This window comes from Aliamphritea spongicola, assembly GCF_017051665.1.
Lineage (GTDB): Bacteria > Pseudomonadota > Gammaproteobacteria > Pseudomonadales > Balneatricaceae > Amphritea > Amphritea spongicola.
In genome coordinates this window covers 241,494-472,179 of record NZ_JAFIDL010000003.1, presented here as the reverse complement: position 1 = coordinate 472,179, position 230,686 = coordinate 241,494, and the positions used below count along the sequence as shown (strand labels likewise).

The 230,686-nt window shown below is 51.9% G+C and carries 213 protein-coding genes and 1 tRNA gene (1 of these 214 running past the window's edge); 68 read left to right on the top strand and 146 right to left on the bottom strand.

Features of this window, described 5'->3' with window-relative positions; all coding sequences use genetic code 11:
• The 14 genes from JYB63_RS12180 to thrS all read right to left on the bottom strand — a co-directional run.
• Window positions 1-1,162 carry the 5' portion of a restriction endonuclease subunit S gene (locus tag JYB63_RS12180; RefSeq protein ID WP_205658118.1) on the bottom strand. The gene continues 179 nt to the left of window position 1, outside the view, so only the first 1,162 of its 1,341 coding nucleotides appear in the window; it begins with the start codon at window positions 1,160-1,162; the stop codon falls past the left edge of the window.
• On the bottom strand, window positions 1,155-3,728 hold the full coding sequence (locus JYB63_RS12175) for an HsdM family class I SAM-dependent methyltransferase (protein WP_205658117.1): 2,574 nt from the start codon (window positions 3,726-3,728) through the stop codon (window positions 1,155-1,157). The genes JYB63_RS12180 and JYB63_RS12175 overlap by 8 nt, the downstream gene beginning before the upstream one ends.
• A gap of 149 nt (window positions 3,729-3,877) precedes the next feature.
• Window positions 3,878-4,729, bottom strand: coding sequence for a DUF4357 domain-containing protein (locus JYB63_RS23650; RefSeq protein WP_205658116.1), 852 nt, complete (start codon window positions 4,727-4,729; stop codon window positions 3,878-3,880).
• A gap of 260 nt (window positions 4,730-4,989) precedes the next feature.
• A tRNA-Pro gene (locus JYB63_RS12165) sits at window positions 4,990-5,066 on the bottom strand.
• A gap of 154 nt (window positions 5,067-5,220) precedes the next feature.
• Complete coding sequence (locus JYB63_RS12160) at window positions 5,221-5,610, bottom strand: hypothetical protein (RefSeq protein WP_205658115.1); 390 nt, start codon at window positions 5,608-5,610, stop codon at window positions 5,221-5,223.
• Between the two features lie 468 nt (window positions 5,611-6,078).
• Window positions 6,079-6,366 carry a hypothetical protein gene (locus JYB63_RS12155; protein WP_205658114.1) on the bottom strand — a complete coding sequence of 96 codons (288 nt, stop codon included), beginning with the start codon at window positions 6,364-6,366 and terminating at the stop codon, window positions 6,079-6,081.
• A gap of 257 nt (window positions 6,367-6,623) precedes the next feature.
• Complete coding sequence (locus JYB63_RS12150) at window positions 6,624-6,983, bottom strand: MerR family transcriptional regulator (RefSeq protein ID WP_205658113.1); 360 nt, start codon at window positions 6,981-6,983, stop codon at window positions 6,624-6,626.
• Window positions 6,970-7,266 carry an integration host factor subunit alpha gene (gene ihfA, locus JYB63_RS12145; protein ID WP_205658112.1) on the bottom strand — a complete coding sequence of 99 codons (297 nt, stop codon included), beginning with the start codon at window positions 7,264-7,266 and terminating at the stop codon, window positions 6,970-6,972. Before ihfA ends, JYB63_RS12150 begins: the two co-directional genes overlap by 14 nt.
• 18 nt (window positions 7,267-7,284) lie before the next feature.
• Window positions 7,285-9,675: a phenylalanine--tRNA ligase subunit beta gene (gene pheT / locus JYB63_RS12140; RefSeq protein ID WP_205658111.1), complete on the bottom strand. Its 2,391-nt coding sequence runs from the start codon at window positions 9,673-9,675 to the stop codon at window positions 7,285-7,287.
• Window positions 9,676-9,718: 43 nt separating this feature from the next.
• Complete coding sequence (gene pheS / locus JYB63_RS12135; protein ID WP_205658110.1) at window positions 9,719-10,702, bottom strand: phenylalanine--tRNA ligase subunit alpha; 984 nt, start codon at window positions 10,700-10,702, stop codon at window positions 9,719-9,721.
• Between the two features lie 92 nt (window positions 10,703-10,794).
• Entirely contained in the window at window positions 10,795-11,148 is a 354-nt protein-coding gene (gene rplT / locus JYB63_RS12130; protein WP_205658109.1) for a 50S ribosomal protein L20, read from the bottom strand.
• A 39-nt stretch (window positions 11,149-11,187) separates the two neighbouring features.
• A complete protein-coding gene (gene rpmI, locus JYB63_RS12125; RefSeq protein WP_205658108.1) occupies window positions 11,188-11,382 on the bottom strand; it encodes a 50S ribosomal protein L35 in 195 nt (64 codons plus the stop codon).
• Between the two features lie 102 nt (window positions 11,383-11,484).
• Window positions 11,485-12,027, bottom strand: coding sequence for a translation initiation factor IF-3 (gene infC, locus JYB63_RS12120; protein ID WP_205658390.1), 543 nt, complete (start codon window positions 12,025-12,027; stop codon window positions 11,485-11,487).
• A 23-nt stretch (window positions 12,028-12,050) separates the two neighbouring features.
• Window positions 12,051-13,970: a threonine--tRNA ligase gene (gene thrS / locus JYB63_RS12115; protein ID WP_205658107.1), complete on the bottom strand. Its 1,920-nt coding sequence runs from the start codon at window positions 13,968-13,970 to the stop codon at window positions 12,051-12,053.
• 354 nt (window positions 13,971-14,324) lie between these two features.
• Between thrS and msrC the strand changes: the two genes are divergently transcribed.
• The 3 genes from msrC (at window position 14,325) to JYB63_RS12100 (ending at window position 15,663) form a co-directional block, all read left to right on the top strand.
• Window positions 14,325-14,756: a free L-methionine (R)-S-oxide reductase MsrC gene (gene msrC, locus JYB63_RS12110; RefSeq protein WP_205658106.1), complete on the top strand. Its 432-nt coding sequence runs from the start codon at window positions 14,325-14,327 to the stop codon at window positions 14,754-14,756.
• Between the two features lie 5 nt (window positions 14,757-14,761).
• Entirely contained in the window at window positions 14,762-15,367 is a 606-nt protein-coding gene (locus tag JYB63_RS12105) for a Crp/Fnr family transcriptional regulator (protein WP_205658105.1), read from the top strand.
• Between the two features lie 98 nt (window positions 15,368-15,465).
• Window positions 15,466-15,663, top strand: coding sequence for a YgaP family membrane protein (locus tag JYB63_RS12100; protein ID WP_205658104.1), 198 nt, complete (start codon window positions 15,466-15,468; stop codon window positions 15,661-15,663).
• 44 nt (window positions 15,664-15,707) lie between these two features.
• Here the strand turns inward: JYB63_RS12100 and JYB63_RS12095 are convergent, their stop codons facing one another.
• Both JYB63_RS12095 and JYB63_RS12090 read right to left on the bottom strand, forming a co-directional pair.
• Complete coding sequence (locus JYB63_RS12095) at window positions 15,708-16,229, bottom strand: hypothetical protein (protein ID WP_205658103.1); 522 nt, start codon at window positions 16,227-16,229, stop codon at window positions 15,708-15,710.
• 10 nt (window positions 16,230-16,239) lie between these two features.
• Window positions 16,240-16,932 carry a FadR/GntR family transcriptional regulator gene (locus JYB63_RS12090; RefSeq protein WP_205658102.1) on the bottom strand — a complete coding sequence of 231 codons (693 nt, stop codon included), beginning with the start codon at window positions 16,930-16,932 and terminating at the stop codon, window positions 16,240-16,242.
• Between the two features lie 248 nt (window positions 16,933-17,180).
• Here JYB63_RS12090 and JYB63_RS12085 point away from each other — a divergent pair, with 248 nt between their 5' ends.
• From JYB63_RS12085 to JYB63_RS12075, 3 genes are read left to right on the top strand one after another with little or no spacing between them, the layout of a single operon-like run.
• Window positions 17,181-18,080 carry a (Fe-S)-binding protein gene (locus tag JYB63_RS12085; protein ID WP_205658101.1) on the top strand — a complete coding sequence of 300 codons (900 nt, stop codon included), beginning with the start codon at window positions 17,181-17,183 and terminating at the stop codon, window positions 18,078-18,080.
• A 23-nt stretch (window positions 18,081-18,103) separates the two neighbouring features.
• Window positions 18,104-19,549: a LutB/LldF family L-lactate oxidation iron-sulfur protein gene (locus JYB63_RS12080; RefSeq protein ID WP_205658100.1), complete on the top strand. Its 1,446-nt coding sequence runs from the start codon at window positions 18,104-18,106 to the stop codon at window positions 19,547-19,549.
• On the top strand, window positions 19,546-20,223 hold the full coding sequence (locus JYB63_RS12075) for a LutC/YkgG family protein (protein ID WP_205658099.1): 678 nt from the start codon (window positions 19,546-19,548) through the stop codon (window positions 20,221-20,223). Before JYB63_RS12080 ends, JYB63_RS12075 begins: the two co-directional genes overlap by 4 nt.
• A gap of 163 nt (window positions 20,224-20,386) precedes the next feature.
• Here JYB63_RS12075 and JYB63_RS23645 read toward each other — a convergent pair whose 3' ends face one another.
• The 11 genes from JYB63_RS23645 to JYB63_RS12020 form a co-directional block, all read right to left on the bottom strand.
• Entirely contained in the window at window positions 20,387-21,259 is an 873-nt protein-coding gene (locus JYB63_RS23645; RefSeq protein WP_205658098.1) for a c-type cytochrome, read from the bottom strand.
• Window positions 21,260-21,510: 251 nt separating this feature from the next.
• A complete protein-coding gene (locus JYB63_RS12065; protein WP_205658097.1) occupies window positions 21,511-22,152 on the bottom strand; it encodes a hypothetical protein in 642 nt (213 codons plus the stop codon).
• 57 nt (window positions 22,153-22,209) lie between these two features.
• Window positions 22,210-24,357: an adenosylcobalamin-dependent ribonucleoside-diphosphate reductase gene (locus JYB63_RS12060; protein ID WP_205658096.1), complete on the bottom strand. Its 2,148-nt coding sequence runs from the start codon at window positions 24,355-24,357 to the stop codon at window positions 22,210-22,212.
• 156 nt (window positions 24,358-24,513) lie between these two features.
• Window positions 24,514-25,248, bottom strand: a complete 735-nt coding sequence (locus JYB63_RS12055; protein WP_243431952.1) for a TSCPD domain-containing protein — start codon at window positions 25,246-25,248, stop codon at window positions 24,514-24,516.
• A 28-nt stretch (window positions 25,249-25,276) separates the two neighbouring features.
• Window positions 25,277-27,427, bottom strand: a complete 2,151-nt coding sequence (locus tag JYB63_RS12050) for an adenosylcobalamin-dependent ribonucleoside-diphosphate reductase (protein ID WP_205658095.1) — start codon at window positions 27,425-27,427, stop codon at window positions 25,277-25,279.
• A 350-nt stretch (window positions 27,428-27,777) separates the two neighbouring features.
• Window positions 27,778-28,035 carry a hypothetical protein gene (locus tag JYB63_RS12045; protein WP_205658094.1) on the bottom strand — a complete coding sequence of 86 codons (258 nt, stop codon included), beginning with the start codon at window positions 28,033-28,035 and terminating at the stop codon, window positions 27,778-27,780.
• A gap of 167 nt (window positions 28,036-28,202) precedes the next feature.
• Window positions 28,203-28,478, bottom strand: coding sequence for a Txe/YoeB family addiction module toxin (locus tag JYB63_RS12040; protein ID WP_272873571.1), 276 nt, complete (start codon window positions 28,476-28,478; stop codon window positions 28,203-28,205).
• Entirely contained in the window at window positions 28,465-28,728 is a 264-nt protein-coding gene (locus JYB63_RS12035) for a type II toxin-antitoxin system Phd/YefM family antitoxin (protein ID WP_205658093.1), read from the bottom strand. Before JYB63_RS12035 ends, JYB63_RS12040 begins: the two co-directional genes overlap by 14 nt.
• Window positions 28,729-28,918: 190 nt before the next feature.
• On the bottom strand, window positions 28,919-29,425 hold the full coding sequence (locus JYB63_RS12030) for a GNAT family N-acetyltransferase (RefSeq protein WP_205658092.1): 507 nt from the start codon (window positions 29,423-29,425) through the stop codon (window positions 28,919-28,921).
• Between the two features lie 81 nt (window positions 29,426-29,506).
• Window positions 29,507-30,562, bottom strand: coding sequence for a ribosome small subunit-dependent GTPase A (rsgA, locus tag JYB63_RS12025; protein ID WP_205658091.1), 1,056 nt, complete (start codon window positions 30,560-30,562; stop codon window positions 29,507-29,509).
• A gap of 266 nt (window positions 30,563-30,828) precedes the next feature.
• The gene (locus JYB63_RS12020) at window positions 30,829-31,224 is read right to left on the bottom strand and encodes an ester cyclase (protein WP_205658090.1); all 396 of its coding nucleotides are present in this window, start codon (window positions 31,222-31,224) and stop codon (window positions 30,829-30,831) included.
• Window positions 31,225-31,454: 230 nt separating this feature from the next.
• Here JYB63_RS12020 and JYB63_RS12015 point away from each other — a divergent pair, with 230 nt between their 5' ends.
• Window positions 31,455-31,787 carry a winged helix-turn-helix transcriptional regulator gene (locus JYB63_RS12015; RefSeq protein WP_205658089.1) on the top strand — a complete coding sequence of 111 codons (333 nt, stop codon included), beginning with the start codon at window positions 31,455-31,457 and terminating at the stop codon, window positions 31,785-31,787.
• Window positions 31,788-31,916: 129 nt separating this feature from the next.
• On the opposite strand, the gene JYB63_RS12010 is transcribed toward JYB63_RS12015, so the two are convergent.
• Together JYB63_RS12010 and JYB63_RS12005 are read right to left on the bottom strand one after the other, a co-directional pair.
• Entirely contained in the window at window positions 31,917-33,026 is a 1,110-nt protein-coding gene (locus tag JYB63_RS12010; RefSeq protein WP_205658088.1) for an aminomethyl transferase family protein, read from the bottom strand.
• A gap of 71 nt (window positions 33,027-33,097) precedes the next feature.
• Window positions 33,098-34,651, bottom strand: a complete 1,554-nt coding sequence (locus JYB63_RS12005) for a trimethylamine methyltransferase family protein (protein WP_205658087.1) — start codon at window positions 34,649-34,651, stop codon at window positions 33,098-33,100.
• A 231-nt stretch (window positions 34,652-34,882) separates the two neighbouring features.
• Between JYB63_RS12005 and JYB63_RS12000 the strand changes: the two genes are divergently transcribed.
• Window positions 34,883-35,761 carry a LysR substrate-binding domain-containing protein gene (locus JYB63_RS12000; RefSeq protein ID WP_205658086.1) on the top strand — a complete coding sequence of 293 codons (879 nt, stop codon included), beginning with the start codon at window positions 34,883-34,885 and terminating at the stop codon, window positions 35,759-35,761.
• Between the two features lie 105 nt (window positions 35,762-35,866).
• On the opposite strand, the gene JYB63_RS11995 is transcribed toward JYB63_RS12000, so the two are convergent.
• The 3 genes from JYB63_RS11995 to JYB63_RS11985 all read right to left on the bottom strand — a co-directional run bounded on the left by JYB63_RS11995 (window position 35,867) and on the right by JYB63_RS11985 (window position 38,218).
• Entirely contained in the window at window positions 35,867-36,061 is a 195-nt protein-coding gene (locus JYB63_RS11995; RefSeq protein ID WP_205658085.1) for a putative motility protein, read from the bottom strand.
• 105 nt (window positions 36,062-36,166) lie between these two features.
• Window positions 36,167-36,838 (bottom strand): transglycosylase SLT domain-containing protein, encoded by a 672-nt coding sequence (locus JYB63_RS11990; protein WP_243431951.1) that lies wholly within the window; start codon window positions 36,836-36,838, stop codon window positions 36,167-36,169.
• 126 nt (window positions 36,839-36,964) lie between these two features.
• Window positions 36,965-38,218: a DEAD/DEAH box helicase gene (locus JYB63_RS11985; protein ID WP_205658084.1), complete on the bottom strand. Its 1,254-nt coding sequence runs from the start codon at window positions 38,216-38,218 to the stop codon at window positions 36,965-36,967.
• Window positions 38,219-38,502: 284 nt separating this feature from the next.
• Here JYB63_RS11985 and JYB63_RS11980 point away from each other — a divergent pair, with 284 nt between their 5' ends.
• From JYB63_RS11980 to JYB63_RS11935, 10 genes are all read left to right on the top strand, one after another.
• Entirely contained in the window at window positions 38,503-38,673 is a 171-nt protein-coding gene (locus tag JYB63_RS11980; RefSeq protein WP_205658083.1) for a periplasmic nitrate reductase, NapE protein, read from the top strand.
• A 4-nt stretch (window positions 38,674-38,677) separates the two neighbouring features.
• Entirely contained in the window at window positions 38,678-39,181 is a 504-nt protein-coding gene (gene napF / locus JYB63_RS11975; RefSeq protein ID WP_205658082.1) for a ferredoxin-type protein NapF, read from the top strand.
• Window positions 39,178-39,447: a chaperone NapD gene (locus JYB63_RS11970; protein ID WP_205658081.1), complete on the top strand. Its 270-nt coding sequence runs from the start codon at window positions 39,178-39,180 to the stop codon at window positions 39,445-39,447. The genes napF and JYB63_RS11970 overlap by 4 nt, the downstream gene beginning before the upstream one ends.
• A 114-nt stretch (window positions 39,448-39,561) precedes the next feature.
• A complete protein-coding gene (gene napA, locus JYB63_RS11965; protein WP_205658080.1) occupies window positions 39,562-42,069 on the top strand; it encodes a nitrate reductase catalytic subunit NapA in 2,508 nt (835 codons plus the stop codon).
• Between the two features lie 26 nt (window positions 42,070-42,095).
• On the top strand, window positions 42,096-42,884 hold the full coding sequence (gene napG / locus JYB63_RS11960; RefSeq protein WP_243431950.1) for a ferredoxin-type protein NapG: 789 nt from the start codon (window positions 42,096-42,098) through the stop codon (window positions 42,882-42,884).
• Window positions 42,874-43,758: a quinol dehydrogenase ferredoxin subunit NapH gene (gene napH / locus JYB63_RS11955; RefSeq protein WP_205658079.1), complete on the top strand. Its 885-nt coding sequence runs from the start codon at window positions 42,874-42,876 to the stop codon at window positions 43,756-43,758. The genes napG and napH overlap by 11 nt, the downstream gene beginning before the upstream one ends.
• Window positions 43,755-44,195 (top strand): nitrate reductase cytochrome c-type subunit, encoded by a 441-nt coding sequence (locus JYB63_RS11950; protein WP_205658078.1) that lies wholly within the window; start codon window positions 43,755-43,757, stop codon window positions 44,193-44,195. The genes napH and JYB63_RS11950 overlap by 4 nt, the downstream gene beginning before the upstream one ends.
• 11 nt (window positions 44,196-44,206) lie before the next feature.
• Complete coding sequence (locus JYB63_RS11945; RefSeq protein WP_205658077.1) at window positions 44,207-44,794, top strand: cytochrome c3 family protein; 588 nt, start codon at window positions 44,207-44,209, stop codon at window positions 44,792-44,794.
• 445 nt (window positions 44,795-45,239) lie between these two features.
• Window positions 45,240-46,910 (top strand): formate--tetrahydrofolate ligase, encoded by a 1,671-nt coding sequence (locus tag JYB63_RS11940; protein ID WP_205658076.1) that lies wholly within the window; start codon window positions 45,240-45,242, stop codon window positions 46,908-46,910.
• 478 nt (window positions 46,911-47,388) lie between these two features.
• Window positions 47,389-48,312, top strand: coding sequence for a type II toxin-antitoxin system death-on-curing family toxin (locus tag JYB63_RS11935; protein ID WP_243431949.1), 924 nt, complete (start codon window positions 47,389-47,391; stop codon window positions 48,310-48,312).
• Here JYB63_RS11935 and JYB63_RS11930 read toward each other — a convergent pair.
• The 17 genes from JYB63_RS11930 to JYB63_RS11850 form a co-directional block, all read right to left on the bottom strand.
• Entirely contained in the window at window positions 48,279-50,228 is a 1,950-nt protein-coding gene (locus JYB63_RS11930) for a putative bifunctional diguanylate cyclase/phosphodiesterase (RefSeq protein WP_205658074.1), read from the bottom strand. The two genes, JYB63_RS11935 and JYB63_RS11930, sit on opposite strands and share 34 nt — an antisense overlap.
• A gap of 188 nt (window positions 50,229-50,416) precedes the next feature.
• Window positions 50,417-51,316 (bottom strand): LysR family transcriptional regulator, encoded by a 900-nt coding sequence (locus tag JYB63_RS11925; protein WP_205658073.1) that lies wholly within the window; start codon window positions 51,314-51,316, stop codon window positions 50,417-50,419.
• A gap of 54 nt (window positions 51,317-51,370) precedes the next feature.
• A complete protein-coding gene (locus JYB63_RS11920; protein ID WP_205658072.1) occupies window positions 51,371-53,098 on the bottom strand; it encodes a dipeptide ABC transporter ATP-binding protein in 1,728 nt (575 codons plus the stop codon).
• Window position 53,099: 1 nt separating this feature from the next.
• Complete coding sequence (locus JYB63_RS11915; RefSeq protein WP_205658071.1) at window positions 53,100-54,347, bottom strand: ABC transporter permease; 1,248 nt, start codon at window positions 54,345-54,347, stop codon at window positions 53,100-53,102.
• Between the two features lie 2 nt (window positions 54,348-54,349).
• Entirely contained in the window at window positions 54,350-55,534 is a 1,185-nt protein-coding gene (locus JYB63_RS11910) for an ABC transporter permease (protein WP_315980592.1), read from the bottom strand.
• A 170-nt stretch (window positions 55,535-55,704) separates the two neighbouring features.
• On the bottom strand, window positions 55,705-57,762 hold the full coding sequence (locus JYB63_RS11905) for an ABC transporter substrate-binding protein (RefSeq protein ID WP_243431948.1): 2,058 nt from the start codon (window positions 57,760-57,762) through the stop codon (window positions 55,705-55,707).
• A gap of 37 nt (window positions 57,763-57,799) precedes the next feature.
• Window positions 57,800-58,492 (bottom strand): HAD family hydrolase, encoded by a 693-nt coding sequence (locus tag JYB63_RS11900; protein WP_205658068.1) that lies wholly within the window; start codon window positions 58,490-58,492, stop codon window positions 57,800-57,802.
• Window positions 58,493-58,494: 2 nt separating this feature from the next.
• Window positions 58,495-59,325 carry an alkaline phosphatase family protein gene (locus JYB63_RS11895; protein WP_205658067.1) on the bottom strand — a complete coding sequence of 277 codons (831 nt, stop codon included), beginning with the start codon at window positions 59,323-59,325 and terminating at the stop codon, window positions 58,495-58,497.
• A gap of 269 nt (window positions 59,326-59,594) precedes the next feature.
• Window positions 59,595-60,533 (bottom strand): DUF808 domain-containing protein, encoded by a 939-nt coding sequence (locus tag JYB63_RS11890; protein ID WP_205658066.1) that lies wholly within the window; start codon window positions 60,531-60,533, stop codon window positions 59,595-59,597.
• 146 nt (window positions 60,534-60,679) lie between these two features.
• Window positions 60,680-61,570, bottom strand: coding sequence for an EamA family transporter (locus JYB63_RS11885; protein WP_243431983.1), 891 nt, complete (start codon window positions 61,568-61,570; stop codon window positions 60,680-60,682).
• Window positions 61,571-61,575: 5 nt separating this feature from the next.
• Window positions 61,576-62,403 carry a phosphonoacetaldehyde hydrolase gene (gene phnX / locus JYB63_RS11880; RefSeq protein WP_205658064.1) on the bottom strand — a complete coding sequence of 276 codons (828 nt, stop codon included), beginning with the start codon at window positions 62,401-62,403 and terminating at the stop codon, window positions 61,576-61,578.
• A gap of 177 nt (window positions 62,404-62,580) precedes the next feature.
• Window positions 62,581-64,272, bottom strand: a complete 1,692-nt coding sequence (locus tag JYB63_RS11875; RefSeq protein WP_205658063.1) for a putative 2-aminoethylphosphonate ABC transporter permease subunit — start codon at window positions 64,270-64,272, stop codon at window positions 62,581-62,583.
• Complete coding sequence (locus JYB63_RS11870; RefSeq protein ID WP_205658062.1) at window positions 64,269-65,453, bottom strand: putative 2-aminoethylphosphonate ABC transporter ATP-binding protein; 1,185 nt, start codon at window positions 65,451-65,453, stop codon at window positions 64,269-64,271. Before JYB63_RS11870 ends, JYB63_RS11875 begins: the two co-directional genes overlap by 4 nt.
• Window positions 65,454-65,609: 156 nt before the next feature.
• Entirely contained in the window at window positions 65,610-66,635 is a 1,026-nt protein-coding gene (locus tag JYB63_RS11865) for a putative 2-aminoethylphosphonate ABC transporter substrate-binding protein (RefSeq protein WP_205658061.1), read from the bottom strand.
• A gap of 248 nt (window positions 66,636-66,883) precedes the next feature.
• Window positions 66,884-67,744 carry a phytanoyl-CoA dioxygenase family protein gene (locus JYB63_RS11860; RefSeq protein WP_205658060.1) on the bottom strand — a complete coding sequence of 287 codons (861 nt, stop codon included), beginning with the start codon at window positions 67,742-67,744 and terminating at the stop codon, window positions 66,884-66,886.
• A 2-nt stretch (window positions 67,745-67,746) separates the two neighbouring features.
• Complete coding sequence (locus JYB63_RS11855) at window positions 67,747-68,295, bottom strand: HD domain-containing protein (protein WP_205658059.1); 549 nt, start codon at window positions 68,293-68,295, stop codon at window positions 67,747-67,749.
• A gap of 82 nt (window positions 68,296-68,377) precedes the next feature.
• Window positions 68,378-69,034, bottom strand: a complete 657-nt coding sequence (locus JYB63_RS11850) for an HAD family hydrolase (RefSeq protein ID WP_205658058.1) — start codon at window positions 69,032-69,034, stop codon at window positions 68,378-68,380.
• 704 nt (window positions 69,035-69,738) lie between these two features.
• Between JYB63_RS11850 and JYB63_RS11845 the strand changes: the two genes are divergently transcribed.
• The 3 genes from JYB63_RS11845 to JYB63_RS11835 are packed head-to-tail and all read left to right on the top strand — an operon-like array spanning window position 69,739 to window position 72,282.
• Window positions 69,739-70,314, top strand: a complete 576-nt coding sequence (locus JYB63_RS11845; protein ID WP_205658057.1) for a TadE/TadG family type IV pilus assembly protein — start codon at window positions 69,739-69,741, stop codon at window positions 70,312-70,314.
• A complete protein-coding gene (locus tag JYB63_RS11840; RefSeq protein ID WP_205658056.1) occupies window positions 70,311-70,862 on the top strand; it encodes a TadE/TadG family type IV pilus assembly protein in 552 nt (183 codons plus the stop codon). Before JYB63_RS11845 ends, JYB63_RS11840 begins: the two co-directional genes overlap by 4 nt.
• Window positions 70,863-70,872: 10 nt before the next feature.
• Complete coding sequence (locus JYB63_RS11835) at window positions 70,873-72,282, top strand: vWA domain-containing protein (RefSeq protein ID WP_272873570.1); 1,410 nt, start codon at window positions 70,873-70,875, stop codon at window positions 72,280-72,282.
• A gap of 92 nt (window positions 72,283-72,374) precedes the next feature.
• Here the strand turns inward: JYB63_RS11835 and JYB63_RS11830 are convergent, their stop codons facing one another.
• The 12 genes from JYB63_RS11830 to JYB63_RS11775 form a co-directional block, all read right to left on the bottom strand.
• The gene (locus tag JYB63_RS11830; RefSeq protein ID WP_205658054.1) at window positions 72,375-74,924 is read right to left on the bottom strand and encodes a bifunctional diguanylate cyclase/phosphodiesterase; all 2,550 of its coding nucleotides are present in this window, start codon (window positions 74,922-74,924) and stop codon (window positions 72,375-72,377) included.
• 309 nt (window positions 74,925-75,233) lie between these two features.
• Entirely contained in the window at window positions 75,234-75,800 is a 567-nt protein-coding gene (locus JYB63_RS11825; protein WP_205658053.1) for a DNA-directed RNA polymerase subunit beta family protein, read from the bottom strand.
• Between the two features lie 101 nt (window positions 75,801-75,901).
• The gene (locus JYB63_RS11820) at window positions 75,902-76,360 is read right to left on the bottom strand and encodes a DoxX family protein (protein ID WP_205658052.1); all 459 of its coding nucleotides are present in this window, start codon (window positions 76,358-76,360) and stop codon (window positions 75,902-75,904) included.
• Window positions 76,361-76,551: 191 nt separating this feature from the next.
• A complete protein-coding gene (pcaF, locus tag JYB63_RS11815) occupies window positions 76,552-77,760 on the bottom strand; it encodes a 3-oxoadipyl-CoA thiolase (protein ID WP_205658051.1) in 1,209 nt (402 codons plus the stop codon).
• A gap of 46 nt (window positions 77,761-77,806) precedes the next feature.
• A complete protein-coding gene (locus tag JYB63_RS11810; RefSeq protein ID WP_205658050.1) occupies window positions 77,807-79,183 on the bottom strand; it encodes a 3-oxoacid CoA-transferase in 1,377 nt (458 codons plus the stop codon).
• 89 nt (window positions 79,184-79,272) lie between these two features.
• Window positions 79,273-80,346, bottom strand: coding sequence for a maleylacetate reductase (locus tag JYB63_RS11805; protein WP_205658049.1), 1,074 nt, complete (start codon window positions 80,344-80,346; stop codon window positions 79,273-79,275).
• A gap of 259 nt (window positions 80,347-80,605) precedes the next feature.
• Window positions 80,606-81,451, bottom strand: a complete 846-nt coding sequence (locus JYB63_RS11800) for a dioxygenase family protein (RefSeq protein ID WP_205658048.1) — start codon at window positions 81,449-81,451, stop codon at window positions 80,606-80,608.
• Between the two features lie 156 nt (window positions 81,452-81,607).
• A complete protein-coding gene (locus JYB63_RS11795; protein ID WP_205658047.1) occupies window positions 81,608-82,600 on the bottom strand; it encodes a TRAP transporter substrate-binding protein in 993 nt (330 codons plus the stop codon).
• Window positions 82,601-82,625: 25 nt separating this feature from the next.
• Window positions 82,626-83,918, bottom strand: a complete 1,293-nt coding sequence (locus JYB63_RS11790) for a TRAP transporter large permease (protein ID WP_205658046.1) — start codon at window positions 83,916-83,918, stop codon at window positions 82,626-82,628.
• Window positions 83,915-84,433, bottom strand: coding sequence for a TRAP transporter small permease (locus JYB63_RS11785; RefSeq protein WP_205658045.1), 519 nt, complete (start codon window positions 84,431-84,433; stop codon window positions 83,915-83,917). Before JYB63_RS11785 ends, JYB63_RS11790 begins: the two co-directional genes overlap by 4 nt.
• Before the next feature lie 58 nt (window positions 84,434-84,491).
• Window positions 84,492-85,511: an amidohydrolase family protein gene (locus tag JYB63_RS11780; RefSeq protein WP_205658044.1), complete on the bottom strand. Its 1,020-nt coding sequence runs from the start codon at window positions 85,509-85,511 to the stop codon at window positions 84,492-84,494.
• A 691-nt stretch (window positions 85,512-86,202) separates the two neighbouring features.
• Window positions 86,203-86,697, bottom strand: a complete 495-nt coding sequence (locus JYB63_RS11775; RefSeq protein ID WP_205658043.1) for a MarR family winged helix-turn-helix transcriptional regulator — start codon at window positions 86,695-86,697, stop codon at window positions 86,203-86,205.
• A gap of 598 nt (window positions 86,698-87,295) precedes the next feature.
• Between JYB63_RS11775 and JYB63_RS11770 the strand changes: the two genes are divergently transcribed.
• The 4 genes from JYB63_RS11770 to JYB63_RS11755 all read left to right on the top strand — a co-directional run bounded on the left by JYB63_RS11770 (window position 87,296) and on the right by JYB63_RS11755 (window position 91,691).
• Entirely contained in the window at window positions 87,296-88,282 is a 987-nt protein-coding gene (locus JYB63_RS11770) for an XdhC family protein (protein ID WP_205658042.1), read from the top strand.
• Window positions 88,279-88,878 carry a nucleotidyltransferase family protein gene (locus tag JYB63_RS11765; RefSeq protein WP_205658041.1) on the top strand — a complete coding sequence of 200 codons (600 nt, stop codon included), beginning with the start codon at window positions 88,279-88,281 and terminating at the stop codon, window positions 88,876-88,878. The genes JYB63_RS11770 and JYB63_RS11765 overlap by 4 nt, the downstream gene beginning before the upstream one ends.
• Window positions 88,879-88,962: 84 nt before the next feature.
• Window positions 88,963-89,451 carry a (2Fe-2S)-binding protein gene (locus tag JYB63_RS11760; protein WP_205658040.1) on the top strand — a complete coding sequence of 163 codons (489 nt, stop codon included), beginning with the start codon at window positions 88,963-88,965 and terminating at the stop codon, window positions 89,449-89,451.
• A complete protein-coding gene (locus JYB63_RS11755; RefSeq protein ID WP_205658039.1) occupies window positions 89,448-91,691 on the top strand; it encodes a xanthine dehydrogenase family protein molybdopterin-binding subunit in 2,244 nt (747 codons plus the stop codon). Before JYB63_RS11760 ends, JYB63_RS11755 begins: the two co-directional genes overlap by 4 nt.
• A 262-nt stretch (window positions 91,692-91,953) precedes the next feature.
• Here JYB63_RS11755 and JYB63_RS11750 read toward each other — a convergent pair whose 3' ends face one another.
• From JYB63_RS11750 to JYB63_RS11715, 8 genes are all read right to left on the bottom strand, one after another.
• Window positions 91,954-92,667 (bottom strand): UTRA domain-containing protein, encoded by a 714-nt coding sequence (locus JYB63_RS11750; RefSeq protein ID WP_205658038.1) that lies wholly within the window; start codon window positions 92,665-92,667, stop codon window positions 91,954-91,956.
• 81 nt (window positions 92,668-92,748) lie between these two features.
• On the bottom strand, window positions 92,749-95,136 hold the full coding sequence (locus JYB63_RS11745; RefSeq protein WP_243431947.1) for a DNA polymerase II: 2,388 nt from the start codon (window positions 95,134-95,136) through the stop codon (window positions 92,749-92,751).
• A gap of 10 nt (window positions 95,137-95,146) precedes the next feature.
• The gene (gene mvaD / locus JYB63_RS11740) at window positions 95,147-96,148 is read right to left on the bottom strand and encodes a diphosphomevalonate decarboxylase (RefSeq protein WP_336510879.1); all 1,002 of its coding nucleotides are present in this window, start codon (window positions 96,146-96,148) and stop codon (window positions 95,147-95,149) included.
• The gene (locus JYB63_RS11735) at window positions 96,135-97,055 is read right to left on the bottom strand and encodes a mevalonate kinase family protein (RefSeq protein WP_336510878.1); all 921 of its coding nucleotides are present in this window, start codon (window positions 97,053-97,055) and stop codon (window positions 96,135-96,137) included. Before JYB63_RS11735 ends, mvaD begins: the two co-directional genes overlap by 14 nt.
• Entirely contained in the window at window positions 97,048-98,085 is a 1,038-nt protein-coding gene (locus JYB63_RS11730; RefSeq protein ID WP_205658037.1) for a mevalonate kinase family protein, read from the bottom strand. Before JYB63_RS11730 ends, JYB63_RS11735 begins: the two co-directional genes overlap by 8 nt.
• Complete coding sequence (locus tag JYB63_RS11725) at window positions 98,072-99,238, bottom strand: hydroxymethylglutaryl-CoA synthase (RefSeq protein WP_205658036.1); 1,167 nt, start codon at window positions 99,236-99,238, stop codon at window positions 98,072-98,074. Before JYB63_RS11725 ends, JYB63_RS11730 begins: the two co-directional genes overlap by 14 nt.
• Window positions 99,239-99,240: 2 nt before the next feature.
• Window positions 99,241-100,284: a type 2 isopentenyl-diphosphate Delta-isomerase gene (fni, locus tag JYB63_RS11720; RefSeq protein ID WP_205658035.1), complete on the bottom strand. Its 1,044-nt coding sequence runs from the start codon at window positions 100,282-100,284 to the stop codon at window positions 99,241-99,243.
• Complete coding sequence (locus JYB63_RS11715) at window positions 100,284-101,318, bottom strand: hydroxymethylglutaryl-coenzyme A reductase family protein (protein WP_205658034.1); 1,035 nt, start codon at window positions 101,316-101,318, stop codon at window positions 100,284-100,286. The genes fni and JYB63_RS11715 overlap by 1 nt, the downstream gene beginning before the upstream one ends.
• A 337-nt stretch (window positions 101,319-101,655) precedes the next feature.
• Here JYB63_RS11715 and JYB63_RS11710 point away from each other — a divergent pair, with 337 nt between their 5' ends.
• Window positions 101,656-101,982: a hypothetical protein gene (locus JYB63_RS11710; protein ID WP_243431946.1), complete on the top strand. Its 327-nt coding sequence runs from the start codon at window positions 101,656-101,658 to the stop codon at window positions 101,980-101,982.
• 1 nt (window position 101,983) lies between these two features.
• On the opposite strand, the gene JYB63_RS11705 is transcribed toward JYB63_RS11710, so the two are convergent.
• The 3 genes from JYB63_RS11705 to JYB63_RS11695 form a co-directional block, all read right to left on the bottom strand.
• Window positions 101,984-103,561 (bottom strand): tetratricopeptide repeat protein, encoded by a 1,578-nt coding sequence (locus JYB63_RS11705; RefSeq protein ID WP_205658033.1) that lies wholly within the window; start codon window positions 103,559-103,561, stop codon window positions 101,984-101,986.
• Window positions 103,562-103,708: 147 nt separating this feature from the next.
• Window positions 103,709-104,935 carry an argininosuccinate synthase gene (locus tag JYB63_RS11700; protein WP_205658032.1) on the bottom strand — a complete coding sequence of 409 codons (1,227 nt, stop codon included), beginning with the start codon at window positions 104,933-104,935 and terminating at the stop codon, window positions 103,709-103,711.
• A 169-nt stretch (window positions 104,936-105,104) separates the two neighbouring features.
• The gene (locus JYB63_RS11695) at window positions 105,105-105,962 is read right to left on the bottom strand and encodes a flagellar protein MotY (RefSeq protein WP_205658031.1); all 858 of its coding nucleotides are present in this window, start codon (window positions 105,960-105,962) and stop codon (window positions 105,105-105,107) included.
• A 258-nt stretch (window positions 105,963-106,220) separates the two neighbouring features.
• Here JYB63_RS11695 and rnt point away from each other — a divergent pair, with 258 nt between their 5' ends.
• Window positions 106,221-106,841, top strand: a complete 621-nt coding sequence (rnt, locus tag JYB63_RS11690) for a ribonuclease T (protein ID WP_205658381.1) — start codon at window positions 106,221-106,223, stop codon at window positions 106,839-106,841.
• Between the two features lie 55 nt (window positions 106,842-106,896).
• Here the strand turns inward: rnt and JYB63_RS11685 are convergent, their stop codons facing one another.
• The 3 genes from JYB63_RS11685 to grxD all read right to left on the bottom strand — a co-directional run bounded on the left by JYB63_RS11685 (window position 106,897) and on the right by grxD (window position 109,457).
• Window positions 106,897-108,120, bottom strand: a complete 1,224-nt coding sequence (locus tag JYB63_RS11685) for a Bcr/CflA family efflux MFS transporter (protein WP_205658030.1) — start codon at window positions 108,118-108,120, stop codon at window positions 106,897-106,899.
• A gap of 244 nt (window positions 108,121-108,364) precedes the next feature.
• Window positions 108,365-108,967 (bottom strand): peroxiredoxin, encoded by a 603-nt coding sequence (locus tag JYB63_RS11680; RefSeq protein WP_205658029.1) that lies wholly within the window; start codon window positions 108,965-108,967, stop codon window positions 108,365-108,367.
• A 157-nt stretch (window positions 108,968-109,124) separates the two neighbouring features.
• Window positions 109,125-109,457 (bottom strand): Grx4 family monothiol glutaredoxin, encoded by a 333-nt coding sequence (gene grxD / locus JYB63_RS11675; protein WP_205658028.1) that lies wholly within the window; start codon window positions 109,455-109,457, stop codon window positions 109,125-109,127.
• 322 nt (window positions 109,458-109,779) lie between these two features.
• Here grxD and JYB63_RS11670 point away from each other — a divergent pair, with 322 nt between their 5' ends.
• The 4 genes from JYB63_RS11670 (at window position 109,780) to JYB63_RS11655 (ending at window position 113,449) form a co-directional block, all read left to right on the top strand.
• On the top strand, window positions 109,780-110,964 hold the full coding sequence (locus tag JYB63_RS11670) for an aspartate aminotransferase family protein (RefSeq protein WP_205658027.1): 1,185 nt from the start codon (window positions 109,780-109,782) through the stop codon (window positions 110,962-110,964).
• Between the two features lie 60 nt (window positions 110,965-111,024).
• Window positions 111,025-111,939 carry an ornithine carbamoyltransferase gene (argF, locus tag JYB63_RS11665; protein ID WP_205658026.1) on the top strand — a complete coding sequence of 305 codons (915 nt, stop codon included), beginning with the start codon at window positions 111,025-111,027 and terminating at the stop codon, window positions 111,937-111,939.
• A gap of 128 nt (window positions 111,940-112,067) precedes the next feature.
• Window positions 112,068-112,982 (top strand): LysR family transcriptional regulator, encoded by a 915-nt coding sequence (locus JYB63_RS11660; protein ID WP_205658025.1) that lies wholly within the window; start codon window positions 112,068-112,070, stop codon window positions 112,980-112,982.
• Between the two features lie 8 nt (window positions 112,983-112,990).
• Window positions 112,991-113,449, top strand: coding sequence for a DUF6942 family protein (locus tag JYB63_RS11655; protein ID WP_205658024.1), 459 nt, complete (start codon window positions 112,991-112,993; stop codon window positions 113,447-113,449).
• On the opposite strand, the gene JYB63_RS11650 is transcribed toward JYB63_RS11655, so the two are convergent.
• Together JYB63_RS11650 and JYB63_RS11645 are read right to left on the bottom strand one after the other, a co-directional pair.
• Window positions 113,420-115,069, bottom strand: a complete 1,650-nt coding sequence (locus tag JYB63_RS11650) for a diguanylate cyclase (protein WP_205658023.1) — start codon at window positions 115,067-115,069, stop codon at window positions 113,420-113,422. The genes JYB63_RS11655 and JYB63_RS11650 overlap by 30 nt on opposite strands.
• A gap of 237 nt (window positions 115,070-115,306) precedes the next feature.
• Window positions 115,307-115,705 carry a carboxymuconolactone decarboxylase family protein gene (locus JYB63_RS11645; RefSeq protein WP_205658022.1) on the bottom strand — a complete coding sequence of 133 codons (399 nt, stop codon included), beginning with the start codon at window positions 115,703-115,705 and terminating at the stop codon, window positions 115,307-115,309.
• A 190-nt stretch (window positions 115,706-115,895) separates the two neighbouring features.
• On the opposite strand from JYB63_RS11645, the gene JYB63_RS11640 reads away from it, so the two are divergent.
• Entirely contained in the window at window positions 115,896-116,645 is a 750-nt protein-coding gene (locus JYB63_RS11640; protein ID WP_243431945.1) for an SDR family NAD(P)-dependent oxidoreductase, read from the top strand.
• Between the two features lie 2 nt (window positions 116,646-116,647).
• Window positions 116,648-117,505, top strand: a complete 858-nt coding sequence (locus JYB63_RS11635) for an amidohydrolase family protein (protein WP_205658021.1) — start codon at window positions 116,648-116,650, stop codon at window positions 117,503-117,505.
• A 12-nt stretch (window positions 117,506-117,517) separates the two neighbouring features.
• Here JYB63_RS11635 and JYB63_RS11630 read toward each other — a convergent pair whose 3' ends face one another.
• The 3 genes from JYB63_RS11630 to JYB63_RS11620 all read right to left on the bottom strand — a co-directional run bounded on the left by JYB63_RS11630 (window position 117,518) and on the right by JYB63_RS11620 (window position 120,126).
• The gene (locus JYB63_RS11630; RefSeq protein ID WP_205658020.1) at window positions 117,518-118,981 is read right to left on the bottom strand and encodes an NAD-dependent succinate-semialdehyde dehydrogenase; all 1,464 of its coding nucleotides are present in this window, start codon (window positions 118,979-118,981) and stop codon (window positions 117,518-117,520) included.
• A 105-nt stretch (window positions 118,982-119,086) separates the two neighbouring features.
• Window positions 119,087-119,467 carry a carboxymuconolactone decarboxylase family protein gene (locus tag JYB63_RS11625; RefSeq protein ID WP_205658019.1) on the bottom strand — a complete coding sequence of 127 codons (381 nt, stop codon included), beginning with the start codon at window positions 119,465-119,467 and terminating at the stop codon, window positions 119,087-119,089.
• Window positions 119,468-119,478: 11 nt separating this feature from the next.
• Entirely contained in the window at window positions 119,479-120,126 is a 648-nt protein-coding gene (locus tag JYB63_RS11620) for a GntR family transcriptional regulator (RefSeq protein ID WP_205658018.1), read from the bottom strand.
• A gap of 263 nt (window positions 120,127-120,389) precedes the next feature.
• On the opposite strand from JYB63_RS11620, the gene JYB63_RS11615 reads away from it, so the two are divergent.
• The 6 genes from JYB63_RS11615 to JYB63_RS11590 all read left to right on the top strand — a co-directional run bounded on the left by JYB63_RS11615 (window position 120,390) and on the right by JYB63_RS11590 (window position 127,002).
• On the top strand, window positions 120,390-120,989 hold the full coding sequence (locus JYB63_RS11615) for an amino acid synthesis family protein (protein ID WP_205658017.1): 600 nt from the start codon (window positions 120,390-120,392) through the stop codon (window positions 120,987-120,989).
• Window positions 120,961-121,794 (top strand): alpha/beta fold hydrolase, encoded by an 834-nt coding sequence (locus tag JYB63_RS11610; protein ID WP_205658016.1) that lies wholly within the window; start codon window positions 120,961-120,963, stop codon window positions 121,792-121,794. Before JYB63_RS11615 ends, JYB63_RS11610 begins: the two co-directional genes overlap by 29 nt.
• A complete protein-coding gene (locus JYB63_RS11605; protein WP_205658015.1) occupies window positions 121,787-122,695 on the top strand; it encodes a flavin reductase family protein in 909 nt (302 codons plus the stop codon). The genes JYB63_RS11610 and JYB63_RS11605 overlap by 8 nt, the downstream gene beginning before the upstream one ends.
• Before the next feature lie 14 nt (window positions 122,696-122,709).
• A complete protein-coding gene (locus JYB63_RS11600; RefSeq protein WP_205658014.1) occupies window positions 122,710-123,744 on the top strand; it encodes an LLM class flavin-dependent oxidoreductase in 1,035 nt (344 codons plus the stop codon).
• A 14-nt stretch (window positions 123,745-123,758) separates the two neighbouring features.
• A complete protein-coding gene (locus JYB63_RS11595) occupies window positions 123,759-125,243 on the top strand; it encodes an aldehyde dehydrogenase (protein WP_205658013.1) in 1,485 nt (494 codons plus the stop codon).
• 97 nt (window positions 125,244-125,340) lie between these two features.
• Window positions 125,341-127,002 carry a BCCT family transporter gene (locus JYB63_RS11590; RefSeq protein ID WP_205658012.1) on the top strand — a complete coding sequence of 554 codons (1,662 nt, stop codon included), beginning with the start codon at window positions 125,341-125,343 and terminating at the stop codon, window positions 127,000-127,002.
• Window positions 127,003-127,065: 63 nt separating this feature from the next.
• Here the strand turns inward: JYB63_RS11590 and JYB63_RS11585 are convergent, their stop codons facing one another.
• Window positions 127,066-128,241, bottom strand: coding sequence for a mandelate racemase/muconate lactonizing enzyme family protein (locus JYB63_RS11585; RefSeq protein ID WP_205658011.1), 1,176 nt, complete (start codon window positions 128,239-128,241; stop codon window positions 127,066-127,068).
• Between the two features lie 86 nt (window positions 128,242-128,327).
• Window positions 128,328-129,095, bottom strand: a complete 768-nt coding sequence (locus JYB63_RS11580; RefSeq protein WP_205658010.1) for a class II aldolase/adducin family protein — start codon at window positions 129,093-129,095, stop codon at window positions 128,328-128,330.
• A 226-nt stretch (window positions 129,096-129,321) separates the two neighbouring features.
• On the opposite strand from JYB63_RS11580, the gene JYB63_RS11575 reads away from it, so the two are divergent.
• Window positions 129,322-130,674, top strand: a complete 1,353-nt coding sequence (locus JYB63_RS11575; protein ID WP_205658009.1) for a class II 3-deoxy-7-phosphoheptulonate synthase — start codon at window positions 129,322-129,324, stop codon at window positions 130,672-130,674.
• Entirely contained in the window at window positions 130,674-131,012 is a 339-nt protein-coding gene (locus JYB63_RS11570) for a YqcC family protein (RefSeq protein ID WP_205658008.1), read from the top strand. Before JYB63_RS11575 ends, JYB63_RS11570 begins: the two co-directional genes overlap by 1 nt.
• A 27-nt stretch (window positions 131,013-131,039) precedes the next feature.
• Here JYB63_RS11570 and JYB63_RS11565 read toward each other — a convergent pair whose 3' ends face one another.
• From JYB63_RS11565 to JYB63_RS11550, 4 genes are read right to left on the bottom strand one after another with little or no spacing between them, the layout of a single operon-like run.
• A complete protein-coding gene (locus JYB63_RS11565; protein WP_205658007.1) occupies window positions 131,040-131,438 on the bottom strand; it encodes a CBS domain-containing protein in 399 nt (132 codons plus the stop codon).
• Window positions 131,435-131,785: a P-II family nitrogen regulator gene (locus tag JYB63_RS11560; protein ID WP_205658006.1), complete on the bottom strand. Its 351-nt coding sequence runs from the start codon at window positions 131,783-131,785 to the stop codon at window positions 131,435-131,437. The genes JYB63_RS11565 and JYB63_RS11560 overlap by 4 nt, the downstream gene beginning before the upstream one ends.
• A 17-nt stretch (window positions 131,786-131,802) precedes the next feature.
• On the bottom strand, window positions 131,803-132,588 hold the full coding sequence (locus JYB63_RS11555) for a DUF1538 domain-containing protein (protein WP_205658005.1): 786 nt from the start codon (window positions 132,586-132,588) through the stop codon (window positions 131,803-131,805).
• Window positions 132,588-133,289, bottom strand: a complete 702-nt coding sequence (locus tag JYB63_RS11550; RefSeq protein WP_205658379.1) for a DUF1538 domain-containing protein — start codon at window positions 133,287-133,289, stop codon at window positions 132,588-132,590. Before JYB63_RS11550 ends, JYB63_RS11555 begins: the two co-directional genes overlap by 1 nt.
• A gap of 430 nt (window positions 133,290-133,719) precedes the next feature.
• On the opposite strand from JYB63_RS11550, the gene JYB63_RS11545 reads away from it, so the two are divergent.
• The gene (locus JYB63_RS11545; RefSeq protein WP_205658004.1) at window positions 133,720-134,784 is read left to right on the top strand and encodes a DUF3549 family protein; all 1,065 of its coding nucleotides are present in this window, start codon (window positions 133,720-133,722) and stop codon (window positions 134,782-134,784) included.
• Window positions 134,785-134,858: 74 nt separating this feature from the next.
• On the opposite strand, the gene JYB63_RS11540 is transcribed toward JYB63_RS11545, so the two are convergent.
• The 3 genes from JYB63_RS11540 to JYB63_RS11530 form a co-directional block, all read right to left on the bottom strand.
• A complete protein-coding gene (locus JYB63_RS11540; RefSeq protein WP_243431944.1) occupies window positions 134,859-135,671 on the bottom strand; it encodes a replication protein P in 813 nt (270 codons plus the stop codon).
• Between the two features lie 29 nt (window positions 135,672-135,700).
• On the bottom strand, window positions 135,701-136,753 hold the full coding sequence (locus JYB63_RS23350; RefSeq protein ID WP_243431943.1) for a DnaT-like ssDNA-binding domain-containing protein: 1,053 nt from the start codon (window positions 136,751-136,753) through the stop codon (window positions 135,701-135,703).
• Between the two features lie 186 nt (window positions 136,754-136,939).
• Window positions 136,940-137,350: a CBS domain-containing protein gene (locus JYB63_RS11530; RefSeq protein ID WP_315980670.1), complete on the bottom strand. Its 411-nt coding sequence runs from the start codon at window positions 137,348-137,350 to the stop codon at window positions 136,940-136,942.
• Window positions 137,351-137,509: 159 nt separating this feature from the next.
• On the opposite strand from JYB63_RS11530, the gene JYB63_RS11525 reads away from it, so the two are divergent.
• A complete protein-coding gene (locus tag JYB63_RS11525) occupies window positions 137,510-138,109 on the top strand; it encodes an alpha-ketoglutarate-dependent dioxygenase AlkB (RefSeq protein ID WP_205658375.1) in 600 nt (199 codons plus the stop codon).
• A gap of 7 nt (window positions 138,110-138,116) precedes the next feature.
• Window positions 138,117-138,854: an oxygen-insensitive NADPH nitroreductase gene (gene nfsA, locus JYB63_RS11520; RefSeq protein ID WP_205658003.1), complete on the top strand. Its 738-nt coding sequence runs from the start codon at window positions 138,117-138,119 to the stop codon at window positions 138,852-138,854.
• A 62-nt stretch (window positions 138,855-138,916) separates the two neighbouring features.
• On the opposite strand, the gene JYB63_RS11515 is transcribed toward nfsA, so the two are convergent.
• The 3 genes from JYB63_RS11515 to JYB63_RS11505 all read right to left on the bottom strand — a co-directional run bounded on the left by JYB63_RS11515 (window position 138,917) and on the right by JYB63_RS11505 (window position 143,042).
• The gene (locus JYB63_RS11515; protein WP_205658002.1) at window positions 138,917-140,422 is read right to left on the bottom strand and encodes a fumarate hydratase; all 1,506 of its coding nucleotides are present in this window, start codon (window positions 140,420-140,422) and stop codon (window positions 138,917-138,919) included.
• Window positions 140,423-140,606: 184 nt separating this feature from the next.
• Window positions 140,607-142,097, bottom strand: coding sequence for a transporter substrate-binding domain-containing diguanylate cyclase (locus JYB63_RS11510; protein ID WP_205658001.1), 1,491 nt, complete (start codon window positions 142,095-142,097; stop codon window positions 140,607-140,609).
• Between the two features lie 111 nt (window positions 142,098-142,208).
• Window positions 142,209-143,042, bottom strand: coding sequence for a prenyltransferase (locus tag JYB63_RS11505; RefSeq protein WP_205658000.1), 834 nt, complete (start codon window positions 143,040-143,042; stop codon window positions 142,209-142,211).
• A 355-nt stretch (window positions 143,043-143,397) separates the two neighbouring features.
• Between JYB63_RS11505 and JYB63_RS11500 the strand changes: the two genes are divergently transcribed.
• On the top strand, window positions 143,398-143,874 hold the full coding sequence (locus JYB63_RS11500) for a class I SAM-dependent methyltransferase (RefSeq protein ID WP_205657999.1): 477 nt from the start codon (window positions 143,398-143,400) through the stop codon (window positions 143,872-143,874).
• Between the two features lie 26 nt (window positions 143,875-143,900).
• Here the strand turns inward: JYB63_RS11500 and JYB63_RS11495 are convergent, their stop codons facing one another.
• The 13 genes from JYB63_RS11495 to JYB63_RS11435 form a co-directional block, all read right to left on the bottom strand.
• Window positions 143,901-144,152, bottom strand: a complete 252-nt coding sequence (locus JYB63_RS11495) for a hypothetical protein (protein WP_205657998.1) — start codon at window positions 144,150-144,152, stop codon at window positions 143,901-143,903.
• A 41-nt stretch (window positions 144,153-144,193) separates the two neighbouring features.
• Window positions 144,194-145,561, bottom strand: a complete 1,368-nt coding sequence (gene trhP / locus JYB63_RS11490; RefSeq protein ID WP_205658374.1) for a prephenate-dependent tRNA uridine(34) hydroxylase TrhP — start codon at window positions 145,559-145,561, stop codon at window positions 144,194-144,196.
• Window positions 145,562-145,611: 50 nt separating this feature from the next.
• Window positions 145,612-146,172, bottom strand: coding sequence for an RNA 2',3'-cyclic phosphodiesterase (gene thpR, locus JYB63_RS11485; RefSeq protein WP_205657997.1), 561 nt, complete (start codon window positions 146,170-146,172; stop codon window positions 145,612-145,614).
• A gap of 124 nt (window positions 146,173-146,296) precedes the next feature.
• Window positions 146,297-147,382: a coiled-coil domain-containing protein gene (locus tag JYB63_RS11480; protein ID WP_205657996.1), complete on the bottom strand. Its 1,086-nt coding sequence runs from the start codon at window positions 147,380-147,382 to the stop codon at window positions 146,297-146,299.
• Between the two features lie 178 nt (window positions 147,383-147,560).
• A complete protein-coding gene (pepQ, locus tag JYB63_RS11475) occupies window positions 147,561-148,862 on the bottom strand; it encodes a Xaa-Pro dipeptidase (RefSeq protein ID WP_205657995.1) in 1,302 nt (433 codons plus the stop codon).
• Complete coding sequence (locus JYB63_RS11470) at window positions 148,859-149,833, bottom strand: LysR family transcriptional regulator (protein WP_205657994.1); 975 nt, start codon at window positions 149,831-149,833, stop codon at window positions 148,859-148,861. The genes pepQ and JYB63_RS11470 overlap by 4 nt, the downstream gene beginning before the upstream one ends.
• On the bottom strand, window positions 149,834-150,988 hold the full coding sequence (locus JYB63_RS11465; RefSeq protein WP_336510877.1) for a M14 family metallopeptidase: 1,155 nt from the start codon (window positions 150,986-150,988) through the stop codon (window positions 149,834-149,836).
• A 66-nt stretch (window positions 150,989-151,054) separates the two neighbouring features.
• The gene (locus tag JYB63_RS11460; protein ID WP_205657992.1) at window positions 151,055-152,083 is read right to left on the bottom strand and encodes an ABC transporter ATP-binding protein; all 1,029 of its coding nucleotides are present in this window, start codon (window positions 152,081-152,083) and stop codon (window positions 151,055-151,057) included.
• 1 nt (window position 152,084) lies between these two features.
• Window positions 152,085-153,083 carry an ABC transporter ATP-binding protein gene (locus tag JYB63_RS11455; protein ID WP_205657991.1) on the bottom strand — a complete coding sequence of 333 codons (999 nt, stop codon included), beginning with the start codon at window positions 153,081-153,083 and terminating at the stop codon, window positions 152,085-152,087.
• A gap of 4 nt (window positions 153,084-153,087) precedes the next feature.
• The gene (locus JYB63_RS11450; protein ID WP_205657990.1) at window positions 153,088-154,041 is read right to left on the bottom strand and encodes an ABC transporter permease; all 954 of its coding nucleotides are present in this window, start codon (window positions 154,039-154,041) and stop codon (window positions 153,088-153,090) included.
• Window positions 154,042-154,043: 2 nt separating this feature from the next.
• The gene (locus JYB63_RS11445; RefSeq protein WP_205657989.1) at window positions 154,044-155,018 is read right to left on the bottom strand and encodes an ABC transporter permease; all 975 of its coding nucleotides are present in this window, start codon (window positions 155,016-155,018) and stop codon (window positions 154,044-154,046) included.
• A gap of 162 nt (window positions 155,019-155,180) precedes the next feature.
• Window positions 155,181-156,734: an ABC transporter substrate-binding protein gene (locus tag JYB63_RS11440; protein ID WP_205658373.1), complete on the bottom strand. Its 1,554-nt coding sequence runs from the start codon at window positions 156,732-156,734 to the stop codon at window positions 155,181-155,183.
• A 373-nt stretch (window positions 156,735-157,107) separates the two neighbouring features.
• Window positions 157,108-157,791: an aspartate/glutamate racemase family protein gene (locus tag JYB63_RS11435; RefSeq protein WP_243431977.1), complete on the bottom strand. Its 684-nt coding sequence runs from the start codon at window positions 157,789-157,791 to the stop codon at window positions 157,108-157,110.
• Between the two features lie 139 nt (window positions 157,792-157,930).
• Here JYB63_RS11435 and JYB63_RS11430 point away from each other — a divergent pair, with 139 nt between their 5' ends.
• Both JYB63_RS11430 and JYB63_RS11425 read left to right on the top strand, forming a co-directional pair.
• On the top strand, window positions 157,931-159,202 hold the full coding sequence (locus tag JYB63_RS11430; RefSeq protein ID WP_205657987.1) for an NAD(P)/FAD-dependent oxidoreductase: 1,272 nt from the start codon (window positions 157,931-157,933) through the stop codon (window positions 159,200-159,202).
• A gap of 282 nt (window positions 159,203-159,484) precedes the next feature.
• A complete protein-coding gene (locus tag JYB63_RS11425) occupies window positions 159,485-160,477 on the top strand; it encodes an isopenicillin N synthase family dioxygenase (RefSeq protein WP_205657986.1) in 993 nt (330 codons plus the stop codon).
• A gap of 83 nt (window positions 160,478-160,560) precedes the next feature.
• On the opposite strand, the gene JYB63_RS11420 is transcribed toward JYB63_RS11425, so the two are convergent.
• The 4 genes from JYB63_RS11420 to JYB63_RS11405 all read right to left on the bottom strand — a co-directional run bounded on the left by JYB63_RS11420 (window position 160,561) and on the right by JYB63_RS11405 (window position 166,193).
• Window positions 160,561-161,748 carry an MFS transporter gene (locus JYB63_RS11420; RefSeq protein ID WP_205657985.1) on the bottom strand — a complete coding sequence of 396 codons (1,188 nt, stop codon included), beginning with the start codon at window positions 161,746-161,748 and terminating at the stop codon, window positions 160,561-160,563.
• 328 nt (window positions 161,749-162,076) lie between these two features.
• A complete protein-coding gene (locus JYB63_RS11415; RefSeq protein WP_205657984.1) occupies window positions 162,077-163,996 on the bottom strand; it encodes a TRAP transporter permease in 1,920 nt (639 codons plus the stop codon).
• Window positions 163,997-164,149: 153 nt separating this feature from the next.
• Complete coding sequence (locus tag JYB63_RS11410) at window positions 164,150-165,121, bottom strand: TAXI family TRAP transporter solute-binding subunit (RefSeq protein WP_205657983.1); 972 nt, start codon at window positions 165,119-165,121, stop codon at window positions 164,150-164,152.
• A gap of 373 nt (window positions 165,122-165,494) precedes the next feature.
• On the bottom strand, window positions 165,495-166,193 hold the full coding sequence (locus tag JYB63_RS11405) for a GntR family transcriptional regulator (protein WP_205657982.1): 699 nt from the start codon (window positions 166,191-166,193) through the stop codon (window positions 165,495-165,497).
• 242 nt (window positions 166,194-166,435) lie between these two features.
• On the opposite strand from JYB63_RS11405, the gene JYB63_RS11400 reads away from it, so the two are divergent.
• The gene (locus JYB63_RS11400; RefSeq protein ID WP_205657981.1) at window positions 166,436-167,296 is read left to right on the top strand and encodes a DUF547 domain-containing protein; all 861 of its coding nucleotides are present in this window, start codon (window positions 166,436-166,438) and stop codon (window positions 167,294-167,296) included.
• A gap of 64 nt (window positions 167,297-167,360) precedes the next feature.
• Here the strand turns inward: JYB63_RS11400 and JYB63_RS11395 are convergent, their stop codons facing one another.
• Genes JYB63_RS11395 through JYB63_RS11385 form a run of 3 tightly spaced genes read right to left on the bottom strand, consistent with a single transcriptional unit; the run spans window position 167,361 to window position 169,958 of the window.
• Complete coding sequence (locus JYB63_RS11395) at window positions 167,361-168,251, bottom strand: NAD(P)-dependent oxidoreductase (RefSeq protein ID WP_205657980.1); 891 nt, start codon at window positions 168,249-168,251, stop codon at window positions 167,361-167,363.
• 23 nt (window positions 168,252-168,274) lie between these two features.
• Window positions 168,275-169,012, bottom strand: coding sequence for a class II aldolase/adducin family protein (locus tag JYB63_RS11390; protein WP_243431942.1), 738 nt, complete (start codon window positions 169,010-169,012; stop codon window positions 168,275-168,277).
• 7 nt (window positions 169,013-169,019) lie between these two features.
• Window positions 169,020-169,958: a 2-hydroxyacid dehydrogenase gene (locus tag JYB63_RS11385; protein WP_205657978.1), complete on the bottom strand. Its 939-nt coding sequence runs from the start codon at window positions 169,956-169,958 to the stop codon at window positions 169,020-169,022.
• A 217-nt stretch (window positions 169,959-170,175) separates the two neighbouring features.
• Between JYB63_RS11385 and JYB63_RS11380 the strand changes: the two genes are divergently transcribed.
• The 3 genes from JYB63_RS11380 (at window position 170,176) to JYB63_RS11370 (ending at window position 174,119) form a co-directional block, all read left to right on the top strand.
• Window positions 170,176-170,928 (top strand): sulfite exporter TauE/SafE family protein, encoded by a 753-nt coding sequence (locus tag JYB63_RS11380; protein ID WP_205657977.1) that lies wholly within the window; start codon window positions 170,176-170,178, stop codon window positions 170,926-170,928.
• A 297-nt stretch (window positions 170,929-171,225) separates the two neighbouring features.
• Complete coding sequence (locus JYB63_RS11375; protein WP_205657976.1) at window positions 171,226-172,794, top strand: trimethylamine methyltransferase family protein; 1,569 nt, start codon at window positions 171,226-171,228, stop codon at window positions 172,792-172,794.
• 341 nt (window positions 172,795-173,135) lie between these two features.
• Complete coding sequence (locus JYB63_RS11370; protein ID WP_205657975.1) at window positions 173,136-174,119, top strand: GlxA family transcriptional regulator; 984 nt, start codon at window positions 173,136-173,138, stop codon at window positions 174,117-174,119.
• A 100-nt stretch (window positions 174,120-174,219) separates the two neighbouring features.
• Here JYB63_RS11370 and JYB63_RS11365 read toward each other — a convergent pair whose 3' ends face one another.
• The 10 genes from JYB63_RS11365 to JYB63_RS11320 form a co-directional block, all read right to left on the bottom strand.
• Window positions 174,220-174,603: a 3D domain-containing protein gene (locus JYB63_RS11365; RefSeq protein WP_243431941.1), complete on the bottom strand. Its 384-nt coding sequence runs from the start codon at window positions 174,601-174,603 to the stop codon at window positions 174,220-174,222.
• 237 nt (window positions 174,604-174,840) lie between these two features.
• Window positions 174,841-175,794, bottom strand: a complete 954-nt coding sequence (locus JYB63_RS11360; protein WP_205657973.1) for an ankyrin repeat domain-containing protein — start codon at window positions 175,792-175,794, stop codon at window positions 174,841-174,843.
• Window positions 175,795-175,955: 161 nt separating this feature from the next.
• Entirely contained in the window at window positions 175,956-178,082 is a 2,127-nt protein-coding gene (locus JYB63_RS11355; protein ID WP_336510876.1) for an ASKHA domain-containing protein, read from the bottom strand.
• The gene (locus JYB63_RS11350) at window positions 178,018-178,917 is read right to left on the bottom strand and encodes a dihydropteroate synthase (protein WP_205657972.1); all 900 of its coding nucleotides are present in this window, start codon (window positions 178,915-178,917) and stop codon (window positions 178,018-178,020) included. Before JYB63_RS11350 ends, JYB63_RS11355 begins: the two co-directional genes overlap by 65 nt.
• A 193-nt stretch (window positions 178,918-179,110) precedes the next feature.
• Window positions 179,111-179,671 carry a DUF1638 domain-containing protein gene (locus JYB63_RS11345; RefSeq protein WP_243431940.1) on the bottom strand — a complete coding sequence of 187 codons (561 nt, stop codon included), beginning with the start codon at window positions 179,669-179,671 and terminating at the stop codon, window positions 179,111-179,113.
• Between the two features lie 192 nt (window positions 179,672-179,863).
• Entirely contained in the window at window positions 179,864-180,565 is a 702-nt protein-coding gene (locus JYB63_RS11340; protein WP_205657970.1) for a cobalamin B12-binding domain-containing protein, read from the bottom strand.
• A gap of 517 nt (window positions 180,566-181,082) precedes the next feature.
• The gene (locus JYB63_RS11335) at window positions 181,083-181,793 is read right to left on the bottom strand and encodes a glutathione S-transferase N-terminal domain-containing protein (protein ID WP_205657969.1); all 711 of its coding nucleotides are present in this window, start codon (window positions 181,791-181,793) and stop codon (window positions 181,083-181,085) included.
• A 110-nt stretch (window positions 181,794-181,903) separates the two neighbouring features.
• Window positions 181,904-182,593, bottom strand: a complete 690-nt coding sequence (locus tag JYB63_RS11330) for a 4Fe-4S dicluster domain-containing protein (protein WP_205657968.1) — start codon at window positions 182,591-182,593, stop codon at window positions 181,904-181,906.
• A gap of 33 nt (window positions 182,594-182,626) precedes the next feature.
• Window positions 182,627-184,675 (bottom strand): hydantoinase/oxoprolinase N-terminal domain-containing protein, encoded by a 2,049-nt coding sequence (locus tag JYB63_RS11325; RefSeq protein ID WP_205657967.1) that lies wholly within the window; start codon window positions 184,673-184,675, stop codon window positions 182,627-182,629.
• 161 nt (window positions 184,676-184,836) lie between these two features.
• Window positions 184,837-185,148: a DUF1289 domain-containing protein gene (locus JYB63_RS11320; RefSeq protein WP_243431939.1), complete on the bottom strand. Its 312-nt coding sequence runs from the start codon at window positions 185,146-185,148 to the stop codon at window positions 184,837-184,839.
• Window positions 185,149-185,488: 340 nt separating this feature from the next.
• On the opposite strand from JYB63_RS11320, the gene JYB63_RS11315 reads away from it, so the two are divergent.
• The 3 genes from JYB63_RS11315 to JYB63_RS11305 all read left to right on the top strand — a co-directional run bounded on the left by JYB63_RS11315 (window position 185,489) and on the right by JYB63_RS11305 (window position 186,860).
• Complete coding sequence (locus JYB63_RS11315) at window positions 185,489-185,884, top strand: MmcQ/YjbR family DNA-binding protein (RefSeq protein ID WP_205658370.1); 396 nt, start codon at window positions 185,489-185,491, stop codon at window positions 185,882-185,884.
• Window positions 185,885-185,949: 65 nt separating this feature from the next.
• The gene (locus JYB63_RS11310) at window positions 185,950-186,393 is read left to right on the top strand and encodes a GNAT family N-acetyltransferase (RefSeq protein ID WP_205657966.1); all 444 of its coding nucleotides are present in this window, start codon (window positions 185,950-185,952) and stop codon (window positions 186,391-186,393) included.
• A 44-nt stretch (window positions 186,394-186,437) separates the two neighbouring features.
• On the top strand, window positions 186,438-186,860 hold the full coding sequence (locus tag JYB63_RS11305) for a GNAT family acetyltransferase (RefSeq protein WP_205657965.1): 423 nt from the start codon (window positions 186,438-186,440) through the stop codon (window positions 186,858-186,860).
• Between the two features lie 4 nt (window positions 186,861-186,864).
• Here JYB63_RS11305 and JYB63_RS11300 read toward each other — a convergent pair whose 3' ends face one another.
• The 3 genes from JYB63_RS11300 to JYB63_RS11290 form a co-directional block, all read right to left on the bottom strand.
• Entirely contained in the window at window positions 186,865-187,398 is a 534-nt protein-coding gene (locus JYB63_RS11300; RefSeq protein WP_205657964.1) for a hypothetical protein, read from the bottom strand.
• A 126-nt stretch (window positions 187,399-187,524) separates the two neighbouring features.
• Complete coding sequence (locus JYB63_RS11295) at window positions 187,525-188,613, bottom strand: flavin monoamine oxidase family protein (RefSeq protein WP_243431974.1); 1,089 nt, start codon at window positions 188,611-188,613, stop codon at window positions 187,525-187,527.
• Entirely contained in the window at window positions 188,613-189,350 is a 738-nt protein-coding gene (locus JYB63_RS11290; protein WP_205657962.1) for a cupin domain-containing protein, read from the bottom strand. Before JYB63_RS11290 ends, JYB63_RS11295 begins: the two co-directional genes overlap by 1 nt.
• A 245-nt stretch (window positions 189,351-189,595) precedes the next feature.
• On the opposite strand from JYB63_RS11290, the gene sigZ reads away from it, so the two are divergent.
• Window positions 189,596-190,153, top strand: coding sequence for an RNA polymerase sigma factor SigZ (gene sigZ, locus JYB63_RS11285; RefSeq protein WP_205657961.1), 558 nt, complete (start codon window positions 189,596-189,598; stop codon window positions 190,151-190,153).
• A gap of 79 nt (window positions 190,154-190,232) precedes the next feature.
• On the top strand, window positions 190,233-190,943 hold the full coding sequence (locus tag JYB63_RS11280; protein WP_205657960.1) for a glutathione S-transferase family protein: 711 nt from the start codon (window positions 190,233-190,235) through the stop codon (window positions 190,941-190,943).
• Between the two features lie 85 nt (window positions 190,944-191,028).
• Here the strand turns inward: JYB63_RS11280 and maiA are convergent, their stop codons facing one another.
• Genes maiA through hppD form a run of 5 tightly spaced genes read right to left on the bottom strand, consistent with a single transcriptional unit; the run spans window position 191,029 to window position 195,567 of the window.
• A complete protein-coding gene (maiA, locus tag JYB63_RS11275) occupies window positions 191,029-191,673 on the bottom strand; it encodes a maleylacetoacetate isomerase (protein ID WP_205657959.1) in 645 nt (214 codons plus the stop codon).
• Entirely contained in the window at window positions 191,667-192,941 is a 1,275-nt protein-coding gene (locus JYB63_RS11270) for an amino acid aminotransferase (RefSeq protein WP_205657958.1), read from the bottom strand. Before JYB63_RS11270 ends, maiA begins: the two co-directional genes overlap by 7 nt.
• Entirely contained in the window at window positions 192,928-193,911 is a 984-nt protein-coding gene (locus JYB63_RS11265; RefSeq protein ID WP_205657957.1) for a fumarylacetoacetate hydrolase family protein, read from the bottom strand. The genes JYB63_RS11270 and JYB63_RS11265 overlap by 14 nt, the downstream gene beginning before the upstream one ends.
• A 14-nt stretch (window positions 193,912-193,925) precedes the next feature.
• Entirely contained in the window at window positions 193,926-194,465 is a 540-nt protein-coding gene (locus JYB63_RS11260; RefSeq protein WP_205657956.1) for a VOC family protein, read from the bottom strand.
• 1 nt (window position 194,466) lies between these two features.
• A complete protein-coding gene (hppD, locus tag JYB63_RS11255) occupies window positions 194,467-195,567 on the bottom strand; it encodes a 4-hydroxyphenylpyruvate dioxygenase (RefSeq protein ID WP_205657955.1) in 1,101 nt (366 codons plus the stop codon).
• Between the two features lie 171 nt (window positions 195,568-195,738).
• On the opposite strand from hppD, the gene JYB63_RS11250 reads away from it, so the two are divergent.
• The 5 genes from JYB63_RS11250 to JYB63_RS11230 all read left to right on the top strand — a co-directional run bounded on the left by JYB63_RS11250 (window position 195,739) and on the right by JYB63_RS11230 (window position 200,586).
• Window positions 195,739-196,206: a MarR family winged helix-turn-helix transcriptional regulator gene (locus JYB63_RS11250; protein WP_205657954.1), complete on the top strand. Its 468-nt coding sequence runs from the start codon at window positions 195,739-195,741 to the stop codon at window positions 196,204-196,206.
• A gap of 272 nt (window positions 196,207-196,478) precedes the next feature.
• Entirely contained in the window at window positions 196,479-197,498 is a 1,020-nt protein-coding gene (dctP, locus tag JYB63_RS11245; RefSeq protein ID WP_205657953.1) for a TRAP transporter substrate-binding protein DctP, read from the top strand.
• 137 nt (window positions 197,499-197,635) lie between these two features.
• Window positions 197,636-198,235 (top strand): TRAP transporter small permease, encoded by a 600-nt coding sequence (locus JYB63_RS11240; RefSeq protein WP_205657952.1) that lies wholly within the window; start codon window positions 197,636-197,638, stop codon window positions 198,233-198,235.
• On the top strand, window positions 198,232-199,533 hold the full coding sequence (locus tag JYB63_RS11235) for a TRAP transporter large permease (RefSeq protein ID WP_205657951.1): 1,302 nt from the start codon (window positions 198,232-198,234) through the stop codon (window positions 199,531-199,533). Before JYB63_RS11240 ends, JYB63_RS11235 begins: the two co-directional genes overlap by 4 nt.
• Before the next feature lie 123 nt (window positions 199,534-199,656).
• Window positions 199,657-200,586, top strand: coding sequence for a LysR family transcriptional regulator (locus JYB63_RS11230; protein WP_243431938.1), 930 nt, complete (start codon window positions 199,657-199,659; stop codon window positions 200,584-200,586).
• A 150-nt stretch (window positions 200,587-200,736) separates the two neighbouring features.
• Here JYB63_RS11230 and phhA read toward each other — a convergent pair whose 3' ends face one another.
• The 4 genes from phhA to JYB63_RS11210 form a co-directional block, all read right to left on the bottom strand.
• Entirely contained in the window at window positions 200,737-201,522 is a 786-nt protein-coding gene (phhA, locus tag JYB63_RS11225) for a phenylalanine 4-monooxygenase (protein ID WP_205657950.1), read from the bottom strand.
• 70 nt (window positions 201,523-201,592) lie between these two features.
• Window positions 201,593-203,362: a cache domain-containing protein gene (locus tag JYB63_RS11220; RefSeq protein WP_205657949.1), complete on the bottom strand. Its 1,770-nt coding sequence runs from the start codon at window positions 203,360-203,362 to the stop codon at window positions 201,593-201,595.
• A 320-nt stretch (window positions 203,363-203,682) separates the two neighbouring features.
• A complete protein-coding gene (locus JYB63_RS11215) occupies window positions 203,683-205,449 on the bottom strand; it encodes a PDC sensor domain-containing protein (protein ID WP_205657948.1) in 1,767 nt (588 codons plus the stop codon).
• Window positions 205,450-205,737: 288 nt separating this feature from the next.
• Window positions 205,738-207,615, bottom strand: coding sequence for a DUF255 domain-containing protein (locus JYB63_RS11210; RefSeq protein WP_205657947.1), 1,878 nt, complete (start codon window positions 207,613-207,615; stop codon window positions 205,738-205,740).
• A 294-nt stretch (window positions 207,616-207,909) separates the two neighbouring features.
• On the opposite strand from JYB63_RS11210, the gene JYB63_RS11205 reads away from it, so the two are divergent.
• Window positions 207,910-209,055 carry an alpha-hydroxy acid oxidase gene (locus tag JYB63_RS11205; protein ID WP_205657946.1) on the top strand — a complete coding sequence of 382 codons (1,146 nt, stop codon included), beginning with the start codon at window positions 207,910-207,912 and terminating at the stop codon, window positions 209,053-209,055.
• A gap of 97 nt (window positions 209,056-209,152) precedes the next feature.
• Here the strand turns inward: JYB63_RS11205 and JYB63_RS11200 are convergent, their stop codons facing one another.
• Window positions 209,153-211,444, bottom strand: a complete 2,292-nt coding sequence (locus JYB63_RS11200; protein WP_205657945.1) for a heavy metal translocating P-type ATPase — start codon at window positions 211,442-211,444, stop codon at window positions 209,153-209,155.
• 80 nt (window positions 211,445-211,524) lie between these two features.
• Here JYB63_RS11200 and cadR point away from each other — a divergent pair, with 80 nt between their 5' ends.
• From cadR to JYB63_RS11185, 3 genes are all read left to right on the top strand, one after another.
• Entirely contained in the window at window positions 211,525-211,995 is a 471-nt protein-coding gene (gene cadR / locus JYB63_RS11195) for a Cd(II)/Pb(II)-responsive transcriptional regulator (RefSeq protein WP_205657944.1), read from the top strand.
• An 83-nt stretch (window positions 211,996-212,078) separates the two neighbouring features.
• Window positions 212,079-212,345 carry a DksA/TraR family C4-type zinc finger protein gene (locus tag JYB63_RS11190; RefSeq protein ID WP_205657943.1) on the top strand — a complete coding sequence of 89 codons (267 nt, stop codon included), beginning with the start codon at window positions 212,079-212,081 and terminating at the stop codon, window positions 212,343-212,345.
• Window positions 212,346-212,369: 24 nt separating this feature from the next.
• Window positions 212,370-212,903: a methylated-DNA--[protein]-cysteine S-methyltransferase gene (locus tag JYB63_RS11185; RefSeq protein WP_205657942.1), complete on the top strand. Its 534-nt coding sequence runs from the start codon at window positions 212,370-212,372 to the stop codon at window positions 212,901-212,903.
• Window positions 212,904-212,928: 25 nt separating this feature from the next.
• On the opposite strand, the gene JYB63_RS11180 is transcribed toward JYB63_RS11185, so the two are convergent.
• The 7 genes from JYB63_RS11180 to JYB63_RS11150 form a co-directional block, all read right to left on the bottom strand.
• The gene (locus JYB63_RS11180) at window positions 212,929-213,225 is read right to left on the bottom strand and encodes a DUF2218 domain-containing protein (RefSeq protein ID WP_205657941.1); all 297 of its coding nucleotides are present in this window, start codon (window positions 213,223-213,225) and stop codon (window positions 212,929-212,931) included.
• 22 nt (window positions 213,226-213,247) lie between these two features.
• Window positions 213,248-214,021 carry an ABC transporter ATP-binding protein gene (locus JYB63_RS11175; RefSeq protein WP_205657940.1) on the bottom strand — a complete coding sequence of 258 codons (774 nt, stop codon included), beginning with the start codon at window positions 214,019-214,021 and terminating at the stop codon, window positions 213,248-213,250.
• Window positions 214,018-215,100: a FecCD family ABC transporter permease gene (locus JYB63_RS11170; protein WP_315980743.1), complete on the bottom strand. Its 1,083-nt coding sequence runs from the start codon at window positions 215,098-215,100 to the stop codon at window positions 214,018-214,020. Before JYB63_RS11170 ends, JYB63_RS11175 begins: the two co-directional genes overlap by 4 nt.
• On the bottom strand, window positions 215,090-216,301 hold the full coding sequence (locus tag JYB63_RS11165) for an ABC transporter substrate-binding protein (protein ID WP_205657939.1): 1,212 nt from the start codon (window positions 216,299-216,301) through the stop codon (window positions 215,090-215,092). The genes JYB63_RS11170 and JYB63_RS11165 overlap by 11 nt, the downstream gene beginning before the upstream one ends.
• Window positions 216,302-216,380: 79 nt before the next feature.
• Complete coding sequence (locus JYB63_RS11160; RefSeq protein ID WP_205657938.1) at window positions 216,381-218,387, bottom strand: TonB-dependent receptor domain-containing protein; 2,007 nt, start codon at window positions 218,385-218,387, stop codon at window positions 216,381-216,383.
• A gap of 126 nt (window positions 218,388-218,513) precedes the next feature.
• Window positions 218,514-219,899 (bottom strand): sensor histidine kinase, encoded by a 1,386-nt coding sequence (locus JYB63_RS11155; protein ID WP_205657937.1) that lies wholly within the window; start codon window positions 219,897-219,899, stop codon window positions 218,514-218,516.
• A complete protein-coding gene (locus JYB63_RS11150) occupies window positions 219,896-220,585 on the bottom strand; it encodes a response regulator transcription factor (RefSeq protein ID WP_205657936.1) in 690 nt (229 codons plus the stop codon). Before JYB63_RS11150 ends, JYB63_RS11155 begins: the two co-directional genes overlap by 4 nt.
• 189 nt (window positions 220,586-220,774) lie before the next feature.
• On the opposite strand from JYB63_RS11150, the gene JYB63_RS11145 reads away from it, so the two are divergent.
• Genes JYB63_RS11145 through JYB63_RS11135 form a run of 3 tightly spaced genes read left to right on the top strand, consistent with a single transcriptional unit; the run spans window position 220,775 to window position 222,603 of the window.
• Window positions 220,775-221,158 (top strand): hypothetical protein, encoded by a 384-nt coding sequence (locus tag JYB63_RS11145; protein WP_205657935.1) that lies wholly within the window; start codon window positions 220,775-220,777, stop codon window positions 221,156-221,158.
• 41 nt (window positions 221,159-221,199) lie between these two features.
• The gene (locus JYB63_RS11140) at window positions 221,200-221,730 is read left to right on the top strand and encodes a c-type cytochrome (RefSeq protein WP_205657934.1); all 531 of its coding nucleotides are present in this window, start codon (window positions 221,200-221,202) and stop codon (window positions 221,728-221,730) included.
• 9 nt (window positions 221,731-221,739) lie between these two features.
• Window positions 221,740-222,603 carry a c-type cytochrome gene (locus JYB63_RS11135; protein ID WP_205657933.1) on the top strand — a complete coding sequence of 288 codons (864 nt, stop codon included), beginning with the start codon at window positions 221,740-221,742 and terminating at the stop codon, window positions 222,601-222,603.
• Window positions 222,604-222,686: 83 nt separating this feature from the next.
• Here JYB63_RS11135 and JYB63_RS11130 read toward each other — a convergent pair whose 3' ends face one another.
• The 4 genes from JYB63_RS11130 to JYB63_RS11115 form a co-directional block, all read right to left on the bottom strand.
• Entirely contained in the window at window positions 222,687-225,869 is a 3,183-nt protein-coding gene (locus tag JYB63_RS11130) for an efflux RND transporter permease subunit (RefSeq protein WP_205658367.1), read from the bottom strand.
• 2 nt (window positions 225,870-225,871) lie between these two features.
• The gene (locus tag JYB63_RS11125; RefSeq protein WP_205657932.1) at window positions 225,872-227,710 is read right to left on the bottom strand and encodes an efflux RND transporter periplasmic adaptor subunit; all 1,839 of its coding nucleotides are present in this window, start codon (window positions 227,708-227,710) and stop codon (window positions 225,872-225,874) included.
• Complete coding sequence (locus JYB63_RS11120) at window positions 227,707-229,170, bottom strand: TolC family protein (protein WP_205657931.1); 1,464 nt, start codon at window positions 229,168-229,170, stop codon at window positions 227,707-227,709. The genes JYB63_RS11125 and JYB63_RS11120 overlap by 4 nt, the downstream gene beginning before the upstream one ends.
• A gap of 159 nt (window positions 229,171-229,329) precedes the next feature.
• Window positions 229,330-229,710 carry a hypothetical protein gene (locus JYB63_RS11115; protein ID WP_205657930.1) on the bottom strand — a complete coding sequence of 127 codons (381 nt, stop codon included), beginning with the start codon at window positions 229,708-229,710 and terminating at the stop codon, window positions 229,330-229,332.
• Window positions 229,711-230,686 lie beyond the last annotated feature (976 nt).

The following is a 230,686-nucleotide window of genomic DNA, read 5'->3' as shown; positions in this document are numbered from 1 at the left end:
TTGACTGAATAGCATCCATTACCCCACCCTGTGACTTTTGATAGAACCACGACTTAGCCCATGGCGCATAATTAAGCTGCCAGCAAATTAATTCAGGTAGAGCTTTTTTCACATCAAATGTCATGGTCCATAAATGTTTCGAGGACAATGAAGTTTCTGTCTTTTCGGGGATAACACAACAGCGCCCAACTGTGCCCATAATTGTTATTACAACGTCTCTAGATCTAACGGAATAGCGTGACAATTCGTTAAACTTTTCTTGGGTTACAAAGCGCTTAAATTTATTTTCAAACTTTTCTACGAAAATATTATCTATACCGAGCAAAGGGATACCTTGCTCAACCAACTCGTGTTTAAGTAGTGCACTACCAAACGGCCCACTTCGCATAGCAGAAGGTATCTTCGCCAGTAATGTTTCCAGTTTTTCAACTCCCCACTCCTCCGGCAGCCAACCCAGTTCAGTTTTCTTATACTGCCCCGGAGCCTGATTATAACTCGGACGGAGCTGGCCGTAGTTGGGGTTGGTATCAGGTGTGCCACTGAGGTCGATACCTCGAGTGAAAAGATCAGCCATCATGCCTTGTTTGATAGCGGTATATTTATCGATCAGGGCTTGTGTCTTTTCAGTCAGGTTATCGATGGTGGTTAGAATCTTGGCGATTTTTTTTTGTTTACGCACATCTTGAGGGGCTCTTACTATCAATTGTTTCATATCAGCCTGAAACAAATGAGGCACCCCACTTCCGGACATTCGCTCAGCAACTAGCTTTTGAAACACTTCACCTTGCAGAAAATAAAATAAGTACTGAGAGCAAAGACTATCTTGAGACTTTAACCTCACAAGCATCATTGTACTATTTATGGTTGCGGGCCCAGGAAGTTGATCAACATAAGCTATACGCCCGATAGTGCCATCCTTAGAGATTATCAAGTCTCTCACTTTCAGCATGATTTCTGGTGACTCTTCATACCGAAACTCAGTTATGTGCTGACACTCATCCCATTGAATTTTGTCCCCATTAATATGGGTACCTGCAATAAGAAAAGGTCCATCATCCACATACTCATTAGACTTCAATCCTTTCCAACCAATTCTTCCTCGTACATGAGCCAACCCCCCCAAGTCAAACTTATTAATATATGAAGAGATCACATTACTCATACCCCAGCTCCTTCATAAACCCATCCAATAAAGCAGCGCCCTTGTCCCGCTCAGATTCTATCTCTTTTACGGTTACTGCATATTTGTTATGCAGGTTTTCAACAGCTTTAACCAGTTCGTTGGTTATAGTTCGGATATAGGCAATATAATCTTGCTCTAGCTCTTGCTTAAAGCGGACTTCAATCAGCGCTTTGGCCTCCAGGTCACTAATCTGTGAACGGGCCGCCTCAATAAGTTCATCTTTCTTTTTCTCAGTTTGTTTCAAACCAACTTTCAGTTCTTTCAGCTCTTTTTCCAGCGCTGTATGCTGAGCGAGCTTTTCATCAACCGCGACTATTGATGCAGCCTGTCGTAAAATCACTGTTTCAAGCTCTGCGGCTTTGACAGAGTCTTCTTTTTTAGCAAATTTGAGTTGTTTTTTAAGCTCACGCAATTGGCCATTATGCTCTTTTTTATTGGCTTTCAGTTGCTTAACCTGTTCTTTAGGAAGTACTCCCGATGTTTCATCATCGGATTCATTGCCCCCCCCCTCTTCCTCGCTACTGTCATTGACTTCGGCAAACAGAGCTTCCAGTTCATTAATGCGGGCCTGATCTTTCTGAATATTGACCAAAACCTCAGGAAACTGCGATTGCAGAATCTCTGCATCGGGGATCAGCGCCGCATTCCAGCCACTGTTAGCAATAGATTTCAGGTCAGCTGCTTGCTGTTTGAAGTTGTTCGCCATCGCGCCGCGAATTTGGTAAAGCGACAGCAATTGCTCAGGCAATAAAGCCTCGACAATACTATCCAGCGCATCACGTCTCAGCGAGAACACTCCTTTAGAACCGGGTAACTCATCACCCAGTGAATAGAATTCTGGGGTAAATGTCTCGCTCCACCACTGCTGCAGCCCAGCAGTAAACGCCTGATGTTTAGCTTGTAGTTGCGGGTGATTTTCGATCCGTTTTTTGATCTCTGCCTTGTCTGTAATAACTTGGCTGAAGTCACTATAGCCATCATCCCCAGCTCTTGGCACAAACAGTGTTTCTTTCAGCGTGGGATAGTTATGCCAATGCTGGGCCAACGCCTCAATCTCAGCATTGGGTACACCGCCACTCAGATGCGCCCGCACATCCTGAGGTTCCGGAGCCGGGCTGTTATCTACGTAACGACGAATATTGAGGTTAAACTCCTCTTTCGCCAGCTCTGCTTTACTCACCGCACGGGCATATTTTTCAACCTGCACTTCTGCAACACCGCCTTCAGCGACACTGGCTGTCAGCGCTTGATAAACATGGGTAATCTTTTCGATATCCTCCGGGCGCAGGCTGTTTTGGTTTTTGCCTTCTTTATATTCCCGGTCAGCATTAATAAAGAGCACCTGGTTACGCTCACTGGCTTGATGTTTATTAATCACCAATACACAGGCCGGGATACCGGTACCGTAAAACAGCCCATGAGGCAGACCAATAACGGCTTCGAGAATACCGTCTTCTATCATCTTCTGGCGACAGGCCCGTTCTTCGCCCCCCCGGAATAGCACACCGTGGGGCATAACTACGGCCATACGGCCGGTCGATTTCAGACTGGCAACCATATGCTGCACAAACATCAGATCAGCTTTTTTACCACTTTCCGGTAGCCAGGTATGAAAGCGGCTACTGTGGGTCATACCACTCTTTTGATAGTTCTGAGAAAACGGTGGATTCGCGATAACCCTATCGAACGCTCTGATTTCCCCTTCTTTACTCAAGTGCTGTGGTTTTGCCAGAGTATCTTCGTTTTGAATATCCGCACCACCTGCCCCGTGCAAGATCATATTCATCTTACAGATTGACCAGGTACCATCATTACTCTCCTGGCCAAACAGATGCACGTTACGGGCATCACCTCCGGTTTCCTCCACATACTGTTTACTCTGAATCAGCATACCACCGGAACCACAGGTCGGATCATACACTTCATGATCTTCACCCGGCTCAATCAGCTCCACCAGCAAACGCACAACTTCGGCAGGCGTATAAAACTCTCCGCCTTTTTTACCGGCGCTATCCGCAAAGTACTTGATCAGGTATTCATAAGCAGCCCCCAGCAGATCAGGAAATTCAAAATGCTCATTGGCCAGTGGAATACCATTAAAATGCTGAATAAAAGACACCAACGCTTCGTCCGACATCGGCTTCTGACCGACTTTACGGTTAAAGTTAATGTGCTTAAGAACGTCTTGCAGACCTTTGGCAGTATTATCATCTTCTAGCGCCGCCAATGCTTTGTTTAACTCAGTACCGACATTTTCTTTAATGTGCTGAATAGCGGACCAGCGGGCACGCTCGGGTACGAAATAGTCATACTGTTTTTTACTTTCCAGTAATAATTCAATCGCTGCAGATTCATGACCTTCATCAATAAGCCGCTTACGCTTAGCTTCACGGTCTGCTTCAAACTGGTCTGACATGCGTTTAAGAAACAACATACCGAATATATATTCTTTGTACTCGGAAGCATCCATCTTGCCACGCAGGATATCGCAGGCCTTGAAAAGTAAGGATTCAAGCTTAGTCAGGGTAATTTTATTATCTGGCATCTTCTAAAAACATCTCTAAGGTACTGTGCATTCTGTACTTTTCTTTCGTTTTAGCCGTTAGCACAGGCAACCCTTTATTTATTCAAAATTAATCGAAATCTAACACTTAAAGCTTGATCAACCTAGCAAGATTATCCGATAGGAAATCATCATTCACCTTCCGCAGCTTCCAGCTCTTTCAGCTGAACACCAGCACTATTCTTCCAGTTAGTCAGCCCATTAGTATTACCTCCACGAACCACACTGCCTGCAGTACTGGGAGAACCAAACACCACATCCTGTGTAAACACTAAAGCACCTTCCACCTCTTTCAGGATGCCTTTCTCTACCAAGCCATCTCGCTTAGCAGCCATTCGCTTCGCAGATGGCCGGTGCTCCAAAACAGCCTGCGATCCGGCATATACAATAAAGCCATTTGCGGTGCGTTTCCCTTTAGCCGTTAAACCTTTAATTTTGCAGAACAACAGACTCTGATCACCACTGATCTGTTGTTCTTTCTCTTCAAAATCAGAGATACCCAGCACCGGTAATAACTGTAAACACTTCTCGAGGAATACATTCATTTCTGCGGCGTCAGATTCCGGCAATTTTGCACCGCTTTCTTTTGCGTTCATCACGACAACAGACTGATCGGTTTGCGACAGTGATTTAGCCTTTTCAATCAGCTGACCTTCCAGATAACGGATATGGGCCTTGGTAAGGTTCTCGTCTTTAGACGAGAATACCGTTGCCGCATTCCAGAAATCTTTATCTTTATGCTCATTCAGCCGTTTAGATACATCTTCAGACTCACCTATATACATAGCCCGTTCACCGGAATCCGGATCAACACCTACCAACAGATAAAAACCTGGGCTTTTAACTTCGTCTCGTTTAACTAGTTCAGCTAATTCTATACGGGGGGCAGATACTGCCTTACCCGTCCAGTTAGATAATTCAGCCGTACGTAAACTATTCGCTGTGCCATTTACCAAAAACAATTTGATTGTTGCAGCCTGCACTGAGAACTCCTTTTCTTTAAAGCCCTGATCGTTTGCCAAACAGAGCCTTATTTTAAATTTTGCCTACAGCTACAGAGTGTACCTTAAGCAAAACACGAGAAAAGTATCAGGCCGGTATCAGCTAGCCTCCATTTACAGCATTTATAAGCAAATGTGAGCAAAAAACCACCAAATTAAAATATAAACGGTGACCAAACAGAAAAACTCAGAGGTGAGATACTAGGAAGAAAAGTAAAATCAACTTAACCTGTTGATTTTAATGGTCGGGATGAGAGGATTCGAACCTCCGACCCCATGCACCCCATGCATGTGCGCTACCAGGCTGCGCTACATCCCGACGATGGCCAGAGCTGGCCAAGAAGTAGCGAGATAGTACGCTAACTTTCTGTTTTTTAAAAGCTCTTTTTTAGGCGTATCAGGCCGAAAATTATCCGCTTATTTACTGAACAAATCAGGCACCTATGCGCCTGATTTATCGTGGGTTTTCTCCCTTACATCACGACCTTTGTGCGGTTATGCAGCAGTCGGTTTAGCCGTTTTCGCAGAGCGGTAATTTCGTCACTGGAGTTCAGGGGTTCGCTGTGTACCACCATAAAGCGGTCGGCGAAGTCGATGCTGCGTAGTACGCTGGCGTAGCGCCACATGAGGCTGCGGAAGTCTTCGGGGTCCGGTTCGTGGCCGGCGTCCCATTCTTTGAGCAGTTGAATGAAGTCACCCTGTGCGCTGCCGAACATGCCCATGGTGCCTATGTCCAGCACCCGGTAGTTGTACATCCTGTTGAGGTCGATGCGGGCATCCAGTGTGTTGAGGATAATAGCGTCCTCTTCCGGAATGCATGAGCGCAGAATATAAAGGGTATTGTCGATCTGATGGTTAGCCATACCTGGCCTCCTTTATGTTTCTCGAAAAACGCCTCAGTCCGTGAGGTGCCGGGAGGTTCGAAACGGCCATAAAGGAACCGCGGGTTTATTCCCCACAAGGGGTGTTATATTCACCGCCCTCCCGACATAACGGGAGTTTGTACCACATTTGTGGCACAAAAAATCCAACACAACAGCATTGGATGTTCACTTTATGAGAGGTTTCGACGCCTCGTTTTTTACTATGAGGCTTTGCAGCCGGAAGTTCAACTTGGCTGTTTACGTGCCAGAAGAGCTATATGGTGGGATATTTAAGTGTTACTAATCAATGGACTGGGTGTAGAACGAAAAAAGCCTCAGAAAAGGCCTGAGAGGCTCAGAGAGAATATTTTCGCGATGAGTCGAGTGGTGTTTTGCAGATGCTGAAAACAAAAGAGACCCGGTTGGGTCTCTTTGGGAATTTCATAATCACTGTATATGACTAACGGCTTATACCTCTTCTTCCTCTTCTTCCTCTGAAAACACGCCACCGAAAGCCAGCAGTAAAGGTATAGCCACGGCATAGATTGCACCATCGATAAAAGCGGTAGGCACAATATCTCCGAATACGTTAATCAGCCTCAGAAACCCGGCAAAACACGGCAGGACCACTGAAAGCGACAGGGTTAAAACCCGGTAATCCAGATGCGGTTTGGTAAATTTCATGATGATCAGATTCAGCACAACCAGTACTGTAGCGGAAACAACCACGAGGGAGAGGAGCAGAAGAATACCCATACTTTTTATTCCTTGTATTAAAAACACATCCATAACGCGTATATGAACCAGGACGGCTACGCGAGGTAATCAAAGAGTTGGGATATTATTTCAGGATAAATCCGGACTCAATTCACAGGATTGAACGGAATACTCAGAATGAGAGGATGCGAGCCAGCACTCACTGTCGCATCGCCGGCGGAAAGTGACGAATGAATCTGACATACAAGTAGCCAGATACAAAAAGAGACCTGAACGGTCTCTGTGGGTATTTCGTGCTATGAGGATTTCAGCTGCTTATTGATGTCTTCCAGCTCGTTAATCATCTGCCGTAGCAGTTGCTTATACTTGCCGGCATCGTCCCCTGCCTGTTCGCCGCTGAACCACTGGCGGGCACCGTTAATGGTGTAACCCTGGTCATACAGCAAGCCGCGTATCTGGCGGATCACCAGAACGTCCTGCCGCTGGTAGTAGCGACGGTTGTTCCGTTTCACCGGGCTGATCTGTTCGAATTCCTGTTCCCAGTACCGCAGCACATGCGGTTTGAGATCACACAAAGACGCCACTTCACCAATGGTGAAGTAGCGCTTGTTCGGAATGGGAGTTTGATCTTCGTAGCTGGGTTCAGTCGCCGTCATAGGCCTCTACACGGTCCTTTAACTTCTGTCCCGGTTTAAAGGTGACAACCCGGCGGGCAGAGATCGGTACTTCTTCTCCGGTTTTCGGATTACGTCCCGGCCGTTGCCGCTTGTCACGCAGATCAAAATTCCCGAAGCCAGACAGCTTTACCTGTTCATTATTCGCCAGGCTGTTACGGATCTCGTCAAAAAATGCTTCGACAATATCTTTAGCTTCGCGCTTGTTCAGGCCAAGTTCTTCATACAGGCGTTCGGCCATTTCAGCTTTCGTTAAAGAACCCATAAAACTTACCCCTATCGATTACTCTCGTAATGTAGCACCGTACTGTTTCTGCAGTTCAGACACAACAAAATCAATGACTTCGTTGATTTCTTCATCATTAAGAGTGCGCGATGGATGCTGCCACGTCAAGCCGAGAGCCAAGCTTTTTTGCCCTGGTTCTACGCCTTTACCCTGGTAAACATCAAACAAAGTCACCGATTTGAGGAATTCACCGCCCTGCTGACGGGCAATTTCCCGCACTGATTCAAAGTCGATTTTTTCATCAACCAGCAGCGCCAGATCGCGACGTGTTTCAGGGAACTTGGAGAGGCTGTCAAAGCGTGGCAGTTTGCCATCCAGTACAGAAGCCTGATTAATCTCAAACACGAATACCGCGCCGTTGAGGCCCAGAGATTTCACCAGTTCAGGGTGCAGTGCGCCCAGGTAACCCACGGTTTCGCCGTCACGCTGAATCGCTGCCGACTGACCCGGGTGCAGTGCTACATGGCGTGCTGCCACAAAGCTGAATGCTTCCGGAGAGCCGCCCAGTGCCAGAATGGATTCTACGTCGCCTTTCAGGTCGTAGAAATCAACCGGTGCAGCATCGCTTGCCCAGCCTTCCGCCAGACGCGGACCGCTGATAATACCGGCAATGACATTTTCCTGAATCAGCTCTTCACCATTAGGCAGGAAGCGCTGACCCGTTTCGAACAGACGCACACGGCCCTGCTGACGGTTCTGATTGTATTGCAGAGCTTTCGCCAGACCCGGCATGATGGTGGTACGCATCACCGCCATTTCTGCAGAGATCGGGTTCGCCAGTGCAACCGCTTCGTTCTGGTCATCGAACTGTGCTGCCAGGTTCTTTTCAATAAAGCTGTAGGTAATCGCTTCCTGATAACCGCGGGCAACCAGCTGACGGCGTACGTCGTGCAGGTCCAGCTTGGATTCATCATCAGCGATGATGTTCAGCTCAGCGGTCGGTACTTTAACCGGCAGGTTGTTGTAGCCATATACCCGTGCCAGCTCTTCAATCAGATCTACTTCGATGCTGATGTCGAAACGGTAAGAAGGCACTGCAAACGTCCAGGTGCCTTCGCCGCGTTCAACAATTTCCAGACCCAGACGGGTCAGGATTTCTTCAATTTCTTCTACCGGCATTTCAAAAGCCAGCAGCTGGTTTACCTTGCTCTGACGCAGGGTAACCTGACGGTCGCTTGGCAGGTCTGCTTCGCTTACCGCTTCAACCACAGGGCCGGCTTCACCGCCGACGATGTCTAATAACAGTTGGGTGGCACGCTCAGTGGCTTTGCGCTGCAGCTGCCAGTCCACACCACGCTCGTAGCGGTGGGAGGCATCGGTGTGCAGGCCGTAAGAACGGGCTTTACCGGCAATGGCGATCTGGTCGAAGAAAGCACATTCCAGGAAGATATCTTTACTCTCAGCAGTTACACCAGTGGCTTCACCACCGAAGATACCGGCCATGGCAACCACGCGTTCTTTGTCCGCAATTACCAGGGTGTCGCTGCTCAGCTCAACTTCGTTACCGTCCAGCAGGGTCAGCTTTTCGCCGGCATCCGGGTAACGGACAACAATGCCACCGTTCAGGGTGCTCAGATCAAAGGCGTGCATTGGCTGGCCCAGTTCGGCCTGTACGTAGTTGGTGACGTCAACCACAGGGTCGATGCTGCGGAAACCGAAACGTTCCAGACGTTCAACCATCCACTGTGGTGCCTTGGCAGACATATCCACATTGCGGATCACACGGCCCAGGTAACGCGGGCAGGCCTTTGGCGCTTCCAGCTCAATGCTGAAAGTATCGTCAATGGCAGGAGCAACGGCGTCTACTTCGACGAAGTTAACCGGCACCTTGTTCAGTACACCCACTTCGCGGGCCATACCGGTGATAGACAGGCAGTCACCGCGGTTCGGTGTCAGGTCGACGTCGATGATCTTGTCATCCAGCGACAGGTACTCACGCAGGCAGGTACCCACCGGCGCATCCGCCGCCAGTTCCATGATGCCGGCAGCGTCTTCAGAGATGTTCAGTTCACTTGCGGCACACAGCATGCCGAAAGATTCAACCTGACGCAGTTTGGCTTTCTTGATTTTGAAGTCTTTGCCATCCGGGCCTGCCAGTACGGCGCCTACGGTAGCAAAAGCAGTTTTCAGGCCGGCACGGGCGTTAGGTGCACCGCAGACAACCTGTACGGTTTCGCTGCCATTGTTTACCTGGCACACGCGCAGTTTGTCGGCATTCGGGTGCTGCTCAGCGCTGATGATTTCACCAACGATTACACCGCTGAATTCACCGGCAACCGGCAGAATGTCGTCTACTTCCAGGCCTGCCATGGTGATCTGGTCAGCAATGCCCTGAGTATCTACTGCAGGATCAACCAGTTCCCGCAACCACTTTTCACTGAATTTCATAGTAATAATCCGATATCTGTAAGCGTAATAAAGTCACTCAGGCTCAGTTGAACTGGCCGAGGAAACGCAAGTCATTTTCGAAGAACAGGCGCAGGTCATTAACGCCGTAGCGGAGCATCGCAAGACGCTCAACGCCCATACCGAAGGCAAAGCCGGTATATTCTTCAGGGTCGATACCAGAGTGTTCGAAGACTTTAGGGTGCACGATGCCGCAACCCAGTACTTCCATCCACTTGCCGTCGCCGCGGTCAATGTCCACTTCGATGGATGGCTCAGTGAACGGGAAGTATGAAGGACGGAAACGTACCTTCACGTCTTCTTCAAAGAATTCACGCAGGAACTGTTCCAGGGTGCCCTTCAGATCCGCAAAGCTGATGTTCTTATCCACAATCAGGCCTTCTACCTGGTGGAACATCGGCGAGTGGGTCTGGTCGTAGTCGTTCCGGTACACACGGCCCGGGCAGATGATACGGATAGGCGGCTTCTGGCTTTCCATGGTACGCACCTGTACACCAGAGGTGTGGGTACGCAGCAGGGTATTCGCATTGAAGAAGAAGGTGTCGTGCATAGAACGCGCCGGGTGATGCGACGGAATGTTCAGTGCTTCGAAGTTGTGATAATCGTCTTCGATTTCAGGGCCTTCAGCTACGCTGTAGCCAATACGGGCAAAAAACGATTCAATCCGCTCCAGGGTTTTGGTCACCGGGTGTAAACCACCCTGTGACTGACCACGGCCCGGCAGGGTTACGTCGATCGTTTCTTCCGCCAGCTTCGCTTCCAGAGCAGCGGATTCCAGGCTCTGCTTACGGCTGTTCAGCACGTCCTGCAGGGCCTGTTTTGCTTCATTGATTTTAGCACCCGCCTGCGGGCGTTCCTCGGCAGATAATGCGCCAAGGCCTTTCAATAGCTGGGTAAGATGACCTTTCTTACCCAGATACTGAACACGCACCTGATCCAGGTCCTGAGTACTTGTGGCCTGTTCAGCAGCTGCTTTGCCTTCTGCTAACAGGATTTCAATGTTTTCCATTTATGGCTCCAAATAAAAATAGGGGAAGAGCTTGCACCCTTCCCCTATTACACATTCAATGCTCAACTAAGCGTTGCTTAGTTAAAGGTGTCTTACAGTGCAGCTTTAGCTTTTTCTACGATCGCAGCAAAAACCTGCGCTTCGTGTACAGCCAGATCAGCCAGCACCTTACGATCGATTTCGATAGATGCTTTCTTCAGACCAGCGATAAAGCGGCTGTAGGACAGACCATTGATGCGGGCAGCAGCGTTGATACGAGCGATCCACAGCGCGCGGAACTGACGCTTACGCTGACGACGGTCACGGTATGCATACTGACCTGCTTTGATTACTGCCTGTTTAGCAACGCGGAATACCCGGCTGCGAGCGCCGTAGTAACCTTTTGCTTTTTTCAGGATTTTCTTGTGACGACGGTGTGCTACTACACCACGTTTTACACGTGCCATGATATTTCTTCCTAATTAAAAATTGTGACTACTACGAGCTTAGATGTAAGGCAACATACGCTTGATCAGCTTGGTGTCCGCTGCATGAACCTGCAGCATTGGACGCAGCTGACGCTTACGCTTAGTAGACTTCTTAGTCAGGATGTGGCTTGTGAAAGACTGCTTGTGCTTAAAGCCGTTCGCGGTCTTCTTAAAACGTTTCGCAGCACCGCTGCAAGATTTCATTTTAGGCATTACTAAATCCCCACGCATTCGTTAGTTATGTTTCGTCTCAGACAACACAAAACCCGCACCTACTCCGAAGAGGTGGTACGGGCCTTAATGAAGTAACCGAGATTACTTTTTCTTTTTCGGAGCTATGACCATAGTCAGTTGGCGGCCTTCCATCTTTGGACGCTGCTCAACGGTACCAAGCTCGGCCAGGTCCTGTTCGACCCGGTTTAACAGCTTCATACCTAACTCCTGGTGTGCCATTTCACGGCCGCGGTAACGCAGGGTTACCTTGGCCTTATCGCCACCTTCCAGGAAACGTATCAGGTTGCGTAGTTTTACCTGATAATCCCCATCTTCCGTATTTGGACGGAACTTCACTTCCTTGACCTGCATCTGCACTTGCTTTTTCTTCTGTGCATTTGCTTCTTTCTTCTTCTCGTACAGGTATTTACCGTAGTCCATAACCTTACATACGATCGGATCAGAATCAGAAATCTGAACCAGGTCAAGTTCAACTTCCTGGGCCGCTTCAAGAGCGTCCCTGAGAGGCACTACGCCTATCTGTGTTCCATCGGGACCAATCAATCGACACTCGCGGGCGCTGATGTTCTCATTAATCGGCGGCTTGGACCGCTCATTGCGCCCTCTTCTGTTATCGCGCTTGATAGTGGTATCTCCGTAAAAATTAACTAAACCTTGCGACCCTTGCTGGCAACATCTTGGCCAAGGTGGTCACAAAACTCTGCAATCGACAAAGTGCCGAGATCTTCACCGGTCCGGGTACGTACTGCCACGGTGCCGGTTTCAACTTCCTTATCGCCAACAACCAGCAAATAAGGAACCTTAGATATTGTGTGCTCGCGGATTTTAAAGCCGATTTTCTCATTTCTCAAGTCCGCTTTAGCAAAGAATCCAAGATCTTGTAACTTTTCTTCGATTTCCCGGCAATAATCGGCCTGTTTGTCGGTAATGTTCATGATTGCCACCTGTTCAGGTGCCAACCAGGTCGGTAATGCACCGGCCGAGTTTTCAATCAGAATACCGATGAAGCGCTCAAATGAACCCAGAATCGCACGGTGTAACATTACCGGCGTTTCACGCTCACCTGCTTCGTTCACAAACTGTGCATTCAGGCGGCCCGGCATAGAGAAGTCCACCTGAATGGTACCGCACTGCCATACACGGCCCAGGCAGTCTTTCAGTGAGAATTCAACCTTAGGTCCGTAGAAAGCACCTTCGCCCGGCAGCTCATCCCAATCCAGACCGGCAGCGTCCAGGGCATCGCCCAGGGCTTTTTCAGACTTGTCCCATACTTCGTCAGAACCTACACGCTGTTCCGGACGTGTAGACAGCTTGTAGATAACTTCTTCGAAGCCGAAGTCAGCGTACACTTCGTGCAGGAAGTCGATGAAACGGGCCACTTCTTCCTGAATTGCGTCTTCAGCACAGAAGATGTGTGCATCGTCCTGGACGAAACCACGGACACGCATAATGCCGTGCAGTGCACCGGACGGTTCGTTACGGTGACAGCAACCGAATTCAGCCAGACGCAGTGGCAGGTCACGGTAAGAACGCAGACCCTGGTTAAATACCTGAATGTGGCACGGGCAGTTCATTGGCTTAACAGCAAAGTCACGGCTTTCAGAGTGTGTAGTGAACATCTCTTCTGAGAACTTATCCCAGTGACCGGACTTCTCCCACAGGGTACGTTCAACAACCTGTGGGGTTTTGATTTCGTCGTAACCATGCTGGCGCTGCTTCTTACGCATGTACTGTTCGATAGTCTGATACAGTTTCCAGCCGTTCGGGTGCCAGAACACCATACCCGGTGCTTCTTCCTGCAGGTGGAACAGGTCCAGCTGCTTGCCCAGTTTACGGTGGTCACGCTTTTCAGCTTCTTCCAGCTGGTGCAGGTAGGCTTTCAGTTCTTTCTTATCACGCCATGCTGTGCCGTATACACGCTGCAGCATTTCGTTTTCAGAGTTACCGCGCCAGTAAGCACCGGCAACTTTCATCAGTTTGAAAGAACGCAGGACACGGGTGTTTGCCACGTGTGGGCCACGGCACATGTCGATGTATTCTTCGTGGTGATACAGGCCAACTTCAGTCACGGACTCATCCAGACCGTCAATCAGCTCAACTTTAAAGTCTTCACCACGGTCAGCAAAGATCTGACGGGCTTCAGCAACCGGCGTCATCTTCTTGATAACGTCGTAATCTTTTTTGATCAGTTCCTGAACACGTTTTTCCAGTACAACCAGATCATCCGGTGTGAAGTGGTGCTCGCTGGAAACGTCGTAGTAGAAACCGTTTTCGATAACCGGACCAATCGCCATCTTTACATCCGGGTAGAGCTGCTTCATAGCGTGCCCTAACAGGTGTGCAAAAGAGTGACGGATAATGTGCAGGCCGTCTTCGTCCCGTGGGGTTACGATCGCTACTTCAGCGTCCGTGGTGATCAGCTCGCAGGCGTCAACCAGTTCACCGTTGATACGGCCGGCAACCGTGGCTTTCGCCAGGCCAGCGCCAATATCAGCAGCAACTTCTAAAACAGTAACCGGGTTAGCAAACTCGCGTTTGCTGCCATCAGGAAGCGTAATAATAGGCATTGAATTTCCTTTTTTTCTCAGTGGTGGCCCATACCAGAGGCCACTTAAGCACAGGAGTGCAGTGCGACGGAGTGACAGGAAGCCAGCCGACGTACCTACACGACAGTACGGTATCTAAAAATGAACGCGCAATTGTACGTGATTGTTCTCTAAAGAGGTACCCTGTAACAGCAGCCAGAGTGGGATTTTTTCTGATTTAACTCAGCATTCTTTCCTGTGGCTGACCATCCGGTAAAAAGCGCTTCTTAAAAACGTCCAGCACGTGCTGCACTCTGCGGCCAAAACCACTATGATCAGGCCTTTATTAACAGCCACAGAGGTACGCCCGTGAACCCCGTTTATCAGGATATACATATGCAACTGGATGGTTTGCTTCAGGGCGAAACCAGCTGGATCAGCAATCTGGCCAATACCTCTGCCCTGCTGTGGATGTATCTGCCGGACATCAACTGGGTAGGCTTTTATATCCGTAAAGAAGATGAGCTGGTGCTCGGGCCGTTTCAGGGTAAGCCAGCCTGCACCCGCATCCCGATTGGCAAGGGTGTTTGCGGTACCGCAGCGGAAACAATGGAATCGCAACTGGTGATGGACGTACACGAGTTTCCTGGCCATATCGCCTGCGACACCGAGTCTAATTCCGAAGTGGTTATTCCCATTGTCCGTAACGGCAAGTTAATTGCTGTGCTGGATGTGGACAGCCCGGAAAAAGCCCGCTTCACCAAAGGGGATGTTGAAGGCCTGGAAAAGGTTGTCGAAATTATTCTGCGCCACCAGACAACAGGCTAAGCCAGATGCTGCCGGAAATTCTTCAGCAATACCCGGAAATACAGGTTCCGGCGGACCAGACAGTGCTGTCTCAGGGGCAGCATTGTGAGAACTGTTTCGTCATCACCCAGGGTTGTGTGAAAGTCTTTGGCCGCTCCGCCGAAGGCCGGGAGCTGGTGCTGTACCGGATCAACAGCGGCGAGATCTGTGTGCTGACCACCGCCTGCCTGCTCAGCAACGACAGTTTTCCGGCGGAAGCTATCAGTGAAACCGCCGTCACTGCCCGGGTAATCCCCCTGCAGGATTTTCGCCGCTTACTGGGTGAGTCTGAAGGTTTCCGGGAATTCGTTTTCGACGGTTTCAGCCAGCGCCTCGCCAACCTGATGCAACAGCTGGAAAGCATCACCCTGGCTAGTGTTGATCAGCGTTTACTGCGTTATCTGCTCAGCAACACCAACCACAAACAACAGCTGCATGCCACTCATCAGTACATCGCTATTGAAATCGGCAGCGCCCGTGAAGTGGTCAGCCGCCACCTGAAAAGCCTGGAAAAGCAGGGACTGATCCGCCTGCAGCGGGGCTGTATTGAACTGGTCAGCCGTGCTGAACTTCAGGCGATGCTCACCAGCTGAATGCCCTAAATTCGGATTTATTCCCCCTGTGTGACTAAGTCACAGATCTCTCCTTCACCCAGCCTTACACTGCCGGCATCACATAAGGAGAGAAGCTCATGCCTAAAAATCTTGGAAGTCTGGACCGCAGCCTGCGTTTAATTGCCGGCCTGGTGTTAATCAGTCTGGTATTTGTTGGCCCGCAAACACCCTGGGGCTGGATTGGTGTTGTTGGTCTGCTGACCGCAGCTGTCGGTTACTGCCCGCTGTACTCACTGTTCGGTTTAAACAGTTGTCCACTGAAACGTAACAGCTGATCCTATCCGATTACGCGGGCTGCCCGTCCGGCCCGCTCTGCTTTTCAATCGCCCGGAACATCGCCGACGCCCAATTGACGTAGCCGTGCTTGAACCGACGGTGCTTCATCCTGCATAGCCGCGACTATATACGCCTTCGCTTCATCCTGATACTCAGGGTATTGCTGCCCCAGCAGATAGAAACCGCTGTAGCTCCAGGCCCGGACAAATTTATTCTTATCCTGCAAACCGACCCGTAAAAAATGTGACAACGGACCTACAGCGTCCTCCGGAATTGGCACATATTGCAGAATCTGCAGCAAGTGTAACCGGCTCTGCCAGCACACCAGTTGCCCGGCTGAACACAGCAGGCTCACTTCCTGCTGAGCAGTCAACTGCAACGGAGGGGTGTGTTCCAGCCCATGCTTTAACAACCAACTGGCTGCGGACTGCAAATCCGTCTCTGTCAACATCGCAATGAGCTGGTTTGCAAACGCTGGCAAGCCTTTGTATTGCCGGTAATAATTCGTCAGAACATCCGTATCTTTACCGTCCCACTGACGAATGACTGTATTCGGAAGGCTCACCTGTATTCACCTACTCATTCGCACTGAGTTGTTTGAGGGTATAAAGGATATGATTGGTTGCAGCCTCTCTGGCTGCGTCCGGGTCCCGGGCCATTACCGCCTGATGGATACTGGCATGCTGTGCCCGGATGCCGTCCGGATAACGGCCGCGCTTTTTCAGGGTACGCGACAGCACCCCGTAAATCGCATTAAAAAAACGGCTGTAAAAAATCTCACTGAACGACACCACCAGCAAATGCTGTGACGCTTCAGCGATCAGCATATGAAAGCGCAGATCCTCTTTCGCCTTGGCCAGCGTGGTTTCGCCTTTATCCCGTTTTAAAAGCTGCTGATACTCTTTATCCACCCGGGCAAGCTGTTCGTCGGTTGCCCGCAGCGCCGCATAATACGCTGCCTCACCTTCCAGCATGGCCCGCACTTCCAGCACCTGTTGCTGAAACTCCAGGTTATCCCCCAAGCCTTCCAGCGGCATATCAAAGCAAACTTCCAGCAGGTTATTGCAGTAGGTTTTACCGCCGGGACGCACACTGATGAAGCCTTCACTTTCCAGCTGGCCCATGGCTTCGCGTACAGTGGAACGGGACAAGCCCAGCGTATCAGACATACTCCGCTGCGACGCCAGCGCCTGTCCCGGCAGATATTCGCCCCGGAAAAAGGCCTGCTTTATATCCTGAACCAGTTGTTCGCTGCGCAATGTCGCCATGGGTGTATTATCCTGATTCCAAAGCAGAATCCGCCAGCTTCAGCTTATCTGCCTGCATCATATGGGAAATCCGGCAACCCAAATTGGTCAGACCGGTTTTCCGGATATCATATCTTTTTAACATCCCCTTTACTATCGTGCTCAAAAAGGCCGGCAATATGACCGGACCGACAAGCGCCAACAACAAGAAACGATAAACGGAACTCTGGCCGCCAAACTGGCCACCGTCATTATCGGGGAAGTGCCATATGTCTCAGCAACACACCCCGCAGACCGCATCGCCAAATGTGGGTCTGTTCATCACCTGCCTGGCGGATATGTTTCGCCCCAGCATCGGTTTTGCCACTGTAAAACTGCTGGAACAGACCGGCTGCCGGGTCAGCGTACCGGACCAGCAAACCTGTTGTGGCCAGCCGGCTTATAACACCGGTGACCGCCGTACCAGTGCAGAAATTGCCCGGATGACCATCGACGCCTTTGCCGGGTATGAGTATCTGGTGGCACCGTCCGGCTCCTGTGTTGGCATGATTAAGTACTACCCGGAACTGTTCGACGCCGAAGACCCGTACCAGAAACTGGCACAGGAACTGGCAGACCGCAGTTATGAAATCACCAGTTTCCTGTTCGATGTCATCGGCATTGAAGCCCTGCAGCAACAACTGCAACAGCTGACCATTCCCCGCACAATAACCTATCACGATTCTTGTTCCGGCCTGCGTCAGTTGGGCATCAAACAACAGCCCCGTGAATTGCTGAAACAGATTAACGGTTTGCAGATTGAAGAAATGACTGAAGCTGAAACCTGCTGCGGCTTTGGCGGTACCTTCTGCGTGAAGTATCCGGAAATTTCCAACCGGATGGTCAGCAACAAATCAGAATTCATTAACAACAGTGGTGCCGACACCCTGGTGGGCGGTGATCTGGGCTGCCTGCTGAACATGGTCGGCAAACTGCAGCGCCTTGGAAAAGACAACCCGGAGACACTGGTTGAAGCCCGCCACGTAGTGGAACTCCTCGCCGATATGCTGGATACACCGGGCATTGGCGAGCAGGATGTACGCCGGCTGAAAGCGGCTACGCCTTCTGCAGATTTTACCCTGGGCACGGAGCTTAAAAGCTCTGCAGCTCAGCCTGAAACCACGCGCTGAAGTGAAATGAGGTAAACAGCATCATGGATATTAATACCCCATTCTTTAAAGCCCGTGCCAGCGAAGCGCTTCAGGATACCAACCTGCAACAGGCGCTGGGCAACCTGAAACAGGGTTTCCCCCATAAACGCGCCATCGCTGTGGAACGCATGCCAGAATTTGAAGCGTTGCGGGATCAGGGCCGGGATCTGAAGAACCACATTCTTGAACATCTGGATCTGTATCTGGAACAGTTTGAAAGCAAGGTCACCGAAAACGGCGGCCATGTTCACTGGGCCCGTACCGGTGAAGATGCCAATCAGATCATTCTCGACATCTGTAAGCAGGTGAACGCAAAAACGGTCACTAAAGGTAAGTCGATGGTGTCCGAAGAAACCGGACTCAACGACTTTCTGGAAAAGAACGGCGTTCAGCCGGTGGAAACCGATCTTGGCGAATACATTCTGCAGCTGCGTGGCGATCACCCCAGCCACATCATCGCGCCGGCCATTCACCTGAATCTGGAAGATGTTTCCGAAGCCTTCCATGAACATCACCACAAGCCGAAGTCTGATGATCCGGTTACCCTGATGCAGGAAGCCCGTGAAGCCCTGCGGGAAAAATTTGTCGTCGCAGATGTGGGCATCACCGGCGCCAACTTCTGCGTCGCCGAAACCGGCTCCACCATCATCGTGACGAACGAAGGTAATGGCGACCTGACCCAGACATTGCCCAAGACCCACATTGTCATTACATCCATTGAAAAGGTTGTACCGACACTGGAAGACATGACCCTGTTCCTGCGCTTGCTGGCCCGCTCGGCCACCGGTCAGGAATTCACCGTGTACAACACCCTCTCTTCCGGCCCACGCCGCGAAGGGGATCAGGACGGCCCGGAAAACTTCCACGTGGTTCTGGTGGATAACGGCCGCAGTGAAATGGTAGGCAGCCAGTTCCAGGAAATGCTGCGCTGTATTCGCTGTTCTGCCTGCATGAACCATTGCCCGGTATACGGTGCGGTGGGCGGTCACAGTTACGGCTGGGTCTACCCCGGCCCGATGGGCTCCGTACTGACGCCGAAAATGATCGGTATCGAGAAAGGTGCAGCCCTGCCAAATGCATCCACTTTCTGTGGCAAATGCGAGTCCGTCTGCCCGGTACGGATTCCCCTGCCGAAACTGATGCGTCACTGGCGGGAAGATGAGTTCAGCAAACACCTCACCCCCAAAGCAGCCCGCTATGGCCTTGGCAGCTGGGCATTCCTGGCCAAGCGTCCGGCACTGTACCGGCAGTTCACCAAGCTTTCCAGCTGGGGTCTGAAACTGCTGGCCAACAGCCCCTTCGGTGGCAAAAAAGGCACACTGGAAAGCATTCCGCTGGCCGGTGGCTGGACAGACTTCCGCGACATGCCCGCCCCACAGGGTGAAACCTTTATGCAGCAATGGAAACAACGCCAGAACGCTGAACAGAAAGACGGAGAAAGCTCATGAGCCGCGCTGAAATTTTTGCCAATATCCGCCGGGGTCTGGGCCGTGAAATCCCAACGGATGAGCAGCGTCAGACGGTACAGAACCGCCTGCGTGCCAAAGCCGACAACATCATTCCGGCCCGGGCACAGCTGCCCCAGCCGCAGCAGATTGAACTGTTCAAATCCATGACGACCGAAGCGGCCGCCGAACTGATTGAGCTGGACAGTATTGAGCAGCTGCCCGCCGCCTGTGACAACTGGCTGGCAACCCAAAACCTGAATGAGTTCATCTGCGCCAGCGATCCGCAACTTGCCGGTCTGGACTGGTCTGCCGTTAAAGCGGCTAAAGAAGAACGGGTTGCACAAGTGGGTGATATGGCCGCCCTGACCACCAGCTTTGCCGGCATTGCAGAAACCGGCACCCTGATGCTCTATTCCCGGGCAGAAAGCCCGACCACCCTGAATTTCCTGCCGGACAACCACCTGGTGGTACTGCACGAAAAAGATATTCTGGGTGTCTACGAGGAAGCATGGAAAAAGCTGCGCGACCATTGCCAGACCGACGACGGCCTGCTGAAAATGCCGCGCACCGTAAATATGATCACCGGCCCGTCACGCAGCGCTGATATTGAACAAACCCTGTTAATGGGTGCCCATGGCCCGAAACGACTGGTGATTTTTCTGGTTAAAAACTGATTCAGACAATCTGAGTCAGCCTCTTTTTTTCAGCTGGTTTGATGATCCTTGCTGAAAGCAACGAACACCCGCCACAGTCCCCCGGCGGGTTGTTCACCCAGACGATCAGTCATTTAACAGCCGTTATTCTGCTGCCCTCTCTGAGTCATCATCGCTCTCATAATTAATGGGCATTAATTTTATCCAGCTTTTTATGATCAGCCATATAGCTTAAGTAAGCGAGAATTGAGTCCAGGTCTTCGTCGGCCAGAAAATCAAAGGTCATCATTCTTGATCTCGCCCGGAAACTGCTGGGGTTTTTAATAAACTGTTTCAGATACGGTATTTCACGATACTCGGTTATGTTTTGAGGGATGTTAAGCTCAGGCCCGATCTCGCCACCTTCCAGATTGACCGTATGGCATGCTACACACAGATTCTTAAACTTGTTGTACCCCAACATGACCTGGCTATCTTCCAAAGCACCTTCCGGATAATGGTCCGCTTTTTCAGCCTGATAATTCACTTCTAATTTATAAACCTGATGCGGCCACGGCCACTCTTCGAACCCTTTGGCTTCACGGGTCATGACAAAAAATGGCTGTGGATTCACAACCTCTTTACCTTCGGCAATATCCGTAAACCCGTCAGGGTTTGCTGTTTCGTTCACGGCTATAAATAATTCACTTTGAGTCACCGTCGGATTCCATTTAGCAATATAGCCATCGCGGCAATAAAAGCTGATCTCTTTCACCTGGCTATAATCAATCCCGTTTTTTTCCAGTACATCCTGTAACACAAAACCCTGATAACTCATTTCACGAGCATAAACGGGGGACTGATGACTGACTTCCTCAACCTCAAAACCGGCCTTCATTTCAGATAAGGGGACCGTCTTTTTAAACACCTCTTCGGTACCGTTATTCAGCACAACTTCCAGGGCTCTGTTTTCAAGACTAGTTTCAAGGCTAGTTTCAAGATTACCTTCATCACCGGCGGCCTTTGCCGGCAATATAATCAACAGTTGTAATAACAAAACACATACGGCTTTTAACACAAGTAACTCCTTAGTAAATCTTTCCATCTTATTATTGGATTGCCACACACAACCCGTTTTTAATACATCCGTATTAAACACACCTACCTATTCAAATGACAGCTTTTAATGTGCCAAAACCCCGTCATATTCGTGGACGCTGAAACTACAACCTACCTTAATAAATAAGCATCAAACCTACTCGTCCCTGAGTACTTTGGATACATCCTTTACCTGTTTGATCTGATGCCAATTACGCAGAATATTCCCTCCTAAACCGCCTGCTTATCATCAGCAGATGTTTGCCCTGACATATGCTGAGCCTCATCCTCCCTGCGTTTGCGGCTCGGCAGTTCCCTGACTTTCTCCTCCTGAACTGGCTGTCCGCAGTCAATTTCCGGTAGCCCTACTGCTTTAAAGTGACCAAAAATGGCCTCACCTAATTCAGAGGCCAGCGCCGGCGTAAAGCGCCCGCCCTGCTTCAGGTGCTGGCCGTGCTGATCAAACAGCCCGTACAGTTCCCGTAAACGTTCCCCTAACGGCGCAGGCTGATCAAACACGCCGGAGATAATCTGATTCAGTGAGGTCACCCACATAAAATGATCCATGGTGCGGGTATTTACAAAGATCTCCCAGGGATAATTCACCTGAGCATCAGTGCCCGGGTTCAGAATCAGGTCATTAATGGTGACGTATAGCGGGTGTTCTGAACGGGGTGTAATGACCTCATAGGTGGTCCCCGCCAGACTTTGCGGACGGCTTAAACCGGCAGTATCCAGCGCGAGGATATCGGGGATTTCCGCCACATGTTTAAGCACCTTAAACGCCACAATTGGCGCATCGATAACAGTGGTAGTCTGGCTGTTAGCCGTAAGGGTTTGTGCCTGAACAGGCTGAGTAGTTTTAACTGACATATCCATGTTTCCTTTGTTCCTGATATGAATAAATGTGCTCTGTGTCGAAAGCGTTACCTATAAACGGCCGTAGTAACCTTCCTTAAGCGCATCAAACAAATTGGCGGCGGTATGCAGCTCACCGTCGTATTCCACCTGAGCATCTCCCGCCAGCTCTACTTCCCGGCCATCGGACAGGGTGAACTGATAGCGGGTATTTTTCAGATCGTCCTCCTTGACCAGCACCCCCTGAAACGCTTCCGGATTAAACCGGAACGTGGTGCAGCCTTTCAGGCCACGGCGATACGCGTAGAGATAAATGTCCTTGAATTTGGCATAGGGATAATCGGTTGGCACATTGGCGGTTTTGGATATGGCCGCATCCAGCCATTTCTGCGCTGCCGCCTGAATATCCACATGCTGTTTGGGATGAATATCATCTGCACTGATGAAGTAATCAGGCAGCTCACCTTCCGCTACATCCGGGCTGATGAGTTCCCGGTACGCCAGTAACTCATAGGAGAGCACCTCGACTTTTTCTTTACTCTTCTTGCCTTCTCGCTGCACATTACGGCTGTACTGGTGGGCAAAGCTCGGCTCAATACCATTGCTGACATTGTTGCCGAACGACAGTGCAATGGTGCCCGTCGGGGCGACAGAACTGTGATGAGTGAAGCGGCAGCCAATATCTTCAAGCTGGCTGACCAGCTCCGGCTTCTCGGCAGCAATTTTCTGCATATAGCGGCTGTAACGGGCATGTAAAACCCGCCCGGGCAAACGGTCACCGGGCCGGTGGCCGTCACGGCGCATCTCCGGACGTTTACACAGCATGGCTTCGGTCACGGTGAACATCTGCTCCATCACCGGTGCCGGCCCCTTCTCCCGGGCCAACTCCAGCCCCACTTCCCAACCGGTCAGTGCCAGACGCTTGGTGACCGCTTCGGTAAAGGCGACCGACTGCTCATCACCATAACTCATCCGCAGCATGGTGACGGCTGACCCCAGCCCCATATAGCCCATTCCATGGCGGCGTTTATGCTCGATTTCATGACGCTGCTCTTCCAGCGGTAAGCCGTGCAATTCCACCACGTTATCCAGCATCCGGGTGAATACCGCCACCACATCGGTAAAGCTCTGCCAGTCAAAACTGGCCCGGGCAGTAAAGGGATTTCGGACAAAGTGGGTAAGGTTAACTGAGCCTAACAGGCTGCTGCCAAACGGTGGCAACGGCTGCTCGCCACAGGAATTGGTGGAGCGGATATTTTCACAGAACCAGTTGTTGTTCTGCTCATTCACCTGATCGATCAGAATGAATCCCGGTTCAGCAAAATCGTAGGTGGACTGCATAATCACATCCCACAACTCCCGGGCCGGCAACCGCTCAGTGATTTTGCAGGCCACCAGCCCGGCATCATTGGTGACGTAGTCCTGCTGTAATGGCCAATCCCGCCAGATCACCCGTTCAGCATCATTCAGATCAAGCGGCTGCTGGGTCTGCTGCTGGCGGGTAATGGGGAATGCCAGTGGCCATTCACTGCCCCGCTGCACCGCATCCATAAATTCATCGGTAATCAGCAGTGACAAATTAAACTGCCGTAAGCGCCCGTCTTCCCGCTTGGCTTTGATAAACGCCAGCACATCCGGGTGGCCCACATCGAACGTCGCCATTTGCGCCCCCCGCTGCCCACCGGCAGAAGAAACCGCAAAACAGGTTTTATCAAACACGTCCATAAACGACAGCGGACCGCCGGTGAGTGCGCCGGCACCAGCTACAAAACTGCCACTGGGTCTGAGGGTAGAAAACTCGTATCCGATACCGCAGCCTGCTTTCAGGGTCAGCCCCGCCTGCTGGTTACGCCCCAGAATATCTGTCATGCAGTCACTGATCGGGCCGGACACCGTGCAGTTAACCGTTGAGGTGGCTTTCTTGGTCTGCTGGGCACCGGCATTGGCCATGATTCGCCCCGCCGGCACTGCGCCGTTACGAAGCGCCCAGAGAAACCGCCCGTACCAGAAAGCCCGGGTATCACTGTCAGCCTCCACATCGGCCAGCGCTTTCGCTACCCGGATGAATGTGTCATCCATACTCTGATCCAGAGGAATACCGTCAACATCACGTAACCGGTATTTACTGTCCCAGATATCAACAGATGCTGGCTGAAATTGAATTAAAGCGGTAGAAAAAGCAGAAGATAGCCCGTCAACGGGCTTAGAAAATGTATTCATGTGCTAACACTCCATATCAGTATGAAAAAGCGCTACAACAGCTGTCGTAACGCTTAAATACTAGCAGTGCAGCAACTCAAATCCGTGCTTCAGAAATGTATAACGCAGCGAAATACAGGCTGCCCGGAAGGTTTTATCCGGGCAGTTTTTACCTGTTTAACCGCACTTACTTTCTGCACAGTTCAGGCAGGTATAACAGCCATCCATCAGGATCGCGGCCTTTACATTACACTTGGTGCACAACTGTGCACCGGCAGGGAAATCACCTGCATTATCTGTCGGGGAAGCAGACGTACGCTGTTCATATTCTGCCCGTTTAGCCGCCAGTAACTGACGCTGCCCTTCATCCAGCTCATCCCCTTCCAGCAAACCGATAGTTTGCAGGTGATCCTCAATGGCGTAGCCGATTTCCGCCACCAGCGACGGCATATAACGGCCGCCCTTTTTGAAATAGCCTCCTTTGGGGTCGAACACGGCTTTAAGCTCTTCCACCATGAAGACCACATCTCCCCCCTTACGGAATACCGCGGAAATAACCCGGGTAAGGGCAACCACCCACATAAAATGATCCATATTCTTGGAGTTAATAAAGATCTCATACGGGTGACGCTGTTCAAACTCAGTGCCCTGATTGAGCAGTACATCATTAATGGTGATGTAGAGCGCATGGGGCGATACCGGGGTTTTGATTTTATAGGTTGAACCCAGCAACCGTTCCGGGCGGTCCAGATTCTCATGAACCCTTTCCATGGTCAGTTCAGCAGGTTTTTCTGCTACCGGCTCAACGGCTGTTCCTTCCGTTTTTTCTTCCTTTACTACTTCGCAGGCAATGATTTTCTGGCGGATGGCGGCGTTTGCAGACGCCTGACCGGACGACATATTCTGTGACATTCTGTGACTCCAATATTCTGATCAGTAATTACAAACGGCCGTAATAGCCTTCTTTCAGTGCATCAAACAGGTTGGCTGCGGTATGAGTTTCGCCGTCATACTCCACGGTTTCGTTCCCCGCCAGTTCAACGGTACTGCCATCCTCCAGGGTAAAGCGGTAACGGGTATTCGCCAGATCCTGTTCTTTTACCAGCACCCCCTGAAACGCTTCCGGGTTAAAACGGAACGTAGTGCAGCCCTTCAGCCCCTGCTGCCAGGCGTAATGGTAGATGTGCTTGAACTTTTCATAGGGGTAATCGGTCGGTACATTGGCCGTCTTCGAGATCGACGAATCAATCCATTTCTGGGCCGCTGCCTGCACATCCACATGCTGTTGCGGATGAATGTCGTCCGCACAGATAAAGTAATCCGGCAGTTTCTGCTCCGCATCCTCACTGAACGGCATCGCCTGCGGATTGACTAATTTGCGGTATGCCAGCAGCTCATAGGAAAACACATCGACTTTTTCCTTGGTTTTGCGGCCTTCACGGATAATGTTGCGGCTGTAATGGTGGGCAAAACTTGGCTCAATGCCGTTGCTCACATTGTTACCCAGCGACAGTGCAATGGTGCCGGTGGGAGCAATCGAGCTGTGATGGGTAAACCGGCAACCGTAACGGGCAAGCTGCTCTACCAGCTCCGGCTCTTCGCTGGCAATCTTTTGCATGTAATGGCTGTAACGGGCATGCAATACTCGCCCTGGCAGCTCGTCCCCAACCTTATAACCGTCATCCGCCATTTCCGGACGCTTGCGCAGCATTTCTGCGGTTACCGTGAAAATCTCATCCAGTACCGGTGCTGCTCCTTTTTCCCGGGCCAGCCCCAGGCCGGTCTGCCAACCGGTAATGGCCATCACCTTGCTGACCTCTTCGGTAAATACCAGTGATGCCGGATCACCATACTTATAACCCAGCATGGTGATCGCCGACCCCAGCCCCAGATAGCCCATACCATGACGGCGCTTCTGGGTGATTTCCCGGCGCTGCTGTTCCAGTGGCAGGCCATTGATCTCCACCACGTTATCCAGCATTCGGGTGAATACGGCGACGGTTTCTTTAAAGCTTTGCCAGTCGAACTGAGCGTCATCCGTAAACGGGTTGCGAATAAAACGGGTGAGGTTCACAGACCCCAGCAGGCAACTGCCATAGGGCGGTAAGGGTTGCTCGCCGCAGGGGTTGGTTGAACGGATGGTTTCGCAGAACCAATTATTATTCTGCTCATTGACCTTATCGATAAGAATAAAGCCCGGCTCGGCAAAATCGTATGTGGCATTCATAATTGAATTCCACAGCCCTTTTGCCTTCACCCACTTACTGACTTCACAGGCCACCAAACCGGTTTCATTCACGACATAGCCTTCATGAAGCGGCCATTCACGCCAGATCACCTTACGGCTGTCATTCAGATCCAGTGGCTCACGCTGCTGATTTTTCAGACTGATTGGAAACGCCAGCGGCCATTCAGTATCAGCATCCACTGCCTGCATAAAGTCATCGGTAATCAGCAGGGAAAGGTTAAACTGCCGCAGGCGGCCATCTTCCCGCTTGGCCTTAATGAACGACAGCACATCCGGATGGCCAATATCAAAGGTTGCCATTTGAGCACCACGGCGACCACCGGCAGAAGACACTGTAAAACACATCTTGTCGAACACATCCATGAACGACAACGGGCCGGAGGTATATGCCCCGGCGCCGGACACATAAGCCCCGGCGGGACGTAATGTGGAAAACTCATAACCGATACCGCAACCGGCTTTAAGGGTCAGTCCCGCTTCATGGTTACGGCCCAGAATATCGTCCATTGAGTCGCCGATACTGCCGGACACCGTACAGTTAATGGTGGAGGTTGCAGGCTTGTGCTGCTGAGCACCGGCGTTGGCAATTACCCGCCCGGCAGGCACCGCACCATTGCGTAAGGCTTCGAGAAATTTTTCATACCAGTGCTGTTGTAACTCATCGCCTTCTTCAACGGCGGCCAACGCCCGGGCTACCCTTTTCAGGGTGTCATCCGGGGTATGGTCTATAAGATCCCCTTTTTTCGATCGCAACCTGTACTTACTGTCCCAGATATCCTTTGAGGCCGCTTGCAGGGCCAGTTGGGTTAAATCCGTTTCACATTCAGGTTGCAGGGTTTTCATGCACAGCTACTCCATAGGACAGTAATTAACAGTAATATCCGACATACAAAAAAAACAGCATATCTAGTGCAGCGATACTAAACCTCACACCAGATATAGTTACTTGATATATATCAAGCCCGAAGAATGAGACGAGTAAAATGTCATAGGAAAGACGCCGGCGAACGTATTCGCAATACAAGCTATTTATGCGTTAACCGCCCGAAAAGCCGGTCAGAAATAACAGAGAAATACGCGCACGAATCCCGTAACAACAGAGATGCCGGGGTTAAAAAAGGTAGAGGAAGTCACAGAGAAGAGGCACTGCAGCCGCCCTGGCAGCTGCAGTTATGAGATGTAAACGTGGCAGATTATTTTTCGTCTCTCAGGCTGGCCATGCTGAGATCAGGCAGATCTGCTCTGCCGACGATGATCATCACAATCCCGCACATAAAGAAGAAGAATGTCGATGCCATAAAGCTGGCGGTAATCACATCTTCCATGCCCAGGGTCTCGGATTTTAAATAGGTCATGACCAGACACCCCAGCGCAATCAGTTCACTGAGCACGCCCATCACCATGGAGGTTTTCTGAAAAATACCTTTTTTCTTTTTGGGTGTTTCTGTCATGACTGCTGCTCACTGATAAGTATGAGCCCTGATACTAGCACCTGAGAAAAAAGCTTTTCGCTAAACCGGACGGTTCGTTGATCTGGGTCGGATAATGGGGCAGCAAAATGAGGGGCTACGCTAATGATCAGAAAAAAACCTGCAACTTCAGATTCCGGAAATGGAGACTATCCATAATGATATCGGCACTGAACGACCACCAGATCACCATTAAGCACGGTATATACCAAACGGTGCTCCCGGTCGATCCGACGGGACCAGAATCCGGATAAATCACCTTTTAATGCTTCAGGTTTTCCTAATCCGGTAAAAGGATTTCGGCGTATATCACTGATCAGCTGATTAATCCGTTTAAGCTGCTTTTTATCGTGAGTCTGCCAATACACATAATCTTCCCAGGCATTCCCCGCAAACTTTACAGCCAGTTTGCTAGTCTTCTTCATCCTGAATAAGCTCTCTTTCCTGAGTCTTACCCGCTTTTACTTCAGCAATTGCATCCATCAGACGGCTGGCATTAGCCGGGCTGCTCAGCAGGTAAAGTGTTTCCATGACACTGTCATAATCGCTCTTGGACAGAATAACAACATCATCACCTTTTTGCCGGGTAACAACGGTAGCTTCATGGGAATCACATACGGTATCCATAACCGTTTTTAAGCTGGCCCGGGCGTCACTGTATGAGATCACGTTCATATGCATTCACTTACTGTTGCTAACTTTTTGGCTGACATCACTTCAGCTCATAATATGTACAAAAATCTGTACAATCAAATTTACCGCATCCCAGTATCCATCACACGAGTTCTGAGTACGCAGCTACAAGGTAATAACTGAAACCGGTACTTCGCTTTATCAACAAGCGAAGCACCGGCCAGCTTAAAGATTACGCCTGTGCTGAAAACGCACTGTGATAAGTAACCTTCCCCTGCAGACTGTCATCACTGAATTGCAGCGCCAGAAAATATTCCGGCGGTACACCTTCGAGAACCAGTTGAGAATCTGCAACAAAACCAAAGCGGCCGTAATATTCAGGTTCACCCAGCAGCACACATCCACTTGCATTCATTGCTTTCAGTGCCGCCACTGCTTCACGCATCAATGAAGAGCCAATGCCTTTCCCCTGATACTCAGGTAAAACGGACAACGGCCCCAGACCATACCAGCCAGATGTACCATCACTGATGGTGACCGGCGAAACCGCCGCATGGCCAATCACAGCCCCCTGCCATTCAGCTACCAGCGAAACGGTCAACTGACCGGCGTTTCTCAAGTCACGGATAATAAATTGTTCGGTATGGCTGCTGTACGCTGCATTTTCAAACGCCTGCCGGGTAACAGATTCAATAACTATCGCATCAGCAGCCTGTTCATTTCGTATGTGTATATTCATCGTATTTATCTTTCTCAGAAAGGCGCTGACTACCGCTAAACCGGTATTCAGCGCCTGCCGTTTAACCTGTCAGCCTGACGACTAACGCCCTTTTTTACGCAGCCGCGCTGCCGTTTGCACGGAACGGTAATAACGGCTTTTGGAGCGGTCTCTGGCCCTTTTTTCCGCCAGACTGGCTGTGTTATGCGTCTGCTCACGCATAAGACTGAGATAGTTTGCCAACCGGCGACCATCAATCTGTTCAGCCTGTAACGCTTCAATAACCGCACAGCCCGGTTCTGACTGATGCTGACAATCACTGTACCTGCACCGTTTTACCAGTTCAGTAATATCTGCAAAGGTTTCCTGTACACCGGTTTCACAGTCCGCCAACTGCAACTCTCGCATGCCGGGGGTATCCAGCAAGATTCCTCCGCCATCCATAAGGTGCAACGTGCGGGACGTAGTGGTGTGTCTGCCTTTATCGTCAGCAACCCTGGCTTCAGCGGTTAACTGGGCAGTCTGTCCGGTCAGGGTATTAATCAGGGTTGATTTCCCCACCCCGGATGAGCCTAGCAGGGCGACGGTACTGCCGGCACGGCACCATGGCTGTAACGCTGACACACTGGCTGTATCCAGGCCATTAACCGTTTCGACCACCAGCAGCGGGTCCAGTGCCTGAACCTGACATTGATACGCGGCAGGATCATCACAAAGATCGGCTTTGGTAAGCACCGCGACAGCATCTGCTCCCGCTTCACGGATTAATGCCAGATACCGCTCAATCCGGTTCAGCGAGAAATCATGATTCAGTGCCGTAACAACGAAAACCGTATCAACATTCGCGGCGATCAGCTGTTCAGCAACCTTAGTGCCGGCAGCCTTGCGGGAAAAACAGGAACGGCGCTCCAGCATCCGGCAAAAACTCCCGTCCGGGTTCAGCAACAACCAGTCACCGATTGTCAGAGCACATGCCGATGCCGGTATATCCAACCCGTACATCAGCCTTTTCGGGCCCTGTTCGGATAAAACGTCAATACAGGATCGGTGCTGCGCAACGATTCTGGCGGGCACCTGTACGGTACATTCTTCTAGGGAAAGTTGTTGTTGAAAAAACGCGCTCCATCCCAGTTGGGACAGGGTAAAAACTGTAGTCATAGAAAAACCCTGACGCATGCAATATGCAGCGTCCGATAAATGATTCATCGGGGGCAAAGACGCCCCGGTTTAAAAACCGGGCAGCGAAATCAGGTTAAGCGGATTTCAGCTTACTGCCCGGAAGGTGTTGACTACAATCATGAGTACCCTCCGGCGTGAGATAAGTTATTCAGGAGGGGCAATGTATCAGACGGTGGGGTTCTGTCAAGCCGGGTCCCATACAGATGAGGCAGCGCTACCGGTTAGCGCTGCCTGACCTGCGCCAACTATTTTTGTGCAACCTGAGCAAACAGCTTAGACAAATCTTCCACATGCCAGAGGCCGGTAATTTTTCCGGCATCATCAAATTCCCACAGTTCCATACCGGCAATATCAAAACGGTTTCCGGAGGCAGGCACACCGAATAAATCACCGGTATGTGTCCCCTTCCATTTCCAGCGTACCAGCGCTTTGTTAGGCCCTACCGGTTCAATAAAGGTGATCTCATGCACAGCATCTTCTGAAGCGGCCAACAGCAGACCATAGAACATCGCCATCTTCTCGCCACTGCTGGCTGCATGTCCGGGCTGCGGATCGTGATCAGTGAAATTGTCGGCAAAGAAGCCCGCCAGTTTATTCTGATCCAGTGGCCGGCTGTCGGCCACCTGATAAAACGTCTGCATTATTTCTGCCGGCGTCTGCGCATAAAGGGGTTGAACCGACGCAAAAAGCAGCAGCGCTGAAATCACTATTTTTTTAACTGGCGACATAGCCGTATCCTTAAAATTAATGGTTTAAATTAAAAGACTTACCATGGCATTCACGACTCGAGTGATGCAGACTATATTCGCTGATCACTGCTTTTGTAAGCAGATACATTCAGGTTAATTGGTTACTTTCAGGTAAGTTTTAAATGGAATCAGACAGTTACAAAAAATGCCCGGTTCAGCGAACGCTGGAGGCCGTTGGCGGCAAATGGAAACTGCTGATCATCGCCAGCATTAAAAGCGAAGAAGTGGTGCGGTTCAGTGTGCTGAACCATCTGGTAACAGGCATTTCACAGAAAGTATTAGCAGCACAACTTAAAGAGCTGGAAGCAGATGGTTTTGTACTGCGCACAGCCTACCCGGAAGTGCCACCCCGGGTGGAATACAGCCTGACCGATCTGGGCAAGTCACTGTATCCGGTTCTGGATTCAATTGCCGACTGGGCAGAAGCAAATTATCCGGATAAACCGCCGTCCTGATACCGGCACGCTGTTACCCCAGTACTGCCGGCAAGAGGTATTGCCAGACCATTTACCTGCCTCACTTCCCCTGTTCAGATACATAGCCGCTCAGGTCCGAAGACACAGACCTGAGAGGCAAAGTCGATATCAGCCCGCATGGGTACGTAGCTTTTGCGGGTCATAAAACGGCATGGCATTTACCTTAGCCGGATATTCAGTCCCGTCTTCAGCAACCGCAACCAACGCCGTCCCCGGTGATGCCGCCACCGGAGACACATGCCCCAGTGCCAGTGACTGATTCATCCGGTGAGACCAGCAGGGGCTGTTCACCACCCCAACCTCTTCACCGTTCAGTTTCAGAATTTCTCCACCTGCCAGGCTGTCACTGTGATTAATGACTAACCCTGCCGGTAAAATCCGCGGCGAGTGCTCTGCTACAAACACTGCATCCTTTCCCCGGAACGCCCCTTTGTTGCGGCTGACTGTAAAGCCAAGCCCCACTTCCCAGGGGGTATGCTCAGTGGTCATATCATAGCCATAGAACAGTAACCCGGCTTCAATACGGACTTTATCCAGCGCAGTAAACGAACAGGGCATGACCCCTTCTCCGGCGCCTTCACTGAGCAGGTTGTCCCAGATATCTCCCGCCCAGGCCTGATCTACCAGAATCTCGTAGCCTCTTTCACCGGAATAACCGGTACGGGAAATCCGGCAGGGATGGCCAAACAGCTCTGCAGCCTGATGATGAAAATACGCCATGCTGCTGAGATCCACCGAACAGAAACGATTTAACAGTGCCAGCGCCTTAGGCCCCTGCAACGACAGATTATGCAGAGCATCATCCAGTTCAATACTGACGTTCAGGCCTTCGGCGGACTCCTGTAAGTAAGCCATACTGTCACCGGAACCATGGCAGAACAGCCACTCATCATCGCCGTTATTGGCAATGATGGCATCATCACAGACCGTCCCCTGCGGGGTCAGAATGGCACCGTAAGCAGACTTTCCGGGATAAATACCGGTCATATCACGGGTGATAACATGATCAGCCACTTTTAGGGCATCCGGGCCGCGCAGATACACTTTTTTCAACGGCGACATGTCAAACAGCCCTGCCGCTTCACGGACCGCATCATGTTCCGCACAGGGGTCACTGGCATATGTCCAGGCAGTCCCCATACCGTTCCAGTCTTCCAGCTCAGACCCTAACGCACGGTGACGGCTGGCCAGAACGGAATGTCGTGTAGATTCGCTCATAACTGTTTTCCTTATTGTTTCAGAAAGTCAGATTGCTCTGTGGGAGAAGTTAACCGGTTGCAGTAAGCAGCTCAGTACCACTGGTCCGGCATGGAAGCTTTGCGGTCTTCAATAAAGGCCTGCAGTTCGCGGTCTTTAACGGCATCAAACTCCGGTGGCCGGTAATCCGCCAGCATGGTTTTCCAGCGTGCATTGGCACGCTGCTCAAGTGTCAGGCAGCCACCTTCCTGCCATTGCTCGAATGAATTGGTATCCGCCAGGTCGGAGAGGTAATTGGCGTCGCGGAAGTTCGCCATGGTGTGCTCTGTGGCCAGGAAATTTTCCCCGGGGCCAGCCTGCAGATAGGCCTGAGTCCCCAGGCTGTTAGCATCAATGGTCAGCCCGGCCAACTGGGTATGGATCATGCCGCAGCGGTCCAGATCCATGACGAACTTTTCGTAGCCCATGGTCAGCCCGCCTTCGAGCCAGCCGGCCGCATGGAGAATATAATTCCCCCCGGCCAGCAACCCGGCATTCATGCTGTCGGAGGATTCCTGCATGGCCTGCCCGTCTGCCACTTTAGAGGCCGTTAAGTGTCCGCCACAACGCAACGGCAGACCCAGCCGGCGGCACAGCTGGCCAATTGCCAATGCAGAAAGATTGGCCTCCGGCGTGCCGAATGTGGGTGCACCGCTTTTAAGGTTCATGGTGGTAAGAAAGTTGCCGTAGACCACCGGGGAACCGGGACGGATCAGTTGCCCCAGTGCAATGCCCACCATAGCTTCAGCATGGGCTTGGGCAATCAGGGCCGGCTGGGTCACCGGCCCCATCGCACCGCCGAGAATAAAGGGCGATAACACAATGCCCTGATTCGCCCGGGCATAGGCCTTCAGCGAACCGGTCATTACATCATCGAATACCAGCGGAGAGTTCACATTGATATTGCCCTGAATCACACAGTGTTTATCCATATAATCCTGACCGTATACCAGCCGGGCCATGGCAATAGAGTCCTCTGCCCGTTCCGCACTGGTTACCGCCCCCATGAAAGGCTTTTCGGAATACCGCAGATGGGCGTAGGTCATATCCAGATGGCGTTTATTCACCGGTATGTTCACCGGTTCACAAACGGTGCCGCCGGAATGCTGTAGCCAGAGAGTCAGCTGTGCCAGTTTGACGAAGTTTTCAAAATCACTGAGGGTGGCATAACGCCGGCCGTTATCCAGATCGGTCACAAAAGGCGAGCCATAAGCTGGGGTCAGCACGACAGAATCGCCCCCCACCGGGACCACATAATCCGGCTTACGTCCGTAAAGATTAAACGTATGAGGTGCCGTCTGACACAGTGCCCGGGCCAGGCCCCGGGGAAAACGTACCCGGTCCCCGTCAACCATCGCTCCGGCGGCGGCAAACAGCGCCAGCGCTTCTTCATCGTTTTTAAAGACAATGCCGATATCTTCCAGGATCCAGTCTGCCTGGTCTTCCAGCGCATCCAGTGCGGCGTCATCCAGCAAATTGTACAGCGGCGTTTTGCGTTCGATCAGGTGCACCTTCGGCTGCGGATTTCCCCGCTGAGTGATCCTGCCCGGACGACGGTTACGCCGGGATGGCCGGCCAGTCTGCTTGCCGTTCTCTGAATGCAACATCCGCATACCCTCTTAAATGAAAGCAGTGAAAACAATGAAAGCCCCACAGGCTAAATACAGAATCAAAATTATTGATCCATGATCAGCCATACACATGAAAAATGCGCCGACTCTCTGTTATCTTTGATATAAATTAAGGTATCACCGGTAATTTAACCGGCACAATGCAAAAGATTTGCTCAATCCGTTCAAATAATTTGAACTAAAAACCACCTGTTATGAGTTAATATTATGCGCTTCAGACACTACGACAGCCTGCGCCTGTTTGACGTGGTCGCCCGCCACCTGAGCTTCACTCAGGCTGCCGAGGAACTGCACCTGACCAAGGGTGCAGTGAGCTACCAGATTACCCGGCTGGAAGAAGCACTGGGATTCAGCCTGTTCATCCGCCAGCACAGGGGGATTCTGCTCACCCCCAAAGGGAAGCAGCTCTGGCATACATCACAGGCGGCCTTTCATGATCTGGAGAATTTAATCACTCAACTGAGAGAGGACGATACCAGCCGGATCACCGTGGGCATGTCGACCTACTTTGCCTCCCGCTGGTTGTCACCACGGCTGATGAATTTTATGGCTGAACATCCCAACATCAGCTTGCGGTTACAGCCGATGATTGACCTCACGGACTTCCATACCGAGAACATTGATATGGCGATCCGCTGGGGTAAAGGCCACTGGCCCGGCATGCATGTGGAACTGCTGCGACAGGCGCCGGTGCGGCCGGCAACCGGTAAAAAAACCGCCGCAGCACTGGCCGGGCTTTCCTCCCATGAATGGGTAAATACTCTGACATTGCTGCACGACCGGGAGAACAGCCCCGCCTGGCAGGAATGGCATCAGCGGGCCGGCGAAACCTACCATGCTAAACAGGGTGGACTGGTAATTCAGGACCCGAACGTCCGGGTGCAGGCGATGATTGACGGCCAGGGTGTGGGATTATATGACGACCTGATATCCGCCGAGCTGAACAGTGGCCAGCTGAAATGGCTGTCGGACATCAGCATGCCGGAGTACGGATACTTTCTGGTGTATCCGGCCAATGCCCTGAATAACCCGGCCTTACGGACCTTCCGGGACTGGATTATCGAAGCGGCTGAAATGCCCTACTGAAATGCCCTACTAAAATGCCCGGCTAAACCTGTTCAAACTACGATGCGCTCAAATTCCGGGCATAAAAAATCCCTGCACTGGCAGGGATCTTTCTAAACGATGCCCTCAGGCATACACATTGATATTTTGCCCCAGCGATGAGGTCGGATCAGCAGGCACAACCGTGCTGTTGATCAGTTGCAGAGCCATCTGGCCTTCATCTTCGATCTGCTTTATCGCTTTCGCTGTCATCTCAACACCCACCTCAGCCTGAATATTCTGTTGCTGATAGGCGGATACTGACGCGGCAGAGAGTTCCATGATTTTATCCTCTGGTGAAAACAGGCACAGGAAGGTTAACGGCCATAGCTGCAGAGACTTTACCGAAGATCGCAACAAACTGGATGAAAAGAATTCATCTGACGGTCAGATTGCTGAACAGCGCTTATATTGCTCACTGTACATCACCATACGGCGCTCGACCTTAGCGGCGACCCCCAGCAACCAGAGCTTCTGGTTATAACTGCCCCGCCGGTAGCCACTGCGCCCTTCGTGATACGCCAGATACTGACCGTAGGCATCGCTGCGGGAAACCCCCGTCAGGCGCTCGGTGTCCCGGGTATACCAGCCCACAAAATCCACCGCATCGGCAAAATTATCCCGCCGGGCCTGCTCGTTACCGGTCCGGCTGCGGTAATCCCCCCAAACACCATCCAAGGCCTGGGCATAGCCAAAAGCGGTGGACTGACGGGCATACGGAATCACTCCCAGAAACCATTTGTAACCGGGCCGCGCATCAGCCACAAACTTAGATTCCTGATGCATGATTGCCATCATGACCGGGATGGGGGTTCCCCAGCGGCTGTGACTTTTCTGCACCGCTTCATACCAGCCTTCGCGGGCATCCAGAACCGAACAGATATCATCCAGATTCATGGGCCGTAAAAACGCAAACCCGGCATAGACCACCAACACAGTCAGTAAACAGACGGCGCTCATCCAGCCCAGCAGAGACACCTCCCCCAGGCCACGCTGCCAGCGAGACCAGCGCGGGGAGTGCAGCTTAAAATTTAGCCTGCCAGGCAGTCTGAAAAACATCGTTTCAACTCGTTACATTTAATTATTCAGGGCCAGATATATCAGCCGGTTATACACAGCGCAAACAGATTCACCCACTTGCTGACCTGCGACAATTTCCAGCCGGTAATCAAAGCCGGACAGTGCTCAGCGACGGCGCCCGCGACGCTTACCGGACGCTTTGGGTTTCAGCCCCAGCGCTTCTGCCCGTGCCTGTTTTTTGGATTGCGGACGACGCTTTTTCTCCGCCGCCGGCTTGTTCAGATCCGGCTCAAAACCCGGATACCACTGCCGGTTAAGTTTTTCATCCAAAAGAGTTTCGATCGGTTCCAGCAGATGAAGTTCATCCTGGCTCATCAGAGTGACTGCCAGCCCTTCCCTGCCGGCCCGTCCGGTACGGCCAATCCGGTGAATATAATCCTCAGCATTGTGGGGCAACTGATAGTTGATCACATAGTTCAGGCTGTCGATATCCAGCCCCCGGGCAGCCACATCGGTTGCTACCAGCACCCGTACTTCACCCTCACGGAAGGCTTCCAGCTCCCGTTCCCGGGCCCCCTGGGATTTATCCCCATGCACCGCTTTGGTATTCAGGCCATCCGCCGTCAGTTCCCGTGCCAGATAATCTGCTGCCTGCTTGGTACGGGTAAACACCAGTACCTGCTGCCAGTTATTGCTGCCAACCAGATAGGACAACAGCGGATGCTTTTTCTCCGCATCCACTTCATATATTTTTTGCTCCACCCCTTCAGCCGGACTGTTACGGGTATCGATCTGCAGAATTTCCGGGTCATTCAGCAAGGTCTTGCTGAGTTTAAAAATGGCATCATCAAAGGTGGCAGAAAACAGCAGTGTCTGCCGTTGCTCAGGCAGTTTTTTCAGCAGTTGGCGGATTTCACCGATGAATCCCATGTCCAGCATCCGGTCCGCTTCATCAAACACCAGACTTTCAACCTGGCTCAGATCCACCGCGCCTTTGAAGATAAGGTCCAGTAATCGTCCGGGCGTCGCCACCAGCAGATCGACACCTTCCTGCAACGCCGCAATCTGAACATTCAGGCTGGCACCGCCATACACCAGACAACTGCGTATTCCGGTATTTGCTGCATAGTCCCGGGCACTTTTAAACACCTGCTGGGCAAGCTCTCTGGTTGGCGTCAGAATCAACACCGCCGGCATAATATTACTGCGTTGTCCGGCATGACTATCAGCCATCAGCCGCTGCAGCAACGGCAGCACGAATGCCGCTGTTTTTCCCGTACCAGTTCGGGCACCGGCCATCACATCCCGCCCGTCAAGAATCAGTGGAATGGCGCCTGTCTGCACCGCAGTTGGCTGCTCATATCCCCGTTCGCGAAGCGTATCAGCCAGCGTCTGATGCAATCCCAATTCTGTAAACACTTACCTGTCCTATACTGAAATCTTTAAACCTGCTCCGGCTGCCAAATCCGGCATCTGAAGCACATTTAGAACACTTAAAAATATAACTGTCTGTAAGTGTATCAGCTTCCTGCTGGCAGGACTCAGAAGTGTCTGATTCCACTGACAATTCCCGCAGCTTCATACTTAAGTTGCAACAATTGACTCAGATCAAGTTTCCCGTCTGCAACCCTTGATGCACGTCAAGATCCACAATGACCCTTCTGCTAGCATGGTTTTACGCATTTTTCTTGGAAGCCAAAACGATGAAAGAAGCAACAAGTGCAACACCGCAGGAACAGTCCCGCGGAGAAGAAACCAAAGCGTTTCTGTTTTTAACCGGGGTTATCGCGCCAGCCGTGGCCGTATCCGTCGTAGTCGGTTACGGATTCATTGTCTGGATCTCCCAGATTCTGACCGGACCTCCGGGAAGTTAATCCTATGGTCGATCTGAGCCGTCGGGCACTCTTCAGAGGTAGAGTGTCCAGAGATCAAGCCGGAAAGCCTCTTCGCCAGAACCTTCCCTGGATCAAGGATGAGCAGCTGTTCCTTGCCGACTGTCACCGCTGTGACGCCTGCATAAAACAGTGTGAAACCCAGATCATTACACGGGGTGACGGCGGTTTCCCGACAATCGATTTCAGCCGCGGCGAATGCACCTTTTGCTATCAGTGTGCCAGCGCCTGTGACCAGCCACTTTTCTGGCCGGAAACAGAACAGCCCTGGAAACAGAAGATAGAAATCGGTGCCAAGTGCCTGACCAACAGCGGCGTTGAGTGCCGCAGCTGCGAAGACAGCTGTGAACCTTACGCCATCAGCTTCCGCCCAAGGCGGGGCCAGGTCAGCTCACCTCAGATCGACACTGACCAATGTAACGGCTGTGGCGCCTGCATCAGCACCTGCCCCAGCAACGCCATCACAATCAATCATGGAGTCCAGCTATGAACGCGCAACAGGATGACTCGTATCACGACGATAAGGACCTGCATATCGCCAGTCTGGTCGTCATGAGCCACCCGGACCACTTGCAACAGGTACAGGAAACGATTTTCAGCATTCCCGGTACGGAGATTCCGAACTCCACACCGGAAGGCAAGCTGGTTGTCGTACTGGAAGCGGACGATCAGGCCCAGTTACTGGACCGGATCGACCACATTCAGGGCGCCGACCACATTCTTTCAGCATCACTGGTGTACCACCACATCGCCTGATGCTGTTTAGCACCACCGAATATCGCGGTTCGCCGCAAAGACAAGAGCGACCCGGCTTCCGTCTGACGGAACAGGGCCTGAAGAATAAACACAGGTAAACAAGAGAGGATCACCATGAAGGTATCCAGACGTGACTTTGTAAAAGCGCAGGCAGCATCTGCTGCAGCTGTTGCGGCCGGCATCAGCCTGCCCAGCCAGGCGACTAACCTCATCACCAAGTCTTCCGAGACTGAAGTGAAGTGGGATAAAGCGCCATGCCGTTTCTGCGGCACCGGCTGTTCAGTACTGGTCGGCACCCAGAACGGTAAAGTAGTAGCCACACAGGGCGACCCGGAAGCTCCGGTAAACCGTGGTCTGAACTGTATCAAGGGCTACTTCCTGTCAAAAATCATGTACGGCAAAGACCGTCTGAATACACCGCTGCTGCGGATGACTGACGGCCGCTACGACAAGAACGGCGAGTTCACCCCGATCAGCTGGGATCAGGCTTTCGACATCATGGCGGAAAAATGGAAAGAATCCATCGCCAAGACCCGCAACTCTGACGAGATGCCGCCTGTCGGTATGTTCGGTTCCGGCCAGTGGACAGTTATGGAAGGCTACGCGGCTTCCAAGCTGATGAAAGCCGGCTTCCGTTCTAACCACATCGACCCGAACGCCCGTCACTGTATGGCATCTGCGGTAGGTGGCTTCATGCGTACCTTCGGTATCGATGAGCCGATGGGTTGCTACGACGATCTGGAACAGGCCGACGCATTCGTGCTGTGGGGCTCCAACATGGCGGAAATGCACCCGATTCTGTGGTCCCGTCTGACTGACCGTGCCCTGAGCGCCGATCACGTTAAAGTCGCTGTACTGTCTACCTTCAAACACCGCAGCTTCGAACTGGCTGATAACCCGATCGTCTTCACTCCACAGACTGACCTGGCGATCCTGAACTACATTGCGAACTACATCATCCAGAACGATGCGGTGAACAAAGACTTTGTTGAGAAGCACACTAACTTCCGTAAAGGTGTGACTGACATCGGTTACGGTCTGCGTCCGACTCACCCGCTGGAAAAAGCGGCTAAGAACCCGGGTAAAGGCGGTTCTGATCCGATCACTTTTGAAGAATTCGCAGAATTCGTCAGCACCTACACCCTGGAATACACTTCTGAGCTGTCCGGTGTTCCTCAGAAGAACCTGGAAGAACTGGCCAAGCTGTATGCCGATCCAAACCGTAAGGTTGTGTCTTACTGGACCATGGGCTTCAACCAGCACACCCGCGGTGTATGGGCCAACAACCTGGTGTACAACATCCACCTGCTGACCGGTAAGATCTCTGCGCCGGGTAACGGTCCGTTCTCCCTGACCGGCCAGCCTTCTGCCTGTGGTACTGCCCGTGAAGTAGGTACTTTCGCACACCGTCTGCCAGCAGACATGGTTGTGAAGAAGAAGCCACACCGTGATATCGCTGAGAAAATCTGGAAACTGCCGGAAGGTACTGTTCCTGCAAAAGTTGGTTACCACGCAGTCTTGCAGAACCGCATGCTGAAAGACGGCAAGCTGAACTGCTACTGGGTAATGTGTAACAACAACATGCAGGCAGCTCCGAACATGAACGAAGAAGGCCTGCCAGGTTACCGCAACCCGGCTAACTTCATCGTGACATCTGACCCGTACCCAACTGTTACTGCTCAGGCATCTGACCTGATCCTGCCAACAGCAATGTGGGTAGAGAAAGAAGGTGCATACGGTAACGCTGAACGCCGTACCCAGACCTGGTACCAGCAGGTACCGCCAAGTGAAGGCGCTAAGTCTGACCTGTGGCAGCTGGTTGAGTTCTCCAAGCGCTTCAAGGTTGAAGAAGTATGGTCTGATGCCCTGCTGGCAGCGATGCCTGAATACCGTGGCAAAACTCTGTACGACGTTCTGTACAAGAACGGTCAGGTTGATAAATTCCCGCTGTCTGATCTGCCGGAAGGCCAGATCAACGATGAAGCCAACGACTTCGGCTTCTACGTACAGAAAGGTCTGTTCGAAGAATACGCTGAATTCGGCCGTGGTCACGCCCACGACCTGGCACCGTACGACATGTACCACAAGACCCGCGGTATGCGCTGGCCGGTTGTTGACGGCAAAGAAACCCTGTGGCGTTTCCGTGAAGGTTACGATCCATACGTGGAAGCCGGCAGCGAAGTACAGTTCTACGGTAAGAAGAAAGACAAGCGTGCGATCATCTTCGCCCTGCCTTACGAGCCTGCTGCTGAATCTCCGGATGAAGAATTCGATCTGTGGCTGTCCACCGGCCGGGTTCTGGAACACTGGCACACTGGCACCATGACCCGCCGGGTACCTGAGCTGTACCGGGCCTTCCCGGACAGCGTGGTGTACATGCATCCGGAAGATGCCAAGAAGCGCAAGCTGCGCCGTGGTGACGAGGTCCGGGTGGCATCCCGCCGTGGCGAAATTACTACCCGGGTAGAAACCCGTGGCCGTAACCGTCCGCCGGAAGGTCTGGTATTCATGCCGTTCTTCGATGCGAAGCAGTTAGTTAACCGTCTGACACTGGATGCTACCGATCCGCTGTCAAAAGAAACTGACTTCAAGAAGTGCGCTGTGCGCATCGAGAAGGTTTAACGCCTGGCGCGTTAAGAATCTGATTAATGAAGCAGACCATGGACAAGCAGCGTCGCTCTGAATCATCCGCCAGCAAGGCACCGGCAAGACGTCAGTTTTTTACTGACGTCGCCCGCGGTGCCTCTGCTGCCGGCATGGTTGGCCTGGGCCTTACCGCCTGGGCAAGCAGCGCAAAGCGCAGTGATCCTCAGGCAATCCGCCCACCCGGCGCATTACCCGGCGATGACTTCCTGAATGCTTGTCTGCGGTGTGGTTTGTGTGTGGAAGACTGTCCTTACGACACTCTGAAACTGGCAACTTTATTCGACCCTGCACCCAGCGGTACTCCCTGGTTTGAAGCCAGAAAAGTTCCCTGCGAGATGTGTGAAGATATTCCCTGTGTGGCCGCCTGCCCAAGCGGCGCGCTGGATCCTGCACTGAAGAATATCGACGACGCCCGCATGGGCACCGCCGTGCTGATTGATGAAAAGAACTGCCTGAACTTTCAGGGCCTGCGTTGTGATGTTTGCTACCGGGTATGCCCGTTAATTGACGAGGCAATCACTCTGGAGCGACAGCGCAACAGTCGTACCGGCAAGCATGCTTTATTCATTCCTACCGTTCAGTCCGATGCCTGCACCGGCTGTGGTAAGTGTGAAGAAGCCTGCGTACTGGATGAAACCGCCATTAAGGTCCTGCCACTGGAACTCGCCAGTGGCACCCTTGGCCAGCACTACCGGCTGGGCTGGGAAGAAAAGGCCCGTAACGGCGGCTCACTGGTACCGGAACAGTTAAAACTGGAAATCCGCAGACCGGAGAACAGCAATGCCAACTGAACGTCAGGCTAACAGCCACGTTGGTGCTGAAGCGGCAGCAAAACTGGGATGGTGGCATGCTCACCGTTTTCTGGTGCTGCGCCGTATCAGCCAGCTGAGCATTCTGGCCCTGTTTGCTGCCAGCTTTCTGTACGGACTGGATATCCTTAAGGGAAACCTCAGCAGCTCCACAGTGCTGAATACAGTGCCTTTAAGTGATCCGTTTGTACTTGCACAACTCATCGCCAGTGGTCACTGGCCGGCTGAAACAGCGTTACTGGGCGGCGCAATCGTCCTGCTGTTCTACATGCTGGTCGGCGGACGCAGTTACTGCAGCTGGGTATGCCCGGTGAACATTGTCACCGATGCTGCCAGCTGGTTACGCCGCCGATTAGGTATCAGCAAAACAACCCGGATATCCAACAGCCTGCGCTATTGGTTACTGGGGCTGTCACTGCTGCTACCGGTGGTTGGCGGACTGCTGATCTGGGAACTGGTGAATCCGGTTTCCCTGTTGCAGCGCGGACTGATCTTCGGTCTGGGCAGTGGCTGGGTACTGATTGCCATGATCTTTCTGCTGGACTTACTTATCAGCCAGCGGGCCTGGTGCAGCCACCTGTGTCCGATGGGCGCCTTCTACGGCCTGATAGGCAAGCTTAGCGTGATCCGGGTCAATGCCAGACACCGCGAACGCTGCGATGATTGTATGGACTGTTACAAGGTCTGCCCTGAACCTCAGATTCTGAAACCGGTATTAAAAGGCGCTGCCAATGGTGTCAGCCCAATTATTTTTGCCTCTGATTGTACAAATTGCAGCCGCTGCATCGATGTATGCGCTGAGTCTGTATTTGAAATCAATACCCGATTTACCACTGAGGTGGAGAACAAAAAATGAAAAACCTATTGCTACTATCTTTAATTGCCATCCTGTCTGCCCCTGTTGTTGCTGAAGAGTTTGGCGATCTGGGCGGTTCACTGCGCAGCCATGACCTGGACAGCCAGGCAGCCACCGCTGAGCTGAAAAACTACCCGAAAGAGCATGAAGGCCTGCAACTGGATTACGTACAGCAGCCACCACTGATCCCGCACTCAATCCGCGGTTATCAGGTGAATAAGAACTCTAACAAGTGCTTAAGCTGCCACAGCTTCAAGAACTACAAAAAGTACGGCGCAACCAAGATCAGTATCACTCACTTCAAAAACCGTGACGGTGTAGAACTGACTGATGTATCACCACGCCGCTACTTCTGCCAGCAGTGTCACGTTCCTCAGGTAGAGGCACCACCACTGGTTGAAAATACTTTTGAGCCTGCCGGCGCAGCCGGCGAGTAAGGAGCACAGCCATGCAGTTAATCAAATCGATTTGGCGCACTCTGACTCGCCCTGCCGTACACTACAGCCTGGGCTTCCTGACTGTTGGTGGCTTTGTGGCCGGTATCATCTTCTGGGGTGGTTTCAACACCGCGCTGGAAATGACCAACACTGAAGAGTTCTGTGTGTCCTGTCACGAAATGCGTAACAACGTGTTTGAAGAGCTGAAGCCAACCATTCACTACTCAAACCGTTCAGGCGTACGGGCCAGCTGCCCGGATTGTCACGTACCGCATAACTGGACTGACAAGATCGCCCGTAAGATGCAGGCATCTAAAGAAGTGTGGGGCAAGATCTTCGGAACCATTAACACTCCGGAGAAATTCGAAGCCAAACGCCGTGAACTGGCCGAGCACGAATGGGCACGTCTGAAAGCGAATGACTCGCTGGAATGCCGTAACTGTCACGAGTTCGACAGCATGGACTTCACCCTGCAGGCCGGCCGGGCCGCCAAGCAGCACTCCACTGCCCTGGCATCCGGTGAAAAAACCTGTATTGACTGTCACAAAGGTATTGCTCACCAGCTGCCTGACATGACTGGTGTGGAAGGCTGGCACTAAGCCGGACAACCACTGACACAATTGCCGCGCCCTGTTCAGAATCAGTGCGCGGCAATTTTCTTTTTGGCCACATAAGTTTCCTGAATTGCTCAAAGTTTCGGCACATTTGTCGTCTCAGAGAATGTTTTTTCTCAGGGTGTCGCAGATACACAAGCTAATGGCTAAAAGAGATAAATTCCCCTGCCCTGAAAATGATTGACTACACACATTGGAGTCGTCGCATTCTGTTCACGGGAGTAAACGCAGTTTTACTTAATACATATTGCCTGTAGCCATTGAAAAATTGCCTCAGGATATGCATTATATCGCTGCTTTTTGCTTTGGAGATTCTTGCTAAGACGCAACACATTAGAATGCTGCGCTTAACGACCCAATCATTCTGAATGATTACATACAAATACCGGCGCTCTCGCCAAAACGTGATTCTCTAACAGAGGTATAAAAGGTGAATACTGATATCGATATTGCTCGCGCAGCAAAAAAACAGCACATCAGCGAAATTGCTGCGAAACTGGAGATCCCAAACGAGCATATTAGCCCTTACGGCCACGATAAAGCCAAGGTTAACCTCGACTACATCGAAACTCTAAAGGATCGTCCAGACGGCAAACTGATCCTGGTTACTGCAATCAGCCCAACTCCGGCTGGTGAAGGTAAAACTACTACTACCGTTGGTCTGGGCGATGGCCTGAACCGTATCGGTAAGAAAGCAATGATTGCACTGCGTGAGCCTTCTCTGGGCCCATGTTTTGGTATGAAGGGTGGTGCTGCCGGCGGCGGTAAAGCTCAGGTAGTACCAATGGAAGATATCAACCTGCACTTCACCGGCGACTTCCACGCTATCGGTGCTGCACACAACCTGCTGGCTGCTCTGATCGACAACCACATCTACTGGGGTAACGATCTGGGTATCGACAGCCGTCGTATCGCGTACAAGCGTGTAATCGACATGAACGACCGCGCACTGCGTGAAATCGCTAACGGCCTGGGTGGCCCAGGTAACGGTTACTCCCGTACCGACGGTTTCGACATCACTGTTGCGTCTGAAATCATGGCTATCTTCTGCCTGGCATCTGACATGAACGATCTGCGTGAGCGTATCGGTAACATCATCGTTGCTGAAACCCGTGAGCGTACTCCAATCCGTGCTAAGCAGCTGGATGCAGACGGCGCAATGGCGACTCTGCTGAAAGACGCTCTGAACCCTAACCTGGTTCAGACTCTGGAAAACAACCCTGCTTTCATCCACGGTGGCCCGTTCGCGAACATCGCACACGGCTGTAACTCTGTAATTGCAACTAAAGCAGCTCTGAAACTGGCTGACTACGTTGTAACTGAAGCAGGTTTCGGTGCTGACCTGGGTGCTGAGAAGTTCTTCGACATCAAGTGCCGTAAAGCTGGCCTGAAGCCTGAAGCTGCAGTAATCGTTGCAACTGTACGTGCTCTGAAGATGCACGGTGGTGTTGCTAAAGACGAACTGACTGGCGAAAACGTTGAAGCAGTTCAGAAAGGTTGCGCGAACCTGGTTCGTCACATCCAGAACGTTAAGAAGTTCGGTGTACCTGTTGTTGTTGCTATCAACCAGTTCATCCACGACACTGACGCAGAAATCGCTGCTGTTCAGGCTGCGGCTTCTGAAGAAGGCGTTGAAGCTATCCTGGCTAGCCACTGGGCTAACGGTGGTGAAGGTACTGAAGCACTGGCGAACAAAGTTGTTGATATCATCGAAGGTGGTTCTGCACAATTCGCTCCTCTGTACCACCTGGATATGCCTCTGTTCGAGAAAATCGAAACTATCGCTAAGAACATCTACGGCGCTGGTGATGTAGCTGCAGACAAGACTGTCCGTGACCGTCTGCATCAGTTCGAACAGCAAGGCTTCGGCAACCTGCCTGTATGTATGGCTAAGACCCAGTACAGCTTCTCTACTGACATGAACCTGCGTGGCGCACCAAGCGATCACACAGTAACTGTTCGTGAAGTACGTCTGTCTGCTGGTGCTGAGTTCATCGTTGCAGTATGTGGTGACATCATGACCATGCCTGGTCTGCCACGTGTTCCAGCTGCGAACCACATCCACGTTGACGAAGACGGCCTGATCCAGGGTCTGTTCTAAGATTTTTTAAAATCTTAAACAACGTATAAAAATGGCTCCCTCGGGAGCCATTTTTTTATGTCTAAAGAAAGGTAAAAACCAGGCATATGATGTCATAGAGCGACATCATGGCAGCATTGGCCTACTCTGCCACGTGTTCCAGCTGCGAACCACATCCACGTTGACGAAGACGGCCTGATCCAGGGTCTGTTCTAAGTCTTAATCATTTATTACTAAATGAAAACGGCGCTTTTAGCGCCGTTTTCTATGCCTGAAGCAAAACAGAAACCAAGCATATGATGTCAGTGACATTTACATCCACTGTCTAAGAAACATACACTGATACTTACTCTGCCAGGGATTAGGCAGATATTTCTCTTTAACAGCAAAGGAATGCTGCACCATGACGTCACAGATAAAACTGTACACCTCGCCCGATGGCCAGATACAACTGGACATTAAAGTTACCAATGAAAATATATGGCTGACTCAGGCGCAGATGGCAGAACTATTTGGCACTCGCCGACCAGCTATCACCAAACATCTAAATAACATATATACATCAGCGGAACTGCGGGAAGACAGTACATGTTCCATTTTGGAACATATGGGTACAAATAAACGTATTTATAGCACTAAACACTACAATCTCGATGCTGTCATTTCTGTCGGCTACCGCGTTAATTCCTCACGGGCAACACAGTTCAGAATCTGGGCAAACCGCATTCTGAAACAGCATCTTATACAGGGGTTCAGTATCAACGAACAGCGGCTGCGAGAACAGGGACATGAATTTAAACAAACTATTGATCTTCTCAACCGCACTCTCAGAAATCAGCAACTGATTGATCCTGCAGGCGCAGATGTACTGTCAGTTATCAGTAACTATGTACGCAGCTGGAGTCTCATACTTGGCTACGATGAAGCCACTCTGGGTGAAATCAGACATACTCAGCAACAAAAACAAATGCGGCAACTCAGCCACCGGGAAACAGAATCAGCGATTGAAACCCTGAAGCAGGAACTCATCAGTAAAGGTGAGGCCACTCAACTCTTCGCTCTGCAAAGAAATAACGGCTTATGGTCAGCAATAAATACAATTGAACAAGGATTTGCCGAAGAATTATTCTATCCAAATATCGCCAGCCGGGCTGCAAACCTGCTCTATCTGATTATCAAAAACCATCCTTTTACTGATGGAAATAAACGCACCGGTGCCTTTATGTTTATTTGGTACTTGAATATAAATAAACACCTTCTGGCAAAGCCCACTGAGCTGATGATTAACGATAATACACTGGTGGCATTGACTCTGATGATCGCCGAAAGCGCGCCGGCTCAGAAAGAATTGATGATTCGCCTGACTGAACACTTCATTGAGCTGTCTGATCAGCCCACATTGACCCATTTCAGTTCAGACTGATCGCACAACAGGTCGCGGAGATTAGCCGGAGAGAAATGATAATAACCCTGCTGATAAAAAATCTGATGCTCTTTCAGCTTTTCAACCTGCCAGCGTTTTTCCACCCCTTCCACAATCATGTTCATGCCCAGAGCACTCACCAGCTTATGAATACAGGTGACCGTTTCAACGCCTTTATCCAGCCGGGCAACGAACTCACGGTCCAGTTTGACCCATTTGGCAGGGATACTGTTGAGATAGGCTAACGAAGAGAAACCGGTACCGAAGTCATCGATTGCAAAGCTGAAGCCGTAGCCAATCAGCTGATCAATGGTTGACGAGTATTCCTTAGAGTCAGGCATGATGACCCGCTCGGTCAGCTCCAGCACCACATCCTGAGGGGCGAGACCGGCAGAATTAATTGCATACTCAAGATCGCTGATCAGTCTGCCCTGCTGGATATGCAGCCCGGAGACATTCAGCGACAACAATACCTGCTTGCCAAAGCGTTGCCGTATTGAGCGAAACTCCTGGCAGGCCTGATAAAAAATCCAGCTGCTCAGTTCACCGATCAGCCCGCAATGCTCGGCCACATCAATCAGCTCATCCGGACTGACTTCAGCCAGTTCAGAACCGGGCCAGCGAACCAGCGCTTCAACAATGACTACCCGGGAATCATGCATATCAAACACCGGCTGATAGCACATCTCGAATTCATCATTCAGCAGCGCGGCACCGATACGCTGGGAAATCTGCGTCCGTCTTAATAGTTGCTCACGCATCCCCTGACGATACTGAATCCAGCAGCGGCGGCCGGAACCTTTAGCCATGTACATGGCCGCATCGGCATCCGCCAGCAGCAGATCAAGGTCTTCATCATCACGGGGATAACTGGCAACCCCCACACTGACCGACAGAACAACCGGCGGGATATCATCGGAAATCTTATATTGTCCGGAAAGGCTCTGAACCAATGCAGTGGCAAACACATCAAAGTAATCATCCACACACACTTCCGGCAAGATGACCACAAACTCATCGCCACCGATACGGGCAATGTCTCCATCATCCCCGGTACAGCGTCTCAGACGGCTGGCAACCTGACACAGCAGGCTGTCACCCACCGCATGGCCAAAGCCATCGTTAATCGGTTTAAAGCCATCCAGATCGATGTAATAGACAGAGAAAGGCGTCTGCGTGCTATGCAGACGTTGCATGCGCTGAAACAAACCCTTACGGTTGAAAACACCGGTCAGCACATCATGGGTCGCCATTTGCTGTAACTCCAGCTCACGGCTTTTACGTTCGTGGATGTCCTGCAGGCTGACAACAAAATCACCTTCAGTGGTTTCGCTCAGACGCACCTCAATGCTGTGCCAGCGATTCCCGTCGGCACACTGTAAACAGACATCCTGCTCATAATACTTATCTTTACCGGCCAGCTGACGGTCAATCTTAACCAGCTCATCAACCGGAATAAGATCAGCAAGATTATGGATGTCCGTGCCAAACTGCTGCCGGAATGAAGGATTAGAACTGAGTAATTCGAACTGATCATTAAACAGGCAGATCATAATGGTGCCGCTGACCAGCGCGGCTATCTCTGCGCGTTCAACATGAAGGCCTTCAACCAGCATGGCCAGCCGGCCATCTTCCAGGTGGATTCCGGAAAACTGACAGTAAACATCTTTCGCTTCGCCTTTTGGCGATAACTGCCACCAGTGGCAAATACGTTTACCTAATGCGAAGTCATCCAGATAATTAAGAAGCGTGTGCTGAACAGCATCAGACGTGCCTTCCTGGAAATCCCGGGAAGTGAGTTCTTCAAGGCTTGGTGAGTGCCATAAAGTCAGTGCACTTTCATTCGCCCAATGGATACGATAGTTATCAATATCGTATATCCAAACCGGCGTCTGAAGCTGATCAATATCTAGCATTGCTAATCCTTCAGTCTCACACAATTTTTTTATGAGGGTACTAAAGGTTTTAGACACCCAAAACTCAAGTGTCCAATATAGCACGCTAAAGACCCAAAATGGTAAGTATATTTACCTATAATGCGCACCGGATACAGAAAACAATAGCCATTTACAGGGATAAATGGTATGCAGAAGAATCGAATATTTTAATCAATATTCCGCTGCATCAGCGCCATCTCCACAAACTCCCGAATCCCCTGTTGCTGGCTCCTCGTTTTCAGCCAGACCACATGTTCAGTCACATCCATTTCAGTGCCTGCTACCGGTACCAGCGCGTAACGCGGATCAGGACGAATATCATCACTCAGCGCAAACCCTACCCCCAGCTCCTGAACTACTGCATTACTGACATGCTCCGAAGTACTCATCATCATTTCAAAGCGGGGTTGTAAATGCTCACTGCTGAATATCTCCCTGACGTACTCCTGCGTAAACGAGTTGTCTTTATAAGCAATCAGCGAATCGCCAATCAGGTCACGGGCAGTGACGGACTCAGCCCCTGCATGGGGATGGCTATGCGGCAGGATCGCCATCAGACCATGGCAGTGAAATGCCAGCCGCGACAATCCGGCAGGCGGATTCGGCAAAGGAAACAAACCAATATCCGCGTCCCGGTCGATAATCATTTGCCGGCACTCATGGGTAGTTCCGGCAATCACCTGCACATGGGCATTCGGATACTGCTTTTTAAACGCGGCCATCAGCGGCATAAAAATCAACGGCGAAGCTGTCGCCAGTTTTAGCCGGAAATTTTCAGTACGTTCCTCAGGCTCCAGTAATGCAGCCACCGCCATATCCAGATCCAGATACTGACAGCTCAGCTGATTCAGCTGTTTACCCAAACTTGTCGGACGCACCTCTTTACTGAACCGCTCCAGTAACGGAAATTCACAGCGCGATTCCAGCTTGCGAATCTGGGCGGTAACCGCCGGCTGGCTCACCCCCAGCAGTTTAGCTGCCCGGGTAAAACTGCCGGCCCGTACCACGGCATTAAAGGTGCGGATTTCATTCAGGGTAATATCCATCGGTTTCTCATTGCTTAACATTCACAGACACATTTTTACTGACGCTGTTAACAGATATCTGGCTCATCAGGCGCTTTAAACAGTCGTCGCAGCAACATCAGTCACCACACCGTTAGCCGGTACAGATACTGGCTCAGGCGCATCGGCAGGCTCCTCCCTGCGCTCCAGCAACGGAATTGAGGCGATCAACTGCCGGGTATAGGGCTGCTGAGGGTTCAGAAAAATATCCCGGACATTGCCCTGCTCCACCAGATCACCATGCTTCATTACACAGACCCAGTCACACAGGTTAGCGATCACGCTCAGGTCATGGGAGATAAACAGAATGGTCAGCCCCAACTCATCGCGCAACTCTTTCAGCAGGGCCAGAATCTCCGCCTGAATAGATACATCCAGCGCCGCGACAGACTCATCCGCAACAATGAATTTCGGTTTACAGATCAGCGCCCGGGCAATGCTGATCCGCTGCCGCTGCCCACCGGAAAAAGCATGGGGAAAACGCCGTAAATGGGTCACGTCAATGTGACAACGTTTAGCGATGGCAATGACCTTCTTGTCGGTCTCTTCACGGTTTTTAGTCAGTTTCATCGCCTCCAGGGGCTCGGCGATAATATCCCGCACCGTCATCCGCGGATTCAGCGAACTGTATGGGTCCTGAAACACCAGCTGTGCGGTACGAACCAGATCTTTGCGTTTAAGCGGTTTCTGCGCGCCAAACTCAACCGGATGTTTCTTACGGTTGTACCGAACAGTACCGCTACTGATCGGCGCGGCCCCCAGCAAGGCTTTACCCAGTGAGGTTTTCCCGGAGCCGCTTTCGCCAACCAGACCTATGATCTGCCCCTTCGGCAAATCCAGTGAGATATTCTTCACCGCGGTAAAACTGTCCCGCTGACGGGCCGCACCGGACAGCTGATACGTCACTGACAGATTATCAACAGACACCATCGCTCTGGGGGGTTTAGCCGGTGGCTCAGGCAACTCATCAAGGTGTGGCAAGGCATCCAGCAAACGCTTGGTATACGCATGTTCCGGGGCAAACAGAACCCGTTCTGCGGAACCTGCTTCCACCACTTCACCTTTCTTCATTACCGTGACCCTGTCGGCAATTTTCGAGATGACTCCAAGGTCATGGGTAATAAACAGCATGCCCATGCCGTACTGCTCACGCAGCTCCAGCATCAGCTCCAATACCTGGGCCTGAATGGTCACATCCAGTGCGGTAGTAGGCTCATCGGCAATCAGCAACTTAGGCTTGGTCGAAAGGGCCATGGCGATCATTGCCCGCTGGCGCATCCCGCCGGACAGTTCAAATACATACTGATCAAAGCGTTTTTCCGGTTCCAGAATGCCTACCCGGTCAAACAGTTCAATGCCTGCCTTTCGGGCTTCTTCACGGGAAACACCCAAATGAATCTGCATGGTCTGAATGATCTGATCACTGATGCGGATCGCCGGTGCAAAGCTGGCCATCGGCTCCTGAAAGATCATCGAAACGGCATCACCACGTACCAGCCGCATATCTTTACCCCGCAGCTTCAGAACATTGATATCCTGCTGCTGATGGCGCAGGTGTACCGAACTGCCGGGATGAATAATTGCGTTCCCCGGGCTCAGGCGCATAATGGTTTTGGCGGTGACGGATTTACCGGAACCGCTCTCCCCGACCAAGCCCATCACCTCGCCCGGTTTGATATCCAGGCTGACGTTATTCACCGCCCGTATCCGGCCTTCATCGGTATTAAAATCGATACTTAAATCACGTATTTCCAGCAGGTTGCCGGCATCGCTGTGCATCATCATATTACTTCTTCTCCGCATAAGGGTCTGCGGCATCACGTAGCGCATCGCCGACAAATACAAAGGCCATAATCAGGGCAACGAACACCGCCACCGGGAAAAACTGCCAGATCATATTTTGCTGAATGTCCGGGTCCTGCGCTTTTTGCAGCAACACCCCAAGGCTGTTCACCGGTTCAGTCAGCCCCAGGCCCAGAAAGCTCAGGCTGGTTTCCGCCAGAATGACGTATGGAAAGTTAATCAGGGTATCGACAATGATGTAGCTGCCAAAGCTCGGCACCAGGTGCCGCCAGATAATCCGCCAGGTGCCGGAACCGCACAACTGTGCCGCCAGAACATAATCCTGATTACGTTCTGTCAGAATATGGGTTCGCAGGCGCCGCCCCAGCGTGGCGAAATCCAGCATGCCAATGACCACGGCAATGGCGAAATACCGTTGTACAGAGGTCAGATCGATCTGCGCCAGCGCCACCGCACAGGCCAGATAAATCGGAATCGGCGGAATCACCCGAACCGCTTCCGTGATGCTCATCATCACCGTATCCACCTTGCCGCCGAAATAGCCGCTGATACCGCCCACCAGCAGGGACGTAAATAGCTTCACAACTAAGGCCACAATGGCGATGCTGATGGTAACCCACACCGCATGAAGGGTACGGCTGAAAACATCCTTACCGTCTTCATCGGTGCCCATGAGATGAATCTGACCGTTTTCCACGCCGAACAGATGCCGGTCCCAGCGGATATCCAGATCCAGCCCGGCAACGCTCAGATCAATCAGGCTGTACTCCCAGCCCTTCACAAAGAACTGCAGATAACGGCGCTTATCTTCATCCACCGTAAACTTATTCTGGCTGGATGAGCTCAGCGCCCCACTAGACGTCAGGGCATCCAGGGCATCCAGCCCGCCACCGGCCAGCGCTTTGAGATCGATCTTGGCCTTTTCTTTGGTATAGGTATAAGTGAATGGCCGGAACGAAAAGCCATTCTGATCCCAGAAGTACACCACCTGTGGCGCCCCCCGGCGATAATCTTTATCTGCCCCGGCAATGGTTGGGTCAACCGGCGCAAAGAAGCCGGCAAAGAACCCCATAAAAACCAGCGCCCCTAAAATCCAGGCCGCCACCACACCGGAGGTTTTACGCTTGAAGCGGGCTTTTATCAGCGCCATCTGACCGGCGGTGTAATAGGCATCATCTGCAATAACATCTTTTTTACGCCCGAACCGGGCCAGCATACTTCCGATCGCCATATTCAGCTCCCCAGCACACTTTTGCGTACCCGCGGATCAATCGCCGCCAGTACCACATCGGTAATAAAGTTCATGGAAATCACCACCAGCGCCACCAGAAATAAAATACCGGCGGCCAGCTCCTGATCATTGGTTTGGGCCAGCGCTTCAATCAGCAGAGCGGCAGCATCGGTCAGGCCGATTACCACCGCCACGATTGGCAGGTCATTAAAGATGCGCTGGAAATCAAAGCCCACACTGTTAAACAGCGGGCTGATGGAATGACGTACCGGATAACCGGCCCACAGTGCCATACCGTCTACACCACGGGCGCGGGCGGCATCCACATAGAGTTTGTTGGATTCATCCACCACCAGTGCCCGGACGGTCTGTAGCTGCAACGCGGTCGCGGACCAGCCAATGACAAAAATCGGTAGCCAGATATGTCCCAGAAAATCCTCAAGCTTGCCGAATTCAAAACCGTTATCACCAAACCAGGGCACACTCTTCCACTCATCAGAAAACAGCCCGGTTGGCGTAGGCTCACCAGCAAATACATACAGCAGGATGATGCTCAGGGCTAACAGGAAATTGGGTAACGCCAGCCCCAGATAACTGATAATCCGCAGCTGTAAATCCAGCAGCTTGTTAAAGCTCAGACCAATCGTGTTGACAAAACGCTCTGCTCTGGTGTGCTGAGGATTAGTGTCTTTCCAGTCCTTATTGATGGTAAAGGCCGACAAAATGCCAAATGGCACGGCAATGATGTAAGCGAACACCAGACCGGCAATACAAAACATAAAGCTCATCCAGAAGCGCTCACCCAACGCCAGATTCACAGACTGGCGCTTAGCACAGCTAAAGCCCAGATCCCCTTTCAGAGTCAGATCCGTTACCCAGCTTGCCCAGCGAACCGCCAGTGGCTGGTCCAGCCCCATACGGGCACGCTCAGCATCAATGTCCGCCTGGGTAATGGTTTCACCCTGGGTATTCTTATAAGCGATGTATTTTTCTGCACAGTCACCCGGCAACACTTCCATCAGGGAAAACACAATGCCGCTGACAATCAGCAGAGTGATCAGCGCCAGCACATAGCGGCTGAATACATAGTTGAAATACTGGCTGTTCCTGGCCCGCCAGTAGAGAAATCCACCGACGCTCAGCAGGATCCACAGCAACCAGGTGTTGCCTATAAAATCTGCAATCACAAGCACGTCCTCAAAACCTGTTATCGGTACCTTTTCAGCAGTTCAGGCTGAGAAAAAGCATTGATAACAGGCCTTCTTTTTATTGTTTGAAAAAAGAGAAAATCCGAAAAATAAACAAAGGAGACAGCACAGCGCTGCCCCCTTTTTTACCCTGCAGCAGTTGCGGGTTATCAGTTCTGCGCCATACCTTCTGCGCCCAGGTACCACTGAGTGGCCAGATACGGATACATACGGTAGAACTCATAAGAAGAGGTCTTCGGTACTTCGAAGTTACCCAGAGAACGGCTACGGTATACCGGCGAAACCGCCTTTACAGTACCGATGATGTACAGGTCATCCACTACACGTTTGGCAATTTCCACACCCAGTTCATTGGAGGCTTCAGTACCGGCCTGCAGTGTGACGAAACGGTCGGTCAGCTGCTTCATTTCCGCAACCGTGGCCGGTGGCTGAACACCTTCAGCGCCGTCAGTGTCACGGTGCTGTGCCCACAGCATACCGGTACGCAGGTCGAAGAAGCTGCCATACGGCGGTAACAGGGTTTCAGTGTTGCTGGCCAGCGTTGCCAGCGGACGGCCCATTACCCAGCTCAGAACGCTCAGATCGTTGGCGGTCTGTGAGTTACGGTACTCGTCTGAGGTCACTTCCTTAATGGTGGTTTTCACGCCCACTTCGGTCCAGTTGTTGGCAATGATTTCCACCAGTTCAGTCGGCGTGCCCTGAGTCGCATACTGAATGTTCAGTTCGAACTTCTTACCGGACGGCAGATCGCGCAGGCCATCGTTGTTTTTATCCACAACACCGGCTTTGTCCAGCAGCTCTGCTGCCATTTTCGGATCATACTGAGTGAAACGGGTCTTCAGATCTTCCGTAATGAAGGGCGTGGTGTCCGCATCAAAACCGGTGTACTGGGTCGGTTTACCCAGGCCAAAGTAAGCAATTTCGTTGATCTGATCGCGGTTCATTGCCACCGACATAGCGCGGCGGAAGTTAACGTCATTAAACACTGCACGTTTTTCTTCGTCTTTATCCGTCAGGTTAAAAGCGATGGTGGTTTGTGCAATGGTCGGGCGCAGGGCGATTTCATATTTACCCTGATCCTTGTTTTCCAGTAATACCGGTGCCTGCGGCAGGTTAACCGCCTGGGCTTTGTAGTCCACTTCACCGGCAATCAGCTTAGCGGTCTGGATATCTTCATCACCGATAAACACTTCGCTGATTTCATTGATATACGGTAACTGGTTACCGGCGGTATCCACCTGGAAGAAGTACGGGTTAGCCACCAGACGGCGACCTTCCAGCGACTCTTCAACCACCAGATAGGATTCCAGGCTCGGTGCGATAGCTGTCAGGCCGGCAGCTACCAGACGGTCAGAGGCTGCTTTGTCTTTCAGCAACGGCGTCGGCACATCTTTCCAGTCTGACTGACCGTAATAGAAGTTAATCACGGCATAGCCGTTCTCGAAGCCCAGCTCTTTAGCTTTCTGGTCGGCATCTTTATTCAGTTCCGGGTGGAACTGCGCCAGCAGGTGCTGCGGCTGGAATGGCTGAGCGTAGTCCTGGGCAAAGTTATCCAGGAAGCCCGGGGTGGATTCGTTCATAGTGAACTGCACCGTGGTGTCATTCAGCACCTCAACCTTTACCGGCTTACCGGCAGACAGGAAACGGTCCTTAGGCTTTTCGATCACATTGCTGTTCATCAGCAGATTGTTATACCAGAAGGCGATATCTGCGGCGGTGAACGGCGCGCCGTCAGACCACTTGTGGCCTTCACGCAGGTTTACTTTCAGCACTGTAAAGTCCGCGTTCCATTCCCAGGACTTAGCCACGTTAGGCACCACGGTAGCCAGGTCATCACTGAACCGTACCAGATTAACGTGACGTACCGACAGCAGGTCTGAAGTACCGGATTCAGTGGCCTTGGAAATGCCATCCAGTACCCCGCCGTAAATACCGATCTGCCGGTAAGGGGCAACCACCAGAGGCTCTGCCGGAATACGCTTAGCCAGTGGCATCAGTTCCGGGTTACCGGCGATACGGGCATTCAGCTCTTTAATGGCCGGGTTCTCTGCAAAGCTCAGCTTGCAGCCCAGCTGTGCTTCATATTCTGCACGCTCAAAAATATGCGGGTATTTACCGCCGGCATCCGGACCGGTCACAGCCGGGCAGCTCGCCAACACATTGCTTGCCATCAGCGCGGTTGCGCCAGCGATTAACAACTTATTCATCATTCAGTTCCTGCTAAAAAATTAGTGAAAATTCAGATCAGACCGGCGCTGCACAGGCAGGCGCCGGCCAGCGAATCAGTTGCCAGCCACGGGAAAGTGCCAGCTCACTGAGTGACTGATCAGGATTGGTCGCAACCGGATGCTCCACCAACTCCAAAAGCGGCAGATCATTCATTGAGTCGCTGTAGAAATACGCACCATCCATGGACTCTCCCTGTTCTTCCAGCCAGGCCTTCAGCCGGATAATCTTGCCTTCCCTGAAACTGGGCACACCGGCAACTTCACCGCTGTAACCCGTATCCGTTCCTTCTGTTACCGGGGTTTCTTCCAGCTCAATCGCCAGAACATCCTCAACCCCCAGCTCCTTTGCAATGGCCCTGACGATGAACGCCGCCGTTGCAGAAATAATCACCAGCCGCTTACCCTGCGCCCGGCATGCCGCCAGCAGTTCACGGGCATCTGTATATACCCGGGGTGCCAAATATTCTTTAATGAATACCGGCATCAGAGCATCAACCTGCCGGGTACTCATATGCGCTAACGGCGCTAACTGAAAACACACGTAGTCACGCATATCCAGCGTGCCGGCGCTGTACTGTTCGGAAAACGCCCGGTCGCCGGCGACAAAGTCATCGCCGGCAAAACCGTGATCAACCAGAAAACGGCAAAACAATGAGGCGCTGTCGCCTGCCACCAGAGTTTCATCCAGATCAAAAATCGCTAACGCCATGCTCAGTTCACTCCTGAATAATCGGCATGTAAAAAATCCTGAGGGAAGGCCTTACCGTGGCCCTGAATACCGAGCAACTGACACACCGCACCGCAAAGCTCCAGCTGCTGCGGCCGGGATTCAGCGTTATGGGAAAAGCCCTGCCCCATCACATACAGCGGCACCATGCGTTCTTCCGGCAGAATGCCACCGTGGCTGAAATCGTTATTCATGCCGTGGTCAGAAGTCACCAGCACCTGATAACCGGCCGCCAGCCAGTCCGGTAAATATTCCGACAGGGCCATATCCGCATGCCGGACAGTGTTCCGGTATTTGGTGCTGTCCCAGCCGGCCTTGTGCCCGGCATCATCAATGTTCATGGGATGTACCAGCAGGAAATCAGGGTCATGCCGCCGGCGCAGGGCTTCGGCATCGGCGAACAGATGATCATCGGGATAATGATCCTGGTGATAAAAACTGCCGTACTGAATCGCCAGTTCCGGATCGGCGGTGTGGCGGTCCCGTTTGGCACTGAAAGGGGCACGGTTATACAGCTCACTGAACCAGTGATAGGCCGCAGCAGCGGTGGTTAACCCACCGGCGCGGGCCAGGGTGAAAATGCTTTGCTGAGTAGAAAGACGGCACACCGCGTTATGCACAATGCCGCTGTTGACCGGCGCAACGCCAGTCAGAATGGCTTCATACAATGGCCGGGACATAGAAGGTAATTCGCACTGCAGCTTATACAGTGTCGCCTGCCCCTGCTCACGCAACGCCTGCAGGAACCCCATACACTGCTCGCCAACCCCGTATTCGAGACCATCCAGCACCACCAGAATCACTTTTTGTGACATATACACGTACTCAGAAATTAACCGGGCAGCACCTGCGCCACAGCATCACGCTGCAAACAGGCCCTGCTTAAACTCCATTCAGGTTAATTTTTGAATGTGTAACTTATGCGACAGGATTGGGTATTTTTCGTGACATTTTTATGGCATGACTTTTCTTAATAACCTTTTCTTATGACCTGTCATGAAAGCATCACAAAACCGCCGGTTACCGGCTGATAAACAGGCATAAAAAATGCCGCGGATGCGGCATTTCAGAAGATGGTTAAAAATCAGGCGGCAGTGCCTGAACCGGAGAAGCGGCTGAACAGCTTCAAAGCACCGGCCAGTATCAGCCCCAGAACCAGACCAATCAGGCCGGCGGTGACTGACGGCGCAAACAGCGCCACATAGATACTGATGTCTGCCCCAAGACGCTGCACATAATGCACCCATTCCGCTAACAGCGGGATACCGTGGACAATAATGCCACCGCCCACCAGGAACATGGCGAGAGTGCCAACTACCGTCAGGGTGCGCATCAGCCGGGGCGCAAACGCCAGCAGCCCCCGGCCAACACCGCGTTTAACCGCGGCAAATGCCCCTTCTGCCTTGTCTTTCAGCAGGTACAGCCCGGCATCATCCAGCTTAACGATAATCGCCACCAGCCCGTATACTAATACGGTAATCAGCACCGCCAGCACAGAAATCACCAGCGACTGCATGGCAAAACTGGCATCCTGAACCGTGCCCAGCGCAATGGCAATGATCTCAGCGGAAAGAATAAAGTCAGTACGTATTGCCCCTTTTATCTTATCTTTTTCCAGCTGTTCGAGATCCGTGTCCTGCTCTGCCAGCAGCACCTCAACCTTTTCCTCATCAGTCTGCTTTGCTGACTTGCTGAACATATGCAGGACTTTTTCAGCTCCGTCAAAACACAGAAAGGCACCGCCGAGCATTAGTAACGGGGTAATCAGCCAGGGAATAAACGCACTGATCGCCAGCGCCGCCGGCACCAGAATCAGCTTATTGAGCATGGAGCCTTTGGCGACGGCAAGCACCACAGGAATCTCCCGCTCGGCTTTAACCCCCGCCACCTGTTCGGCGTTTACTGCGAGATCATCCCCCAGCACCCCGGCGGTCTTTTTCGCTGCGACCTTGGTCAGTATTGCCACGTCATCAAGTACGGCGGCGATATCATCAAGAAGTGTTAATAAACTTCCGGCTGCCATCTGTATTTTCCCTTTTCCGTTAAAAGCCAGATTCTCACAATCACCGCTGCCCCTGCATGCAGTGACTGTGGAAAGAAATCATTACCGACAGGATACCCAGGCGGATGAAATGCAGCTGAATACTTTAAAATCCGGCCGAAAAAACACTACAGGGACACAAAGATCAGGCCGATCAGCATCATACTGACCCCCTGCATGCGGGTGATGCTGACGGACTCTTTCAGCCAGAACACGCCAATGGCCACACCGATAGGGATACTCAGCTGGCGCAGGGCCACCACATAACTGACTTCGGTCACCATCGACATACTGATGAGGACCAGCAGGTAAGTACCGACAATGAACAACCCGGTCATTGCCACTGAACGGATTGCCCCCGGACGGTTAAACACCGTACCGAACAAAGATTCCTTAAACAGCAGTAACGACACCGGCAACATACACAGCACAATGCCCCCCGCCTGCACCACCGCAAAAGCACTGCCCGCCTGGAACGCCGTAAAGCCTTCTTCGCGCATCAGATGAACGGCAGCGCTGTCGGTAAACGAATAACCAGCAGTGCCCAGAGCAGCCACAATGGCCCAGCCTACTGCCGGCGTCATATAGGCCCGCAGGTGCCATTCCCGCCAGCGCCGCACCGGCAGCACCATCGCCCCGGCAAAAATCAGCAGCATGGCAGCAATGTCTTCAATGGATAACAGACTGTGTCCGTAAGCGCCAAGCACCAGCAAAGGAACAATCAGCACCGGTAGCGCCCGGGCCAGTGGATAAACAATGCTCAGATCGCCCCCCTGATAGGCTTTCGCCAGCCCCACCAGATACACCGTCTGGCAAATGCCCGAGGCCAGAATCAGCCACCAGAATTTTGCCGGCATTGCCACCACATCACGCCAGACCTCAAGTAAAAAGGGACTGAAAATCAGCATCCCACAGGCGGTTGCCCACATATAAAACGAAATACTGGTGCCGGATTTTTTACCCATAGAGTTCCAGCCGGCGTGTAATAACGTCGAGATCAGGATCAGACCGATGGCCATCGCGCTCAAGGCTGCTCTCCCGACGCCAGACGGCGGCTGATATCTTCAAGACAGATCACGGCATCAGCGATGGTATCCACCACATAATGGGCGCCGCCCCGGCGGAATTTTTCGTATGCCGGCTGGCGATACGCTTCCTGCTCATCCGCCGTCAGTGCCTGCCACTCTTCAAGGCTTAAGCCGACTTCATTGCCACTGCAGGCCAGCGCAATGGTCCACATACCGGCATTCAGGCCTTCCTCAATCCCCGGCTGGGTATCATCAATTTTGACGCAGGCAACCAGATTTTTAACCCCCAGCTCCATGACGTTGGTGAGGCTCATATACGGATAGGGCCGGCCTTTGCTTACCTGAGTGGCACACACCATACTTTCCGGACGATAGCCCTGCTGTGCGGCGCGCTCCAGCAGCCCCGCCACCATGGATTCCGCGTATCCGGTATTGGCACCGATGCGGATATCCCGCCGCTTCGCCCATTCAAGCAGTTCAGTCACGCCGGGAATCAGGTCTGAAGCTGCAGCAATGGCTTCGATTTGCAGCGGCACGAAATCGTCAAACATCGCATCAATATCCTGGCTGTCCGGAAGTTTACCGAACTGCTCATTCCAGGCCTCACGGATACGGGGTAACTCACACAACTGACGGATATGTTCCCGTTTCTCAGCGCCCATCGGCCCCCGCGCTTCAGCCTCGCTCAGCTCAATACCACGGCTGGCGAACAAACGCTGAAAACCTTCAATCGGTGCCCGTGAACCAAAATCAACAGTGGTGCCTGCCCAGTCCATAATAATGGCCTGAACCGGCCCGGTATACTGGCGGGAATAACGGTACATACTCACCTCAACAGGCCTGATACGGGCCAAAACGTGTGGAATTAGTGAAGCAGAAATTATACAGGAAGGATATAACGGAACAATCTGGTATAGACCAGAAAACAGGGAGTCAGATCAAAAAATCCGGTACTTAAGTCGATTCATCATGACTCAGGTACCGGACAGGCAAAACAGATTTTAAGCGTAACGCCAGCGCTGACTGCGGGACAGCAGTTCCTTACTGATCAGCCAATGGCAGCTTTTTACCCCCAGTGCAGTAAACATCAGCAATACGGCCATCGCAGCTGCCGGGGCAGTATCCCCTGCTTCATCCATGTTGATCACCGCCACTGACGCCAGTGTGGTATCTGCTGAATACAGGAATACCACTGCCGACACTGTGGTCATGGCATTCACAAACAGGTACACCGAAATATCCAGCACAGCCGGCAGGCATAACGGCAGGGTGACCCGGCGGAATGTGGTATAAAACGGCACCTTCAGCGAGGCGGAAACTGATTCAAACTCGCCGTCAATCTGCTTCAGACTGGTCGTGGCGGTGAGGTGACACACGGTGTAAAAATGCACCAGTGTATTGAGCACCAGAATCGCCAGTGTACCGTACATAAAGTTCAGCGGATTAGACGGCGAATTAAAGAAGAAGATGTACGACAACCCCAGCACCATACCCGGTACGGCCATGGGCAGCATGGCCAGAAACTGCATGGTTTTGCGCAACAGGGGCAAGGCTTTAATCTTCTCGTTCAGGTAAGCGAGAATGAAGATCACAGCGGTGCCGGTAATCGCTACCCAGAAGGCCATTCGCAGGGAATTAAAGTAGGACTCCCAACCCCCACCATCCATCATATCGAACTGGTAGTTATCCAGTGACAGGGTCAGGTTGTACGGCCAGAAAGTAATCAGCGATGCGTATATCGCCATGCCGATCACCAGCAGCAGAAAAGCTGCAATGCCACCACAGAACAGCATTAGCAGGTTATCCCGTAATGGCTGGGCTTCCGGCTGAATCGCCACTGCACGGGCGCTGACCTGCGCGGTCTGACGCTTCAGTACCCGGCGTTCAATCCAGAACGACAATACCGCCGGCAACAGCAAAATCACACTGACCACGGCTCCCATCTGGAAATTCTGCTGGCCTACCACCTGCTTATAGATATCTGTCGCCAGCACGTTGTACTGGCCACCAATCACCTTAGCCACCCCGAAATCGGTAATCGCCAGGGTAAAACAGACGAACACAGTATTCACCAGCCCGTAGCGAACGCCAGGCAAGGTAATGGTCAGAAACACCCGCCAGCCCGGCGTTTTCAGCGCTTTGGCCGCTTCATAAAGGCGGGCATCGCTGTTTGATAGCGCCGTGATCAGAATCATCAGCGCATGGGGAAAGATCCAGAAACACAGTCCCATCACAATGCCCACCGGACCATAGATGGAATCCACCGGCAGCCAGTCTTTCAGTATCCCCTGATTACCAAACAGATAGATCATGCTCAGGGCGGGCAGCAGTGAAGGGGCAAATAGCGGCAGGCTGCTGATCAGCCGAAAGCCTTTCTTACCGGCCATGCCACTGCGGGTCAGTGCATAGGCGGTTATAAAGGCGCAGGTCACCACAATCACCGTGGTCCAGCAGGCAATGATCAGCGAGTTAATGATCGAGCCAAACAAAGCCGGATTGGTGAAATACTCCGCATAGTTGGCCAGGCCAATAAAGTTACCGGCCTGATCCTGCAAACTCTTCAGCAACATGGTACTCAGCGGCGCCAGTAAGCCGAGAATCAGAAACAACACACCCAGTAACAGCAAAGCTCTTTGTACGAAAGCTTCAGTACTCCAGACAGGCACTAAGCGGCGGGCAGCAATTGCATTCATGCCTGCGCCTCCATCACGCTGTCTATTACCTCATCCAGTACCGGCTCATCGCCGACAACCGTCTGCGGCTGACGAATACTGACCCGGGTCGGTTCGCCAATCGGCGGTTCCGGGTAAAAATGCAGATTTTCTGCGTCAATTGCCATTTGCAGGCGTTCACCCACAGCAGGAGTATGTAAGGCGTGTTGCTGTACCGGCATATCCACTTCGATATCCGTATCACGGGCAATGGTCACTACCAGCCGAACAAAGGCGCCCATAAAGTTGACCTGCGCAACATTCCCCTGCAATAACAGAGTATCGGCTTTAACTTCTTCAGGGCCCTGTAACACACGGATCATTTCCGGGCGGAAACCCAACAAGCCTTCTTCTACGTTTTGATCAAGCATCAGCGGCAAAGACAGCTCCGTATCCCCGATCAGCAGGTTATGCCCTTCCAGTACACGCCCCGGCAACAGATTCATACTGCCAATAAAGCGTGCCACGAAAGCGGTGGCCGGATGCCGGTAGATCTCTTCCGGTGTGCCCACCTGTGCAATGGTGCCGTGATCCATCACGACGATCCTGTCAGCCATGGTCAGCGCTTCATCCTGATCGTGAGTAACCATGATGGTGGTAATGCCCAGTGCCCGCTGCAGTTCACAGATTTCTTTACGCAGATGCAGCCGTACCCGGGCATCCAGCGCCGACAGCGGCTCATCCAGCAGTAACAACCCCGGCTGAATCGCCAGTGCCCGCGCCAGTGCAACCCGCTGTTGCTGACCACCGGACAGTTGCCCTGGATATTTCTCACCAATCCCCGGCAGATCAATCTGTTCCAGCAAGTCATTCACCCGCGCTGTACGGTCCTGCCGGGTGAGTTTGTTGTTCACCAGACCATAGGCGATGTTGTCGCTGACGGTCAGATTCGGAAATAACGCATAAGACTGAAACACAATGCCAAAGTCACGCTGCTGAGGCGGCAAGTGCGTAATGTCTTTACCCGCCTGAACAATGTTCCCCTGCTGCGCCTGCTCCAGACCGGCAATGGTCCGCAACAATGTGGTTTTGCCACAACCGGATGGCCCGAGAAAGCAGACAAACTCCCCTTCCTTAATGGCTAACGAGATATCCTGCAGAGCAACAAATTCGCCGAAACGTTTTTCCAGTTGATGGATATTTAAATACGGGGCAGCAGACATATGTCTCACTCCAATTTCAGTCACCTGCTGACATCCTGTCTCAGGCGGCCTGGCTGATTCTTAAAACGGTTTCTGAATAAAACTCTTGATTACGACTTTTAAAAACAACAAGGCGACAGACGGTAAAGTCTGCCGCTTTGCAGTGCGGAACCAGTCTTACTTCTTAGGTTCGCTCTTGCTGTCGTAACGCTGCTGCCACTCTTTCAGGATGCGTGCGCGGTTCACAGCAGACCACTGGAAATCGTTGTTGATCATGCGATCAGCGATATCGGCAGGGTAGTTTTTGATTGGCTTGGCAACGCCTGGCATCGCAACCACTGCATAGCTTTCGTTGTACAACTCGTTTGCCGGACGGGTAACGGCCCAGTCCATCAGAGTCTTAGCAGCCTGCAGTTTGTCAGTGCCTTTAACGATCGCTGCTGCTTCCATGTCCCAGCCCAGACCTTCAGTCGGGAAAATCACTTCAATCGGCGCCCCTTTGTTCACCAGCTTGGCACCGCGGTAAGCGAAAGAAATACCAATGGCAGTTTCACCGGCAGCGGCCAGCTTGCACGGTTTAGAACCGGAGTGTGTGTAACGGTCAATGTTGGTGTGCAGCTTATCCATGAACGCCCAGCCCTGCTCTTCACCGAAGCTTTGCAGCCAGCTGGATACGTCCAGGAAGCCGGTACCGGAAGAGTTCGGATTCGGCATAATCACATGGCCTTTATATTCCGGCCGGGTCAGATCCTGCCAGCTGGCAGGCTTTGGCAGGTTCAGCTTTTCAGCTTCAACGGTGTTGTAGCAGATAGAAGCTACCCAGGCGTCCATACCTACCCATGACGGTGTCGCATCGGCATCAACAAACTGCTTGCTCAGTTTTTCAACACCCGCAGGCTTATAGCTCTGCAGCATCTCCTGATCTTTCAGAACCAGCAGGCTGGTTGCCGCCAGTCCCAGTACCACGTCGGCCTGTGGATTTTCTTTTTCAGCCAGCAAACGGGCAGTGATAATACCGGTGGAATCACGCACCCAGCGGATCCTCACGTCCGGGTTATTTTTCTCAAATGCTTTGGCATAGCTTTTCAGCTGATCGGCTTCCAGTGCCGTATATACAGTCAGATCGGTTTGTGCCTGCGCCTGCAGTGCAGCACCCATTCCCAGTGCAGCCGCGAGTACACGGACTTTCGCCATCAGTTTCATTTCTAAATCCTCATTCAGCACAGAAGTAACGGCTAAGCCGTTGTTATTGTTCAGCCCGGGCAGGAAAAGCCACCTCAGCTGGTCTATACCAAATTATTATCAGGCCGGTTAATGACAAAAAAGTGACAGCCAGATAACGGAATTTTTACAATTTCAGCGAACGTCCCTTGCCACATAACAAGCTGTTCACATTCGACAGACCAAAAAAACGGGATGCACTGCATCCCGTTTTCTGCCAGTTTCCGCTGTTACATCGCAGACTTACTGTGAGCGGTTGGTGTGGCTACGTGAAAGCTCGGGTTATCAAATTCCCGGTGTTTCATGTCGTAATACTCATCATAAAAGTCGCCGAAATGCTGCGCATTAAAGGTGTAAAACATCGCCCTGCGGGACTTATCCGAAGCATTTTTCTCAGAATAATGGGGTACATAGGAATCGAAAATCACCACATCGCCGGGTTTTGCTTCAACCGGCTGCCACTGAATCCGCTCGACCACCTCCTGCTGAATCGCACCGTGGCTGCTGCCGCCATCGTAGCTTGGCAGGATCGGCAGTTCACCGTTCGGAGTGTTCTGTAATGCATAGTCATGACCTTCCAGATCGCGACGATAATTTTCCGGAAAGAACAGGCAACCATTTTCCAGTGTTGCTTCATCCAGAAAGATCGCCACAGTCACATGGAAGTTTGGTTTAAGATGATTGTAGGCAATCACATCCTGATGGGGTTCAAACGCCCCGCCGCCCGGATTTTTAGCATTGCACTTATCTTTGAACAGCACGAAGTCATCGCCTGTCAGGGCTTTAATAAACCCCTGTAATTTAGGTACCAGTTGCTCACGGATAACCGGGTTATAGCCCTTAATATATTCGTAACGGCACACCTTCAGCGGGTCATCAATTTCAGGGACAACGATCAGCTCATCAAGGTTCTGCTGATAGAAATCATTCAGGCTGGCACCGCTTTGCTGCAGCTGTTGCAACAACTGACCGGAATGGCCATACAGATCAGCACTGGCCGTTTCCAGCATCTGCATGTCCTGTGCGGTAAGCCCCTGCTCCAGCACAATGTAGCCCTGACGCATAAAACGTTCTTTATTAAATGCAGACATGATCAGGCCCCCTGTTCCATTCGCTGAGTACAAGCCTGCAGCTGTGGCAGGTAATGGGTGAACGGCTGAAGGCTCAGCTCCTGAATCTTGCCCTCGTCATCCCAGCGGCGCAGTTTAATGGCTGACTCAGAATAGGTTTCAGCCAGAAAAGCGTCGCATTCTTCAGGGGTCATAAGGCCTCCCTGATGGTGAAATGAATCCAGCGATGCTGCGGAAAGGTCATCCAGATAGCCCTCTTCCACTGAACACAGATAACGCTTCGCCTGGGCATGCAAACGGATCGGCTCGGTAACCGCGGGCGAGAAGTAGTCCGCCAGAAACTCAGCCCCCACAGCATCGTGCTTATAGTTGCCGTAAGCCAGGTCAGTGGCTGCCAGCAAATGCCCGATATCATGAAGCAGTGCTGCTGTTACCAGCTCATCAGATTCACCGGCACGTACCGCCAGTTCAGCACACTGCACGGCATGCTCTGTTTGTGTAATGTCTTCGCCGTAGGTCTGACTACCTTCAGCAGCAAACAAATCTGTAATTTGTTTAACGATTGGATGCATAGGTCTGCCCGTCATAGTTATCCGGCTTTCTCACCTGAAGAACCGGTTTCATACAATGGCGGACAGAAATTCTGACCGCCGCTTAAAGGGTCCAGTTAAGTTGTGGCCAGTTGCGCTCCGCGGCGATCACTGCCAGCCGCGGATCAGGGTTGGTCGCCACCGGTTGTTCAACCGCCTCCAGCAACGGCAGATCATTCATGGAATCGCTGTAAAACGCCGCGCCTTCCAAAGATTCCTGCTCCGCTTCTAGCCATGCATTCAACCGGGTAACCTTGCCCGCCTGATAGGTTGGCACCCCGTCGACTTCACCGGTGTAACGGTTGTTTTCCGTCTCCAGTTCAATCGCCAGTACATCGTCCACCCCCAGCTGTTTCGCCACTGCACGCACAATGAAGGCCGCCGTCGCCGAGACTATTACCAGCCGGTGGCCAGCACTGCGTAACTCCTGCAGCAACACCTTCGCCTGAGGATAAATCTTCGGCACGATCACCTCTGCAACGAAACCTTCAGTAAGATGATCGATATCTGCCACATCCATATCCGCCAGCGGTTTCACCTGAAATGCAATGTATTCATGCACCGACATACACCCTTGTGTGTACTGCTCCATCAGCCGTTCTTCTTCTGCGATAAATTCAGGATCCGTCACCAGACCAGTCTCCTTCAGATATTCACAAAACAGCGACGAGGTATCGCAACAGGTTATGGTTTCGTCCAGGTCAAAAATGCGTAACGCCATGGCTTAAAGTCTCATCTCGATTGAAAGCAGAATAACTACAACTCAATCTGGTATAGACCAGATTGTATGCATGGAATATTACAGGGGAATGACAATCCTGTCGATGGAGAATAACTTCGGTAAGCGTTAAGAAAAACCTGCGTTTAACTGCCGATACTCACAACCACTGAATCCCGTCATGTGGCAGAATGCACAGACTCATTTCAGAAAGTCGCAGCTTTTCCCATAGCCAGGACTATCCGGGGATACACCTGCTTAACAGCCGGAATACCGGCTGTAGCCTGAACAAATCAGAGCACCTGCCCCGACAAAACAGCCAGGCCCTGGCAGTTCAACTTCACAAACAGAATCAAACAGTATTTTCAGAGCAGAGCCTCTTCTGAAGCTATCCGGAAATGATGCTCAAAACCCTGTATTTACTATAAACAGATCCCTTACATAAGGTGGTTATCAGTAACCTTTATTGAAAAATCTAAACGGTTTTCCACAGGCCGGGCAGATTTGACAGCATTTACAGTTACGACTATTCCTATTGATAACCCAAATGAAAATTTTGATGCCTGATCAGTACTTTTCTGATCTTTTTTTGTCTCCGGACATACGAAGAATCAGCAAGTTAGGAAAAAGCTTTCATTTTTAAGCTGCCATGAAAGAAAACAGTTCAAGTGACAGCGTTTCACTAATAACTAATTAGGGTGAGTTCTATGTGTTCTCCGCCCATCGTCAGTCAAAGCAAGAATAGTCAGGAAAAGAACTTTATAAAACCACTTCCTGAACCGGGTCTGTCTCGTCTCCATCATCATGCTTTCCGGTCCAGGTTTTCCCGTCGTGCCCGTGGTGTAGCAACGGTTGAATTCGCTATCGTCTGTTCACTGTTTTTTCTTTTAGTTTTCATGATCATAGACTTTGCCTTATACGGTTTTGTAAAACTCACAATGCAACACGCCGTCAGAGAAGGGGCACGCTATGCAATTACAGGGCAAGTCGATCTGGACCCTGATGCAAACGGCAATCGCAAAAGAGCAGTCATCCAAAAAATTAAGGATAACTCAATGGGTTTTTTCGATGAGGTGATGACTGAATCCGACATAGTTGTCACCAATAGCAATGGTACTGCAGTGGCGGGCTTTGGGGCCCCCGGTGAATCCATTGTTATTACTCTCACCTGCCAGTGGCCGATAACCAACCCTTTTACCCAAACCATCATGTCTGCCAGCCATTACAATTTTTCTGTGGCAGCCTCAGTGCGAAATGAAGCATTTCCCGGAGCAACGCCATGATAAAAGAATTGCGTAATCCGTCTAAATCAAAGGGTCTGGCTACTGTAGAGATGGTTTTTATTATCCCGGTGCTCCTGCTTTTGGGGCTGGGTGTGATTGAGCTAAGCCATGCAATACAGGCAAAAAATATATCAACAGCGTTAGCCAGAGAAGGGGCGAACCTTGCCTCCAGATCAACCGTTGACAGCGACCAGCAGATCATGGACGCACTGGCACTTTCTGCAGACCCCTTAGATTTTTCTCAGGAAGGCATTATTTATATCAGTGTCATTGTCGGTGACGACGACCCTGATCCCTATGTTTCTGAACAACACCGCTGGCTCAATCATGGCATTTCCTCTTTAAGTGAAACCTGGAGCGATTGTCCTTCCTGGCAGGGGGATGGAACCTGCTCAGTGCCAACACCCAAGCCAAGGCTGTCAAATTTCCCAATCACTCTGGAGCCGGGTGAAACAGTACATGTGGTGGAAATCGTGTACGACTACTCATGGCTGACACGCTATCTCACCGACCAGAATCTGTTAATTTATTCACGTGCCTTCATGTAGGGAGGGAATTATGTATAACGATAAACTCACTCCCACCTTAGACTGGAAAAAAAATCGCGGGACTGTCCTTGTTCTGATGACAATTGCATTACCTGTACTCCTCGCAATTGTCGGTCTGGCCGTCGACTCAGCCAGAGCTTACGGTGTAAAAGCTAAGCTTTCTGCCGCGGTAGACGCAGCCAGCCTGGCCGCAGCCCGGGCAATATCCGGCGGAGAAGCTTCAGCCCGGAGTGCAGCAAACAAATATTTTGATGCAAATTTTCCCCCTGATTATTTCAGCTCCACCCTTTCAGGACGGCCCAGTGTTAATTTCTCCTACAGCCCTTCCGGCGACGTTGCAATTGATGTATCCGCAACTGCAAATATGCCAACAACCCTGGTTAAACTTGTTGGCGTAGATGACATAGATATCCCAAGTAACGCTCAGACAATACGCCGGGTGGTTGATTTATCATTTGTCGTAGATAACACCACATCGCTGGTTCTGGGTACGGATGTATCGCAGGATGTTATTGACCGCTCCAAGGACTTTGTCGGTAATTTCAATGAGAGTATTGACCGCATCGCGCTGGTTAAATATGCCTTTGGCGCAGAGGTACCCGTTGGCTTCAATAACGCACGGGGATTCAGTAAAGCCACCATTGAAAATGAAATCGATGCTTTTGAGTTCGGAGGCAACGGCAACCCTAACCAGTTTACTAACGCCTCAGAAGGCATGTGGCGTGCAATAGATGCGCTGATTAACGTTAATAATCCGGCGTCATTACGCGTAATTGTCTTCTTTACAGACGGTGCCCCAAATACCTTTGCTTCTAACTTTTCATTCAATGGCGGAATCGGTAACCGTATTGGCGCTATACGCTCCAGCGACACAACATCAGGCACACCACGGGGCCTTTGGGAAGCCAACATGGTTGCCGACCCGATCCCCTCCCCCTGGGAATTTCGTGACAACAACGGTACCACACTGGCCAATGCACTTACCGGGTTCCCGCAATATTACAATGCACATGATCCTAATGCGTCCGACTTTCTCGTGATCAACCCCTCCCACCCCCGCAGACAGGTATTCGATTACGATCCGGGTAACGACAGTACAAATGATTTATATGTAAAAATTAACCGGGTCGCCCGCAACTTACCTGAAGATATGGCGGAATTTGCCCGTCAGAACGGCATCATTGTCTTAACATTAGGCCTGGGTACACGGCTGACGATACCTACCGGACCTGATGGTGAACACGGAGAAGAAATGCTCATGCGGATGGCCAATGATCCGCGCATGGTAAACAACCCGGCACTGGCTGCAGATTTCAAACCCGGTCAGCCGCAAGGGGTTTATTGCCACGCGGTGGACAAAGATGCACTGGCCCCCTGCTTCGCAGAAATGCTGGCGGTCATTATCCGTTTGACCATCTAACCGGTCATTCACACAGCCCCTGCAGCCCGGCCTGGGAGTCCGATATAATTTGACTGATGGATGCCCATCTAAAAGACGGGGAATCCCTGCGTTCATCGTTCGGAAATGAACCGGGACTCAGTTACCAGTTGCTGAAAGGCATCAAAAGCCAGAGGCTTGCTGTACAGATAGCCCTGAAAATACATGCAGCCTTCCTTTGAAAGAAGGCCCGCCTGACTTTCCTGCTCAATGCCTTCGGCAATCACCTTAAGGCCCAGGCTTTCAGACATTGCCAAAATGGCAGTAACCAGTGCATGACCATGGTTATCGGAGGCCAGTTCGTTCACAAAAGAACGGTCAATCTTAAGCGTCGTGATCGGATATTTATGCAGATAACTCAGCGACGAATACCCGGTACCGAAATCATCAATCGAAATACCAATGCCTAAGCGCCTCAGATTTTCAAACTGCTCCAGAATCAAACAGTCATCGTTGAGCATGATGCTCTCTGTGATTTCCAGAACCAGCCGATGCGGCGCCAGTCCATTTGCCTGCAGAGTTTCGGCCACCAGCTCCGGCATGTTGGCATGCTTAAACTGATCACATGAAACATTAACCGAGACAAAGAAATCATCCGGACATTTATCCAGTATCTGAGCGATCTGCGAGCAGGCTTCCTGTAGCACCCACTCCCCCATTGCGGTAATTAACCCACACTCTTCTGCCAGGCCGATAAAATCGTTCGGATACACCAGCCCCACATCAGGGCGTTGCCAGCGTATAAGGGCTTCGGCTCCGACTATCCGGTTTGTGCGGGCATCGATAACCGGCTGGTAATGCAGTACAAATTCCTTTCTGACAACGGCCTTGCGCAGAGCATTTTCAAGCTCAATACGTTGCTGTGCTTCCAGGTGCATATCCGCAGAGTAATACTGAAAGGTATTCCGGCCACTGTTTTTAGCTTTATACATGGCGCTGTCAGCATTTCTCAGCAGCTCTTCAATAGTATTACCGTCTTCAGGATAAACGGTTATACCGATGCTGGCTGACAGATAAACATCACTGTTATCAATATGATACGGCTGAGAAAGGGTATCCAGTATTGTCCTGATGGTGTCTTCCATATGATGGGTATCAGGCAAATCAGGAAAGATCACCGCGAACTCATCTCCCCCAAGCCTGGCAACCGTATCAGATTGTCTCACATGGCTACCCAGCCGCTTGCCTACCTGCTTGAGCAACCGGTCACCGAATGTATGCCCGAAGCTGTCATTCACCTGTTTAAAGCGGTCAAGGTCGATAAACAGCAGTGAGACCAGACGGTTATTTCTGTCTGAACGGTAAATCGCACTGGCAAACCGGTCTTTTAACAAATGCCGGTTCGCAAGGCCGGTCAGGGCATCATAGTTTGCCTGATACTCAATCTTTTCTTCGTATTCCTTACGCTTGGTAATATCACTGAACAAAGCCACATAACCGCTTAAATCTCCCTGTTCATCGTACATGGCAGACACAGACAGCCACTGGGGATAAATAGAGCCGTTTTTCTTACGGTTCCAGATTTCACTTCCCCACTTACCGGTCAGCTCAAGCGTCTTGAACATCTCCACGTAAAAAGCACTATCATGATGCCCGGATGTCAGCACAGCAGGCGTTTTCCCCAGAACCTCATCCCGTTCGTAGCCAGTGATCTCCGTAAACGCTTTATTAACCTTGATGATCTTTTTGTCGACATCCGTGACCATGACCGCCTCGGTGGCCGTCTCAAGAACAGTCGCCGCTAACTGCAGCTCCCGTTCTTTCTCTTTACGTTCAGTAATGTTGCGATCCAGTCCCCGGTATCCCCGGAACTCCCCTTTAGCATCAAAGATGGGAACACCGCTGGTTTCCAGATATACAAGGCTGCCGTCTTTATGAATACTCAGATTTTCCAGGGCGGAAAACTTTTCACGCTTATCCCATATGGGCTGAAACAGTGCCTGTACCCTTTCAGATTCTTTTGCCGGCATGAATTCGAACGGTTTTTTACCCATCAGCTCTTCCGGCAAATAGCCCAAAATCCCCTCAGGAATGGTCGACGAAAAAGTGTATTCAAGATGCTCGTTGACTTCCCAGATGATGTCAGACGAACAGAAAGCGATGTCCCGGAATTTCTTTTCCTGGTCGGTGAGCAGTTTCATGATCTGCAGGCGTTCATATTCTGCTGCAATCCGCCCCGCTACCAGATCAAAATAGGTCAGGATAAAATCTTCATTCTGAATCGGCTGACTGCTCAGAGCGATGATCAGGCCAAAAGGAGTCCCCTCAAGGGATGTAAGCGGTACACCTACATAGCCTTCGACATTCATATCCTGCAGTAACAGATCTTCCGGAAAAGCCAGCTGGGCATCCTTACTGATCACGCAGGCATCATGACAAACTACGGTTTCACAGGGGGTACCGGCTAGCTGATAGACGATATTGTCAGCACGTTCCCCATTGGCAAACACCGCTTTCGTCTGAATCGCAGTATTACCTTCAACCAGCTCGCCGATTAAGACGATATCAACAGCCAAAGCATTGCTAAGGTATTCAACCAGAGACTCAAAGTACTCTTGCCCAATTTTTACAGACGTGGCATCTGACAGCCTTTTAACTTCGAGGGCAATATCTGAAAAAGCCATACACCTACCTGACTGACCGCTGATCATTCATAGTAGCAAGGTTAAAAGGTATGAAGCGCCAACAGGGAAAAACTTGAAACCATTTTGGGGATAAATCAGGCAGCATATGTGCCTGCAGCGGGACCCAAAACTAGCCTTCAATATTCACCACCAGCTTGATGGCATCGTGCAGCCAGTACTCCCGGTCAAACTCCAGAAAGTCACCTTTACGGCCAAAACACAGCCGCTCAGAATATAAGCTCCAGAATGTTCTTTAGCTGTATAAGAGGATCATCAGCAATCCTCCGGGAGCAGAAACATATTCAGCGCTTAAAAGTGCTCTGGAACAGAAAACTCCCAGCGTGAGCGTTCAGGTACAACACGTTCACACTCTTCGACAAAAAGCGGCCGCCAACGATGGTCTGCAGCGTAGGTGGAATCCGATGTTCTGCCTGTGGTTAAACACAGCCCTGAATCAATCAGTTCAACATAGCCTTCTTCATTCAGCTCAAATTTTTGCAACAAATCAGCATCCATAAAAGGGGAGCGTTCACCGCAATCTCTGGCAAGCACAGACGCACCGGGTAAAGCCCGTGAATTAATGCCCGCCACTGTTGCACACTTATCGTAAGCCGGGAACCTGATATAGCCATTATCATCCAGTACGACCGCTTCATCGGCATACAGTCCGGGTTTACAGTTATGTGCTGTCATTGGTAAATCAAACCGTACATAGGGTCCGGAACCCGCGATATCCAGACAATAACCATCCTGAGGTCGGTCTAAGCCGTCTATCAGCCTGAGGTGCCCGGCAACATCTCTACCTTCTGCAGCCTGCACACTGAAAGACATCCCCATGGCCAGTAAAGCAGAGGAAATACATTTTAGTAACTTCATTTCGGTTCCTTAACCTATATCCGATAAATAAAATAGAACATTACGAAAAATAATATTTTAAACACTGAACAGTTATTTAAGAAAAACAGTTAACACCCAATTTATTCAGTACCGGACCGTTCCAAAAGATTGCGTAGCCATAAAGGTTTAGACTGATCAAAATATATTAGTGCGATAAGGCCTCCGGCAATTGAGACATTTTTAAAGAAAGCAACCATACTTGAAAAAGGTGTAAAACCTGGTGGGCTTCCTACAAAGTTTTCAGCTAAGAATTCTGGAATCCAGCCCGTATGATAAAGAACACTGGCCGGAAATAAAAAACCAATCCAGATAATACATACAGCCCAGACATACTTATTAAATAAAACAAGTGAACTACCGCCCACTTCAATCAATAAAACCACCACAAATATCGCTGTAGCGGCAAATGCCATGCCATGAAGCTCAATTCCCTTAATATGGAAACCACTATTAAATAATTTATGCAACCCTGCAGACAACCATATTCCACAGGTTAATAACCGAATAACAAAATAAACCGAAACCTTTGGCATAAACATTATTTAATTCTCCAAAAAAATAATAAAAAAATAGATTAATACCCCATTTAAAAAATAACATGCGTATTAAACCCTGAGATTACATTTGTCCCATTACGTGATACTTGTTAGTAAAGACTTACAGCCTCCGATGAGGCTGAAAATAGCTGTCAGTGACGTCCCGTTAACGCGCTGAACAGCCCGATAATCATTTAATTGCGCTCAATCAGCATAGCGATCCCCTGCCCCACACCAATACACATTGTGCAGATTGCTAACTGACCACCGCTTCTTTCCAGTTGATTAACCGCAGTGGTCACCAGACGTGCACCACTCATACCTAATGGATGCCCCAGCGCTATTGCGCCGCCATTAGGATTAACACGAGGATCATCATCTTTAAGGCCAAGGTCTCGCATAGTGGCAAGCGCCTGAGACGCAAATGCCTCGTTCAGCTCTATTAAGTCAATCTGATCCAAAGAGATTCCAGTACGGTTCAGCAATTTCTTAGTCGCAGGGGCCGGACCGAATCCCATTATGCGCGGCTCAACGCCTGCGGTTGTCATGGCAATTACCTTGGCACGGGGCTTCAAACCATAGCGTTCCACGGCATCTTCAGACGCCAGAATCACTGCACAGGCACCATCATTAACACCGGAAGCGTTCCCGGCCGTAACAGTACCTCCATCCCTGAAAGGGGCTCGCAATTTGGCCAGGCCTTCCAACGTTGTTTCCGGTCTTGGGTGCTCATCAGTATCCACGACTAAAGGCTCACCTTTACGCTGAGGGATCTGAACCGGTACGATCTCATCCGAGAAAATATCAGCTGCCATCGCTTTAGCTGTTTTTTGCTGGCTCCCAAACGCAAAGCTATCCTGATCTTGCCGGGATATATTGAATTGTTCTGCCACGTTTTCAGCGGTTTCTGGCATTGAATCAACCCCGTACTGCGCTTTCATTTTTTCATTAATGAAGCGCCAGCCAATCGTTGTATCGTGAAGTCCGTCCGGTGTTCTGGAAAACGCAGTTTCTGTCTTCCCCATCACAAACGGTGCCCGCGACATTGATTCAACGCCTCCGGCAATAATAAGTTCAGCCTCCCCCGCCTTGATGGCCCTTGCGCCAATTCCTATAGCATCCATACCGGAACCACAAAGACGATTAACCGTTGTGGCAGGAACAGATGTTGGCAACCCCGCCAACAGCAGAGCCATGCGGCCAACATTCCGGTTATCTTCCCCGGCCTGATTTGCACAGCCATAAATAAGTTCATCAACCTTATCCCACTCGACTGACGGATTTCGCTCCATCAGAGCTTTTAGCGGAATAGCCCCCAGATCATCAGCCCGGACTTTAGACAGCGCTCCGCCATAACGCCCGATAGGTGTACGCACGGCATCACAGATAAAGACTTCTTTCATTACTCGATCTCCCAGCAAGATATTCTTTTACAACTCAACCGGTCTGTTATTGCTGAATAGCCCCTTGGATATCATCCAACTCCAGAGCAACCTCATAACTGGCATCGGTTTTTGCCTTTATCTCATCGAGAGTGGCGCCCGGTAATACTTTGACCAGTAGCATTTTTCCATCGGTAAATCTGAATTTTGCCAGTTCTGTTATCAGTACATTGACCGCACCTTTAGTTGTCAGTGGCAGTGTACAGCTGGGTACCACCTTGGAATTACCGTCTCGGTCTGTGTGGGTCATAGTAATAATCAAACGCTCCGCACCCGAAGCAAGATCCATTGCGCCACCGACACCCAGTAACGGTTTACCCGGTACTGCCCAGTTCGCAAGGTTCGCTTGCGCATCAACCTGTAAGCCCCCCATTATCGCCACATCCACGTGACCACCGCGGATCATGCCGAATGACGCCGAACTGTCAAAGTAACTGGCGCCAGGTACTGCTGTAACAGGTACCTTGCCTGCATTTACCGGATAATCCATTGCACCGCCGGACGCAGGTTCCGGCCCTACTCCGAGCATACCGTTTTCAGTATGCATACTGATGCCGTGTTCCGGCGTTATCAGGTCCGCCACTAACGTGGGTACACCAATGCCCAGATTCACAACATCACCGGGCGTTAATTCACTTAACGCTTCACGCGCCATATTCATTCTGCGCTCGTCGACTTTCTTCGCACTGGCAGACACCGACGCTGATGATCCCAGATCTGCTGTCGAAAGCTTCGCCTCAACCAGATAATCTATAAAGCAGCCAGGGGTATGAACTTCATTAGGATCGATATCTCCCACCGGAACGATCTCTTCAACTTCAGCAATCACCAGCCTGGCTGCAGTCGCAGCACTGTGATTAAAGTTATTCTCGGTCATGCGGTATACCAGATTACCGGCTGTGTCTGCTTTCCATGCGCGAATCAGGGCTACGTCGCCTTTAATCGCAGGTATATAGACCATTTCAATACCGTCAATCATTCGTGATTCCCGGCCTTCAGCCAACGGCGTCCCCGCAGAGGTAGGCGTAAAAAATCCACCGATCCCGGCACCACCAGCCCGCATCGCTTCCCCGAGAGTTCCCTGAGGCAGCAACTCCACCGCCATCCTGCCAGACTGTGCAGCCTCTACTGCTTCACGATTACTTGTGAAATACGAACCAATAGCTTTTTTGATCTGACCATTACGCAATAAACGGCCACCTCCTAAACCAGGCTCTCCCACATTGTTGCCGATATAAATCAGATCCTTTGTGTCCGTTTCTGCAAGGGCATGCAGGAGGTGCACCGGATTACCTGTCATGCCGAAGCCTCCCACCAGCATAACGTCACCGCTATTCACTTTTTTAGCAGCTTCAGTCAGCGAAATTTTCGGAACAGTTTTCATCACATTAATACCTCATCGTTATTACTTTCATTCTCATGCAGCCTGCGGTTTTCACACTGATTTAACGGCGCTATCGAATGCTTTACGACCTAGTCCACAGTTGGACGACGTCCATGGAAGGCATCGTCCAGAAGGCGACGAATGCTTTCACGGGTAACGGGTTGTGGGTTGTAGTAGGGATTACGGGTAGCAATATCAGCAGCCTTATCCAGATCTTCTTCGGTCATACCGAGTTCGGACAGCGTCATTTTTGCTCCAATCGCAATATTCAGATCAAATAACGCACTTGCGGCATCTGCGCTGCTCTCAACACCCAGAGCCTTTGCAACTCTTCCAATCGCATCAGGTGCAGCCAGTGTGTTATAAGCTGTAACGTAAGGAATAATGATGGTGTGCACTTCCGCATGCGGCAGGTTGAAACTTCCACCCAGGGTATGGCAGAGCTTGTGATGAAGGGCCATGCCAACAGCACCTAATGATGCACCGGCCAGCCATGCACCGTAGAGAGTATCGGAACGTGCGGCGATATTTTCCTGCTGTTTCACCGCTTCTTCTAAGCTTCGACCGATGGCACGAATACCTTCTTCAGCCATCATCGACGTTATCGGGTTGGCGTTTTCAGCATAAAGCGCTTCAACACAGTGCGCAATTGCATTCATACCACTGGGACCCGTAATAAAATCAGGCAGCGTCACCAGTAATTCCGGATCGTAAATAACCGTCCGTGGTAACACCTTCAGATCACGCCCCGTGGTCTTTACTCCGGCTTCAGTTATCCCCCAGATCGGCGTCATTTCTGAACCTGCGTATGTAGTTGGCACCGCCAGAATAGGCTTACCTGTATCCAGAGCAATAGCTTTAGCCAATCCTATGGTTGATCCGCCACCAACAGCAATCGTGCAGCCCGCGTTCATATTCTTTGCCGCTTCAATAGCGGCTTTTGCGGTTTCTGCCGGAACATGCATCACAGCCTGATCAAATACGCCGGCAGAAAGCTCCCCTAACTGATCAGAAAGACGATGCGCCGCTTTACTTTGCGTAGGAGTTGCCAGCACCAGCGCCTTCCCTGCATTCATCAACTGCACTTCGCTGGCAATCTGAGAATGACTGCCAGGCCCAAAAATTACCCGACCGGGATTAGCGTTATACACAAAAGGATTCATCTCAGTTTTTCCTTATTCACTCACACAAGAACGGCTAAAAACGCTCAGAGTCTGTTTTATTTGACCTGTTGTCTCATGCTTCCACATGCGATCAACGGATGTTACTTGGAACTGCTGTATTTCCTGCACGGCAAAGCGGTCAGTAAGAACTAAAAGCACTCTGATATTCTTCTACTGAACACAACATACCGCGCGCCGGTAATACCTGTATGGCGCATGCTGATGACTCCTGCCCCATACTGGCAGGCAGTCATGCGATTTAATCTGAGGTGACTTTCACCAGTTTGAAATCGAAACGGGAATGCCAGACGGACTCTCCGTCTACTCTGTCTATAGGGGCTATAAGGCTGTCTTTAACACCGAAAACAGCATCTGAAGTCAGATAAGGGTCGTCACCTAAAAATGTATGGGTAATGACATCTTTATAGCCGTCTGCAGTGACCAGGAAGTGCATATGTGCAGGCCGATATGGATGCCGGCCTAATGCTTCCAGCATTTTTCCAACAGGGCCATCATTTGGAATCGGATAACTGACCGGCTTAATACCGAAAAAGCTGTAGGTACCGTCCGGACCGGTTTTAAACCGGCCACGATTATTCCATTTCGGTTGAATATCCGGTTGCTGAATATCGTAAAAACCATCGGCGTTATCTGACCATGCGTCGATACAGGCGCCTTCAATCGGATTACCGTCCATATCCACCACCCGGCCTTCGAAATGGCAGCTTTCACCTTTCTCATCCAAACAGATGGTATCCCCCATTCGCAGCCAGGGAGCACCTTTGACATGAAACGGTCCCAACACAGTGTTTTCAGTTGCCCCTGACGGTCTCCGGTTATTGATTGCATCAACGAGCATCGAAAGCCCCAGCACGTCACTGAGTAAAATGAATTCCTGCCTCTCTTCAGTACACAAATGCCCTGCAGCAGTTAAAAACCTGATCGCCTGATCCAGCTCATCCTGAGTCAGTTCAACTTCTTTTGTAAACGCATGCAGGTGTTTTACAAGACTCGCCATTACAAACTTAAGTCTGGGATTTATATTGGCATCAACCCGTTCATTCACGGCTTCAACGGATTGCTCTTCTGTAAAGTAGGTCGACATTTCAAATCCTCATACTTAGCTGAGCAAAAACTTACCTCAGCCGTTTAACAATAACCGGAAGTTCACTCAGTGCGTGGCTCCACGGATACCCGGACTTCCAGTCCCAGTATCCATGCCCTTGAGTGCAAGTTCTCGCAGACGGCTACTCTGGAAAAATTACTTTAACAGTCCGTTCAGAGCCTCGACTTCTGCCGACAGGACTGTGTTATTTTCAATCAACCCTGCTGTAGAGCTGGCAATGACTGCCTGTAAAGACTCCTCAGCATCCGGTGTCAGCGGAGTTAATGAGCCACCATTTGCGGTCCATGCATCTGCGGCACGCTGCACATCACCAAGCCCCCAGTTAACCGCCTCAGATTCAACTTCATGTGCAATATTCTGAAGACGTTCACGAGTCTCATCAGGAAGGTTATTCAGCCAGTTACTGGATGTTGCGACGGTCACGATAAGTGGCCAGCTGTCAACCATTGCCATATAAGGTGCAGCGTCGTAGTAACGAAAAGCTGCGGCAACTGTTGGCGCGGCTATCACTGCATCAATCGCCCCTGTTTGCAGCGCAGGCATAACCTCTGATAACGGCATCGGCACCGGTGTTGCACCCAGCGCTTTCATCGGCTCAATCTGAAAAGGCGTGCCAAGCACCCGCACTTTCAGACCCGCCAGATCCTGCAGCGACTTAATTGGCTTTTTTGAAATGATCGAGTTTGGACTGTGAACAAAGGTCGAGATTGGCTGAATATTACGAGTGTTGCCGTAGTTTTTAGCTCTTTCCCTGAATACATCAGATGACAACAGTTGCTGTGTCTTGGCCGGATCTTTAAAAATGGATGCGACATCAAATGTCTGGAACCGGGGGTCTACCTGACTCAGAAAGGCAGTTGCTGTGATAAAAGACTCGATCGTGCCGAACATAACCCCTTCTACCATTCGGGGAATTGGCCCCAACTGGCTGGCCGGGTAAAGTTCAACAGCAACGTCCGGCAACTCTTTGCTGACTCTGTCTTTAAACATCATCTGATACTGATGTTGAACATCATTCAGCGTTGCTGAAGCAAACTTCAGTTTCTGCTCTTGTGCGACAGTAGGTAAACCAAATCCCAAAACAGCACACCCAAGAATACAGCTCAATAGTTTCCGTCGAATGTTCATTTTTCTTATCCTTATTATGATTAATTTATGCCCTTGCAAACAAAAAGTTTGGTAAGGCTGTTGATAATTCGGGAATAAAAGTCACGATTGCCAGCGCCAAAAGCTGAACAATAAGCACGGGAATAACGCCACGTAAAATAAGGCCTAGCCGCAAGCCAAGTGCTCCCTGCGTGATAAACAGGCTCAGTCCGAAAGGCGGTGTCAGAAGGCCAATTGCAAGGTTAAGTGTCATGATGATGCCAAGGTGTACAAGATCGACACCTGCAGCAGCCATAATAGGCGCCAGTAATGGAGTTACGACCAGAATTGCGGCAATCGGATCCAGAATGGCTCCGAGCAGAAGCAAAGCAACATTTATGATAAGCAGCAGTACCCAGGGGGAAAGATTAGCCTGAGCGATCCAGCCCGCAATTTCCTGAGGCACCTGATTAATCGTTAACACCCAGGAAAAAACGCCTGCTGCGGCTACAATAATCATCACCTGAGCGGTTAAAAAGGCTGTTTTTTCTGCACAGGTCAGAACATCACGCCAGTCCAGATCACGGTAAACCATGCTGGCAATGATGACCGCTGCCACACAGGCAATACCCGCAGCTTCGGTTGGTGAAAAAATGCCCCCGTAAATACCGCCCAGAATAATCGCGGCCGGTACCAGCGCAAAACCTGCCCTGCGGATACTTACCCACAGCGCCCCCCAGTTAAATGGCCGGCCATCTCTGATTCCGTAAACCCGGGTCTGGATAATTACCAGTGCAGACATGAGTACAGCAACCAGTAATCCGGGAAGAATACCTGCTGCAAACAACCGGGGAACGGACTCGTTTGCTGCGACCCCATAAACAATGAGTGGAATTGAAGGCGGTATCAACACACCGATAGTACCGGCTGAAGCCAGCAAACCTGCAGATACCCGATCCGGATAACCTGACTGACGAAGGGTTGGTAACAACAAACGGCCAACGGTTGCCACCGTCGCCGGAGCAGAACCTGATATAGCGCCAAAGAGCGTCGTTGTAGCAACGGTTGTTAAACCAATCTTGCCCCGAACCGGCCCGGATCCCTCATCAACGAAGTCAACAATACGCTTTGCGATAGAGCCACGGGACATAAGCTCACCGGCAAAGATAAAAAACGGAATGGCTAAAAGCGCAAACGATTCAACTGAGCCAAACAGTGCCTGATGCAGGGCAATATCCGGAACATTACTGAAGAATACAAGTGTAATTGCGGCAGTTCCCAGCAATACCACATATATAGGAAACCCTAATACAAGCAGCAGAACCGGAGAAATTGCTAATGACCAATCAACAGCTGTCATTGACCCTCTCCTTTTCCTGACTTACCAAAGAGCCCCCGCAAACCAAACAACAATGTAATACAGGCTGATAATCCGAAGCCAACGGCAACAGCGCCATGAGGTATCCACATAGGAATGTTCGCGGTAAGACTGGTTTGAGCAAAACTTTTAAGTTGCAGCGATACGGTGAAAGCAACCCAGGCAACAAAGCCTGCCAACACCGTAATCGCCAACCACTCAAAACAACGTAGATATCTCTGCAGACGCACAGGAGTCATATCAACAAACATCGACATACTCATGTGCTGATTACGGAGAGAGACCAGAACAGTTCCCAAAAAAACGATTCCGATCATGAGATAAATCAGAACTTCTTCAGCGCCAATAATGGCACTCCCAAAGACATAACGTCCGACAATGTTCGCTAAATTCAAAATGACAGCTGCGATAACCATGCATCCGAGTAAGCGCTCCAATACACGCATAACCAGCCCGGATAATTTTCGCAGTTTTAACAGTGGCATCAGTTTTGTCATTGTCTTTACCTTCGCTTCCTGAAATACAGTCAATCAGTCTGAATATTAGCTAACAGACCTATTTCACAAGCGACAGTTTTTCGGATGAAACACCCAGAACATCTTCTAACTGAAACAATTCAATCGCATTCTGGCGACCGATCTTATGCAAATCACGCTCACTGATACTGGCTGAATCGAACCAGTTCGCCGCATGATCTACATTTTCAAAAGGCCAGTCTGTGGAGAACAGAATCCGGTCAGAACTGATTTCCATCATGGCATCGATCAGCGTTTGTGTTCTGAAATTGCCTGAAGTGGTCAGATAAAAGTTTTCATTAAAGTAATCGGCGATCGCCCGTTTGGCAGGGTATCCCGGTGTGGTTTCTACCCATGCATTGCGATTATCAATTCGCCACATTGAATAAGGCAGACCTTCTCCCATATGCCCTAATACGATTCGCAGCCCGGGGTACTCATCAAACAGTCCTGAACCAATCAGACGCAATGCATGAACAGCCGTTTCCTGTCCAAACGCCCAGGTTGGCCCCATCAGCCAGGAGTGTCCTTCATAAATCTTCGAATGTTGCGGTAAGGGATTACGCGGATGCAGATAAAAAGGCACACCCAGCGCTTCAACCTGCTTCCAAAATTCCCGGTATTGAGGCAGGTCGTAGTAAAGCGGTTCATCACTGCCTTCCACCTGAGAAAAACCGTTAACCAATGCACCACGGAATCCCAGTTCCTTAACACAGCGGGTTAACTCTTCAGTAGCAGCCTCAGGATCCTGCATCGGCAACGCCGCAAATCCCTGAAAGCGATCCGGGCGAAGGCTGACCTGCTCAGCAAGATAATCATTAGCACGGCGGGCAACATCGATTGCATGAGAAACATTCGGAATGGCCTGCACGGCAGGAGCGTTCAAAGACAAGATAGACATTTCAATGCCATGCTTATCCATTTCAGATAATCTGCGATCATGAATATCCATCAGACGGCTACTGAGTTCTGTCCAGTAACTGTCTGGCACAAATCCTGCTGAATCCTGCAATGTTTCACTAATAGCGAAATGCTCTTCGAGCGCAATTTTTCCCAACACAGCCATTCTCCTGATTTTTAGTATTTACAGCTTTGTAATAATTTATTTGTTGTAAACATATAATGTCATAAACAACAAAGTCAAATGAATTCTGTCGCCTCTCTTAACAAGATGAAGAAAGGAGCAAGGGAATTTTGTGCAGATAAGAAATTTTAAAAGGAGAAGAAAATAAACGTTAAATAATTGAAATTAATGAAGTATTGATAATGATCAACTGAGAGAAACTGCATCCTTCCTGTGCAGAAGAACAGTCCAATTACCCAGTCATATTATTCCTTCAAAGTGCTGTACCAAAAAGTATGATTAAAATCAAATAATTATTTAGACAAATCAAAAAATAAATTTGATGAATACATATTGGTAAACACAGTCACTTTTAGACCAGCTATGCCCTGCTTTTCTCACATGACGGTTAAAAACACAGGCTGAAAACCACCTGAAGAAAGCCACAAATTATAAAATGAATGCGCTTTAAGTGCTGAGACATGAACACACTGTGAGTGCAGCATAATTAAGCCAGGATCATGTACAGGCCTTGTTACAGCTCTGGGATTAATATCCAGGAAAAACTTCAGGTGTTGGCAAGAGACCGTCACAGCAGACACAGTCGCGAAGAAGAAGAAGAAGAAGAATACCCAATGGCCGGGTGCATCGGGTATCTGGTAAAGAAGTATACGTCCGGGCCTGACACTCAGCCCACAATTTCACCCCGGGCCTTCTGAAGAAGAAAATCCAGTTGTTTGAGCTCGGACTCCGAAAGAAGCTCAAACTGAGACCGGTGAATTTTCAGAAGCGGTTCATCAATGGACTGAAGAATCTTCGCACCTTCGTCTGTCAGAACGGAACGTACAACTCTTCGGTCCGCTACGTCAGGTTTCCGGTCAACCAGGCCGTCACGCACCAGCCGGTCCATGAGCCTTGTTACATCTGCCCGGGGATCCGTCATTTGCTCACTGATCTGAGAGACCCTCAACCCTTCGGATCCTCCACGCCGAATAGAACGCAGAACGTTATATTGCTTTCCTGAGAGTCCAAACTCCGCCAGCAAATCCGAGACATGCTGACCCATCACTTGTGCGGTGCGAATAAGGTTCAGATAAGCATGCTGCGCAGGGACATACTGTCCTGTCTCTTCAATTACGAGGTCAGGGGTTTGAAATACTTTGTCGTTATTCTGATCTGTCATTTGATCCACATATCTGTTTTTAACAATATACGTTCAAGCTGTATAATTACATAATCATACTTACCACATATCAAATCAAAAACCCAATATTTAAGATCCGCTCTGCTTTGAAGCCGGACCTAAATGCACTTCCGGGCACCCGCTCGTAGTTAAGAGGTTCCTCAAATCGCAAGGCTGGATCAGCTTCATCCTGTCAATACTGCGCCCTCTTCACTTCAACAACTAAGTCAGGCTTTATTCTCTTGTGTTTTTATGCCCTATATAAAAATACCTATAACCACATTCTCACTTCAGACTTCCCACTTCCGGCCTGACTCAAAGCTCAAACTAAAACGATTAACTTAAGTAAATTCAGTCAGTTATAACTGCTCTGCCTGCATCCCTATAAATAATTCTCTGTTGCAGTTACAGCCACAGACGTTGCCCGCCCCTCTCTGATTAAACACAAAAAAATCTCATCAGTTGCTTATCCATGATTTCAAATGGGCTGGCAAAGCTTGACTTATACGTTTTAGACAATATATGTTTATAACACATAAATAATAAATAAAAGGCCCGCACATGTATCAAACAGCCTTTAAAAATTGCGTACATCACTATGAGTAACCAACTTTCTTATATGCTGTCTGCCTGGCTAAATAGCGAAGCCGGTACTGAGTGGGTTTTGGGTACGGTTTATAAAACCGAAGGATCTGCATATCGCAAAGCAGGTTCCATGATGCTAATTAACAGCCTTGGTCAACAGTTCGGAATGCTAAGCGGTGGTTGCCTGGAATCAGATATCATGCGCAACGCACGTAAAGTCATGGCTACCCTGACCCCGGCTACCCTGATCTACGACAGCACAGACGAAGATGATCTTTCTTTCCAGCTGGGTATCGGCTGTGGAGGCAAGGTATACATCATGCTGCAACCCTTACATGCTGATAACGATTTAAATCTGGGTGCAGTAGCCACAGCACTCAGACAAAGAATATCTGGTACTTACCATCAAAAAATTGGGTGTACAGAAGCATTCTTTCAACCCGGCGAACCTTGTCCGACGGTGCATGGCCACATCAAAGAAGGTTGGTTAATTACCCCTATAACCCCTGAGCCTCATCTGCTCGTCGTCGGTGGCGGCATTGATGCAATCCCGATAGTTCGAATAGCCAAAGAACTTGGCTGGCGAGTCACCCTCGCCGATCCAAGACCAGCGAATGCAAGAGTTGATAAGTTTCCTCATGCAGACACGATACTCCGTGAACTGGGCACTAGCCTAAAACGTTATATCACTGACACCCGTGTCGATGCCGCAGTATTAATGTCACATAACATTGATCTCGATGCGCAAGCTTTACTTAATATTCATCTCTGCGGTCTTAAACACATCGCCCTGTTGGGACCACCCCACCGTTATCACCAGGTGCTTGAACGGGCAGCGCTCAGTGAGTCCTTACTGGGATGTCCGGTCTCAGGACCTGCCGGGCTGAAAATTGGCGGCCAGCTTCCCGAAAGCATTGCGCTTTCTATTCTCAGCGAATGTCATGCGGTATTGCATTCACAAGCTGCAAAACCTCATCTCAGATCAGTGGCTGCCAGATGAATGTCGCATGCCTGTTGCTGGCCGCTGGCGGCAGCTCCCGCTTCGGAGGGCGGAAACAACTGGCCTCCGTTGAGGGCCAGCCAATGATTCAACGCGCGTTGGAACAGCTAACACCGGTATTTAACCAAGAGGTTTACACCGTCATCGGCGCCTACCGGAACGAAGTCAGCCCTTTACTTGCCGGACGTTGCCACGTCATTGAGCATTTAACCTGGAACCAGGGTCTTGGTTCATCAATTAAAACAGGCGTAAACACCATCATCCAACAGAGCAACTATGATGGCATTTTGATCGCTCTAGCCGATCAGGTCAGGCTAATGCAAAGCGACTACTCAGAACTCCTGTCCCGGTTTGATGGCACAACAATAATTGCTGCGCATTATTGCGGTAAAAACGCAGTCCCCGCCCTGTTTCCGACACGCTTTTTCTCAGAACTTCAGAACTTAAATGGTGACTCAGGCGCACGCTGTTTGCTGGACCGCTACTGCAACTCAGTCACAGCGGTTCCACTTCCGCAGGCTGAAACAGATATCGATACCAAACAGGATCTGATTCAGCTAACCACCAATTATCTGTATCTCAACCAACCTGAATAAGGGCACTCAATCACTACATAAATAAAAGAAAAGATCGGTGCATTCAACAATCTGATCATCAAAAATAACTAGGATGACTATGACATGACCACATTTAAATTAAACGGTAAGCAGGTATCAAGCACAGTTGCTGACGATACACCGCTACTTTACGCACTCAGGGGTGACTTCGAGCAGAATGGCCCGAAATTTGGGTGCGGCGTTGCTCAGTGCGGCAGCTGTAGCGTTCTCGTTGAGGGTAAAGTCGTACGCTCTTGTGTAATGCCAGTTTCCGCCATCAAAAATAAAGAAGTAACCACTCTGGACGGACTGGCCGTTTCGGACAGTCAACTTCACGCTCTGCAGCAAGCTTTTTTAGATGAACAGGCAGCGCAGTGCGGTTATTGCACTAACGGCATGATTATACAGGCAAGCAGCCTGCTTAAAGACAATCCAAAAGCAAATGATGATGAAATTCGCCAGGCGATGAGCGGAGTTTTATGCCGCTGTGGGAGTCAGGCACGGGTCTTAAAAGCCATTAAACGTGCCCAGGGTGCAGATTTGGGAACAAATGTAGGAGCAGCAGACTTATGAGCAGTGTTAACGCATCTGATTTTTCCAGACGAAAATTCCTTAAAGTAGCAGGCGGCCTGACAGCCAGCTTTATGCTGCCGGTTACCTTCCGTGGTGCACAGGCTGCCGACGCAAAACTTCCCTGGATCACAACCAAATATCCAACTGTTGATGCCTGGATCCGAATCAATCCTGAAGGAAGTGTGTCCGTCTTTTCCGGCAAAGCGGAATTAGGACAGGGTGTTCAGACCGCTATCTGCCAGATTGTCGCCGAAGAACTCGATGTCGACATGAACCGCGTGCAGATGATCAACCCCGATACATCTCTCTCACCAGAAGAGTTTTACACCGCGGGAAGTGTATCGATAGAAACAAGTGGCATGGCAATTCGCCACGCCAGTGCTGAGGTTCGCGATTACCTGCTGGATATGGCCAAAGTCACAGCCAATATTAATAAAGCAGATGCCACTGTTATAGACGGTGAGATTACCGGTACCAACGGCGCTAAAACCAGTTACTGGTCACTGGTTAACAATAAAGCAATCGACATTAAAATGACCGGCAAAGTGGCGCCAAAAGATCCTTCCACTTACAAACTTGTCGGTAAGCCCCTCCCACGTATTGATCTTCAGGATAAACTGACAGGAAAAGAAGGGTTTATAACCGATATTCGCCTGCCTAATATGGCCCATGGCCGCGTTGTACGTCCGGCCCGGCCCAACTTTACCTTACGTAAAGTAGCAACAGCTGATGTTAAAAAAATGCCAGGAGTTATTTCTGTTATTCATGATGGTAGCTTCCTCGGCGTTGTTGCTGAGCGTGAAGAACAAGCCATCACGGCAGCAAAAGCACTCAGCCAAAATGCAGAATGGGAAGGTCCTGCACTGAAACCTGTCCACAGTGATTTGCCAACGCAAATTAAAAACCTGCCAAATACAACAGAGACATTCTTTGAAACAGGCGATGTTTCCCAGTCCAAAGGCCGACAGATTTCCGCCGCATATTATCGCCCTTTTATTGCTCACGCATCCGCATCACCTTCATGCGGCATCGCTCAGTTTGAAGGTGATACTCTGACAGTCTGGTCTCACACCCAGGGCGTATTTCCGGGGCGCCGCGATATGGCCTTCGCGCTTGGCATGCCCGAAGAAAAGATTCGTTTTATTCACGCTCACGGTGCTGGCTGTTTTGGCCACAACGGTGCTGATGATGTCGGCATGGATGCCGCGTTATTAGCACGTGCTTCAGGCCGACCGGTCAGGGTAATGTGGTCACGGCAGGATGAGATGGCACAGGCCCCCTGTGGCACGGCAATGCGGATGGAATTAAAAGCGACAATCGACAGCGCATCTAAAATTACAGCATATGAACACGATGTATGGACAGGTGTTCACGGTGCCCGTCCGGGATTACAGTTTTATATGGATGCAGGCAAAGGCACAGCTTATCTGCCCATGTGGCACCTTAATAAGCCGGTGAAACGCTACGATATCGTTGATATTCCGCCAAAATTTGGCGGCGGCGGTGAACGCAATGCAAATCCGATTTATGACATACCTAATACCCGGGTCATCAAACATCTAATCCCGGAAATGCCACTCAGGGTTTCAGCACTCAGAACGCTGGGAGCACATGGCAATATCTTCGCCATGGAGTGCTTCCTTGATGAAATTGCTTTGGACCTGAATGAAGACCCTGCTGCATTGCGTATACGTCATCTTACCGATCCACGTCATAAAGCCGTGATTGAAGAAGTCGTTAAACAATCGGGCTGGACAGGTCAAAAAGGCGGTAACGGTAAAGGCCGTGGACTGGCATTCAGCCGCTATAAAAACCGTGCAGGTATGACAGCAATCGTTGTCGATGTTGACGTCGACTTAAAAACAGGCGAAGTATCTATTGAAAAGGTTACCGCTGCTGTAGATGCCGGCCAGGCAATCAATACCGACGGTGTAGCGAACCAGGTTGAAGGCGGTATTATCCAGTCCCTAAGCTGGGCATTGATGGAAGAAGTTACTTATAACGAAGATGCCATCACCAGCTTAGACTGGACCGGATACCCTATCTTAAAACTGGATAACACACCGACAGTCGATATCTATGTGATTAACCGACCGGATCAGGCTCCGCTTGGTGTCGGCGAAGTATCACAGGGGCCTGCGTCTGCAGCACTGGCGAATGCAGTTTTTGATGCCTGTGGCGCACGTATACGTGAACTGCCTTTACGGCCTGAAAAAATCAAAGCCGCAATGAATAGCTAAGCGGCAGAATTGTTGCTCCACATTACGGAGCACCTAGCAAAGCCTGGTTCTTTACCGATGTTATGGAGGGTTCACCCAAAATTCATCACAAAGGAGTCAGGCTTTTTTCATAACTAGCCCTTATCCACAGGCCTCTGAATCTTTACCAAACCTCATTCAGAGTAACAGACAAAACAATTTAACATTCTGCTTACTCAGTTAATGACTTCAAACGAATGAAATTATCTGTCCCTGAGCAGAGTCAGCTCGCAGCTGCAGAACTTTATCCCTCAATATTCACCACCAGCTTGATGGCATCGTGCAACCAGTACTCCCGGTCGAATTCCAGAAAGTCACCGTTTTCGTCATAGCAGAGTCGTTCCAGATACAGGCCGGTGCTGCCCTGATTCACATTAAGAATACTGGCCTCGTCGCCAACCAGTGCCTGGGAGCAGACTTCGATTTTCCGCTCAGCCGGCGCCAACTGGTAGGTTTCCCGCAGCATTTTCCACAGAGAATTGTCAGTGTCCTGATTGAGCAGACCCGGACATTTCAGCGGATTCACATAGTTATGCTCCACCAGCAGGCAGCGGTCATCCACAAAGCGGCGACGTACGAAATGATAGATAGGAGACCCCACCGGCATATCGCACTGTTCTGCCAGCCAGGCCGGTGTTTCGGTAATGATCTTGGTAAGGGTTTCAGTACGGGGAACAAAGCCCTGTTCTGCAACGTAGCGGGTAAAGCCCACATCCCGGCTGGGCTCATAACTGAGCCGTGCCGGAGTAACAAACCAGCCCCGGCGGTTCGAACGATAGATGCGCCCTTCCGCTTCCAGCTGCCCTAATGCCTGGCGCAGAGTGACCCGGGTGGTTCTGAAACGTTCCGCCAGTTCACGCTCTGCCGGTAACCGCGCCTGGCTGCCCAGGCTGTTGGCGGTGATCCATTCCCAGAGCTGATCACGAACCTGAAGGTAAACCGGAGAATTACTGAGCATTAAAGCGGTCCTGCTGGCAAAAAAGGATGATTTAACAATTGCTTGCCATTCTACCAGCAAAGCAGAGCCAGAATAACCGGCCTAGAATAACTGAAACTGAGGGGTCGCCAGGGACTCGAAATCCTGATTCAGAAACACCAGAATGGTATCAATCACCGGCATCAGCTGTTTATCCGCGTAGTGCTGATAGTCAATCGCCGAGGTACGGTAACGGGCCGGTTCCGGGCCATTCACAGTGATCACGTATTCAATGTAAGTACCGGCAGATATCTGATCCGGCTTGCCTTCTTTCGCCAGCTGTTCGCAAAGCTTATGAGCGGCCTGAATCTGCGGCGGTTTGTTTTTCTGGTAATCCGCCAGTGGCCGGCGCAGCCGTTTACGGTAAACCAGTTCATCATCCAGCAGACCTGCCCGTAAATCTTTTAGGACGGCCTGAAGATATTCCTGATAAGGCTGATCCGTAAAGACCTTTTCATACAGTTCCTGCTGCACCCTTCTGGCCAGGGGCGTCCAGTCGGAGCGGACATTTTCCAGACCTTTAAAGACCATCCGGTGACTGCCGTCCGGCTGATACTGAATCCCCGCATAGCGCTTCTTGGTACCCTTGTCGGAATGACGCATGGTCGGCATCAGAAAGCGCTGATAATGGGTTTCAAACTCCAGTTCCAGATGGCAGTCGATATCAAAACGTTCCCGCAGATTTTGACGCCACCAGTTATTCAGTTCAGTGGCCAGCCGTTTACCTTCTGCTTCTGCCTGATCCGCCGGAAAATCATTTCCCAGCCAGACGAATACAGAATCCGTATCCCCATAAATCACTTTATGGCCGAAAGCCTGCTCGATCTGCTCTTTGGTACGGTTGAGAATTTCATGGCCCCGCAGGGTAATTGAGCCGGACAGACGGGAATCAAAGAAGCGGCAAACATTGGAGCCCAGCACCCCATAGAAACTGTTCATGATGATCTTAATGGCCTGCGACAGCGGCGCATTCTGCTCAGCCTTGGCCTGATCCCGGGCGGACCACAGGGTTTCAATGATCGATGGCAGGATACTGTCACGACGGTCAAAGACCCCGTTATTGAAGCCGGGTATCAGACATTCCGGCGGCACTTCGGTACCGGTGCCCTGTGCCAGCCCGTAGGGGTCAACCATAAAGGTCAGAATGATACTGGGATACAGGCTCTTGAAATCCAGTACCAGCACATGTTCAAACAGCCCCGGCACCGAATCCATGACAAAACCGCCGGGCGCGCCCATATCTGCACCGGAGGCATAAACCCGGGCCACATAGCCCTTACGGTGCAGCCGGGGCAGATACTGGTTATCGAAGGCCGCTGCCGAACCACCGATTTTATCCAGTGCCAGCCCGGTTAACCGACCCCGCTCCACCAGATAGTGCAGCAGCTGGGCTTTTTCGAAGATGTCCCAGACCAGCTTACAGTCTTCCAGATTATATTCCGCCAGCAGGCGGGGGTTATCTCTGTAGGTCTGCTGTATTTCTTCGCCACGGTTGAGACCGTCATCCACCTGGTGCCCAAGCAGTTTGCCCCGCTCCAGCAGATGGTTAGCAACATATTCAAGGGAGAAGCTTTCGAACTGAAAGGTGGCCCCTTTCAGGGTATCAATACCGTCGATGACCACACGGCCGGGAATCCGGCAGAACCACTTACCCTGTCCGGAACGCATCACATTCAACGGGCTGTTATCCCGCCCCAGTGACAGGCGTACACCGAGTAGCCGTGCCCGTTCGTAGATCACCCGGAAATCAAAACCAACCACATTCCAGCCAATGAAAATATCCGGGTCGTATTCCCGGGTAATACGCTCAAAGGCTTTAAGTAACTGACGTTCATCCGGTACATAAACCAACCAGTCATCGGCGGGCTGACCTTCTGTTTCAGCAGGCGGTTCGCCGATCATCACCACCTGACGGAAATCATCCGCATAGAAACCAATGGAGAAGATATGATCCGCCCGCATGGTGGTTTCTATATCCAGTGAAAGCATTTTCAGCGGCGGTTTAACGTCCACCGGCTGCAGCCGCATACCCTGTTCGGTCATTACCGCCCGGGCACCGGCCTGAATAAAACGCTCCATCAGATAGCGGTCGACACCCCGGATATCTTCTTCCATCATGCCGATATGAGCGCGGGTCAACCGTTCGATCACCTGCCGCTGTACCGCAAGAGACTGACAATAGAGCCCGTGAACGCCCCGCTGCTCCAGCTCTTTTAACGGCAGATCCGCCAACCGCCAGCCCTGCAGGTCATGCAAAAGGGATTGTATTTCGGGAACATCGTCATCAAAGACAAAAAAGACCACTTCCTGGCCTTTGATGGTGACGTTAAACGCAGCGCTGTTGTCTTTCAGCCAGTAGCTGAAGTCCACGCCGTCCCGGCCGTCATACTGCTGCCGGGTAAGGATAAATCCTTCCCGGCCAGAGGCTAACGACATTGCTGCGCTTTCCATGCAATAACCGTTAGCTGCCAAACGGCGCGATTACCTGCATATCAGGGAATTGCCCGCACACAGCGGCTTCATCGGCGGCGCTGAACAGCACCTTGAGGTTAGGTCCGGCATCCATGGTGAAATACAGGCTTAAGCCTTCAGCACGCAGTTGCCAGATTTTATGCATCGCTGTGACTGAATCGGCCTGCCAGTAAAGCAGTGGCGGCCAGGAAGCAATCATCGTAGCGTGCATCGACAGGGCATTCTGCTCCGCCGTCTGCCCGAGCAATTCAAAGTCATGGCTTTCAATTGCGGCATGTAACTGGCTCAGGTCTGCTGCGGCCTGCATCGGCCAGCTCTGGTAAAGATGTGCCGTCGCAACGGTACGGTTCATTCCGGAACGGGAATCCACCGGTTTCTGGGCCGTGCTGACTTTAATCAGACCAATGCGTAAATCCGGCCAGGCGGTGGCTAAAGACGTCGCCACGCTGTCCATACCGTCTTCCCGCTGCCCCATGTTCCATTCCACGAAACCGTTAAACAGTGAACGGCTGGCACTGCCGCTGCCCATCCGGGCAAACGCAGACTGCAGGGAAAGATCCAGTTCTAAACGGTAAAACTCATTCACCGCCTGCATCAGCGCAGCAAAGCCTGACGCGGATGACGCCAGCCCCGCCGCCGTAGGAATGTTGTTCACCGTTTCCACCCGTACCCGGTGATCGGCGCCCCGGCGGAACATATCTATAAAGGCGATAACCTTAACGGCAAAGCTGTTATCAGCGGCCAGCAGCTCATCATTCAGCACCACCTGATCCTGCCCGCTCTCTGACAGCAGAATCCGGGTTTTACTGCCCAGGTGTGCCAGTGATACCGACAGGCTGGAATTGATCGGCAGGTTTAACTCTGCATCCCGCTTCCCCCAGTATTTACACAGAGCAATATTACTGGGCGCAAAACTGAAGTCTTCCATGCTTTGCGGTAAGACGGTTTCCGGCAGATGTTCAGCGACAACCTGCTGCTTAGTAAATTTCAACACTCACCCCCTGTGGTGACAAACTGACGGGAATTTCCTGATAATCCAGTGCCAGTTCAGGATCCCGGCCTAATGCAAGTACACAGTCTCCCAGCCCGGAGCCGGAGATCTTCGCACCGTAAATAACCGGCGACTGCCGTAATCGGTAGACCAGATCGGATAGCGCCAGATCATTCACGCCCAGCGCATCCATCAACCCCTGATAAACATTCATACACTGGCCCAGTGCTGGCCAGTCCTGCCGGGCCAGCGCGGCTTCAGCATCAAAGGTACACTGCCCCATCAGCCAGTACAGCTTCTGGTAAAGCTCCGGCAAAGCCTGGGTATGCTGTTCTACCTGACGCAGCACCTCAGGGGTGGTGGTCTTATAGCCCACATAATAGAGACTCAGCTCCGGCACCTGCCCTAAAGGTTCGATCTGACAGGGATCAACCGTATAGCCCACTGATGCACCAAAGACACTGGCAGCAAGGTCAGTACCGGAGCCACGCCCCTGTACTTTATGCACGGTAGCCAGCGCTTTACGGAACAGCTCATAGCTGTCGGAGGCTTGCTGGCAATAAGCATCCAGCACAGAGGTTGTGGCAACGGTGACCGCTGCCGATGATCCCAATCCTAAGGTATGACCAAAACCGGCTTCGATCTTCAGATCAAAACCTTTGTGTAATCCGTCCTGATGCTGTTCAACCGCCGCCAGCACAAAGCTCAGCCGGGTGTCCGGCTGTAACTCATCCAGGCTGGCGCTGTACTGTGCCAGCGCGGAATCAATATTAATCACACGGTCATCCCGCGGGGTCAGCGTCACATGAATATGCTTATCCACCGCGCAGGCCAGGGCGCGTTCACCAAACAGCACCGCGTGTTCCCCCATCAGCATAATGCTGCCGGGAGCTGAAGCTCTAATCACTGAGTCGAGCACCGTCGCTGTCCTCTTCTATCGCAAAAAATTCATAGCCAAAATCAGCACACAGGATGGCCAGTTCCGGTTCGCTGATGCCGTATGCCAGCATCGCCCCGCCGCCATCACCACGTACAGCCCCTGCTCCACTGATTTTAGCGGCTCCGCCAGCGGCTTCCACCGTTCGGGCAAAACGGGCAACTCTTTCAGGCACAACACCAATGGTTTCCAGCAGGCGCTGGTTTTCGCGCACGGCAACGCGGGCATCCTGTTTCTGTAATACAGCAGTTTTAATCTGCTCTGTCACCGCGGTAAATGCCTGCCAGATATCAGAACCGCCGAAGCCCTGACGAACCTGTTCAACACATTCGCCAGTGCCGCTCACTGGCCGGCCGGTATTCACATAAAACCAGTTGCCGCTGAGTACCGCATCCGGTACCGGGGAGGCCACACCGTTAAGTGCTTCTACCAGCCCGCCAAAACTGACCGTGGCAGAATCGATAAGCCCGCCCCGGCCATGGCACAGGCGCTCACAATAACGGGTCATTTCAAACAGTTTTTGCTTTGCTAACGACTGCCCGAATTGCGCAGCTGCCAAAGACAGCACTGATGCGGCGGCCGCCGCAGATGAGCCCATACCGGCACCGGCAGGCAGTTGGGAAGAAACACTCAATTCCAGATGGCAGGCAGGATCAGACTCAGGCAAGCACAGCGCCAGGCAATACAACACCAGTTGTTGGGGAGATTGCAGAATCTCAGCAGCGGACAATTTACCCGCCTCAAACTCGGCAAAGCGGTTGTCCAGCAAAGAACGCTGCGCACGGACGTCCACCCAGCTTAAGGTGCCCTGCTGTTGCAGATCCGGTAATGACCAGGAGAGACCCGCGGCAGCATCCGGGCGGATACTGCACTGACTGCGGATGTGGCGCGCCACGGCTAATGCCAGTGCCGGCGCACCATAAACAACGGCATGTTCGCCGCTGAGGATCAGCTTGCCCGGGGCAAGACTTACCGCTGACGCCTGATTAGCAAGCGACATACTCACGCTTATGGTGAGAAATGCTCGCTAAACGGAAACGGCCGGTGGATTCGCGACGACGCTCATGAACGCCTCCGTCGGTTGGCTCCACTTCGTTATACAGACGCAGATATTCTTCATAGGACACCGCATTACGGGCCGCCAGCATCGCCTGGTGACGGGCGCTGTGCAGATACTGCTCATAGCCGGCAACGACCCGACCAGAGAAGAACTCAGCCACACAGCCCGAGCCGTAACTGAAGAAGCCTACACGCTTACCTTCAAGGTTCTGCTTGCAGTTTTCCAGCAGAGACACCAGACCAATGTACATCGACGCGGTATAGCTGTTACCGATGATGCGGTTGTACAGCAACGTGTCTTCCACCTGCAAATCCAGCATTTCAGGGCTCAGCTCGCTCTGGTTCAGCTTAGCCAGATGCTTATGGGCTTTCTGCGCCATGCGGGTAAACGGCAAATGGTAGCAAAAGTGCTGAAAATCGTTGAACGCCAGCGAACTGGCTGTGCAGAAGTGCTCCCACGCCTGCTTCAGCGATTTCAGATAAATCTTGGTTGAATACTTACCGTCCACCAGCGCGGTTGAACGATAGTTCGGACGCCAGAAATCCATCACGTCTTCAGTGTAGTTACCCACTTCAGGATCAATTTCGACCAGACGGGGATTTGCAGTGATCAGCATCGCAACCGCACCGCAGCCCTGGGTCGCTTCACCCGGAGTATCCAGATCATATCGTGCTACATCAGAGGCAATAACCAGGACGCGTTTTTCCGGCTGACGGGCAACCAGTGCACAGGCCATCTGAATAGCGGCAGTGGCGCTGTAACAGGCCTGCTTGAGTTCAACCACACGGCAGTTAGCCGACAGCCCCAGCAAACGGTGTACGTAAACACCGGCTGACTTAGACTGATCAATACCGGTTTCGGTGGCAAACATAACCGTGCTGACAGACTCTGCGCCAACCCGCTCGATCAGTGGATACGCTGCATTGGCGGCCATCGTAACGATATCTTCGTCTGGCGCAGGCATACCCATTTTTTCCTGACCGATGCCTTTGTAGTACTTATCGACATCTATATCACGCACTTCAGCCAACTGCTGAAGATCAAGAAAATAATTCGAGGTGTAGAAGCTTATTTCATCAATACCGACGGACATACCTAATTTCGATCCTCACCCTCACTCAATATTAGAGCCCGGTTCATATATACGCTGTTTATATCCGACATTCCCAGCAGAAACATCGCAGTGGTAAATTCACGCCGGATTTGTTCGATAACCTGGACTACTGCGTCGGCAGATTCCATGGCAGGTTTTAAGAATGGAGTCGCCATGCCACATATCGAGGCGCCGAGTATAACAGATTTAATCATATCAATCCCATCCCTGAGACCGCCGCTGGCAATGAAATCAGCCTGTTGCTGATATGGCTCAGCAAGACGCAGCGCTAGGGGTGTCGGGATTCCCCAGTCCTGAAACTTCAGCCCCAGATCATCAGTATCATTCTGCGCCCGGTGGTACTCAATCCGGCTCCACGACGTACCGCCGCAACCGGCCAGATCAAAATGCTTAATGCCCATTTTCAGACCGGCTTCGATGTCTTGCGGAGACAGACCACAACCGACTTCTTTAAACATCACCGGCACGCTTAACTGGCTGGTCACTTGAGCAATTTTGGCAGTCAGCCCGGAGAAATCAGTATCACCTTCCGGCTGTACTGCTTCCTGCAACGGATTCAGGTGCAGATACAACGCATCCGCACCGAGGCAGTCGACGGCTTCCTGACACTTGGCAACATCAAACCCGTAGTTCAACTGTACAGCGCCAACGTTGCCACACAGCACTGTCGTTGGCGCATATTCGCGCAATTCAAAGCTGACCCTCGCACCCGGCTGGGTGAACATCACCCGCTGGGAACCGACTGCCAGCGCAACGCCGGTCTGCTCTGCCGCAATAGCCAGATTGCGGTTAATGGTGCGGATCAGCTCATGATCGCCGCCGGTCATCGAGGAAATCAGCAGGGGAAAGCTTAATTTTTTGCCGAGAAACTCAACCGATGTATCGATCCGGTCCAGCGCTACTTCGGGCAACGCCCGGTGCTGTAAGTGGATACGGTCAAAGTAACGTCCGTCACGATCTGTCGCGGCATCTTTTTCAATGGCGCGGATATGTTCAATTTTGCGATCGTTGGTCTGATCGGTCATTATCTTTCCATCTTCAGATGAGATTCCATCAGCTCACCGGGATTGGTCTGGGCGGCCATCAGTGAAAGCTCTCCGCACAACACTGTAGCGGCACAGATCGCCGCCAGACGGCGGGCGTTTTCACCCGGCTCACGGTCTTCCTTACAGCCCAGTGCTTTAAGATTATCTTCAACAAACTCAATACCTTTACCGTTACCCACACTGCCCATAATCAGGTTAGGTAAGGTACAGGAGAAGTATAAGTCGCCGTCACGGACTTCCGCGTGCACAATGCCCTGGGAGCCTTCGATGATATTCGCCGCATCCTGACCGGTGGCCAGATAAAAAGCCAATAACATATTTGCATAGTGCGCATTCGCGCTGCGCAATCCGCCGGCAACCATGGTGCCGATCAGGTTTTTCTTGATGTTCAGATCAACCACTTTTTCCGGCGTGGTTTTCAGACGGCGCTCACACAGCTCACGGGGAATCAGAATCTCACTGACAACATACTTACCACGACCCAGAATACCATTCACGGCGGTGGCTTTTTTATCGGAACAGTAATTCCCGGAAATAGAACAGTATTCCAGCTGTGGATATTCATTCAGCAGCCACGGAATCAGCTTGTCAGCTGCGTTGGTCACCATGTTATGGCCGGAGGCATCCCCGGTGGTAAATTCCAGACGCAGATAAATCAGGTTAGCCACCACCTGACTGTGCATATCGATCAGCTTGGCAAACCGGCTGGTCTGGGCCACCACCGCATTCAGATCATCCTGCCGGGACTTGATGGATTGCAGTGCCTGCACCGCCTCCAGCGCATCTTTGGCTTCCAGCAGAATCGACCGTGACATCCGCTCATCAACAATGGTGGTACGGATACCATCAGTCAGCGCAGAAATCCGCGCACCACGGCCAACCGAAGGCCACAGTGGTGTTTCGTAGGTCGCCAGCGGGACCATCAGTTTTTCTTCCAGGATATGCCCGCAGATTTTAAGCGGACCCACCGAGCGCATAGGGATCGGCGCCTGTTGAATTTTATGGGATTTCATAAGCTTTATACTGATAGTTAGATGGTACTAAATTGAAGGATTCCGGCCGGATTAACAGCCAGCACTACCCGGCGTATCCGGGTCAGCCAATTTAAGATGGCGGGATTTTATCGGCCCCCTGCCCAATATGCAATTAGCCGAACGGAACTGACACGCAGATCAGCCAGAATTCATTGCCAGATCAGCATCTTGCAGCCCCTTAACTAACCTCTCATATTGACAAGCTGCTGCTTGACTAAATATTCATCTGCGCCGCATACTTCAGCTTATGATCAAATTAGAGTTATTAAAAGATATCGATATGCTTTACGCAGTGAAGGACAATCAGGGAAATATATTGGCCATCTCGCAATACGAGCAAACCGGTTCTGTACCGGTGGATGTCAGCGACCCGGATGTCATGGATTTTCTGAACCATCAGAATAAGATCCACTCCCCGGAACAGTATCTGAATAATTCTGACGGCAATATCGGCCGTATCCTAGAAGACCTTATCGAACTGCTGATCAGCCAGAACACCATCCGTTTCACCGACCTGCCGGAAGAAGCCCAGCAAAAACTGATGAACCGTAAACTGGCCCGTTCTGCACGCAGCCTGCTGATGGGGGACGACCCGACACAACCCAACAACAATTCTATCCTGCTGGACGACGATACCCTTTAATTCAGCCTGGCATGCCGTCGACAAATAACGCAGCCAGACGCTCGCCCATATTTTTATGCCGGTTCTGCTGCTTACGGCTCAGTACGTTGAAGTCCAGTTCCCAGAGTAAGTCGTCCATTTCAGCAAGTTCACGTGTCAGTACCGTTTCACGCTGCCCCTGGCTTTCCAGATACACCTGCACCAGATTCAGCACCACACCGGGATTATCCGGTAAGCAAAGATTAGCTTTCTGAAACAAGGCCTGAGCTTTGGCAAAATCCTGTTTACGGTACGCCAGCATTCCCTGCACATTAAGCTTACCCCAGTCCAGCTCGATCACCTGACGGTTAAGCTGTTCCTTTACCTGCTGCGCTTCACTTTCAACGTCACTGCCACGGATACGGTCCAGCAACAACTCCTGCCACTGGGCCTGCTCACTGAGTTCACACTGACAGTACACATCAAACGCGGCATGACAGGCAGACATAAACTCCGGATCCGCGCCCCGTGCCCGGTAAAGCTCGGTCCAGAACAACCGTGCTATCAGGCGTGTTGGCAGGTCTCCGAACGCCAGAATCAGCTCTTCCAGTACTTTTACCGCAGACTCTTGTGCCTGCACCGAATCCGCATCATCAGATCCGTTTACCTTCACCTGCAGACTGGCAACCAGGCCAACATAATAACTGTGCTGCTCGAAACAGCCGCCACGGGAATACTCAATGGCCTCGCGGTACGCTTTGGCAGCAATGGAATATTCCCCTTCATGCAGGGCAATCTTGCCTAATGCCGCCTGTAGCAACGGTGAAGTTGGCTGAATCAGCGTCGCCTGACGCAACAAATCCAGCGCAACCCGGCGCTCACCGATCGCCCGGTGGGCATTTGCCAGGCCGACAAACGCCTCAACACACAGATGCGCTTCCTGAATGACCCCTTTAAACACCCGGATAGCTTCCTGTACACGGCCCAGCCGGGACAGAGCAACCCCCAGCCCAACCCTTGCCCAGGGCAGATCACGCCGTTTCAGCAGACTTTTAAATAACTTTACCGCCTGAGTTTCCTGCCCCAGACGTAACAGGATCTCCCCTTCCAGACGATGGATATACAGAACAAGTCCGGGATAGGAATGAATATAGCGGCCACACTGCTCCAGCGCTTCGGACAGCTGCCCCTGATTCAGCAGTTTCTCCAGCGGTTGCAGTACCGATTTAATACGCAGAATTTTTTCCAGGCGCACCCGGATCTTGGCAACATCGTAAGGCTTGGAAATATAGGTATCCGGCGCGGTATCAAGGGAGCCGAAAAGCAGCTTGGAGCGGTCCTGATCAACAACCAGGATAAAAGTGGTGGTATAAAGCTTTGTGCCCTCGGCACCGGCCTCCTGAATTAACTGCAGACCATTCTTTTCTGTTTTCCCCAGATCAAACAGAGCAAAACATATGTCATATGTCTCTTCACGCAACAACGCCAAAGCCATATTCACTGATGACGCCACATGAATCGTTTTGATGCCTAACTGGCTTAGCGCACCTTTCAGCTCAGCCAAATCATCCAGACGATTATCGACAATCAGGACTTTGTTTTGTGAATAATTTATTTCCATAAAACCGACATCAGAGACCAGCGCTCAAAGTAGCATAGATATCAAGCAACTAGAACTCCCGACATGTTCTGTAGCCAACAAAAAACCCGCTATGTCACCATAACGGGTTTTTCTGAAAAGCCAGGTTTATTACACCCTGATTTTCCCTTAGTCTTCCAGCAGATCGCGGCCTTTACCGGCAGCAATGCGCATGCGCAGTGCATTCAGTTTAATGAAGCCTGCAGCGTCTTTCTGATCGTAAGAACCTGCATCATCTTCGAAGGTAGCAATGTTCTCGTCGAACAGGCTATCGTCAGAACGGCGACCAACAACAGTCACGTTACCCTTGTACAGCTTCAGGCGAACATCACCGTTCACGTTGCGCTGTGAGTAATCGATCATTTCCTGCATCATCTTACGTTCTTCAGACCACCAGAAACCATTGTAGATAACCTTGGCATAACGTGGCATCAGCTCGTCTTTCAGGTGCGCTACTTCGCGGTCCAGAGTGATGGACTCAATGGCACGGTGAGCACGCAGCATGATGGTGCCGCCCGGTGTTTCATAGCAACCACGGGACTTCATGCCTACGAAACGGTTCTCAACGATGTCCAGACGGCCGATACCGTGCTCGCCACCTACTTTGTTCAGGTAAGTCAGAACAGTCGCCGGAGACATTGGCTTACCGTCGATCGCAACGATATCACCCTTCTCGTAAGTCAGTTCCATGTACTGAGCTTCATCCGGTGCTTCCTCAGGGGAAACAGACCAGCGCCACATATCTGCTTCAGCTTCCGCCCACGGATCTTCCAGGATGTCACCTTCGTAAGAAATGTGCAGCAGGTTAGCATCCATAGAGTATGGAGACTTCTTCTTGTTGCTGGAGAAATCTACCGGGATGTCGTGCTCTTCACAGTACTTCATCAGGGTTTCACGGGAAGTCAGATCCCACTCACGCCATGGTGCAATTACTTCAACACCCGGCTTAAGTGCGTAAGCACCCATTTCGAAACGAACCTGGTCGTTACCCTTACCGGTCGCACCGTGGGAGATAGCGTCCGCACCGGTTTCGTTAGCAATTTCAATCAGGCGCTTGGCAATCAGCGGACGGGCAATAGATGTGCCCAGCAGGTACTCACCTTCGTAGATGGTATTCGCACGGAACATCGGGAATACGAAATCACGTACAAATTCTTCGCGCAGGTCTTCGATGTAAATTTCTTTTACACCCAGAGCTTCAGCTTTCGCACGGGCAGGTTCAACTTCTTCACCCTGGCCCAGATCCGCCGTGAATGTCACGACTTCACAGTTGTAAGTTTCCTGTAACCAACGAACGATTACAGATGTATCAAGGCCGCCGGAGTAGGCCAGCACAACCTTTTTAATGTCGGACATAAAAGAACTCCACACGAAAATCCATCACCGGGCAGACAACCCGATGCATTACCTGAAAAAGGAAAGGGCAAAATTATAGCATGAATACACAGCAGGAACAGAGACAGCAGGGATAAATCCCCACTATCTCAGTGGCCAATAGAATTTTTGTATAGCGGCACTTCAAGGATTAAGGCTGATCACGGTCCAGACGGATGGTTACCCGGCGGCTTCGATCACGGGTAGCCTTATCGTTCTTCTGCCCAACAGGATACCGTTCACCATGGTAACGGGTAATAATCACATCAGGGTTCACCCCTTTTGCGATCAGATAGGCGGTTACCTCATCAGCACGCTTCTTCGACAAATCCCGGTTTGCCAGACGGCGGCCCTGGGTATCAGAGTGACCGTCCACATATACAGAGCTGACAGCCTCATCATTGTTTACATAGATAGCAATCAGGTCCAGACGGGCCTTGGTGGCATCGGATAAACGCCATGTAGCGGATGGGAATAACACCGCGGTACGGGCAATCTGACGGTAATTCACCGGCAAGAGACCGGCCACACAACCCGAATAACTTTCAAATGCTGGCTGGAAGTTCGCCGCTGACAGCCCTACTCGGACATTTTCACCGGTACCCAGCCAGTTACGGGCTTTGAAGGTCGGCATCATGCCCTTATACAGCGCAGCAATCATATTCTGTGCCTGAGGGCTCAGCACTTCGATCTCGCCGCTGTACTGGTTAAATTCCACTTCACCGATCCGCATCGGCGCGGTACCCGGCTGCCAGGGAGACGCTTCTGCCATCAGCATCGCCTTCCCCTTCATGCCATGACCCTGAAGCGGTTTCAGGACAAAACGGATTTGTTCACCGGCCTGGTGATCGAAAATAGCTTCGCCAAATAAAGGGATTTTCTGCGACATACGGCAGTTAAACTTGGAGGATTCAAGATCCCAGCGGGACTGATCGATGGTCGCCACAAAACTGGCCGCCCCGGCAGGCAGCATCCATAAAGCTATCAACAGTCCCAGAATAATTCGCATAAAAAGATCAAATCCTTACAGATACCAAACCAACGTATCAGATATCGACTGCAGCCGGTAAAACTTTACTGCGGATACCGGGATATTTAACTGCGGATCAGTGTCTATCCATCTTAGCAGTAATGTACTGCAAATACTTCCGTAGCAATGACAACAGCCGGCCAAGATTATACACTGGCCCCATACTCAACTGCAGGCTGAAGAGACAGCCTTTAAGGATCTCATTTGACTAAACATAACAGTGCCTATCAGCATCCGATGTCCACCCGTTTCCGGGGCTACCTGCCAGTGGTAATCGACGTTGAAACTGCCGGGTTCAATGCTGAGACAGATGCACTTCTGGAAATTGCTGCCGTTACCCTGACAATGGATGACGATGGAAACCTGCTGATCGATCAGAGCTACTCCTTCAACGTAAATCCGTTTGAAGGCGCCAATCTGGAAAAGTCCGCACTGGAATTTACGGGCATTGACCCTTATAACCCGCTCCGCGGCGCCATCGACGAACAGGAAGCACTGGAAAAGATCTTCAAGCCGATCCGCAAATCAGTTAAAGCCCATAACTGTAAGCGGGCGATTCTGGTGGGCCACAACGCCCATTTCGATCACAGTTTCGTGACTGCAGCCGCAGAACGCTGTGATATGAAACGTAACCCGTTCCACCCGTTTTCCACCTTTGACACTGCCACTCTGGCAGGTCTGGCATTTGGCCACACCGTACTGGCAAAAGCCTGTGACATTGCCGATATCGACTTCGACGGCAAGGAAGCGCACTCCGCCCTGTACGACACCATGAAAACCGCAGAACTGTTCTGCACCATTGTAAACCGCTGGAAAGACCTGGGCGGCTGGAGCATGGTTCAGGATCACTACGAATAACCGGTGCCTGACACTCGCCCATAAAAAAGCCCTGACACAACAGGGCTTTTTTGTATCAGGACGCTTCTGTATGCCGTCGCCCCGCTTCAATCCAGCGCATCATCACCAGCCCAACCCCGGCACAGACAGCAAAGCCAGCCACCAGCGGGATCACAGTGTCATTGAACAAACTGCCAATAAATACACCAATCACTGCCGACAGCAGCGTAGAAACCGCCCCCACAACGGCGGCGCCCATACCGGCATACTTACCCAGCCCTTCCATGGCCAACGCATTCAGATTGCTGAACAGCATGCCGATACAGGCAAACGCCACAATAAAATACAGCGTTAACAGCCATAACGGTGGCATCCCCTGCCAGTAACTGCTAACAGCCACACACAGGACTGAACTGACCATCAGTATCAGCAAGGCCCGCCAGGTCAGATGTTGCATGCCCAGCTGCACCACCATGCGGCCATTAAGGTAAGAAGAAAAACCAATGGCAAAAGCCAGCATCGCAAAATACAGGGGAAACCATTCACCCAGACCGTATAACTGCTGGAAAACCTGTGCAGAAGAACTCAGGTACGCCACAAATGCACCGGAAACAATCCCGGCCATCAGGGTATAACCCATGGCAAAGCGGTCGGTTGATACTTTGACAAATGCTTTGCTGATCGCCTTAAGCGAAAATGGCACCCGCTTTTCAGGCGGATGCGTCTCCGGCTGGCGCTGATGAAACCAGATCAGGCTGATCAGACCAATCGCCAGAATCGCCACAAAGATATAACGCCAGTCAGCGACCCAGAGAATCAGTTGCCCGAACACCGGTGCCACCATCGGAATCACGATGAATATGACCATGATAAAAGACATCACCCGGGCCATTTCACGCCCGGCAAACTGATCCCGGACAATAGCCACCGTGAGTATCTTGGGGGCAGCAAGGCCAAAGCCCTGCAGGAACCGTCCGAGCAACATCACATCAAGATCCTGAGCGATGATGCTTAAAATACCGCCGACAATAAACAGCGCATATCCCACATACATGACCGGCCGGCGACCAAAACTGTCTGACGCCGGACCATAGCACAACTGCCCCACTGCCATGCCGAGAAACAGTACGGAGACGACCAGCTGCACATCATTTGCATCGGCCACCTGCAGCGCATCCCCCATCAGGGCCAGCGCAGGTAACATGGCATCAATGGCCAGAGCAACCAGTGACATCATCATTGCCATGAGGGTGACAAATTCGGCGAACGGCATTTGGCCCGCAAAAGACTTATTCGGCACAGAACATCCCGTCATTCATTCGTTAAAGGGTTTGTTAAGAAAAGTATCAGCAACATCACCGGGTCAGAACAGCCCGGACAGCAAACACGAAAAGACCGGTTATCATACCGCAAGCAGCACAAAACCGGTCATTCTAATTCGCTATGCAGCACATGCATTTTTTACATACTGCAAACAGCGAAAGTGTTAAACGACAGCCACAAAAAAACCGCCATAAAGGCGGTTTTTTTAAGATACTTAAATCTTACAGCTTGTCAGCGTTGTCAGACAGGTAGCTTGCAACACCTTCTGGAGATGCAACCATACCTTCGTCACCTTCGCTCCAGCCTGCAGGGCAAACTTCACCGTTCTTCTGGTGGAACGCCAGTGCGTCAACCATACGCAGCATTTCGTCAACGTTACGGCCCAGTGGCAGATCGTTAACAACCTGGTGACGTACCAGACCGTCTTCGTCGATCAGGAAAGAACCACGGAAAGCAACACCACCTTCAGACTCAACGTCGTAGTCTTTGCAGATGCTGTGAGTCATGTCGGCAACCAGAGTGTATTTAACCGGACCGATACCACCTTGTTCTACAGGAGTGTTACGCCATGCGTTGTGAGAGAAGTGAGAGTCGATAGAAACACCGATTACTTCAACGCCACGCTTAGCAAACTCTTCGATGCGGTGATCGAAAGCCAGCAGCTCAGAAGGACATACGAAAGTGAAGTCCAGTGGGTAGAAGAATACTACAGCTTTCTTGCCCTTAGTTGCTTCAGACAGTGTAAAAGCGTCAACGATTTCACCGTTGCCCAGTACTGCTGGTGCTGTAAAGTCCGGAGCGTTCTTACCTACTAATACGGCCATGTTTAGTTCTCTCTTAAATGAATTAAAAAATACAGCGGTTTCCCGCGCACAAATTAAGTGCGAATCAGCATAGCAGATAGTTCTTATTAGACTAATTAAACAAGCCTATAAAAACGATAAAGAATATTAATTACCAGCCAGCTGATCCGGAAATGACTTACTCGCTTTCAGCCTGACCGGCAGCCGCTTCAGCAATCAGCTCTTTCAGCTCGCCGCTTGCCGCCATTTCAGTCACGATATCACAACCGCCGATAAGCTCACCTTTTACCCACAGCTGCGGGAAGGTTGGCCAGTTAGCATATTTTGGCAGCTCTGAGCGGATTTCCGGATTTTCCAGAATGTTAACAAACGCAAAGCGCTCGCCGCACTCCATCACCGCTTCAACCGTGCGGGAAGAAAAGCCACACTGCGGGAAACGGGGCGTGCCCTTCATGTACAGCAGAATATCATTGGATTCGATCTGCTCTTTAATGGTATCAACGACGCTCATAAGTACACCTTTAAACCTGTCAAAACTTTCGCCCGTTTCTGCGGGGGCGTTAAAAAAACGCAAGCCTAGCATAAACCCGAGTGATTTACTCAAGAAATATTCCGTTGCCTGTCTGCCCGGATGAGCAGTTCTTTATCCTAATCCCTGTCTTTATAAATCATTGTGACACGGATCAATAAATTCAAGCCCGAAACGGCCCCTTTCGCAGATAAATCACGGCAAAGATTGCTAAACTTGCGTCGATTGAATAGACTTTTGCGTTTTTTCCACGCCGAGACTTCTTCTTTATTGGCGATGGGTCCATGTTGCAGAGAGGGACTTTATGTCTACACAGCCCATAATGAACACTTATGCACGCCTGTCCGTAGCCTTTGATCACGGCGAAGGTTCCTGGCTGTATGATACCGATGGCCATAAATATCTGGACGCGCTGAGCGGCATCGCCGTATGCGGTCTGGGTCACGCACATCCGGCGGTGACTACCGCCATCAGCGAACAGGCCAGCCAGCTTATTCATACCTCAAACCTGTACACCATTCCGAACCAGGAACGTCTGGCCCGCCGTCTGACTCAGATCTCCGGTATGGACAGCGTATTCTTCGGTAACTCCGGTGCAGAAGCGAACGAAGCGGCAATCAAACTGGCCCGTCGCTACGGTCACGGTAAGGGTATTGATCAGCCGGTCACCATTGTTATGGATGGCTCTTTCCATGGCCGTACCATGGCCACCCTGAGTGCGACCGGTAACCGTGCAGTACAGGCCGGTTTTGAACCACTGGTCAGCGGCTTTGTCCGGGCACCGTTCAACGATGTTGAAGCGGTCCGTAAAATTGCGGCCAACAATCCTAACGTGGTGGCAATTCTGGTTGAACCGATTCAGGGTGAAGGCGGCGTGGTTATCCCTGCTGATGATTACCTGAACCAGCTCCGGGATATCTGCGATGAGCACGACTGGCTGCTGATGCTGGACGAAGTCCAGACCGGCAACGGCCGTACCGGCAGCTACTTTGCTTACCAGCAAAACAATATTCTTCCTGACGTGGTAACCACGGCTAAAGGCCTGGGTAACGGCGTACCGATCGGTGCCTGCCTGGCACGCGGCAAAGCCGCTGAGATCCTGATTCCGGGTACCCACGGCTCTACATACGGCGGCAACCCGCTTTGCTGTGCTGCTGCACTGGCGGTGGTTGATACCATCACCAATGATAAGCTGGACAAACGGGCCGCTGAACTGGGCGACCAGATTGCAGACGGTTTCCGTGATCAGTTGGGCAGCTCTGAAAGCGTGAAGGAAGTCCGTAACAAAGGCATGATGATTGCCATTGAACTGAGTGAAGCCGGTTCCGAACTGGCAGTGCTTGCGAAGGTAAAAGGTGTACTGCTGAACATTACCGGTGGCGGTAAAGTGGTACGTCTGTTACCGCCTCTGACGATGACTGACAGTGAAGCCAAACTGCTGGTAAACACTGTTTCACGCATCATCAAGGTTTATATGGCTGACGAATAACCGCCAGCTCTGATTCATTAACGAAATTAAGGAGGCCTGATTCGTCAGGCCCTTTTTATTATGACAACAAGACATTTCTTAACCCTGCTAGATTTAACGCCCGATGAACTGAAAGCGCTGATCCGACGCGCTGTGGAACTGAAGCGAATTCGCAACAGTGGTGAGATCTACGAGCCATTGAAAAACCAGGTACTGGCGATGATTTTTGAAAAATCCTCTACCCGTACCCGCGTATCTTTCGAGGCTGGCATGGCACAGTTTGGTGGCCATGCCCTCTTCTTGTCATCACGCGATACCCAGCTGGGCCGCGGCGAGCCGGTTGAAGACAGCGCCAAGGTCATCTCCAGCATGTGCGATGCAGTAATGATCCGTACCTTCTCACATGAATCAGTAGAAACCTTCGCTGCGAATTCCAGCGTGCCTGTTATCAACGCCCTGACCGATGACTATCATCCGTGTCAGCTGCTGGCAGACATGCAGACTTACTACGAACACCGTGGCGACATCCAGGGCAAGACTGTGACCTGGGTAGGTGATGGCAACAACATGTGTCACTCTTACATCAATGCTGCCCGCCAGTTTGACTTCCACCTGAACATTGCCTGCCCGGAAGGTTTTGACCCGAATGCCGAGCTGGTTGCTGCCAACCAGGATCGCATCAGCATCTACCGTACTCCGGAAGAAGCAATCAAAGGTTCCCACCTGGTCGTTACCGACGTATGGGCATCCATGGGTCAGGAAGAAGAGCAGAAAGAACGTGAAAAAGCCTTTGCCGGCTATCAGGTCACCTCTGCCCTGATGGACACTGCCGACAAAGAAGCTCTGTTCATGCACTGCCTGCCAGCCCACCGCGGTGAAGAAGTCAGCGCAGAACTGATGGACAATGATCCGCGCTCAGTCGTATTTGATGAAGCAGAAAACCGCCTGCACGCTCAGAAAGCGCTGCTGGAACTGCTGATGGTTGGCAGCCAGTAATCTGCCCTTTTTACCGTCTTACCCCTGCTTCTGAATGCCGGGGTAAGCGGTTACTCTCCGGCAATGCCGTCAAGGTACGACAGTTCATACTATACTCATATCTAAGTTGAAGTTGAGGTTCCCCCCGTATGATCGAGCTTCGTCATTTAAAAACACTCTCTGCTCTGCGTGACACCGGAAGTCTGGTAGATGCGGCAGACCGCATTCACCTGACCCAGTCCGCCCTGTCACATCAGATCAAAGATCTGGAAGACCGCCTCGACTGCTCACTCTTTATCCGCAAAACCAAACCCATCTGTTTCACCAGCGCCGGCCAGCGAATTCTGGCACTGGCCGATGAAGTGTTACCGATGGTGCGTAATGCCGAACGGGATATCGCCCGCCTGGCCGGCGGAGAAGCCGGCCGGCTGAATATCTGCATTGAGTGTCACAGCTGCTTTGACTGGCTGATGCCCACCATAGATCATTTCCGCCAGAACTGGCCGGAAGTGGAAATGGACCTGTCTACCGGCTTCAGTTTTCTGCCCCTGCCGGCACTGGCCCGGGGAGATCTGGATCTGGTCATAACCGCGGATCCGGAAGAACGTAACGGCATTACCTACATTCCGCTGTTCACCTACGAATCGGTATTAGCCATTGCCAAACAACACCGACTGGTCGCTAAACGGCATATCCAGCCACAGGACCTGGCCAGCGAAGTACTGATTACTTACCCGGTAGAATCCCACCGGCTGGATGTATTCAAACACTTTCTGGAACCGGCAGATATCGAACCGGCGAGTATCCGTACCTCAGAACTGACGGTGATGATCATGCAACTGGTCGCCAGCGGGCGCGGCGTGTCCGCACTGCCTAACTGGGCAATACACCAGTACATCGAACAGAACTACATCAGCGCCAGGCCTCTGGGAGAAAAAGGTGTCTGGTGTACTCTGTATGCAGCCATCCGTGATGATCAGAAAGATGCCGACTTCATGCTGGACTTCCTCAGCACGGCCAAGGAAATTACCTTTAAAAACCTCAGCGGCATTAAGTCTGCATGAGCCCGGGGATGACCAGCCTGGGCAATTCTGAAGCAGCCCTGCGCCTCTACCTGCCCACACCTCCCTTGCTGGAAAACGGCTGGCGCGGCTACGATGACACTGTGCGCCAGAACGGCAACCACTGGCGCAAAATACTGATTATTCTGTCTAAAATCGTTACCCGGACAGATGACTGGCGACACCACCGGGATCACAAACTGCTGGATACCGAAGCGATTGATTTCAGTAATAGCCTGCATCCCAACGCCAGCATTCATCTGATTGCCGGCAAAGCCAGCTGGGAACGGCTCGGACTGGTGGATAATGATAAGTGCCCTTCAGAAGCAGGATTTACACCGCTGGATAACACTGGAATGCTGTGGCGCAGGGATAATCTGATACTTACCCCTTACCCGGACTACCGCCAGTTTCCAAATGCCCAGATAGATTGCCTGCGCTCAGCTCTGTTCAGCAACAGTCTCTGTTAAGGACTGCAGTTGCCCTTCTTCACAACGGTTACGGCCATTTTCCTTGGCCTGATATAACGCTTTATCCACCACCAGATACAACTGCTCAAAACTCACGTTATTGGCAGGCGCTTCTGCAAAACCCACCGATAATGTCAGCGTGCCCATATCTGGAAAGATCTGCCCGGCCACCTCACAGTAACGCTTACGCAACCACTCAGCCTTAGCCCTCGCCTTGCCCGCTTGCGTACCGGGCATCAGTAACACGAACTCTTCGCCACCATAGCGGCAAATCACATCACTGCTCCGGCATTCATCGCTCATCAACTGAGCCAGAAGACAAATAACATCATCCCCGGTTTTATGACCGAACTCATCATTCACCCGCTTAAAGTGGTCCAGATCCAACATCAGCATGCCCACCAGCTGCGGATTATCCGGCACAAATATTTTCTCACTCAGGGTTTCAAGCATTCTCCGGTTGAACAGCCCGGTCAACACATCATGGGTCGCCTGATACTCAAGGGTATCCTTCAGATCTGTGACTTCTTTTATCTTGGTTTGCAAGGCATCGTTATAGCTGCGTACCTGATGTTCCAGACGCTTTTGTTCAGTGATGTCTGTGGACAGACCGATATAACTGTCAATTTCACCTGCTTCATTGCGCAGCGGAATTTTCACCGTCCAGTAATAGTAAACCTCATCAGGCGCGGTAAACGATTCAAGGCAATCAACCCGTTCTCCGGTTTCAAAGACTTCCCGGTCGGTACAGTCAAACGCCTCCCCCTGAACCTCACCGAGCAAATCAAAATTATTCTTCCCGATGATCTCATCCTGCGGCAGCTGAAACAGCGCTTCGGTCTGTTTATTCACGTACTGAAAACGGCGTTCCTTATCTTTAATAAAGATATAGGCACCCACATTATCCAGAATGGTCGAAAGCCGCTGTTCACTGACATATAAACGCTTCTGGGTTTCCTTCAGCTCGCTGATATCCATTGAGATACCGAACAGGCCAAGCGGCATGCCCTCATCATCATAAAGCGGCTTTTTAACGGTGAGGTAATCCCGGTACTCATCATGATTGCGGACGTAATTCCGCTCTTCCAGCTCCAGCGTAATCCCCTGCTCAATGACCTTACTGTCCGTCTGTTCAATCATTTTGCGGCCGGTTTCGACGTCGAACAGCTGGCAATCATTCGCCCCTACGATTTCCTGCGGACTGCGCTCAAACAACTCACACACCTGTTTATTCACATAGGTATAGTTGTAATTCACATCTTTGCAGTACACATATGCGCCGAGATTATCCAGCATGGCGTAGAAATTCTGCCGCTCATTATCGCTCAGCTCTGGCCGGCTTAAATGCACAGCAATAACAGTATGACCACCTTCCTGAATATCCGAACAGCAGAGTAAAAAGGCTTTTTCACCCAGATATACCTGGGTATTTTTGACGGTACGGGCCATTTCGATCGCCGGCAACAGTATCTGTTGCCAGGTATCGCGGCCTTCAGGCGTACTGACATCCAGCCCGGTGAGCATGGCCGCCTTTTTATTGACCAGTAAAGGTTCAGATGAATCAGCGCCTACCAGGATGTAGGCCTGCTCCAGTTGCGCAAACACATTTAATAAAGACACACTCCCCCCTGTGCCGAACGACAAAGCCATAAGCCGGTTAGCTAACCGCTACTCTGATGTCTGTCTCCGAGCCAACTTCGTGAGAGCCGGTAAGCACCGTACAGAATACCGTGCCAGAGAACTTCCTGACCTGAAACTGAAAACACCTCGTTCTAAATTTCATTGTGCTACAACGACACCGCTAATGGCCATTTATTCACTAACCATTGCGGTGTATGCACGGCTATCCCTGAAACTTTAAGCCTGACCCGCAGACTGCTCCTGCTGCCAGGCATCAATCACTTCCTGCGCCGCGCGGAATGCTTCCTGTGCAGCAGGTGCGCCACAATAAACAATTGAATGCAGCAGAACTTCCTGAATTTCAGCAACGCTGCAACCGTTATTCAGCGCTCCCCGGACATGCCCTTTAAGCTCCTGCGGTGCCTTCAGTGCCGCCAGCATCGCAATGGTCACCAAAGACCGGGTGGAGCGGGGCAATCCTTCTCTCTGCCAGGTTGATCCCCAGGCATGTTCGTTAATCCAGTCCTGAACGGGCTGGGTTAACTCAGTGGTATTATCAATCGCCCGCTGAACAAAAAATTCGCCCATAACCTCGGTACGAACCTGCAAACCTTTTTCATAATCCTGCTGTGACATATGCTGCTTCCAGAAGTTGTTGTTATCTCTCTTTACGGAGTATCAGCAACTTATAGGAGCCCCCTGCAAAACACCAGCTTTCACAACAGCCCCCATACTCATTAATGGTTTTTTACGTGCTGCAGTAGAAAAATTCTGCCAACCACGGGGATTGCACGGATGCTTATAGTAAAATCACCATGAACAAAACATGAAGACGGAATCTAAACGGATGCAGAAAACAGCAATTGTGACCGGTGGCAGTAAAGGCATTGGTCTGGCAATCATCGAAAAACTGATTCAGGAAGATTATCAGGTCTTCAATCTGGATATTGCCCCGGGAACATCCGGCCAGCATATCACCTGCGACATGCGCGACTTTGCACAGGTACAGGAGGCCGTCCGGCAGGCAGCAGACACCACCGGCCGCCTTGACGTATTAATCTGCAACGCAGGTATCCACTTCTCTGCCAATATCGAAAACACCCGGGAAGAAGATCTCCAGCGGGTCTTTGATATCAACGTTAAAGGTGCCTTTGCCGCCATTCAGGCCAGCCTGCCCACGATGAAGCAGCAAAACAGCGGTGCAATCGTTATTGTTGGATCCGATCAGTCTCTGGTGGGCAAACAAAATTCGTTTGCCTATAACCTGACCAAGCACGCGCTGGCTTCAATGACCAAAACCACCGCTCTGGACTACGCGGCCTATAATATCCGTAGTAATGCAATTTGCCCCGGCACCATTGAAACACCGCTTTATCATCAGGCTATCGATAATTACTGTGAACGTTCAGGGGCAGATAAAGCCAGTATCCATGCAGAAGAAGCTGCCCAACAGCCACTGGGACGTCTGGGACAGGCTGAAGAAGTGGCTGAACTGGCCTGCTTTCTGGCCAGCGATAAAGCCAGTTTTATTACCGGTAGCCTGCACAGCATTGATGGCGGTTACACGGCCCGTTAATTATGAAAATCATCGACCCTCACCTACACCTGTTTAACCTGCAAGAGGGTGAGTACCACTGGTTACAGCCGCAGAATCCCCCTTTCTGGCCAGACAAAGCCAGTATCTGCCGGAACTTCAGCGCCGAAGATCTACGTCTTCCAGAGTCGCTGCAACTCAGCGGATTAATTCACATAGAAGCCGGTTTTAATAATCAGTCGCCCTGGCTTGAAACCGGCTGGCTGGAAAGCCATTTAAAAGGTTACCGTTTTCGCAGCATCGTGTGTGCTGATCTGACCCTCAGTACGGCAGCTTTCGCGGCACTGCTGGATCAGGTAGAGCAGCATAGCTCCGTTGCCGGCATCCGCCATATTCTGGATGATGAAGCTGAACAGCTGCTCAGGCAGCCACAGGTTATACACAATCTGCAACAACTGGCGGAACGGGAATGGATTTTTGAATGCCAGTATCCGTTAACGGATACACCGGCAACCCGGGAACTGGAAGCACTTCTGGAAGTGCACCCACTGCAGATCATTATTAATCATGCTGGCTTTCCCCCGGCAAATCAGGCCAACCGGCAAACATGGCAGGAAAATCTGCAACGTCTGGCCGACTATCCAAGCGTGTCGGTCAAGGCATCCGGCTGGGAAATGCAGGACCGGACTTTTCAGCCTGATCAGGTCAGTGAAACGGTTAATATTTTGCTGGAAGTTTTTGGCGAACGCCGGGTCATGCTGGCAAGCAACTTTCCCCTGTGCCTGTTCAGCAGGGAATATGCTGAGCTGTGGCAAATGTATCAGCAATTGCAGCTCCCCGAAGAAGTGCTGCAACTGCTGTGTCATGATAACGCCCGCCGGCTTTACCGGCTGAGCGACTGATCATCGTAGCGGTCAGATACCGCCCATGCAGATGTATTTGGTTTCCAGATAGTCATCCAGACCATACTTGGAACCTTCGCGGCCCTGACCGGACTCTTTTACGCCACCAAACGGAATCATCTCAGAGCTGATCGCCACTTCGTTGACGCCGACCATGCCGTATTCCAGTGCTTCGGATACCCGCCACGTCCGGGACATATTTTCGGTGAACATATACGCCGCCAGACCAAACTCGGTATCGTTGGCCATTTGCACCGCTTCAGCCTCATCGCTGAAACGGAAAATCGGTGCAACCGGACCAAAGATCTCTTCCTTTGAAACCCGCATATCGTTGCTCAGATTCGCCAGAACAGTCGGCTGGTAGAAATTCTGCCCCTGGGCATCAATCTGACCACCGATGGTCACCGCGGCACCTTTGGTAACTGCGTCGTCCACCAGATCCTGCACTTTTGCAGATGCTTTTTCCGTGATCAGCGGGCCAATGTGGGTCCCTTCAGCAAAGCCATCGCCCAGCACAAATTCACTGACCTTCGCGGTGAACTTTTCAACAAAGGCATCGTATACACTGTCTTCAACCAGAATCCGGTTAGCACAGATACAGGTTTGGCCGGCATTACGGAACTTAGTGCCAATGGCACCGGCAACCGCTTTATCCAGATCAGCATCGGCAAATACCAGCACCGGCGCGTTACCGCCCAGCTCCATTGAAGTACGTTTAACGGTGGTGGCACACAGGGCCATCAGTTGCTTACCCACTGGGGTTGAACCGGTGAAGCTGAATTTCTTCACGAGCGGGTTACCGGTCAGCTGTTCACCGATAGCCGGTGCATTGATGCCGGTTACCACGTTAAACAGACCGGCAGGTAAACCGGCACGCCCGGCCAGTTCAGCCAGTGCCAGTGCCGACAGCGGCGTCTCTGCTGCCGGCTTAAGGACTACAGAACAACCTACCGCCAGTGCCGGTGCCGCTTTACGGGTGATCATCGCATTCGGGAAATTCCATGGCGTAACCGCTGCAACCACACCGATTGGCTGTTTGATTACCACAGAACGGCGGTCTGCGGTGCTGTTCGGGATCACATCACCGTAAACCCGCTTACCTTCTTCCGCGAACCACTCCACGTAAGACGCGCCGTATGCCACTTCACCACGGGATTCCGCCAGAATCTTGCCCTGTTCAGCGGTCATGATAATGGCCAGATCTTCCTGATTTTCCAGCATCAGGTCATGCCACTTACGCAGTACAGCAGAACGCTCTTTAGCGGTTTTCTGACGCCAGCTTTGCATCGCTGTTTCAGCTGCTTCAATCGCGCGGTTGGTTTCAGCCGCGCCCAGATCAGCAACCTGAGCAATCACCTCGCCGGTGGAAGGATTCGTGACAGCAAAGGTATTGCCGTTATCAGCATCCAGCCATTCACCGTTCACATAAGCCTGGGTTTTCAGCAAACCCGCATCTTTCAGTTGTAAAGTAGTCATAACACTTCTCGCAGACAATAGAATACCTGCCAGCAGGGCCGGCATTCAGAACAGAAATACAGTTTAGTTACAGATTAAGGGCACAGGTACCCGGAGACAGGCTGCTCAGAGCAGACCCTGCTCCTCAAGTACCTGGCGGGCAATGCGGAAACATTCCACACCCTGAGGTACGCCACAATAAATAGAAATGGCGTGAATACTGGCGCGGATTTCAGCAACGCTGACGCCATTATTGATCGCACCGCGTAAATGCAATTCCCATTCGTGCATCTTTCCCAGTGCGGCGATCATGGTGAGGTTCATCAGAGAACGGGTCTTGGCATCCAGGGTATCGTCCCCCCAGCCAAAGCCCCAGCACCATTCAGTCATGGCTTCCTGAAACGGACGGTTAAAGTCATCAGCTTTCGCCAGATTATTTTCGACATAGGCGTCACCTAAAGTCGCTTTGCGACGCTCTAAACCTAACTCAAACAGTGCTTTATCCATCACTTAACCTCTCAGATTAATTGGTATGCCAGCTGCGCCGCTCCCTCCAGATGACTGGCACAGAGTTCGGCTGCACGGCCGGCATCCTGCTGCTCTATCGCATCAACGATATTGCGTAAATTTTCCGGCCCCTGGGTACGACGCTCTCCCTGGCTCAGGGTTAAAGCACGCAACCGGGAAATCCGGGCATTCAACTGTTCCACCAGATCCCAGGAAACGGTTTTGCCACCGGTGGTAAAAATCACCTCATAAAATTCGCAGGTAACCTTCAGCGCCTGTAACACATCCTGCCGCTCCAGTGAGTACGTGATTTCCTCACATAAACGGCGCAGCTGACTGACGGTATCTGCCGTTGCCTGTTTTGCACAGCTGGCAACGGCGGCACACTCCAGCATGCTGCGGATCTGATAGATCTCTTCAACTTCGTCGCGCCCAATGGTCGCGACCACATAACCGGCATTGGGAATACCTACCACCAGCCGCTCACTCTCCAGATGGCGGATACATTCACGTACCACCGTCCGGCTGACCCCCATGCTTTCACACAGGGCCCGTTCCACCAGGCGTTCGCCCGGCTTCAGTAAGTCAGCGGTAATCGCATCACGCAGCGACTCCAGGGCGTTTTCTTTCAGGGTCTTAGGTCTGTCTACCTTAAGCATGTATTGGTGATTCCATGTACTTCATGTCGGCGCAGCAGAATAACTGTCCGCCTTGTTAAGTTCAGGGTACCAAGGTTACTACCAAAGGAAGTTTAGCCCAATCAATTTTCCCTGTGGCCTCTTTTAAATGCAGTCATAGCAACTGATTCGCCAGAGATTCCGGTTAAAAAACCAGCAAACCGTGTTCATTTTTAGTTTGCATGCCGGAATATTATATGATTGTATACCATAATACAAACATGAAACTGACAATGAGATCTGCCATGACACCTGAAATTCGCAAAGTGGTTTGCTACGAAGAAGAAACCCTGATCGAAGGTTTTAAAGCCTGTGATACCCCGGTAAAGATGTTCGCCGCTGCGGCTGTTATTAAGAATCCCTGGGCAGGACGTTTTGTTGAAAACCTGCGTCCGGAGATTCTGGCCTTTGGCCCGGTACTGGGTGAATTGCTGACAAATAAAGTCTGTGCAATGGCCGGCGGTGCGGAAAACATCGAAGCATTCGGTAAAGCAGCAGTCGTCGGTATGAACGGTGAAGTCGAGCATGCATCCGCGCTGATCCACACCCTGCACTTCGGCAACATTTTCCGTGAAGCGGTTGAAGCCAAATCATTCCTGTCATTCACCAACACCCGCGGTCCGGCAAATACGCCTATTATGGTACCGATGATGGATAAGAATGACGGCGGCCGCCGCTCACACTATCTGACACTTCAGTTCAACATCCCTGATGCGCCGGGTGCCGATGAAGTCGTCATCGTACTGGGTGGATCTACCGGTGGCCGACCACACCACCGCATCGGTGACCGTTATCAGGAACTGAAGGAGTTGGGCCATGACATTGAAAACCCTGCAGCGGTCTGAATCCGCTAACGGGCTGGCATTTCACCGCAGTGGCAGCGGCGAACCCGTTGTGCTGATCCATGGCGTCGGCCTGCGGGCCGAAGCCTGGTTTCAGCAGTTACCGGTACTGACCCGTGATCACGAAGTGTTTGCGCTGGATATGCCCGGCCACGGTGACAGTGCCCTGCTAAACGGGACGGCCCCCAGCCTGAGTGCCTATGTGGATCATATTGCCGGCTGGCTGGAAGCAAACCTTTCCGGCCCGGCGATGATTCTGGGTCATTCCATGGGGGCAATGATCGCGGTGCAGCTGGCTGCCCGCTATCCAACCCTGTGTAAAGGCGTCGTCGCACTGAATGCGGTTTACCGGCGTTCCGATGCCGCCCGCGAAGCTGTACAGAACCGTGCCCGGCAAATGTGGGAGCACCCTGAACAGGACCGTGTTTCCGCACCGATTCAGCGCTGGTTTGACCTGGCCGGTGATGCACACGAAGTGGCCATGGCAAACCTCTGTGCCGACTGGCTGGAAGCCGCCCCTGCGGAAGGCTATGCCACCGCATACACCATCTTCAGTGAAGAAGATGGTCCCAGCGATGCCGAACTGGACAGCCTGGCCGTACCGGCCTGGTTCATTACCGGTGACGGCGACCAGAACTCATCGCCGGAAATGTCCCGGCAGATGGCGGCACGCTGCCGATTTGGCCACGCTGAAGTTATTGAAAACTCGCGGCATATGCTGCAACTCACCCATCCCGATGCAATTAATGCGCTGCTGGAGCAATTTATTTCCTCCTGTAAACAGCCATCAGGAGTCCATCATGAGTAATTTTGATCCCCGCGAATTACGCAACGCTTTCGGATCCTTCATGACCGGTGTAACCGTGGTTACTGCGGTCAGCGAATCCGGTGAAAAAGTCGGTTTTACCGCCAACTCATTTACCTCGGTATCGGTTGAACCGTCACTGTTACTGGTGTGCCCGGGTAAGAACCTGTCCAGCTTTGAGATCTTCAACAGCTGTAAGCACTTTGCCATCAACATTCTGGCAGAAGATCAGCAACAGATTTCCAATACCTTTGCCAGCTCAAAGGGCGATCGCTTCGCTGATATCGACTGGCATGCTGATGAGCATGGCAGCCCGCTGATCGACAACGCCGTCGCGCACTTCAGCTGCAGTACTTTTAACCGCATTGATGCCGGCGATCACATTATCCTGATCGGCGAGATCAGCGCCTTTACCTCCAACGATAAGCTGGGTCTGGGCTATGCCAAGGGTGGCTACTTCAGCCTGGGCATGGAACACCGCGCGGAACAGCTGAGTAAGCATCAGGGCAGCATTGTCGGCGCCATCGTTGAGTACGAAGATACTGTTCTGCTTAGCCGCACCAGCCAAGGCTATACCCTGCCACAGGTCGCCGCTGATGTGCAGAAAGGCTCGGTTGAGTCAGTCCGCGAGTACCTGCAGGCCAATGGTCTGAACTGTGAACTGGGTGCGGTTTACTCCATTTACGAGAACCTTGAAGCCGGTCAGAACACCTGCTTCTACCGCGCCAGCAGCGAACAGGCTGACAAAACCCGTCTGGGTGAATACATCGAAGTCAGCAAACTGGCGGAGCTGGATTATGTATCTGCAGACATCGCCAGTGTCATGACCCGCTATGCTGATGAGAAGCAGCACGGCGTATTCCGGCTCTACGTCGGCGATCAGCAACACGGCAACATTCACTAGCAAGGAGCCACAGGATGAAATTTTCACTTTTCTCCCATATGGAACGCACTGACGAAAGTCAGTCCCAGCAGCAACTGTATGATGAGTTTCTGTCGTTATGTGAAATGGCGGATCAGGGTGGCATGACCACTATCTGGACCGGCGAGCACCATGGCATGAACTTTACCATTGCGCCGAACCCGTTCCTGAATCTGATTGACCTTGCTCACCGTACCAAGAACGTCCGGCTGGGCACCGGTACTGTGGTTGCGCCGTTCTGGAATCCGATTAAGCTGGCCGGTGAAGCCGCCATGACAGATATTCTCACAGAAGGCCGTCTGGAACTGGGCATTGCCCGTGGCGCTTACTCGTTCGAATACGAGCGTATGGTCGACGGCGGCATTGACGCCTGGGCCGCCGGCGAACGCTTACGGGAAATCATTCCTGCGGTTCGCGGCCTGTGGGCCGGCGACTACAGCCATGAAGGCAAGCACTATAACTTCCCGAAGACCACGTCGGCACCAAAACCAACAACCGAACAGGGACCACCGGTCTGGGTAGCAGCACGGGACATTAACAGCCACGAGTTCGCGGTTGAAAATGACTGCAACGTTCAGGTCACCCCGCTGTGGCAAGGCCTGGAAGAAGTTGAAAGCCTGATGGAGAAGTTTAAGTCTGCCTGTGCAACCTACGACAAGCGTCCGAAGATCATGATTCTGCAGCACGCTTACATTGGTAAAACAGAAGACGAACTGGCCCGTGCCGCAGCGAAACTCAACGAGTTTTACTGCTACTTCGGTGCCTGGTTCAAGAACGAACGGCCAATTAATCAGGGGCTGATTCAGCAACTGACCCCGGAAGATATTGCCGCTCACCCGTTCTACTCAGCAGAACAGATCCGTAAAGACCTGATGATCGGTACCTCCCAGCAGGTTATCGACCGGCTTAAGCACTATGAAGATCTGGGCTACGATGAGTTCTCATACTGGTCCGACTCCGGCATGACCCGGGAAGAAAAAGAAACCTCCCTGGCCCGCTTCATCGATGAAGTTATGCCGGCGTTTAACTGATTAAGGAGTCTTACATGACGAACCAACCTCACTACCAACTGTTCATTGACGGCCAGTGGCGCGAAGGCTCCGACGCTCAGGTTATGCACAGTACTAACCCGGCAACCGGTGAGCACTGGGCAAGCTTTGCCTGCGCCTCCCCTGCCGACGTGGATGCAACAGTAAAAGCCGCCCGCCGTAACCTTAACGAAGGGCCATGGTCTGAACTGAATGCCACCGCCCGCGGTGCCCTGCTGTATAAACTGGCAGACCTGATTGAAGCCAACGCTGAAAAAATCGGCGCGGTTGAAACCACCGACAGCGGTAAGCTGGCGAAAGAAACCGTTATGCAGACCGGTTACGTGGCTAACTACTACCGCTATTACGCGGGTCTGGCGGATAAAGTTGAAGGCAATACCCTGCCAATCGACAAGCCGGATATGCACGTATACACCACGCCGGAACCGATCGGTGTAGTTGCAGCAGTCGTACCGTGGAACGCTCAGATGTTCCTTACTGCCACCAAGCTTGGTCCAGCGCTGGCTGCCGGCTGCACGGTCATTCTGAAAGCCTCTGAACTGGCCCCTGCGCCAATGTTCGAACTGGCGAAGCTGATTAAAGAAGCGGGCTTCCCGGACGGCGTGGTATCCGTCATCACCGGTGATGCGCAGAACTGTGCCATTCCGCTGACATCCCATCCGGATATCGACCGTCTGGCATTTACCGGCGGCCCGGAAACAGCCAAGCACGTGATCCGTAATACTGCAGAAAATTTTGCGGTTACGTCACTGGAACTGGGCGGCAAGTCTCCAATCATCGTCTTTGAAGATGCCGATCTGGAAAGTGCCGCTAACGGTCTGATCGCCGGTAACTTCGGTGCTTCCGGTCAGTCTTGTGTTGCCGGTTCCCGTGCCTTTATTCAGCGCTCGGTATACGACGAAGTGGTTGCCAAAGTAGCTGAAAAAGCCGGCCATATCGTTATCGGTAACCCGTTGGAAGATGCTACTCATATTGGCCCGCTGTGCACCATGGCTCAGATCGAGAACATTGAACGTACGCTGGCTAAATCTGTTGAACAGGGTGCAACCATCCGTTTCGGCGGTGAGCGTGCAGCCGACTGCGGTTCCCAGCACTATTTCAAGCCAACCATGGTTGAATGCCCGAATACTGACATTGCTACGCTGACCACTGAAATGTTCGGTCCGGTGATGTCTGTGGTGGTATTCGATACCGAAGAAGAAGCTATCGCCATGGCCAATGACAGCATTTACGGCCTTGGCTCCGGCATTTTCACCCAGAACCTGGCGCGGGCGCACCGGGTATCAAGCAAGATTCAGTCCGGCATTTGCTGGGTGAATACCTATCGCGCCATTTCCCCGATTGCCCCGTTCGGTGGCATCAATCAGTCGGGCTATGGCCGTGAAGCAGGTATCCAGGGAATTTTTGACTACATCCGTACCAAAACTACCTGGATCAACATTTCAAGCGAACCCATGAGTAATCCTTTTGTGATGCGCTAGGTAAGCTGAACGAAGCCGCACCGGCCGGTGCGGCATATCCACAAACCCACGAATCTTCCTCCTGCAATTTTGCCGGGGGCAGTAGGTTTTCGCACTTATGAAAATAAAAAACGCAATAACTGACCTTAACATCCCCACTTCTGAAGGGGGTTTCTATGCTGGTTTCAACCAGTTTGTCACCCTGGGCGCCAAGATTCTGGTTGTCCTGCTGGTAATCTGGGCGGCCATGGATCCGGAAGGTGCCGGCAGTCTGCTCAGCTCTCTGCAGAGCTGGTCTTTCGCTAACCTGGGCGCCTGGTATATCTACGTCATGGGCTTCTTTGTCGTTGCCTGTCTGTTCCTGGCAATTATGCCGGGCATCGGTAATGCCAAACTGGGCAAGGCGGATGAAAAACCGGAATTTTCTTACTTTTCCTGGGTTTCTATGATGTTCGGTGCCGGTATCGGTATCGGCATGATGACCTTCGCCACCGCAGAACCTCTGTACCACTTTGCCAATAACCCGGATACCATTCTGGGCCAGGCAACCGCAAACAGTGCCGACAATGTCGTGCCGTCTATGAAGTGGGCATTCTTCCACTGGGGCCTGAGTGCCTGGGGCTGCTACGCCATCATCGGTGTCAGCCTGGCATTCTTCAGCTATAACCGCGGCCTGCCGCTGACCATCCGTTCAGCGCTGACGCCGCTGTTCGGCCGGGCACTGGAAGGTACTCTGGGTCACCTGGTCGATATCGCTGCGGTACTGGCTACCGTACTGGGTGTTGCGGTTACCGTTGGTTTCGGTGTCAGCCAGTATGCCTCAGGCATCTACGAAGTTTTCGGCTTCGAGTGGCTGATCAATGCTGACAAATCTCCGTCTACGGCGGGTATGCTGTTCGCCCTGATGATTGTCATGGTGCTGTCAATCGTGTCTGCCCTGTCCGGTGTCGGTAAAGGCATTAAGTGGCTGTCGAACCTCAACATGGGTCTGTCCGGCGCATTGTTACTGTTCTTCCTGATCTTCGGCGCAACAGCGTTTGCACTGGATGCTCTGTTCAACGGCATGCTGGAGTATCTGGCATTTGTACCACAGCAACTGTTTAACTACTGGGCACCGGGTGATACTGATCCGGCCAAGAGCCTGTACTCCTGGCAGTCTGGCTGGTGGACCGTGTTCATCTGGGCATGGTGGATTGCCTTTGCTCCTTTCGTCGGCCTGTTCCTGGCCCGGATTTCCAAAGGCCGTACTGTCCGTGAATTCATCCTGGGTGCGATGATTGTGCCGACACTGGTATCTTTCATCTGGTTCGCTTTCCTGGGCGGTACTGCGATTGATCTGGAGCTGAATGGTGCCGCTGCCGGTGCAATCAGCGGTGCAGGTCAGGAAGCACAGCTGTTCATGACCCTGAAACTGATGGTTTCTGAGTCAGTTTATCCGATCATGACCTTGCTGGTTCTGGTACTGCTGACCACCTTCCTGGTGACCTCTGCAGACTCTGCAATTCTGTGTGTAAACACCATTAACTCTGTTGGCGTGATTCCTAACAAAGGTAAGACTCACATCATTATCTGGGGCGCGATGTTTACTGCCGTTATTGCCGTACTCATGGTTGCCGGCGGTCTGGGGGCAATTAAGTCCGCCATGATTGTCGCTGCGGTACCGTTCTCAGTCATTATGGCGTTAATGGCTGCATCACTGATCAAAGCACTGATCCGTGACCACCTGCGGGCAAAAGTCGCTAAGGCTGAAGCAACCGGTTCTTCAGAACCGACAATCTGACACTGGATAGTGGCAATTATAAAAAAACCGGGGCATGCCCCGGTTTTTTGTTTTCAGATCAGCTTATTTGATCTCGATCCGCGGTGAACGCATCACCACTTCATCATTCAGCTCGATACCGATACCCGGCGCTTCTGATACCTCAAAGAAACCGTTCACTGGCTGCGGATCCTGAATACACAGTTCGCGGTTCCATGACTTGATCGCATAAGTATGATGCTCATGAATCAGGAAGTTCGGAATGGCCGTTTCCAGATGCAGTGATGCCGCTGTTGCCACCGGGCCACCGCATACGTGCGCCTGAATCCGCACATCAAAGATATCGGCGTAATCACATACTTTCTTGGTTTCAGTAAAACCGCCGCACAGACCGATATCCGGCTGCAGCACGTCTACGCTCTGGTCTTCCAGATACGGACGAACCTGCCAGCGGTTGTACAGACGCTCACCGCCGGCAATTGGCACAGCCACTTTATCTGCAACCTTGGCATGCAGTGAATGGTTCAGGTAGTTCACCGGCTCTTCGTAATACATGCAGCCGAATTCTTCAGCAATTTCACCCAGTTGGATAGCAGTAGTCGCACCCGGCAGTGAGTGGCATTCGAAGATGATATCCACTTCATCGCCCACGGCATTGCGGATCGCTTCCATACGGGCACGGTAAAGTTTCATCTCCGCCTTGGAGATAATCTTAGTGCGCTCGTAGTAAGTGTTGCCGTCCTTATCGTACATGATCGGATCGACCTTCACGGCATCGTAGCCTTCGGCCATCGCCTTCAGAGCAGCTTCCGCATACTGCTCTGGCTGTGACAGGGCTTTAAACTCACTGTCCCAGTCAAACTGTAACTGAGATGCATAGGTGCGCAGTTTGTCATTCACCTTACCGCCCAGCAGCTGGTATACTGGCAGGCCAAGTGCCTTACCCTTGATGTCCCACAGGGCAGTGTCAATTGCACTCATTGCCGCGTAAACAACCGGTCCGCCACCCAGGCCCCAGAAGGACTCACGCAGCATCCGTGACCAGAGTTTTTCTGTCTGGAACGGATCGTGGCCAATCAGGAATGCCTCGGCCATTTCCTTAATCATATGCGCCGCAGCACTGTGGCCAAGGTCATAGGCCAGCCCCGCTTCACCCACACCGTTAATTCCTTCATCCGTATGAATACGGACAAACACCGGATTCCATGGCGGACGTTCAGGGCAGTGAATATCGAATACTTCAACCGAAGTAACTTTCATATGTATCTCCGTATTTCTTAATGCTGCGTTGAATACATACACAGCTTTTATAATCTAAAACAGCACAGACATTTAAACGTGGGGTTTTATTCCATGAAGCCCGGATCAAGCTTATAGGCTTTGCGCAGCATCGCCGGCCAGATCTTCTGGCCACCGGTGGTACCGGTATTAACAATTTTCGCCTGCTTATAAATATTATCCAGTATCGGTTGCGGTACTTTCACCGCCTCCTGGCCACTGGCCTGCAACATCAGCTGAATTTCACAGGCACGCTGCAGATCAAACATACGCATAAAGGCGTCACCCACCGTCGGGCCAAGGGTCAGGCCACCGTGGTTCACCAGCAGCATGTGGTTGGTATCCCCAAGATCCTTCTGCAAACGAGCTTTCTCATCTTCATTCACCGCCAGACCTTCGTAACCGTGATACGACAGTGATGACAGGGAGAACATAGAATACTGGCTGTACGGCAGCAAACCTTCTTTCTGCGTCGCAACAGCAATGGTTGCCGGCGTGTGCAGATGCATAACACAATGGGCATCTTCACGGACCGCATGCACAGCACTGTGAATGGTGAAGCCGGCCGGATTAATCTCGTAAGGCGTGTCGTCCAGAATATTTCCTTCCAGATCAACTTTAACCAGATTGGAGGCCGTCACTTCATCAAACGCCAGACCAAACGCATTCACCAGATACTGATCTGTTCCCGCCAGACGGGCAGAAAGGTGCGTATATATAATGTCGTCCCAGCCCAGATCAGCCACCAAACGATAGCAGGCCGCCAGGTCCACCCGTAACTGCCACTCTTCTTCTGAGACTTTTCCTTTCAAACTGATTTTCGGTAAATCGAACACAGCAGGGCTCCACAACTTAAAACAAATTAAGCAGGGATTTTACGTGATAAGCGCCCGTCTAACCATGCTGTAAATCAGTTCTGCGTGTTACACCGGAGAAACCGGTCCTAATATCAGTTGCGAACGCAAATAAATCCCCACAGGCCCCTTACTTGTTAGCCTCAGGACAGCTACACTATGGATCCTTAGCGTTATTCATATACTTATGGCCATATCGAGTTAAACAATGCAAAACTGGACCCCTGATAGCTGGCAATCCATGCCTATTCTGCAACAGCCGGAATACCAGGATACTGCCGCACTGAAACGTGTAGAACAGAAACTGGCCGAACTTCCACCACTGGTATTTGCCGGTGAAGTTCGATCCTTACATCAGCAACTGGCGGAAGTTTCTGCCGGTCGTGCTTTTCTGCTGCAGGGCGGCGACTGTGCCGAAAGTTTTGCCGAGTTTAATGCCACCAACATCCGCGATACGTTTCAGGCGATGATGCAAATGGCCGTGGTGATGACCTTCGCCGGTAGCTGCCCGGTGGTTAAGGTTGCCCGCATTGCCGGACAGTACGCAAAACCCCGCTCCGCCGGTACCGAAACCATCGACGGTGTAGAGCTGCCGAGCTACCGCGGCGATATCATCAACGATATTGAATTCACCGCGGAAGCCCGTACGCCGGACCCGGAGCGTCTGATCCACGCCTATAATCAGGCAACATCAACCCTTAACCTGCTGCGTGCTTTTGCTCAGGGCGGTTTTGCCGACCTGCATAAAGTTCACCAGTGGAACCGTGGTTTCGTCGCCAAGAGCCCGCAGGGTGAAAAGTATCAGCACCTGGCGAAACAGATTGATGATGCGCTGGCCTTCATGGAAGCCTGTGGCATCCGCAGCACTAACGTGCCGCAACTGAAAGAAACCCAGCTGTTTACTTCCCACGAAGCCCTGCTGCTGAACTACGAACAGGCCCTGACCCGTCGCGACAGCATCACTGAGCACTGGTACAACTGTTCTGCACACATGCTGTGGATCGGTGACCGTACCCGTCAGCTGGACGGTGCTCATGTTGAATTCCTGCGCGGTGTTGAAAACCCGATCGGTATGAAAGTCGGCCCGACCATGAAGCCGGACGAGCTGATTGAAATCATCGATACCCTGAACCCGCAGAACCTGCCGGGCCGCCTGACTCTGATCAGCCGGATGGGGGCCGATAACATTACCGAAATGCTGCCACCACTGGTTCGCAAGGTGAAGGAAGAAGGCCGCAACGTGGTGTGGAGCTCTGACCCGATGCACGGCAACACCATCAAGGCCAGCAGCGGTTACAAGACCCGCAGCGTTGAGAGCATTCTGAAGGAAATGAAAGGCTTCTTTGAAGTACACCGTGCTGAAGGTACCTATGCCGGCGGTGTTCACTTTGAAATGACCGGTCAGAACGTTACTGAGTGTATCGGTGGTGCTTACCAGATCACAGAAGAAGGTCTGGGCGACCGCTACCACACCCACTGTGATCCGCGTCTGAATGCTGACCAGGCACTGGAACTGGCGTTCCTGATTGCCGATACACTGAAACAGGCCCGTGGCCGTTAATGTCACAGCACTTATCCAGGCATAAGCAACTGGCTGCAGTTCTGAGCGATATCCGCACAGAACTGCAGCACCTCAACCGCTGGCAAAGCCAGCCTCCTTCCGCAGAAGCGCTGGCCAGCCAGCAACCTTTTGCAGTAGATACCCTGAGTTTCTTTGAGTGGACGCAGTGGATAATGCTGCCACGCTTTGAGGCACTGATTGAGCAGCAAGCCCCGTTACCGGGAAACTGCAATATCGCCCCGATGACAGAAACCGTCGTTCAACAGGAAGGCATTGACGGCGAACAGCTGATTGCACTGTTTCACCGTCTGGACCAGACTCTCAATGGTACCCACTGAGAGCCTGATTTATCTCAACTCAATCGCTCAGTCGGCAATGCCAGCCAGAACAATCTCGTTGTAACTGACCACCCCTTTTACTTCACCGCCGGCAATCACCGGGGCAATCGACAGGCCAAAGTTATCGAACAACCGGGCGCTGTAACGAATGTCCATTTCAGGCTCTACCCCGATCACCGGCTTGGTCATAATTTCGTAAATGTTCACCCGCTCCGGGGCACGGTCTTTTGCCAGTACCTGCTTGGCAATATCCGACAACAGTAAAATACCGTACTCGTCATCGTCATTACGTTTATCAACCAGCAACGCTGCCACATTACGCTGCTTATAGATGGCAATCGCTTCCTTAACTGTCATCAGGCCATCCACAATCGCATAGTCCTGAACCATGACATCCTTAACACGTACCAGCTTACGCTCGCTCATAACTCTTCCTCAACCACATTAGTCAGGGTTTCAATCTGGTGGGCAACCCCCACCGCATCTTCCACATCCAGCTGAATCGCAATACCCTTCCCCGGTGCACTTTCAAAACCGGCCACCTCGGAAATGGTCTCCAGAATTTTACGGCTCAGATGTTCTTCCACTATAAACAGCAGCACATCCCGCTGGGTTTCCAGGTTAAGACCGAAGAACGTCTTGGTCTTATTAACCCCTTCACCGCGGGCATTATTGATCACCGTGGCACCGGTTGCGCCGGCATCACGGGCGGCCTTCATAACCTGATCGGTTTGTGCATCCTCAACGAAAACCACCAGCAATTTAAAATGCATAAATCCTTCCTATCCTTTTATTCTGCCTGTTGCTGACGCGCACTTCGGGCCGCCAGCCAACCGGTAATCTGGGCATAACCCATAACTGTTATCATCGGAAACAGACTGGCAAATGCGATCAGGCCAAAGCCGTCAATTAACGGACTGCGCCCCGGCACAGTACTGGCCAGCCCCAGCCCCAGTGCAGCCACCAGCGGTACGGTTACGGTGGAGGTGGTTACCCCGCCAGAATCATAGGCCAGCGGTACAATCAGCTTAGGCGCAAAGAAGGTCTGAATGACTACAAAAATGTAACCGGTGATGATGAACCAGTGAATCGGATACCCGGTGACGATACGCCAGGTGCCCAGACTGATACCCACAGCAACCCCTAGCGCCACCGCCAGACGCAGCCCCCAGATACCGATTGCCCCGCCTGATACTTCATTAGCCTTAATAGCAACAGCAATGAGCGAAGGCTCCGCAATCGTCGTGCTGGCACCAATGGCAAAAGCGAAAATATAAACCCAATAGTAATCTTCCCAAGTCAGACTGCCGGCAACCGCCTCTCCGCCACTGAGGAACAGAGGATCAGTCAGCTGCTCTGCCATCAGCCGCCCTATTGGGAACAGAGCTTTCTCCAGCCCCAGCAGGAACAGCGCCAACCCAACAATCACATAAGCAAACCCGAACAGAACCCGCTTCAGATTAGGAATTGGCCGGCGAATAACGAAAATCTGAAAACCAAAAATGATTGCCGCAATCGGTATGACATCCTTGATCGTCGTAAACAGAATACTGAACAGTTGTTCTAACAGCTCCATCAGATCACCATCCCGTATGCCATTACAAAAATCATCGGTGTCAGTGACGCAAAGGCGATCAGACCAAAGCCGTCAATCATCGGATTACGGCCTTCAATCGACGAAGCCAGCCCCACACCCAGTGCAGTCACCAGTGGTACTGTTATAGTCGAAGTCGTTACCCCCCCGGAATCATAGGCAATACCGATGATCTCCCGCGGCGCAAACGCCGTCATAATCACCACCAGCACATAGCCCATGGCGATCATATAGTGAATTGGCCAGCCTTTGAGAATGCGCAGAACCCCTAACACAATGGCCAGACCCACCGAAAATGCCACGGTATACCGCAAACCAGATGCGTAGCTGGCCATGGCTTCATCACTGGCCAGGATCATGCCTCCTTCTGCGGCCACCTTGGCCGCTTCAGCAGAAACAGCAATCAGTGCCGGTTCCGCCACCGTAGTACCAAACCCCAGCGCAAACGCAAAGGTAAGCAACCAGAATACGCTGCCCTTACGTGCGAACGCATTAGCCAGGGTCTCCCCAATGGGAAACAGCCCCATCTCCAGCCCGTAGATAAAAAATGTTAAACCGGCAACCACACACAGCAGCCCAGTCATCACCCCAACAAAGTCCGGTAACGGTTGTTGCAATACAGCGATCTGAAAAAATCCGATAACCAATACAATTGGTAACAGATCCCTCAGACTGCCCAGCATCGACCGCCCCAACGCAAGAAAAGCGCTATTCAAATTTACGCCGCTCCCTCTGATTAATAGTTGTTATCCGTTAAATATATTGTACGTAACTGCCTCTCTGCACTCAGTATCAGCTGAGGTGTTTTCCAGCCATTTATTGCGTTTAATCAACTGATGAGCAATTTCCCCTGACCAGACAACTGCGCCCCGGAATACAGAGCTGCATATTACGCCCTATAACCTGCCAAAGTGTGCTTAAAACCTTTATAAATCAATACGTATACGACTAAAGCCTAATACTGATACCCTACCGGAATTACACATTTCGTCGCAGCATTCCGCAGGGGTTTCCGCACAGCTGTATATCCCTCCCAGACCTGATAAAATAGCCCTCCTTCTTGGCACTAGCCATGTATGCAGATCACCTACAACACCGGAATCATTCTGCCCCATGCGACGTTTTGAAACCCTGACCGATTTTATCCGCCAGACCGATGGCCAGTTTCGTATCTTTGATATGGGCCGTCGGGTCAGCAAACTCTCTGCAGACACCTTTCAGAAAGTTGAAAACGGACACATTCCTTATCCCCTGCCATTCTTACATCAAGCGTGGATCGGTGTGCTGCTATGGAACCCAAAACAGCAGGATCAGAACGTTGTCTGGTTTTTAAAGCTGCCGCTGGATGAACAGGGTTATCTGGTTCAGGCCGCCCGGGACGACTTTCTGGCCCGCCTGCTGGAAAACCTGATGAACAATCAGGGGGTGATGGATGCATCTGAAAACACTGAAGGCTTCCGGGATGCTCTCAAAGACAACCCGTTCTCATTCAAACCTGAACAGGAAAAGATGGCCGCCTTTCATGCGAAAGCAACCCTGAAAACCCGCCAGCCAGCCTCTTCGTACTACGAACATGCACAGGCCTATTTCACCGGTCAGGCAGACCCGGAAAAATGGGATGGGCTGGGATTTCAGGGCATTGCAGACTTCGTCGTCCGTCTGGATCAGGGAGATAACGCAGCAGCCCTGACGAAACAACTGACAACCTTACCTGCCACACCGCTGGAAGCAATCAGCAGTCTGCTGGAACATGCTGAGCCAGATGCCGCCCTGACCACCGCGATCAGCCAGCGCCTGCATACCGCTCTTAATGATCAGGAAAGCAGCCCTAATCTCATCGGTGCACTGGTACGAGGATTGTCTAACAGCAAAGACGAAGCCACCAAGGTTAAGATTCTCACAGAAGTGGTGAACAGCCCGGTCGCGAAAGATCCGGAAGTCATCGCTGCTGTTGCCAGCCGCTGCTGGATGACCTTACAGCATCCGGAACTGTTAACGCCTTTCCTGGAAACACTGGCAGTCAACAACGCCGGTCAGGCCTGCTTCAACCGGGTCATGGCCGACCTGATGTTTATTCCCACCCTGCGTGCCCTTTCCCTGCAAGCCTTCCGCTCTGAACCCCGCAGCGAAGCCCTGGTGAAAGCCATCGGTGGCCTGTTTGGTGAGTCGTTTAAGTAAGATTTATCCGGAAAGACTAAAAACACGCCATCACCTCTGATGGCGTACCTTCATAACAATTTGTCAGAATCTGATTACTGATAATTATCCGGCAGTTGCAGGTTCAGGCCCCACTGCCGGGCACGGTCTTCACTGATTTTCTTGAACCGCTGACGAATGGCACTGCCTGCCGGTTTAGTCATATAAAACAGTAAGGTTGTCGCCTGCTCAGGCGTGATGCCCTGTGCTTCGCCCCAGCTTTTAATAAAGGCAAAGAGGGTATTATCCGACTTGTTTTCCAGTGCCACGGGCACCGCTTCATCCAGCTGTTCACCGGCACGGACCCGGCGGCAGATAATCTGATAATTGTAATCAAACTCCGGAAACATCCGGGCTTCATCTTCGCTGCGTAAACGGAACCATTCGGTTGCTTTCCCGGCATGGTACACCGCCGGATGGCTCCACTGCCGCTGACTTGGACGGTCTGCAAAACGGCAGGCTTCGTAATAGGCCTGACGGGAAGGCGGTAGCCCATAATCGCCGCCCATGTCATGCAGGATGGCTAAAAACTCAGAGACAGTCGGCATCCAGGCCAGAGTTTCTTTACAGCGGTCAATGGCCCGCACCAGCTCCGCTTCGGAATAATACTGCAGGCTCAGTGCCCATTCCCGTTTGGCAATGCGGATTTCATCCTGGGTTTCAAAACAGCTTTTGAACTTATGCCCATAGATCGCCATAAACCGGGCGAATATCATATTCACCATGGTTTTGGTTTCGGTGGTAATGGTCGCGGTTTCCGGACGTGACTGAGCATCCTCTTTAACCGGACGCCGGTCATGGTAAGGATCAACCCGCTGTGGCGGTAATTCACCCTGTCGGGTGGAAAGAATCTGTCCGGGAGTCTTCAATCTGTTTACCTCTTCAGGTCACTGACCAATTACCAGTCAGTGTCCTTAATATCCATAATAGCAGCCGTCACCCGCTGACGTTTCTGACGTGCATCCGGCCGGCCCTGCTGTACGCCGCCGGATGAATCATCCTGCTTATATCGCTGTTCACGGGCTTCACGTGTTTGCTTCTGTACCCATTCACGTTTTACCCAGGCAAGAAACTTCTGATCCCAGTTGGTCTCTTTACGGTCTTTATCAAGCCAGTAAAGGACAAACTCGTCAATCAGTTGCTCAGCAAAATCCGCCGGAATGCTGTGCCGGGGTAACGTATCAAATAAGATCTGTGACGGCCGCCAGCCAAGAAAAATAGAATGCAGTTTTTTATTCTTCTGTTCCAGTTCATCCAACTGGGTGGCAAACAGATTACCAGCACCCGGTTGAGGACGGCTTTTTGACCAACCAATGCTGCCGCCAAAGGTTGGCGCAGGTCCGCGATTCTGCGGCTGAACTTCCTGATGCTGACGCAGCTGACGCAGATCATCCCGGCTGGGGGGCTGTTCCATCACCGGTAACTTTTGTACCGTCACGGGCGGTGCTGATGGTGTTGCGTAATACGGATCGTCTGCAAACTGCGGCATATATTCAGCATCTGCCTGCTGATAGAGCACCGGCGGCTCTTCTTCTGCAACCGGTTCAGCTATCGGTTCCGAGACCGGCTCACGAACATCCAGTACCGGTACAACCGGTTCTTCACGAGCTTCTGTCAGAGGTTCAACAATGGGTAATTCCTCACAAACAGAATCCGGCAGCTGAGGTAACAGCGTCAGAGTAATTCGTGCGTCGCCTGAGGTTGCCTGAATGTACCCGTGGTTCACAAGGCTGCGAGTTACATTTGCCAATCGGGTTTCATTCCAGAAATCTGCCAGCCGTAACCAATCATTTCTGTCGAGACATAAACTCAGATTGCCGTGACTGTCCTGCTCTCCGCGGGCTTCAAGCCGATCTGCGTAGATAGCGTACAGCAAGGCTTCGTCAGTACCGATCTGACGTGCCAGTGAGGGATAAAACAGAACTGGTTTTTCCGGTAAGCGGAAGCCCATATCAACATTCAACCTGAATCAAAACTTTGCTTTTCTGCGGACTGCAGATCCTTTCCGGCATATCACCGTCAGCCGCATGGTTTATGTGCCATGCAGATAACTGCCATACCGGTTACCCAGCATCCCCTAAAATTATGCTGCGTCTGACCGGCACCGCTGCGGCGCCGGCCGGCTTATTATTCGCGCTCAGCCGTCGCGGGCAAAACGCTCAACAGCTTTCAGTACATCTCTGCGACTGATCTGGCCAATCAGTTTACCATCTTTCACCACCGGAAGCCGCCTGCAGTGAAGATTTATAATCTTTTCTGCGACATGCACAATGTCGGCATCATAACTGATGGTATGCACTTCTGTCGTCATGCATTCAGCGACCTTGCCGCCCATTTCCTCTTCATGATAGGTGAGCGTTAAAATGGCTTTAAGGCAATCCTGTTCTGACAACATCCCCACCAGTTGACCATCATCGTCCACTACCGGCGCACCACTTATTTTGTGCTCCAGCAGCATACCGATTGCATAGAAAAGATCATCATTGAGGCGAAAGGTAACCAGCTTTGTTGCCATGTAGTCGCTGGCCTGTACGGATCTCAGCATCATACACCTCCAATCCAGAACCCGTTAAAAGCAGGAATCTGCTCCCGGAAACCTGCACTTCTGACTTGTTCGCCGGCTCCCTTACATTCACTATAGTCGCTAGTTTTGGTCGCGGCGACGTCGTACACTATTTTTATTAAATGGCCATTTTAGGAAAAAACTATCAACCGCCAGAGTATTCCCGTCAATCACGGGTCCCTTATCCTGATTGAAGATTTCATTCAGCCGGCTGAACAACAGGCGCTGTTCAGCCTGCTTGAGCAGCAGCTCAGCTGGCAACAGGATCAGCTAAAACTGTTTGGCCGGATGGTATCGATTCCACGCCTGCAAAGCTTCCTGGGAGATGCCGGCATTGAATACACCTACTCAAATCTGCTGATGAAAGCCCGTCCCTGGTTGCCGGAACTGCTTAGCCTCAAAGCACAGACAGAAACGGCCAGCCAGTGCAGTTTTAATACCGTTCTGGCCAATCTTTACCGGGACGGACAGGACAGCATGGGCTGGCATAGCGATGACGAACCCGAGTTACGGCGCAATCCAACCATTGCATCCGTCAGCCTGGGCCAGGAAAGACGCTTTCTGCTGCGTCCCAAAGGCAGTAAGAAAGCCAGTATAGAGATTCCCCTGACCGGCGGCAGCCTGCTGATTATGTCCGGCCAGTTACAACACTACTGGCAGCACAGCGTGCCAAAAACCGCCCGTAAAATCGGCCCCCGTATTAATTTAACGTTCCGCCATACCTATTCAAACGGAAATGGATAACATCACTATGAACAGCACGATCGAGTTATTGAAAAGCCACCGTTCTATCCGCAAATTCACCGCAGAGCCGGTACCACAAGCCATGCTGGAAACACTGGTTGAAGCCGGTCAGGCAGCGGCCACCTCAAGCTTTATCCAGGCCTGCACCCTTATTCAGGTGAACAATACCGATAACCGCCGCTTACTGGCCGAATACGCGGGTAATCAGGCCTATGTGGCAGAGGCGCCAGTGTTTATGGTGTGCTGTGCCGATATGCGCCGCTTACAACTGGCCTGTGATCTCAATGATGCGCCGATGCAGTCAGGCTTTACCGAACAGTTTATTACCGCAACCGCCGATGTAGCCCTGTTCAGCCAGAATCTGACCGTTGCTGCGGAGTCTCTGGGGCTGGGCTGTGTGTATATTGGTGGTATCCGAAACAACATTGCCGCTGTCAGTGAACTGCTGAATCTGCCGGAGCTGGTCTACCCGGTATTCGGGTTATGCATCGGCTATCCGGATCAGAACCCGGAAGTAAAACCACGCCTGCCGGTCTCCGTTGTGCTTAAACAGGACAGCTATCAGGATCAGGATGACGGTGGCATCATCAGTGAATATGATCAGGCTGTACGCGAGTACTATCAGACCCGCACCGGCGGCACCAAAGATATGACCTGGAGCGGCCAGATGTCAGGCATGCTGGGTAAAGAAGCCCGTCCGCACATGCTGGATTTTCTGCAGAAAAAAGGCTTCCTGCTGAAATAAGCCGGTAGAAAACATCCACAAAAAAGCCCGCAAATACGGGCTTTTTTCAGTAACAGGCAGTCTTACACCTGTTCAGCAATGATCTGCTTCCACTTGGCTGGGCCAGTGGTGTGTACAGACTCACCGCTGCTATCTACAGCAACCGTTACCGGCATGTCTTTCACTTCAAACTCGTAGATCGCTTCCATGCCCATTTCAGGGAAAGCCAGTACTTCAGCATTGGTAATCGCTTTGGATACCAGATACGCCGCACCGCCAACTGCCATCAGATATACAGCTTTGTTATCACGGATCGCATCAATGGCCACAGGGCCACGTTCAGACTTACCAATCATGCCCAGCAGACCGGTGCTCTCAATCACCTGACGGGTAAACTTGTCCATCCGGGTCGCTGTTGTCGGACCGGCAGGCCCCACTACTTCGTCACGGACCGGATCAACCGGACCCACGTAGTAAATAAAGCGGCCTTTAAGATCAACCGGCAGCTCTTCACCGTTGTTCAGCATCTCAACCATTTTCTTGTGAGCCGCATCACGGCCGGTCAGCATCTTACCGTTCAGCAGGACAGTCTCACCTGGCTGCCAGCTCTGAACTTCTTCAGGAGTAACCGTATCCAGGTTCACCCGACGGGTAGACTCACCCACTTCAAAAGTAATTTCCGGCCACTCATCCAGGCTCGGCGGCGTCAGAACCGCAGGGCCTTCACCGTTGAGGGTGAAGTGTGCGTGACGGGTTGCTGCACAGTTAGGGATCATGCAAACCGGTAGCGAAGCCGCGTGAGTAGGATAATCCTTGATCTTCACATCCAGTACAGTTGTCAGACCACCCAGGCCCTGTGCACCAATGCCCAATGCGTTTACCGCATCCATAATTTCCAGACGCAGTTCTTCAACACGGTTTTGCGGACCACGCTCACGGATTTCATGAATATCGATCGGGTCCATCAGGGATTCTTTTGCCAGCACTGCTGCTTTCTCAGCAGTACCACCAATGCCCAGACCCAGCATGCCCGGCGGACACCAGCCAGCGCCCATGGTCGGTACAGTTTTAACAACCCAGTCAACAATGCTGTCAGACGGGTTCAGCATTACCATCTTGGATTTGTTTTCAGAGCCGCCGCCTTTAGCTGCCACCTGAACATCCACTTCATCCCCTTCAACAATTTCGTAGTGAATCACTGCCGGGGTATTATCTTTGGTATTTTTCCGGGCACCGGCCGGATCAGCCAGAATTGAAGCCCGCAGGACGTTGTCCGGGTGCATATATGCACGGCGAACACCTTCATTCACCATGTCTGTGACACTCATGGTGGCATCCCAGCGAACATTCATACCCACTTTCAGGAATACGGTCACAATACCGGTGTCCTGACAGATCGGCCGGCGACCTTCAGCACACATACGTGAGTTAATCAGAATCTGAGCCATGGCGTCTTTGGCCGCCGGATTCTGTTCTTTCTGGTAAGCGCCGTGAACGCCCTGAACAAAATCAATCGGATGGTAATAAGAGATAAACTGCAGGGCATCAGCAATACTGCTGATAAAATCGTCTTGGCGAATAACGCTCATAGTTGGCTCCGCTATCAGGCTCGGGTTTAACCGGGTAAACATCTGATCGCCGGCTCCGAAGCAGCCGGTAAAGGATCAGGTATTTCCCTGTCATAATTATAAGTGCGCCGATTATACACACATTACGCCTGACAGGCCTCACAACTTAGTCGGATAGATTTATGAAAATCTATTCTCTATGCGCTCATAAAACAATCGGCGGCGACTCCAGCGAGTCAAATGCTTCAACCCGGTTACGGCCTTTTTGCTTGGCACTGTACATAGCCCGGTCGCTGTAACTGAGCAATACTTCCAGGTTTTTATCCTGGCTGGAATGCACCACACCGATACTGATGGTCGATGTTAAATACTCGCCATTACTCAGCGCAATCGGTGTGCTGGCAATGGACTGGCAAATCCGGTTTGCCACATTCATAGTGGTTTGCGGGTCGGTTTCCAGCAGCGCCACAACAAATTCTTCACCGCCAATCCGGCCAAACAGATCGTTTTCCCGCAATACCTGCTGACAGATTCCCACCACCGCTTTCAGTACCTGATCACCGGCGGCGTGACCATAGGTATCATTGATCTGTTTAAAGTGGTCCACATCAAACATCAGCAGCGCCAGCGAAGTGTCATAACGTTCAGCACGGCGTAATTCCTGGCGCAGGCAGTCAAACAGATGGCGTCGATTCATAATGCCGGTCAGCTCATCGGTGGTCGCCAGACGCCGCAGCTTACTCTCCAGTGCCTTACGTTCTTCCAGCTCTTTATTCAGCGCCTGAGTACGTTCACGGACCTGATGCCGCAACATTCGGTTCCAGACAAACACCATGATCGCCAGCAACACAAAAATGCCACCGGCAATCTGCAGCAACAGTTGAGGCGTCAGTATTTCTCCTTCATATCCCAGGTTTATCCAGCGGCGGAAAATCGTGCGCAGCTCATCATCGCTGATACTGTCCAGCCCTTTCTGGATGATAGACACCAGCTCCGGCCAGTCATTTCGCACCGCAAAACGCAGCTGCCAGGCGAAACCGGACTCACCGGCAACCCGGAGATTCGTCAGACCATCACGCTCAATATAAAAAAGTGCCGCCGCATTAGTGGCAATGATGGCATCCGACAGACCGTAAGACACCATACGCAGGCCCGTTTCCAGATCAGGCACTTCCAGCACATCAAGATTCGGGTAATTTTCTTTCACATATTCACTGGATGCATAGCCCTTGATCAGGACAACCTTATGACCATCCAGATCACGCATATTCAGCGGCCCGTCGAGATCCTTACGGACCACAATAACAGCGGGTAAGCGGATATAAGGCCGGGTGAAGCTCATGTATTCCTGGCGCTCCGGCGTGATTGCCGCCGCCCCCCAGACGTCCACATCCCGATTTTTGGCAGCCTCAACCACCTTGTCCCAGTTGGTATACTGAATAACATTCATATCCAGCCCCTGACGTTCTGACATTATCTTCAGAAAGTCTGCGGTGATTCCCCGGTAAATATCATTTTCATCGAAGAATTCAACAGGTGGATAATAGGGTGCCGGGGCAAAGCGGATATCAGGATGTTGTTCCAGCCAGCGCTCTTCTTCCCGGGAGAGCATAAAGGTATCTTCAGCCAGCAGTGTGCCGGAGAGCACCACTCCCAACACAAGCAGCATCCATTTTTTCAGTAGCAAACCAATCAAGCTCAGACCCCTGAGAACTGCAATAAACAGCCTTATATCAGGCTGTTAGAAAGTTATTATTTATTATCCTCCTAAGGTATGGGGGCGATCTGCGCAGGTCAACCGGGATGTTCACAAAGTGGTAAGGTAAAGCAATCCGAAGAGCAGAAAAAAACGGCCAGTGCCCGGTGGCAACTGTTGACGGGCGTGCTGACCTAGACCGACCATCACCAATAATGGGATTCCAAGAGGGGCAGATAAAAGCAGTGGCCAGAAGATCTGCAAATCACCCGTCAGGTACAGCACAAAACAACTGACCACCACCAGTGCCAGCCCCTGTCGGTACAGCCTGACTGCTGCAGCCAGCCCTTCCCGCACCGTCAATGTCCGACAGCCCTGCTTTCGGTCAGCTTCGAAATCCCGGATCTCATTGGCCAGTAACAGCAGACTGGTCAGCAGACTAACAGGGACAGACAACCGTATTATGCTGCCATCGAGCCGGCCGGTGAGAAAATAGTAACTGCCGCACACCATCAGTACCCCCATCAGCCAGAACACCGCGGCCACGGCATAACCACGACGCTTCAGGTTTAGGGGCTCAAGTGTATAACCCAGTGCGCCCAGCATACCGGTTAACACCAGTAACAAGGCAGGCCACCCTCTGAGCAGAACAAAATACAGTGCAACGGCTGAAGCTGCTGCAAAACATACGGCAGCAATGCGGACATTCTTGCGGATCAGCCGGCAACTTTGTGCATCCCCTGCAAGCTGAGGTAAGTCGCTATAATCATTAATCAGGTTAACCCCGGCCTGTAACAGCACCGCGGCACATAGCAGGCTGACGGCCTGTAACCAGTGGATGTCTGCTACGCCAGTCGCTGCCACAGTGCCTGTCAGACAGGTAACCATGGCAACTGCAAATGAAAATGGCCGCAGTGCGCGGCCAGTCCGATACTTTTCTGCCATGGCAATCATTGCAATGTCAGTGTCCCTGTAAGTGTGGTTATCCCAGAAAATCAGGATGCTTCAGCGGCTTTAAACCCCGGTGCATTCAGCAGATTACGCATCAGCAACGCATATTGTATGTCGGCAGCAAAATCTACCGGAATAGCATGTATATCTGTTACAAGATGTCGCCTCAGGCACCCAAACAATACCGCAGCGTCTGGTTCGCTCACGCATCATCTGGCTCATGACGAAGCCGTGCTGCAGTCTACAACAGAATTTATCAAAATTATGCGAAAAGCGTCTATTACTGCTTTAGTAATAAAGTATCAGAGTACATGGTGTCCAAGAGAACCAAAGGATAAAGAATACAGATATGAGCAGATTAGAAAGCATGATACGAAGAATTACTGCGCAAAAAATCGGCCTGGAATGGGGTGTAAAACGAACAAAAGATATTGCAGGCGACTTTGTGGAAATCGGTCTTGGAAATGGTCGTACCTATGATCATTTACGCGAAACGGCGCCTGACAAAAAAATTTGGGTTATCGATCGGGTCTTACAATGTCACCCATCTTGCATTCCACCAGATGGCAGTTTTCTGCAAGGCGAGGTGGATGAAACTATAAAACAAATGAAAAACAATAATATAAGTATTTCCCTCGCGCATTATGACTTGGGAATCGGTGTAGATGATAAAGACGAAGCGGAAGCAGCCGCCTTAAGCCCTCTGATAAAGGCTATCATGGTTGAAGGTGGCCTTCTGATCTCCAGCCAACCACTGGTTGGTTTTACCCAACTCGAAGGTCCGGCAGAAATCCCCGCTGGTCGGTACTACTTTTACAAAGCTTAAAACGTGTCCGCCTGCCAGTTTATTTATCAGTTTTCCAAAGCACCTGTCATCTCAGCAATCATTTCCACATCCATAGATAAACCATGGTTTGCAGACAAAACTGATGACAGATGATAAGTAAAAAATACGCTGCCGGTCGCAACTTTGTCAGCCAAAACACACATCAGCCCCTTGGCCAAATCAGCTGTATGAGCGGCAATGGTATATGTGACCACGCCTATAAATGAAAATGGCCGCAGTGCGCGGCCAGTCCGATACTTTTCTGCCATGGTAATCATTGCAATGTCAGTGTCCCGGTAAGTGTGGTTATCCCGGAAAATCAGGATGCTTCAGCGGTTTTAAACCCCGGCGCATTCGGCAGATTACGCATCAGCAACGCATATTCCATGTCAGCTGCAAAATCTACAGGAATGCGCATGAAGTGACCGGAACCCGGTGCAGTATCCTTCGCTTCGCCCTTAAGGTTTTCCATCTGTTCAAGAGTAAAGGTGTGGTTACCGGACGGCGTCATCAGTTCCAGCTGGTCACCGACGGCAAAGCGGTTTTTCACTTCAACATCGATGGTTCCCTGCTGCTCATCACGGCCGATGATCTCGCCAACAAACTGCTGATGTACACCGACAGAGCTGCCGTTCTCATAGTTCTGATATTCATCATGCACATGACGACGGTAAAACCCTTCGGTATAACCGCGGTTTGCCAGATTCTCCAGGGTATCCATCAGCCCCATATCAAACGGCCGGCCGGCAGCAATGTCATCAATCGCTTTGCGGTACGCCTGAGCGGTACGGGCAACGTAGTAATGTGACTTGGTACGGCCTTCAATTTTCAGGGAATGTACACCCATTTTGGCCAGACGGGGCACGTGCTGGATAGCGCGAAGATCCTTGGAGTTCATGATATAGGTACCATGCTCATCTTCATACGCAGGCATAAACTCACCCGGGCGGGTCTCTTCCTGCAGCAGGTACATCTTATCAGTCGGTTCACCAATGCCCAGGTCAGGCTGAGCAGCCGCAGCCGGATCAAAGTTCTGTACCGGAATCAGATCACCGCTGGCATCCTGTTCCGCTTCATGGGCATCATATTTCCAGCGACAGGTATTGGTGCAGGTTCCCTGATTCGGATCCCGGTGATTAATATAACCGGACAGCAGACAGCGGCCGGAATAGGCAATGCACAAAGAGCCATGCACAAAGACTTCCAGCTCCATTTCAGGGCACTTCTCACGGATTTCTTCGATCTCGTCCAGTGACAGCTCGCGGGAAAGAATAATCCGCTCAACACCGGCCTGATGCCAGAATTTTACACTGGCCCAGTTCATGGTATTACTCTGTACAGACAGGTGAATCGGCACATCCGGCCATTCTTCACGGACCATCATGATCAGGCCGGGATCGGACATAATCAGGGCATCAGGCCCCATTTCAATCACCGGGCGCAAATCATCGATATAAGTTTTCAGCTTGCTGTTGTGCGGCATGATATTGCTCGCCAGATAGAGCTTCTTACCCTGCTGGTGTGCAATGTTGATGCCCTGCTCGAGCTTTTCAAGATTGAAGTCGTTGTTACGCACCCGCAGGCTGTAACGGGGCTGGCCGGCATACACGGCATCGGCGCCGTAGGCAAACGCGTACTGCATATTCTTCAGCGTACCCGCCGGAGAAAGTAATTCAGGCTTAAACATCATAAGTCTCTGCTTAATAGCAGGATGCGCCGGAATCAGCAGAGCTTACATCAGGCCATATCCTGCAAAGGGATTTCAAATAAAGGGGTATAGATCGAACCACGCTCGCCTGGTTTACTTTGGTACAGGATCACTTCGTCTGCCAGGCTGATAAGATCAAGCTCTGGCCAGTGCTCCGGTACATTGAACCGGTTCTCTGCCGGTAAGCGGCCTAACGTGATGTGTGGCTGAAAGTCTTCCTCGGTATAAGCAATGCCCGCTTCTTGAGCAACCTGCATCATCAGTTTATTCAACTGGCTCAGCGCCTGATGTTCAGGACTCATGGCCGCAATCAGCGATAAATGCTTATTAACCGGGTAGTACTGGGAGGTATTAATGTGCACCTGAAAAGAGCGGAAATCCGCAAGATGCTTACCTGCTATCTGTTCCAGACGATCAACCTGCTCGAGACTTATATTCCCCATGAAGCATAGGGTTAAATGATAACATTCTGAATCGACCCAGTTAACCTCTACATGCTTATCAAACTGACAAAGTGTATCAGCATGATCGGCAAGAGAACGGGCAACAGCCCCGGGAAGCGGTAAAGCAAAAAAGGCACGAATTTCCATTACGTACTATTTTCCTTCAGTTAAATGAACCTGACACGGAGGATGTCAGGCTCTGTATTCTTACACAGGGATGACACATTCTCATCACAAAGAGTCATCAAAATGTGTCCCCTGCGTGCGACGTTTACTGCAGGCTTTCCACCTGTAACTGGAGATTATTAAGACGCTGGCGAATCCGCAAAAGTTCCTTGTTCAGTACCAGACGGGAACCGTCTATGGCTTTAACAGCCTGTTCATTGATCTTCACCCGGCGCTCCAGTGACGCAGCAGTTGCACCGCCCTGGTTGCCCTGCGAGCCTAACTGATCGATACGGCGGTTCAGATCTTTACCCTGCTGGGATAAAGCTACCCGCTGCAGCTCCTGACCTTCCGACAAAATCTGATAGTCAGCACTCAAAGCAGCCAGATCAGCCCGCACCTGAGCCAGCTGTTTGCTGTCGGCACCAGTGCTACCGCTGAGTTTCTTGTTCGCTGCCTTAAGTGATTTATCCTGCGCTGCAAGACTTTTTTCCAGGCTCGTCAGCTTGGTGCTGACAGACTTAATCTTCTTATCCAGACCGGCATTTACCCCGGCCAGATCTTTACTCAGTTTATCAATGCCCTGCTGGCTTGAAGCCGCAGACTTATTCACCGCTTCCAGCTCACCACTGAGAGTTTCAATGGCAACCAGACGGGTGGTCAGGGTATCCAGAGATTTAGCCTGCTCCGCTGCACCGGCATTCAGTTTATCCAGCGCTGCGGCTTGTTTAGTGAGCTCCTCAGCAGCCTGTTTATCCACTTTCGCCTGCAAGGTTGTCAGCTGTTCAGCGAGCGCCTGAATTTTCTGATCCGCCGTCGCTGCACGGTTATTTACCCATTCAAGCAAAGACTCATCAGACTGCTCGACACTGCTTTCAGCACTTTTGAGTAACTGTTGTAACTGAACGATCTGACCGGATAAATCTTCAACCTGTTTTGACTGATCAGCCAGTAATGCCTGCTGTTGCTGTATCTGATCCTGCTGCAGCTTTCCCCAGTAACCCAGACCGGCAACCACTGCTGCCAGCAGTAACACCACCATCAGGATAAAGCCCCTACCCTTCTTCGCCTGCTCAGCATTGACAGACTGGGCAATCACGCCTTCACCCAGTTTAGTTTCAGGGGCTTGTTTCACCAGGCTGGGATCAGCCGGTCCGAAACTCGGGACTTCCAGATTATCTTGCTCACGCATCTATATAAGATCCTACAAAAAATGCTCTGTGTGGCCGGTCATTGCCGGTGACACATCAGGGAAACAGACCGGGTACTTTCACCGGTCTGCATATCAGGCCACAAACGGCCCTACATCACTTGCACTATAATATGAGCGCTGCCAGCATCCAAGTCCCGGCGGTACTTAAAAGGTGGTTTTACTGTGCTGCGGCAAACGCATCACGGGTAAAGTTTTCAATACCTTGAGGAGTAATCAGCACATTGTCCTCAATCCGGATGCCACCAAATGGCAGCAGGTGCTCCACCAGTGACCAGTCAATCAGTTCCGCAACCGGCGACTGACGTAAGGTCTGCAACAGGCTGGGAATGAAATACAGACCCGGCTCAACGGTTAACACACTGCCGGCCTCCAGGTCTCCGGCATAGCGCAGGAACGGATGATCCGCAGGCGGTGCCGGCTCAGTACCCAGCTGATCATGCTGCCAGGCGCCCACATCATGTACCTGAATGCCTAACAGATGCCCCAGACCATGCGGGAAGAATACCCGGGTCACGCCCTCTTCCAGCTGAGTATCTGCCGAAGCCCGAACAATGCCAGCCTGCTGTAAAATACCGGCAATCTTACGGTGCATCCCCAGATGCAGGTCCACATAGCTGACACCTGCACGCATGTCGTTCAGCGTATCCAGTTGTGCCTGTTCCATCGCAGCCAGCAAATCAGCAAACACACCGTCTTCAGCGGCATAGGTACGGGTAATATCCGCCGCGTAGCCAAGATAGTTCGCACCGGCATCAATCAGCAAAGTACGGTGCTTATCTGGCAGCGTGCGGTCCTGCCACTGATAATGCAACACAGCAGCATGCTCATTCAGCCCGACAATGTTGTCATAAGGCAGCTGTTTTTCGTTATGTGCGATCGCTGCCAGATACCCCTGATGAATCTCATATTCAGACTCACCGGCACGGAAGCCCTGCTCGGCCCGCAAATGCCCCTTCACCGCCAGAACATTCGCTTCGCGCAAACAGTCATGCTCCCACTCCGACTTCACCCGGCGCACCCGGTGCAACTGCTGAATAAGTGCCTGAGGGTTATGTGTCCAGCTGTCGCGGGCAAACGCCGGCATGTGCTCAGCCACCACGGCAAGATTATCCTGCGTAACCGGAGCAGTATCTTTAATCGCAATCACCTCGAAGGCTTCCGCCCACCAATCTGCAGGCAATTCCGGCGTGACATGCCAGAAATCATCCGCCATCACGAAATACAGAACCGGCTTCTTTCCCGGCTGAATCTGCAACCAGCAGCCCGGGTGCTGGGTCAGAAACGGTAACCAGTGAACAAAGTTCGGATTAGCTTTATAGGTATGTCTGTAATCGTCCTGAAAACGCAGGGACGAACCGCCCGAGCCAATCAGCAAACCGTCGAAACCAGCGTCAGCCAGCAGGCTTTCTGTGGTTTGCTGCAGTCGGTTCAGGTGGGAAAAATAGGCCTGTTGATTCATGAGTTAACCGAAACCTTATGATCGTCGCCCGCCGCCAGCGATACCTTTTCTAAGGGTAGGGTTCGCTGTAAATGGGGCCAGAGTTTTTGTAGTTGTTGATTCTGATTGAGCCGCGAGCGGTACAGCCGGATTTCCACCGGAATATTCCAGCTCTGATCAGCAGCAAAATCGAGACGGTTATAGCGGAAGTTGTCTTCCAGCAAGGTAGTAGGCAACCAGCCCAGACCAAAGCCTTCTTTCACCATGGCCTTCGCACTAACAGAGTTCACGTTTTCATTCATCGTCAGCAGATGCGGTGCCGGCTCACGGCGTTGCAGGAAGCTGCGTATTACTGGCTTTAGAAAGGCATTATCGTGGTAACCGATAAACGGTACCGGGTGACGCTTGCTACCGGGTAACTGATACAGAGGTTTACCCTCGTCATCCAGCGCCGTCACCGGCACCAGCTGTTCCTGGCACACCAGAATATGTTCAAAACGCTCATCAGCCAATGGCTGTAAAAAGTCGATAGTCGGGTGCCAGTAACACAACACCAGATCACATTCGTTGTTACTCAGCGCCTCAACAAAATCCACGCCCATCCAGGTGGTGGATTTCAGGTTGTGCACCATATCAACATCAAGATCATCGGCCAGTGGCATCAGCCAGGATTTCCAGAACCCCAGACACAGGGACTGGGTAGCCGCGAATGTCAACCGGTTACTCTGTTGCTCAAGAATATCCTTACAGCGGCTTTTAGCATCATGATGAATACGGGAGATCTGTTCCGCTGAGGCGAGAAACACTTCCCCCGCTGCCGTTAACGACAGCGGCAGTGTATTACGGTCGATGAGCGTCACGCCCATCTCCTCTTCCACCAGTTTAATCCGGCGACTCAGGGTCGGCTGGGTAACATTACGGTCATCCGCGGCACGGGAAAAATTCCGCGTACGCGCCAGGGCGATAAAATCTTCCAGCCAGCGAATTTCCATTTAGCAGGCATCTCCGGACGCAGCCCGGTCACGGCTCTGTAACCAGTCAGCAATCGGGTCTAACAAGCTGGCACCTAACTTCGCAGAACGGCCGGCTGACCAGCCCTGCACCGGATCCGGCTGCAGGTCATAATCTTTAAACGGCATTTCCAGCGTCATAGCCGGACAGTTATGATGCTGGCCTACCCAGTTAGAACACATGGTCAGAGTTTCTTCACCGAAGACGCCCGGCTCATAACCCCTTTCCATCTGGAAGTCAGGATTAGCCGTCATCAGCACTTCCTGGAAACGCTGCTCTGCCGCCAGAATCGCCTCAGAAGTATCCGGAATGCCTTCCTGACCGGCAATGAAATTACATGGCAAGGCTTCGTCACCGTGGATATCCAGGTGCAGATCTACGCCGGTCAGAGCCATTTGCTGCCGTACCAGATACACTTCAGGGCTCTGTTCCATGGACGGTGTCATCCACTCCCGGTTGAGGTTCACCCCGGCTGCATTGGTCCGTAAATGCCCCCGGACGGAACCATCCGGATTCATATTCGGCACTACATAAAACACCAACTGCTGACTCAGACGGCGAGCCTGTGCATCGTCATTATCAAACAGACGCTCCAGAAAGCCTTCCACCAGCCACTCGGCCATGGTTTCGCCGGGATGTTGCCGGGCAGTTACCCAGACAGCAGCTTTAGCCACCGCCGGATTACCGACCACCAGCAAATCCAGATCACGACCATCCAGGGTTTGCCCCAAGCGGACACTGCGACAATTGTCGTGCTGTTCCGCCCAGGCAAGCAAATCCAGATGACGTTCATAGCTATACGGTGCAAAGTACGCGTAATACAGGCTATTGGTTTCCGGCTGGTGCTCAATCACCAATTCACCGTTTTCATAACGGGTCGGTACCCGGAACCAGTGCTCCCGGTCATAGGAAGCCACAGCCTGATAATCTTCCCAGCCATCCACATAGGCGGCCTGGCCGGCATTCAGCAAACGCATACGCAGCGGCTGGCCGGCAGCGCCCTGAACACGATAAAAAAACCACTGAAAAAAATCAGACTGATGATCCTTACGGATATTCAGCTGAATATCCGCAGGGTTACGCTGATCCACCACCTCAATATTACCCGCGTCAAACGCGCAGCTAACGGTAAGCATAATCATTATTCTCTTTGGCTAGGCTCGAATGTGATATACGTACTTAAGAATAAGTATTATGACGTATTAATCGATACGCTGCTCTTCTACGGCGTGACACGCAACCTTAATGCCACCATCTGTTGATATAAGTTGGGGCTTTTCTTCCCGGCAACGGTCATTCGCGTAAGGACAGCGGCCATGGAATACACAACCGCTTGGCAGATTCACCGGTGTGGAAACCTCACCCTGCAGCTTGATGTGATTCGGACGGTCGTCCGCCAGTTTCGGAATCGCAGACAACAGCGCCTTGGTATACGGGTGCCGTGGCTGATCAAACACCGTATGGCTATCACCGATTTCACACAGCGTTCCCAGATACATTACCGCCACCCGGGTACCGAAGTGTTCCACCACGGATAAATCGTGGGTGATGAACATATAGGTCAGATCGCGCTGTTCCTGAGCATCCATCATCAAGTTCAGTACCTGCGCCTGAATGGATACGTCCAGTGCCGAAATAGGCTCATCCGCCACAATGAATTCCGGGTCGACAGCCAGAGCACGGGCAATACTGATCCGTTGCCGCTGACCACCGGAAAATTCGTGTGGGAAACGCACGCCCCAGCTCGGATCAACCCCTACCGAGTGCATCACCTCATGCACCTTGTCCCGAACTTCCATCCGGGACCACTTAGGGTTGTGGAATTTCACCGGCTCAGACAGGGTTTCGGTAATTGTCATCCGCGGGTTAAGCGACGCAAACGGATTCTGGAAGATCATCTGCATCTTCTTGCGGTATGGCAGCATCTGCTGGGCAGAGAGATTATCAATCCGCTGACCATCATAGCTGACAGAACCGCCGCTGGGTTCCAGCAGCCCCATCACCGTACGGGCAACTGTCGACTTACCACAACCGGACTCACCCACCACGCAGAGGGCTTCACCTTTGTAGATATCCAGATCCACACCGTTAATGGCATGAACAAATTCCTGATGGCGTTTAATCTTGCCACCTTCAAAACGCAACTGATCCAGAAAATCACCGGAAATAGAGAAGCGTTTGTACAGGTCCCGGACCTGCAGCAATGACTGCTTTGATTCTTGTGCTGACACCTTATGCTCCCCCTTCCTGCGCCTTGTTCTCAGACTGCGCAACCATCTCTTCAACCATGTGGCATGCCACCAGACATCCGCCGGAACGGGTAAACTCCGGAATCACCCGGCAACGCTCCGTGGCATAGTCACAACGGTTACTGAACGCACAACCTTTCGGGATCGCCTGCAGGGTCGGCATTGAGCCGCGAATCTGCTGTAAACGCTCACCGCGTACGCCCATCTGTGGCAGGGCATTAATCAGCCCCTGGGTATAAGGATGCTGAGCATCATTGATAATTTCTTTGGTTGGCCCCTGCTCGATTACCCGGCCGGCATACATCACCATGGTGCGCTGGGTAACCTGGGAAACCACCCCGAGGTCATGGGTAATCAGGATCAGGGCAACGTTGTTACGCTCACACAGTTCCAGCATCAGTTCCATGATCTCCGCCTGAATGGTCACATCCAGTGCAGTGGTTGGTTCATCAGCAATGATCAGATCCGGGTCCATCAGCAGGCCAATCGCAATGACGATCCGCTGACGCATACCGCCTGATAATTCATGGGGGTACTGATCCAGACGTTTTTCCGGTGACGGAATCTGCACCTGCATCAGTTTCTGCAGGGCAATCTTACGGGCTGCCGACTTGCTGATCTCACGGTGGGCCAGCAAACACTCAACCATCTGATCACCGATGGTCAGCACCGGGTTCAGGGTCATCATCGGATCCTGGAAAATCATCGCGATACGGTTACCACGGATGGTACGCATATCTTTGTCTTCCAGATTCTGCAGGCTTTTACCTTCAAAACGGACATCACCACCGGTAATCCGGCCCGGCTGGGAAATCAGGTTCAGAATAGAGAACCCCAATACTGACTTACCCGCACCGGACTCACCCACAACACCGATTCGCTCGCCGCGTTCCAGAGTAAAGTTGATATCCCGCAGTGCCTTTACGGCGCCGCTGCGCAGACCAAAGCTGACTTCTAAATTTTTAACTTCTAATAATGCCATTGGCTTACCCCTTATAAAGCTTCGGGTTCAGAACATCACGCAGCCAATCGCCCAGTAAATTCATTACCAGCACCAGCACCACTAACACCACACCCGGAATCACCGTGATCCACCAGATACCGGAGAAGATAAATTCAAAACCACTGGAGATCAGCGACCCCAGTGACGGCTGAGACACCGGCATACCCAGCCCCAGGAAGGACAGCGCGGCCTCAGAAATAATTGCGTTTGCCACCTGCACCGTTGAGATAACCAGAATCGGCGACAGGGTGTTCGGCAGAATGTGACGGAACATAATCCGCGGTGCCCGCAGGCCCATGACCCGGGCAGCATCCACGTATTCTTTTTCTTTTTCAGCTAGTACAGACGCCCGCACCGTCCGCGCATACTGCGGCCATTCCGCAATACCGATTACCAGAATCAGCATCACCATCGCCAGATCCTGATACAGCTGCGTACCGAAGGTTGCCTGGAAAACCGCCAGTACAACAATGGCAACCATCATGGTTGAGAAAGACAGCTGTACGTCGGCCATCCGCATCAGCAGGCTGTCTACTTTACCGCCCACATAACCGGCCACCAGACCGATACAGATACCCAGTAAGGCCTGCAGCAGTACCGCACAGATACCGATTGTCAGGGATACCCGGGTGCCGTAAAGAATGGTTGACCACAGATCACGGCCCTGGGCATCAGTACCCAGCCAGAAATCTGATTCGCCTTCTTCCTGCCAGCTCGGTGGCAGCTCAGAATTCATAATATCAATACTGGCCGGATCATACGGATCAAACGGTGCCAGCAGTGGCGCCAGTAACGCCATCAGTACGTAGGCGACGAATACCATGAAGCTCAGCTGAGCCACACGGTCAATTTTAAAACTGTGCCAGAAATGCGATTTCACAAATCGCTGCATCATAGTTGGCGCTTCATCCGCCAGTGCAGAAGATGTCTGAGTCATGATTATTTGCCCCCAAACAGTTTCACGGTTGGGTTAACCAAACCATAAATCAAATCAACAATGGTGTTGGTGATGACGAAAATCGCACCAACAACGATTAAGTAAGCAACGATCAGCGGCGTATCCACCCGATTTACCGCTTCCAGGAACAGGAAGCCCATACCCGGCCACTGGAATACCGTTTCAGTCAGAATGGTATAAGCCACCATGGTACCGATCTGCACACCGCCGACGGTGATTACCGGCAGCATGGTATTTTTCAGGGCATGCAAAAAGTAAATACGGGTAGGTGAAAGGCCTTTCGCCCGGGCAAATTTCACGTATTCAGACTGCAATACTTCCATCATTTCCGAACGGATCAGACGGATAAACAACGGCAGCATGATCGACGCCAAGGTGATACATGGCAGCACCAGATGCACCAGTCCGTCAGCAGTCGCAAACGCCGTATCCCAGCCAAAGATATGGCCCACTTCGCCACGGCCGTATGACGGCATCCAGCCAAGCTCGATAGAAAACAGATAAATCAGGCCAATGGCTGTCAGGAATACCGGAATCGAAATCCCCACAGTACTGAGGCCCATGACCACTTTGGAAAACCAGCTGCGGGGCTTAATGGCAGCATATACCCCCAGCGGTACAGAAAAACCGATAATGATAATGGTGGCACCAAACACCAGATCCAGTGTGGCCGGCAGTTTGGCAAGAATCACCTGCAGGGCAGGTTCTTTAAAAAAGTAAGATGTCCCCAGGTCACCCTGGACAGCATTCTCAGCAAACCGAAGATAACGTTCCAGAAACGGGTCATTAAGTCCCAGCTCATCACGAAGCGCCTGACGTTCCTCTTCTGATACCGACTGCCCCACCAGTTCCCGTAGCGGGTCACCGAGGTTGTCCTGTATCGAAAAGCTGATGATGCTGATAACAAACATCACCACGATAGCTTGTGCTAAGCGTTTGATTAAAAAAGCGAACATAGAATTCAGCCTGCAAACATAAGTATTTCCGTTCGGGCATAAGCATGCCGTCCCGGCTAGCGAGTAGTTATAATTCAGTAGTTTATCTGATCAGGAATGGAGGGCTCAATTCAATTGGCGAACTGAGCCCCCGGTTGCAGCCCGAAGGCTGCAGAGAGCGATTTAGCGCTTGATTACCAGGTCACCCAGGTAAGGGAAGTTCATCTTGTTAACAACCGGCTCGATCTCTACACCTTTAGCAGATGCCCACGCCAGATTCTGCCAGTGCAGTGGGATGAAAGCAGCGTCATCGTACAGCATCTGTTCAATCTGCTGCATCAGTTCAGCACGCTTGGCCGGATCGGTTTCAACGTTAGCCTGCATCATCAGCTTGTCAGCTTCAGGGTTACAGTAGTTACCGCTGTTGTACTGACCCAGACCGCTATCAGCATCCGGACACGCAGACAGGAACTCATAGAAGTTGTTGGAATCTTCGGTATCTGCATGCCAGCCGATCATCATGATGTCTGCTGCACGCTCATCGAAGGTTGGCCAGTACTGCGCTTTAGGCATAGTTTTCAGGTCAACAGTGATGCCGATCTTAGCCAGCATAGAAACAACTGCCTGAGCGATTTTTTCATCGTTCACGTAACGGTTGTTTGGCGCCATCATGGTCAGAGACAGACCATTTTCGTAACCGGCTTCCTTCATCAGCTCTTTAGCTTTCTTCAGGTCGTAACGCGGCTTCAGATCCGGGTTGTAACCCAGGTAACCTTCAGGGCTCATCTGGCCAGCAGGTGTTGCGAAACCACGCATGATCTTCTTAACGATACCTTCGTTGTTAATCGCATGAACGATTGCCTGACGAACACGAACGTCTTTCAGTGCTTCAACACGGTTCTGGTTCATCTGGAAGGTGATGATACGGGTACCCGGCATGGTTACCAGATCTACCTTATCGTTACCGTCGATACGCTTATGATCGGTTGGCGGTACCGGCATGATGAAGTCAACGTCACCGGACAGCAGCGCTGCAACACGGGTTGGCGCTTCTTTGATCGGCGTCAGGATGATCTTATCAACGTTACCTTTGGAATCTTTATCCCAGTAATCAGCGTTACGGGCAAATTCAGTACGTACGCCCTGCTCACGGGAAACAACAGTGAACGGACCGGTACCGGAAATGTTACGTGATGCGAAAGAGTTACCGTGCTTAACCAGCATGTCTTTGGCATTACCGTTTTCATCCTTACCGGAGTAGAACTTGCTGTCCATCGGGAAGATGTACGTTGCGTTGTTCAGTACCAGCGGGAACGGCTCTTTAGTCACCAGATCAAACGTCAGATCGTCAACAACATTCACACTATCGAATGCAGCAAAGATGCCTTTGAAGTCCGGAGAGTTTTTCAGACGTTCAAACGTAAACTCAACGTCTTTAGCAGTCAGCGCATTACCGGAATGGAACTTTACGCCGTCACGCAGCTTGAAACGAACGGTTTTATCATCAACACGTTCCCAGCTTTCAGCCAGACGCGGTTCAAAGCCCAGGTTGCGGTCCCAGCGAATCAACGGGTCAAATGCCATGTGGGAAAGCTGCAGCATACCGCCGGAAAGCTGCTCGTGAATATCAAGCGTTACCGGGTCAGCATCATATGCCATCTTCAGGGTTTCAGCCTGCAGCGCAGTTGCAGACATACTGAGCAATGCACCGGCAAGTAAACTTGCTGTTCTCTTCATCATGGGAAAAAATCCTATCAAGGTTTCGTTGTTATTCTTATGGAGCCGACCACCGACTCCGTGGGGTTAGCCCCTTCTTGTCTAGCAATACAGCCTAACCAAGCCCCTGATTTTCACCAATCGAAATACTAACTACCCCTATACAGGATACGTATGTCCCCCCTATGCATGATACGTATACGCATCCCGTATACGCTTTGTGAATACCCCTGGATGAAATAAATAAAATAATGGAATCAATAATATAGAGAACAGAGACATGCGGAAGAGTAACCGCAGTCCCTGCCGGGTCCGGCATCTGATCAGCGGACAATAAAGTGGAAAAAACTTTTCACATAGAAGAGAAATGTATCGTTAACACTCACCCAAATCCTTACAAGTGAGCCTTTCTGACCCAGTTAATCGCCGTCATAAGGTCATACACAGGCAACCCGGTATGCCGCTTAATCGCCCCCCGGTAAGGGGATAAATTGGTGCACTCCAGCACCACTACTTTCATATCAGGCTGGCGCTGACGCAGAGCATCCACAGCCATTAAAACATCCTGCTCCGCCAGCCCGGCATCCAGTTCGGTTTCATCCTGGCTGATAACCCGGTGAAGCTCCTTTCCATGCTCAATACCGCCGATACAGATCTGGTCATCAAACCAGCCATTAAAATGCAGTTCAGTCAGCTTACGGCTGTCGAAGGTCAGTACACCGATTTCCGCCGGGCCGTAGACCGTGCGCAGAAAAGGCATCAGCACCAGCGAGCTGGCTATCACCGGTACCCAGTAGCGTGCTGCCAGCGCATCCTGCATGCAACTGAGAAAACCGCAGGACGTCACCAGCAGATCAATGCCCTGTGCCTGTAACTCATCACCGGCCTCTAACAGAACCTGCTGTAAGGTTGCTTCCGGCGCTTCACTGCCAACTACATTATCCACCCGGGCCGCATCCACCCGTCGGATAATCACCTCACAAGGCAATGAATCCGGATTACCAATATCGCCGGGTAAACGGGGAAACCGGGTGTTCAGCATGAGCACCCCCACTTTAAAATTATCCACTTCTGCCATCACTCGATTTAAAACCTGCCTGACCCAACCATTTCGATATCAGAGATACTAGGTGATCCCAAAAAAACTGTATACAATACTGTAGACCAAAACGTCTACCATAATTATAACGCTAAAGACCGGAAGATACGCTCATCTCATGCTGCAAGATCAAGCTCCGAATTCCACCGACCATAAGCCCTCAGTCTGCGTACTGGGCGCCGGCATTGTTGGCGTCAGCTGCGCACTGGAACTGCTGCGGCAGGGCTACCGGGTAACACTGCTCGACCGCAGTGAAGAGGTTATCGAAACCTCCTACGGTAACGCCGGCGTGCTGGCCACCAGCTCGGTACTGCCCATGAACAATGCCCGGTTGTGGAAAACCCTGTTACCGATGCTCGCGGGTAAATCCCCTTCCCTGCATTATCAGACCGGTTACCTGCTGCGCAACTGCAGCTGGATGATACGCTTCATGACCCATGCCAATGAAGCATCTGACAGCTACCGGATCACCGCACTGAATGCGCTGGTGCGCAAAAGTATTCAACTGCATCAGCAGTGGCTGACACAGGCAGACAGTCAGCAGCGTCTGCGACCTACCGGCTGGCTGAAACTCTACAGAACCCCGGAGAGCTTTAATGCTGCCGGTTATGAGCGCCGCATGCTGCAGAAGGCCGGAGTCGATATGCAGGTACTCAGCACCGAAGAGCTACAACAGCTCGAACCGGGGCTTCAGCAAACCTATCACCGGGCAACCTGGATAAAAGATGCAGCCAGTGTGGACAACCCCGCGCAGGTAACCCTTGCCTACCGCAAACTCTTCATTGCCGCCGGCGGCCAGTTCCGGGTTGCCGATATCAGCAACGTTTCAAAGACATCGCAGGGGTTTGAGTTATCCACCGCAGATAGTCAGTTCAACTTTGAAAAGCTGGTGATCGCGCTGGGCCCCTGGAGCAATGACCTGTTATCAAAACTGAACTGCAAACTGCCTATGGCCTATGAGCGGGGCTACCGTCAGCATTTCAGCAGCACGACAGAGCAACCACTCAGCCGGCCCGTGCATGATGTGGATGGCAGTTATGTACTCACGCCCATGGAACAGGGCTACCGAATCACCTCGGGTGTTGAGCTGAAAGAGCGGGACGCCCCGCCCAGCCCGAATCAACTGGAAGCTGTTATCCCCAGCGCTCGTCAGGCCTTTCCGCTGGGCCAGCCTCTTGATAAGCCCTGGCTGGGACGGCGGCCAACCTTGCCGGATGCCCTGCCAGCTATCGGAGAAGTTAAGCAATGTCCGGGGCTCTGGCTGGCAACCGGTCACCATCACATCGGCTTCAGTACAGGCCCGGCAACCGGACAGCTGATCGCACAGCTTATGTCGGAACAGGACACCGACATTGCCCCACAGGCTTTCAGTCCAAACCGCTTCTTCTGACATGCCTCAGCAGGATACTCCCTGCTGAGTCATTCCCCTTCCCTCCTGCATTCATTCTTCCGCCCCGACACGCATATTCGTTGCCTCACAGCTAATTAGGTAAATCTCTCAGGTAATCGGTAAATTGAGGCGTTCTGGCTATTCAAAAACTGTATACAGATTGGTATAAAGTAATATATTCAATAGTCGGCACAGCATTATTCTGCGCCGTTCATAATAAAAATATCCGGCGCAGGCATACTGTTTTCTGCATGTGTGCGTCTGATTTCGGGACCACTGCATATGCAAGCGAACAATCAGGATTACGCTGCCGCCAAAGCTTTATCACTGGAAGACATTCCCGTGATCGACTTTGCCCCGCTGATTCAGAACGGCGATATCGAAGCCGTTAGCCACCCACTCATGGAAGCAGCACTGAATACCGGCTTTTTCTATATCAAGAATCACGGTATTGATCAGCGGCTGATCGACAATGCACTGGAAACATCGAAAGAATTTTTCCGCCTGCCTGCCGAGCAAAAACAGCAAGTGGCGGTAAATACCTCCCAGCGGGGCTGGCTGGCACCAGGCATGGCAACGCTGGAAGGCGCCAAAACCCACGACCTGAAAGAAATTTTCTTTACCGGCCCGGAACAGTGGTCAGATGCGCTGATCGCCAAAAAAGCCCAGATTCCTCTGATCGCCGATAATCTGTGGCCAGAGTTTTATCCGGCCCTGAAAGACAACGTGGTGCCTTATTATGACGCCGTCTGCCAGCTTGGCCATCAGGTTCTGAAAGCCATTGCGGTTGGCATGGGTGAGGAATCCGACTTTTTCGCCAAACGCTATACCAGCCCACTCGGCCGGGGACAGTTAGTCTACTACCCGCGCTCCAGTTCAGAAGATGAAGCACAGGAACGTTTCGGTGCGGCCGCCCATACGGACTTTGGGGTTATCACCCTGTTACTGCAGGACAACAACGGCGGCCTGCAAGTACTGAACAAACAGGATGAATGGGTCGAAGCTCAACCAATTGAGGGTACCTTTGTCTGCAACATTGGCGACCTGCTGCACCGCTGGACCAATAACCACTTGTCTTCCAACCTGCACCGGGTGATCAACCGGTCCGGCAACGAACGCTTCTCCATGCCAATCTTCTTTGACCCGGATCCGGATGCCATCATCGATTCCCGGGACTTTAAAAAACTGGCGAATGAAGAAGCTAAATACCCAGCGGTATCCGTTGCCGATTACATCGACAGTAAAAACCGTAAAGCCTTCGCGCAATACAAATAAACACTCACCCTGCGGTACCGCCGCAGGGCTTTCAATATCTGAAGGCCGGCATCAGCTGACAGTCAGTCGTTACCTCCCTGCCTTCAGACAGCCTGCTCAGGCTCAGGGTTATCTCTTTCATGCCGGCGCCGTACCAGATAAAAACTCAGCGGAATCAGCAAGCTCACACCAAACAGCAACCACAGATAACTATCATAAGAACTGCCCAACAACCACAATGCAGCCCCGACCAAAGGCGCGACCGCCTGGGCAAGATTATAGGGTGCCGTCAGCAAAGCGTTCACCCGCCCATACGGCTGATCAGGAAAATAGTCGATAATCACAATCCCTTTCACGATGATCAAACTGCCACCGAGCAAACCGTAAAAAACGATGATCACCACCCATAACGGCACAACTGCACTGCTTAAATACATCGCCAGTAATACCAGCGGCTGAAACAGGGTCAACATGACGGCAGCACCTGTGGCGGCCCTGGAGCGCAGTAACAGCATTAACCATATGCGGCCGGCCACCTGAACCGGTCCGAGCATCGCCACCAGCCAGATTGCGGTCGCAACGCCTAACTGCTTTTCCAGCAAAATCGCAAACAGATGAAAATTCAGCCCGGCCTGTATCAGTCCGTAACCTACAAACGCAACGACCAGATACCAGAACACACTGAGCCTGAGCACTCCGCTCTCTTTATGGGTCACGGGCCCCCGAACCCGGGGCAGCTTTTCAGGTGGTTTCAGCAGCCAGAAATAAATACCCGGGGCAATCAGCACATAGGTCAGCCCTAAAACAGACATCGCCAGACGCCAGCCGAAAGTATCAATTAACAACTGGGTGTACGGCATAAAGACCAGACTGGCAAACCCCGCCCACAGAGTCAGCCGCGGGATTATGTAGCGGGCCTGCTCCACACCGAAACAAAAGGTCACACAGGCAAACAACGGTTCATACAGGCTGGCGGCCAGCGCCATCCCCATCAGCACGTACAGTACGTATAACTGCCAGATCGCATCCACCTGTGACAGGCCACCAAGCACGCCGGCACCTAACAGTCCCCCCAGGCACATCACCGCCCGGCCGTAGCCCAGATCAATCCACCGCCCCACCGGATAAGCACTGATAGCAGCCACCGCCATTGCCACACTGCCGGCGGCATATACTTCAAATCTAGACCAGCCATACTCAGCCAGCAAAGCTTCTGCCAGCATGGGAAAGCTATACAGCAGACAGCCCCAGGCGCTCATCTGCGCCCCCCCCAGCCAGACGACTCTCAGCACGGCTTACATCCTGATTTTTCAGTCCGCCAATTTCTCAGCGCCCCCGACAAGATCATTTTTCACACCTGTATTCACTGTTCCCATCACACCCGGGACCCGCTCCATCAGCGGCATAGATAAACATCAGGCAAGCATAAACCTCGGCATACAGACAGATAAGGCCCACTCGATACAATAAACAGTACCCATTCCTCAGTTTTTCCTATGCAGAAAAAAATCAGCCCCGGCAACTCTCTGTATGCCAATACACCCCACATAAAAAGCCCTCATACAGAGGGCTTAAAACATGCGTTGTGCCTACCAGAAAACGGCAGCCAGGAAACGGCTGTCAGGAAATGGCCTCTGCTCTGGAAGCGCTGGCTTTGGAAAACAGATACAACAGCAGGAATACCCCCAACACAGCCGCATCGCGCAGATACACATCAATCCAGGAGAACAGCGCAATGCCAATACCCAAACCGATTAACAACAGGCGAACCAAGATATTCAGATGGCTGGAGAAATATCCGGCAATCCCCGCTGCCAGCAATGAAAGCCCACCAACAATGGCCATCAGATGGGCCATGATGCTGACAAAGCTGCCTTCCATACGCATTTCCGGCACAAACAGATAACTGAAGCCCACCACATAACCGGCAATCGCCATCCGCGACGCATGCAAGCCGGTGAGCAACGGATTACAACGGGCAATAGACGCCGCCGCATAGGACGCAATGGATACCGGCGGCGTAGCGTCCGCAAGAATCGCAAAGTAGAAGATAAACATATGCGCAGCCAGCACCGGCGCGCCGAACTCATTGATCAGCAACGGTGCACCGATTGCCGAGGTAATCACATAAGCCGGGGTCGTCGGTACCCCCATGCCCATCACCAGTGTGACAAACATCAGGGCAATAGCCGCCACCCACATCTGACCGTTAGCAATGTCAGTTACGATGGAACCGATAGAGACGACTAAACCGGTTTTCGTCAGCACCGCCACAATGATACCGGCACCGGCACAGGCGACCGCAATAGTCACGGTATTTCGCCCGGCAGTTACCAGCACATCAAACAACTGTTTAGGGCTGAACCGCTCAGAGGTCAGGGTAACCACCACCAGCGTGGCGACGATCGAATATAGGGCTGACATATGCGGTGAATAACGCAGCATCAACAGCACCACTAGCACCACGATCGGAATCAGCAGATAGAGTTTTTTGAACACTTCAGCGGTGGTTGGCAGCTCGCTGGCATCCATCCCCTTCAGGCCATGTTTGCGGGCTTCAAAGTGTACCGAGACAAAAATCAACGTGAAGAAACACAGCGACCCCAGAATAGCCGCAATGATGATCTCACTGTACGGCGTATTGGTTATCTCCGACATAATGAAGGCACCTGCCCCCATGATCGGCGGCGCACTCTGACCGCCCACACTGGCAGCAGTTTCAATGCCGCCAGCAACCTGAGGCCGGAAGCCGATGCGCTTCATCATCGGGATGGTAAAGGAACCGGTGGTAAATACGTTGGCTGATGCAGAACCGCTCATGGTGCCGAAAAATGCCGATGTCACCACCGCAACCTTCGCCGGACCACCGCTGTAACGGCCGGCAATCAGCTGTCCACCCTGGGTGAATAACTTACCCACACCGCTGGCTTCCATGAATGCGCCATAGGCAATGAAGATCGCCACCATCGTCGCCGCGATACCGGTAATCGAGCCAAACATGCCCTGGCCGTTAAACAGATACAGGGTTTCAATAATCTCGTAATACGGCAGGTCGCGGTAATTGAAAATACCGGGCATATACTCGGTCAGAAACAGATAACCGATGCCCACTGTCACCAGCCCCGCCAGAATCGGCGATACCGAACGACGCAGGGCTTCCAGCAACAGCACCGTTGACAGTGTACCCATCCACAACTCAACCGGCAGCACTTCATCAATGCCTTCCAGACGCAGGTTAATCCGGTCTGCCTCAAGCCAGGAATACAGGAAGGGTAAAATCGACAGCACAAACAGCACGATTGCCGTTGGCCCGGGAATAAAAGGGTGATCCACACTGACCTGATTACGCCGACGCGGAAACATTAAAAACACCAGCGGCACCATAAACATCAGATGCAAAGAACGCTGGGTACGCGGCTCCAGAAATCCGATATAAGCGGTATAAAGATGGAACACACTGGCCGCGAATGCCCACAGCGCAATAAATCGCAGCATCCAGACAGCATAACGGCTGTCCGGAGCAGTCAGATTAGAAAACATAACATCACCCTAAAGCGTACCCGTTGACCGTGCCATTATACCGCTTAACAGCATAAATCAGCGGCGCGACTGCACAGAAGAATCAACAGACGGTGGAGATAAAACGGCCGGGCAAATACCCGGCCGCAAACAGATTATGCAGAGGCTGCCCTCTTACATATAACCCGCTTCTTTGTAGTACTTGGCAGCACCCGGATGAACCGGAGCCGGCGCGTTCTTAAATGCTGTGGCACAGTCAAACGCCTTCATAGAAGCATGAATGCTGGACAGTTTAGCGTTGTTCTCACACAGGGTTTTAGTCACCTTGTACACTGTGTCTTCACTGACGTTTTTGCCCACCAGCAGCGTGGTAGCCATTTTAATGGTATTCGCTGCTGCTACGCCTTCGTAGGTTTCAGCAGGAATGGTACCGCTGAGGAAGCCATACTTTTCATTCAGGCCCTTCAGGGTTTTATCTGAGAAGTTCACCAGATGCATCTTACGGGCCTGACCCATATCGATCATCGCAGCACCCGGCAGACCCTGACCGCCAAAGACGTAATCAACCTGACCGTCTTTGAACTGGGAGCTCATCTCACTGAAGTTACCGTGGTTGATCTTAAAGCCGCGGTCTTTCAGATCCTCGTAGCTGGTGCCAAACTGCTCCATCATCCAGCGGAACGCCTGCTCACCGGAAGAGCCACGCTTAACAACCGCAATGTTCACGTCCTTACCGTTCTTCAGCAGGTCTTCAATGGAGTTGTATTTAGCATTCTCGCTGGCCACCATGTGGTAGAAAATATCTGAGAAGCTCATGCCAACCATCATCAGGTTTTCATGGGGTTTGTTGTTATACAGCACCACACCTTTGCTGGCCTGATAAGAGAAAGTGTCCAGACCCCAGCCAAACTGGCTGATGCCACGGTCGATCTTGGTCGGGTTAGTGGTACCGCCACCCGGTACGATTTTAAGGGTCAGATCAGGATAGGCATCCTTCACCAGGTTAGACACACCGGACGCCATGGTGAACCAGCCGCCACCCAGCTGACCTGAGGTCCACTCCAGCACTTCAGCATTTGCGCTTACTGATACACCCAGCGCAATCGCCGCTGAACAAACTTGATTGAGTATTTTTTTTCTTATCATGGGTCTTCACCGTGTGGCGAGCTTTGCCCGGACAACACTTACTGCCCTGTCATGTCTGCAATTCTTATCGCAGACAGGTAAGCACTGTCACGTTGCAAAATCTCTGTCGTTGTTATTAGAATCTTTCGTATTTAAAACTGTATACAGAAAAAAATATAACACTTTATACCAAAACTTCTCAATCCCTGATCCCCTTCACAAGACAATATAAGACAGCTGAAGAATAAGCGCAGAACAGCACAGACGAATCTGGCTGCCAAAAACAGCAGAATGGTGAAAACGCCTGACAATAACCGGCAAACGGTGGCTGCAGGTTCAGACAAACAAAGATACAGACGGTGCAGACAAAACAGTCTGCACGCCTGAAAAAAGATTACTCGGAGGGCATCTGGCCGGTGTAGATCAGCCCGTAAGCCTGACGGATAGACACTGAAATTTCTTCCCTACGGCGGCTGACATGCTCACCGATCAGGCTGACGGCCTCTTCTTCATTGCGGGCCACCACCGCTTCAACGATGCGCTTATGGCTCGGCTCAAAAACTTTTTCAGAGGTCACATCTATCCAGCGCATGAAATAGATCCGCTGATTAACATTACACAGGGCGTTAACAATCTCTTCGTTATCCGACAACCGTGCCAGCGTCTCATGGAATTTCTGATCAATCTTCAGATTGGCAACGGTTTTATCCTGCTGATAAATCCCGTGGATACCGGCATAAAAGTCAGCAAATTCCTGTAACTGTTCATCGGTTGCCCGGCGACAGGCCAGCCGCACCGCCTGCTCTTCCAGTAACTGCCGGTATTCATACAGGTCAAATACTTCTTTCTCATCCAGTTCGCGGCAAAAGAAACCTTTATTCCGTTCCCAGCGTAACAGTTTTTCAGACACCAGTTGCTGCATGGCTTCGCGCAGCGGGGTACGGCTGACATCCAGCTGCTTGGCCAGCTTACCCTCGTTGATCCGCTCACCGGGGCGAAACTGAAACTTGATCGCCATGTTACTGACGCGCTGATAAATAGACTCTTTAATATCTGCTGACGGCTGCTTCGCCGCGGTTGAATCCGTTGACATGCACTCTCGCTCGAACGTTACGTTCCGAATGGCTCAGCTGCAGTTGTTATATGTAATGCTGTTCTACGCAACCGGAACCCGATAACTTTTTTGCTAAAATACCACACTTGGCTACAGGACAAAGGAATTATTTACACCCTCCGGGTATAAGCAAATGCCTTTAAAATCCAGCCTGTGGGTGAACTTCCCCACCGGTTTCAGTGCCCCAGTCTATGAATCCACACTGATCTGAGGACCCCACTTTGGCCACATACTACCGCAACCGGCTGACACATCTGCTGCCTTTTATACTGAGCCTTTTATTACTTAGCCTGAGCGTCAGCCAGGTGCAGGCTGCCCCCAAAGCAGAGCTGTGGCCTTACTGGCAGCCGGCAGCTACTGCTGAGCGGTCCCCTATACCGGACTTCAGCCCCTGGGAAAACTTTCTCAGTAAATATGTGCGCAGTTATGCAGACGGTCTGAACCGGGTGGATTACGCCAGTGTCACTCCAGCAGACAAAGCACAGCTAAAAGCCCTTCTGAAGCAACTCTCCACCACTGACCCGCGGGGCTGGGGCCCGGCCACCCAAAAAACATTCTGGATAAACACCTATAATCTGGCAGTGGTTTTACTGGTGCTGGACCATTATCCGCTGGATTCCATCCGGGATATCCGCCTGAGTTTCAGCAGCCTGTTTAACGGTGGCCCCTGGGAAGATAAAACTCTCAGTGTCGCCGGGCAGGAATTGTCCCTGAACGATATTGAGCACAGGATTCTGCGGCCCATATGGCCGGATCGCCGGCTGCACTTTGCCCTGAACTGCGCCAGTGTTGGCTGCCCAAACCTGGCCACAGAGATCTACCGGGTGGAAACGCTAGATCAGCAACTGAATGCTGCCGAACAAGACTTCCTGCAAAATAACCGGGCGGTCTTCTGGCAACCCCGTTCAAACACCCTGCAGCTTTCCAGCATCTTTGACTGGTATCAGGTTGATTTTGCCAGCAATGAAAACCAGCTACTCGATTACCTGCAGCAACAGGGCGCGGTCAGCCCTGAGATTCTCAGCACACCGGATCTGAAGATCAGCTACGACTACAACTGGAACCTCAACACCGACAGCTGACAAAAAAGCCCGTTATGCCTGACCGAACCGGCCATGCATAACGGGCTTGCTTATACAAATGCTCTCAGCGCAACAGCTGATCGCTGCGCTCCTCCAGCAAATGGACTACATTCAGGTGCGGTACCTGTGGCCCATAGGCCTCAGTGGCTTCCTGATAGGTTGCATACACTTTATCCGCTAATGTCAGCTCCACATTCAGATGACTGCCCAGCTCAGTAATCAGGCGCATATCCTTAGTAGCCAGGCCCAGCGCAAAAGACTCATCGTAGCTGCCATCCAGCACTTTCGGGATATAGTTATCCACCACATAGCTCTGGGCACAACTGTTACTCAGTACATCACTCAGGGTATGCAAATCCAGCCCGGCCTTAGCCCCCAGCATTAATGCCTCACCGATGCCCTGCGCCACCAGATAGTTCAGATGCAACTGGCTTAACTTGGTCACATAACCGGCGCCGGAGGGCCCCATTCGCACCGCTTTTTTGGTAAAGCTGCCCAGCAAATCCTGATAGGGCTCCAGTACCTCAGGCTCTGCCCCCAGCAGCATCGTCAGCCGGCCTTCCGCCGCACCTTCACTGCCGCCAGTGACCGGCGCATCGATCAGGGTCATATGGGCCGGTGCAGCTGCCAGCACCTGTTGCCATTGCGCCAGTTCGTTCGTGCTGGTTTCAAACCAGCAGCAACCTTCCCGGGCATTCTCCAGAATTCCCTCCGGCCCGTATGCCACTTCGTTTACCTGAACCGCACTGGGTAACGAGGTAAACAGTACGTCGCAGTCAGCCGCCATCCGGGCAACTGACTCACCGTCTGTCGCGCCGTTATCCACCAACAACTGGACTGCGGCAGGATTGAGATCCAGCACCTGTAATTCATATTCATGCCAGCGACAGTGTTCCAACAGGTTTGCCGCCATGCCTGAGCCCATATTGCCCAGACCAATAAAACCGATTTTCATCGCCTGTTACCTGTATCACCCGGTTACTGTTTGTAGGACGGATCCAGCCGGTCGCACTTACGCAGCAGTGCCGGCCATTCATACTTACCCGGCGGGAACGCCTCGTACTGTTTCGACGCTTTTTCCCACAGTTCGGTCGGGCCCGGGTCCAGCTCATAACCGGAGGCTGTCGCCTGCAGGGCAACCTCACACAACCGCACCAGATAATACATATTCATAAAGCACTCACCGGCGGTGGCCCCCACTGTCAGGAAACCGTGATTACGCATCACCAGACAGCTGTTCTCACCCAGATTTTCAGCAATCCGGAAACGTTCATCCGGATCAACCGACAGGCCTTCCCAGTCATGGAAGCCAACTTTGCCGTAGAGCATTGAGGAATCCTGAATCAGAAACGGCAGCTCTTTAAATGCGGTTGCCGCACTGGCGGATTTAGGATGGGCATGGAACACAAAACGGTTATCTTTATGGCTGTCACTCAGGTGAACCGCACCGTGAATGATAAAACCGGCGGTGTTCACATCTTCCGGCCCTTCCAGCACATTGCCCTCTTCATCCACCTTAATCAGGTTAGATGCACAGACCTCATCGTAATACAGACCAAAACGGTGCATATAAAAGTGATGGTCAGAACCGGGCACCCGGGCAGTAATATGGTTCCAGATGGTGTCATCCCAGCCAAAGTAATGGGTCAAGCGGAACATCGCAGCCAGATCAATCCGTACCTGTTCCTGCTGCTGTTCTAATGTCAGTTCGCTCATAGTCATCTCACACTTTATTGTTATTGGTGAACCGGCCGGGTTTATGCAACGGAAACGGCTGCTCTCCCTGCTCAATTCTGTGAATGTTATCTACCACCAGTTTAGCCGCCGAGCGGGCATAGGTGGCACCGGACATATGGGGGGTAATATGAATATCAGGGTGTCGCCATAACGGGGAATCCGCGGGCAAAGGTTCTGTTGAAAAGGCATCCAGCACCGCCCGGGATAAAGGCCCGTGGGACAGTGCATCAATCACATCTGAGTCCACCAGAACTTCCCCCCGGCTGATATTCACCAGCACAGCACCTTCGGGCAGCTGGCCCAACAGCTCAGCATCTATCATATGGCGGGTTTCAGGGGTTAGCGGCAAACAGTTAATAACCATATCTGCCTGCGCCAGAGGCATATCGTCGCCGCAGTAGCTTTCCACGCCAGCTAATTCAGCCTGATGTCTGTCCCAGCCAAGCACCTTATAACCATTAGCTGCAAGACGGCGGGCAACGGTTTTTCCTACCATACCCAGCCCCAGCACCAACACCTTAAACTCTTCACTGGCACACAGATTATGCCGCTCCCAGTGTGCCTGGCTCTGCTGCTGTGCATAAACACCGAAACGGCGGTGAAAATGTAATACCCAGTACAACGCATAACGGGCCATATCTTCCAGCACCTGAGGATCCACCAGGCGCAACACAGGCACATCCGGTGTTGCCGGATCGGCATCCACCGCTTCAGTGCCCGCCCCAAGCAGGTGTATGGCTTTCAGATTGGGATACTCAGCAAGATCTCCGGGAGGGTGATTCCATACCAGTGCATATTCAACCTGCTGACGGCGGGCCGGCGTCATATCGGCGAACAGAAATACGTCCTGCTCAGGCAGCAGCTCCGCCAGTGCGGCCTGCCAACTGGCATTATCATAACCATGGTTGTTCAGCAGAATTGCCATGCCCTTTCCCGTTATCGGTTAATACATCTTATCTACTATTCTCTGCACCAGCCCCAAGAAGTAAAACGAATAATACACCTAACTAATATCGAAATATTCGATACAAGGCTTTCCCTTCTCTCCATAATCCGATCTGAAATACTGGTACTCCAATCCTCCCTGACTTAGTATCAGCGCATGCTTTCTTTCACGTTTTCAGGCCCTTAAGCTACTTATTATGCTGACCGATCCCCTGTTCTACCTGGCAGCCATTCCTGCTGTGCTGATTGTCGGCATATCCAAGGGCGGCTTTGGCGGATCACTGGGAATGATTGCCGTCCCCATGCTTACACTTACGGTTGCGTCTCCCGTGGCTGCAGCCATCATGCTGCCGATTCTGTTCGCCATGGATATTCAGGCCCTGTGGCGCTTCCGGCAGCATTTCGACAAACGCAACCTGAAGATTCTGCTACCGGCAGCAACACTGGGTATCAGTATCGGCGCCCTGACATTTCAGCACCTGAGTGAAAACCATCTGAAGCTGATTATTGGCATCACCTCGCTGCTGTTTTGCGGCAATGCGGTGTTACAGGAACTGCGCAACCGGACGCCGGCTCCCCGTGAGCCGCATATTGGCCGCGGTGCTTTCTGGGGAACTCTGGCGGGCTTTACCAGTTTCAGCATTCATGCCGGCGGGCCACCCCTGAATTTCTACCTGTTGCCGCAACGGCTTAACAAAACCGTATTTGTCACCACCAGTATTATTTTCTTTGCCTGTGTGAACGGCATAAAACTGATCCCCTATTCCATGCTCGGGCTGTTCAGCAGCCAGAATCTGCTCACCTCACTGGTACTGATGCCACTGGCGATTGCCGGCGTCAGACTGGGCGCCCGGTTACACCACGTACTGGACGCAACACTTTTCTACCGGCTGTGTTACTGCTTCCTGTTTCTGGTGGGCCTGAAACTCACCGCTGAGGCACTGCTATAAGCAACTGCACAAAAACGACATATTCACGTAAACCGGTCAAACCCCTACAAAAATCAGGCCTTTGAACGGTCATTTTATTTCGTAATAGTGCTACTCATGGTCGTCTGTGGGATAGACAATGACGCGCTCAAACACGAGCATGTCGCGATCAGGTCAGCCCGTAACCGGGCCGCAAACCATACTCCCGCTTAAGATATGAAATTTCTAGATAGCTGACATAACCCGCCCTAATGCATCATCACGGACAGGGTATGCCAGCCCACGTAATCCAGCATAATCCGAATTTGGAGTAAATACATGAGCGATTCAGAAGGCCCAGTTAAAGCACGTAAAAGTCGTCGTGGTGGAGGCCGTGCGGGTCGTCGTGCTGCAGGAGGTGCTCCGGCAGAGATCGTACCGTACATCACCCGTAACATTCCTTACTACGAAGTGCTTGATGAAGAAGGCCTGGCGCTGATCGAAGCCAATGCTGAAACCATCCTGGAAGAAGTGGGTATTGAATTCCGCGATGATGAAGAAGCGCTGCAGATCTGGCGTGATGCCGGTGCCACTGTTGAAGGTGAACTGGTTAAGTTCCCTCGCGGTATGTGTCGTTCAATCATCCAGGCATCTGCTCCGAGTGAATACGTTCACCATGCACGTAACCCTGCCCGTAACGTAGTGGTTGGCGGTAAGAACACTGCATTCGTTCCTGCTTACGGCTCTCCGTTCGTATACGACATGGATAAAGGCCGTCGTTACGCGACCATCGAAGATTTCCAGAACTTCGTAAAGCTGGCCTACATGGCACCAAGTCTGCACCTGTCCGGCGGTACTATCTGTGAGCCTGTTGACCTGCCGGTAAACAAGCGTCACTTCGACATGCTGTACTCACACATGAAATACTCCGACAAGCCATTCATGGGTTCTGTAACTGCCCCTGAACGTGCTCAGGACAGTGTTGATATGTGTAAGATCCTGTTTGGCGACGATTTCTACGATGAAAACGGCAAGCCAAAGACCTTCATGACCAGCCTGATCAACGCAAACTCGCCAATGACCTTCGACGACACCATGCTGGGTGCTGCTAAGGTATACGCACGTAACAACCAGGCATGTGTTGTAACACCGTTCATCCTGGCCGGTGCAATGTCTCCGGTAACTGTTGCCGGTACTGCGGCACAGACTCTGGCTGAAGCAATGGCCGGTATGGCTTTCGTACAGCTGGTAGCACCGGGTGCGCCGGTTGTTATGGGTAGCTTCGCAAGCTCTATCTCTATGCAGTCAGGCGCACCAACCTTCGGTACACCTGAACCGGCACTGGTACTGTACGTAATGGCTAACCTGGCACGTCGTCTGGGTGTACCGTTCCGTTCCGGTGGTGGTTTCTGCGGTTCCAAGATCCCTGATGCTCAGGCAGCAGCAGAAGCAGCTAACACCCTGGTGCCGACTACTCTGGCAGGTGTTAACTTTGCACTGCACACTGCAGGCTGGCTGGAAGGCGGTCTGGCAATGGGTTACGAGAAATTCGTTATGGATGCCGACCAGGCTGGCATGATGTGCACCCTGCTGAAAGGTGTGGATCTGTCTGAAAACGGTCAGGCCCTGGACGCTATCCGCGAAGTAGGTCCGGGTAACCACTTCCTGGGCTGCTCACACACTCAGGCTAACTTCAAGACTGCGTTCTACCTGTCTCCGCTGACCGATAACAACAGCTTCGAGCAGTGGGAATCTGAAGGTTCCAAGACCATGGAACAGCGTGCCAACGCTTACTGGAAGAAGCAGCTGTCTGAATACCAGGCACCTGAACTGGATCCTGCAATTGACCAGGCACTGATTGAGTACATCGAACGCCGTAAGGCTGAGTTCCCGGACTCTAACATCTAAGCAACCGTCTCAGGCAATTGCTGCCAACGCCGCGCCGGTCACCGACTCGCGCGGCGTTTTTATATCTCCGGCACAGTAAAAACTAAACAGCTAGTTTGCCTGCAGTTTTTCGCATAGCCTCATTAAAAAGTCTTACCTCACAGATGTCGTTTTTTGTTGCATCTGACCGGCAAAACATAGTTAACTTGCCTAAACGCGCCACCCCGTCGACAAGGGTGAAACAAAAGATAATACTAGCGCACCGCCTTCCCCAGCCTACATACCAAATAAAACAAAATGTGGCTTTTTAAGCCATACTGGGGAATAGCAACAATTTGACTTGTTCGGTTAGAGAGGCACGCATGACGTCTGAACAATACCCCGACACACTTACCCGTTTCGGCTTCTTGTTGGTATCCAAATATTCAATGATTGCTATCAGTTCTGCAATCGAACCCTTACGCATGGCGAACCGCCTGCTGGGCAAAAACCTGTTTACGTGGACCATTATTACTGCCGACGGCAATCCGGAACCCGCCAGCAACGACCTGATGCTGGCAGCCGACTGCAGTTTTAACGACATCCCTGAACTGGACATTGTGTTTGTCTGCTCAGGGGTGGATGTAAACGGTGTGTACAACACTGATATTCAAAAGGTTCTGCACAACCTGGCCCGTAAAAAAGTCATCCTGGGTGGCCTGTGTACCGGTACATACCTGCTGGCACGCTCCGGCCTGATGGATGGTTATCGCGGCACCGTGCACTGGGAAAACATTGCCAGTATGCGGGAAGAATTTCAGCAAATGCAGATCAGCGATGAGCTGTACGAAATTGACCGTGACCGTTTCACCTGCGCCGGCGGCAGTGCACCAATGGACATGATGCTGAAACTGATCGCCGACTCCCAGGGCAGTAAACTTTCAGCCAACATTTCTGAACAGTTTATGTGTGACCGCATCCGTGGCCGGCATGACCGCCAGCGTACTCCGCTGCAGGCCCACCTGGGTTCCGGTCAGCCTAAACTGATCGAAGCGGTTACCCTGATGGAAGCAAACATCGAAGAACCGATGAGCGTCGATGAACTGGCCAAGCTGGTGGGCATATCTCGCCGTCAGCTTGAGCGTCTGTTCCAGAAGCACCTGAATTGCGTTCCTACCCGTTACTACATGGACCTGCGCCTGAACTGCGCTCGCCGCCTGTTGCTCCAGACCGATAAATCCATTGTGGATGTATCTCTGGCCTGCGGCTTCGTATCTGCGCCGCACTTCAGTAAGTGCTACCGGGATTTCTTTGGCATTCCGCCACGGGGCGAGCGCCATTTGAAACAGGCCAGCAACAGTAAGTAATCTCTCTCAACGGAACTGATCTACCGGACAGGACGTCCGAAATTTTTCTTATTCTTCCCCGCAACGCAAACTTCCTGTTACGATCTCTCAGAAAGATTCTTTATTCATCTTTGATCCAATAGATCGTCACTTTCCGCTTACCCCATTGCAGGGCTTTATTCCGGTCTTCACCCATATAGATATCGATCTTTTTCACCCAGCGCTGGTTCATTTTATCCAGCACCCGGTATTCCCCTTCAAGGCCCTCTATTCTCACTTTTGTATTATGCGTAAGCCCCGCTGCGATTAAATCACGGGATACCGCAATAGACTTCATGCCGGGTTTTAAAGTATCCCCCCAGGCAGCCAGAGAAGGCGTACTGTCGGTTTCTCCGGGTGTAGAGGTGTAAGCAGTCGCGGTGACTTCCATTGAGCTCTCACCGTTACTGCAGCCGCTCAGCATGAGCGCCAGTAACCCAACCAGAAAACCTGTCCGAAACGTCATCTTATTTCTCTCATTCATCGTTATATCCGCATACCCTGACAACTTTTCGACTGATCCGTTTACCCATACCACGTCTGTTTGTAGCTGCAACACTTTATAACAGACAAAAAAACGCCGTCTTAACGGACGGCGTTTTCTGCAAACTCACTCAGTTTAAGATACCACCGGCATCTTAAACCTCAGCTATACACTTCCACTTTATCAATAGCGACAGTCATAGAACATCAGCTCAATGCCTCACTGTAAAGCGTAAGTTTCCAACAGCCTAAGCACATCCACTCGCTCAGCTGCTTCAGCCGCATCTTTAATATATTCACCACCAGGTCTGGCTCCCGCTTCTAATAACATGCGCACCAGCTCTGTCGAACCACCCAGAACCGCATTGTATAGCGGCTCTTCTTCTCCGGATCGCCTGTTCGGATTGATGCCCAGTTTTAACAAGGTTCTTACCTTATCAACATCATTAAAACCCGCAGCTACAGCCAGCTGTCGAAACCCTGTAGCCTGGGCATATGTAGACTGAAGATCCGGCTTAATTTCCGGCAGTTCATCAGGATCAAGCTCTCCCAGCAAGATAAGATTATCTTCCGTCACTTTATGTGGCAGGACTCTCAGGTTATATTTCGCTTTTCGCTCAGGGTCCGCTTCAAAAAGCCCTCCCAAAGTCCCTTTAAGCACCCGCCCGGCCGCATCAAAGTATGTAGATGAACACGGATCCGTAAAAATCGCACCTTCCGGTTCACTACCAGTTTTATACAATAAGTTACAACCTGTGAGTGGGCTAACGGTTGAAACCACCAGATAGTTTTCATCCAGCGAGCGAAAGGCCCTCGATTTAGCCAGCGCCAACCCCTGCTTGTACAACCGGGCACGCAACAACGTCCGATACGAAAAAATACTGTTAAGGATAGACTCTTCTGACCAAAGGTCCTGATCGTCAGCCAACAAAGCAAAATCAGCTTTCCGCAGATTACGCAGATCTTCCTCTGTCCGGTGTAAAATCATAGGATAAGTGCCGGCCCAATCCAGGAATATAGCCATCCCCCGGGGAACTTCATTCATATTCACCTTAACCGGCTCTGCAATTTCCTGTCGTAACTTATCTACAGAAACTTGCGGATAGTCATCAGCAACACTTACTCCGGCAACAACGCACAGAACACATACTAAATATTTTATTAACCTTAACAATTCAGCCTCCTTACTAAAATCAGCACGTTACCAGCAACAACTGTTTCTGTGCATCATCACAGGTTTAACTAAAAACTCAATATCCTATTAATATCACCAAACCAAAAAAAACGCCGTCTTAACGGACGGCGTTTTCTGTTACAGACTTGTTATCTGTATGATCACTCAGCTTCTGCTGCCGGACGGGGCCTTGCCCGGCGACGGCCACGGGAACGCCCGCCACCGGCTGCCTGGGTGTCAACCACCTTACGCTCAGGCAGATTAACTGCCTTGCTCAACTCAGCAAAATCATCGCTGCCGTGTGGCAATGCCATGGCTGCAACGAAGTGATCCTGGAATTTAGCTTCCAGCGCGGTTTCGATCTTCTCAACGCGACGCAGTACCCGCTCGATTTCATCACGCTTGAAACGGTCCAGCAGCGCAATACGCGCACCGGTGCCGGCAGCGTTACCGATCGGGCCAACGTTTTCCAGATCACAGTCAGGGATCAGACCCAGGATCATGGCGTACTTAACGTCGATGTGTGAACCGAACGCACCGGCCAGGCCGATCTTATCCACGGTCTTCACACCGAAGTGATCCATCAGCAGACGGATACCGGCATACAGCGCAGCTTTCGCCAGCTGAATTGCCCGCACGTCATTCTGGGTAATCGCCAGGGTCTTCTCGCCTTCAAACAGTACATAAGAATATGTACGGCCTTCAGCAATAATCCGCGGTGACTTTTCAGCCATTGCCGGATCAACCACACCGTTCACATCCAGAATACCCGCCAGGAACATTTCGGCGATGACTTCGATAATGCCGGAGCCACAGATACCGGTTACCCCGGTCTTTGCGACACTTTCAGCAAAACCTTCTTCATCGGACCACAGCTCGCTGCCGATTACCCGGAAGCGTGGCTCCAGAGTTTCAGGATCGATACGTACACGTTCAATTGCACCGGATGCCGCACGCTGACCACAGCTGATCTGCGCACCTTCAAAGGCAGGGCCTGTCGGGCTGGAAGCAGCCAGCAGACGGTCTTTGTTGCCCAGTACGATTTCAGCATTGGTACCCACGTCAACCAGCAGGGTAACGTCGTCAACCAGATCCGGACGCTCGGCCAGAATAACACCGGCGGTATCTGCACCAATGTGGCCCGCGATACACGGCAGGACAAACGCCCGCGCCTGCGGATGCATTTCCAGATCCAGCTCTGCTGCTTTCAGGGAAACCGCCCAGTCAGTGGCCAGCGCGAATGGCGCCGAACCTAACGGAGTCGGATCAATACCCAGCAACAGGTGGTGCATAATCGGGTTACAGACGATGGTAATTTCCAGCAGATCTTCCACCGGTACGCCGGCTTTCTTCGCCGCCTGCGCCGCCAGTTCGGATAAAGCTTCACGTACCACCCGGCACATGTCTTTATCACCACCTTCATTCATCATCACGTAGGAAACCCGGCTCATCAGATCTTCGCCGAAACGGATCTGAGGGTTCATTACCGACGCTGAAGACACCACATCACCGGTGGTCATATCACACATATGTGCAGCCACAGTGGTGGAGCCCAGGTCGACAGCCAGGCCATAAATTTTTTCTTTCTTACCTTTCCAGACAGCGATGATATCCGCCTGTTCGTCATCGTGGTGGTGTACCGCCACGGTGATTTCACGGGTTTCGCTTTCCAGGGCAGGTTGCAGCTGCTGAATCACAGCCAGTTCAGCATTGGCATGCGGAACATCGAACTGTTCGAACAGGCCCTGCTGCAAACGGCGCAGATCAGAGGCAGGTTCGTGCATATTCGGAGGGGTAACAGTCAGGGTATAAAGTTTCACTGCCGGATCGAGGCGAATGTCGATGTTAGCGGCTTCTTTTACGATATGCTGTTGGTGCATCTGGCTCTCAGATGGTACATCAATAACCATATCGCCAAGAATTTGTGCTGAACAGCCCAGACGACGGCCTTTCAGCAACATCTTCTGGAACTTTCGCTTCTCGGTTTCAACCTGAGATGGCGGGGTAATATTTTCCGCCAAAGAAGAGATGCCGTGCTTGGAGAACTCGCCGACACTCTGTTGAATCTGACAGCGGCCGCAGATACCACGGCCGCCACAGCTTGACTCCAGATCAACCCCAAGCTGCTGAGCAGCCTGGAGGATTGAAGTTCCGGTAGGAAACTCGCCGCGCAGCCCGGTAGGGGTAAATACTACCGTGGCCATCTCAGCGGTCTTCTCTACATTAGGCACGGCGACGGCGACCACCGGCACGACGACCACGACCTTCACCTTCAGCAGGCGCTTCACGGAAACGCTGGATCCAGTTCATGCAGTCAGGGTCACGGCCCATCATTACGTCAGCGCCCAGAGTAGCAGCGATAACTTCAGTGTGCATTGGGTTAGCAATCGCAGAGGTCATACCCGCCTGGATAGCCATAGACAGGAACGCGCCATTGATGCCGTCACGGTTAGGCAGACCGAAAGAGATGTTAGATGCACCACAAGTGGTGTTTACTTTCAGCTCAGTACGCAGACGGTGGATCAGTTTAAATACCTGCAGACCGGAAGAGTTGATTGCACCGATTGGCATAACCAGCGGGTCAACAACAACGTCGCATGCAGGGATGCCGTAATCAGCAGCGCGCTCAACGATCTTCTTAGCAACGTCGAAACGTACATCAGGATCCTGAGAGATACCGGTTTCGTCGTTAGAGATAGCAACAACAGCTGCACCGTGCTTCTTAACCAGCGGCAGTACACGCTCCATCTGCTCGTCTTCACCGGTTACAGAGTTAACCAGCGCCTTACCCTGGTATACGTTCAGGCCGGCTTCCAGCGCTTCAACGATAGAAGAGTCGATACACAGTGGCATGTCAGTGAAACCCTGAATCAGCTGGATAATTTCAGCCAGAATCTTCGGTTCGTCTGCCAGAGGGATACCTGCGTTTACGTCCAGAATGTGAGCACCGGCAGCGATCTGAGCTTTCGCATCAGCTTCTACACGGCTGTAGTCACCTTCTTTCATTTCCGCAGCCAGGACTTTACGACCGGTCGGGTTGATGCGCTCACCGATGATAGTGAACGGGCGCTCGAAACCGATGACGGCTTCTCGGGTAGCGGAACTGATAATAGTATCGGTCATCTTGCAAATATCTCCTGGGATAATTTTTAGACTGTCAGGTCCGGGCGCCTCGCCATCAAAAAATGCCCGACAGTTTATTGTAAAGCCGAAATTACGGCATCATTCACACGATCAGCAAGCAGCTTTTGGCTACCTGCCATTCAGCCGGTTTATTCAGAACCGGCCAGCCAGACTCCTATACGGAACCAGGCAGTTAATCTTTCAGCTCCACCGCGATACGCTGGTTAAAGCTTAGCAGTGCGTCACCCAGAACACCGGTGCCGCCATAATAATATTCGTATTCCAGACCCAGCTTATCAGCCGCCTGCCTGGCCATCTCCTGCAGCTTGGGATCGTTTGTCTGGGCAATATAGAGGAGTTTTTTGTAGTGTCCGAAGTACATCGGCATCAGTTCAGGCTTGTCTTCAAGCCCCATGCCGCGGATCACTAACCGGTCAAAATGACGGGTAAGAAAGTCGGTCAGGTAAAACGTACCCAGTTCCGCTTCATTAAATTGCTCGAAGACCTCACCGCCACTGAAGAACTCGTAGCAATGACTTCCCGGCACCCGTTCAACCCCTTCTGCTTCCAGCATGGCATCCAGCTGTCCGCCGGTACCACAGTCACCATAAGCAACGAAGATCTCCTGATCTTTTGACTTGGCAATATCGATCAGGTGTTTAACCGCCCCGGTAATCTGCTCGGGGTAGTTATGCAACTCTGCAGTAATACACTGCGGTTGCAGATGTTCCCAGCCATTTGCTTTGGAAATCATTGTGATTTCCCTGAGCAGGGCGGAACAGGTAATAACAACTGCCGGTGCGTCTGGCTGGTTGGCGCTGGTTTCAATTACCTTTTCAAATGAACTGGTAAAATCGTCAACCCGGTTAGTCCGTCTCGCTGGCCTACGACTGGTCCTTCTCGTCCGCATCGCAAAGCCCTCCGGCAGTTTTTTACTTCTTCGAGATTAAGCTGCGCGACGTGCCGCAACCATCTCTTTAGCCATATCAACAGCAACCGCTGCGTCACGGCAGTAACCACATGCACCTACTGCATCGCCGAATTCCTGGTTCAGTGGCGCGCCGCCTACCAGTACGATGTAGTCGTCACGGATGCCTTTCTCTTTCATGGTGTCGATAACGACTTTCATGTAAGGCATGGTAGTAGTCAGCAGTGCAGACATACCCAGGATATCCGGCTTATGCTCTTCCAGAGCGGCCAGGTAATCTTCTACAGGGATGTTGATACCGATGTCGATTACTTCAAAACCGGCACCTTCCATCATCATCGCTACCAGGTTCTTACCGATATCGTGGATATCGCCCTTAACGGTACCGATAACCATTTTACCAATAGACTCAGCACCGGTTTCAGCCAGCAGAGGACGCAGGATAGCCATGCCGCCCTTCATTGCGTTTGCTGCAGACAGTACTTCAGGTACGAACAGAATGCCGTCACGGAAGTCGATACCGACGATAGTCATACCACCAACCAGTGCTTCGTTCAGCACGCGGTCAGGGGCCCAGCCACGCTCCAGGAAGATTTCAGTTGCTTCAACAACTTCTTCCATCAGACCGTTGTACAGGTCATCGTGACACTGTTCTACCAGCTCATCATCGGGCAGCGTGGACAGATCAAGTTCTTCATCATCATAGTATTCTTCAGACATTCAGCTAACCCCAATAACATTAGTTTTTTAGTATGTATCAGACCTTCTGTGAGGTCTGAATTTATATATTCATGTTGCCCAGTACTGAGCCAGGTGCTCCGGTACTGTTAACTGTTTCCGGCCATCCTGTTTTAAGGATAAAACCAAGACCCGATTTTGTAACATTTTCTGCGTAGCATCCTGACAAGAAAAACGCTTTTTCGTGTCATAAAACGACCTTCGCAAATAGCCATGTGACTCAAACAGGCAAATCAGTCGGCAATATAAGGGCTAAGAGTAGGTTCACAACTGTGCTGCTGCTAATATTTTCGCGACACAAAGTTACTGGAAAGCGACACAAAAAGTCGCACCCATTTTTGGCTGAAAAATGCACGAAATAAAGCAGCGCAAAAGCGACACTTTATGATCTGCAACCGACTACCCGATCGATCTCCCGGCTGTATCCAAACATCTGTTTTCCACTGTATTTTTTCGCTTTTGTACCAGCCCGCCCCAAAGACAGGCTCTGGCGATCAACTCAGCCGGTAATCATGGCCGGGGGCAAATCCGGCGGATCAGGATAACGCAGTAAGCCACCGAAAACCGACTGATCAGCAATACTTCTGGATACCGCAGGAAACTGTTCCATACGGGTCAGGAAATTATTCAGCGCCGGCAGGCTGAGAAGTTGTTCTGAGTCGATTGCCTGCCCTTGCGGATACAGAGCTGACCAGCGTGCCAGACCCGCCAGATAAAAATCACAGACCGACAATTCTTCACCCAGCAACCAGCTTCCGGAAGCATGCTTCTGTAACTCATCATTCAGCAATGAAAAATGCCCGAACACTCGTGCTCTGATTTTGCTCAGAAAATCCTCAGGTGAGGTTCCTTCAGGCCGGTAACGGTCAGAATAAAACTGCACCCGCAGATCCGCATGCAAGGTATTGGAAAGATAGAACATCCACTGTAAACAGCGTGAGTACGCCACGGCATCATCGGCCGCAGGTACCAGCCGGCCATATTTCTGCCCCAGATACAGAGCAATGGCTGCAGTTTCAAATACGGCATGTTCGCCGTCCACCAGTGTGGGAATCAGCCCCTGGGGATTAAGCTTCATGTAACTTTCGCGACGGTGCTCCCCCTGCCCCCGGTTCAGCCAGCAAAGCTCATAGGGTGCATCCAGCTGTTCCAGAATCATCTGAATGACAAGATTGGCACTGTCAGGCGCACTGTATAATTGATAACTCACTGCTATTCCTCCCTAAAACACCAGTATTCCCTGCAGAATACTGGCTGCGTATAGCCGCATCTGTTCCTGATGCGAAACCGGAGTGAATCAGGTGCGACCTGAACGGCTGATCAGTTGGTATTTACCCGCACAAAGACCTCAGTATGAAAAGCCGCCTGCGCTGCAGGATAGAGATACTCCTCCCCCACCGGACACGCTCTACGGGCCGCACAACCATAATGATTACAGGGATGATCCGGCTCAGCGGCCAGAAACTCAGCACAGGTTTTATAGAGATATTCCTGACCGGTAAATGCATCTACCGGACAAGCAGAGAGACAGGGCTTTGCGCAGCCGCCACAGGGTGCTGCGGAAGCAAACGCATCCGTCGTCACTTCAGCAGAAACCACCTCAGCATCAGACGTCAGCAAGGCAAAACGGTAAGCATGCCACAGCCCGTATCGGGGATGTAACGCCATTCCCAGCGGCGAGCTGTGGCAGGCCCGGGCACGCTTCGCCCAGGTGACAAACGGCCAGTGCGGCGGGCCACCAAAGGGAAACAACGGGGTCACATCGAACTTGTCAGTAAGCTGCTCAGCAACCCGCTGACTCCAGCGGTCCAGAGGATTATCCTCACCGTCAGCATATTCTGCAGAAGCGCTGAACACCGGCCACATTTCCTGGCCGGCGTTGCCAATCAGTAACAGTTGTCGGGCAACAGATCCCCCGGGCAATGCCGGCAGCCGATCTTCTTCGTCGACCTCCAGCACCCCGAGAATTTTCAACCCAAGCTCAGCAACCTGCTGTTGCAGATCGGACATACGCACCTCCGCCGGCCCTCACGCCGGATGAATTTATGCGCTGCAGGCCTCCGGTGATTCCGGCAGGTCCAGCACATTACAGTCAGGGCGGCCGCTGGCTGTGGCGGTAATCTCACAATCCAGGAACAGCTCCCCGTCGATATCATGCTTAATATGGTTATCACTGCGGCTCAGGGATATTTCAATCGACTCAGCACCGGCTTCCTGCGCCAGGCGGGTTGCCAAATCGGTTACCAGCTCTTCCGCACAGGCAACGGCTTTCTCAAGATCGCTGAAGCGTTTAGGCTCACCCTGATGGTACAGACAGAACACCCCGAACGTCGGCTGAGAAATAGTCACATGGGCACGCTGTACCACAGATCCCATCACCGCACCGACAGCATTGGCTACATTGCCATGCTCCGGCAGGTGCAGATCCAGACCGATCTTTTTCGCCACACTCGGATAATAACTGGCAGCCGGTGCGCCCACAGCCACCAGCGGATAACCGCTGGCAAAGTCCACTTTAAACAGCGGATTGCTGGACTCTTCTTTATTACCGTCCAGTACCAGGTCAGCCAGCAGGCCAGCCAGGCTTTTCGCCTTGGCACCGCTCATCTTACCGGTCTGATGCAGGCCGGACTCAATCAGCACATGACTGATCTTCTTGATCACCAGCTCATACACTTCCTGACACGGAGACAGAGCATCCCCCGGCGGCCAGGTGCCCATACCATAAAGATTACGTAACTGGTTCGCCCAGATCTTGGCTGCAATCTCAGCAGTTTCCTTACACCAGTGCTCACTCAGCCCCAGTACATGGGATGCATCGGACGGTGTAAAGCCACTGTAAATCGCCAGACCTGCCCGCTGCAGACGCGCCAGCGCCCGTGCCAGATGGCGGTTTTCTTCCACCGCCGCATCCAGCTCGATAGGGCCTTCACCCAGACGTTCCCAGGCGTAGGCCTCATCCGGTGTCAGGTTAGACAGCATCTCTTCGTTACTTTCCAACCGCATCACAAAGCGGTTGTTCCGGGCATTCGGATAGGCATTCAGCTGATGCAGCAAACGTTCTTTAACCCACGGGTATTCTTTACCCAGCAGACACATTGGCACAACCCGGCGCGGCCCGATCGCAAAGCCTTCACTGGTACTGAATGCCACCTCACTGTCGCCACCCAGACCAATGGCATAAATCCGTACCGCCTCAACCATTGGCTGCCAGTCGCCAACACGGGCACCGTCGGAACACAGCTCCGGCTTACCGTCGGTCACAATGGCGATATCGGTGGTCGTGCCGCCCATATCCGCCACAACCGCATTCTTCAGGCCACTTAAGGCACAGGCCCCCACCACACTGGCGGCCGGCCCGGATAATACCGTTGCTACCGGCTGCAATAATGCGGTCTGAGTATTTACCAGCGAGCCATCACCTTTCACGATCATCAGCGGCGCATCAATTTCATGCTCGCCAACGATCTGCTTCAGAGCTGTAATCAGTTTCTGAATGTAAGGTACCATCCGGGCATTCAGTACAGCTGTCAGGGCCCGCTGAGGTGCTCCCAGGCTGCTGGCAAGCTCGTGACCACAGGCCACCGGCTTACCGGATAGTTCATTCACCAGATCCCGTAACTGAATCTCGTGGCTGGCGTTCCGGGTACCGAACATACTGGAAATCGCAAACGCAGAAACCTTGTCCCGCTGCTCCAGAATAAACTCCCGGGCCGCTTCAAGGTCCAGAGGCTCAGCTTCGTCACCGGTTGCCCCGTGACCACCGGCCATAATCAGAGCGGCATCGTCGCTGACCATATCCATCAGGCCACTCTTATCCACCTGACTCTGGGTATAACCCGGCAGCATCACACAAACCGGCGCCCCGTGGCCTTCCACCACAGAGTTAGTGGTCAGGGTGGTAGACAGCGCGATCAGGGTAACATCCGTCAGATATTCTTTTGGCAGGCCGGACAGGGCATTGCCGATACCAATGGTCAGATCATGTCGTGTGGTCAGGCTTTTAAACGTTGCCACAATTTTATTCTGATCATTCATGATGACCGCATCGGTATACGTACCACCGGTATCAATACCTAAACGAAACGCCATAGTTTACCCCTGAAAAAATAGTCCATCCGACGCACCACAATTCCGGCTGTACACAGCCGCCGCAGTGCTGGAATTCAAACAAAACGGATTGCGCTCAGTGATGCCCTGGCATGCATCACTGGCAAAGAAAATATCGTGACCGAAAAATTAAACGCGAAAATTTACACCTTTAACCGGCGATTACGGCCACGGCGACCACTGGCACCACCGGCTGCACGTTCAGCCTTACGACGCTCCAGCAACTCGGTTACCCGGCCCTTCAGCTCGGTTTCAAGCGTGGTCTTTTTCGCAGCATCAAACATCTGCCAGTCATCAATTTCAACTTGTGTACGACCGCAACCGAAGCACCAGCCGGTATCGCCATCTGCAACACACACGCCCATGCAGGGTGTCATCTCTGCTTCAGCAATCAATTGCTCATCAGATTTCTGTTCACCGTCGGCTTCAGCGATCATTGCCTCATCGATTTTCATTATAATTATCTCTTGTAGCACAGCATTAAAACGGCAATAGGCCATAGAACGTTTTCGTCAGCCGGCATCACCGGGCTGACAGGCTTCTAGATACCTCAATAATAATAGCAAAGCAAGATGCCACAGGAGGCGTGTCGCTTAAGCGTTTAGAGAGGTCACAAAAAGCAAAGAAAATACCCTGAAAAACCCTGCATACATAAAGGAAATACGGCGTAAACAGGCAGGAATACGACAACCGGTATATTCATCAGCCGCCAGCATTTTTTGCCTGTTAACGGCAACCGTGCAGCCTGAATATGACTGGGTTAGTATGTAGGCAATAATCAGGAGCACAGACATGATGGACTACAACACAACCCGCGATTACCTGCTCGGCCGTCCGGAAGCAGCTGAAGATTTTCCGTTCTATCCGGATGTTGCCGTCTTCAAAATATGCGGCAAGATGTTCGCGACCCTGTCGATGGATAAGGCCGATGACGGCACACCCGTCCCACATATGAACCTGAAATGTGATCCACAGGAAGCTCAGATGCTGCGGGACATTTTCCCCGCGGTTAAAGCCGGTTACCACATGAATAAGCGCCACTGGAATACAGTCATTCTCGACGGTTCCGTGCCCGACGGCGAAGTTCAGCGCATGATCGACCGCTCCTACGGGCTGGTCGTCAAAGGCCTGACCCGCAAACAACGGCAGCCACTGGAACTGAAATACAGCCCTGAAGAGCTGTACCGCTGACAACGTTGCCACCGGTTACTCCCTGAACAATACTTATTTAAAAGCCATTATCACAGGACGATCCAATGAACATACGGCCCATGCATATCAGCGAAGCAGACTATGCCTCCGAGCTGATTATGGCCGCATTTTTCGACACGGTTGCCCATACCCTGCCCCGCCATGGGATTGAAAGTTTCAGGGACATCGTATCCGCTGACTCACTGCGGCAGTACCAGAAAGACGGTGCGTTATTACTGGTCGCAGAAGAAGAACATCAGGTGGTGGGACTGGGGACTATCAAGGCCGGGCGGCATATCGGTTTACTCTTTGTTGAACCACAGTTCCAGCGCAAGGGAATCGGACAGGCACTGGTAAAAGCGCTACTTGAACACCGCGAGGCGGATACAGTCACCGTCAGGGCATCGGTTCCGTCCATCCCCGCTTACGAACACTATGGCTTTCATATCTCGGGACAGCTGGAAGAAAGTGCCGGTATTATTTCCCAGCCCATGCAACGGGACTTCTGACACCACTGACAGTCCCCCGGCTTAATGGAATGAGTTGATAACCTATGAAAATCCGTCCTTTCCGCACAGCTGATCAGCCATCGGTGATTCAGCTGTGGACAGACTGCGGGCTGGTGAAGCCTCAGAACGATCCGGCTAAAGACATCCACCGCAAGCTCACCATACAGCCGGAGCTATTTCTGGTCGGCTGCGACAGTGAGGGCAATATTATTGCCAGCATCATGGGCGGCTATGAGGGCCACCGGGGCTGGATAAACTATCTTGCGGTGCATCCTGACCAACAGCGTAAAGGCTACGCCCGGCAGTTAATGGATAACATTGAAAAACGTCTGCGGGAGATGGGTTGCCCCAAGATCAACCTGCAGATCAGGGACACGAACCGTGAAGTCATCGCTTTTTACCGTGCCATCGGCTATCTGGAAGATCCGGTGATCAGCCTGGGCAAACGGCTGGAGAAAGATTCATAATCCTTCAGCCATCAATGCTGCATAATTTCGAACGGCCTTCCCGTACCGATACACAGAAGTAGTGCTCTGCCCGCTCGCAGTAGAGGGTAATTTCCCAGGGCTTATCGATATCCCCTTCAACCGGCACGGTAAAACCATCAACAATAAAATACTGCTGCCAGTCATCCGGCAGCGTTTCCTGAAACCAGGTCTGCCACCCCTGGGCAACACCTTCCTGTGCATAGGGCAGCAACAGACTCAGATTGCCCAAAAACCGTTTACTGAATGCAATTTCCGCATCTGAAGGATAGGCCTCAGAGACCAACTGATAATTATCCTCCGCCACCACACTGACCACGCCGTCAGCCAGACCGGATACCACATCCTGTTCCGCTTCCCAGCGGGTATGCCCACCCTCAGGCAGGAGAAACAAACGGGTAAAATACTCGTGCTCGGCGTTGGTGACTTTTCCAACCGAACGGCCGCGGTTAAAGATCGCCAGAATAAACCCTGCGCTCATCGCAACCACGAGTAAAATCATCAGAAAGTCTGCATTCATGTACGCGCTCCGTGTAGCCTGCATTCATCACAACGATGTCCTGCTCTACACAGTAGCCCATCAATTTCCTTCCTGCAGAGAACCCGGCCAGCTCAGTTCCCCAAAAACACCAGTAAAATCGATAACTTAGTTAACCAGCCCCAGTGCCCTCAGTTGCATCAATCCATCATCCGCTGCTTCCAGTGCCCCTTCCAGCAAACCGCCTGACTGATGCGCCATTTCCGTCGCGGTGAACAGCAGCCCCTGTGATGCCAGCGTTTCCAGACTGTCCGGCAAGCCGTACTGAGGATGCCCTGCCAGCGGCTCGCGCCAGTCTTCATCCGTGGCAGAATACTTCTGCTCAGACCAGTTCTGAAAGCTGATACTGAGCGGGCTGGCAGCCTGCGCACCAAATAATCGCACCAATTGATCTGTGACCTGTTGCCGTAACGCCTCACTCCCGGTACCCCGGGGCAGTTGCTGAATAAAACCGAATAGCGCCCCGGCCGGTGTGTCCGGTAACGAAGCGTCATGAATCTCCTGTAACGGCCCAGACCGGCTGATCCCGTCTCCGGATAAATTCATATCCCGCCAGAATGGCGTTTCATATTCAGCAATCACCTTGGTAAAGCGCCCCATCCAGGTGGGAATTGCCTGCAAACTTTGCAGAGCATGCTCAGCAAGCGGTGGATCAAACTGTACGGTTTTGGCAATGACCCGGGGCGGAATCGCCAGCACAACGGCTTTGGCCTTTACGTACTGTTGCTCACCAGCACGATTCAGGGTCAGTTGCCAGCAGTGCGTTTCACCGGGCAGGTAACGCACCTTAGTCAGCGCAGTATTCAGCGTTAACCGTTGTTTATCCGACCGACTGATTAAATACCGGATCAGCGATCCCATTCCGTTTTCTACCCGTAAGGCCCCTTCCATCGTAGAAAAATTCAGCTGGCGAACCTCTCCGGGCATTTCTTCATAAACCAGATTTCCCCGGCTGTACTGGGGATAAGCGTTCAGGCCGGCGGCACGGATCAGCGCCGCCATCCCTGGCTGCCCCGGCCAGAACCATGAAGGGCCAAGATCGTATCCCTGCAACTTATCTGCACCGGTACACAGAATCCTGCCGCCAAAGCGTTCACGGGCTTCAAACAAATGGAAATCCGCCCCTGCAGCCTGCAGCGCTGCCGCCAGAGATAAACCGCTGATGCCACCGCCAATGATGGCAATATCGGTCTGCATCACCGCTCTGCTTTCCGGGCAGCTTCCAGATGGGTAAACGCAGAATCCTGCAACACTGCTTCCGTCAGGTGGCCACGTTTAACCCAGAGTTTTGCCCCCTGCTCACCGGCAGTCAGCTGCGCCGTCTGCCCGGCAGGTAAACGTATCCAGCCATGACGGCCATAGCGGCCATTACAGTCATCTTCAGGGGCGCCATTACAGGTCAGATCACCTTCCACCACCAGCACTTCCACTCCGCCGGAAGCACACAATTCAAAACTGGCACCCGGCTCGCAGAACTCCATCTGAACGTCTTCACGCGCATCTTTATATAAAGGGGTCACGGTCACCCCCTGACGCTGCGGGTCAGGCAAGGCACCGATTTTATCCGTGCTGATCCGCGCAAAGGTCCGGTCAGCAAGCGCAAACTGCCCCAGCTTCACAAAGATCACACAGCCTTCTTCAGCCCCGGGCGTATGCCGTGACGTCGGCGGATTACGCACGTAAGTGCCGGGAGGGTAATCACCGTGTTCATCCTGAAACACACCTTCCAGCACCAGAAACTCTTCCCCGCCGTGATGAATATGAGGCGAGAACGCACTGCCCGGCGCATAGCGGACAATCGATGTAGCCCGGGCGCCGTCATGGCCTAACCGGTCCAGCATACAGCGATCCACCCCCGGCATCGGTGATGCAACCCAGTCCGTATCTTCCGGTCTGGCACTGGCAGGCTGAGTAAAGTCGGCATTCAACTGCATGTAAAAGTCCTCTGCTAAAATCTGCCACTATCCTAAACTTTATCGGCACCGAGGATAAGTAAGCACAGTTTGGTACCCGGGTACTTTTCGGTACATCTTGCTGAAAATAAAGGTATTTAATTTTTACAGAAGAAATATATCTCAGATTTTCGTCTTTTCGGAAAACACGTCGTCTGTATATAGTCAGTCTGAAAAAATGCATCAGGTTACCGTTTTTCACGGCAGCCTAAACTCAGGAAATGTGTATGAATATAGAAACCGTCTGGAACCAGTACCAGGCCAGCCTGAAAGCCTTCCTTTATTCCCGGATCAACGATCCGGCAGATGCCGATGACCTGCTGCAGGACATTCTTATCAAGAGCTACCGCAACCTCGGCTCACTGCAATCACAGGGCAGCATCAAAGCCTGGCTGTTCCAGATTGCCAACCGCAGCCTGATAGATTTCTACCGCCGTAAAGGCAACCGCAAAGAATTCAACGCAGAACATCCGGATCTGGAAAACCTCTGGGAAACAGAAGACAACCATGGCGATCAGCCCTCCATGGCAGACTGTGTTGAACCGTTCATCAACGCCCTGCCCGAAGACAACGCCCGTTTACTGATGGCCATCGACATACAGGGGGAATCCCAGAAAGATTATGCCGCCAAAGAAGGCATTGCCTATTCCACCCTGAAATCCCGGGTACAGAAATCCCGCAACCTGCTCCGTGGGTTATTTGAAGAATGCTGCCACCTGAATCTGGATCATCAGGGCAATATTATGGAATTCACCCCAAAGGGTTCCCACTGCGAAAAATGCTGACAATTATTCAGGACAATATCGTCTTTTAACAAGCGGCCCCGTCTTAACAGGCAAATTCATTCAAGACGGAAACATTCACATGATTAAAATTGTCAGCTTTAAAATCTGCCCGTTCGTGCAGCGCGTCACCGGCTTACTGGAAGCGAAAAAGATTCCTTATGAACTGGAATACATCAGCCTGAAAGACAAACCTCAATGGTTTCTGGATATCTCCCCCACCGGTCAGGTGCCGATGCTGATTACCGAGTCCGGCAAAGCACTGTTTGAGTCTGACGCGATTATCGAATACATCGACGAAATCTCTGCCCCGGTGGAAGCTGGCCTGACACCGGAAGACCGAGCCTTCGACCGGGCCTGGAGTTATCAGGCCAGCAAGCACTATCTGGTTCAGTGCAGCACCATGCGTAGCGGTGATAAAGACACCCTGACTGAACGTACTGAAAAACTGGCTAAAGCCTTTGCCAAAGCGGAAAAGCAACTGGGAGAGGGAACATTCTTTAAAGGTGATCAGCTCAGCAACATCGACATCGCCTGGCTACCTTTGCTGCACCGGGCAGATATTATCCGGGAACACACCGGCTATGACCTGCTGAACGGCTACCCAAAAGTACAGGCATGGCAAGCCTCAGTCATGAAAACCGGGCTGGCAGAAGCCTCAGTGGCTGAAGACTTTGAAACCGCCTTCACAGACTTCTATCTGTCAGATCAGACCTGGCTGGGCAATCAGGACAAGTGCACACCGAGCAATAGCAGCGCCGATAACGCCTGCGCCAGTGGCACCTGCTGCTAAGCGATCTTTGCTATTAAAAGCAGCCACAAAAAACCACCTCAGTTGAGGTGGTTTTTCAGTAACGCCTTCAGACAACTCCTTGCCCTCAGTTAAAACAGTCCGGTTGTTCTTCCGGCTGGGCCTGCTTAAAAGCCGGTAGCCGGTTACAGTGTTTCCAGACCGATTCAATCAGCGGGTAAGCACTCATATCGCACTCAAAGCGTTTTGCGTTATACACCTGCGGAATCAGGCAGACATCCGCCAGCGTAACACAGTCACCAAAGCAAAATTTGCCGTTACAGTCGCTGGTCTGCAGGCTTTTTTCCAGTGCAGAGAATCCCACCTCAATCCAGTGACGGTACCATTTCATCTTATCTTCGTCGGATACATCCAGATCACTCTGCAGGTATTTCAGTACCCTCAGGTTATTCAGTGGATGCAGGTCAACGGCAATTTGCTGCGCCAGACTGCGGACCCGTGCCTTAGCCAGTGGATCAACCGGCAGTAATGGCATCTGTGGATAGACATCTTCCAGATACTCAATGATCGCCAGTGACTGGGTCAGCAGATGCTGATCCGTCTGCAGCGCCGGAACCAGCCCCTGAGGGTTAAGCGCCAGATATTCAGCCCCCTGTTGCTCACTTTGCAGCAGGTTCACCGGCAATTGCGCCCACTGCAGTTGCTTGTGGGCTAATACAATGCGCACCCGGTAAGCCGCCGAAGATCTGAAGTAACTGTAAAGTTCTAACATGCCTGCTCCTGATAACTGCCGGACGCCAGCGCACTGACGGTTGCAGCAATATGGGCAACAATTGTCGGCAAGTTAGTATCATTAAACCCCGACAGGTTTACCCGGCCATTACTGACAATATAGACGCCATACATCTGCTGCAGGTATTCAGTTTCCCGGACCGACAAGGGAAACAGTGCAAACATTCCCTGCCCTTCCTTTAAGAAACGCCAGTTTCGCTGGGGCACAGCCTTGCTCAGGGCAACATACAAAGCTTCTCGCACCCCACGTAACCGGGTATGAATCTCTTCCAGTTCACGCTGCCATATCGTCCGTAAATCTTCATCCTGCAAGATCCGCCGCACCAGCATGGCGCCGTGGGCTGGCGGGGTAAAATAATGCCGGGTCGCCAACTGCATCCACTGTTGCATCAGCGGTTGACGCAACGCTTCATTCTGCACCAGCGCCGCCACCATGCCGGTGCGGTCCCGGTACAGGCCAAAGTTCTTGGAACAGGTATAACACAGCAACAGCTCTGGCATTGCCCGGGCCATAATCCGCAAGCCAGAGGCATCCGCTTCCAGACCATTGCCCAGCCCGTGGTAGGCCATATCGACGATCGGTAGCAACTTTTGTTGCTGGCAGAACGCCGTCAACTCATGCCACTCATCATCAGATAAATCCAGCCCGGTTGGATTATGACAACTGGCCTGCAGTAATACCGCATCCCCGGGTTTAGCTGCCCGCAGCGAATCCAGCATGGAATCAAAGCCCTGTCGGCCCTGCTGCGGATCATAATACGCATAGGTCCCCTGCTCGGTACCGCTGGCTTCAGCAATAGGGCGGTGAACCTGCCAGGTACTGTCACTCAGCCACAGACAAACCTCAGGATTCATCTGCTTGAGTAATTCAAATGCCAGCCGCAGCGCACCCACCCCACCGGGGGTCTGGGCACAGGCCAGCCGGGTACTCAGCTGATCCGCTAACGGCTTACCCAGCGCCAGTTCAGCGATGGCTTCACAGAACGCCTGATCCCCCAGCGGGCCTATATAGGCTTTATCCGCCTCGGTATCCACCCGCCACTGTTCTGCCGCTTTAACCGCCCGGAACACTGGTGAACGGTTAAGGGAATCCCGGTAGACCCCAATGCCCAGATCCACCTTTTCAGTCCGGTCATCCTTACGGTAAGCCTGTAACAGGGCAAATATCGGATCTTCTTCAGCAACCGCGCCAGCAGGCTTCAGCAGCGGGCCGGTAACAGATTGATTCTGACCGTTACGGGTTAACATAACGGCTCACCTTCTGATCGATCTCACCAAAAATAGAATGGCCTTCAGCATCCTGCATATCAATCTGAATACGGTCACCGAACTTCATAAATTCAGTCACCGGCTTGCCCCCGGCAATGATTTCCAGCATCCGTACTTCTGCCAGACAGCAGGAACCGCTGGAGCGGTCATTATTAGACACCGTGCCTGAACCGATAATCGTACCGGCACTCAGCGGCCGGCTTTTCGCCGCATGGGCAATCAGCTGGCCGAAATCAAAGATCATATCCACGCCGGCATTAGGCTCACCCACTAATTCACCGTTGAGGATTGCCCGCAGCGGTAAATGCAGTTTGCCCGCCTGCCAGGCATCCCCCAGCATACCGGGTGTGACCGCCACCGGAGAAAACGCACTGGACGGTTTGGACTGATAAAAACCAAACCCTTTCGCCAGCTCACCGGGAATCAGGTTACGCAAAGAAACGTCATTCACCAGCATTACCAGCTGTATATGTTGCAAGGCCGCTTCCGGTGAAACGCCCATTGGTACATCGTCCAGCACCACGGCGACTTCCGCCTCAAAATCGATGCCCCAGGCTTCGTCCGCTACTTCGATATCGTCCCGCGGTCCGATGAATGCATCCGAGCCGCCCTGATACATCAGCGGATCAACCCAGAAGCTGTCAGGAATCTCAGCATTACGGGCTTTTCGTACCAGCTCCACATGGTTCACATAGGCCGAACCGTCGGCCCAGTGAAACGCCCGTGGTAACGGTGAATCACAGTTTTCAGGCTGAAAAGCTTCACCCTGTATGTCGCCGTTTTCCAGTGAGGTAAATACCCGTGCCAGTTGTGGTGCACACTCGCTCCAGTGATCCAGTGCTGACTGCAAAGTCACCGCAATTTCCGGTACGGCGATACAACGGTCCATCTGAGTATTAACCACCACCAGACGACCGTCGCGTCCACCCTTTAAAGATGCAAGTTTCATAGCTTATCCTGTTATTAATCCATTGGTACTGAAGCGTCATGCAGCCAGGCTGCATGTTTTGGTGCCCGCTTGGTCTGATCCCACTCTTCCAGCATCGCCGGGGCCACTTCGTACAGTTTTTCCAGCATGCCCGGCTTAGCCGTATTGGCAGCAATTTCCAGGCGGTGGCCGTTCGGGTCAAAGAAATAAATTGATTTAAAAATGGTGTGTTCTACCGGGCCGATAACCTCCAGTCCGGCATCCAGCACCTTCTGTTTTGCCGCCAGCAAGGCATCCATGTCTTCCACTTCAAAAGCAATATGCTGCACCCACGCCGGGGTGTTCGGATCTTTGCCCATCGGCGGCGAATTAGGTATTTCGAAAAATGCCAGAACATTGCCGTTACCCGCATCCATGAAAACATGCATGTACGGGTCCGGCGCCTTGGTAGAAGGCACTTCGTTTTCCGCAATGGCCAGCTGGAAATCCATGCCCAGTACCTGCTGATAAAAGGTCACGGTTTCCTTGGCGTTATTGCAGCGGTAAGCCACGTGGTGAATGCGCTGAATATTCATCTCAGGCTCCTTTCTGATCGGCTGCGGTACCGGACTGATCGATTACGCCGCGGGCCACCTGATCCCGTTCGATGGATTCGAACAGGGCCTTAAAGTTACCTTCGCCAAAACCGTCGTCCTGCTTGCGCTGAATAAACTCAAAAAATACCGGCCCGATAACCGTGTCAGAGAAGATCTGCAACAACAAGCGGGGCTCATCACCTTCTGTGCTGCCGTCAAGCAGAATTCCCCGGGCCTGTAATTCATCCACAGGTTCACCGTGGCCGGGCAAACGCTCTTCCAGCATGTCGTAATAGGTCGCCGGTGGCGGGGTCATAAAGGTAACCCCGCGGGCTTTCAGCTTGTCCCAGGCTTCCAGCAAGTTGTCGCAGGAAAAGGCAATGTGCTGAATACCTTCACCGTTATAAGCCATCAGAAACTCTTCAATCTGGCCACCCTGGGACGCTTCTTCATTCAGCGGAATACGGATACGTCCGTCCGGTGCGGTCATCGCTTTAGATAACAGACCGGTGTACTCACCCTTGATATCGAAGTAACGGATTTCACGGAAGTTAAAAATCTTTTCATAAAAACCGGCCCAGTAATCCATCCGGCCGCGGTAGACGTTATGGGTCAGGTGATCTATAACCTTAAAGCCACAACCTTCCGGATGGCGGTCAACACCGTCAATGTATTCAAAATCGATATCATAAATAGAACTGCCATCCTGATAGCGATCGATCAGATACAGCGGCGCACCGCCTATACCTTTAATGGCCGGTAAACGCAGTTCCATCGGTCCGGTGGGAATTTCCACCGGCTGCGCACCCAGCTGCAGGGCCCGGTGGTAAGCGTGGTGGGAGTTTTTCACCCGGAACGCCATACCACAGGCTGACGGACCATGCTCTTCCGCAAAATAATGGGCGTTACTGCCCGGCTCGTAGTTGATAATGAAGTTAATGTCACCCTGACGGAACAGGACCGCATCTTTTGACCGGTGACGGGCAATACAGGTAAAGCCCATCATCTCGAAAACCGGTTCCAGATGACCCCGTTCAGAGGCAGAAAACTCCACAAATTCAAAGCCATCCAGGCCCATAGGATTTTCAAAAAGATCGGTCATGTTATGCTCCTGCTGGTAACGGAACGAAAAACGACAGGTACGGCGACGCTGCGTTTTGCTCCGGATATAATTATTATTAGTTGAAACAGAGTGATCTGAATCAATAGTTGTTGATGCAACAATTATTGGTTGCGAGCGCAACTATTGTCAAGCCCTGACCCGGAAGAGCCTATGAAAAATACTCACGACACCCCTGATATCATTACGCTGGAAGACTTCATGCCTTACCGGTTATCAGTGTTGTCCAATAAAGTCAGTACCATCATCGCCGCGACCTATGAGGGGAAATTCGGTATCTCAGTCACTGAATGGCGCATCATGGCGGTACTGGGTGAATACCCGGATGCATCCGCGGATTTTGTCTCAGTCAAAACCCAGATTGAAAAGTCCATCATCAGCCGGGCAATCGCCAAGTTATTACAGCGCAAGCTGATCGAACGGGAATTCGACGCCGATGACCGTCGCCGTTCTGTGCTGAATCTGTCTGAGACCGGCCGTGATGTGTACCGGGAGATCGTGCCGGTATCCTTTGCCTACGAAGACAAATTACTGGAGTGTTTTAACGCAGAAGAACAGGAACAGTTCAGTACTCTGATCAGCCGCCTCTACAGCCACGCTGAACAAATCGAACAAAAATAGTGCTTCACTTGCATTTAAATTGCCTTTCACACCGGCATTCAGCCGGTGTAATTCTTCTTATCGGCCATGCAAGGCTGAATAAAAATTGTCAAAACGCGACCTGCTAAACCGTTGTAATTACACCCTCTTACGCCTTACTTAATCGTTTAATTAACTATATTAAACCTATTTGAAATTTATCCGGCCCCCGCCATCACTGAGAATCGTCTACCGGTTCAGTACTACACACGTCTGAACACTTTCAAGACCAACAAAAAATATTAGAGGTCGTTATGACGATAAAAACTACTATCAAGTCTTTGGTTGCTGCATGCACAACTGCAACGGTTTTATCACTGCCAATGGCTACTCAGGCCAATGCCGGTGATGATTTCATTCTGGCTCACGCCTACCCTGCCGATCACATTTTCCACATGGCTTCGGAAACCTTCATTGAAGAAATGAAGAGCAACAATTCAGAACTGGAAGTCAGCTACCACCCGGGCGGCGACCTGGGCGACTGGGCATCCATTTTTGAGCAAAGCATGGAAGGCGTAGTGCCGATGACCATGAGCTTTGGTGCATCTGAATATGATCCCCGCCTGGACCTTTCCTGGCTGGCCTACGTAGTTGATAACTGGGACGATGCCCGTAAAGTTTACGGTCCGAACGGTCAGATGACCGACGTCTATAACGAAATCCTCGGCGATCTGGATCTGGAAATTCTTGGTACCATTCCTACTGGTTTCGGCTCTCTGGCGGTCCGTAAAGGGGTTAACCGTGTGCCGACCAGCTTCCTGGAAGATGCTCAGGGCTTCAAAATGCGGGTGCCACCAGCACCGGTTGCCATTGAACGTTTCAAGAACTGGGGCTTCACTGCAGTTCCGATGCCGTTTGCTGAACTCTACACCGCTTTACAGTTAGGCACTGTTGATGGCCGCGCCTTCGGTCCGTCTGTAGAGATCTGGCAAATGCGTGACGTGCTGGAAAGTTACGTCCTGACCAAAGATTACTTCGAACACGCGTTCTGGGTAGTCAACAAGTCCTGGATGGACAGCCTGCCTGAAGCAGAACAGAAAAAGATCCGTGATGCGGCTGAAGTTACCATGACCAAGGTCTGGGCTGAAGCACAGAGCATTGATGAAGGTTTCCTGGCAAAAGTGCAGGAAAATGGCATCAACGTCGTCGAACTGTCGCCGGCTGAGCTGAAAAAAGCCAAGAGCATCATTTACGAGAAAGAATGGCCGTTCATGGAAGAGATTGTTGGCACCGAAATCATGAACAAGATGCGGGCGATCGCCGGTATCAACTGATCATGCACTTCTTGCCCCGGATCCGGGGCTTTTTTACACAGTCTCCGGGGCATATTTGCACCGGAGACGTAAATCAGCCGCGCCGCAATGCCTGATACCTCAGGATTGTCCGTCGCCCAACTGAACGGATCAGTGTTATGCAAACGCCCGAAATACTGTCGTCCGGCAATGAAACGCTGGCTACCCAGCCTGCCGGTCCCCAATCCTCCAGCCTCCTCAAAAAATGTTTAGTCCGTTTTGAAGCGCTTCTCAATCATATCTTCAGAACACTGATGCTCTTCGCCGGCCTGATGCTCGCCGTGCTGATGTTTGCTCAGGTAATTATGCGCTACGTCCTGGAATCACCTTTCACCGGTATTGAGGAAGCCTCCATTTTACTCGCCGTCTGGGTGTACTTTCTGGGCATGGGCTATGCCACCCGGCAACACGACCACATCCACGGCGGCATTCTGTCTCTGGTGGTTAAAGATCCCTATAAAACCCAGCTGTTCCGTCTCTTTGGCTCGCTGATCTGTATGCTGGCCGCCTGTGTTTTTGGCTACTTCGCCTGCAAATACGCGCTGAAAGAAATTGACCGTGGCCGCCTGAGCATCAACCTGCGCTGGCCCCGCGGCATCTGGAGCGCCAGCATGATTGTCGGATTTGCCATGATGGTAGGCTACTTCCTGCTTAACGCTATCGGCCAGATTCGTCAGCTGCGCACGATGAAAACCACCTGCCAGGAGTCACAGCAATGATTTTATTTCTACTGGCGATGCTGATTATCGTCGCCCTGATTCTGATTGAAATTCCGGTGGCCTTTGCCTTCGGTATTGGTGCAATGCTGTTTACCTTCAGCACCGGTAACGACATTTCGTTTCTGATTCCCCACGGTTTTAAAACCGCCAGTGGCTTTGCCCTGCTGGCCCTGCCCCTGTTTATTCTCGCTGGCCTGCTGATGGCTGAAGGGGGCATTTCAGAGCGGCTGTTAAACTTTGTTAACGCACTGGTTGGCCGGATCAAAGGCGGACTGGGTGCTGTCACCGTGCTGACCTGCGCCTTATTCGGCGCAATTTCAGGCAGTTCATCTGCAGCCATCGCCGCGGTTGGCCAGATCATGATTCCACGCATGGTGCGTGAAGGTTATCCGGAAGGTCATGCAACCGCGCTGGTTGCCTGTTCTTCGGTTCTGGCGCTGCTGATCCCTCCCAGCATCCCGATGATTATCTTTTCCATTACCGGTGGTTTGTCGGTGGGTGCAGCGTTTCTGTCGACGATTATTCCCGGCATTCTGCTTACCCTGATTTACTGTGCACTGAATATCTGGTTCCTGAAAGATAACCCGGATATCCAAACCTCCCCGGCAGTGCCTTTTAAAACCGCGGCCAAACAGGTAGCCGTTTCCGGTTACAAGGCCTTATTTGCCCTGCTCATGCCACTGATTATTCTTGGCGCAATTTACAGCGGCATTGCCACCCCAACGGAAGCCGCAGCCATAGCGGTTATTTATGCCATTCCGGTTGGCTTGCTGATCTACAAAGGCATGACCTTTCGCAGCCTGGGCAGTGTTACCATCCGTGCAGTCACCATGACCGGCTCGATCATGGCGGTACTGTTCTTCCTGTTCATCATGAGCCGGGCGATGATCCTTGAGCAAATCCCGAAAGAACTGGCTGAAGCCCTGCTGCAAATCTCAGAAAACAAGTATGTGATTCTGTTGCTGATTAACCTGTTATTGCTGCTGATCGGTATGATTGTGGATGATATTTCCGGCAGCGTGCTGGCGGCGATAATCTTCCTGCCGGTAGTTAACGCGCTGGGCATCGATCCGATTCATTTTGCCGCCATTGTCGGGGTAAACCTTGGGTTGGGTAACGTCTCCCCACCCTGTGCGCCCATGCTGTATATGGCTGGCGGGGTCAGTAAACTCTCACTGGACAGGTACCTGACACCCACGCTGAAGTTCCTGTGTCTGGGCCACTTACCCATGGTTCTGCTGGTCACCTTTATACCGGAACTGTCACTGTTTTTACCCAAACTGCTACTGGGTTACTAAACTTTATTAAACGCACCGGTATCCGGCACTGTACACTGCCGGATACCGGCTGACAGGCAACCGACCCTGTGGTTATCAGATCCGGCTGCTACAACAAACAATCAACAGGAGACTGGGATTACTTTGAATAAACATGTCATTGGTCAGTTAAGCGATGTGGATCTTCGTCTCCTGCGAATCTTCCGGGTCATTGTGGAAGCAGGCGGATTTTCCGCCGCTGAAGTGGTGCTGAACATCAGCAGTGCTGCCATCAGCGTGGCGGTTTCCGATCTGGAAACCCGGCTGGGATTTCGCCTTTGTCAGCGGGGCCGTTCCGGTTTCTCCCTGACAGAAGAAGGCCGGGAGATTTATGAATATATCCTGCAACTGTTCTCTTCCATTGAAGACTTCAAAACCCAGATCAACGGTTTGCACACCCAGCTCAAGGGTGAGCTGAATATCGGCATTACCGACACACTGGTGAGCATGCCAAAGATGACCATTACCAACAGCCTGGCGTTACTGAAAGATCAGGGGCCGGATGTGGTGATTAATATCTGGATGATGCCGCCAAATGATGTGGAACTGGGTATTCTCAAAGGCCGATTGCATGTGGGGATTATGCCCACGACAAAGCAAATCAGCGGACTGGAATACCACGATCTCTATAGCGAACGTTCACAACTGTACTGTGAAGCCAGCCACCCACTTTTTCGTAGCGAAGATAATGCTCAGGTTGATCAGTGGCCTGCCGTGCTGCCTGCCTATGTACAGAGTGCCGAGATCAAAACCCACCAGCAATGTCTCAGCACCGAAGCGGCAGCGACCGCCACTGACCGGGAAGGGATCGCCTTTTTGATTTTAACCGGACGCTATATTGGCTATCTGCCGGACCATTTTGCCCAGCCCTGGGTAAACGAAGGCCGCCTGCACGCAATTGAACCACAAACATATTTTTACGATACCCGATTTTCGTACGTTACCCGCAAAAGCACGCCGAAGAATCTGGTGCTGAAAGCGTTTCTGCAACACATGGCAGCACAGGCAGACCAGACAGCACCGTCCAGCGGATAAAAAAACGGCACCTCTGCCGCACAGAGATGCCGTTAAATAATCAGAATAAGGAGTTACTTTATTCTGCTGCACAGTTTACGACTCACTCTAAAGTCGATAAATCATCATTTTTTAAAGTAAAGATTACATAATCAGTACGTATTTAAATCTTCACACCGCCTCTGGGAATTTTGCCGGCAATAACCCCAAATCCATGGCCTGATGCACCAGTGCCATCAGGTCCAGCCGGGTCAGGGCAGTCATATGCGCAAGGTCATCCAACAGGAAATATTCCGGCTGCATAATATCAATCCGGTAGGGTGTTCTCAGAACCTGTAAAGGCTCAAGAGGGCTAATCTGTGCTTCGTGGCTGAAGGCATAACGGGTTTCACCGGGAGAAGAAAGGATACCGCCACCGATGACCCGGAAACTGTCACCGTGACGCACCAGACCAAACTCCACGGTAAACCAGTACAACCGGGCCAGATAAACCCTTTCCTGAGGGGTTGCCGAGACCCCCAGCTTGCCGTAGTGGGCGGTAAAGTCGGCAAAATGCCGGTTGGTCAGCATCGCACAGTGGCCAAAGATCTCATGGAAAATATCCGGCTCTTTAATGTAATCCAGATCCTTACGGGAACGGATAAAGGTCGCCACCGGAAAACGCCGCTGGGAAAGCAACTCAAAGAAACGGTCGAAGCCAATCAGCGCCGGCACAGCGGCCGTCTTCCACCCGGTTGCAGGCTCCAGCACCCGATCCACTTCGCGAAGCTGCGGTATTCGGTCATCCGGCAGATCCAGCAATTCCAGGCCGGATAAAAACTCATCGCAGGCAGCGTCCTGAATACAGGCCATCTGCCGGGTAATCAGTGTCTTCCAGATGGCATTCTCAGCATCACTGTAATCAATGTTGCCGGCGCTATCCGGTTGTCTGGCGATATATTCCGTTTGCTGCTTCATAGATTGCCCCGTTGTCTCATCGGCCTTCACCTGCTGATTTAAGTATAGACAGGTAAAACCCTTCGATTACTCATCCGGAGGTTAACCGGCGGCGAACAGCAGGCTTATCCCGGCTCCGCTCCGGCAGCAGAATGCTGCCCAGAAACCCCGCCAGCGCTTCACAGAATGACAGTTTTTCCACACAGGTATCCTGATCCAGCGGGGCCAGCAATGCCATCACCCCGACAGCTGCGCCCTTAACATTTAACAGGGGCACCGCCAACATGCACATTTCACAGTTAAAGTGTGCCTTAAGGCCGCCAATCACCAGCGGGTCTTCCGCAGACAACGGACCTTCCAGGGTTTCTGCCGATAAATAAACACGGGACAGCAAGCTGTCCAGCTGCAAAGGAATAATTGTTTCAAGGTATTGCGCGGCCCGTAATCCGGGAAAGTGCCCCGCCGCTAACGACAGATTCTGTTCGTCACGGGCCAGATAGATCATCACCCCGTCACACTGCACCAGCCGCTGTAATTCACTGCAGACATAACCGGCCCGGGCCTTACTGTCCGGATAGGCGGTGGTGCGTTTCAGCAATCCGAACAGATCATCAAAACTGTGCTGCATTTCATCCATTACGTGGTGCAGATCATCCACTTCCGCGATGCCTGTATCAGTAAAACTGTTGTTAAATTTAAAACGCTTAATTTCCCGACCATGCTCAATCAGATCCACCAGTGGCAACGCCAGCCGCCGGGTCATCAGCCAGGTTAACGGCAATGCAATCAGCAACAGGGCCAGAATGATCACCCCGCCTTCTTTACGAATCCGGTAAGCTTCCGCCAGTAAATCATTCTCCGGTGTCAGTAACAGCAGCTGAAACTCAGCCTCGGGAATGGGCGTCAGGGTCTTCAGCTGCCCCTGCCAGGTGTCCCCCTGAAAACTGACACTGAAGGTTTTATCGGTACCGTCCGGTAAATGGCTGACCTGACTCATCAGCGGATGCTGCAAATCTGCCAGTGTCTTCAGTTGTACCTCGTTATCCGTGGCACTACTGATCAGATTATCTGACCGGTTATAGGCCAGCACCCGCTGCTGATTATCCAGAATCAGCAAATGACTGTTAGGGCTGATCCGCTGCTGCTGTACCGATTTGGCCAGCATATCCAGGGAAATATCACCGGCGATTACCGCCGCATCCACGGTATTAATCTGTGTGTAGGTGACCCCCACCTTACGGATAAAAAAGTACAGGTAAGGGTCCGTCAGTTTACCTTCTCCCCGCCCGTCCACGGCCAGCTTAAACCAGCCGCGCTTGCGGGGATCGTATTCTGTAGGTAAATATTCTGACGGCCCGAGTGGCACCAGATTCTCATCAAAAAACAGCCGCTGAATACGGCGAGGGCTGCGGGCAAAACGAATGTTATCCACGGCGTAGACAGCTTGTCTGGGGGCACTGAACACATCCCGCATATGGTCATCATTCATCACCCGGACAATGAAGAAATCGCCGTTAGCATAACCTACTTCAAGGGCGGTCAGTTCCGGACGGTTTTCCAGTGCCGCGGCCAGCAAAGGCAGGCTGCGTAACCGGGCAGAAATATTATTGGCAGTGGTAAGTTTGGTTTGCAGCAGTAAATTAACTGTCTGGGCAACCGGTGCATAGCTGCGTTGAAACTCAAGTTCCACATTGAGTCTGAGCTGCTCAAGGTAGTCCCCCGAGGCACTGTTAATTAACTGACGGGTCTGGTGATAATTATAAATCCCCAGGCTGCCCCCCAGTATCAGCACCAGTAATACAGCCAGCGTGGATATATGCAAATGTATAGGACAGCGTCGCAGCCTGTGCCAGGAATTCATGTAGGTGCTCCCGTGCGGTGAAATCCTTTCATTGAAGATCACAGCCCGACATTCCCAGCGCACAGATCTCTTCCCTTTATTTTTGTCCGTAAAACTGACTGCCAGAGCCTCCCCGGCCAACCGGCAAACAACGGTTCTTGTCACGTATTTTTTACGTGCAAATTAAAGGTAGTCCAAAATCTGAGTTTTTCTGTCAGGTATTGCCCAAAATGAGGCCAGATAGCCGGATTCAAAACCCGGCAAAACGCCGATAAACTATTATCCGGCTAACATCTGTGAAGAATGCCCGGCAGCACAAACAAAGGTAACGGTATAACTGTTCAGGAAGAAGAAGGGGAAGAGGCAGAATCAGCAACCAGCTTCTCGTGATCAGCATGTTCCAGACAATTCGCAGCAAACCCCGCCAGCGCCTCTACAAATGCCCGCTGCTGATCCCGGCTGTCACTGTGTTTTTCCAGCAATACCAGCACCCCACGGATATGACCGGAAATCAGAGGGACCGTAGTTAAACGCAGCTCATCCGTAAACTGGTTGGACAACGCACCGAATACCAGCGGATCTTCGGTGCGTAAATCAGCACACTGGCTGCTGCGCATCTCAACCGTCCGGGCAATGACCGAATCCAGTACCAGAGGAATCTGTACCGGCAGGTTGGCCGCACTGGGAATAGTTTTATAGCCGGTGCCAGCCAGATACATATGCTGCTTATCCCGGGGGCGGTACAGCAACACACCTTCATAACCGGTAATCTGCTGTAAGTCTTTGGTTAACAGCTCCGTCAGCCCTTCCGGATTTCGCTGCCGGTTAAGTTGTTCTAACTGGCGAATGAAGACACGCAGTGTTTGCTGCATCACGCCCATGGCGGTGGCCAGCTCAACAATTTCCTTAATCCGGGAGCGGTTTTCGATCTGATACCCCAGATGAAAACGCTGAATTTCCTGGCTTTGCCAGACCAGCCGCTGTAATGCCAGCGTTACCCGGCGGGCAATCCACCAGGTCAGCGGCAAAAACATTAACAGCAGCACAAACGCAATCAGCGTACTGTTGCGGCGGATATCATAGGCTTCAGCCAATAACTCCTGCTCAGGTGTCAGTAATAGTAGCTGAAACTGTGCCTGGGGAATCGGTACCAGTAATTTCAGAGAACCCTGCCAGGTCTGATCCTGGTAGGTCAGCTCAAACTGTTTCTCTGAGCCGTCCAGCCGGGAGGCTGCCAGCTCCAGCAAAGGCTGTTGTAAATCATTGATATGTAACAGCCTGACCCGTTCATCGGTGGCACTGTACACAGGGTCCGGCCGCCGGTTATAGGCAAGCACACCGCGGGTTTTATCCAGAATAAGTAAATGGCTGCCAGGGGTGATTTTCTGTTCCTGAACCGAGGCACTCAGTACATCCAGCGCGATATCCCCGGCCACAACCGCATTACCATCCGGGCTGGACTGGGAATACGTCACGCCTACTTTGCGGATAAAGAAATACAGATACGGCTCAGTCAGACGCCCTTCTGCATCCGCATCAGCCGCCTGTGTATACCAGTCCCGCTGCCGTGGGTCATATTGCGTGGGCATCAGCTGTGTACTGCCCACCTGCACAGAATCCGCGTTAAGAAACACCCTTTCAATGCCCCGGTCGACGTTATCAAACTGAATATTATCCACCAGAAAAGCAGCATCCTGCGGAGCATCAAATACTTGCCGCATATGCTGATCATTAATCACCCGGACAATGAAGTAATCACCATTTTGATAAGCCACTTCCAGCGCTGCCAGTTCCGGCTGGTCCTGCAGGGCGGTAATCAGTAAGGGCAACTGCACCATACGCTGTTCAAACGTAGTGGCACTGACAAGCGGTGTTTTGGTAAGCAAGTGAACGGTTTGTGCAATGGGGGCGTAGCTACGCTGAAAATCCAGCTCGATTTTCTGGCGGGACTCTTCAAACACATCGCTGGCGGCACTGCGGATTAACTGGCTTGCCTGATAGTAATTGTAGAAGGTCAGTACACCGCCCAGGCAGAACACCAGAAACAGCGCAAAAGTAGAAATATGGATGTGCAGCGGATAACTCTTAAAGCGATTCCAACGTTCCATATTCCTCCTCCGGGAATCCCTGCATATTGACGACTGCCTGTCGTGCCGGCGTTTCAAACCGCATACGGGCTTTATTTACACAGGCCCGGTACGCCACACTTAAGAATTTATTTTTTAACAGTTTTTTATAAAATCCGTGCCACTTTATTATAAAGTTGCGTGCCACAAGCTACGATGAAAAGTCACCGTAATCGACTATTTCCCCTCTCATTTTGGGAGGTCTGTAAAGATCAGCAAAAAGGCCGCACCGGCAACAGGCGCCAGCGTGGCCACTCCTGTGGAAAAATCTTATAGTGACGTTGCCCCTTCGCGGAAACTTTCCGCTACCTCGGCCACCTCTTCAGGCTTACTCAGGGGTAACGAACAGCGGTCAGGATTACAGATAAACATACTTGCGTCACCCAGTTGTGGATAACGGCCTGGCTTTTCAAAATGCAGCAGCTTGCGGGGATGATACGCATCAATACCTGCTGCATATAACTTTTGCGCCGCTTCATTGGCATTTTCCGCTACCACAGAAAACTCCACATACGCAGCGGTCAGCTGTTCAAGCGCCAGCCCGGTACGCCCGGTGATCCGGCCTTCACGGGCCAGGATCGACGGTGCTGCAACGGCCCGCAGGGTTTCCTCTGCAACCGTCTCAAACCGTGGCAGCTTGCTCATAATAAACAGATCATAGAAGAAACTGGCGGCATGGGCGTTATCTTCCAGCGGTTTACGGGGTGGAATCAGGCTGGCTGTCGAATCAGGTACCGTGCCGTAAAAACCTTTATTGGTCTCATCCAGCAAGGTAGCTAATGTGCCGTCAGCAACGGCAACGGCCGCCTCAAGCCACTGTTCTTCTCCGGTGGCGCTGTAAAGTGCCAGCAACGCCCGTCCCATACTCGCCTGCGCCCGCAGGAAAGGTCTGGCTTCTTCGGTATGCGGATGCACCCGCTGGTCGTCAGCCATGGCCTGATTTTCCCGGGACTGCAACAACCAGCCCTCCGGCTGCTGGCGGTCCTGTAAAATAAAGCTTGCAGTTGATATGGCTTTTTTCAGATACTCCGGATTATCAAAAGCCTGGGCAGCCAATACATAGGCCCGGATCACCTCACCGTTTTTATCGGTATAAATAGCATGATCAATCGGCGGAATACCGTAAGCCAGACGTTTTTCGGCTGTATCCAGCAGCCAGTAATCCTGCGGCCACCAGTCTGACGGCAAGCCTTCCGGCTCATCTTTCTGATTCGCGTAATAGCCGTTGCTGCTATCCAGCATCCAGTCATTCAGGTACATATCCACATTGCGCATACCATCGCGAAACGCTTCATCACCGGTAATGCGGTAAGCTTCCGCAAATGCGGTAATCGCATTTACCTGATTACTGATCCGTTTTTCAGGAATGGCCATCAGCTTGCTGAAACGGGCCGGAACGCCCTGACTGCCTTCAACAATTTTCTTGATATAAGCACCGCCCCAGACCGGGTCCAGTGTCTCCAGGAAACCTCGGCTGGTTGCCAGCGCCAGATCCCGTAAACTCTGGTTGTCATACAGGTGTGCCCGAAAATACAGATGCTCCAGACGGGGTCCGTCAATTTCAGTATTCAGCCCCCAGCGGGACCAGCCATACCCATCATTCAGCGCCCGGTCCAGCTGTAAACGTACCTGATCACGGATCTTGGTCAGCTCGGTTTCCACCGGTTCAGGGGCAGCTGCATAAGGGGAATTCGGATCCGGCTTTAAAGTACCGGCCGACTGCTTTTCAACAAGGTCATTTAAAATAGGGATAAAATTACGGGGTAAACGGTTACCAGCCATTGCGAACACCTGGGTGGCGTCCGGTTGCATAAAGGCCGTTGCCGGCCAGGCCCAGTCGGAATAACGCTCGCCGATGTCCGGTCGTGCCTGAGCATCCACCGCAATGGCGACAAAGTGTTTGTTCACCACATCAACCACATCAGGGTTGGTGTAGGTTATCCGCTCCATACGGTTACAGGCGGTGCAACCTTCCATGCCAACGTTAACCAGTATCAGCTTGTTTTCAGAACGGGCTTTATCAAAGGAGGTTTTATCCCAGGGTTGCCAGTCAATACCGCCTTCCTGACCAAAACTTGCTGCCTGAGCTGCTATGCCTGCCAGCATCACAACTGTTCCCAGCAACCACCGATATCCGTGTTGTTTCACCCTCATGACCTTGCCCTCCCGAAAATTAGAGAATGCCGGTCAGTCTGGCGACGGCTTAACTGCCAGCTGCCGGCATGCCTCGCTATTCAATACTGACAGAAACTACAGCTTAGCCGGTCAATTACAGCACGCCAGCCTGAAATAAAAATGAAAACACCGGGCTACAGAGCGCCGTCCGTATCCCCGGGCTCACTTGCATGCGAATGTAATTCAGGCGACTATGATTCCGGCAACTGTTATTCACTTTACGGATAAATATCTAATACCAACAATCACTTAAACCGGGAAATAACCATGCGCCGCAGCTTCAGTGAACGGGCCGCCTGTATTGAGGATTTAAAACAACTGGCGCGGCGCCGTATTCCGAAATTTGCCTATGAATATCTGGTCAACGGCTGTAACAGCAACTGCGCTGTTAACAGTAACCGGCAGGCGCTGGACGCACTGCATCTGTTCCCCCGATACCTCACAGATTGTCCCGAGTCCTCTCTGCAATGCGAACTGATGGGGCAAACCTATGCAGCACCGTTCGGCGTTGCACCGGTGGGGCTGAGCGGGCTCATCTGGCCCGGAGCCTCCGCCAGTCAGGCCCGGGTAGCCCATCAGGCCAACATCCCTTTTGTGCTCAGCTCACTGGCCAGTATTTCTATTGAACAGGCCGCAGAACTGGCACAGGAAAACTTCTGGTTTCAGTTCTACCCGCCGACCGTTAAGGAGATCAGCACAGACCTGATGGCACGGGCCTGGAACAGCGGCTGCAGGCATCTGGTGGTCACCATTGATGTTCCTTCCGCCGGTTACCGGCCGGCAGACATCCGGAATGGCTTATCGGTGCCGCCAAAAATATCCGCCAGAAATATCTGGCAAAGCATCTGCAGACCCGCCTGGAGCCTGGCAACCGTCCGTCACGGCATACCTCAGTTTGCCAGTATGCAGCCGTATATCCCGGCAGATGCTGACCTGGGAAATGTCGCTCACTATATCCGTAATACCCTGAAAAAAGTGGTGGATATGAGCACGCTTGCGAGCATCCGTAAGCAGTGGCAAGGTAAGCTGATTGTTAAAGGAATTCTGACGGCGGAGGATGCCAAACGGGCCATCGCTGCCGAGGCCGACGGGCTGATAATATCCAACCATGGCGGCCGCCAGCTGGATGCGGCGGTTCCCAGCTTGCAAGCCCTGAAGAGCATTCGCAGCAGCATCAGCCGGGATACGGCACTGATGGTGGATGGCGGTGTGGAAAGCGGCGTGGACATTGCCCGTTATCTGGCCTGCGGTGCTGATGCGGTCTTCGCCGGCCGGGCATTTATGTACGGCGTGGCAGGCTTAGGAAATGACGGTGCAGATTACACCGCAGCGCTTTTGCGCCGTGAACTGCAGCAGGTAATGGAACAGCTACGCTGCCCGACAATTGCCGATCTGCCCAGGTTTCTTAAATAGCCGCCAGACATAAAAAAGGCCCCTTTGTGGTCGTCACACAAAAGGGCCTTTATTCACCTCGGCTGAGATCCTGCTCCGGTTAACACGACCAGACGTGTTACGTTTTCTTCAGCAAGCGTAAGCCATTGGCGACCACCAACAGGCTGGCACCGACGTCAGCAAAAACCGCCATCCACATAGTACCCAGCCCGATCATGGTCAGCACCAGAAAAACCCCTTTAATGCCCAACGCCAACATAATGTTCTGCGCCAGTATATTGCGAGTTCCCTGGGATAACCGCACAAAGGTAGGTATCTTGCGCAGGTCATCGTCCATCAGAGCGACATCAGCGGTTTCAATGGCGGTATCCGTGCCCATCGCCCCCATGGCGAAACCGATTTCCGCCTGCGCCAGTGCCGGTGCATCGTTAATGCCATCCCCCACCATGCCAACCGGCCCCTCGGCAGAGAACTGTTTAACCGCCGTCAGTTTATCTTCAGGCAACTGGTTGCCCCGGGCTTCATCAATGCCCACCTGAGCAGCAATCGCCCCGGCAGTATGAGAGTTATCACCGGTCAGCATAGCGGTTTTTACCCCCAGAGCATGCAATTCAGCAATGGCCTGCTGGCTGGATTCCTTTACGGTATCAGCCACCGCAAACAGCCCCAGAACCCGGCTCTGATCCGCCAGCATCACCACGGTTTTACCCTGCTGTTCCAGTTCATTCAGACGCAACGTTAAGTCAGCACAGTTAAGTTGCAGCTCATCAATCAGACGCTGATTACCAAGATGATACAGTTCACCATCAATGGTGCCCTGTACGCCCCGGCCCGGAACTGCAGCAAAGTCTGTGACCGGCATATGCTGTTCAGGCATGTCAGCATCACTGGCAATCGCCACGGAGACCGGATGGTCTGAACGGCCCGCCAGGCTGGCCGCCAGCAAACGGATCTGCTGCGCAGGCACCGGCGTATTCCAGGCCTGGAAATCAGTCAGAACAGGTTTTCCGTGAGTAATCGTGCCGGTCTTATCCAGCGCCAACCATTTCAGCAAGCGGCCCTGTTCCAGATACACACCGCCCTTAATCAGAATTCCCTGACGGGCTGCCGCAGCCAGACCACTGACAATGGTTACCGGTGTGGAAATCACCAGCGCACAGGGGCAGGCAATCACCAGCAGTACCAGCGCTTTGTAAATCCAGTCCTGCCACCCGCCCCCCAGAAATAAAGGCGGCAATACAGCGACAGCAAAAGCAGCAATGAACACCAGAGGTGTGTAGATTTTTGCGAACTTATCCACGAAACGCTGCGTCGGTGCTTTACTCCCCTGCGCCTCTTCAACGGCATGAATAATACGAGCCAGAGTCGTCTGACCCGCCGCCGCAGTCACCTTATATTCAAAGGAACCTGATTCGTTAATCGTGCCGGCAAAAACCCCGTCACCCACGGCTTTATCCACCGGCAGACTTTCCCCGGTAATCGGTGCCTGATTAACGCTGGATGCGCCGGCCACCAGCTCGCCATCCAAACCGATACGCTCACCGGGCTTTACTCTTACCACATCGCCGATGACAACGGCTTTGGCATCCACTTCCATCCAGCTGCCGTCCGCCTGCCGGACTGTGACCCGTTCCGGTGTCAGCTCCATTAAACCGGCAATAGCATTACGGGCCCGGTCCAAGGATTTCGCTTCGATCAGCTCAGCAATGGTAAACAGCACCATCACCATGGCCGCTTCCGGCCACTCGCCCAAAATCGCCGCACCGGTCACCGCAATGCTCATCAGGGCATTGATGTTCATATTGCCGTTCTTCAGGGCAACCCAGCCTTTTTTGTAGGTTGTGCCGCCGCACATAACAATTGCCGTCAGTGCCAGCGCCGCAGCGGTCCATTCCGGTAACAGTGTGCTTTCAAACCAGCCGACCGCTTCAGACGTCACCGCCAGAACGCCGGCAGTCATCAGCGGCCACCAGGGCTTTGCTTCCTCCTGAACCGCCGCCAGCTCACCACTGGCGTCCGGTAACTCCGGATCGAAATCCAGCGAACGGACCGCAGCCAGCACCTCATCAAGGCTCTCTTCGGTATGCACCACGGTCAGTATCCGTTGCATAAGATTGAATTCCATGTGGCTGACACAATCCATCGCCCCCAGCTTTTTACGGATCATGCCTTCTTCTGTCGGGCAGTCCATCTGCATAATGCGCATGGACGTCTGAACGCCACCCTCCACTGTCACCTGACCTCCAACACCGGTCAGGCCAGCTACAGGGGCACTGCAGCATCCGCTCGCGGCCTGTTCTTCGGCCACAGCAGGCTCTGCCACCACACAGCAGCCTGAAGAGGTATTCTGCTTTTTTACGTCAGCATCTTGGACGATATTCAATGTATTCTGATCGCAGCAATTCGCCATAGCGATTCTCCGGCACTTAACTTATGCTTGCATTAAACACCCTGAAGTCACTTCAGGGTCAACACACTGGAATCGAAAAAATGAAAATCGGTGAACTGGCCAGAGAAACCGGCTGTACTGTTGAAACCATCCGTTACTATGAAAAGGTTGGCCTGCTGCCAAAAGCCATGCGCAGCCAGGAAAATAACTATCGCTATTACAGCCAGAAACATCTGGAACTGCTGCTGTTCATCCGCCGCTGCCGCGCGCTGGCAATGACCCATGAAGAGATTCAGCAACTGCTGCAGGCCAGGGAAGAACCGGATAACAGCTGCATCAGCATTAATGAATTAATTGCCGAGCATCTGGAACACGTCCGTGCCCGGATAGAAGAATTACAGGCACTGGAATCTCAGCTGGAAATACTCGGCAGTCAGTGTCAGTCCGTACATGCTGCCCGTGACTGCGGCATTCTGAAAAAACTGGATGAAGCCGATAACAACGACTGGCAAACGCCGAAAGCCAGTAACAGCCATGTTGAAGGCAGCCGCTGTCATCATAAAAAACACTGACCGGTGACGCGTTCACGCAAGCCGGCGGATAACGGATATCTATACTGTTAATTCCGCCGTAACATAAAACAGGAGGTCCTCCTATGGCCGGAGGCTGGGCAAAAGACGGAGCCGTTCAGGATCAGATTGATGCCAGCGTTGAAGACGCCGTGGCCCACGCACGTCAGCAGCTGCATCAGGGCGAAAGTCTGGAATACTGTGAAGAATGTGATGCAAAGATTCCCGAAGCCCGCCGCAAAGCGGTGCCGGGGGTACATCTGTGCATCAAATGCCAGAGTGAATATGATAAACAACAGGCCAGCACAGCCGGCTACAACCGCCGTGGCAGTAAGGACAGTCAGTTACGCTGATCAACCGGATATCAGGGATGTAAGATGAGCACGATACACACACAGTATTATGAGACACCGCTGGGCGAGCTGATTATCGGTGCCTACGAAGGACAACTATGCCTGTGTGACTGGCGTTACCGGCGGATGCGCGACCAGGTGGATAAGCGCCTGCAGAAATTCCTGAACACAGAATACCGGCAACAGACTGACCCGGTCATTGATCAGACTGTTGCTCAGCTGGATGCCTACCTCAGCGGGCAGCGCCAACAATTCGATCTGCCCCTGCTGCTGGCCGGCTCAGACTTTCAGCAACAGGTGTGGCAGGCACTGATCAACATCCCTTACGGCACCACCTACAGCTACCTGCAACTGTCTGAACAACTGGGTAACCCCAAGGCCATCCGTGCAGTGGCCAGTGCCAACGGCGCCAATGCGATATCTATTATCGTCCCCTGCCACCGTATTATCGGCAGCGACGGTTCCCTTACCGGCTATGCCGGCGGCCTCCCTGCCAAGGAAAAGCTTTTAAAGCTGGAAGGGGCTGAACTGCCCGGCCGAACGCTGGAACTGTTCTGATACAGCCTGCCGGGCTGATATAAAATCAGCGCCAGGTCAGGGTAACATCCGCTTTACTGCACAGATGCTGAAAGTGCCGGTCAATCACCGCAACCACTTCTTCCAGGTTAGCCTCTGAATCCGCTTCGCAATGCATTGCTAAGGTGCCAGCAGCCGACGTCATCCGGCAACGACCTATGCTGAAATTAACTTCTCCGGCCAGGCCGGACTCGTCACAGCTGGCCGGCACTTTCTGACTGAAATGCAGACACAACCTGCGCAGATAACGGCTGGCAGATGCCTCAGTTAAAGGCACTTCTGTCTGTTTAGTGATCAGACTCATTTGCATACTCCTCTTTAATGATTTATCCGCAGGGCCGGTCCGCCAGCACCAGCGTATGTCCCCGGGAACAACGTTCTATCCGCCCTTCCACCTGATAGGCCTGGCGCAGATAATCCGGCGTTAAAACATCCTGCGGGGAGCCAAACCGGGTGGTGCCGTCCGGCAAAAGAATCAGCAAATAATCACAGAATCTCAGGGTGAGATTCAGGTCATGGCTGGCAACCAGCGCCACCGATTGTCGCTGTCTTGTTTCATCACGCACCGCCTGTAAGACACTTAACTGCCAGTGCAGATCTAGTGCACTGGTTGGCTCATCCAGTAACAGCAAGGGAGCCTGGCGCACCAGTACCTGTGCCAGCCCGACCATCTGACGCTGACCGCCGGATAATTCCTGCATCTTCCGTAATGCCAGCCCGTTGATCCCCAGCTGGGTAAAGACAGTTTCAATCCGCTGTTCGATCTCTCCGGTCGGTAAACCACCCCAAGTGGCCCGACAGGCACTGAACACCAGTTCATACGCCACCAAAGTAGTCGGCTGCGGCAGGGTCTGGGGCAAATAGCCAACCGTCTGCATCCGCTCACGGTTCGTCAGCCCACTCAGTTCCCGCTGTTCAAAACAGATTCTGCCGGAATATTTCAGCAACCCGGCCAGCGCCTTCATCAGGGTTGATTTGCCTACCCCGTTTGGCCCGATAACTGCCACCAGATCACCGGGGCTGATACTGTCCAGGCTAATATCGCCAAACAGAGGCGCGCCCCCATAGCCCAGTTGCAGCCCTTCAAATGTTAAACTCATGTAATTCCCGCCCGGCCACGCTGAAAAATTAAACCGATAAACAATGGCACCCCGACCAGCGCGGTTACCAGCCCGACCGGCAGAATGATCCCGGGCAAGAGGGTTTTACTCGCCAGCGACGCCAGTGACAGCAGCAACGCACCGGCAATGGCACTGCCGGGTAGGAAGAAACGGTGATCTTCACCCAGCAGCATCCGCGCAATGTGCGGACCAACCAGCCCTATAAAGCCGATCTCACCGACGAATGCCAGTGCAACCGCCGTCAGCAGGCTGACCCTTAACAGCACCAGCAAACGTAAGCGCTCAACATGAATGCCCTGACTGCGGGCCTGCTCCTCACCGCTGCGTAATGCGGTCAGTGCCCAGACCTGCCGGACACTGCCCACCAGACACACCGCCAGCACAATGCTGACAATCAACACCTTATCCATCGTGGCACGGGCAAGGCTGCCCATCGTCCAGAAGATAATCTGCTGCAGCGCGGTGGCATCGGCAATAAATTGCAATACTCCCACCGCCGCATTCAGGCCAAACATCAGAGCGATACCGAACAGTAATAAGGTATGAATACTGGCACCCAGCATGCGGGATAATTGCAGAATCAATAACGATGCCAGACAGGCACAGACAAACGCCGCTGCCGGCAGTAAGAGGTTATAACTGATATTCAGCCAGCTGAAATCCAGCACGATGACTAGCGAGGCTCCCAGCGTCGCCGCTGCCCCGACCCCCAGTGTAAAGGGGCTGGCAAGCGGGTTATTCAGTGCGGTCTGCACCTCTGCACCGCTGAGCCCCAGACAGGCCCCCACCACCAGCGCCATCAGGCCAAATGGCAAACGGATATCCCAGATGATGACATATTGTGCAGCACTCAGCCCGGCGGGATTCAGCAGCCCTTCCAGTACCTGCCAGGCGCTGAGGCCAGCAGGTCCGGATGCCAGATCCAGCAGCAGACTGGCACCGGTCATCAACACCATCAGCAGCAGAATTATCTGCCGCCGCAGTACAAAGCCCTTATACGCCCGTGCCAGTGTTGTCGGCACTGAGTCTGGCGCAGCAACCTCTGCCTTAGTCACCACGGCTGCTCACCTGATGCGCCTGTTCAGCAGTCAGCTTCACCCAGTAAGTGCCTTCTAACGGTACCGGCTGAAACCGCTCAAACAGTGTCTGTAAGGTCTGATCCGGATTCAGGTCAGCAAACGCCTGCGGATACATCCATTTGGCAAACACCTGTACTGCTGCCACATTCAGCGGTGAATTATAAAAATGATGCCAGATCGCATACGCCTCACCACGCTGTATGGTCGTAAGCCCCGTCAGTGCTGCAGCACCGGTTCGCTCCCCAGTCAGCCCCAGAGCCCGGCGGAAAGATGCCCTGGCCTGCTGTTCACTGACACCGGCGCCAAGTGAGATAAACGGTGGGGCTTGATGGCTGTCTGTTGCCTGGAGCTCCCTCGGGGAACCGATTGCCGTGGCCACATACAGATCCGGCTGATGCGTCAGCAGATACTCAGGATTCATGACCCCGGCACTGCCCGGCACTAACAACCTCGCCATATTGTCGCCGCCAGCTTCATCGATAAACGTCGCCATCATGCCTTTCGCCATGGTTTCGCAGCAGCTGTCATTCAGACCGACCCGGCTGTGCAAGAACACTTCGGGTGCATCTTCTCCGGCCTCCTTCAGGCCCATGGCTACCCGCTGCAGTTCCCGGTCATAAAAGTCCAGAAACGCATCAGCTTGCGCTTCACGTCCCAGCACCTGCCCCAGCACCCGCATGCTTTTCGGTGTATTCACCAGCGGATCATTGCGGAAATCAATAAACACCACCTTTACACCGGCCCGTTGTAACTGATCAATAATCTGTTTATGCCGCGCCCCGGGGCCGTGTCCATCAACACTGAAAATCGCCAGATCCGCCTGAAGGGTTAACACGGCTTCAACACTGAAACTGTCAGCAGATGCCATTCCCACACCGGCAACCGAGTCTATTTCAGGAAAACGCTGACGGTATTGCTGATAGCTGCCGTAATCCAGATCCTTAAGATCGCTGAGCATACCGACCACATGTCGCACCGGATTATCTTTGTTCAGTATGCCCAGCGCATAGATATAGCGGCTGTCACCGAGAATAATTCGCTGCGGCTCACGCTCTATGGTGATGCTCCGGCCAGCCAGATCGGTTACCTGCAACGGATAATTGCCGGCCATTGCCGGCAAGCTGAAAAACGCAGCAAGCCATAGCAATGCTGCGCCAGACAGACGAAAAAAAGAAAACATAAATAAATGCCCGTGAAGTGTTATGTAAAGACACAGACATCCGGCACCGGGCCGGATGTCTGCTGATTCATTTGGCGAATCAGAAGGAGTAAGCCAGAGTCAGGCGGATATCCCGGCCCGGATCCGGAGAGCCGACAATTCCTGCCCAGCCGGCATTGTCTTCAAAATCTTCCACACTGGCATGATTGAGATATTGCTCATCAAACAGGTTGTTAACTGCCAGGCTGACAGAGAAGTCTTCATTACCGGTTGGCAACCAGCGGGCATAAATATCATGCACCGTGTAGCTTGGCTTTTCGGTCAGCAGCGTATCGGTGCCAACCTGCAGTTTGATGTCATCAATGCTGCGAACGTATTCCATGTTCCAGCCCGCCTCGAAGGTATTGCTGAACTGATAGCTGGCATCCAGCTGTATGGTATCTCCGATGGATACAGCCCCTGAACCGTAAACATAGCGGGTAACCGTCTCACCGCCGGCTTCGACCTTGGACTTCTTCAGGCTGGCACCCAGTTGCAGGCGATCCATAGTGTATTCCGCCCGCAGGTAAACCCCTTTACTCTTGATATCGTCTTCAAGGTTTACCGCCACCTTGGACCATGGAACAGTACCGCCGATCGGATTCTCAATAACCGACTTATACACACCGGCACTGAGGCTGAAATTATCATTATCGTAATTCAGACCCAGCTCAGTGTTATGAGACTCCTCACCTTTCAGCGAGCTGTCGTTACTGGCTGAAGACAGCTTGAACGCATCCTTCACTTCCGGTCCGCGGAAGGCTTCCGCATAACCGGCACTGACGCTCCACTGATCATTCAGCGCATAGTTAGCACTCAGGTTTGGGGATACACCGTCGTCATCAAATTCCAGACCGTTAACATCTTCCAGATGATAGTCATCAAAACGGACACCACCGGTTACCGTCAGCTGATCGGTTACATCTACCACGTCCTGAACATATACACCCCAGACTTCACCGGTTTCTTCAAAATGGTAAGGACTGGTATCCACATCGTTCAGAGTGCTTTTATCATCCCGGTAATTCACGCCGTATATCAGCTTGTGATTACCCAGCAGGCTGGTGTTCTCGATGGTTGTACCCACGGATTTCACGCCACCGTCATAAGACGTACCGGTATATTCACGGGCCTGCTTGTTATCGGTGTGGTAAAGATTCACCGAGAAATCAATCAGCTCATTATCCTGAGGGTTCCAGCCATAGTTAATGATGGTGGTGGTACGGTCACCCTTGGTTGGCTCGGGAACGTTATTGTTCGCATTGCCCAGTTCAGGCTTATACAGTACATCGCCACGTTCATTCAGATCTTCGTAGCTGACAGACAGGCGGTGAGCTTCATCAAAGTTGGCCACCAGCTTTACAAAACCGAGGCTCTTATCGGACTCACTGCCGGGAATCTCGTCGCCGTTACCGTCTTCCAGATTATCAAAGTTTGAATCTACCAGGCTGACCATACCGCTAAGAATACCGCCGCTGTCCCGGCCATAGACGGTGGTGCTGAACTTATTGCCGCTGCCATTGCTGGAATAACCGGCCTTCAGCAAAGCCCCCACATTCTGACCGTCCTTCAACAGATCTTCAGGGTCTTTGGTGGTGAAACGAACAGAACCGCCCAGTGCGCCCGGACCGGCTGTGGCACTACCTGCACCTGCTTCAATCTCAACCTGCTTCAGCAGCTCAGGCTCAATGTTGATCCGACCGGCATGGTGGAATACCGCGCCTGCCTGCTCAGCACCGTCCACAGAAATATTCAGCAAGTCTTCGCCGATATCCCGCACATAGATCTTCTGGCCCATGGATACTGCGCCGCCCACATTTACAGCCGGATCATGCCGGAAAATATCGCTCAGGCTGTTTGCCTGAGTCTTTTCCAGCTCCTGCTGATCAATCAGGTTATCCAGACCACTGGTGGCCTGACCGACCACAACCAGTGTATTTACATCGGCCTGATCCGGCGTACCGCCAGTGAGGGTTTCAGATAAGGTCGGCTGGCTGAACAGCGCAGCCGATACAGATACTACCAGTACCTGACGGGGGAAACGGATAGCAGTTAGTGACATGTTCATTGCAATTCCCAAATGATAATAATTTTCAATTGCGAGCCATTATTATCATCTGCTTTGAAAAAGGTAGAACTTTTACAATTGTTACGAATACGCACCGGCTGTTACAAACCCGGTTACAAAAAACCGTCACACAGGCAGGCTGATTCTGATCTGCAGGCCTGTTACCTGACCGGTAGCCGACAGCGCATTTTCAGCGGTTAACGTACCGCCCACGGCTTCCGTCTGCCGTTGTGCCAGCGCCAGCCCCAGGCCAAAACCGCCCCTGCGCCGCCCTTCTGCGATGGGTAACAGTTCGCTTTTTTCCGAACGTGATTTATCCACCTGAAAAAATGGTCTGAAAATATCCTGTAACAGGGGCTCCGGTACACCGGGGCCTTCATCAGTCACGGTGATCTCCAGCGCTTCATCCGAGACATTCAGAACAACCCGAACCTCTCTTCCTTCCGGCGTATGCTGTAGGGCATTACGAATAATATTTTCCAGCGCCTGGCCCACCGCCCGCTGGCTGCTGTGGGTAATTTCAACCTGCTCTGGCACACACAGCGTCAGCCGGTGCCGGGGATATTCAAAACGTGCATCTTCCCCGATCACCTGCAGCAGTTCAGCCAGGTCGAAACATTCACTGCACAGTTGCGGCGATTCATTATTCAGCCAGACCAGCATCAGGGTATCTTCCACCAGCTCCCGCATCACAGAAGACTCCCCCCGTAAACGCTGCAGCGCTTCATCCGGTTGCAGCCCCTGCCCCACGTGCTCAACTGCCATATCCAGCCGGGCCAGCGGGGTTCGCAACTCGTGGGAAAGATCTTCCAGTAAATGCCGCTGGTTATTAATTAACTTACCGGTGTGTTCGGCCATCTGATCAAAGGTTCCGGCCAGCGAGGTCAGCTCATCATCCCGCTTCCCAAGACATTCCCTGACCCTGACATCATAACGGCCTTCGCTGAATTGCCGGGTGGCTTTTTCCAGGGTCCGTAACGGTTTCATCACATGCCAGTACAGTACCCAGGAAAGCAGGCACAGCAGCACAAAAGGTAAAGCAATCTGCAGCATGATCTGCGCCAGTGGATAGTAATCCCCTGGGCGCATTCGCTGAGGTAACTGAATCAGAAAACGGGTTTCGCCATCGGCAAAGGGCACATCCATGGTGGGATTTTCTTTAAAGTACAGGTGAATCTTCCAGGTCACACTGCGCCCCAGAGTGAAGGTCTCCAGGTACCGCTCCGACAGGCTGGTATCCGCAAAGGTCTTTAAATCATTCTGGACGATCGCCACCCAGGTATCTTCTTTTTCTTCCAGTGCTTTAATCCAGTCCGCCAGCTTTTCTTCCTCTCCGGCAACAAACATTGCCTCCGCCTGCCGGGCATAATCAACCATCTCCTGCTGATACACCGGCGCAATGAAACTCATACGGTTTTCAGTTTGCCGGTTGACCACATCAATGGCCCAAAACAACAGCACCGTCCCTACAGCAATGATGCTATACATCTTCCATAAGAGTTTGTTTTTCATACGAAGACGTAGCCTTTTCCATGTACGGTGGACAAGCGTTCGGCCGGCATTCCCACATCAACCAGCTTGCGCCGGACCCGGCTAAGGTGCATATCCAGACTGCGGTCGTAACGGCTGAAAGCACGCTCCAGAACCGTTTGATAAAGGTAGGGTTTACTCAGCACTTCGTGGCGGTTTTCCGCCAGCGTCCATAACAGCCGAAACTGAATCGACGTCAGCTCTACCGGTTCTCCGGCAAAGCTGGCCTGCTGCTTTTGCCGTTTCAGCAATAAGCCATCCAGCTCCAGCTGAGAACTTTTCGCAGGTGCTTCCCGCTGCCAGCGGGAACGGCGAAGCAATGCGTCGATACGCAACTTCATTTCTGTAAAGTTAAAAGGTTTGGGCAGATAGTCATCAGCCCCTTTGCTGTAACCTTCTATACGTTCTTCTTCGGCACCGCAGGCGGTGAGCATCATCACCGGTGTTTGCCGCGATTTACGCAGGCGGTTCAGCACCGAAAAACCGTTCAGGCCGGGCAACAGAACATCCAGCAAAATCAGGTCAAAGGTTTCACTCAGCGCAGCAAATAATCCTTTTTGCCCATCGTAATACTGCTCAATACGAAATCCCTGTGCACGCAGTAAATCCGCCACCTGATTATTCAGGGTTGGATCGTCTTCTATTATGAGTATCCGTGCAGATTCCATCGTTACTACTCTATCCGGTAAGGTGGTAAGGTGAACTAACAGCGACGCATGATAATGAGAATAATTAGCAATCACAACATCTGATTAAAAATTCACCGTTACTTATTTGAAGTTCTTTTACCTGAAGCACTCTCACCTCAAACACCCTTCCCGGTTGCCTTATAAATACAGTTTCTTTAGCATCCTCTTATGATTAAAAGCCAAGCACGCCAGCCATTGATCAGCCCTCTGATTATCTTCACTGTATTGACGATCCTGTTTGCGCAGTCGTCACTGGCAAGTGGCATGCTTGCAACCCTGTCCGAAACATCCCAGGCACAGTATCAGCAATCCCATCAGGACCATGGTCATGATGTTACGGACACCCGGAACGATCATCTGAGCCTGCAGAATCTGCAGCAATTGCACGATGGCACTGCCAGCACCCTCAGCCAGCTGTTTCTGAATCCGGCACGCCTTTGCTGCCCTGAAACTGGTCCGTCAGTACCGGCTGAATACAGCCAGACCAATTACATTCCCCCCCATATTCCGCCGGACAATCCTCCTCCCCGAAAAAGCATCGTTATTACCTGATCAACACAAATAACGACTTTTTATGCACATTTGAGGTATTTATGAACAAGTTAACCACTGCAATGTTCACTGCACTGGCGATCAGTATCACCGTGGCAACCCCGGTTTCTGCCCATCAGGGTGCAACCGGCATCGTTAAAGAACGTATGGATCAGATGGATATTATGAAAAAATCCATGAAATCCATGTCTGCCATGTTCAAGGGCAAAACCGCGTACGATGCCGAAGCTGTCCGCCAACACAGCCGGACCATTGCGAAACATTCAGATACAACACTGACCAAGCTGTTTCCTGAAGACAGCCTGCAGCATGCCAGCGAAGCCAAACCTGTCATCTGGCAAAAATGGGATAAGTTTGAATTTCTCTCAGCAGAACTGAAACGTATCAGTGAAGCACTGGAAAACTCAGCAGATGTCCGTGAAAGCGACAGCAGCGAAGCAGCGATGAGTATGACGATGGATACTGCCATGATGACCGAAACAGCCGCCAGCGATACCGCCGACAGCCTGTTCCGGGAACTGGCGGACACCTGTTCGTCCTGCCATACGACGTTCCGAAAAAAGAAAAAATAACCGCTGATTATGAAAACGATCAGTCTTGCCGCACTGCTGCTTGCAGCAGTGGCGGCCGGTTATTATCTGCTGCAACCCAATGCTGCTGATGAAACACTGACAGATGATCCCGCACTGCCTGGCAACGTTGCCAACGGTGCCTATCTGGCCCGCATTTCAGGCTGTATCGCCTGTCATACGGACAGTGAAAACAAAGGAAAGCTGGTTGCCGGTGCACCGCTGAACAGCCCGTACGGAGAATTCTATGCGCCCAACCTGACCACCGACGCTGACACCGGCATCGGTAGCTGGACGCTGAATGATTTTGACCGGGCGGTACGTCATGGTGTTTCTCCCGATGGAGAGACTTATTATCCGGCATTTCCTTACGAGTTTTTCACTCAGTTAAGTGATCAGGATATCCGTGACCTGTGGGCAGCGTTTCAGACGGTACCGCCGGTGAACCAGCCTACGCCTTCATCTCAGCTCAGCTTTCCCTACAACCTGAAACAGGGTCTGCCCCTGTGGCAACGTTTTTTCCAGCTAACGCCGGAAACAGATGTTGCCAATGAACGGGGCAAATATCTGGTGGAAGCCGTCGGTCACTGCGCCGCCTGCCACACCCCCAGAAACCTGTTTGGCGGGTTACAGCAGGATCGCTGGTTAGAGGGCGTTGCGGCAACCGATGACAGCGAAGCCATTCCGGCCATCACCGCCGGGGCATTACGGGAAAACGGCTGGACAGCCGATGACATCGCCTATGCCCTGAAAACCGGCCTTACACCGGACGGTGATGCACTGGGGGGCACGATGGGTGAAGTCATTAAGTACGGCAGCCGCTTTATGAATGAAGCGGACCGCCGGGCGATTGCCGAACACCTGTTAGCGGAATAACCGTCAGCAAAGCTTTCATTGCGAGAGCCCAAAAAAGCCGGGAGCCTGCTCCCGGTTTTTTTATTTAATATTACGCCCTTTTATCAGCCTAACAGCTGTGCTTCGTTAATCACTGACGGACGGGGATCGATGATAAAGTCCTCAGCCGGCATGCTGTTCACCGCCCGCTTTCGCCACAGAAAATACACCACCGGCAACACCATCAGCGTCAGGATAACCGCACTGATCATGCCTCCCACCATGGGTGCTGCAATACGGCTCATAACTTCTGAGCCGGTACCGGTGCCATAGAGGATCGGTAACAGGCCTGCCACAATTGCCGCAGCGGTCATCATTACCGGGCGAACCCGCAACCCTGCCCCCTGCATGACAGCACTGCGCAGCAATGCTTCACTGGGCATACATTGTTGCTGACGGCAGTTATCCAACATTTCGTGATACGCCTGGTTCAGATAAACCAACATGATGACGCCGATTTCCACTGCCACACCGGCCAGCGCGATAAAGCCAACACCCACCGCCACTGAAAAGTTAAAGCCTTCCAGATACATCAGCCAGATACTGCCCACCATTGCCAGCGGTAAGGTGCCCATGATGATGGCCACCTCAACGAAGTTACGGAAATTTATGAAGAGTAAAATCACAATGATTAGCAGCGTCAGTGGAATCACATAAGTCAGCTTTTCCTTAGCCCGCTCCATGTATTCATACTGCCCTGACCAGTTCACGGAATAGCCTGCCGGCAAGTCCAGATTTTCTGCGACCACTTTGCGGGCATTTTCCACATAGCGGCCCACATCCACCCCGTCGATATCAATGAAGGTCCAGCCGTTCAGGCGGGCATTTTCGCTCTTAATCCCCGGCGGGCCTTCTTCGACATAGATACGGGCAATATCCCCCAGCGGAATCCGTTGTCCCATCGGGGTAACAATCGGCAACAGGGCCAGCTGTTCCGGTGAGTCACGGAAACTCTGCGGATAACGGATATTAATCGGGTAACGTTCCAGCCCTTCAACCGTTTGGGAAACATTCATACCGCCAATGGCCGCTGCCACAAGCTGCTGCACATCGGCAATGTTCAGCCCGTAGCGGGCCGCTTTCTGGCGCTGAATATCCACTTTAATATAGCGACCGCCGGCCACCCGTTCGGAGTACACCGAAGCGGTTCCCGGAATGTCCTTCATGATTACTTCCAGTTGCTGGCCGATGTCCTGAATCACACTCAGCTCAGGGCCTGCAATCTTAATCCCCACCGGGGTTTTAATCCCGGTTGCCAGCATGTCGATCCGGGTTTTAATCGGCATGACCCAGGCATTGGTAATACCCGGTATTTTAACCAGACTGTCCAGCTCTTTTTTCAGGCTGTCGGTGGTCACACCTTCCCGCCATTCAGACTGCGGCTTCAGCTGAATAAAGGTTTCGATCATGGTCAGCGGCGCCGGGTCCGTGGCAGTTTCCGCCCGGCCAACCTTACCGAACACCGTCTTTACCTCCGGCACAGTACGGATAATCTTATCGGTCTGTTGCAGGATCTGCCGCGCCTGTCCGATGGATACCCCGGGATAAGTGGTCGGCATATACATCAGATCCCCCTCATCCAGCGGCGGTATAAACTCACTGCCGAGCTTATCCAGCGGCCAGACGCCCAGCACACAGATACCCAGTGCAAACAACAGGGTCAGCTTAGGAAAGTTAAGAACCGTTTTCAGCCCGGGCAGATACACAGCGGAGAGAATCCGGTTAACCGGGTTCTTATGCTCCGGCAGCACCTTGCCACGAATAAAGTACCCCATTAACACCGGTACCAGGGTAATGGCCAGCGCTGCGGCCGCTGCCATGGCGTAGGTCTTGGTAAACGCCAGTGGGGCAAACATCCGGCCTTCCTGTGCTTCCAGCGTAAATACCGGTACAAAACTGACCGTGATAATCAGCAAGCTGAAAAACAGAGCCGGTCCGACTTCACTGGCTGAATCAGCAACAATTTTCCAGCGGTTTTCCTTCGTCAGCGGCGTACGCTCCATATGCTTGTGCATATTTTCAATCATCACGATGGCACCGTCGATCATGGCACCAATGGCAATGGCGATCCCCCCGAGAGACATGATGTTGGCGTTAATCCCCTGGATGTACATCACAATAAACGCTGCAAGAATGCCCACCGGCAAACTGAAAATGGCCACCAGCGAAGAGCGCACATGGAACAGGAATACCATGCACACCAGCGCCACCACGGCGAATTCTTCCATCAGTTTGGTCCAGAGGTTATCCACCGCCCGCTCGATCAGTCCTGAACGGTCATACACGGTCACCACTTCAACCCCATCAGGTAAGCTTCCACGCAGGGATTCCAGTTTGGTTTTCACGCCATCAATGGTTTGCTGGGCGTTCTCGCCAAAGCGCATCACCACCACGCCGCCAACCACTTCACCTTCACCGTCCAGCTCGACAACACCACGGCGCATTTGCGGGCCAAGTCCGATATCAGCCACATCTTTCAGCAACAACGGAGTGCCATTTTGATTCATCCCTAAGGGAATATTTTCCAGATCCTGCCGGTTCTGAATATAGCCGGATGCCCGGACCATATACTCCGCTTCGGCCATCTCAACCACCGACGCGCCAACTTCCTGATTACCACGCTTAATCGCTGCCTGGATATGGGCCAGCGGTATATTGAAAGCACGCAACTTATCCGGATCAACCCGTACCTGATACTGGCGCACCATTCCCCCAAGGGAAGCTACTTCCGATACCCCCGGTACCGTTTGCAGTTCATACTTCAGGAACCAGTCCTGCAAACTGCGCAGCTGGCTGAGGTCATTCAGCCCGGAGCGGTCAACCAGCGCATAGAGATAGACCCAACCCACACCGGTTGCATCGGGCCCCAGCTGTGCTTTGGCATTTTCCGGCAGTGATACCTGATTCAGATACTCCAGTACCCGGCTGCGGGCCCAGTACATATCCGTATCATCGTCAAAAATCACGTAGACGTAAGAATCACCAAAAAACGAATACCCCCGCACGGTGACCGCTCCGGGAACAGACAGCATGGCGGTCGTCAGCGGATACGTCACCTGATCTTCAATAACCTGAGGCGCCTGTCCGGGGTAACTGGTTTTAATAATCACCTGCACATCCGACAGGTCAGGAATGGCATCCAACGGGGTATTTTTTAATGAATAGAGACCGCCCCCGACAATCATGATGGTGGCCAGCAGCACAAACATCCGGTTGCCCACAGCCCAGCGAATAATTGCTTCAATCATCATTACTTCTCCTGAACCACTGGCAGACCGATATCATCCGGCAATTCCACATCGGTAATGACATAGATCCCCGCGACCGTGCGGGTAATCTCAATGGCGATATCCATACCCGGACGTAATTCTTTTGAAGATACGGTTTCAGCCAGACCAAGATTCATATTGGCAGGCGGCCAGTTCCAGGTTTCAACTGCTCCATGTTTCAGATTGACCCGCCGGCCATTCGCCAACAGCTTATTTACTTTGGCGGTGGTCCAGATTTTTGTGGCTGATGCTTCAGCAGAGTTAGCCGCCGACATGTCATGGCCGTCATGTGCCATATTCATTTTCATGTCTCCCGACATGTCATGGCCGTCATGTGCCATAGTCATTTTCATGTCTCCCGACATGGCACGGCCATCATTTGGCATTTTCATTTTCATGTCTCCCGACATGGCACGGCCATCATTTGGCATATTCATTTTCATATCTGCCGACATGGACTCTGGCTGATGCATGCGTTTGAAGTCCGAGGTCTTGCTGGACTCGGAATCCAGCAGGAACTGTGCAGATGTCACTACCTGCTCGTTTTTCCCGATGCCTTCCAGAATTTCCACCCGGTTACCATCGTTCCGGCCGGCGACAACATTCACCGACTTATAACGGCCCTCACCTAACGCCAACACCACCCTGTCGGTATCGCCGACGCGGATCAGTGCTTCGCGGGGAATATTCAGAACCGGCTTGTCTGAAAGGTTACTGATCACAACCTGTGCATACATGTTCGGCTTCAGCATCAGGCCGGGATTCGGAAAGCGAATCCGCACCCGCAGGGTCCGGTTCATTTTATCCAGGGTCGGATACACATAATCCACTTTCCCCTGCCAGGTTTTACCCGGCAGATAATCCAGCCGGATAGTCACCGGTGCGTCCTGCTTTACCAGATTCGCCTGGCGCTCAAACACCTCGGCTTCAATCCAGACCTCATCCAGTGAGGCAATAGACATCAGCATTTTGCCGGGCTTCACAAAAAACCCTTCCTGCATAGCAAAGTTTTCCACCACACCGGTCATCGGTGCATGAAAGGTCACTGTCTGCACGACTTTGCGGGTCTTTTTCAGAGTTTTAACCGCTGCCTCCGGCACCTGCAATGCACTTAAACGCCGTTCCGCAGCCTTAATTAAACGCCGGTCTTTACGGGATAAGGCGAACAGCAATTCTTCCTGAGCATTCACCAGTTCCGGTGAATACAACTCATACAGCGGCTGATCTTTTTCCACCGTTTCACCGGCTGATTTCACATACACCTTTTCCAGCCAGCCTTCGACCCGGGGATGCACATGCACCATTTCATCCTGGTTGTACTGCACGTACCCCACGGTATCTACCTTAAACTCCAGTGGCGAAACCCTGGCAGATGCAGTTCTCACCCCCAGATTATTCACCACTTCAGATGAGATACTGACGGTTCCCGGTCCGCTGTCATCCCCCCCTTCGTCACCGTAAAACGGCACCAGATCCATCCCCATCGGAGACAACCCCGGTTTATCCCTGCGGAAATTCGGATCCATCGGCGCTACCCAGTACAGAGGTTCTTTAGGCTTTGCTTTTTTCTCTTCCCCGTAAAACGGCACCAGTTCCATCCCCATCGGAGAGAGCCCCGGCTTATCCCGCCGGTAATTCGGGTCCATTGGTGCCACCCAGTACAAAGGCTCCTGACTGTCTGACCCTGAGCTATCCGCCATACCTACCATATCCGCCATACCAAGCTGGCTCTTTACGTAGGGCACCACCGCAGTGGCCGCAGCCGTTCCGATTACAGCCCCCACTAACACTAAACTGAAGTTTTTAACTGCGCGCATCATAGTTTTACTCCCCCAACACTGGCGGCTGAATAGGTCATGGATAAATCTGAATCGGAACCGGTAAGCGTGGTAAGTGACGACGCTCCGGTGCTATCAAAAACCATCAGAACCGGTAAATGTTCTGTCGCCAGAAAATAGTTCATACGGGCGGTTAAAATTTGCTGATCAACAGCGAGTTCCAGCGCATCAATACGGCCGTTAAGTTCGGCAATCCGTGCCCGAACCACTTCGGCAAAATCACCGTTATCTGCGGTATAGGCATTCAGGGCAGCCTGAGCCTGTAAACGCATTTGTGGCAGTATCTGGTGCCTGTACCGTGCTTCCCGTTCTTCAAGGCGCTCCCTCTGAACCCGGGCGGCACTGTATTCAGCGATCATTTTTCGCAGCAGTAAGATCCGCTCACTTTTCACCGCTTCACGCCGGTAAACCGCCGCATCCACACCGCTGTCCTGCTTAACGGTAGAGAACACCGGCATATCCAGGGTGACACCGAAAGTCACCAGATCAGCCCGGTCCGCACCGCTACTGTCACTGGACCGGTAACCATAACTGGCCCTGACACCCCACTGGGGTTCATATGCCTGCTTAGCCAGGTCGACACCGGTTTGCTGCATTGCCAGTTTTTTGTTGAGCGCTTTCACCAGCGGGTGCTCAAGGAATAGCTTCCCAAGGGCTGCGTTATCCTGATTACTTCCAGCCTCGTCCAGTTCAGGCTGCAGCAACGATAATCTGGGCATGTCTTGCGAGTAGCTAAGACCCACAGTAAGGTGATCTGCCTGCAACCACTCATCAAGTTGTTGCTCCAGCGACTCCTGCCGTTGTAACAACCCGTTAAGGCGTTCATCCAGTAACGTTTTTTCCAGCTCAGCCCGTACCACATCCTGCTGCTGAGTCTGCCCCAGCGCTGCGGAATAGCTGGCCAGTGAAATATCCACCAACTGATCAAACAGCACCCGGTCATTTCTGATCAGCGCAATGCTCTGACGTACTTTATAAGCCTCCAGCCATAACTGACTCACCGTCATCACCAGCCGGGCCTGCCGGTCCAGACTCAGTAACGGGTGCCGTTCGCTCTGCTGTAAAAATTGCTGTTTACGCAGCACCAGAGAATCACCCCGGGGCAACATCTGTGAAACGCCGGCAATCAGTTGCGTCATTGGCTCCTGATCGAGCTTAAAACTGTCGGTGGGTAGATTGGCCACTGCAAAAGAAAACTGCGGATCCGGCAACTCACCGGCAGCCTGACTTTGGGAAATCAGGGCCTTTTCCTGAAGACGGTTCTGCACCTGCCAGGCATCCTGTTGCAGGGCAATTTTTACCGCTTTGCCTAAAGTAAACGGCTCTTCTGTAACATTGCCGGCGTCTGCCGCCAGTGCCAACCCGCTACTGAAGCTTAACAATGCACCACACAGGAAACGTGCACTGCCAGAAGATATAAAAGGCTTATTTTTTAACAACATAACTCCCCCACGAAGGGTAAATCCAACACGGGAGTTGTCACATAACGGAGTTAGATAATTGCTGCGCCGAATATCAGAAACAGCAGCAGAAACAGGTAGAAAATCCGTTCAGATACAGACAACTCACTAAACATTCGGTACCGGGAGGTACCCTGAGCTTTAGTGAGCTATTGGAGGGCGATAAAGAGAACTTAAGGCCTGAGCAGGCAAATCCTGCCGCAGCTGGGGTAATATCTGACGTTCCCGGATCATATCCAGGCCTGCCGAACCGGCAGTAAACACCGACGACGCACATTGCATCGACGCACAGCTGGCATCACAGTCACAGCATTGCGTCAGTGAACCGGCCGACATATCTTCACAACATGCCATTGCTTCAGCTGCACTCATGTCCTGACAAAGCATCGCCAGATCAGACATGGATTCAGTGCTTACATGGTGGGCAGTTTCCATCCCGACAGGCGAATCTGTCATGCTGGCCACAGACGAAACGCTATACGTCTGGGCAACCAAAGTTACCAGCGCGCATATAAGCATCATCAGTCTGTTAAATCTGTTCAGCATCAGAGACAGCATCCGTCATATCAGTCACACCGGAGAGTTTATGAATCAGTCAGTTACAGAAACTGATACCGATTTCACCCGATAAAGAAAATCCGTGCCGACAGTAAGTAACGAACCTGAAACCATCCTGAAAAAACCAGCCTTTCGCCAGTAAAACTGAAAAACATTTTTTACGGACTACATAAACGCCTTCCCACCTCTCAATGGTGCAATCACAGAGATTAAAGCGGGCCCAGCTTTAACCAGTGACCTTCGCCCGGGGTTATTAAAGAGTGAGTCCGACGAGCTACTATGCTGCTCTTCGTTTTACTTACCCCAGAAACGAAAAAAGCCAACCTTTCGGTTAGCCTCTTCAATATTTTACGTTGGTAGCGGGGGCCTGAGTTGTACTGACGACCTTCTCCCGGGGTTATAAAGAGTTGAGTCCGACGAGCTACCAGCCTAGTTTGAAAATAAATCTCAAATTTCAGACATAAAAAAAGCCTATCTTTTCAGATAAGCCTCTCTTTATCACGTTGGTAGCGGGGGCCAGACTTGAACTGACGACCTTCGCCCGGGGTTATAAAGAGCGAGCCCGACGAGCTGTTCTTAAAATACCTACTCCAGAAACGAAAAAAGCCAACCTTTCGGTTAGCCTCTTCTGTTTTTTACGTTGGTAGCGGGGGCCAGTCTTGAACTGACGACCTTCGCCCGGGGTTATAAAGAGTTGAGCCCGACGAGCTACCAGCCTAGTTTGAAAATAAATCTCAAATTTCAGACATAAAAAAAGCCTATCTTTTCAGATAAGCCTCTCTTTTTTACGTTGGTAACGGGGGCCAGATTTGAACTGACGACCTTCGCCCGGGGTTATAAAGAGTTGAGCCCGACGAGCTACCAGCCTAGTTTGAAAATAAATCTCAAATTTCAGACATAAAAAAAGCCTATCTTTTCAGATAAGCCTCTCTTTTTTACG

Excerpts from the sequence above, each read along its gene's own strand:
- JYB63_RS12175 (WP_205658117.1), bottom strand. The coding sequence starts at position 3,728 with ATGCCAGATAATAAAATTACCCTGACTAAGCTTGAATCCTTACTTTTC.
- JYB63_RS12160 (WP_205658115.1), bottom strand. The coding sequence starts at position 5,610 with ATGGCTAACCATCAGATCGACAATACCCTTTATATTCTGCGCTCATGC.
- JYB63_RS12155 (WP_205658114.1), bottom strand. The coding sequence starts at position 6,366 with ATGGGTATTCTTCTGCTCCTCTCCCTCGTGGTTGTTTCCGCTACAGTA.
- JYB63_RS12150 (WP_205658113.1), bottom strand. The coding sequence starts at position 6,983 with ATGACGGCGACTGAACCCAGCTACGAAGATCAAACTCCCATTCCGAAC.
- ihfA (WP_205658112.1), bottom strand. The coding sequence starts at position 7,266 with ATGGGTTCTTTAACGAAAGCTGAAATGGCCGAACGCCTGTATGAAGAA.
- pheT (WP_205658111.1), bottom strand. The coding sequence starts at position 9,675 with ATGAAATTCAGTGAAAAGTGGTTGCGGGAACTGGTTGATCCTGCAGTA.
- pheS (WP_205658110.1), bottom strand. The coding sequence starts at position 10,702 with ATGGAAAACATTGAAATCCTGTTAGCAGAAGGCAAAGCAGCTGCTGAA.
- rplT (WP_205658109.1), bottom strand. The coding sequence starts at position 11,148 with ATGGCACGTGTAAAACGTGGTGTAGTAGCACACCGTCGTCACAAGAAA.
- rpmI (WP_205658108.1), bottom strand. The coding sequence starts at position 11,382 with ATGCCTAAAATGAAATCTTGCAGCGGTGCTGCGAAACGTTTTAAGAAG.
- thrS (WP_205658107.1), bottom strand. The coding sequence starts at position 13,970 with ATGCCTATTATTACGCTTCCTGATGGCAGCAAACGCGAGTTTGCTAAC.
- msrC (WP_205658106.1), top strand. The coding sequence starts at position 14,325 with ATGCAACTGGATGGTTTGCTTCAGGGCGAAACCAGCTGGATCAGCAAT.
- JYB63_RS12105 (WP_205658105.1), top strand. The coding sequence starts at position 14,762 with ATGCTGCCGGAAATTCTTCAGCAATACCCGGAAATACAGGTTCCGGCG.
- JYB63_RS12100 (WP_205658104.1), top strand. The coding sequence starts at position 15,466 with ATGCCTAAAAATCTTGGAAGTCTGGACCGCAGCCTGCGTTTAATTGCC.
- JYB63_RS12090 (WP_205658102.1), bottom strand. The coding sequence starts at position 16,932 with ATGGCGACATTGCGCAGCGAACAACTGGTTCAGGATATAAAGCAGGCC.
- JYB63_RS12085 (WP_205658101.1), top strand. The coding sequence starts at position 17,181 with ATGTCTCAGCAACACACCCCGCAGACCGCATCGCCAAATGTGGGTCTG.
- JYB63_RS12080 (WP_205658100.1), top strand. The coding sequence starts at position 18,104 with ATGGATATTAATACCCCATTCTTTAAAGCCCGTGCCAGCGAAGCGCTT.
- JYB63_RS12075 (WP_205658099.1), top strand. The coding sequence starts at position 19,546 with ATGAGCCGCGCTGAAATTTTTGCCAATATCCGCCGGGGTCTGGGCCGT.
- JYB63_RS12065 (WP_205658097.1), bottom strand. The coding sequence starts at position 22,152 with ATGTCAGTTAAAACTACTCAGCCTGTTCAGGCACAAACCCTTACGGCT.
- JYB63_RS12060 (WP_205658096.1), bottom strand. The coding sequence starts at position 24,357 with ATGAATACATTTTCTAAGCCCGTTGACGGGCTATCTTCTGCTTTTTCT.
- JYB63_RS12055 (WP_243431952.1), bottom strand. The coding sequence starts at position 25,248 with ATGTCACAGAATATGTCGTCCGGTCAGGCGTCTGCAAACGCCGCCATC.
- JYB63_RS12050 (WP_205658095.1), bottom strand. The coding sequence starts at position 27,427 with ATGAAAACCCTGCAACCTGAATGTGAAACGGATTTAACCCAACTGGCC.
- JYB63_RS12045 (WP_205658094.1), bottom strand. The coding sequence starts at position 28,035 with ATGACAGAAACACCCAAAAAGAAAAAAGGTATTTTTCAGAAAACCTCC.
- JYB63_RS12040 (WP_272873571.1), bottom strand. The coding sequence starts at position 28,478 with ATGAAGAAGACTAGCAAACTGGCTGTAAAGTTTGCGGGGAATGCCTGG.
- JYB63_RS12035 (WP_205658093.1), bottom strand. The coding sequence starts at position 28,728 with ATGAACGTGATCTCATACAGTGACGCCCGGGCCAGCTTAAAAACGGTT.
- JYB63_RS12030 (WP_205658092.1), bottom strand. The coding sequence starts at position 29,425 with ATGAATATACACATACGAAATGAACAGGCTGCTGATGCGATAGTTATT.
- rsgA (WP_205658091.1), bottom strand. The coding sequence starts at position 30,562 with ATGACTACAGTTTTTACCCTGTCCCAACTGGGATGGAGCGCGTTTTTT.
- JYB63_RS12020 (WP_205658090.1), bottom strand. The coding sequence starts at position 31,224 with ATGCAGACGTTTTATCAGGTGGCCGACAGCCGGCCACTGGATCAGAAT.
- JYB63_RS12015 (WP_205658089.1), top strand. The coding sequence starts at position 31,455 with ATGGAATCAGACAGTTACAAAAAATGCCCGGTTCAGCGAACGCTGGAG.
- JYB63_RS12010 (WP_205658088.1), bottom strand. The coding sequence starts at position 33,026 with ATGAGCGAATCTACACGACATTCCGTTCTGGCCAGCCGTCACCGTGCG.
- JYB63_RS12005 (WP_205658087.1), bottom strand. The coding sequence starts at position 34,651 with ATGTTGCATTCAGAGAACGGCAAGCAGACTGGCCGGCCATCCCGGCGT.
- JYB63_RS12000 (WP_205658086.1), top strand. The coding sequence starts at position 34,883 with ATGCGCTTCAGACACTACGACAGCCTGCGCCTGTTTGACGTGGTCGCC.
- JYB63_RS11995 (WP_205658085.1), bottom strand. The coding sequence starts at position 36,061 with ATGGAACTCTCTGCCGCGTCAGTATCCGCCTATCAGCAACAGAATATT.
- JYB63_RS11990 (WP_243431951.1), bottom strand. The coding sequence starts at position 36,838 with ATGTTTTTCAGACTGCCTGGCAGGCTAAATTTTAAGCTGCACTCCCCG.
- JYB63_RS11980 (WP_205658083.1), top strand. The coding sequence starts at position 38,503 with ATGAAAGAAGCAACAAGTGCAACACCGCAGGAACAGTCCCGCGGAGAA.
- napF (WP_205658082.1), top strand. The coding sequence starts at position 38,678 with ATGGTCGATCTGAGCCGTCGGGCACTCTTCAGAGGTAGAGTGTCCAGA.
- JYB63_RS11970 (WP_205658081.1), top strand. The coding sequence starts at position 39,178 with ATGAACGCGCAACAGGATGACTCGTATCACGACGATAAGGACCTGCAT.
- napA (WP_205658080.1), top strand. The coding sequence starts at position 39,562 with ATGAAGGTATCCAGACGTGACTTTGTAAAAGCGCAGGCAGCATCTGCT.
- napG (WP_243431950.1), top strand. The coding sequence starts at position 42,096 with ATGAAGCAGACCATGGACAAGCAGCGTCGCTCTGAATCATCCGCCAGC.
- napH (WP_205658079.1), top strand. The coding sequence starts at position 42,874 with ATGCCAACTGAACGTCAGGCTAACAGCCACGTTGGTGCTGAAGCGGCA.
- JYB63_RS11950 (WP_205658078.1), top strand. The coding sequence starts at position 43,755 with ATGAAAAACCTATTGCTACTATCTTTAATTGCCATCCTGTCTGCCCCT.
- JYB63_RS11945 (WP_205658077.1), top strand. The coding sequence starts at position 44,207 with ATGCAGTTAATCAAATCGATTTGGCGCACTCTGACTCGCCCTGCCGTA.
- JYB63_RS11935 (WP_243431949.1), top strand. The coding sequence starts at position 47,389 with ATGGCAGAACTATTTGGCACTCGCCGACCAGCTATCACCAAACATCTA.
- JYB63_RS11930 (WP_205658074.1), bottom strand. The coding sequence starts at position 50,228 with ATGCTAGATATTGATCAGCTTCAGACGCCGGTTTGGATATACGATATT.
- JYB63_RS11925 (WP_205658073.1), bottom strand. The coding sequence starts at position 51,316 with ATGTTAAGCAATGAGAAACCGATGGATATTACCCTGAATGAAATCCGC.
- JYB63_RS11920 (WP_205658072.1), bottom strand. The coding sequence starts at position 53,098 with ATGATGATGCACAGCGATGCCGGCAACCTGCTGGAAATACGTGATTTA.
- JYB63_RS11915 (WP_205658071.1), bottom strand. The coding sequence starts at position 54,347 with ATGGCGATCGGAAGTATGCTGGCCCGGTTCGGGCGTAAAAAAGATGTT.
- JYB63_RS11905 (WP_243431948.1), bottom strand. The coding sequence starts at position 57,762 with ATGAATAAGTTGTTAATCGCTGGCGCAACCGCGCTGATGGCAAGCAAT.
- JYB63_RS11900 (WP_205658068.1), bottom strand. The coding sequence starts at position 58,492 with ATGGCGTTAGCGATTTTTGATCTGGATGAAACTCTGGTGGCAGGCGAC.
- JYB63_RS11895 (WP_205658067.1), bottom strand. The coding sequence starts at position 59,325 with ATGTCACAAAAAGTGATTCTGGTGGTGCTGGATGGTCTCGAATACGGG.
- JYB63_RS11890 (WP_205658066.1), bottom strand. The coding sequence starts at position 60,533 with ATGGCAGCCGGAAGTTTATTAACACTTCTTGATGATATCGCCGCCGTA.
- JYB63_RS11885 (WP_243431983.1), bottom strand. The coding sequence starts at position 61,570 with ATGGCCATCGGTCTGATCCTGATCTCGACGTTATTACACGCCGGCTGG.
- phnX (WP_205658064.1), bottom strand. The coding sequence starts at position 62,403 with ATGTACCGTTATTCCCGCCAGTATACCGGGCCGGTTCAGGCCATTATT.
- JYB63_RS11875 (WP_205658063.1), bottom strand. The coding sequence starts at position 64,272 with ATGAATGCAATTGCTGCCCGCCGCTTAGTGCCTGTCTGGAGTACTGAA.
- JYB63_RS11870 (WP_205658062.1), bottom strand. The coding sequence starts at position 65,453 with ATGTCTGCTGCCCCGTATTTAAATATCCATCAACTGGAAAAACGTTTC.
- JYB63_RS11865 (WP_205658061.1), bottom strand. The coding sequence starts at position 66,635 with ATGAAACTGATGGCGAAAGTCCGTGTACTCGCGGCTGCACTGGGAATG.
- JYB63_RS11860 (WP_205658060.1), bottom strand. The coding sequence starts at position 67,744 with ATGTCTGCATTTAATAAAGAACGTTTTATGCGTCAGGGCTACATTGTG.
- JYB63_RS11855 (WP_205658059.1), bottom strand. The coding sequence starts at position 68,295 with ATGCATCCAATCGTTAAACAAATTACAGATTTGTTTGCTGCTGAAGGT.
- JYB63_RS11850 (WP_205658058.1), bottom strand. The coding sequence starts at position 69,034 with ATGGCGTTACGCATTTTTGACCTGGACGAAACCATAACCTGTTGCGAT.
- JYB63_RS11845 (WP_205658057.1), top strand. The coding sequence starts at position 69,739 with ATGTGTTCTCCGCCCATCGTCAGTCAAAGCAAGAATAGTCAGGAAAAG.
- JYB63_RS11840 (WP_205658056.1), top strand. The coding sequence starts at position 70,311 with ATGATAAAAGAATTGCGTAATCCGTCTAAATCAAAGGGTCTGGCTACT.
- JYB63_RS11835 (WP_272873570.1), top strand. The coding sequence starts at position 70,873 with ATGTATAACGATAAACTCACTCCCACCTTAGACTGGAAAAAAAATCGC.
- JYB63_RS11830 (WP_205658054.1), bottom strand. The coding sequence starts at position 74,924 with ATGGCTTTTTCAGATATTGCCCTCGAAGTTAAAAGGCTGTCAGATGCC.
- JYB63_RS11825 (WP_205658053.1), bottom strand. The coding sequence starts at position 75,800 with ATGAAGTTACTAAAATGTATTTCCTCTGCTTTACTGGCCATGGGGATG.
- JYB63_RS11820 (WP_205658052.1), bottom strand. The coding sequence starts at position 76,360 with ATGTTTATGCCAAAGGTTTCGGTTTATTTTGTTATTCGGTTATTAACC.
- pcaF (WP_205658051.1), bottom strand. The coding sequence starts at position 77,760 with ATGAAAGAAGTCTTTATCTGTGATGCCGTGCGTACACCTATCGGGCGT.
- JYB63_RS11810 (WP_205658050.1), bottom strand. The coding sequence starts at position 79,183 with ATGAAAACTGTTCCGAAAATTTCGCTGACTGAAGCTGCTAAAAAAGTG.
- JYB63_RS11805 (WP_205658049.1), bottom strand. The coding sequence starts at position 80,346 with ATGAATCCTTTTGTGTATAACGCTAATCCCGGTCGGGTAATTTTTGGG.
- JYB63_RS11800 (WP_205658048.1), bottom strand. The coding sequence starts at position 81,451 with ATGTCGACCTACTTTACAGAAGAGCAATCCGTTGAAGCCGTGAATGAA.
- JYB63_RS11795 (WP_205658047.1), bottom strand. The coding sequence starts at position 82,600 with ATGAACATTCGACGGAAACTATTGAGCTGTATTCTTGGGTGTGCTGTT.
- JYB63_RS11790 (WP_205658046.1), bottom strand. The coding sequence starts at position 83,918 with ATGACAGCTGTTGATTGGTCATTAGCAATTTCTCCGGTTCTGCTGCTT.
- JYB63_RS11785 (WP_205658045.1), bottom strand. The coding sequence starts at position 84,433 with ATGACAAAACTGATGCCACTGTTAAAACTGCGAAAATTATCCGGGCTG.
- JYB63_RS11775 (WP_205658043.1), bottom strand. The coding sequence starts at position 86,697 with ATGACAGATCAGAATAACGACAAAGTATTTCAAACCCCTGACCTCGTA.
- JYB63_RS11770 (WP_205658042.1), top strand. The coding sequence starts at position 87,296 with ATGAGTAACCAACTTTCTTATATGCTGTCTGCCTGGCTAAATAGCGAA.
- JYB63_RS11765 (WP_205658041.1), top strand. The coding sequence starts at position 88,279 with ATGAATGTCGCATGCCTGTTGCTGGCCGCTGGCGGCAGCTCCCGCTTC.
- JYB63_RS11760 (WP_205658040.1), top strand. The coding sequence starts at position 88,963 with ATGACCACATTTAAATTAAACGGTAAGCAGGTATCAAGCACAGTTGCT.
- JYB63_RS11755 (WP_205658039.1), top strand. The coding sequence starts at position 89,448 with ATGAGCAGTGTTAACGCATCTGATTTTTCCAGACGAAAATTCCTTAAA.
- JYB63_RS11750 (WP_205658038.1), bottom strand. The coding sequence starts at position 92,667 with ATGCTCAGTAATTCTCCGGTTTACCTTCAGGTTCGTGATCAGCTCTGG.
- JYB63_RS11745 (WP_243431947.1), bottom strand. The coding sequence starts at position 95,136 with ATGGAAAGCGCAGCAATGTCGTTAGCCTCTGGCCGGGAAGGATTTATC.
- JYB63_RS11730 (WP_205658037.1), bottom strand. The coding sequence starts at position 98,085 with ATGTCGCTTGCTAATCAGGCGTCAGCGGTAAGTCTTGCCCCGGGCAAG.
- JYB63_RS11725 (WP_205658036.1), bottom strand. The coding sequence starts at position 99,238 with ATGTCCGTCGGTATTGATGAAATAAGCTTCTACACCTCGAATTATTTT.
- fni (WP_205658035.1), bottom strand. The coding sequence starts at position 100,284 with ATGACCGATCAGACCAACGATCGCAAAATTGAACATATCCGCGCCATT.
- JYB63_RS11715 (WP_205658034.1), bottom strand. The coding sequence starts at position 101,318 with ATGAAATCCCATAAAATTCAACAGGCGCCGATCCCTATGCGCTCGGTG.
- JYB63_RS11705 (WP_205658033.1), bottom strand. The coding sequence starts at position 103,561 with ATGGAAATAAATTATTCACAAAACAAAGTCCTGATTGTCGATAATCGT.
- JYB63_RS11700 (WP_205658032.1), bottom strand. The coding sequence starts at position 104,935 with ATGTCCGACATTAAAAAGGTTGTGCTGGCCTACTCCGGCGGCCTTGAT.
- JYB63_RS11695 (WP_205658031.1), bottom strand. The coding sequence starts at position 105,962 with ATGCGAATTATTCTGGGACTGTTGATAGCTTTATGGATGCTGCCTGCC.
- rnt (WP_205658381.1), top strand. The coding sequence starts at position 106,221 with ATGTCCACCCGTTTCCGGGGCTACCTGCCAGTGGTAATCGACGTTGAA.
- JYB63_RS11680 (WP_205658029.1), bottom strand. The coding sequence starts at position 108,967 with ATGGCCGTATTAGTAGGTAAGAACGCTCCGGACTTTACAGCACCAGCA.
- grxD (WP_205658028.1), bottom strand. The coding sequence starts at position 109,457 with ATGAGCGTCGTTGATACCATTAAAGAGCAGATCGAATCCAATGATATT.
- JYB63_RS11670 (WP_205658027.1), top strand. The coding sequence starts at position 109,780 with ATGTCTACACAGCCCATAATGAACACTTATGCACGCCTGTCCGTAGCC.
- argF (WP_205658026.1), top strand. The coding sequence starts at position 111,025 with ATGACAACAAGACATTTCTTAACCCTGCTAGATTTAACGCCCGATGAA.
- JYB63_RS11660 (WP_205658025.1), top strand. The coding sequence starts at position 112,068 with ATGATCGAGCTTCGTCATTTAAAAACACTCTCTGCTCTGCGTGACACC.
- JYB63_RS11655 (WP_205658024.1), top strand. The coding sequence starts at position 112,991 with ATGACCAGCCTGGGCAATTCTGAAGCAGCCCTGCGCCTCTACCTGCCC.
- JYB63_RS11645 (WP_205658022.1), bottom strand. The coding sequence starts at position 115,705 with ATGTCACAGCAGGATTATGAAAAAGGTTTGCAGGTTCGTACCGAGGTT.
- JYB63_RS11640 (WP_243431945.1), top strand. The coding sequence starts at position 115,896 with ATGAAGACGGAATCTAAACGGATGCAGAAAACAGCAATTGTGACCGGT.
- JYB63_RS11635 (WP_205658021.1), top strand. The coding sequence starts at position 116,648 with ATGAAAATCATCGACCCTCACCTACACCTGTTTAACCTGCAAGAGGGT.
- JYB63_RS11630 (WP_205658020.1), bottom strand. The coding sequence starts at position 118,981 with ATGACTACTTTACAACTGAAAGATGCGGGTTTGCTGAAAACCCAGGCT.
- JYB63_RS11625 (WP_205658019.1), bottom strand. The coding sequence starts at position 119,467 with ATGGATAAAGCACTGTTTGAGTTAGGTTTAGAGCGTCGCAAAGCGACT.
- JYB63_RS11620 (WP_205658018.1), bottom strand. The coding sequence starts at position 120,126 with ATGCTTAAGGTAGACAGACCTAAGACCCTGAAAGAAAACGCCCTGGAG.
- JYB63_RS11615 (WP_205658017.1), top strand. The coding sequence starts at position 120,390 with ATGACACCTGAAATTCGCAAAGTGGTTTGCTACGAAGAAGAAACCCTG.
- JYB63_RS11610 (WP_205658016.1), top strand. The coding sequence starts at position 120,961 with ATGACATTGAAAACCCTGCAGCGGTCTGAATCCGCTAACGGGCTGGCA.
- JYB63_RS11605 (WP_205658015.1), top strand. The coding sequence starts at position 121,787 with ATGAGTAATTTTGATCCCCGCGAATTACGCAACGCTTTCGGATCCTTC.
- JYB63_RS11600 (WP_205658014.1), top strand. The coding sequence starts at position 122,710 with ATGAAATTTTCACTTTTCTCCCATATGGAACGCACTGACGAAAGTCAG.
- JYB63_RS11595 (WP_205658013.1), top strand. The coding sequence starts at position 123,759 with ATGACGAACCAACCTCACTACCAACTGTTCATTGACGGCCAGTGGCGC.
- JYB63_RS11590 (WP_205658012.1), top strand. The coding sequence starts at position 125,341 with ATGAAAATAAAAAACGCAATAACTGACCTTAACATCCCCACTTCTGAA.
- JYB63_RS11585 (WP_205658011.1), bottom strand. The coding sequence starts at position 128,241 with ATGAAAGTTACTTCGGTTGAAGTATTCGATATTCACTGCCCTGAACGT.
- JYB63_RS11575 (WP_205658009.1), top strand. The coding sequence starts at position 129,322 with ATGCAAAACTGGACCCCTGATAGCTGGCAATCCATGCCTATTCTGCAA.
- JYB63_RS11570 (WP_205658008.1), top strand. The coding sequence starts at position 130,674 with ATGTCACAGCACTTATCCAGGCATAAGCAACTGGCTGCAGTTCTGAGC.
- JYB63_RS11565 (WP_205658007.1), bottom strand. The coding sequence starts at position 131,438 with ATGAGCGAGCGTAAGCTGGTACGTGTTAAGGATGTCATGGTTCAGGAC.
- JYB63_RS11560 (WP_205658006.1), bottom strand. The coding sequence starts at position 131,785 with ATGCATTTTAAATTGCTGGTGGTTTTCGTTGAGGATGCACAAACCGAT.
- JYB63_RS11555 (WP_205658005.1), bottom strand. The coding sequence starts at position 132,588 with ATGGAGCTGTTAGAACAACTGTTCAGTATTCTGTTTACGACGATCAAG.
- JYB63_RS11550 (WP_205658379.1), bottom strand. The coding sequence starts at position 133,289 with ATGCTGGGCAGTCTGAGGGATCTGTTACCAATTGTATTGGTTATCGGA.
- JYB63_RS11545 (WP_205658004.1), top strand. The coding sequence starts at position 133,720 with ATGCGACGTTTTGAAACCCTGACCGATTTTATCCGCCAGACCGATGGC.
- JYB63_RS23350 (WP_243431943.1), bottom strand. The coding sequence starts at position 136,753 with ATGGGCTTCCGCTTACCGGAAAAACCAGTTCTGTTTTATCCCTCACTG.
- JYB63_RS11530 (WP_315980670.1), bottom strand. The coding sequence starts at position 137,350 with ATGATGCTGAGATCCGTACAGGCCAGCGACTACATGGCAACAAAGCTG.
- nfsA (WP_205658003.1), top strand. The coding sequence starts at position 138,117 with ATGAACAGCACGATCGAGTTATTGAAAAGCCACCGTTCTATCCGCAAA.
- JYB63_RS11515 (WP_205658002.1), bottom strand. The coding sequence starts at position 140,422 with ATGAGCGTTATTCGCCAAGACGATTTTATCAGCAGTATTGCTGATGCC.
- JYB63_RS11505 (WP_205658000.1), bottom strand. The coding sequence starts at position 143,042 with ATGGCAGAAAAGTATCGGACTGGCCGCGCACTGCGGCCATTTTCATTT.
- JYB63_RS11500 (WP_205657999.1), top strand. The coding sequence starts at position 143,398 with ATGAGCAGATTAGAAAGCATGATACGAAGAATTACTGCGCAAAAAATC.
- JYB63_RS11495 (WP_205657998.1), bottom strand. The coding sequence starts at position 144,152 with ATGATTACCATGGCAGAAAAGTATCGGACTGGCCGCGCACTGCGGCCA.
- trhP (WP_205658374.1), bottom strand. The coding sequence starts at position 145,561 with ATGTTTAAGCCTGAATTACTTTCTCCGGCGGGTACGCTGAAGAATATG.
- thpR (WP_205657997.1), bottom strand. The coding sequence starts at position 146,172 with ATGGAAATTCGTGCCTTTTTTGCTTTACCGCTTCCCGGGGCTGTTGCC.
- JYB63_RS11480 (WP_205657996.1), bottom strand. The coding sequence starts at position 147,382 with ATGCGTGAGCAAGATAATCTGGAAGTCCCGAGTTTCGGACCGGCTGAT.
- pepQ (WP_205657995.1), bottom strand. The coding sequence starts at position 148,862 with ATGAATCAACAGGCCTATTTTTCCCACCTGAACCGACTGCAGCAAACC.
- JYB63_RS11470 (WP_205657994.1), bottom strand. The coding sequence starts at position 149,833 with ATGGAAATTCGCTGGCTGGAAGATTTTATCGCCCTGGCGCGTACGCGG.
- JYB63_RS11465 (WP_336510877.1), bottom strand. The coding sequence starts at position 150,988 with ATGCTTACCGTTAGCTGCGCGTTTGACGCGGGTAATATTGAGGTGGTG.
- JYB63_RS11455 (WP_205657991.1), bottom strand. The coding sequence starts at position 153,083 with ATGGCATTATTAGAAGTTAAAAATTTAGAAGTCAGCTTTGGTCTGCGC.
- JYB63_RS11450 (WP_205657990.1), bottom strand. The coding sequence starts at position 154,041 with ATGACTCAGACATCTTCTGCACTGGCGGATGAAGCGCCAACTATGATG.
- JYB63_RS11445 (WP_205657989.1), bottom strand. The coding sequence starts at position 155,018 with ATGTTCGCTTTTTTAATCAAACGCTTAGCACAAGCTATCGTGGTGATG.
- JYB63_RS11440 (WP_205658373.1), bottom strand. The coding sequence starts at position 156,734 with ATGAAGAGAACAGCAAGTTTACTTGCCGGTGCATTGCTCAGTATGTCT.
- JYB63_RS11435 (WP_243431977.1), bottom strand. The coding sequence starts at position 157,791 with ATGGCAGAAGTGGATAATTTTAAAGTGGGGGTGCTCATGCTGAACACC.
- JYB63_RS11430 (WP_205657987.1), top strand. The coding sequence starts at position 157,931 with ATGCTGCAAGATCAAGCTCCGAATTCCACCGACCATAAGCCCTCAGTC.
- JYB63_RS11425 (WP_205657986.1), top strand. The coding sequence starts at position 159,485 with ATGCAAGCGAACAATCAGGATTACGCTGCCGCCAAAGCTTTATCACTG.
- JYB63_RS11415 (WP_205657984.1), bottom strand. The coding sequence starts at position 163,996 with ATGTTTTCTAATCTGACTGCTCCGGACAGCCGTTATGCTGTCTGGATG.
- JYB63_RS11410 (WP_205657983.1), bottom strand. The coding sequence starts at position 165,121 with ATGATAAGAAAAAAAATACTCAATCAAGTTTGTTCAGCGGCGATTGCG.
- JYB63_RS11405 (WP_205657982.1), bottom strand. The coding sequence starts at position 166,193 with ATGTCAACGGATTCAACCGCGGCGAAGCAGCCGTCAGCAGATATTAAA.
- JYB63_RS11395 (WP_205657980.1), bottom strand. The coding sequence starts at position 168,251 with ATGAAAATCGGTTTTATTGGTCTGGGCAATATGGGCTCAGGCATGGCG.
- JYB63_RS11390 (WP_243431942.1), bottom strand. The coding sequence starts at position 169,012 with ATGAGCGAACTGACATTAGAACAGCAGCAGGAACAGGTACGGATTGAT.
- JYB63_RS11385 (WP_205657978.1), bottom strand. The coding sequence starts at position 169,958 with ATGGCAATTCTGCTGAACAACCATGGTTATGATAATGCCAGTTGGCAG.
- JYB63_RS11380 (WP_205657977.1), top strand. The coding sequence starts at position 170,176 with ATGCTGACCGATCCCCTGTTCTACCTGGCAGCCATTCCTGCTGTGCTG.
- JYB63_RS11375 (WP_205657976.1), top strand. The coding sequence starts at position 171,226 with ATGAGCGATTCAGAAGGCCCAGTTAAAGCACGTAAAAGTCGTCGTGGT.
- JYB63_RS11370 (WP_205657975.1), top strand. The coding sequence starts at position 173,136 with ATGACGTCTGAACAATACCCCGACACACTTACCCGTTTCGGCTTCTTG.
- JYB63_RS11365 (WP_243431941.1), bottom strand. The coding sequence starts at position 174,603 with ATGACGTTTCGGACAGGTTTTCTGGTTGGGTTACTGGCGCTCATGCTG.
- JYB63_RS11350 (WP_205657972.1), bottom strand. The coding sequence starts at position 178,917 with ATGACCGATACTATTATCAGTTCCGCTACCCGAGAAGCCGTCATCGGT.
- JYB63_RS11345 (WP_243431940.1), bottom strand. The coding sequence starts at position 179,671 with ATGATTTCCAAAGCAAATGGCTGGGAACATCTGCAACCGCAGTGTATT.
- JYB63_RS11340 (WP_205657970.1), bottom strand. The coding sequence starts at position 180,565 with ATGTCTGAAGAATACTATGATGATGAAGAACTTGATCTGTCCACGCTG.
- JYB63_RS11330 (WP_205657968.1), bottom strand. The coding sequence starts at position 182,593 with ATGTCCGATCTGCAACAGCAGGTTGCTGAGCTTGGGTTGAAAATTCTC.
- JYB63_RS11325 (WP_205657967.1), bottom strand. The coding sequence starts at position 184,675 with ATGGCGTTTCGTTTAGGTATTGATACCGGTGGTACGTATACCGATGCG.
- JYB63_RS11320 (WP_243431939.1), bottom strand. The coding sequence starts at position 185,148 with ATGAAAATCGATGAGGCAATGATCGCTGAAGCCGACGGTGAACAGAAA.
- JYB63_RS11315 (WP_205658370.1), top strand. The coding sequence starts at position 185,489 with ATGGACTACAACACAACCCGCGATTACCTGCTCGGCCGTCCGGAAGCA.
- JYB63_RS11310 (WP_205657966.1), top strand. The coding sequence starts at position 185,950 with ATGAACATACGGCCCATGCATATCAGCGAAGCAGACTATGCCTCCGAG.
- JYB63_RS11305 (WP_205657965.1), top strand. The coding sequence starts at position 186,438 with ATGAAAATCCGTCCTTTCCGCACAGCTGATCAGCCATCGGTGATTCAG.
- JYB63_RS11300 (WP_205657964.1), bottom strand. The coding sequence starts at position 187,398 with ATGAATGCAGACTTTCTGATGATTTTACTCGTGGTTGCGATGAGCGCA.
- JYB63_RS11295 (WP_243431974.1), bottom strand. The coding sequence starts at position 188,613 with ATGCAGACCGATATTGCCATCATTGGCGGTGGCATCAGCGGTTTATCT.
- JYB63_RS11290 (WP_205657962.1), bottom strand. The coding sequence starts at position 189,350 with ATGCAGTTGAATGCCGACTTTACTCAGCCTGCCAGTGCCAGACCGGAA.
- sigZ (WP_205657961.1), top strand. The coding sequence starts at position 189,596 with ATGAATATAGAAACCGTCTGGAACCAGTACCAGGCCAGCCTGAAAGCC.
- JYB63_RS11280 (WP_205657960.1), top strand. The coding sequence starts at position 190,233 with ATGATTAAAATTGTCAGCTTTAAAATCTGCCCGTTCGTGCAGCGCGTC.
- maiA (WP_205657959.1), bottom strand. The coding sequence starts at position 191,673 with ATGTTAGAACTTTACAGTTACTTCAGATCTTCGGCGGCTTACCGGGTG.
- JYB63_RS11270 (WP_205657958.1), bottom strand. The coding sequence starts at position 192,941 with ATGTTAACCCGTAACGGTCAGAATCAATCTGTTACCGGCCCGCTGCTG.
- JYB63_RS11265 (WP_205657957.1), bottom strand. The coding sequence starts at position 193,911 with ATGAAACTTGCATCTTTAAAGGGTGGACGCGACGGTCGTCTGGTGGTG.
- JYB63_RS11260 (WP_205657956.1), bottom strand. The coding sequence starts at position 194,465 with ATGAATATTCAGCGCATTCACCACGTGGCTTACCGCTGCAATAACGCC.
- hppD (WP_205657955.1), bottom strand. The coding sequence starts at position 195,567 with ATGACCGATCTTTTTGAAAATCCTATGGGCCTGGATGGCTTTGAATTT.
- JYB63_RS11250 (WP_205657954.1), top strand. The coding sequence starts at position 195,739 with ATGAAAAATACTCACGACACCCCTGATATCATTACGCTGGAAGACTTC.
- dctP (WP_205657953.1), top strand. The coding sequence starts at position 196,479 with ATGACGATAAAAACTACTATCAAGTCTTTGGTTGCTGCATGCACAACT.
- JYB63_RS11240 (WP_205657952.1), top strand. The coding sequence starts at position 197,636 with ATGCAAACGCCCGAAATACTGTCGTCCGGCAATGAAACGCTGGCTACC.
- JYB63_RS11235 (WP_205657951.1), top strand. The coding sequence starts at position 198,232 with ATGATTTTATTTCTACTGGCGATGCTGATTATCGTCGCCCTGATTCTG.
- phhA (WP_205657950.1), bottom strand. The coding sequence starts at position 201,522 with ATGAAGCAGCAAACGGAATATATCGCCAGACAACCGGATAGCGCCGGC.
- JYB63_RS11220 (WP_205657949.1), bottom strand. The coding sequence starts at position 203,362 with ATGAATTCCTGGCACAGGCTGCGACGCTGTCCTATACATTTGCATATA.
- JYB63_RS11215 (WP_205657948.1), bottom strand. The coding sequence starts at position 205,449 with ATGGAACGTTGGAATCGCTTTAAGAGTTATCCGCTGCACATCCATATT.
- JYB63_RS11205 (WP_205657946.1), top strand. The coding sequence starts at position 207,910 with ATGCGCCGCAGCTTCAGTGAACGGGCCGCCTGTATTGAGGATTTAAAA.
- JYB63_RS11200 (WP_205657945.1), bottom strand. The coding sequence starts at position 211,444 with ATGGCGAATTGCTGCGATCAGAATACATTGAATATCGTCCAAGATGCT.
- cadR (WP_205657944.1), top strand. The coding sequence starts at position 211,525 with ATGAAAATCGGTGAACTGGCCAGAGAAACCGGCTGTACTGTTGAAACC.
- JYB63_RS11190 (WP_205657943.1), top strand. The coding sequence starts at position 212,079 with ATGGCCGGAGGCTGGGCAAAAGACGGAGCCGTTCAGGATCAGATTGAT.
- JYB63_RS11185 (WP_205657942.1), top strand. The coding sequence starts at position 212,370 with ATGAGCACGATACACACACAGTATTATGAGACACCGCTGGGCGAGCTG.
- JYB63_RS11180 (WP_205657941.1), bottom strand. The coding sequence starts at position 213,225 with ATGAGTCTGATCACTAAACAGACAGAAGTGCCTTTAACTGAGGCATCT.
- JYB63_RS11175 (WP_205657940.1), bottom strand. The coding sequence starts at position 214,021 with ATGAGTTTAACATTTGAAGGGCTGCAACTGGGCTATGGGGGCGCGCCT.
- JYB63_RS11165 (WP_205657939.1), bottom strand. The coding sequence starts at position 216,301 with ATGTTTTCTTTTTTTCGTCTGTCTGGCGCAGCATTGCTATGGCTTGCT.
- JYB63_RS11160 (WP_205657938.1), bottom strand. The coding sequence starts at position 218,387 with ATGAACATGTCACTAACTGCTATCCGTTTCCCCCGTCAGGTACTGGTA.
- JYB63_RS11155 (WP_205657937.1), bottom strand. The coding sequence starts at position 219,899 with ATGAAAAACAAACTCTTATGGAAGATGTATAGCATCATTGCTGTAGGG.
- JYB63_RS11150 (WP_205657936.1), bottom strand. The coding sequence starts at position 220,585 with ATGGAATCTGCACGGATACTCATAATAGAAGACGATCCAACCCTGAAT.
- JYB63_RS11145 (WP_205657935.1), top strand. The coding sequence starts at position 220,775 with ATGATTAAAAGCCAAGCACGCCAGCCATTGATCAGCCCTCTGATTATC.
- JYB63_RS11140 (WP_205657934.1), top strand. The coding sequence starts at position 221,200 with ATGAACAAGTTAACCACTGCAATGTTCACTGCACTGGCGATCAGTATC.
- JYB63_RS11135 (WP_205657933.1), top strand. The coding sequence starts at position 221,740 with ATGAAAACGATCAGTCTTGCCGCACTGCTGCTTGCAGCAGTGGCGGCC.
- JYB63_RS11130 (WP_205658367.1), bottom strand. The coding sequence starts at position 225,869 with ATGATTGAAGCAATTATTCGCTGGGCTGTGGGCAACCGGATGTTTGTG.
- JYB63_RS11125 (WP_205657932.1), bottom strand. The coding sequence starts at position 227,710 with ATGATGCGCGCAGTTAAAAACTTCAGTTTAGTGTTAGTGGGGGCTGTA.
- JYB63_RS11120 (WP_205657931.1), bottom strand. The coding sequence starts at position 229,170 with ATGTTGTTAAAAAATAAGCCTTTTATATCTTCTGGCAGTGCACGTTTC.
- JYB63_RS11115 (WP_205657930.1), bottom strand. The coding sequence starts at position 229,710 with ATGATGCTTATATGCGCGCTGGTAACTTTGGTTGCCCAGACGTATAGC.